Source organism: Tolumonas lignilytica (genome assembly GCF_000527035.1).
In the GTDB taxonomy this organism is placed as follows: domain Bacteria; phylum Pseudomonadota; class Gammaproteobacteria; order Enterobacterales; family Aeromonadaceae; genus Tolumonas; species Tolumonas lignilytica.
Map to the genome: position 1 here is coordinate 2,720,172 of NZ_AZUK01000001.1, position 230,686 is coordinate 2,950,857.

At 46.0% G+C, this 230,686-nt stretch carries 222 protein-coding genes, 5 tRNA genes, 1 other RNA gene, 3 pseudogenes and 2 riboswitches (1 of these 233 running past the window's edge); of the genes and pseudogenes, 135 read left to right on the plus strand and 96 right to left on the minus strand.

The features are described from left to right. Positions 1-180: 180 nt before the first annotated feature. The 21 genes and pseudogenes from H027_RS0112620 to H027_RS0112715 all read left to right on the plus strand — a co-directional run bounded on the left by H027_RS0112620 (position 181) and on the right by H027_RS0112715 (position 20,152). Positions 181-1,092 (plus strand): chemotaxis protein CheV, encoded by a 912-nt coding sequence (locus H027_RS0112620; protein ID WP_024872819.1) that lies wholly within the window; start codon positions 181-183, stop codon positions 1,090-1,092. 27 nt (positions 1,093-1,119) lie between these two features. Then, positions 1,120-1,947 (plus strand): CheR family methyltransferase, encoded by an 828-nt coding sequence (locus H027_RS0112625; RefSeq protein ID WP_024872820.1) that lies wholly within the window; start codon positions 1,120-1,122, stop codon positions 1,945-1,947. Between the two features lie 51 nt (positions 1,948-1,998). After that, positions 1,999-2,406: a flagellar basal body rod protein FlgB gene (gene flgB / locus H027_RS0112630; protein WP_024872821.1), complete on the plus strand. Its 408-nt coding sequence runs from the start codon at positions 1,999-2,001 to the stop codon at positions 2,404-2,406. Beyond that, positions 2,403-2,822, plus strand: a complete 420-nt coding sequence (flgC, locus tag H027_RS0112635; protein ID WP_024872822.1) for a flagellar basal body rod protein FlgC — start codon at positions 2,403-2,405, stop codon at positions 2,820-2,822. Before flgB ends, flgC begins: the two co-directional genes overlap by 4 nt. An 11-nt stretch (positions 2,823-2,833) precedes the next feature. Continuing rightward, positions 2,834-3,064, plus strand: a pseudogene (locus H027_RS19385) (flagellar hook capping FlgD N-terminal domain-containing protein); the annotation flags it as partial. 27 nt (positions 3,065-3,091) lie between these two features. Then, positions 3,092-3,529, plus strand: a complete 438-nt coding sequence (locus H027_RS19165) for a FlgD immunoglobulin-like domain containing protein (RefSeq protein ID WP_051448990.1) — start codon at positions 3,092-3,094, stop codon at positions 3,527-3,529. Between the two features lie 30 nt (positions 3,530-3,559). Next, entirely contained in the window at positions 3,560-4,819 is a 1,260-nt protein-coding gene (gene flgE, locus H027_RS0112645; RefSeq protein ID WP_024872824.1) for a flagellar hook protein FlgE, read from the plus strand. A gap of 142 nt (positions 4,820-4,961) precedes the next feature. Continuing rightward, positions 4,962-5,708 (plus strand): flagellar basal-body rod protein FlgF, encoded by a 747-nt coding sequence (gene flgF, locus H027_RS0112650; RefSeq protein WP_024872825.1) that lies wholly within the window; start codon positions 4,962-4,964, stop codon positions 5,706-5,708. 17 nt (positions 5,709-5,725) lie between these two features. Beyond that, positions 5,726-6,514 carry a flagellar basal-body rod protein FlgG gene (gene flgG, locus H027_RS0112655; protein WP_024872826.1) on the plus strand — a complete coding sequence of 263 codons (789 nt, stop codon included), beginning with the start codon at positions 5,726-5,728 and terminating at the stop codon, positions 6,512-6,514. Positions 6,515-6,523: 9 nt separating this feature from the next. Continuing rightward, the gene (gene flgH / locus H027_RS0112660) at positions 6,524-7,201 is read left to right on the plus strand and encodes a flagellar basal body L-ring protein FlgH (RefSeq protein WP_024872827.1); all 678 of its coding nucleotides are present in this window, start codon (positions 6,524-6,526) and stop codon (positions 7,199-7,201) included. A 12-nt stretch (positions 7,202-7,213) separates the two neighbouring features. Beyond that, positions 7,214-8,311 (plus strand): flagellar basal body P-ring protein FlgI, encoded by a 1,098-nt coding sequence (locus tag H027_RS0112665; RefSeq protein WP_024872828.1) that lies wholly within the window; start codon positions 7,214-7,216, stop codon positions 8,309-8,311. 12 nt (positions 8,312-8,323) lie between these two features. Next, positions 8,324-9,379 (plus strand): flagellar assembly peptidoglycan hydrolase FlgJ, encoded by a 1,056-nt coding sequence (flgJ, locus tag H027_RS0112670; protein WP_024872829.1) that lies wholly within the window; start codon positions 8,324-8,326, stop codon positions 9,377-9,379. 10 nt (positions 9,380-9,389) lie between these two features. Beyond that, the gene (gene flgK / locus H027_RS0112675; RefSeq protein ID WP_024872830.1) at positions 9,390-11,375 is read left to right on the plus strand and encodes a flagellar hook-associated protein FlgK; all 1,986 of its coding nucleotides are present in this window, start codon (positions 9,390-9,392) and stop codon (positions 11,373-11,375) included. A 13-nt stretch (positions 11,376-11,388) separates the two neighbouring features. Beyond that, on the plus strand, positions 11,389-12,597 hold the full coding sequence (gene flgL, locus H027_RS0112680; protein ID WP_024872831.1) for a flagellar hook-associated protein FlgL: 1,209 nt from the start codon (positions 11,389-11,391) through the stop codon (positions 12,595-12,597). A gap of 374 nt (positions 12,598-12,971) precedes the next feature. Then, a complete protein-coding gene (locus H027_RS0112685) occupies positions 12,972-13,889 on the plus strand; it encodes a flagellin N-terminal helical domain-containing protein (protein ID WP_024872832.1) in 918 nt (305 codons plus the stop codon). A 540-nt stretch (positions 13,890-14,429) separates the two neighbouring features. Then, positions 14,430-15,347 carry a flagellin N-terminal helical domain-containing protein gene (locus H027_RS0112690; protein ID WP_024872833.1) on the plus strand — a complete coding sequence of 306 codons (918 nt, stop codon included), beginning with the start codon at positions 14,430-14,432 and terminating at the stop codon, positions 15,345-15,347. A gap of 38 nt (positions 15,348-15,385) precedes the next feature. Then, positions 15,386-15,853, plus strand: a complete 468-nt coding sequence (locus tag H027_RS18430) for a flagellar protein FlaG (RefSeq protein WP_024872834.1) — start codon at positions 15,386-15,388, stop codon at positions 15,851-15,853. Between the two features lie 15 nt (positions 15,854-15,868). Next, positions 15,869-17,269, plus strand: a complete 1,401-nt coding sequence (gene fliD / locus H027_RS17845) for a flagellar filament capping protein FliD (RefSeq protein ID WP_038149286.1) — start codon at positions 15,869-15,871, stop codon at positions 17,267-17,269. A 39-nt stretch (positions 17,270-17,308) separates the two neighbouring features. Beyond that, positions 17,309-17,731, plus strand: a complete 423-nt coding sequence (gene fliS, locus H027_RS0112705; protein ID WP_024872835.1) for a flagellar export chaperone FliS — start codon at positions 17,309-17,311, stop codon at positions 17,729-17,731. Next, on the plus strand, positions 17,728-18,036 hold the full coding sequence (gene fliT / locus H027_RS0112710; RefSeq protein ID WP_024872836.1) for a flagellar protein FliT: 309 nt from the start codon (positions 17,728-17,730) through the stop codon (positions 18,034-18,036). The genes fliS and fliT overlap by 4 nt, the downstream gene beginning before the upstream one ends. A 16-nt stretch (positions 18,037-18,052) precedes the next feature. Further along, entirely contained in the window at positions 18,053-20,152 is a 2,100-nt protein-coding gene (locus tag H027_RS0112715) for a motility associated factor glycosyltransferase family protein (RefSeq protein ID WP_024872837.1), read from the plus strand. Positions 20,153-20,209: 57 nt separating this feature from the next. Here H027_RS0112715 and pseI read toward each other — a convergent pair whose 3' ends face one another. Genes pseI through pseB form a run of 5 tightly spaced genes read right to left on the minus strand, consistent with a single transcriptional unit; the run spans position 20,210 to position 25,618 of the window. Next, positions 20,210-21,247 carry a pseudaminic acid synthase gene (gene pseI / locus H027_RS0112720; protein WP_202593488.1) on the minus strand — a complete coding sequence of 346 codons (1,038 nt, stop codon included), beginning with the start codon at positions 21,245-21,247 and terminating at the stop codon, positions 20,210-20,212. A gap of 4 nt (positions 21,248-21,251) precedes the next feature. Beyond that, complete coding sequence (gene pseG / locus H027_RS0112725; RefSeq protein WP_024872839.1) at positions 21,252-22,784, minus strand: UDP-2,4-diacetamido-2,4,6-trideoxy-beta-L-altropyranose hydrolase; 1,533 nt, start codon at positions 22,782-22,784, stop codon at positions 21,252-21,254. Then, the gene (gene pseF, locus H027_RS0112730; protein WP_024872840.1) at positions 22,759-23,475 is read right to left on the minus strand and encodes a pseudaminic acid cytidylyltransferase; all 717 of its coding nucleotides are present in this window, start codon (positions 23,473-23,475) and stop codon (positions 22,759-22,761) included. The genes pseG and pseF overlap by 26 nt, the downstream gene beginning before the upstream one ends. Next, the gene (gene pseC / locus H027_RS0112735) at positions 23,472-24,620 is read right to left on the minus strand and encodes a UDP-4-amino-4,6-dideoxy-N-acetyl-beta-L-altrosamine transaminase (protein ID WP_024872841.1); all 1,149 of its coding nucleotides are present in this window, start codon (positions 24,618-24,620) and stop codon (positions 23,472-23,474) included. Before pseC ends, pseF begins: the two co-directional genes overlap by 4 nt. Then, complete coding sequence (pseB, locus tag H027_RS0112740) at positions 24,617-25,618, minus strand: UDP-N-acetylglucosamine 4,6-dehydratase (inverting) (protein WP_024872842.1); 1,002 nt, start codon at positions 25,616-25,618, stop codon at positions 24,617-24,619. The genes pseC and pseB overlap by 4 nt, the downstream gene beginning before the upstream one ends. Positions 25,619-25,917: 299 nt before the next feature. On the opposite strand from pseB, the gene rlmN reads away from it, so the two are divergent. From rlmN to H027_RS0112785, 9 genes are all read left to right on the plus strand, one after another. After that, on the plus strand, positions 25,918-27,039 hold the full coding sequence (rlmN, locus tag H027_RS0112745; RefSeq protein ID WP_024872843.1) for a dual-specificity RNA methyltransferase RlmN: 1,122 nt from the start codon (positions 25,918-25,920) through the stop codon (positions 27,037-27,039). Between the two features lie 26 nt (positions 27,040-27,065). Beyond that, positions 27,066-27,842, plus strand: a complete 777-nt coding sequence (gene pilW / locus H027_RS0112750) for a type IV pilus biogenesis/stability protein PilW (protein WP_024872844.1) — start codon at positions 27,066-27,068, stop codon at positions 27,840-27,842. After that, positions 27,832-28,845, plus strand: a complete 1,014-nt coding sequence (gene rodZ / locus H027_RS0112755; RefSeq protein WP_024872845.1) for a cytoskeleton protein RodZ — start codon at positions 27,832-27,834, stop codon at positions 28,843-28,845. Before pilW ends, rodZ begins: the two co-directional genes overlap by 11 nt. Before the next feature lie 3 nt (positions 28,846-28,848). Further along, positions 28,849-29,970, plus strand: coding sequence for a flavodoxin-dependent (E)-4-hydroxy-3-methylbut-2-enyl-diphosphate synthase (gene ispG / locus H027_RS0112760; RefSeq protein ID WP_024872846.1), 1,122 nt, complete (start codon positions 28,849-28,851; stop codon positions 29,968-29,970). 101 nt (positions 29,971-30,071) lie between these two features. Then, on the plus strand, positions 30,072-31,349 hold the full coding sequence (hisS, locus tag H027_RS0112765) for a histidine--tRNA ligase (RefSeq protein WP_024872847.1): 1,278 nt from the start codon (positions 30,072-30,074) through the stop codon (positions 31,347-31,349). A gap of 2 nt (positions 31,350-31,351) precedes the next feature. Then, positions 31,352-32,002 carry a YfgM family protein gene (locus H027_RS0112770; RefSeq protein ID WP_024872848.1) on the plus strand — a complete coding sequence of 217 codons (651 nt, stop codon included), beginning with the start codon at positions 31,352-31,354 and terminating at the stop codon, positions 32,000-32,002. A gap of 20 nt (positions 32,003-32,022) precedes the next feature. After that, positions 32,023-33,198: an outer membrane protein assembly factor BamB gene (bamB, locus tag H027_RS0112775; RefSeq protein ID WP_024872849.1), complete on the plus strand. Its 1,176-nt coding sequence runs from the start codon at positions 32,023-32,025 to the stop codon at positions 33,196-33,198. Between the two features lie 76 nt (positions 33,199-33,274). Beyond that, entirely contained in the window at positions 33,275-34,768 is a 1,494-nt protein-coding gene (gene der, locus H027_RS0112780) for a ribosome biogenesis GTPase Der (protein ID WP_024872850.1), read from the plus strand. A 29-nt stretch (positions 34,769-34,797) separates the two neighbouring features. Continuing rightward, entirely contained in the window at positions 34,798-35,031 is a 234-nt protein-coding gene (locus tag H027_RS0112785; RefSeq protein WP_024872851.1) for a zinc ribbon domain-containing protein, read from the plus strand. A gap of 51 nt (positions 35,032-35,082) precedes the next feature. Here the strand turns inward: H027_RS0112785 and grcA are convergent, their stop codons facing one another. Next, positions 35,083-35,463: an autonomous glycyl radical cofactor GrcA gene (grcA, locus tag H027_RS0112790; protein WP_024872852.1), complete on the minus strand. Its 381-nt coding sequence runs from the start codon at positions 35,461-35,463 to the stop codon at positions 35,083-35,085. A gap of 335 nt (positions 35,464-35,798) precedes the next feature. Here grcA and ung point away from each other — a divergent pair, with 335 nt between their 5' ends. Beyond that, the gene (gene ung, locus H027_RS0112795; protein ID WP_038149287.1) at positions 35,799-36,470 is read left to right on the plus strand and encodes a uracil-DNA glycosylase; all 672 of its coding nucleotides are present in this window, start codon (positions 35,799-35,801) and stop codon (positions 36,468-36,470) included. Positions 36,471-36,570: 100 nt separating this feature from the next. Next, on the plus strand, positions 36,571-37,113 hold the full coding sequence (locus tag H027_RS0112800; protein WP_024872854.1) for a hemerythrin domain-containing protein: 543 nt from the start codon (positions 36,571-36,573) through the stop codon (positions 37,111-37,113). Between the two features lie 44 nt (positions 37,114-37,157). Here the strand turns inward: H027_RS0112800 and H027_RS0112805 are convergent, their stop codons facing one another. After that, positions 37,158-37,346 (minus strand): DUF3545 family protein, encoded by a 189-nt coding sequence (locus tag H027_RS0112805; RefSeq protein ID WP_024872855.1) that lies wholly within the window; start codon positions 37,344-37,346, stop codon positions 37,158-37,160. A 440-nt stretch (positions 37,347-37,786) separates the two neighbouring features. On the opposite strand from H027_RS0112805, the gene H027_RS0112810 reads away from it, so the two are divergent. The 5 genes from H027_RS0112810 (at position 37,787) to H027_RS0112830 (ending at position 42,887) form a co-directional block, all read left to right on the plus strand. Then, positions 37,787-38,557, plus strand: a complete 771-nt coding sequence (locus H027_RS0112810) for an ABC transporter ATP-binding protein (protein WP_024872856.1) — start codon at positions 37,787-37,789, stop codon at positions 38,555-38,557. 28 nt (positions 38,558-38,585) lie between these two features. Further along, the gene (locus tag H027_RS0112815) at positions 38,586-39,353 is read left to right on the plus strand and encodes an ABC transporter substrate-binding protein (RefSeq protein ID WP_024872857.1); all 768 of its coding nucleotides are present in this window, start codon (positions 38,586-38,588) and stop codon (positions 39,351-39,353) included. 65 nt (positions 39,354-39,418) lie between these two features. Continuing rightward, positions 39,419-40,159: an ABC transporter permease gene (locus H027_RS0112820; RefSeq protein WP_024872858.1), complete on the plus strand. Its 741-nt coding sequence runs from the start codon at positions 39,419-39,421 to the stop codon at positions 40,157-40,159. Positions 40,160-40,164: 5 nt separating this feature from the next. Beyond that, positions 40,165-40,860: an ABC transporter permease gene (locus H027_RS0112825; RefSeq protein ID WP_024872859.1), complete on the plus strand. Its 696-nt coding sequence runs from the start codon at positions 40,165-40,167 to the stop codon at positions 40,858-40,860. A 35-nt stretch (positions 40,861-40,895) separates the two neighbouring features. Further along, on the plus strand, positions 40,896-42,887 hold the full coding sequence (locus H027_RS0112830) for a DUF3857 domain-containing transglutaminase family protein (protein ID WP_024872860.1): 1,992 nt from the start codon (positions 40,896-40,898) through the stop codon (positions 42,885-42,887). Here H027_RS0112830 and xthA read toward each other — a convergent pair. The 4 genes from xthA to H027_RS0112850 form a co-directional block, all read right to left on the minus strand. Next, a complete protein-coding gene (xthA, locus tag H027_RS0112835) occupies positions 42,880-43,686 on the minus strand; it encodes an exodeoxyribonuclease III (RefSeq protein WP_024872861.1) in 807 nt (268 codons plus the stop codon). The two genes, H027_RS0112830 and xthA, sit on opposite strands and share 8 nt — an antisense overlap. Before the next feature lie 12 nt (positions 43,687-43,698). Next, the gene (locus tag H027_RS0112840; RefSeq protein WP_024872862.1) at positions 43,699-45,369 is read right to left on the minus strand and encodes a response regulator; all 1,671 of its coding nucleotides are present in this window, start codon (positions 45,367-45,369) and stop codon (positions 43,699-43,701) included. A gap of 92 nt (positions 45,370-45,461) precedes the next feature. Then, a tRNA-Tyr gene (locus tag H027_RS0112845) sits at positions 45,462-45,546 on the minus strand. 33 nt (positions 45,547-45,579) lie between these two features. Further along, positions 45,580-45,664: transfer RNA gene (locus tag H027_RS0112850), tRNA-Tyr, on the minus strand. A 112-nt stretch (positions 45,665-45,776) separates the two neighbouring features. Here H027_RS0112850 and H027_RS18435 point away from each other — a divergent pair. Continuing rightward, positions 45,777-46,295, plus strand: coding sequence for a VC2046/SO_2500 family protein (locus H027_RS18435; protein ID WP_081741508.1), 519 nt, complete (start codon positions 45,777-45,779; stop codon positions 46,293-46,295). A 50-nt stretch (positions 46,296-46,345) separates the two neighbouring features. Here the strand turns inward: H027_RS18435 and H027_RS0112860 are convergent, their stop codons facing one another. Then, positions 46,346-47,833, minus strand: coding sequence for a carboxypeptidase M32 (locus H027_RS0112860; RefSeq protein ID WP_024872864.1), 1,488 nt, complete (start codon positions 47,831-47,833; stop codon positions 46,346-46,348). A gap of 111 nt (positions 47,834-47,944) precedes the next feature. Then, positions 47,945-48,862 (minus strand): TraB/GumN family protein, encoded by a 918-nt coding sequence (locus H027_RS0112865; RefSeq protein ID WP_024872865.1) that lies wholly within the window; start codon positions 48,860-48,862, stop codon positions 47,945-47,947. A gap of 11 nt (positions 48,863-48,873) precedes the next feature. Between H027_RS0112865 and H027_RS0112870 the strand changes: the two genes are divergently transcribed. Further along, positions 48,874-49,206 carry a DUF1904 family protein gene (locus tag H027_RS0112870; RefSeq protein ID WP_024872866.1) on the plus strand — a complete coding sequence of 111 codons (333 nt, stop codon included), beginning with the start codon at positions 48,874-48,876 and terminating at the stop codon, positions 49,204-49,206. A gap of 44 nt (positions 49,207-49,250) precedes the next feature. On the opposite strand, the gene H027_RS0112875 is transcribed toward H027_RS0112870, so the two are convergent. The 3 genes from H027_RS0112875 to gloB form a co-directional block, all read right to left on the minus strand. Next, positions 49,251-50,078, minus strand: coding sequence for an SDR family oxidoreductase (locus tag H027_RS0112875; protein WP_024872867.1), 828 nt, complete (start codon positions 50,076-50,078; stop codon positions 49,251-49,253). Between the two features lie 109 nt (positions 50,079-50,187). Next, a complete protein-coding gene (locus H027_RS0112880; protein ID WP_051448991.1) occupies positions 50,188-51,606 on the minus strand; it encodes a LysM peptidoglycan-binding domain-containing protein in 1,419 nt (472 codons plus the stop codon). Positions 51,607-51,689: 83 nt separating this feature from the next. Next, positions 51,690-52,460, minus strand: coding sequence for a hydroxyacylglutathione hydrolase (gene gloB / locus H027_RS0112885; protein ID WP_024872869.1), 771 nt, complete (start codon positions 52,458-52,460; stop codon positions 51,690-51,692). A gap of 86 nt (positions 52,461-52,546) precedes the next feature. Here gloB and H027_RS0112890 point away from each other — a divergent pair, with 86 nt between their 5' ends. After that, on the plus strand, positions 52,547-53,299 hold the full coding sequence (locus H027_RS0112890) for a class I SAM-dependent methyltransferase (protein ID WP_024872870.1): 753 nt from the start codon (positions 52,547-52,549) through the stop codon (positions 53,297-53,299). Here the strand turns inward: H027_RS0112890 and rnhA are convergent. Further along, the gene (gene rnhA, locus H027_RS0112895; RefSeq protein WP_024872871.1) at positions 53,296-53,760 is read right to left on the minus strand and encodes a ribonuclease HI; all 465 of its coding nucleotides are present in this window, start codon (positions 53,758-53,760) and stop codon (positions 53,296-53,298) included. The two genes, H027_RS0112890 and rnhA, sit on opposite strands and share 4 nt — an antisense overlap. Before the next feature lie 50 nt (positions 53,761-53,810). Between rnhA and dnaQ the strand changes: the two genes are divergently transcribed. Genes dnaQ through H027_RS0112910 form a run of 3 tightly spaced genes read left to right on the plus strand, consistent with a single transcriptional unit; the run spans position 53,811 to position 55,985 of the window. Beyond that, on the plus strand, positions 53,811-54,560 hold the full coding sequence (gene dnaQ, locus H027_RS0112900; RefSeq protein WP_024872872.1) for a DNA polymerase III subunit epsilon: 750 nt from the start codon (positions 53,811-53,813) through the stop codon (positions 54,558-54,560). 33 nt (positions 54,561-54,593) lie between these two features. Continuing rightward, the gene (gene lpcA / locus H027_RS0112905; protein ID WP_024872873.1) at positions 54,594-55,172 is read left to right on the plus strand and encodes a D-sedoheptulose 7-phosphate isomerase; all 579 of its coding nucleotides are present in this window, start codon (positions 54,594-54,596) and stop codon (positions 55,170-55,172) included. Positions 55,173-55,187: 15 nt separating this feature from the next. Beyond that, positions 55,188-55,985, plus strand: a complete 798-nt coding sequence (locus H027_RS0112910; RefSeq protein WP_024872874.1) for a class II glutamine amidotransferase — start codon at positions 55,188-55,190, stop codon at positions 55,983-55,985. 12 nt (positions 55,986-55,997) lie between these two features. Here the strand turns inward: H027_RS0112910 and purN are convergent, their stop codons facing one another. Both purN and purM read right to left on the minus strand, forming a co-directional pair. Continuing rightward, positions 55,998-56,654 carry a phosphoribosylglycinamide formyltransferase gene (gene purN, locus H027_RS0112915; protein WP_024872875.1) on the minus strand — a complete coding sequence of 219 codons (657 nt, stop codon included), beginning with the start codon at positions 56,652-56,654 and terminating at the stop codon, positions 55,998-56,000. Further along, positions 56,654-57,691, minus strand: a complete 1,038-nt coding sequence (gene purM / locus H027_RS0112920; RefSeq protein ID WP_024872876.1) for a phosphoribosylformylglycinamidine cyclo-ligase — start codon at positions 57,689-57,691, stop codon at positions 56,654-56,656. Before purM ends, purN begins: the two co-directional genes overlap by 1 nt. A gap of 168 nt (positions 57,692-57,859) precedes the next feature. Here purM and upp point away from each other — a divergent pair, with 168 nt between their 5' ends. From upp to hda, 3 genes are all read left to right on the plus strand, one after another. Further along, complete coding sequence (gene upp / locus H027_RS0112925; protein WP_024872877.1) at positions 57,860-58,486, plus strand: uracil phosphoribosyltransferase; 627 nt, start codon at positions 57,860-57,862, stop codon at positions 58,484-58,486. A gap of 83 nt (positions 58,487-58,569) precedes the next feature. Then, positions 58,570-59,070 carry a DUF2066 domain-containing protein gene (locus H027_RS0112930; RefSeq protein ID WP_024872878.1) on the plus strand — a complete coding sequence of 167 codons (501 nt, stop codon included), beginning with the start codon at positions 58,570-58,572 and terminating at the stop codon, positions 59,068-59,070. A gap of 20 nt (positions 59,071-59,090) precedes the next feature. Further along, positions 59,091-59,792: a DnaA inactivator Hda gene (gene hda / locus H027_RS0112935; protein WP_024872879.1), complete on the plus strand. Its 702-nt coding sequence runs from the start codon at positions 59,091-59,093 to the stop codon at positions 59,790-59,792. Here hda and bepA read toward each other — a convergent pair. Next, positions 59,789-61,252 carry a beta-barrel assembly-enhancing protease gene (bepA, locus tag H027_RS0112940; RefSeq protein ID WP_420804645.1) on the minus strand — a complete coding sequence of 488 codons (1,464 nt, stop codon included), beginning with the start codon at positions 61,250-61,252 and terminating at the stop codon, positions 59,789-59,791. The two genes, hda and bepA, sit on opposite strands and share 4 nt — an antisense overlap. A gap of 102 nt (positions 61,253-61,354) precedes the next feature. Here bepA and H027_RS0112945 point away from each other — a divergent pair, with 102 nt between their 5' ends. After that, entirely contained in the window at positions 61,355-62,431 is a 1,077-nt protein-coding gene (locus tag H027_RS0112945) for an AI-2E family transporter (RefSeq protein WP_024872881.1), read from the plus strand. Positions 62,432-62,477: 46 nt separating this feature from the next. Here the strand turns inward: H027_RS0112945 and H027_RS0112950 are convergent, their stop codons facing one another. From H027_RS0112950 to H027_RS0112965, 4 genes are read right to left on the minus strand one after another with little or no spacing between them, the layout of a single operon-like run. After that, entirely contained in the window at positions 62,478-63,320 is an 843-nt protein-coding gene (locus H027_RS0112950; RefSeq protein WP_024872882.1) for a tetratricopeptide repeat protein, read from the minus strand. Next, positions 63,317-64,015, minus strand: coding sequence for a 4'-phosphopantetheinyl transferase family protein (locus H027_RS18440; protein WP_161632458.1), 699 nt, complete (start codon positions 64,013-64,015; stop codon positions 63,317-63,319). The genes H027_RS0112950 and H027_RS18440 overlap by 4 nt, the downstream gene beginning before the upstream one ends. Positions 64,016-64,064: 49 nt before the next feature. Then, complete coding sequence (locus H027_RS0112960) at positions 64,065-65,945, minus strand: DUF3413 domain-containing protein (protein ID WP_024872884.1); 1,881 nt, start codon at positions 65,943-65,945, stop codon at positions 64,065-64,067. Position 65,946: 1 nt separating this feature from the next. Continuing rightward, positions 65,947-66,180, minus strand: a complete 234-nt coding sequence (locus H027_RS0112965) for a DUF1414 domain-containing protein (RefSeq protein ID WP_024872885.1) — start codon at positions 66,178-66,180, stop codon at positions 65,947-65,949. Positions 66,181-66,267: 87 nt separating this feature from the next. Between H027_RS0112965 and yejK the strand changes: the two genes are divergently transcribed. Then, positions 66,268-67,299 carry a nucleoid-associated protein YejK gene (yejK, locus tag H027_RS0112970; protein ID WP_024872886.1) on the plus strand — a complete coding sequence of 344 codons (1,032 nt, stop codon included), beginning with the start codon at positions 66,268-66,270 and terminating at the stop codon, positions 67,297-67,299. A 3-nt stretch (positions 67,300-67,302) separates the two neighbouring features. Here the strand turns inward: yejK and H027_RS0112975 are convergent, their stop codons facing one another. From H027_RS0112975 to zapA, 3 genes are all read right to left on the minus strand, one after another. After that, positions 67,303-67,890: a 5-formyltetrahydrofolate cyclo-ligase gene (locus H027_RS0112975; RefSeq protein WP_024872887.1), complete on the minus strand. Its 588-nt coding sequence runs from the start codon at positions 67,888-67,890 to the stop codon at positions 67,303-67,305. Between the two features lie 6 nt (positions 67,891-67,896). Next, positions 67,897-68,079: non-coding RNA, 6S RNA (gene ssrS, locus H027_RS18710), on the minus strand. Positions 68,080-68,086: 7 nt separating this feature from the next. Continuing rightward, positions 68,087-68,413: a cell division protein ZapA gene (gene zapA, locus H027_RS0112980; RefSeq protein ID WP_038149829.1), complete on the minus strand. Its 327-nt coding sequence runs from the start codon at positions 68,411-68,413 to the stop codon at positions 68,087-68,089. 104 nt (positions 68,414-68,517) lie between these two features. Between zapA and H027_RS0112985 the strand changes: the two genes are divergently transcribed. The 3 genes from H027_RS0112985 to H027_RS0112995 are packed head-to-tail and all read left to right on the plus strand — an operon-like array spanning position 68,518 to position 71,536. Further along, a complete protein-coding gene (locus H027_RS0112985; protein WP_237657953.1) occupies positions 68,518-69,147 on the plus strand; it encodes a UPF0149 family protein in 630 nt (209 codons plus the stop codon). A gap of 11 nt (positions 69,148-69,158) precedes the next feature. After that, entirely contained in the window at positions 69,159-70,349 is a 1,191-nt protein-coding gene (gene ubiH / locus H027_RS0112990; protein WP_024872890.1) for a 2-octaprenyl-6-methoxyphenyl hydroxylase, read from the plus strand. Continuing rightward, on the plus strand, positions 70,346-71,536 hold the full coding sequence (locus tag H027_RS0112995) for an FAD-dependent monooxygenase (RefSeq protein ID WP_024872891.1): 1,191 nt from the start codon (positions 70,346-70,348) through the stop codon (positions 71,534-71,536). The genes ubiH and H027_RS0112995 overlap by 4 nt, the downstream gene beginning before the upstream one ends. A 24-nt stretch (positions 71,537-71,560) precedes the next feature. Here H027_RS0112995 and H027_RS0113000 read toward each other — a convergent pair whose 3' ends face one another. Then, positions 71,561-72,346 (minus strand): DnaA ATPase domain-containing protein, encoded by a 786-nt coding sequence (locus H027_RS0113000; RefSeq protein ID WP_237657980.1) that lies wholly within the window; start codon positions 72,344-72,346, stop codon positions 71,561-71,563. A 34-nt stretch (positions 72,347-72,380) separates the two neighbouring features. Further along, positions 72,381-73,058 carry a DnaT-like ssDNA-binding domain-containing protein gene (locus tag H027_RS0113005; protein ID WP_024872893.1) on the minus strand — a complete coding sequence of 226 codons (678 nt, stop codon included), beginning with the start codon at positions 73,056-73,058 and terminating at the stop codon, positions 72,381-72,383. 202 nt (positions 73,059-73,260) lie between these two features. Between H027_RS0113005 and H027_RS0113010 the strand changes: the two genes are divergently transcribed. Beyond that, complete coding sequence (locus H027_RS0113010) at positions 73,261-74,277, plus strand: response regulator (protein ID WP_024872894.1); 1,017 nt, start codon at positions 73,261-73,263, stop codon at positions 74,275-74,277. 6 nt (positions 74,278-74,283) lie between these two features. Here H027_RS0113010 and galU read toward each other — a convergent pair whose 3' ends face one another. Then, positions 74,284-75,198, minus strand: coding sequence for a UTP--glucose-1-phosphate uridylyltransferase GalU (galU, locus tag H027_RS0113015; protein ID WP_024872895.1), 915 nt, complete (start codon positions 75,196-75,198; stop codon positions 74,284-74,286). 90 nt (positions 75,199-75,288) lie between these two features. Then, entirely contained in the window at positions 75,289-75,678 is a 390-nt protein-coding gene (locus H027_RS17860) for a ComEA family DNA-binding protein (RefSeq protein WP_024872896.1), read from the minus strand. Between the two features lie 156 nt (positions 75,679-75,834). Between H027_RS17860 and cysQ the strand changes: the two genes are divergently transcribed. Then, entirely contained in the window at positions 75,835-76,590 is a 756-nt protein-coding gene (cysQ, locus tag H027_RS0113025; protein WP_024872897.1) for a 3'(2'),5'-bisphosphate nucleotidase CysQ, read from the plus strand. 120 nt (positions 76,591-76,710) lie between these two features. On the opposite strand, the gene H027_RS0113030 is transcribed toward cysQ, so the two are convergent. From H027_RS0113030 to H027_RS0113065, 8 genes are all read right to left on the minus strand, one after another. Further along, a complete protein-coding gene (locus H027_RS0113030) occupies positions 76,711-77,007 on the minus strand; it encodes a YciI family protein (protein ID WP_024872898.1) in 297 nt (98 codons plus the stop codon). A 2-nt stretch (positions 77,008-77,009) separates the two neighbouring features. Continuing rightward, positions 77,010-77,564, minus strand: coding sequence for a septation protein A (locus H027_RS0113035; protein WP_024872899.1), 555 nt, complete (start codon positions 77,562-77,564; stop codon positions 77,010-77,012). Positions 77,565-77,673: 109 nt separating this feature from the next. After that, positions 77,674-78,480: a tryptophan synthase subunit alpha gene (trpA, locus tag H027_RS0113040; RefSeq protein ID WP_024872900.1), complete on the minus strand. Its 807-nt coding sequence runs from the start codon at positions 78,478-78,480 to the stop codon at positions 77,674-77,676. After that, positions 78,477-79,670, minus strand: coding sequence for a tryptophan synthase subunit beta (gene trpB / locus H027_RS0113045; RefSeq protein WP_024872901.1), 1,194 nt, complete (start codon positions 79,668-79,670; stop codon positions 78,477-78,479). Before trpB ends, trpA begins: the two co-directional genes overlap by 4 nt. A 21-nt stretch (positions 79,671-79,691) precedes the next feature. Further along, on the minus strand, positions 79,692-81,074 hold the full coding sequence (gene trpCF, locus H027_RS0113050) for a bifunctional indole-3-glycerol-phosphate synthase TrpC/phosphoribosylanthranilate isomerase TrpF (protein ID WP_024872902.1): 1,383 nt from the start codon (positions 81,072-81,074) through the stop codon (positions 79,692-79,694). Between the two features lie 4 nt (positions 81,075-81,078). Beyond that, positions 81,079-82,089, minus strand: coding sequence for an anthranilate phosphoribosyltransferase (trpD, locus tag H027_RS0113055; protein WP_024872903.1), 1,011 nt, complete (start codon positions 82,087-82,089; stop codon positions 81,079-81,081). A gap of 2 nt (positions 82,090-82,091) precedes the next feature. Continuing rightward, the gene (locus tag H027_RS0113060) at positions 82,092-82,691 is read right to left on the minus strand and encodes an aminodeoxychorismate/anthranilate synthase component II (RefSeq protein ID WP_024872904.1); all 600 of its coding nucleotides are present in this window, start codon (positions 82,689-82,691) and stop codon (positions 82,092-82,094) included. Next, positions 82,684-84,312, minus strand: coding sequence for an anthranilate synthase component 1 (locus H027_RS0113065; RefSeq protein ID WP_024872905.1), 1,629 nt, complete (start codon positions 84,310-84,312; stop codon positions 82,684-82,686). Before H027_RS0113065 ends, H027_RS0113060 begins: the two co-directional genes overlap by 8 nt. 377 nt (positions 84,313-84,689) lie before the next feature. Here H027_RS0113065 and rnm point away from each other — a divergent pair, with 377 nt between their 5' ends. The 6 genes from rnm (at position 84,690) to H027_RS0113095 (ending at position 89,162) form a co-directional block, all read left to right on the plus strand. Beyond that, complete coding sequence (rnm, locus tag H027_RS0113070) at positions 84,690-85,553, plus strand: RNase RNM (RefSeq protein WP_024872906.1); 864 nt, start codon at positions 84,690-84,692, stop codon at positions 85,551-85,553. Then, positions 85,550-86,170, plus strand: coding sequence for an L-threonylcarbamoyladenylate synthase (locus tag H027_RS0113075; protein WP_024872907.1), 621 nt, complete (start codon positions 85,550-85,552; stop codon positions 86,168-86,170). The genes rnm and H027_RS0113075 overlap by 4 nt, the downstream gene beginning before the upstream one ends. Positions 86,171-86,182: 12 nt before the next feature. After that, a complete protein-coding gene (gene rluB / locus H027_RS0113080) occupies positions 86,183-87,235 on the plus strand; it encodes a 23S rRNA pseudouridine(2605) synthase RluB (RefSeq protein ID WP_024872908.1) in 1,053 nt (350 codons plus the stop codon). A 3-nt stretch (positions 87,236-87,238) separates the two neighbouring features. Then, positions 87,239-87,937 carry a 7-cyano-7-deazaguanine synthase QueC gene (gene queC / locus H027_RS0113085; protein WP_024872909.1) on the plus strand — a complete coding sequence of 233 codons (699 nt, stop codon included), beginning with the start codon at positions 87,239-87,241 and terminating at the stop codon, positions 87,935-87,937. Between the two features lie 221 nt (positions 87,938-88,158). Beyond that, positions 88,159-88,368 carry an osmotically-inducible lipoprotein OsmB gene (osmB, locus tag H027_RS0113090; RefSeq protein ID WP_202593489.1) on the plus strand — a complete coding sequence of 70 codons (210 nt, stop codon included), beginning with the start codon at positions 88,159-88,161 and terminating at the stop codon, positions 88,366-88,368. Positions 88,369-88,709: 341 nt separating this feature from the next. After that, positions 88,710-89,162 (plus strand): GAF domain-containing protein, encoded by a 453-nt coding sequence (locus H027_RS0113095; protein WP_024872911.1) that lies wholly within the window; start codon positions 88,710-88,712, stop codon positions 89,160-89,162. A 38-nt stretch (positions 89,163-89,200) separates the two neighbouring features. Here the strand turns inward: H027_RS0113095 and H027_RS0113100 are convergent, their stop codons facing one another. Continuing rightward, positions 89,201-90,235: a DUF4382 domain-containing protein gene (locus H027_RS0113100; RefSeq protein ID WP_038149289.1), complete on the minus strand. Its 1,035-nt coding sequence runs from the start codon at positions 90,233-90,235 to the stop codon at positions 89,201-89,203. A gap of 237 nt (positions 90,236-90,472) precedes the next feature. Between H027_RS0113100 and H027_RS0113105 the strand changes: the two genes are divergently transcribed. The 3 genes from H027_RS0113105 to H027_RS17870 all read left to right on the plus strand — a co-directional run bounded on the left by H027_RS0113105 (position 90,473) and on the right by H027_RS17870 (position 94,209). Beyond that, the gene (locus H027_RS0113105) at positions 90,473-90,688 is read left to right on the plus strand and encodes a hypothetical protein (protein WP_024872913.1); all 216 of its coding nucleotides are present in this window, start codon (positions 90,473-90,475) and stop codon (positions 90,686-90,688) included. 113 nt (positions 90,689-90,801) lie between these two features. Continuing rightward, entirely contained in the window at positions 90,802-91,332 is a 531-nt protein-coding gene (locus H027_RS18445) for a metal-dependent hydrolase (RefSeq protein ID WP_024872914.1), read from the plus strand. Positions 91,333-91,753: 421 nt separating this feature from the next. After that, positions 91,754-91,838, plus strand: a riboswitch (cyclic di-GMP riboswitch). A gap of 64 nt (positions 91,839-91,902) precedes the next feature. Beyond that, positions 91,903-94,209 carry an Ig-like domain-containing protein gene (locus H027_RS17870; protein WP_024872915.1) on the plus strand — a complete coding sequence of 769 codons (2,307 nt, stop codon included), beginning with the start codon at positions 91,903-91,905 and terminating at the stop codon, positions 94,207-94,209. Positions 94,210-94,294: 85 nt separating this feature from the next. On the opposite strand, the gene H027_RS0113120 is transcribed toward H027_RS17870, so the two are convergent. Further along, positions 94,295-95,941 (minus strand): hypothetical protein, encoded by a 1,647-nt coding sequence (locus H027_RS0113120; RefSeq protein ID WP_024872916.1) that lies wholly within the window; start codon positions 95,939-95,941, stop codon positions 94,295-94,297. Positions 95,942-96,384: 443 nt separating this feature from the next. Between H027_RS0113120 and H027_RS0113125 the strand changes: the two genes are divergently transcribed. Next, the gene (locus tag H027_RS0113125; RefSeq protein ID WP_024872917.1) at positions 96,385-97,752 is read left to right on the plus strand and encodes a sigma-54 dependent transcriptional regulator; all 1,368 of its coding nucleotides are present in this window, start codon (positions 96,385-96,387) and stop codon (positions 97,750-97,752) included. Between the two features lie 59 nt (positions 97,753-97,811). On the opposite strand, the gene H027_RS0113130 is transcribed toward H027_RS0113125, so the two are convergent. The 6 genes from H027_RS0113130 to H027_RS19270 form a co-directional block, all read right to left on the minus strand. Then, positions 97,812-98,342, minus strand: coding sequence for a phosphatase PAP2 family protein (locus H027_RS0113130; RefSeq protein ID WP_024872918.1), 531 nt, complete (start codon positions 98,340-98,342; stop codon positions 97,812-97,814). A 93-nt stretch (positions 98,343-98,435) separates the two neighbouring features. Continuing rightward, positions 98,436-98,612: a hypothetical protein gene (locus H027_RS18925; protein WP_161632459.1), complete on the minus strand. Its 177-nt coding sequence runs from the start codon at positions 98,610-98,612 to the stop codon at positions 98,436-98,438. A gap of 176 nt (positions 98,613-98,788) precedes the next feature. Continuing rightward, a complete protein-coding gene (locus H027_RS0113140; RefSeq protein WP_152536723.1) occupies positions 98,789-99,286 on the minus strand; it encodes a hypothetical protein in 498 nt (165 codons plus the stop codon). 176 nt (positions 99,287-99,462) lie between these two features. Beyond that, positions 99,463-99,984, minus strand: a complete 522-nt coding sequence (locus H027_RS0113145) for a phosphoribosyltransferase (RefSeq protein ID WP_038149290.1) — start codon at positions 99,982-99,984, stop codon at positions 99,463-99,465. Between the two features lie 27 nt (positions 99,985-100,011). Continuing rightward, positions 100,012-100,266 carry a DapH/DapD/GlmU-related protein gene (locus tag H027_RS19265; protein WP_272912550.1) on the minus strand — a complete coding sequence of 85 codons (255 nt, stop codon included), beginning with the start codon at positions 100,264-100,266 and terminating at the stop codon, positions 100,012-100,014. Positions 100,267-100,304: 38 nt separating this feature from the next. After that, a complete protein-coding gene (locus H027_RS19270) occupies positions 100,305-100,583 on the minus strand; it encodes a maltose acetyltransferase domain-containing protein (protein WP_272912551.1) in 279 nt (92 codons plus the stop codon). 205 nt (positions 100,584-100,788) lie between these two features. Between H027_RS19270 and H027_RS0113155 the strand changes: the two genes are divergently transcribed. Continuing rightward, positions 100,789-101,595, plus strand: coding sequence for an HAD family hydrolase (locus H027_RS0113155; protein WP_024872921.1), 807 nt, complete (start codon positions 100,789-100,791; stop codon positions 101,593-101,595). A 133-nt stretch (positions 101,596-101,728) separates the two neighbouring features. Next, positions 101,729-102,499 (plus strand): DeoR/GlpR family DNA-binding transcription regulator, encoded by a 771-nt coding sequence (locus tag H027_RS0113160; RefSeq protein WP_024872922.1) that lies wholly within the window; start codon positions 101,729-101,731, stop codon positions 102,497-102,499. A 95-nt stretch (positions 102,500-102,594) separates the two neighbouring features. On the opposite strand, the gene H027_RS0113165 is transcribed toward H027_RS0113160, so the two are convergent. The 3 genes from H027_RS0113165 to H027_RS0113175 form a co-directional block, all read right to left on the minus strand. Further along, complete coding sequence (locus H027_RS0113165; RefSeq protein ID WP_024872923.1) at positions 102,595-102,834, minus strand: hypothetical protein; 240 nt, start codon at positions 102,832-102,834, stop codon at positions 102,595-102,597. Next, positions 102,834-103,925, minus strand: coding sequence for an FAD:protein FMN transferase (locus tag H027_RS0113170; RefSeq protein ID WP_024872924.1), 1,092 nt, complete (start codon positions 103,923-103,925; stop codon positions 102,834-102,836). Before H027_RS0113170 ends, H027_RS0113165 begins: the two co-directional genes overlap by 1 nt. Before the next feature lie 198 nt (positions 103,926-104,123). Next, positions 104,124-105,011 (minus strand): LysR family transcriptional regulator, encoded by an 888-nt coding sequence (locus tag H027_RS0113175; RefSeq protein WP_024872925.1) that lies wholly within the window; start codon positions 105,009-105,011, stop codon positions 104,124-104,126. Between the two features lie 92 nt (positions 105,012-105,103). Between H027_RS0113175 and H027_RS0113180 the strand changes: the two genes are divergently transcribed. The 4 genes from H027_RS0113180 to H027_RS0113195 all read left to right on the plus strand — a co-directional run bounded on the left by H027_RS0113180 (position 105,104) and on the right by H027_RS0113195 (position 107,774). After that, the gene (locus tag H027_RS0113180; RefSeq protein WP_024872926.1) at positions 105,104-106,027 is read left to right on the plus strand and encodes a DMT family transporter; all 924 of its coding nucleotides are present in this window, start codon (positions 105,104-105,106) and stop codon (positions 106,025-106,027) included. A 14-nt stretch (positions 106,028-106,041) separates the two neighbouring features. Further along, a complete protein-coding gene (locus H027_RS18450; RefSeq protein ID WP_024872927.1) occupies positions 106,042-106,392 on the plus strand; it encodes a MerR family transcriptional regulator in 351 nt (116 codons plus the stop codon). Positions 106,393-106,410: 18 nt separating this feature from the next. Continuing rightward, positions 106,411-107,373 carry an alcohol dehydrogenase catalytic domain-containing protein gene (locus H027_RS18455; RefSeq protein ID WP_024872928.1) on the plus strand — a complete coding sequence of 321 codons (963 nt, stop codon included), beginning with the start codon at positions 106,411-106,413 and terminating at the stop codon, positions 107,371-107,373. A 113-nt stretch (positions 107,374-107,486) separates the two neighbouring features. Next, positions 107,487-107,774 (plus strand): YciI family protein, encoded by a 288-nt coding sequence (locus tag H027_RS0113195; RefSeq protein WP_024872929.1) that lies wholly within the window; start codon positions 107,487-107,489, stop codon positions 107,772-107,774. 290 nt (positions 107,775-108,064) lie between these two features. On the opposite strand, the gene H027_RS0113200 is transcribed toward H027_RS0113195, so the two are convergent. The 7 genes from H027_RS0113200 to mutY form a co-directional block, all read right to left on the minus strand. Beyond that, positions 108,065-108,529 carry a hypothetical protein gene (locus tag H027_RS0113200; protein ID WP_024872930.1) on the minus strand — a complete coding sequence of 155 codons (465 nt, stop codon included), beginning with the start codon at positions 108,527-108,529 and terminating at the stop codon, positions 108,065-108,067. A gap of 31 nt (positions 108,530-108,560) precedes the next feature. Further along, complete coding sequence (locus H027_RS0113205; protein ID WP_202593442.1) at positions 108,561-109,028, minus strand: GNAT family N-acetyltransferase; 468 nt, start codon at positions 109,026-109,028, stop codon at positions 108,561-108,563. Positions 109,029-109,215: 187 nt separating this feature from the next. Beyond that, positions 109,216-109,291 (minus strand) — tRNA-Phe (locus tag H027_RS0113210). Between the two features lie 10 nt (positions 109,292-109,301). After that, positions 109,302-109,377, minus strand: a tRNA-Thr gene (locus H027_RS0113215). 46 nt (positions 109,378-109,423) lie between these two features. Beyond that, positions 109,424-109,499: transfer RNA gene (locus H027_RS0113220), tRNA-Phe, on the minus strand. Between the two features lie 129 nt (positions 109,500-109,628). Continuing rightward, positions 109,629-109,904, minus strand: a complete 276-nt coding sequence (locus H027_RS0113225; protein WP_024872932.1) for an oxidative damage protection protein — start codon at positions 109,902-109,904, stop codon at positions 109,629-109,631. A gap of 12 nt (positions 109,905-109,916) precedes the next feature. Then, positions 109,917-110,969: an A/G-specific adenine glycosylase gene (gene mutY, locus H027_RS0113230; protein ID WP_024872933.1), complete on the minus strand. Its 1,053-nt coding sequence runs from the start codon at positions 110,967-110,969 to the stop codon at positions 109,917-109,919. Between the two features lie 173 nt (positions 110,970-111,142). On the opposite strand from mutY, the gene trmB reads away from it, so the two are divergent. Continuing rightward, positions 111,143-111,868 (plus strand): tRNA (guanosine(46)-N7)-methyltransferase TrmB, encoded by a 726-nt coding sequence (trmB, locus tag H027_RS0113235; protein ID WP_420804647.1) that lies wholly within the window; start codon positions 111,143-111,145, stop codon positions 111,866-111,868. A gap of 108 nt (positions 111,869-111,976) precedes the next feature. On the opposite strand, the gene hemW is transcribed toward trmB, so the two are convergent. The 6 genes from hemW to H027_RS0113265 all read right to left on the minus strand — a co-directional run bounded on the left by hemW (position 111,977) and on the right by H027_RS0113265 (position 116,191). After that, positions 111,977-113,122, minus strand: coding sequence for a radical SAM family heme chaperone HemW (gene hemW, locus H027_RS0113240; RefSeq protein WP_024872935.1), 1,146 nt, complete (start codon positions 113,120-113,122; stop codon positions 111,977-111,979). Positions 113,123-113,125: 3 nt separating this feature from the next. Continuing rightward, positions 113,126-113,716 (minus strand): RdgB/HAM1 family non-canonical purine NTP pyrophosphatase, encoded by a 591-nt coding sequence (gene rdgB / locus H027_RS0113245; RefSeq protein WP_024872936.1) that lies wholly within the window; start codon positions 113,714-113,716, stop codon positions 113,126-113,128. Between the two features lie 93 nt (positions 113,717-113,809). Then, positions 113,810-114,100, minus strand: a complete 291-nt coding sequence (gene yggU, locus H027_RS0113250) for a DUF167 family protein YggU (protein ID WP_024872937.1) — start codon at positions 114,098-114,100, stop codon at positions 113,810-113,812. Then, the gene (locus tag H027_RS0113255; RefSeq protein WP_024872938.1) at positions 114,100-114,651 is read right to left on the minus strand and encodes a YggT family protein; all 552 of its coding nucleotides are present in this window, start codon (positions 114,649-114,651) and stop codon (positions 114,100-114,102) included. Before H027_RS0113255 ends, yggU begins: the two co-directional genes overlap by 1 nt. Before the next feature lie 8 nt (positions 114,652-114,659). Further along, positions 114,660-115,484 carry a pyrroline-5-carboxylate reductase gene (gene proC / locus H027_RS0113260; protein WP_024872939.1) on the minus strand — a complete coding sequence of 275 codons (825 nt, stop codon included), beginning with the start codon at positions 115,482-115,484 and terminating at the stop codon, positions 114,660-114,662. Positions 115,485-115,489: 5 nt separating this feature from the next. Continuing rightward, positions 115,490-116,191, minus strand: coding sequence for a YggS family pyridoxal phosphate-dependent enzyme (locus H027_RS0113265; protein WP_024872940.1), 702 nt, complete (start codon positions 116,189-116,191; stop codon positions 115,490-115,492). 33 nt (positions 116,192-116,224) lie between these two features. Between H027_RS0113265 and H027_RS0113270 the strand changes: the two genes are divergently transcribed. From H027_RS0113270 to yaaA, 3 genes are all read left to right on the plus strand, one after another. Then, positions 116,225-117,262 (plus strand): type IV pilus twitching motility protein PilT, encoded by a 1,038-nt coding sequence (locus tag H027_RS0113270; protein ID WP_024872941.1) that lies wholly within the window; start codon positions 116,225-116,227, stop codon positions 117,260-117,262. A 10-nt stretch (positions 117,263-117,272) separates the two neighbouring features. Continuing rightward, on the plus strand, positions 117,273-118,379 hold the full coding sequence (locus H027_RS0113275; RefSeq protein ID WP_024872942.1) for a PilT/PilU family type 4a pilus ATPase: 1,107 nt from the start codon (positions 117,273-117,275) through the stop codon (positions 118,377-118,379). A 103-nt stretch (positions 118,380-118,482) separates the two neighbouring features. Beyond that, entirely contained in the window at positions 118,483-119,262 is a 780-nt protein-coding gene (gene yaaA, locus H027_RS0113280) for a peroxide stress protein YaaA (protein ID WP_024872943.1), read from the plus strand. A 51-nt stretch (positions 119,263-119,313) separates the two neighbouring features. On the opposite strand, the gene srmB is transcribed toward yaaA, so the two are convergent. After that, complete coding sequence (gene srmB, locus H027_RS0113285) at positions 119,314-120,651, minus strand: ATP-dependent RNA helicase SrmB (RefSeq protein ID WP_024872944.1); 1,338 nt, start codon at positions 120,649-120,651, stop codon at positions 119,314-119,316. A 106-nt stretch (positions 120,652-120,757) separates the two neighbouring features. On the opposite strand from srmB, the gene H027_RS0113290 reads away from it, so the two are divergent. After that, the gene (locus H027_RS0113290) at positions 120,758-121,471 is read left to right on the plus strand and encodes a tRNA1(Val) (adenine(37)-N6)-methyltransferase (RefSeq protein ID WP_024872945.1); all 714 of its coding nucleotides are present in this window, start codon (positions 120,758-120,760) and stop codon (positions 121,469-121,471) included. Here H027_RS0113290 and fldB read toward each other — a convergent pair. Then, complete coding sequence (gene fldB, locus H027_RS0113295; RefSeq protein ID WP_024872946.1) at positions 121,468-121,983, minus strand: flavodoxin FldB; 516 nt, start codon at positions 121,981-121,983, stop codon at positions 121,468-121,470. The genes H027_RS0113290 and fldB overlap by 4 nt on opposite strands. Positions 121,984-122,061: 78 nt before the next feature. Between fldB and xerD the strand changes: the two genes are divergently transcribed. The 3 genes from xerD to recJ are packed head-to-tail and all read left to right on the plus strand — an operon-like array spanning position 122,062 to position 126,364. Beyond that, positions 122,062-122,955: a site-specific tyrosine recombinase XerD gene (gene xerD / locus H027_RS0113300; RefSeq protein ID WP_152536725.1), complete on the plus strand. Its 894-nt coding sequence runs from the start codon at positions 122,062-122,064 to the stop codon at positions 122,953-122,955. A 19-nt stretch (positions 122,956-122,974) separates the two neighbouring features. Continuing rightward, entirely contained in the window at positions 122,975-124,609 is a 1,635-nt protein-coding gene (locus tag H027_RS0113305; RefSeq protein WP_024872948.1) for a DUF4139 domain-containing protein, read from the plus strand. Between the two features lie 27 nt (positions 124,610-124,636). Next, positions 124,637-126,364 (plus strand): single-stranded-DNA-specific exonuclease RecJ, encoded by a 1,728-nt coding sequence (recJ, locus tag H027_RS0113310; RefSeq protein WP_024872949.1) that lies wholly within the window; start codon positions 124,637-124,639, stop codon positions 126,362-126,364. A gap of 42 nt (positions 126,365-126,406) precedes the next feature. Here recJ and H027_RS0113315 read toward each other — a convergent pair whose 3' ends face one another. Further along, entirely contained in the window at positions 126,407-128,275 is a 1,869-nt protein-coding gene (locus tag H027_RS0113315) for a methyl-accepting chemotaxis protein (RefSeq protein ID WP_024872950.1), read from the minus strand. Between the two features lie 155 nt (positions 128,276-128,430). Continuing rightward, entirely contained in the window at positions 128,431-130,311 is a 1,881-nt protein-coding gene (locus H027_RS0113320) for a methyl-accepting chemotaxis protein (RefSeq protein WP_024872951.1), read from the minus strand. Positions 130,312-130,594: 283 nt separating this feature from the next. Between H027_RS0113320 and prfB the strand changes: the two genes are divergently transcribed. The 5 genes from prfB to H027_RS0113345 all read left to right on the plus strand — a co-directional run bounded on the left by prfB (position 130,595) and on the right by H027_RS0113345 (position 137,261). Beyond that, positions 130,595-131,693, plus strand: a protein-coding gene (gene prfB, locus H027_RS0113325; RefSeq protein WP_152536726.1) for a peptide chain release factor 2 whose coding sequence is annotated in 2 segments (ribosomal slippage) — positions 130,595-130,669 and positions 130,671-131,693 — 1,098 coding nt in all. Because the reading frame shifts where the segments join, the coding sequence is not laid out codon by codon here. Between the two features lie 17 nt (positions 131,694-131,710). Continuing rightward, positions 131,711-133,255: a lysine--tRNA ligase gene (lysS, locus tag H027_RS0113330; RefSeq protein WP_024872953.1), complete on the plus strand. Its 1,545-nt coding sequence runs from the start codon at positions 131,711-131,713 to the stop codon at positions 133,253-133,255. A gap of 57 nt (positions 133,256-133,312) precedes the next feature. Then, entirely contained in the window at positions 133,313-134,905 is a 1,593-nt protein-coding gene (locus H027_RS0113335) for an ABC-F family ATPase (protein ID WP_024872954.1), read from the plus strand. Between the two features lie 325 nt (positions 134,906-135,230). Continuing rightward, entirely contained in the window at positions 135,231-135,986 is a 756-nt protein-coding gene (modA, locus tag H027_RS0113340; RefSeq protein ID WP_024872955.1) for a molybdate ABC transporter substrate-binding protein, read from the plus strand. A gap of 99 nt (positions 135,987-136,085) precedes the next feature. Next, positions 136,086-137,261, plus strand: a complete 1,176-nt coding sequence (locus H027_RS0113345; protein WP_024872956.1) for a porin — start codon at positions 136,086-136,088, stop codon at positions 137,259-137,261. A 57-nt stretch (positions 137,262-137,318) separates the two neighbouring features. Here the strand turns inward: H027_RS0113345 and rimO are convergent, their stop codons facing one another. Together rimO and H027_RS0113355 are read right to left on the minus strand one after the other, a co-directional pair. Beyond that, positions 137,319-138,644 (minus strand): 30S ribosomal protein S12 methylthiotransferase RimO, encoded by a 1,326-nt coding sequence (rimO, locus tag H027_RS0113350; RefSeq protein WP_024872957.1) that lies wholly within the window; start codon positions 138,642-138,644, stop codon positions 137,319-137,321. Between the two features lie 398 nt (positions 138,645-139,042). Beyond that, positions 139,043-140,002 carry a LysR family transcriptional regulator gene (locus H027_RS0113355; RefSeq protein ID WP_024872958.1) on the minus strand — a complete coding sequence of 320 codons (960 nt, stop codon included), beginning with the start codon at positions 140,000-140,002 and terminating at the stop codon, positions 139,043-139,045. Between the two features lie 159 nt (positions 140,003-140,161). Between H027_RS0113355 and H027_RS0113360 the strand changes: the two genes are divergently transcribed. The 3 genes from H027_RS0113360 to H027_RS0113370 are packed head-to-tail and all read left to right on the plus strand — an operon-like array spanning position 140,162 to position 142,080. Then, complete coding sequence (locus H027_RS0113360) at positions 140,162-140,470, plus strand: DUF1330 domain-containing protein (protein WP_024872959.1); 309 nt, start codon at positions 140,162-140,164, stop codon at positions 140,468-140,470. A gap of 34 nt (positions 140,471-140,504) precedes the next feature. Next, the gene (locus H027_RS0113365) at positions 140,505-141,029 is read left to right on the plus strand and encodes an NAD(P)H-dependent oxidoreductase (RefSeq protein WP_024872960.1); all 525 of its coding nucleotides are present in this window, start codon (positions 140,505-140,507) and stop codon (positions 141,027-141,029) included. A gap of 46 nt (positions 141,030-141,075) precedes the next feature. Then, complete coding sequence (locus H027_RS0113370; RefSeq protein ID WP_024872961.1) at positions 141,076-142,080, plus strand: aldo/keto reductase; 1,005 nt, start codon at positions 141,076-141,078, stop codon at positions 142,078-142,080. A gap of 95 nt (positions 142,081-142,175) precedes the next feature. Here H027_RS0113370 and H027_RS0113375 read toward each other — a convergent pair whose 3' ends face one another. Then, positions 142,176-143,573 (minus strand): MFS transporter, encoded by a 1,398-nt coding sequence (locus H027_RS0113375; RefSeq protein WP_202593443.1) that lies wholly within the window; start codon positions 143,571-143,573, stop codon positions 142,176-142,178. A gap of 149 nt (positions 143,574-143,722) precedes the next feature. Here H027_RS0113375 and H027_RS0113380 point away from each other — a divergent pair, with 149 nt between their 5' ends. Then, positions 143,723-144,652, plus strand: a complete 930-nt coding sequence (locus tag H027_RS0113380) for a LysR family transcriptional regulator (RefSeq protein WP_024872963.1) — start codon at positions 143,723-143,725, stop codon at positions 144,650-144,652. A 102-nt stretch (positions 144,653-144,754) separates the two neighbouring features. Here H027_RS0113380 and H027_RS19000 read toward each other — a convergent pair whose 3' ends face one another. The 5 genes and pseudogenes from H027_RS19000 to H027_RS0113400 all read right to left on the minus strand — a co-directional run bounded on the left by H027_RS19000 (position 144,755) and on the right by H027_RS0113400 (position 147,059). Then, a complete protein-coding gene (locus H027_RS19000) occupies positions 144,755-145,075 on the minus strand; it encodes an SDR family NAD(P)-dependent oxidoreductase (protein WP_237657954.1) in 321 nt (106 codons plus the stop codon). 44 nt (positions 145,076-145,119) lie between these two features. Further along, positions 145,120-145,242 (minus strand): annotated as a pseudogene (locus H027_RS19390) (SDR family NAD(P)-dependent oxidoreductase); the annotation flags it as partial. Between the two features lie 134 nt (positions 145,243-145,376). Continuing rightward, positions 145,377-146,048: an NAD-dependent epimerase/dehydratase family protein gene (locus tag H027_RS0113390; protein WP_024872965.1), complete on the minus strand. Its 672-nt coding sequence runs from the start codon at positions 146,046-146,048 to the stop codon at positions 145,377-145,379. A 10-nt stretch (positions 146,049-146,058) separates the two neighbouring features. Beyond that, on the minus strand, positions 146,059-146,568 hold the full coding sequence (locus tag H027_RS17895; protein ID WP_152536727.1) for a helix-turn-helix transcriptional regulator: 510 nt from the start codon (positions 146,566-146,568) through the stop codon (positions 146,059-146,061). A 200-nt stretch (positions 146,569-146,768) separates the two neighbouring features. Further along, on the minus strand, positions 146,769-147,059 hold the full coding sequence (locus H027_RS0113400) for a hypothetical protein (RefSeq protein WP_024872966.1): 291 nt from the start codon (positions 147,057-147,059) through the stop codon (positions 146,769-146,771). A 210-nt stretch (positions 147,060-147,269) separates the two neighbouring features. On the opposite strand from H027_RS0113400, the gene H027_RS0113405 reads away from it, so the two are divergent. Then, positions 147,270-147,854, plus strand: a complete 585-nt coding sequence (locus tag H027_RS0113405) for a hypothetical protein (protein WP_024872967.1) — start codon at positions 147,270-147,272, stop codon at positions 147,852-147,854. A gap of 20 nt (positions 147,855-147,874) precedes the next feature. Then, positions 147,875-148,519, plus strand: a complete 645-nt coding sequence (locus H027_RS17900; RefSeq protein WP_024872968.1) for a tetratricopeptide repeat protein — start codon at positions 147,875-147,877, stop codon at positions 148,517-148,519. 182 nt (positions 148,520-148,701) lie between these two features. Here H027_RS17900 and H027_RS0113415 read toward each other — a convergent pair whose 3' ends face one another. Then, a complete protein-coding gene (locus H027_RS0113415; protein WP_024872969.1) occupies positions 148,702-149,109 on the minus strand; it encodes a putative zinc-binding protein in 408 nt (135 codons plus the stop codon). Between the two features lie 205 nt (positions 149,110-149,314). Beyond that, on the minus strand, positions 149,315-149,902 hold the full coding sequence (locus tag H027_RS0113420) for a flavin reductase family protein (protein ID WP_051448992.1): 588 nt from the start codon (positions 149,900-149,902) through the stop codon (positions 149,315-149,317). Positions 149,903-150,003: 101 nt separating this feature from the next. Here H027_RS0113420 and H027_RS0113425 point away from each other — a divergent pair, with 101 nt between their 5' ends. The 12 genes from H027_RS0113425 to H027_RS0113480 all read left to right on the plus strand — a co-directional run bounded on the left by H027_RS0113425 (position 150,004) and on the right by H027_RS0113480 (position 163,261). Continuing rightward, the gene (locus tag H027_RS0113425) at positions 150,004-150,426 is read left to right on the plus strand and encodes a MarR family winged helix-turn-helix transcriptional regulator (RefSeq protein ID WP_024872971.1); all 423 of its coding nucleotides are present in this window, start codon (positions 150,004-150,006) and stop codon (positions 150,424-150,426) included. A 286-nt stretch (positions 150,427-150,712) separates the two neighbouring features. Next, positions 150,713-151,219: a DUF1543 domain-containing protein gene (locus tag H027_RS0113430; RefSeq protein ID WP_024872972.1), complete on the plus strand. Its 507-nt coding sequence runs from the start codon at positions 150,713-150,715 to the stop codon at positions 151,217-151,219. A gap of 132 nt (positions 151,220-151,351) precedes the next feature. Then, positions 151,352-152,662, plus strand: coding sequence for a sn-glycerol-3-phosphate ABC transporter substrate-binding protein UgpB (gene ugpB, locus H027_RS0113435; protein WP_024872973.1), 1,311 nt, complete (start codon positions 151,352-151,354; stop codon positions 152,660-152,662). 52 nt (positions 152,663-152,714) lie between these two features. Then, positions 152,715-153,596 (plus strand): sn-glycerol-3-phosphate ABC transporter permease UgpA, encoded by an 882-nt coding sequence (gene ugpA / locus H027_RS0113440; protein WP_024872974.1) that lies wholly within the window; start codon positions 152,715-152,717, stop codon positions 153,594-153,596. A 1-nt stretch (position 153,597) separates the two neighbouring features. Continuing rightward, the gene (gene ugpE / locus H027_RS0113445) at positions 153,598-154,446 is read left to right on the plus strand and encodes a sn-glycerol-3-phosphate ABC transporter permease UgpE (RefSeq protein ID WP_024872975.1); all 849 of its coding nucleotides are present in this window, start codon (positions 153,598-153,600) and stop codon (positions 154,444-154,446) included. Between the two features lie 11 nt (positions 154,447-154,457). Next, entirely contained in the window at positions 154,458-155,534 is a 1,077-nt protein-coding gene (gene ugpC, locus H027_RS0113450; protein WP_024872976.1) for a sn-glycerol-3-phosphate ABC transporter ATP-binding protein UgpC, read from the plus strand. Further along, positions 155,531-156,280 carry a glycerophosphodiester phosphodiesterase gene (gene ugpQ, locus H027_RS0113455; protein ID WP_024872977.1) on the plus strand — a complete coding sequence of 250 codons (750 nt, stop codon included), beginning with the start codon at positions 155,531-155,533 and terminating at the stop codon, positions 156,278-156,280. Before ugpC ends, ugpQ begins: the two co-directional genes overlap by 4 nt. Before the next feature lie 169 nt (positions 156,281-156,449). Next, a complete protein-coding gene (locus H027_RS0113460) occupies positions 156,450-156,647 on the plus strand; it encodes a hypothetical protein (RefSeq protein ID WP_024872978.1) in 198 nt (65 codons plus the stop codon). 564 nt (positions 156,648-157,211) lie between these two features. After that, entirely contained in the window at positions 157,212-157,907 is a 696-nt protein-coding gene (kdpE, locus tag H027_RS0113465) for a two-component system response regulator KdpE (RefSeq protein ID WP_024872979.1), read from the plus strand. Between the two features lie 36 nt (positions 157,908-157,943). After that, on the plus strand, positions 157,944-159,815 hold the full coding sequence (gene kup / locus H027_RS0113470) for a low affinity potassium transporter Kup (RefSeq protein ID WP_024872980.1): 1,872 nt from the start codon (positions 157,944-157,946) through the stop codon (positions 159,813-159,815). A gap of 408 nt (positions 159,816-160,223) precedes the next feature. Beyond that, positions 160,224-161,954: an ABC transporter permease gene (locus H027_RS0113475; RefSeq protein ID WP_024872981.1), complete on the plus strand. Its 1,731-nt coding sequence runs from the start codon at positions 160,224-160,226 to the stop codon at positions 161,952-161,954. An 11-nt stretch (positions 161,955-161,965) separates the two neighbouring features. Then, positions 161,966-163,261, plus strand: coding sequence for an ABC transporter ATP-binding protein (locus H027_RS0113480; RefSeq protein WP_024872982.1), 1,296 nt, complete (start codon positions 161,966-161,968; stop codon positions 163,259-163,261). Between the two features lie 70 nt (positions 163,262-163,331). Here H027_RS0113480 and H027_RS0113485 read toward each other — a convergent pair whose 3' ends face one another. Beyond that, positions 163,332-165,488: an FAD-dependent oxidoreductase gene (locus H027_RS0113485; RefSeq protein WP_024872983.1), complete on the minus strand. Its 2,157-nt coding sequence runs from the start codon at positions 165,486-165,488 to the stop codon at positions 163,332-163,334. Between the two features lie 128 nt (positions 165,489-165,616). Here H027_RS0113485 and H027_RS0113490 point away from each other — a divergent pair, with 128 nt between their 5' ends. Genes H027_RS0113490 through H027_RS0113505 form a run of 4 tightly spaced genes read left to right on the plus strand, consistent with a single transcriptional unit; the run spans position 165,617 to position 169,730 of the window. Then, positions 165,617-166,828: an ABC transporter substrate-binding protein gene (locus H027_RS0113490; RefSeq protein WP_024872984.1), complete on the plus strand. Its 1,212-nt coding sequence runs from the start codon at positions 165,617-165,619 to the stop codon at positions 166,826-166,828. Further along, positions 166,801-168,459 (plus strand): ABC transporter permease, encoded by a 1,659-nt coding sequence (locus H027_RS0113495; protein WP_152536728.1) that lies wholly within the window; start codon positions 166,801-166,803, stop codon positions 168,457-168,459. The genes H027_RS0113490 and H027_RS0113495 overlap by 28 nt, the downstream gene beginning before the upstream one ends. A gap of 19 nt (positions 168,460-168,478) precedes the next feature. Continuing rightward, positions 168,479-169,126 carry an ATP-binding cassette domain-containing protein gene (locus H027_RS0113500; RefSeq protein ID WP_024872986.1) on the plus strand — a complete coding sequence of 216 codons (648 nt, stop codon included), beginning with the start codon at positions 168,479-168,481 and terminating at the stop codon, positions 169,124-169,126. Next, entirely contained in the window at positions 169,119-169,730 is a 612-nt protein-coding gene (locus tag H027_RS0113505) for a CDP-alcohol phosphatidyltransferase family protein (RefSeq protein WP_024872987.1), read from the plus strand. The genes H027_RS0113500 and H027_RS0113505 overlap by 8 nt, the downstream gene beginning before the upstream one ends. Before the next feature lie 5 nt (positions 169,731-169,735). Here the strand turns inward: H027_RS0113505 and msrB are convergent, their stop codons facing one another. From msrB to H027_RS17905, 4 genes are all read right to left on the minus strand, one after another. After that, positions 169,736-170,812: a peptide-methionine (R)-S-oxide reductase MsrB gene (gene msrB / locus H027_RS19395; RefSeq protein ID WP_024872988.1), complete on the minus strand. Its 1,077-nt coding sequence runs from the start codon at positions 170,810-170,812 to the stop codon at positions 169,736-169,738. A 118-nt stretch (positions 170,813-170,930) separates the two neighbouring features. Continuing rightward, positions 170,931-173,186: a sensor domain-containing protein gene (locus H027_RS0113515; RefSeq protein ID WP_024872989.1), complete on the minus strand. Its 2,256-nt coding sequence runs from the start codon at positions 173,184-173,186 to the stop codon at positions 170,931-170,933. Positions 173,187-173,335: 149 nt separating this feature from the next. Next, complete coding sequence (locus H027_RS0113520; RefSeq protein ID WP_024872990.1) at positions 173,336-173,719, minus strand: diacylglycerol kinase family protein; 384 nt, start codon at positions 173,717-173,719, stop codon at positions 173,336-173,338. An 18-nt stretch (positions 173,720-173,737) separates the two neighbouring features. Next, entirely contained in the window at positions 173,738-175,753 is a 2,016-nt protein-coding gene (locus H027_RS17905) for a bifunctional DedA family/phosphatase PAP2 family protein (RefSeq protein WP_024872991.1), read from the minus strand. Positions 175,754-176,422: 669 nt separating this feature from the next. Here H027_RS17905 and H027_RS0113530 point away from each other — a divergent pair. Further along, entirely contained in the window at positions 176,423-176,620 is a 198-nt protein-coding gene (locus tag H027_RS0113530) for a hypothetical protein (protein WP_024872992.1), read from the plus strand. 211 nt (positions 176,621-176,831) lie between these two features. Here the strand turns inward: H027_RS0113530 and H027_RS0113535 are convergent, their stop codons facing one another. After that, positions 176,832-177,770, minus strand: coding sequence for an aminoimidazole riboside kinase (locus H027_RS0113535; RefSeq protein WP_024872993.1), 939 nt, complete (start codon positions 177,768-177,770; stop codon positions 176,832-176,834). 562 nt (positions 177,771-178,332) lie between these two features. Between H027_RS0113535 and H027_RS0113550 the strand changes: the two genes are divergently transcribed. From H027_RS0113550 to H027_RS0113580, 7 genes are all read left to right on the plus strand, one after another. Further along, on the plus strand, positions 178,333-179,598 hold the full coding sequence (locus H027_RS0113550; protein ID WP_024872995.1) for an extracellular solute-binding protein: 1,266 nt from the start codon (positions 178,333-178,335) through the stop codon (positions 179,596-179,598). Between the two features lie 82 nt (positions 179,599-179,680). Then, on the plus strand, positions 179,681-180,556 hold the full coding sequence (locus H027_RS0113555; RefSeq protein ID WP_024872996.1) for a carbohydrate ABC transporter permease: 876 nt from the start codon (positions 179,681-179,683) through the stop codon (positions 180,554-180,556). 8 nt (positions 180,557-180,564) lie between these two features. Next, complete coding sequence (locus H027_RS0113560) at positions 180,565-181,476, plus strand: carbohydrate ABC transporter permease (RefSeq protein WP_051448993.1); 912 nt, start codon at positions 180,565-180,567, stop codon at positions 181,474-181,476. Between the two features lie 19 nt (positions 181,477-181,495). Beyond that, the gene (locus H027_RS0113565; protein WP_024872998.1) at positions 181,496-182,950 is read left to right on the plus strand and encodes a glycoside hydrolase family 32 protein; all 1,455 of its coding nucleotides are present in this window, start codon (positions 181,496-181,498) and stop codon (positions 182,948-182,950) included. A gap of 10 nt (positions 182,951-182,960) precedes the next feature. Then, complete coding sequence (locus H027_RS0113570; RefSeq protein ID WP_024872999.1) at positions 182,961-184,088, plus strand: ABC transporter ATP-binding protein; 1,128 nt, start codon at positions 182,961-182,963, stop codon at positions 184,086-184,088. A 99-nt stretch (positions 184,089-184,187) separates the two neighbouring features. Further along, positions 184,188-185,204: a LacI family DNA-binding transcriptional regulator gene (locus H027_RS0113575; protein ID WP_081741515.1), complete on the plus strand. Its 1,017-nt coding sequence runs from the start codon at positions 184,188-184,190 to the stop codon at positions 185,202-185,204. Positions 185,205-185,372: 168 nt separating this feature from the next. Further along, positions 185,373-186,629: an HD-GYP domain-containing protein gene (locus tag H027_RS0113580; RefSeq protein ID WP_024873001.1), complete on the plus strand. Its 1,257-nt coding sequence runs from the start codon at positions 185,373-185,375 to the stop codon at positions 186,627-186,629. Between the two features lie 47 nt (positions 186,630-186,676). Here H027_RS0113580 and pyk read toward each other — a convergent pair whose 3' ends face one another. Both pyk and H027_RS0113590 read right to left on the minus strand, forming a co-directional pair. Continuing rightward, on the minus strand, positions 186,677-188,116 hold the full coding sequence (pyk, locus tag H027_RS0113585; protein ID WP_024873002.1) for a pyruvate kinase: 1,440 nt from the start codon (positions 188,114-188,116) through the stop codon (positions 186,677-186,679). A gap of 208 nt (positions 188,117-188,324) precedes the next feature. Next, positions 188,325-189,176, minus strand: coding sequence for a MurR/RpiR family transcriptional regulator (locus H027_RS0113590; protein WP_024873003.1), 852 nt, complete (start codon positions 189,174-189,176; stop codon positions 188,325-188,327). A 244-nt stretch (positions 189,177-189,420) separates the two neighbouring features. Between H027_RS0113590 and glk the strand changes: the two genes are divergently transcribed. After that, complete coding sequence (glk, locus tag H027_RS0113595; RefSeq protein WP_024873004.1) at positions 189,421-190,386, plus strand: glucokinase; 966 nt, start codon at positions 189,421-189,423, stop codon at positions 190,384-190,386. Positions 190,387-190,455: 69 nt separating this feature from the next. Here glk and olsF read toward each other — a convergent pair whose 3' ends face one another. Beyond that, entirely contained in the window at positions 190,456-192,183 is a 1,728-nt protein-coding gene (olsF, locus tag H027_RS0113600; protein WP_024873005.1) for a bifunctional ornithine lipid synthase OlsF, read from the minus strand. 201 nt (positions 192,184-192,384) lie between these two features. Here olsF and H027_RS0113605 point away from each other — a divergent pair, with 201 nt between their 5' ends. Genes H027_RS0113605 through dapB form a run of 3 tightly spaced genes read left to right on the plus strand, consistent with a single transcriptional unit; the run spans position 192,385 to position 194,735 of the window. After that, the gene (locus H027_RS0113605; protein WP_024873006.1) at positions 192,385-193,188 is read left to right on the plus strand and encodes a M48 family metallopeptidase; all 804 of its coding nucleotides are present in this window, start codon (positions 192,385-192,387) and stop codon (positions 193,186-193,188) included. Positions 193,189-193,248: 60 nt separating this feature from the next. Continuing rightward, positions 193,249-193,863, plus strand: a complete 615-nt coding sequence (locus H027_RS0113610; protein ID WP_024873007.1) for a BamJ family beta-barrel-assembly machinery protein — start codon at positions 193,249-193,251, stop codon at positions 193,861-193,863. A 59-nt stretch (positions 193,864-193,922) separates the two neighbouring features. Further along, positions 193,923-194,735 carry a 4-hydroxy-tetrahydrodipicolinate reductase gene (gene dapB, locus H027_RS0113615; protein WP_024873008.1) on the plus strand — a complete coding sequence of 271 codons (813 nt, stop codon included), beginning with the start codon at positions 193,923-193,925 and terminating at the stop codon, positions 194,733-194,735. Between the two features lie 190 nt (positions 194,736-194,925). Here dapB and H027_RS0113620 read toward each other — a convergent pair whose 3' ends face one another. Next, the gene (locus tag H027_RS0113620; RefSeq protein WP_024873009.1) at positions 194,926-195,144 is read right to left on the minus strand and encodes a hypothetical protein; all 219 of its coding nucleotides are present in this window, start codon (positions 195,142-195,144) and stop codon (positions 194,926-194,928) included. Between H027_RS0113620 and carA the strand changes: the two genes are divergently transcribed. The 3 genes from carA to rhtA all read left to right on the plus strand — a co-directional run bounded on the left by carA (position 195,136) and on the right by rhtA (position 200,504). Beyond that, positions 195,136-196,266, plus strand: a complete 1,131-nt coding sequence (gene carA, locus H027_RS0113625; RefSeq protein ID WP_024873010.1) for a glutamine-hydrolyzing carbamoyl-phosphate synthase small subunit — start codon at positions 195,136-195,138, stop codon at positions 196,264-196,266. The genes H027_RS0113620 and carA overlap by 9 nt on opposite strands. Before the next feature lie 18 nt (positions 196,267-196,284). Next, the gene (gene carB, locus H027_RS0113630; RefSeq protein WP_024873011.1) at positions 196,285-199,515 is read left to right on the plus strand and encodes a carbamoyl-phosphate synthase large subunit; all 3,231 of its coding nucleotides are present in this window, start codon (positions 196,285-196,287) and stop codon (positions 199,513-199,515) included. 122 nt (positions 199,516-199,637) lie between these two features. Further along, positions 199,638-200,504 (plus strand): threonine/homoserine exporter RhtA, encoded by an 867-nt coding sequence (gene rhtA, locus H027_RS0113635; RefSeq protein ID WP_024873012.1) that lies wholly within the window; start codon positions 199,638-199,640, stop codon positions 200,502-200,504. A gap of 38 nt (positions 200,505-200,542) precedes the next feature. Here the strand turns inward: rhtA and H027_RS0113640 are convergent, their stop codons facing one another. Together H027_RS0113640 and H027_RS0113645 are read right to left on the minus strand one after the other, a co-directional pair. Continuing rightward, positions 200,543-201,052, minus strand: coding sequence for a hypothetical protein (locus tag H027_RS0113640; RefSeq protein WP_024873013.1), 510 nt, complete (start codon positions 201,050-201,052; stop codon positions 200,543-200,545). Between the two features lie 83 nt (positions 201,053-201,135). Next, the gene (locus H027_RS0113645; protein WP_024873014.1) at positions 201,136-201,735 is read right to left on the minus strand and encodes a TetR/AcrR family transcriptional regulator; all 600 of its coding nucleotides are present in this window, start codon (positions 201,733-201,735) and stop codon (positions 201,136-201,138) included. 98 nt (positions 201,736-201,833) lie between these two features. On the opposite strand from H027_RS0113645, the gene H027_RS0113650 reads away from it, so the two are divergent. From H027_RS0113650 to H027_RS0113660, 3 genes are read left to right on the plus strand one after another with little or no spacing between them, the layout of a single operon-like run. Then, entirely contained in the window at positions 201,834-203,285 is a 1,452-nt protein-coding gene (locus H027_RS0113650) for an efflux transporter outer membrane subunit (RefSeq protein WP_024873015.1), read from the plus strand. A gap of 23 nt (positions 203,286-203,308) precedes the next feature. After that, complete coding sequence (locus tag H027_RS0113655; protein ID WP_024873016.1) at positions 203,309-204,517, plus strand: HlyD family secretion protein; 1,209 nt, start codon at positions 203,309-203,311, stop codon at positions 204,515-204,517. 11 nt (positions 204,518-204,528) lie between these two features. Then, entirely contained in the window at positions 204,529-206,067 is a 1,539-nt protein-coding gene (locus tag H027_RS0113660; RefSeq protein ID WP_024873017.1) for a DHA2 family efflux MFS transporter permease subunit, read from the plus strand. Positions 206,068-206,143: 76 nt separating this feature from the next. On the opposite strand, the gene H027_RS0113665 is transcribed toward H027_RS0113660, so the two are convergent. The 7 genes from H027_RS0113665 to H027_RS0113695 form a co-directional block, all read right to left on the minus strand. Continuing rightward, positions 206,144-208,228 carry a glycogen debranching protein gene (locus tag H027_RS0113665; protein WP_024873018.1) on the minus strand — a complete coding sequence of 695 codons (2,085 nt, stop codon included), beginning with the start codon at positions 208,226-208,228 and terminating at the stop codon, positions 206,144-206,146. A 152-nt stretch (positions 208,229-208,380) separates the two neighbouring features. Beyond that, positions 208,381-208,572, minus strand: coding sequence for a hypothetical protein (locus H027_RS0113670; protein WP_024873019.1), 192 nt, complete (start codon positions 208,570-208,572; stop codon positions 208,381-208,383). Between the two features lie 225 nt (positions 208,573-208,797). Then, complete coding sequence (gene lon / locus H027_RS0113675; protein WP_024873020.1) at positions 208,798-211,191, minus strand: endopeptidase La; 2,394 nt, start codon at positions 211,189-211,191, stop codon at positions 208,798-208,800. A 167-nt stretch (positions 211,192-211,358) separates the two neighbouring features. Continuing rightward, positions 211,359-212,870 carry a SpoVR family protein gene (locus tag H027_RS0113680; RefSeq protein WP_024873021.1) on the minus strand — a complete coding sequence of 504 codons (1,512 nt, stop codon included), beginning with the start codon at positions 212,868-212,870 and terminating at the stop codon, positions 211,359-211,361. A 12-nt stretch (positions 212,871-212,882) separates the two neighbouring features. Then, complete coding sequence (locus H027_RS0113685) at positions 212,883-214,151, minus strand: YeaH/YhbH family protein (protein WP_024873022.1); 1,269 nt, start codon at positions 214,149-214,151, stop codon at positions 212,883-212,885. Between the two features lie 20 nt (positions 214,152-214,171). Then, positions 214,172-216,097, minus strand: a complete 1,926-nt coding sequence (locus H027_RS0113690; RefSeq protein ID WP_024873023.1) for a PrkA family serine protein kinase — start codon at positions 216,095-216,097, stop codon at positions 214,172-214,174. Positions 216,098-216,460: 363 nt separating this feature from the next. Next, positions 216,461-218,917: a glycogen/starch/alpha-glucan phosphorylase gene (locus tag H027_RS0113695; RefSeq protein WP_237657955.1), complete on the minus strand. Its 2,457-nt coding sequence runs from the start codon at positions 218,915-218,917 to the stop codon at positions 216,461-216,463. A 232-nt stretch (positions 218,918-219,149) separates the two neighbouring features. Between H027_RS0113695 and H027_RS0113700 the strand changes: the two genes are divergently transcribed. The 13 genes and pseudogenes from H027_RS0113700 to tig form a co-directional block, all read left to right on the plus strand. After that, a complete protein-coding gene (locus H027_RS0113700; RefSeq protein ID WP_024873025.1) occupies positions 219,150-221,114 on the plus strand; it encodes a DNA repair helicase YoaA in 1,965 nt (654 codons plus the stop codon). After that, positions 221,095-221,802 carry a tRNA (adenosine(37)-N6)-threonylcarbamoyltransferase complex dimerization subunit type 1 TsaB gene (gene tsaB, locus H027_RS0113705; RefSeq protein ID WP_024873026.1) on the plus strand — a complete coding sequence of 236 codons (708 nt, stop codon included), beginning with the start codon at positions 221,095-221,097 and terminating at the stop codon, positions 221,800-221,802. The genes H027_RS0113700 and tsaB overlap by 20 nt, the downstream gene beginning before the upstream one ends. A 32-nt stretch (positions 221,803-221,834) precedes the next feature. Continuing rightward, positions 221,835-222,119 (plus strand): hypothetical protein, encoded by a 285-nt coding sequence (locus H027_RS0113710; protein ID WP_024873027.1) that lies wholly within the window; start codon positions 221,835-221,837, stop codon positions 222,117-222,119. A 25-nt stretch (positions 222,120-222,144) separates the two neighbouring features. Further along, positions 222,145-222,654, plus strand: a complete 510-nt coding sequence (locus H027_RS17910; RefSeq protein WP_024873028.1) for a Slp family lipoprotein — start codon at positions 222,145-222,147, stop codon at positions 222,652-222,654. Positions 222,655-222,732: 78 nt separating this feature from the next. After that, positions 222,733-222,832, plus strand: a riboswitch (TPP riboswitch). 99 nt (positions 222,833-222,931) lie between these two features. Beyond that, complete coding sequence (thiC, locus tag H027_RS0113720; protein WP_024873029.1) at positions 222,932-224,779, plus strand: phosphomethylpyrimidine synthase ThiC; 1,848 nt, start codon at positions 222,932-222,934, stop codon at positions 224,777-224,779. Between the two features lie 17 nt (positions 224,780-224,796). Further along, positions 224,797-225,435: pseudogene (gene thiE / locus H027_RS0113725) on the plus strand (thiamine phosphate synthase); the annotation flags it as partial. Further along, a complete protein-coding gene (locus tag H027_RS0113730; RefSeq protein ID WP_202593444.1) occupies positions 225,428-226,225 on the plus strand; it encodes a HesA/MoeB/ThiF family protein in 798 nt (265 codons plus the stop codon). The pseudogene thiE and the gene H027_RS0113730, both read left to right, overlap by 8 nt. Beyond that, the gene (gene thiS / locus H027_RS0113735; protein ID WP_024873032.1) at positions 226,210-226,410 is read left to right on the plus strand and encodes a sulfur carrier protein ThiS; all 201 of its coding nucleotides are present in this window, start codon (positions 226,210-226,212) and stop codon (positions 226,408-226,410) included. The genes H027_RS0113730 and thiS overlap by 16 nt, the downstream gene beginning before the upstream one ends. A gap of 2 nt (positions 226,411-226,412) precedes the next feature. Beyond that, positions 226,413-227,192: a thiazole synthase gene (locus H027_RS0113740; RefSeq protein ID WP_024873033.1), complete on the plus strand. Its 780-nt coding sequence runs from the start codon at positions 226,413-226,415 to the stop codon at positions 227,190-227,192. Next, complete coding sequence (gene thiH, locus H027_RS0113745; RefSeq protein ID WP_024873034.1) at positions 227,189-228,325, plus strand: 2-iminoacetate synthase ThiH; 1,137 nt, start codon at positions 227,189-227,191, stop codon at positions 228,323-228,325. The genes H027_RS0113740 and thiH overlap by 4 nt, the downstream gene beginning before the upstream one ends. Positions 228,326-228,555: 230 nt before the next feature. Next, entirely contained in the window at positions 228,556-228,933 is a 378-nt protein-coding gene (locus H027_RS17915; protein ID WP_024873035.1) for an STAS domain-containing protein, read from the plus strand. Between the two features lie 70 nt (positions 228,934-229,003). After that, positions 229,004-229,741 (plus strand): monofunctional biosynthetic peptidoglycan transglycosylase, encoded by a 738-nt coding sequence (gene mtgA, locus H027_RS0113755; RefSeq protein WP_081741517.1) that lies wholly within the window; start codon positions 229,004-229,006, stop codon positions 229,739-229,741. A 184-nt stretch (positions 229,742-229,925) separates the two neighbouring features. Continuing rightward, a protein-coding gene (gene tig, locus H027_RS0113760; protein ID WP_024873037.1) for a trigger factor crosses the window boundary here: on the plus strand, positions 229,926-230,686 show its 5' portion. It continues 550 nt past the right edge of the window; the window shows 761 of its 1,311 coding nt (coding positions 1-761); its start codon is at positions 229,926-229,928; the stop codon falls past the right edge of the window.

Sequence of the window (230,686 nt, forward strand, 5' to 3'; positions counted from 1 at the left end):
TTAATGAGTTTAAGCATTTCTATATTCTTGCCGATAGACCAAAATGGCATCATAAAGATATTAAGCAATACATTCAGTTAGTTTCACACTGAATTGCTATAGTTTAGATGCGTAGTCAGAAAGTAGACAGTATAGTTATTAATGCATGCATGATGCCAGATATGGTGAGTGGAGAAAAATATGGCAAGTATTTTGGATTCAGTTAACCAACTCACCCAGTTGGTGGGTCAGAATCGGTTAGAGTTGCTGCTGTTCAGATTGAATGGCCGGCAGCGTTTTGGTATTAACGTATTCAAAGTACGCGAAGTGCTACAGTGCCCGAAATTAACCGCCATGCCTAAATTACATCCTTTTGTCCGGGGTGTTGCTCATATTCGTGGACAAACAATATCAGTCATTGATTTGAGTATGGCGACGGGCGGTCGTCCTGTTCAGGATTTGAGCCAGGCCTTTATTATCATTGCGGAATATAACCGTTCAGTTCAGGGGTTTCTGGTTGGTAATGTAGAACGCATTATCAATATGAATTGGGAATCCATCCTGCCTCCGCCTAAAGGGGCGGGTCGTTACAATTACATGACAGCTGTGACGGAAATTGATGGTGAGTTAATCGAAATTCTGGACGTTGAAAAAATTCTGGACGAAATCTCGCCGGTTAATACTGATGTGAGTGCTGACGTCGTGGCATCCAGTGAAGAGCATCATACCCGTGGTTCTTTAGTCATGGTGGCTGATGATTCATCTGTTGCCCGTAAACAAGTACAGAAAGCACTCAATGCCATTGGTGTTGAATGCATCATGGCGAAAGATGGCAAAGATGCCTTGAATATGCTGAAGGAGATGGCAAAAAAAGGCCCAATTACCGATCAGATCAGAGTTCTTATTTCTGACATCGAGATGCCAGAGATGGATGGTTATACCTTAACGGCGGAAATAAGAGCGAATCCCGAATTAAAAGGTCTCTATGTTATACTGCATACTTCTCTGAGCGGTGTATTCAATCATGCTATGGTTCAGAAGGTTGGGGCTGATAATTTTATTGCTAAATTCCACCCCGATGAGCTGGCAAAAGCAGTTCAGGATGCAATGTAGTAGTGGATTATAAATTAAAGAGTTTGCATGAAGACATTGTCTGAGGATCTTTACAAACAGTTCAGTGCTTTTTTAGAGGCCCAGGTCGGTATTGTGCTGGGCCCCAATAAGCAGTATCTGGTAAAGAGTCGTTTATCGCCATTAATGAGCACTTATGGTTTTTCTTCACTGGAAGAGCTGATTAATAAGGCGATGAACATAAGGGAAAGGGAACTTCGGATGGTTGTTATTGATGCAATGACAACTAATGAAACTTTATGGTTTAGGGATATTTACCCATTTCAGTTATTAACCGATAAGCTTTTCCCTGAATTAGGTAAAAATGGGAAAACCATTAAAGTTTGGTCGGCAGCCAGCTCTTCGGGGCAAGAACCGTACTCTATTGCTATGATGGCTTTGGAGCATCAATATAAGAAGCCGGGTACGTTATCTGGTGGTGTGCAGATCGTTGCCACGGACATTTCACTTTCTATGCTGAACCAATGCAAAGAAGGTATTTATGATAACTTGGCGTTAGCTCGAGGTTTATCTACTGAACGAAAGCGTCAATTTTTTGAGCCTTGTGCAGACGGTTCCAAAATGAAAATCAGTGACCGTGTCAAAAAACTGGTCACTTTTCGTCATTTCAATTTGCTGGATAGCTATGCGCCATTAGGCAAGTTTGATCTTATTTTTTGCAGAAATGTGCTTATTTATTTTTCTCCGGAAATCAAATCGAAAATACTCAATCAATTTGCTATGTCATTGAATCCTGGCGGTTATTTATTGCTTGGTGCCTCGGAATCGCTGAGTGGATTAACTGAACGGTTCGATATGGTGCGTTGTAATCCTGGCATTATCTACAAACTGAAATAACCCACCTTCTCTTGGCACACCTCTTGCTTTTATTCTGCAAGGAGGTGTGCCATGGCCATATCATTCGATAAAGCATTTGGTATTCATCAATACACGATAGGTGCCAGATCTCAGCGTGCTGAGGTACTTGCTGCCAATATCGCAAATGCGGATACCCCCGGTTATAAGGCTCGTGATGTTGATTTTTCAGCATTATTGGAGCAGGCCCAGGGGGGGCAAAGTACAGCCGTCGCTTTAACCAGAACCAATGAGCAGCATATTGCAGGCGGCAGCTCGCTGGATTCTAGTGTGATGTATCGGACTCCGTTAGAAGCGGATACGGGTGATGGTAATACCGTTGATATCAATCAGGAACGGACTGCGTTCATGGAAAACAGTCTTGAATTTCAGACATCATTATCATTTCTGAATAGCAAGATCAGTGTTTTGATGAGGGCAATCAAAGGAGATTCTGCATGAGTTTATTTCAAATTTTTGATGTCTCTGCATCTGCTATGAGTGCTCAGTCGGTTCGTTTAAATACCACTGCAAGTAATCTGGCGAATGCGGAAAGTGTGAGTTCTAGTGCGGAACAGACTTACCGGGCAAGACGGCCAGTTTTTGCCGCTCAATTGCAGGATGCGCTAGGTGATGGCACTGCTCCGCAGGGGGTTGAAGTCAAAGGCATTGTAGAAAGCAAGGCACCTTTGGTGAAAGAGTATAACCCTGCGCACCCTATGGCAGATAAGGATGGCTTTATTTATAAGCCTAATGTAAACCCCATTGAAGAAATGGCAGATATGATAAGCGCCTCACGTTCTTATCAAACTAATGTGCAAGTCGCAGATACGGCAAAGAATATGCTTTCTCAGACATTAAATCTGGGTAAAGGTTAAGAGAGGGCGCCATGTCGATCTACAGTGATATAGGCTTAACAACGAGTGGTAGCAGTACAAGCTCAAGTAGTTCAACTTCTAGTACAAACAAAACTGGCTCAGATTCTTTATCCCAAGCTGATTTTATGAAGTTGCTTACAACTCAGTTGTCATATCAGGACCCGACTAAGCCAGTAGATAATGTTGAGATGGTGTCTCAGATGGCGCAGATATCTTCATTGTCGGGTATTACATCGTTGAATAATACGCTTAACACTATGAGCAGTTCGATGACATCAAGCCAAGCTTTGATGGCCTCCAGTTTAGTGGGGCAGAAAGCACTGGTGAACTCAAGCAGTAGTTATCTGACGCAAGGAAACACATTGAGCGGTGTTATTCCTACAGGAACAGATGGTGCTACGGATTTGAGTTTGTCTGTCGTTGATGCTTCAGGTGCCGTGGTTCGTCAATATAACAGCACCGGTTCCGTATCGGGGAATATACCGTTTACTTGGGATGGTAAAGATAGCAGTGGCAACGAGGTTGCTTCTGGTAATTATACGATTAAAGCAAATGGTATCGTGAATGGTGTCAGTCAGGATCTGACCGCACAATTGTACGGTCAAGTGTCGAGTGTCACATTGGGTAATACCACAACACCTACAACAGTTGCATTGCAAGGGCTAGGCTCATACCAGTTGGGTCAGCTTCTTGAGATATCAAAGTAGTTTAAAATTTGAATTTAGCAGGAGCTGACCATGTCTTTCAATATCTCCCTGAGTGGCCTGAATGCGGCACAAAAAGATTTAGATGTTACCGGGAATAACATTGCCAACGCGAGTAGCATTGGCTTTAAAAAATCTCGGGCCGAATTTGAAGACGTGTTTTCAAATTCCGTATTTGCTAATACAAAAACCCAAGTGGGTAGTGGTGTAAATACTGCAGCGGTGTCTCAACAATTTGCGCAGGGGGCATTGCAGTCAACCAGCAATTCTTTAGATTTAGCTATTAAAGGCGATGGTTTTTTTGTGTTGTCACCAACCTCTACCAGTTTGGAACGCACTTACACACGAGCTGGCGCAATGCAGGTTAATGATGCCGGCTATGTGACAAATGCAAATGGTGATTATCTTCAGGTCTATCAAGTCAATAGTGACGGCACGCCTAAAGCAGTGAGTTTAGACTCAACTACTGCACTACAGATCCCGACGGTTGCAGGGCAACCCAAACCAACAACGACTGTGACTGCAGGGTTGAATTTACCAGCTGGCGCAAGTGTAAATGCGTCAGTGTTTAATCCTGCAGATTCCTCGACATATACATCATCAACATCGGCCGTACTGTATGATTCATTGGGCCAATCCCATACGATGACCCAGTATTATGTGAAGACTGCAACCTCAGCAACGGATAGTACTTGGGTAGCCCATGTGTATGTCGATGGTACGGTTGCAGATACTGCTGGTGCAGCAGGAACAACGTTGAAGTTTGATACAACAGGTACGTTGACCAGCCCTAATCCGGCTACAATCACAACGGTTCCTTTGACGATGTTAACCAATGGTGCGGATCAAACCCAAACCGTCACGTTGAAATTTAATCCGGTCACACAATATGCCTCTTCTTTTCAGGTAACTAGTATGTCCCAGGATGGGGCTACCGTTGGGCAGTTGACCAACGTATCTATTGGTAGTGATGGTGTTGTTGCGGCAACTTACAGTAATGGTACTACGACCAAGTTAGGCATGGTGGCTTTGGCTAAATTTTCAAATCCTCAGGGTTTGACTCAGATTGGCGATACCTCCTGGAAGGAGTCTCAGGATTCCGGTTCAGCAACACCAGGGATTCCGAATACGGGGACGTATGGCAGCATTAATTCATCTGCACTTGAGTCGTCTAATACGGATCTTTCCGCTGAGTTGGTCAATCTTATTGCGGCGCAGCGAAACTACCAGGCTAACTCTCGCGCACTAGAGGTGAATAGTACGCTGCAAGACAACATATTGCAGATCCGCTAATGAGTTCAATACTGAAAACAGCCAGAAATATCTGGCTGTTTTTGTATGTTCCTTCCTGCTTGCTCAAAAAATTTTCTATTTTTTACATTCTGGTATCTAAATTGCTTTGTGATGTATAAGTCATCGATTTGACGGAGACATCATGGACAAGTTCCTTTATATCGCCATGTCTGGCGCGAAAGAAAACCTGAACAGCCTTGCTATTCGCAGTAATAACTTGGCGAATGCCAATACGCTGGGGTTTAAAGCTGACTTTGAAGAAGCCCGTGCGATGCAGGCTTATGGTGATGGCTTGCCAAGCCGGGTTTTCGCCATGACGGAAAGACCGGGCCAGAATTTTCAGCAAGGCAGTTTGCAGACAACGGGTCGGGATCTTGACGTCGCCGTCAAGGGTGACGGCTGGTTGACGGTGCAGGATGCCAATGGCAAAGAAGCGTATACCCGAAATGGCAGTTTGCAGGTGTCGCCGTTGGGGATATTGCAGACTTCAACCGGTTTAAATGTGCTGGATACGTCAGGACAGCCTATTACTTTGCCTATGCCGGTGGAAAAAATTCAGATCGCAGAAGACGGCACGATCAATGCGAGGTTACAAGGTGCCAATCCTGCCGCTATTGATACGTTGCAGCAAATCAAGCTGGTTAACCCTATAAATAAAGATTTAACCAAAGGCGATGACGGTCTATTTCGCCGCACAGATGGGAACACAGAACCTGTCTCAGCGAATGTGCATTTAGCCAGTGGCGCACTTGAAAATAGCAACGTGAATGCGGTTGAAGAATTAACGAATTTGATCAAGCTGCAGCGTCAGTTTGATACCCAGATCAAGATGATGTCCACAGCCGAAAAGGATGACGAAAGTCAGACGCAATTATTGAAGCTTGGATAACGATTGAGGAGTAAAACATGATCCCTGCACTTTGGATAAGTAAAACCGGGCTTGATGCTCAGCAAACCAACATATCGCAAATATCGAATAACTTAGCGAACGCGTCTACCGTGGGTTATAAGAAGGGACGTGCAATATTTGAGGATTTACTTTATCAAAATGTGAATCAGCCAGGGGGGCAATCCTCAGCTAATTCCACGTTACCTTCTGGATTAATGATCGGTGCCGGGGCCAAAGTGGTTGCGACACAAAAGACGTTTACTCAGGGCAGTGTGCAAACTACAGACAATTCATTGGATGTCATGATCAATGGACGTGGTTTTTTTGAAGTCCAATTACCTGATGGTACTACAGCTTATACCCGCAATGGTCAGTTCACCTTGAACTCTGATGGCACGCTGGTGACTACGGGCGAGGGCTATACCGTACAGCCACAAATTCAGGTGCCTACAGGTACACAAAGTATCACCATCGGTTCTGACGGCCAGGTGTCCGTCCAGGTCGCCGGGCAAACTGCATCTCAAACTGTCGGCCAGCTAACTGTTACTGACTTTGCTAACCCGGTTGGTTTGCAACCCATGGGCGAAAATCTCTATCTCGCTACTCAGGGCAGCGGTGATCCAATACAAGGGATTGCCGGCACGGATGGTATGGGTACCATCAAGCAAGGGATGCTAGAAGCGTCGAATGTCAACGCGACTGAAGAATTGGTTAATCTGATCCAGGCACAACGGGTTTATGAAATGAACTCTAAAGTGATTTCCAGTGTGGATCAGATGTTGCAAAACGTAACCCAACAGTTGTAAGAGGTGGTTATGCGTAACTGTGCATTGATAATCGCATGTATCTGTTCTTTGACGGCATGCACTTCGTTGCCGAATAGTCCAAAACCGGATGATCCAAATTATGCGCCAACGGAGCCGGAGGACTATCAGGCAAATATGAAGCCTAATGGCTCTATTTTTAATCAGGGTGCCGTAAACAGCATTTATTCCGATATCAAAGCACATCGCATTGGTGACATCATCACGGTAGAACTACAGGAATCTACCTCTTCAAGTAAAAACGCGTCCAATCAGCAATCGAAAGATTCAAGTTTGGGTCTGAATGCATTGAGTTTGGGTGGTCACTCGGTGACTTTAAACGGTTATAACACCACGGCCAGCATGGGCGGAAATAATAGCTTCAAAGGTCAGGCCAAAGCCGGACAGAGTAATAGCCTGACAGGAAATATCTCAGTCAGTGTGATCCGGGTGTTACCGAATGGGAATTTAGCGGTACGCGGCGAGAAATGGCTGATGTTGACGGAAGGTAATGAGTATATCCGTATGACCGGTGTCGTTCGTTCAGAAGACGTGAACGCAGACAATACAGTTTCTTCCCAGCGTATTGCGAATGCCCGAATTCAATATGGCGGCACTGGCGATTTTGCCAACTCAGAAGAGCGTGGTTGGTTGTCTAAATTCTTTAACGGGCCATACAGTCCATTCTAGAGGTAGGGCACCATGAATATTTGGAAAGTGTTGATAATTGGCTTTTGCTGCACATTGGGGGCATCTGCACAGGCCGCCCGAATTAAAGATATCGCAACGGTTGAGGGTGTTCGTAGCAACCAGTTGATCGGGTATGGACTGGTAGTTGGTTTGCCTGGTACAGGTGAGTCGAGCAATGCATTTACGGAGCAAACGTTTCGTACCATGCTGAATAATTTTGGTATCAAGGTACCAGATACAGTGAAGCCAAAAATTAAAGATGTGGCGCCGGTGGCTGTGCATGCTGAATTACCTGCTTTTTCTAAACCAGGCCAAACAATTGACGTCACCGTCTCTGCGATTGGCGAAGCCAAGAGTTTACGTGGTGGTACATTACTGCAAACCTTCCTGAAAGGTGTTGATGGGCAAGTTTACGCTTTGGCACAAGGGAGCTTGGTTGTTGGGGGGTTGGGAGCACAAGGGGCTGATGGATCTAAAGTCGTTATCAATACACCAACCGTAGGCCGCATACCCAATGGCGCCAGTGTTGAACGTGAGGTTCCTAGTTCATTTGATCAGGGCGATACCATCACTTTTGATTTGCATCGTCCTGATTTCACCTCAGCCAAAAGATTGGCAGATGTCGTCAATGGTTTGGTTGGGCCAAATACGGCACAGGCCATTGATGCAACCTCAATTCAAGTGTATGCCCCTCGTGATCCTGGTCAGCGCGTGGCTTATTTATCCACATTGGAAAATCTGAATGTTGATCCTGCGGATGAAGCTGCAAAAATCGTCGTTAATTCACGGACTGGTACCATTGTCATTGGCAGTCAGGTGAAGTTGAAACCGGCTGCGATCACGCATGGCGGATTAACGGTCACGATCAAAGAGAACCCAACGGTATCTCAACCTAATGCATTCTCGAATGGACAAACTGCGGTCACACCGAATTCGTCTATCACGGTACAGCAACAGAATAGTCGTATGTTCAAACTGGATACAGGCAACTCGTTAGATGATTTAGTCAAAGCCGTCAATATGGTGGGTGTCGCGCCGGGGGATTTAATGGCAATACTGGAAGCATTACAGCAGGCTGGTGCCATTGAAGGTCAGTTAGAGATCCTGTAGTCGAGGCGAAAGATGGATAAATTAATCAATCAAGGCTTAGCTGGTGATATCCGCAGTCTGGATCAGTTGCGTCAGATGGGGATCAAAAAAGAAGGCGATGCGTCTTCTTCCGATAGCCAGCAACAAGCATTGGCTGCCGCAGCCCGACAGTTTGAGGCGATCTTTACTCAGATGTGGTTGAAGAGCATGCGGGAAGCCAATAGTGCCTTGCAAGATGAAAATAGCCCATTTAACAGCCGCGATACCCAGTTTTATCAGGGAATGATGGATGACCAGATGGCGGCAAATGTTGCCTCTGGCGGAAAAAGTTCGTTAGCCGATCTCATCGTAAAACAACTGTCACCGGCATCGCAAAAATCGTCAGCAAGCAAGACGACACTATCTCATACTCTCAATATGCCAACAGATAAAATGCCTGTGATGCAGCGCTTTGCCCGGCTGGATCGGGCACCAACATCTGCTACGACAACCAGTAACTCAGATGTACCACCGGGTGTATTAGCCGCAGAACGGTTTGCATCGCAAATTTCGGCATATAAATTGCCTGTAAACAACCAGATCACATCAGCTGATGATCCCGGTTCCGCCCAACAGCAACAGTTTGTCCGGCAGTTGTTACCGGCTGCAAAAATGGTAGCCAGTAAAATGGGTTTATCCCCTGTTGCATTGATTGCACAGGCTGCGTTAGAAACGGGGTGGGGGAAGCACATGATGTCATCAGGTAACAATGCTTCCAGCAACAATTTATTCGGCGTAAAAGCGGGTAGTCGCTGGGCTGGACAAAAGGTTTCAGCAAATAGTTTGGAATATCAGCAAGGCAAGCCGGTGATGCAACATTCGAGTTTTCGCTCTTATACTTCGATTGTGCAAAGCATGCAAGATTACGCCAATCTGATCACAGGTTCAGATCGTTATCAGCAGGCGAGAGCTGTTGCCCATGACCCTGATGCCTATTTTGAGGCATTGCAATCTGCGGGTTACGCCACTGATCCAAACTATGCACAAAAATTAAAACAAGTATTACGCAGTGATGCGATGCGATCTGTCTATACACCGACAGAAATTTAGGAGATAAAAAATGGCCTCTGATTTATTGGGGATTGGTTCTTCTGGTCTTCTGGCACAGCAAAAAATGCTGGCAACGACGAGTAGTAACATCTCAAATGTTAGTACACAGGGGTACTCGCGACAGAATACGGTTTTGTCTTCTAATCAGAATACGTTGGGGGTTGGAAATAGTACAACCCGCAGAATGCTCGATGTTTATGCGCAGTCAGAAGTATGGCGTGACACCGCGACTTACAATCAGGTTAATACAAATTATTCAGAACTATCGCAACTCGATAAATATCTGAGTGACAGTGCCACCAGTTTGTCTGATGGTATTGATTCTTTTTTTACATCTCTGCAGTCTGCAAACTCAAGCCCGAATACAGCGTCGAGCCGACAGGGGATAATGGGGCAAATATCTACCATTATCGACCGATTTCAGAGCGTATCAACTCAGCTAACTCAGCAATATGATGGCATCAACAGTAAGTTAGATACTGAAGTCACTAACGTTAACACCATGCTCTCGTCTATAAATGACCTCAACAGCCAGATATTGAAGCAGCCTGCTAGCAATGATGATGGTACAAGAGCCAATTTGCTGGATCAGCGAGATGAATTGATCCGGCAATTATCGGAAAAATTAGATATTCGCACCGTTAGTCAAAGTAATGGGACTACACTGGTTAATTTAAGTTCCGGTGAATCATTAGTTGTCGCCGGGTCATATGCTCAGCTTTCGACCATTTCAGGTAACCCGGATCCTAAAAATACGCAACTCCAGATTAAGTTGGGGAATGCCTCTGCCACGGTGAATACTCAAACGATTGGTGGCACATTAGGTGGGTATTATTCTGCGCGTGACACTATTACTGATACGCAGAGAAATCTTGGCCAGCTGTCGTTAGCTTTTTCTGATGCGATGAATACTCAAAATAAATTGGGTATGACATTGAATAATACGATAGGCACTAATTTGTTCACATTGCCAACGAGCAGTGGCTTGGCAAACAGCAGCAATACGGGCACAGGAGCGATTACTGCGAGTGTCATTCCGGGGCAAGGCAGCAATGTTCCGCCAAACGATTTTCAGGTTACGTTTACTGGTGCCAATAGCTTTGATTTTTACATGATTGATGGAAATACCAAAACTTTAGTGAGCAGTGGAACTACACCACCGACGACGATCCAGCTGGCAAATTATGGATTACAGTTTGATGTTTCCGGTTCTCCATCTGCCGGAGATAGTTTCCTGATTCAACCGGCACGTACGTCAGTGGGTAGTGTATCTAGCAATATCACGCGGGCTGAAGATCTTGCTTTGGCTTCGCCACTGAAATTGAATGCCAGTTCAAGCAATTACAGTACAGCAACTATCAGCTTAACGGGTGTGTATAACACGGATAGCGCTACGTCAGCGTTTACCAGTTCGGGGTTGTCTGCTGCTGCGCCACAGCAAGTACTGATTAATAGCTCTGGTGATTATGAGATTTATGATGGTAATTCACCGAAAAATTTATTAGCGACAGTACCTGCATCCAGTAATGGCAGTAATTTACTTGCTGCTTCAGGTTTGTATGCAAGCGTGCAGACATACCCTGGTTACGAACTAAGTATTGATGGTGTAGTCAAACCAGGTGATAGCTTCAATGTCAGTTTCAATACCGATGGTTTTTCTGATAACAAAAATGGCCTTGCTCTCGCAGGATTACAAACTCAGGATCTTGTCCGTAAAGGAAATAGTACTGCTGCCGATAATAAAATGACTTTTAATGAAGCGTTTTCATCGACCTTAACTGATGTCGGCACAATAGTAAGCGGATTGAAAACCAGTGTGACAGCAGCCGATGCGAAATTGACACAAAGTCAACAATTGAGCGAAAGCATATCCGGTGTCAATTTGGATGAAGAGGCTGCAAATCTTGTTCGTTATCAACAGGCTTATGCTGCATCGGCTAAAGTTATAACCGCAGCAAAAGACACGTTTGATACCTTGTTGAGCGCAGTGAAGTAAGAGGGGATGCATAATGCGTTTATCTACTAATATGATGTATCAGCAAGGTATTCGTTCTATTCAGACGGCTTCGCAGAGTCTTGATACAGCAAACCAGCAAATGACGAGTGGTGATAAGTTTACCTCTTCTGGTGAAGATCCAATCGGCATGTCTCAAAAACTCAGTTTGAGTAGCCAAATAGGGCTCTATAATCAATACAACACTAATGGTGGCTTGTTAAACAGCAGCTTGTCCTTAGAAGAGACGGTTCTAAATTCCGTCAATACAGGCATGATGAGTGCTTATACCGCCGTACAAAGCGCAAATAATACTTCCATGTCAGCAGATGATAGAGCGTCGATTGCCACTCAATTAGAGGAAACGCAAAAGCAACTGTATGATTTGATGAACAGTAAAAACGCTGATGGCGAATATATTTTTGGTGGCAATCAAAGTCAGACACAACCCTTCGTGAAAGACAGTGCGGGTATTTATCAATTTCAGGGGGATACGGGGCAAAGACAAATACAGATAGCTCCATCCGTTCAGGTTGCTAGTAACGATTCTGGATTATCGCTGTTTCAGGCGATCCCAACACGTCGCACCGCCAGTGCAACCAGTGCTAACTTATCTGTCGATATCTCGGATCAGTCTCAATATGATACGTATTATCGAAATAATTATGATTTTTCTGTTGCTGCAAATAATTCATTTAAAGTAACAACGACAGCCGGAGTTCCAGACCAATATCAGATCGTTGATAACTCAGGCGCCACACTGCAAAGTGGAACGTATCAGGCAGGTACAGCAATCAACTATCATGGTTTATCACTCACTATGAACATTGCGGCTGGCAGTTCTGTTGAGTCATTTAAGTTTGATACCCCACAAAATGACAACATCCTGAATACCTTAAGTCAGGCGATTGCTATTTTAAAAGATCCTAATAGTACAACTGCCGATATTCAGAAAATGGCTGCAGATACGCAGTCTCATCTCTCTAATGCCATGGATAAAGTTAATACTACGCTGGGAGAAATCGGCGGAAGAATGACTAACGCTGATCAAATTGCAAACTCTAATACATCGCTGAATTCAATATCTCAAGAAGCTAAAGCAAATGTATCGCAAGTCGATATGTATGCAGCAATCAGCAAAGTGGCTCAAGAGCAAAATGCACTAACTGTCGCGCAGCAAGCTTATACCAAAATAAATAAATCTACGCTATTTGATTATATTTGATGTTTTTATTAATCAATCTATCTATGAGAATTTAAGTAATGGGTGCAGAATCCATTCTGATATCCACTTCCTGTAAAAGTAACTCTTGTTAAATCCATTCCATTATTATTTATGACGACTAGGATGCTTATGGCATCCTTTTTTGTTTTTTATGTATGCAATTGATTTTATTGATTTATTTTTTTGAAAAAAATATTAAAGATTTTTGGTGATAAACCGATATTAAAAAGGTCTCAGGTATGCGTTCAGTGAAAAAAAAGATAAAAAATATCTAAAGTTCACAGGATGAGTGCCGATAAATTAGGTAATCAGGCAGAGATAATAAATTAATAAAGCCTGGAAGGTAATTTAATTGATACTCAGGAGAATAAATCATGGCTATGTATATCAATACTAATATTTCCTCATTGAACGCTCAGCGTAATATGACCAATGCTAATAATAGCTTAGATGTGTCATATACTCGTTTGGCGTCAGGGCTGCGTATTAATAGCGCAAAAGATGACGCAGCCGGTTTGCAGATTTCAAACCGTTTAACTTCTCAGATCAATGGTCTGGATCAGGGTAACCGCAATGCCAACGATGGCATTTCAGTGGCGCAAACTGCTGAAGGTTCCATGGATGAAATGACCACCATGTTGCAGCGCATGCGTACACTGGCTCAGCAATCAGCTAACGGTTCCAATAATACTGACGACCGTACTGCGCTGCAGGCCGAATACAAACAGTTATCAACAGAAATCAATCGCGTTTCCAGTGATACTACCTTCGGTGGTCAGAAAGTGCTGGATGGTAAATATCATGGTTCATTCCAGGTTGGTGCGGATGCAGGTCAAACCATTGCATTCAGCTTAACCAAATTCTCATTTACTGTGAGCGGTATTGCGGGTTCCAGCACTGGTGTTTCTTATGTACTGAGTAAGAATACATCAACTGGTGAATTTAAGGCGGTACAAACTACTGGCGCGCTGAAATGGTCGAAAATTAGTGATATCAGTGGTTCTACCACCAGTAAAGCACAATTGGCATTAGCTAATATTGATTTGATGATTAAAGCTATCGACTCTAAACGTTCAGAGCTGGGTGCGGTACAAAACCGCTTCGATTCCACTATCCGTAACCAGTCAAACGTCTCTGAAAACGTCAGCGCCGCCCGTTCACGTATTCGTGATGCAGATTTCGCAAAAGAAACTGCAAATATGACGCAACAGAACATTCTGCAGCAAGCTGCATCCTCTGTTCTGGCTCAGGCGAACAAACGTCCACAATCAGCGTTGTCACTGTTACAGTAATGAAATAAAAAAGGCGGTTGTTCAGGCCGCCTTTAAAAACAGAATTGTGGGTGTTCGGAATCACTCGTTCTGTCAGGTTTCATTGTTTTATTAGTGTGGATTAAAGTACGATATTTCACCATATTGTACTTTAAGTATTCTCCTGAGCTTAACGCTCATTTGCCAGCCAAGTGCTGGCTTTTTTATGCCTAACACTCGCACTAATTCATTAGCATATATCATGCCAGTCAAGAAAATGACTCTCCAGTTCTGAAAAGCACGCTTGAATTTCCGACATAAAGACGATTTTCCCATTTTGTTGCCTCACCACGGCAAAATTTGCCGTTTTTAGGAAAAATATCGTTAAAGTTTTATAAATGTTTGCCGCTACATGAAGTGAGGCAAAAAATATGGGTGTTCGGAATCCAAGTTTTGCACACTGCAGGTCTTCGTCAGTTCAAACGAACGTCTTGCGCTAAGACTCTGACCGTTCAATCAGTGTCTTAAAATGAGCGGGTTGTCGTATCAGCTCGTAATCATGTGTATGTCAGGAGAATTATCATGGCTATGTATATCAACACCAACGTTTCATCGCTCACTGCGCAACGAAACTTAACAAATACCAACAGCAGCTTGGACACCTCGTATACTCGTTTGGCATCTGGTTTGCGTATTAACAGCGCGAAAGATGATGCCGCTGGTTTGCAGATTTCAAATCGTCTGACCTCTCAGATCAATGGTCTTGACCAAGGTAACCGCAATGCCAACGATGGCATTTCTGTGGCGCAAACCGCTGAAGGTTCAATGGATGAAATGACCACCATGCTGCAGCGTATGCGTACATTGGCACAGCAGTCAGCAAACGGTTCTAATAATTCAGATGACCGTACTGCGCTGCAATCAGAATACAAACAGCTGTCTACAGAAATTAACCGTGTTTCTTCTGATACAACTTACGCTGGGCAAAAAATTCTGGATGGTAAATATCACGGCTCATTCCAGGTCGGTGCGGATGCAGGTCAAACTATTTCATTCAGCTTAACCAAATTCTCATTTACCGTGAGTGGTATTGCGGGTTCCAGCACCGGTGTTTCTTATGTACTGAGTAAGAATACATCAACTGGTGAATTTAAGGCCGTACAAACTACTGGTGCACTGAAATGGTCTAAAATTAGTGATATCAGTGGTTCTACCACCAGTAAGGCGCAATTGGCATTAGCTAATATTGATTTAATGATCAAAGCAATTGATTCTAAACGTGCTGATTTAGGTGCGGTACAAAACCGTTTTGACTCAACTATTCGTAACCAGTCAAACGTTTCTGAAAACGTCAGTGCTGCCCGTTCACGTATTCGTGATGCAGACTTCGCGAAAGAAACTGCTAATATGACGCAACAGAACATTCTGCAACAAGCAGCATCTTCTGTATTGGCACAGGCGAATAAACGTCCGCAATCTGCATTGTCTCTATTGGGATAATAGCCAAGTAAATCAACTTAGAATAGTAAGGAGGATCTATGTCGAATGACTTAAACGTCAATATCACAACCTCCTCTACTTTGGCGCAAAGCGAAAGTAAGAGCAGCCCCCGGGCTGCTCTGTCTCATTCAGAGCAGAAAGTTAATTTGAACGACAATAATGTTCAAACTAATAATGCGGTTTCTGGGAATAAACCAATAGACAAGAACGCTGTTGGTAACCATTCTGATCAGACAGATAAGCACGCTAGTTCCAAAGAAATGCTTGAACAGGCTCAAAAATTGCAAAAGATAGTTCAGGCAAAGGGGTGGTCTCTCAATTTTTCTGTGGATAAGGAATTAGGTGATACTGTGGTCAAGGTGGTTGATAGCAGTACAAACAAGCTTATCAGACAAATTCCTAGTGATGATTGGCTATTTATAGCTAAAAAGTTACATGAAGTAATGAGTAGTGATGAAAGTCAGCAGTCTGTACAGGCCGGACTTTTGTTTAACAAAAAGGTCTAATTGGTGAGGTAAGGTATGTCAGGTACAACAATTACCAGTGCAGGCGCAGGTTCAGGCCTCGATCTTGAGAGTATTATCACTGCAAGCCTGCAAGCGAAACAGACTGCATTTAATGCGTCGATCGCAACCCAGCAAACCACTGCCCAGACAACCTTGTCTGGCATAGGTAAGCTAAAGTCAGCCTTATCCACATTTAAGGATACCCTTGATTCATTAGCAGCTCCTGATGCATTCAATGCACGCACAATATCTATTACACAAGATTCAACAAATCCAGTATTGAGTGCAGAAGCTACTACAGGGATGTCAAATGGTTCATACAACATCATCATAAACTCCCTGGCTGCTGGTTCTCGATACGAATCAGCTGCCAATGCATTTACATCTTCTACGCAGAGCATAGCGACGCAAGACGGAACCTTAACATTTAATGCGGGCTCAAAAAGTTTTTCTGTTGATGTAAAGGCTGGCGATAATTTATCAAATATTCGGGATCGTATTAATAAAAGCGGTAGTAATTTTGGTGTATCTGTCAACTTGGTGAATAGTACCAGTGGTACAAAACTAGTTATCGATTCCTCACTAACTGGGTCTGGCAATGAGCTCTCTATTTCAACCACGGATAGTGAGTTAGCGGCGTTCTCTACAACGGGAACCACGTTAACGAAAACCGTATCGGCCGTTAATGCGTCGGCAACCATTGATGGAACTGCTGTAACCAGTAGCAGTAATACCTTCACCGATACAATTCAAGGATTAAAATTTACTGCGTTACGTGTGTCAGACAAAGATAGTACGACTGGTGCTTTGACAGCCAATAAATTGACAGTGGCAACCGATACAACCGCTGCACAAAATTTAGTGCAAAAATTTGTGACGGGATATAATTCACTGTTGGGTTCATTAAACGCATTGGGTAAAAGCTCAACTTACATCGGCGGGGTTAGTCAACAAGATGGTGGATTACTTGAAGGTGATTCAACCGTAAGGTCAATTAAAAGTTATTTGTTTGATGCGATATCTACTCCCTCAAAGAATGCCAACTTGTTTTCTACAATGTTTGATATGGGCGTACAAATGGCAAATGATGGTACTTTATCAATTGATAGTACTAAGTTTTCCTCTGTCGCTACGAGTAATTTCGACCAGATTGGCGCATTATTCGGCGGAGACTCTGGTCTGGCGAAAAGCATGAGTAATGAAATGAACACTTATGTTCAAACCGGCGGAACATTAGCTCAGCGGCAAGATACATTAAATACTCAATTATCTGATATCAATACAAAACAATCTGATTTTCAGACTCAACTTGCAGAATATGAGAAATCGCTTCGAACTAAGTATTCTAATTTGGATACATTAATCGCTAACATGAATAGCTCTGCTAAAGCATTGAGCGCATTGAGCAGCAGTTAAAAAATTAGTAGTAGATGTATGTGACACTTAGGAAAAGGTATGTATTCAAAAAATCTTAATGCATATAAGAAGCAAGCACTTTCTGCTGATATGTCTGTAGCTGATCCTCATCGAGTCATTCAGTTACTGATGGCAGGGGTGCTTGAACGTTTAGCATTGGCAAAAGGCGCCATTGACAGAAAGGATTATGCTGAAAAGTCAACTGCAATATCCAAGTCATTAGGTATTATCAATGGATTGCAAGATGCGCTAGATTTGTCCCATGGTGAAACTGCACAACAACTATACGATCTTTATGATTACATGAAAGATCGTCTTATGGATGCAAGTTTGAAAATGGATAAAGATGCGATTGATGAAGTTGCAAACCTCATGTTAACTGTCAAAAGTGGCTGGGATCAGATTCCTGAATCAGAAAAACAAAAAGCGTATGCTCAACAAGATACGAGTAAATTTGTATGAGCAAAATAAATACTCTTTTTCAAGAAATAGAGCAAATTTCTGTTGAACTAGAAAATGCTGCCAATAGCCAAGATGTTGAACTTGCTCTTACTCTAATAAATAAGCGAAATTCAGTTGCTGAACAATTAGGCTCGTTGTCTATGACGGATGAGCAAAAAAAGAATATCTCAATAAAAATTGATCATATTTTACAAAACGAATCAAAAATAATCGCTGAGCTTGTTATCGAAAAAGATAATATAGGGAAAAGGCTTAGTCAATTAGATAAAAGAAAAACTATTTTTGATGCTTACCATAAGTATTAAGTGTGGATAATTTAAAATGAATGATATTCATCAGCTCTTAGCGGAAACGGAAGATAAAGTTGCCAAATTAACATTACAAGCGCAGCAAGAAGCCGCAATGGTTGAGGTATTGCCGCTCCGCTTTGAACAAAATATGAGCGCATTCAAGAAATATATACCTCATTTAGCTGATAAATTTAAATCTTATAAAACAACCAGACCATTTAGATTTTTTTGCAATGAAAATGGTGAAGTTAATCTCTTATGGCTAGATACTAATGTTTCATTTTATGGTGATTCGCCATTTGATGAATGCAGATCACAAATAGAACAAGTCCTTTCTAATAAAAAATCAATACATAAATTTGGTTTTGGTATTGAAGAGAATGAAGCTGGATATATTCACGTTGATTACTTAAATAAGCTTCAACAATGTCAAAAAAATCATGAAAATGAATTGGTTCGTCTTGATGGGATACCTGATTCTATTCCATTAATCATGATGTTTGGTATAGGGTTAGGGTATCAACTCGGATATTTATATGAAAAATGTAAGGCTGCAAATTTATTTATATTTGAGCCTGACATGGATCTTTTTTATGCATCACTATATTCCTTTGACTGGCATTCCCTATTTGATTACTTGGTATCAGAGAATTTAGGGCTACATATTTTTATTGGTCAAGATGAAGATAATGTAATTCTTGATTTTTCTGAAGCACTAACTAAAAGAGGTGCCTTTATTGCGGCTGCATCAATTGGGTTCTGGCATTATCCTAGCGATGATATTTTCAAATTAATTGTTCGAACTAGCCGTGAATTTTATTTGTTAACAATGGGATGGGGATTCTTCGATGATAACATCATTGCTTTAGCTCATTGTGCCGCTAATGTTGATAAAAATATTCCTTTTTTAATAAAGAATAAAAGTATTCAAAAAAAATGGGAAGACACTCCTGTATTTGTAGTTGCTAACGGCCCCTCGTTAGATGGGTCTTTAGACGTGATTAGAAAATATCGCGATAATGTCATACTTATATGTTGCGGTAGTACACTAACATCCTTATATCGTGCAGGAATTTGTCCTGATATCCATGTTCAGGTTGAAAGAACAAAAGTAATTCCAGATTCACATCGTTTGATAAATGATGATGAATACATAAAAAAAATTATGTTTCTCAGTCTTGATGTTATTCATCCTGATTGTGCTGAGCAATTTGGTCGCTCAGCATTAGCGTTTAAGCTTTTTGAACCAGGTGGGTTTTTGTGTCAGCTAAATAATGATATCGCTGCTGAGCGAGATATATTGCCTGGAGCTAATCCTCTAGTCGGTAATACTGGTTTAGCTATTGCCTGCAGATTAGGTTTTAAAAATATATTTTTATTTGGCTTGGATAATGGATATAAAGACCTAGGGCATCATCATTCTAAACATAGTTTATATTTCGATGATGATGGGAAGCCTCAAAAAGATTTAACAGAAAAAATGTTCAATAATGCACCACATATAGTGGATGGTAATTTTGGTGGTGCTATTCATACTAATTCTTTGATGAACACATCAAGAAAAGTATTAGGTGAACTCTTAAAAAAATATGACGATGTTAACTGCTTTAACTGTAGTGATGGTGCAAAAATTGAAGGTGCAATTCCTTTGCATCAAGAAGAGTTGAATATTAAACAAAATCATTTAAATAGAGTGGCTTTGTTAGATCATATCTATAATGATTTATATTCACCCATGAATATAAAGAAAGAAGATATGTATCAATATCTTGAAATAGAAAAATTTTCTGAATTTGTTAATGTATTTATTGATGAGTGGTCTAATCTTGAACCGAATAGAGAAAATGCTCTTCAATTGATGCAAAAACAATATGATGGCTTGATTTATTTATCTAAAACCAGACAGCGGATTATTTACAATATGCTGGTTGGTACTTTTAATTATGCATTTAGCATAATTACTGGATATTTGTATACATATGAAGAGTCAGATGAGTTTAATGCGACAATAAAAGAGTTGGGGAGTATTTTTCAAAATTATTTGCGCGAGGCCATAAAAATGTACCCTCACTCTATTGATATGGTTGATTCGGTCGATAGTTCTGTCGTTTCTCTATTTAGAAAAAACTAAATCAAAAGCCATAAACAGTCCTGAACAGTATATATCCATTTATGTTCAGGACTAAACTTAAACTATTAAGCTCCAATTTAATGATGTGCCAGCTTTTATATCACAAGATGCTTTTTTGCCGAGCACATTTTCATACTCAGATGGCGACAAACCAAAGCCTGGCCTTATTCTTCTAATATTATCAGGAGTTAATGATTCACCTGCTTTAATATCTTTAACAACATAAATTGACCGACGAAATCTTAAATTATCTTTTTCTGCATCTTTAAGAGAATAATTAGCAAACCCTAAGGACTGCCAAGCTGAATTGCAGTCATTACATAGCTGTTTTAATTCGGTTGGTTCGATAGAAAAAGATGCGTCCGGGCCTCCATCTGAACGAGCTAATGTGAAATGTTTTTCTATAGCTACAGCACCAAGAGCAATTGAAACAGTTGAAACCAATGTTCCTAGTGTATGATCAGATAAACCGACAGTAACATTAAATTTTTTTGCCAAGTCAGGAATGGTTTTTAAATTAGCTTGTTCAATAGGGGTCGGATACCCACTAATACAATGCATTAATAAAATCTGTTCACAACCGGATGTTTTAAGTGTATCAATACTAAGTTTGATTTCATCTAATGACGCTAATCCTGTGGATATAATAACGGGTTTACCCGTTTTGGCTATATATCGTAATAGAGGAAGATCTGTCATTTCAAAAGATGCAACTTTATATGCAGGAGAGTGTAGTTTTTCCAGAAAATCGACAGCTGTTTCGTCAAAAGGAGTTGAGAAAATGGTTATACCTAATGAATTGGCTCTTTCAAATAACGGCTGATGCCATTCCCATGGTGTATGAGCAGTCTGATAAAGTTGATACAGAGAATAACCATCCCACAGTCCACCCTTAATTTTGAAATCATCTGAATCACAATTAAGAGTCATAGTATCAGCAGTATAAGTTTGCAGTTTTATAGCATCAGCCCCTGCTGCTGCAGCTGCATCGACGAGAGCTAGGGCTCGATTTAAATCCCCATTATGGTTACCAGATAATTCAGCAATGATATAGGGTTTTTGTCCTTCACCAATTAAACGGCCATTGATATTAATCATGTTACCCATAAACCCGTCTCTCCAATTTGAATTTTGTTTCATTTAGCCTGGTATAGTTCAATGATGAAAAAAGCATTTGTGATGCCAGATTTTCTTTTAGAACTATAGCAATTAAATCCACTTCCAAATGAAGCTCAGACACCAATATTAAAGCGTTCTTAGCTATATTTAGTTTTTTTTTCTTTTCATCAATAAAAATTGAAATTTCATAACATAGAGGACATACCCAATCTAGCCGAACAACACCAACTTTTTCATGCCCATATTTTATAATATAAAAATAACATTTAGGATCGTGTAGTCTCTTAGTCATCCATTCAATATGCTCTGTTAGCGATGGTATTTTTGAGTTTCTTGCATAACGGCGTGTCTGTGGCTGACATTGCCATTCATATACTTGCATGATGTCATCATACATAGCTTTACAAATAGTGACGTTTACTCCATCTTTAGCTTTTAAAGGCCAGATATTATATATTATTCTTCGTATTCCTAGTCCATCAGTAATTTGATAATTTATGTTTCTTAGGTCTTCATAATTATCTTTTATTTTGTTTAATGCCGAAATGAGATTGTTTTTAATTTCATTGGGAAATAGAATTTCCCCTGCATTATATTTTTTATAAACCCGCGTTATATCCTGTTGATTTTCAGCTATTGGAATAAGTACAGCTGGGATGCCCATAGTAGCTCGTTCCCAAGTTGTCGTTCCCGGAGCACCAATCGCCAATGAATAATTCGACATGAAATTTGCCATGTCATCAACAAAATTAATTAGTTCAATATCATAATTGCATTGATGAGTGATTTTTTCTATTTGTTTATAGTTTGATGATGTACTGTTGATTAGTATGGCTATTTTCTTGATCCATAATATTTTATTATTTTTTAACTCATCAAGAATCAAGGCCAGGATGTTATCTTTGTCGCTACCGCCCATCGATATAAATATATTCATGGGGCGTTCGTTATGAGAGCAAATAGACTCTTCTCGCTTCAGATAAAACTGTGAGCGAATCATGGCATATTCACTACCTACCAATATTGTTTTACATTGACTGGATTTTTCATATTCTTTTTCAGAGCGCCCTAACGTCTGATCTATGATGATATCTGCTTCATGTTCACGAACTAAGTCATCAATTATTATTAATAATTGACTATGATTTTTTATCAAAACCTCCCATGATTTGTCCAGCGCATAGTGATCTGCAATTATGATTGGGCGTGATGGTAGATTTAATTGTTTTAAGTGGCTAATGCATTCTTGAGCGTCCTGCTCTTGTGTTACTTGGAGCCACCCAGCATAATCATTTTCTTGGGCGATAGATTTATATAATGCCAACAAAGGTAAAACAGTAACTGAATGTCCTCTGGTGAGAATGAGTTTATGAATGTTTCCAGGTAAATCCCGGCATATGAAATGAGTTTTAATTTCGTGATTTTTAAATTCATCTGCCAATGCAAGACATCGCATTACATGCCCGGTTCCGATATCTATTGACGAATCAACCCGAAATATTGCTGTTGTCATTCAACTCTGCCTGCCATAGTTGATAAAGCATTTCTGCTCGTTGCCAATCTTCTGGTGTATCAATATCTTGAACAATTTTACGGGGCAATATTAACGGACATGAGGCTGGAGAAAATAATGGGGTCCCAGCTTTGAATGCTGATGTTTTACCAAAATAAAATTGCCCCGCATCGTGATATGTTTCAACTAAATCCTGTGAGCGAGTAAATTTAAATTCAGGATATAGACAGTCTATCCGAGAGTCTTTATTAAGAAATAAGGCTCGTTGCACGGGAAATGGAAATGAAGTGACTGTAAATACGTAATCCGCTTCAGAGGCTAACAGTAACTGAAATGCATTCTGTAGGGAATGAGGAGTAATAAAAGGAGCCGTTGCATAAATGCAACATACATAATCAATTGTCGAATTGTTTAATTCTAATTGTTTGATACCATGCTGAATGACATCCATTGTTCCAGTATAATCACCTGACAATTCTGCTGGCCTGATGAATGGCACCTCAGCTCCCCATTCCTGCGCAATATTAGCAATTTCTGTATCATCTGTAGACACGATGATACGATCAAATAATTTGCTGTTTTGAGCAGCCAGAATAGAATGTGCAATCATAGGCTTTCCGGAAAATATTTTAATATTTTTGCGCGGAATCCGTTTACTGCCGCCTCGTGCTGGAATTAGTGCTATTTTCATGACAATGCATTCTTAATTGTTTGGATTACATAGTCTTGCTCATCATTTGTCATTTGAGGATATATAGGCAGACTTATTGTTCCTGCATAATAAGATTCAGCAATAGGGTAGTTTCCCTGTTTGTGTCCAAGAGATTGATAATATGGTTGCGTATGTACGGGTATATAATGAACATTTACACCGATATTGGCTGCTCTGAGAGTATTAAAAACAGCTAATCGCTTTGATGGATCGTGCAAAACCACAGGATAAAGATGATAAGCACTAAATGCATCCGGGTCTTGATATGGCGTTGTCAATGGTAGATTCTTTAATGCCTCATTATAAATTTTGGCAATGTGATGTCTTTGAGCTACAAATTCATTAATACGCTTTAACTGACTTAAACCAAGTGCGGCTTGGATGTCAGTCATGCGGTAATTCCATCCTAGCTCGATTTGCTGATAAGACCATGGACCATCGGCAGGTTTTATCATTTCGGCAGGATCACGAGTAATACCATGACTGCGTAGACGGCGCATTTTTTTTGCCAATAGCTCATCATTAGTTAACGTCATACCACCTTCAGCTGTTGTAATTATTTTTACAGGATGAAAACTGAATATAGTGATATCTGCATACGAACAATCACCTACTGGTTTAGCCAAATAGCGACCGCCAATAGCATGTGATGCATCTTCAATAAGGAAAAATCCATATTCATTTGCCAAAGAACGCAATGATTTCCAATCGCAGGATTGTCCTGCAAAATCGACGGCTACAACAATTTTAGGTAACAGATTATGGCGGCGGGAAATTTCTAGTTTTTGTTTTAATGCAATTGGATCAAGATTGTATGTGTCTGACTGTATATCAACGAAATCAATGTTGGCACCACAATAACGACCACAGTTAGCAGACGCAACAAAAGTATTGGGCGTGGTCCATAACCAATCATCTACTGTTAATCCCAAAGCCAGACATGCAATATGCAATGCTGATGTTGCGCTATTTACAGCAACGGCAAATTTGGCGCCTGTGTAGTTTTCTATTGCCTGTTCAAACGCTGGGACTGCCGGCCCTTGGGTTAGATACTCTGAATTGAGTACCTCAACCACAGCTCGAATATCTTCAGTCGAGATGTGTTGCTTGCCATATGGGATCATGCCATTGCCTTTCTATTGAATTCGGTGATTTCAGCTGGAGACAGAAAATGCGGATTATTACCTGAGTTATACTCAAAACCTGAAGCAACAGGAGTACCGTGTTCACCTATTGCATTGGTTGAATAATCGACTTCCGTATTATTAAATTTAATGGAAGGCTGTAGTACATAATGGTCATGAAATTCTAGTGTCAAATGAGAGTCATCAGAGGGGCACATTATTTCGTGCAATTTTTCTCCAGGACGAATACCTACGATTTTGATTGGTAGTTCAGGCGCCATAGCCTTAGCAAGATCGGATATACGGATGGATGGAATTTTAGGTACAAAAATTTCGCCACCATACATTCGCTCAAAGTTCTTTAGCACGAAATCAACACCATCCTGCAAGCTAATCCAAAAGCGTGTCATATCTTGATGTGTTACTGGAATCTCACGAGCACCATCATTAATTAGCTTTTCAAAAAAGGGAACAACCGACCCTCGAGAACCAACCACATTGCCATAACGAACTGCTGCGAAAATCGGTGTATCTCTTCCTGTCATATTGTTGGCTGCAGTAAACAACTTATCGGAAGCCAATTTCGTTGCACCATACAAGTTGATTGGATTCGCTGCTTTATCTGTCGATAAAGCAATGACTTTAGATACGTTATTTGCTATCGCTGCTTTTATTACGTTCTGAGCACCGTCGATATTGGTTTTGATACATTCCATCGGGTTATATTCAGCGGCAGGCACTTGTTTCATGGCTGCGGCGTGAATGACATAATCAACCCCTCGCATTGCTTGAATTAGGCGCTCTCCATCTCTGACATCGCCGATGAAATATCGCATGCACGGCGCATTGAATACTTGCTGCATTTCAAACTGTTTTAGTTCATCGCGAGAGTAGATAATTAAACGGCGTGGGTTATACCGTTCCAGGATGGTTTTTACATATTTTTTACCGAATGAACCTGTACCACCAGTAATAAGAATACTTTTATCATTAAACATGTTTGTTGTCCTTTTTATCTAGAGGAGCATCCGGGATTATTTAACTATATGATATTAATATATTTTAATGAAAATTCTTTTGATAGCTAAACGTAATTTAATCGCATATCTTCTATTGTTGTGCATAAGCAATCGATGTGCCAATTCAAAACTGCCAAAAATATGACTTTGTTACAGAGTTTGTTTTTTTATTTCACAAAAAGATTAAAATTTAATCAATTTGCGATGAGCTAACACTAGTCTTCCTATTATAAACTTTGTACAATCCGCGCCCTTCTCTATAGGTCTCTGAGGCATTCATGAGCGAAACTAAAGTTAATCTGCTGGATTTTGATCGCAAAGCATTGCGTGCATTTTTTGCTGACGAATTAGGTGAAAAGGCATTTCGCGCCGATCAGATCATGAAGTGGATCTATCATTTCGGCTGCGATGATTTTTCTCAGATGACCAACGTGAACAAAGCATTGCGTGAAAAGCTTTCGCAAATTGCTGAGATCCGGGCTCCTGAAATCAGTCGTGAACAACGTTCTGCCGACGGTACTATCAAGTGGGCCATGCTGGTAGGCGATCAGGAAGTTGAAACGGTTTATATTCCGGAAGCGGATCGAGCCACATTATGTGTTTCCTCGCAGGTAGGTTGTGCACTGGAATGTAAATTTTGCTCTACCGCTCAGCAGGGCTTTAACCGTAACCTGAAGGTCTCTGAAATTATTGGTCAGGTCTGGCGTGCTGCTCAGGTAGTCGGTTTTTCCAAAGAAACTGGTAAGCGTCCGATCACCAACGTGGTGATGATGGGCATGGGTGAACCATTGCTCAATCTGGCTAACGTTGTTCCCGCGATGGATCTGATGATGGACGATTTCGGTTTCGGTCTTTCCAAGCGCCGTGTCACCTTGTCTACCTCGGGTGTTGTACCAGCACTGGACAAACTGGGTGATATGATTGATGTCGCACTGGCGATTTCATTGCATGCGCCCAATGACAAGTTGCGTTCAGAAATTATGCCAATCAATGACAAATACAATATTCAGGAGTTTTTGGCTGGCGTGCGCCGTTATCTGGAAAAATCTAATGCCAATCAGGGGCGGGTGACGGTGGAATATGTCCTGCTGGATCATATCAATGATGATATGCAGCACGCGCACGAATTGGCTGAGCTACTAAAAGACACGCCAAGTAAGATCAACCTGATTCCATTTAATCCATTTCCGGGTAATCCTTATGGCAAACCCAGCAACAGCCGGATTGATCGTTTCTCTAAAGTATTGATGGAATACGGTTATACCGTGATTGTGCGAAAAACACGAGGTGATGATATTGATGCCGCCTGTGGTCAATTAGTAGGTGACGTGATCGACAGAACGAAACGAACCATGAAAAAACGGATGCAAGAGCAGGAGATTTCCGTCAAAATGCTTTGAAATCCAGTTCGTTAATGTACTGAGAAATGAAAAGACATCTTTCTTTACTCTGGGCAGCATCACTTGTGTTGTCTGGATGTGTCACAGAAACGACGATTATTGGCAAGAATTCGGTTAGACAAGAGAATGCGATCGACAATGCAGCAGCATCTAAGACACGCATTCAGCTTGGCATGGGCTATTTGAACAAAGGTGAAATGGCCTCAGCAAAATATAACTTTGAAAAAGCTATCGAGCTTGCACCGTCGAGTGCTGAGGCATACCTTGCAATGGCTTATTACTATCAATCGGTTGGTGATAATCTTTCAGCGCAGAAAACCTATGAGCAACTCGTATCGTCACATGGCAATGATCCTGATGTTTTGAATAATTACGGTACTTTTTTGTGTCGGAATCATAACTATGCTCAGGCTGACTCCATGTTCATGCGTGCTGTCGCACAACCCCGTTATCTAAAGATGGATGACACATATGAGAATGCGGCTCTCTGTGCCGTAGAATCGGGTAAAAAGGATAAAGCAAAAGAATATTACCGTCTGGCGCTGGGTTATAACCCTCAGAAAGTAGGGTTAATGCTTGATTTAGCAGAAATTGCGTTAAATGAACATAATCCAACTGATGCCGAGTCATGGCTTCGGGCTTTTCGGAAAAAGGCGAATGATACGGCACAAAGTTTGTGGCTGAGCATTCGTACTGCACAAGCGCAAGGGCGTATTGCCGATATTCATGTTTTTGGCCAGTCTCTGGTTCAACAATTCCCGTCTTCAGTTCAAGCAAAAAGATATCAGAACAATGACTACTGAACAGTCTCATGACAATGCCCTGCAGACACCGGGCTTAATACTTAAAACAGCACGTGAAGTACGCGGTTTAAGTCAACAAGATGTGGCTCATCGCCTCAATTTGCGTATTTCATTAATTAGAGATATTGAACAAGATCGTTTCGATCAAAAAACAGCCAGTACGTTTACGCGTGGATATTTGAAAACGTATGCACGTTTCGTTGGTGCGGACGAGCAAGCGGTTTTAGCTGCCTATGACCGTCTTGGGTTGAAAGATCAAAAATACAGTGAAATGTATAGCTTCTCCGGCAGAACACAACGCGAAGCCAATGAACATCGAGTTCGAATCATTTCATGGGTACTATGCATTGGTTTAGTCGGCGCTGGTGGTGCCTGGTGGTGGTTACAACCAGCAGAAGAACCTGTGCCGACCAGTATTAATGAAGCCGGGCAGTTAGTTGTGAAAGGCGCCTCTGAGGTTGCGAAAGCAATCAGTGCCGCTGATGCAACAAAGGCTATTGAAACCACTGTGCATGCATCTGCTGCTGTGACTACCAATACAGAGACGGCGGTATCATCGGCCTCAACGACTGAACCAGACACGGCTGAAAGTCCTGATGCTGAAGATCAAACGCCGACGGTTCTTTCAGATACGGCAGCACAAACATCAGAACCTGCACCGAATGATGTTGTCCCCGCGGCCGACACTAACGGAAACAGTGAAAATACTTCATCGAACGTAGAAACAAAAGCGACCCCAACAGCCGTCGATTCATCTGTTGCTTTGCAGTTGCAATTTACAGGTGGCTGTTGGTTACGTGTTGCCGATGCGAATGGCAAATCGTTGTTTGAAGGTACAAAAAAATCAGGTGATAAAATCAGCCTGACAGGCAAGGAACCATTCAGTCTGACTATTGGTGCACCAAGAGCTGTTTCTGTTTATTTCCATGGAAAACCAGTTGATATGACATCCTATATTCGTCAGGGTGTTGTGGCTCGTTATAAGTTACCGTTGAAGAATTAAGTCATGACGCAACATGTTTCACCTATTAAGCGCCGGATCAGCAAACGGATCATGGTAGGAAAAGTACCTGTCGGTGGTGATGCTCCGATTTCGGTACAATCAATGACCAATACGCTGACAACAGATGTCGCTGCAACAGTTGCTCAAATCCAGTCTTTACAGCGTGTCGGTGCTGATATTGTTCGAGTTTCAGTGCCTACCATGGATGCGGCTGAAGCATTTAAACTGATTCGCCAGCAAGTTTCCATTCCGTTGGTTGCAGACATTCATTTTGACTACCGGATAGCATTAAAAGTTGCTGAATATGGTGTGGATTGTTTACGGATCAATCCAGGTAATATTGGCAAAGAAGATCGTATTCGAGCGGTTGTTGATTGCGCCCGTGATTTAAATATTCCCATTCGTATTGGTGTGAATGGTGGTTCTTTAGAAAAAGAGCTGATGGATAAATATGGCGAACCAACGGCTGAAGCATTGGTTGAGTCTGCCATGCGGCATGTAGATATTCTGGATCGACTCAATTTTGATCAGTTCAAAGTCAGTGTGAAAGCCTCCGATGTGTTCCTTGCAGTAGATGCTTATCGTCTATTGGCGAAACAGATTGAACAGCCATTGCATCTGGGTATCACCGAGGCGGGTGGTTTCCGCTCTGGCGCTGTGAAATCAGCAATTGGTTTAGGCATGTTATTGTCAGAAGGTATTGGCGATACCCTGCGTGTGTCTTTGGCTGCAGATCCTGTCGAAGAGATAAAGGTTGGTTTTGATATTCTCAAATCTTTACGGATCCGTGCCAGAGGGATCAACTTTATTGCTTGTCCGACCTGTTCCCGTCAGGAATTTGATGTGATTGGTACAGTGAATGCCCTTGAGCAGCGCCTGGAAGACATTATTACCCCGATGGATGTTTCCATCATTGGGTGTGTCGTAAATGGTCCGGGGGAGGCTCTCGTCTCTGATTTGGGGCTGGCAGGAGCCAATCGCAAGAGTGCGCTTTACGAGAATGGCGAGCGAGTCGATCGGTTAGACAACACGGAGTTGTTAGATCAATTAGAAGCTCGGATAAGAGCCAAAGCTTCCCAACTGGATCAAGAAAAGCGCATTCCTATTAAACAACATCAGGAATAACTCCTGCACACATCCACATGCTGCCTGTAGAGGAGTTTTACCTCTATTTTGAAACTCCCTATAATGCGGGCAGCTTTTGCATCAGATATTTGAGAATTATTGTGGCTAAACAAATTCAGGCGATTCGTGGTATGAATGATTGCCTACCGGAACAGACACCGGTTTGGCAAATGGTTGAGGCAAAACTGCGTCAGGTCGTTTCTTCGTATGGTTATTCCGAAATACGGATGCCAGTAGTTGAAATGACTCATCTCTTTCAGCGTGCTATCGGTGAAGTGACCGATGTTGTTGAAAAAGAGATGTATACCTTTAATGATCGTAATGGTGATAGTTTAACTCTTCGACCAGAAGGGACAGCCGGTTGTGTGCGTGCGTGCATTGAACATGGGTTGGTTTATAACCAAGAACGTCGTTTATGGTATGTCGGCCCAATGTTTCGCCATGAACGTCCTCAAAAAGGCCGTTATCGTCAGTTCCATCAGTTTGGTGTTGAAGTCTTTGGTTTAACTGGGCCAGATATCGATGCTGAACTGATTATGCTCACAGCTCGTTTGTGGCGAGAGCTTGGCATTGCGCAATTCACAACATTACAGCTGAATACGTTGGGCTCGTCTGTTGAAAGAGCAGCATATCGTGATGCGTTAGTTGCGTTTCTGGAGCAACATAAAGATCGCCTGGATGAAGAGTCTCAGCGGCGGATGTATAGCAATCCTTTACGGGTTTTAGATACCAAAAATCCCCAGGTCCAAGAAATTCTGGCTAATGCCCCCACCTTATCTGATTATTTTGGTGAGGAAACCAAAGCACATTTTAGTAACCTGAAAAGCTTGCTGGATGCAGCGGGAATTGCTTATCAGGTGAATGAACGTTTGGTACGCGGTCTGGATTATTACAATTACACCGTTTTTGAATGGGTAACTGACAGTCTGGGCGCTCAGGGTACCATCTGTGGTGGTGGTCGTTACGATGGGTTGGTTGAGCAACTGGGTGGCCAGGCAACTCCGGCAATCGGATTTGCAATGGGTCTGGAACGTCTGACTCTGATGCTGGAGACGTTAGAAAAGGTAAATAACATTCCGCCAACAGTTGATGTCTATATTTGCATGGCTGGTGAAGGTACTCAGACGGCTGGCTTGTTATTGGCTGAGCAATTAAGAACAGCCCACCCGCAATTACGCGTGATGTCTCATTGCGGTGGTGGAAATTTCAAGAAACAAATGAAACGTGCAGATAAAGTAGCGGCCAAAGTAGCATTGATATTGGGTGAAACAGAAGTTGCCGAACAAAAGATCACCGTAAAATTTTTACGCGATCAAGTTGAACAACAAACTGTTGATATTGCAGCTTTATCTCTGATCCTGAACAAGCTGGGAGAGTAATAGTGGACGTTTATAATTCAGAAGAACAACAAGTAGAAGCCATTAAATCTTGGTGGAAGGAAAACGGTAAGTCCATTATTGCTGGTGTTGTCATCGGCTTTATCGGTCTGTTCGGATGGCGTTATTACAACGACTATACTCGTCATCAAAGCGAAATGTCTGCTGCAGAATATCAGCAGACCATGCAAAATTTATCCACTCAGCATGAAAAAGCATTTGATGCGGTAGAGCAATTTATCTCTTCGCATAAAAATACGTACGGTGATCTGGCCAGTCTTCAATTAGCTGATGAAGCGGTAAAGGCAAATAAGTTGGAATTGGCTGCAACACAACTACGACAAGTGGCTGAACATGCTAATGATGACTCATTTAAACCTGTTGCAAGTATCAGACTTGCGCGAGTGTTGATTGCAAATAAAAAGCCAGCGGATGCACTGAAAGTATTAGATACAGTGGCTGCGGAACCATATAAAGCGGCTGTTGCTGAAACTAAAGGAGATGCATTGTTGGCTTTATCTCAGCCAGATAAAGCCCGTGAAGCTTATGCCACTGCGATAAAAATCAGCAAAAATGGTGCTAATCCGGTTTTACAGATGAAATTGGACGATCTGTCTGCAGATAGTGCAAAAATTGATACACCTGTAGCTAAATAATGCGAAGGACGGTGAACCGAATGCATAAAACTTGGCAAAAATGGGGCTGTATATTGCTGGGGAGTGTTTTGCTCTATGGCTGCAGTTCGGAAGAAGATGTCATTAAAATGGCAGATGTCCCTGTAGTGGAATCCGCTTTTCATCCAGATACTGTCTGGAGTCACAGCATCGGGTCAGGAGTAGGAAAATTCTATTCACATTTACAACCTGTCATTGTTGGTGATCATATTTTTGCTGCATCTCGGGATGGCGATATTTATGCGTTTGATAAACAGAGCGGGAAAAAACTGTGGCATATTGATCTAAGTGATCAACCGTTTTTTGAAGAAAAACGCAGTGCCCGTTTATCTGGCGGTCTGGCTGCAGCCGATGGTCATCTCTATGTTGGATCTGAAAATGGTCAACTACTAGCGCTAAGTCTGGATAAAGGTGAATTGCTTTGGCATACCGATGTTGGGGGGGAGGTCTTGGCCACTCCAGCAACAGATTCAGGAAAAGTGGTGGTTACAACAGGCGCGGGTCAATTGCTGGCTTTAGAGGGTGATACGGGCAAAATTGACTGGACAGTCACGAGCGAACAACCAAATCTGACATTACGCGGCACGTCTGCTCCAGTGATTGCAGCCGGGGGCGTCCTGTATGGCCGGGCCGATGGCAAAATTGGTATTGTGTTATTACAAAACGGCCAATTGGTGAATGAAACTCGGGTGGCAACACCACATGGCCAGACCGATCTTGATCGTATGGTGGATGTTGATGCCACTCCTGTCATAGTTGATGATGAACTGTATGCAGTAGCTTATAATGGCCAACTGATTTCCCGTAAATTGATTTCTGGTGATGAGCTTTGGAAGCGAAAATATGCCGCTTACCAGGATCTGGGCGTCGGTGTGAATGATATTGCAATCACAGACTCAAAATCACACATCTATCTGGTTGATCGTGCAACTGGAACTGAAAAGTGGTCTAACACGCAATTGGAATATCGTAATGTTACGGCACCTCTAGTATTGGGTGATTATGTTGTTGTTGGTGATAATGAGGGTTATTTATACTGGCTTTCACAAACGACAGGTAAAATTATTGCCATGCAAGAGGTCGATAGCAAAGGTCTTTACGCCACACCAATCATTGACGACAATTTAGTCTATATTCAAACTCGTAGCGGTGAACTCGTAGCCCTTAAGCGTCCGTAACAATTCGGATTTGGTATGTTAATAGCCCCTGATCTCGTATCGGGGGCTTCTGTTTATTTATTAATTGAGGTTTTGTATGACCCCTGTTGTTGCCCTGGTGGGACGCCCAAACGTTGGCAAGTCCACACTATTTAACCGTCTGACGCGTAGCCGGGACGCACTGGTGGCCGATTTCCCGGGATTAACACGCGATCGTAAATATGGTCAGGCGTCTTTTGGTGAACTGAATTTTATCGTTGTGGATACTGGCGGTATTGATGGTTCCGAAGAGGGAATTGAAGTCAAAATGGCTGAACAATCGCTGCAAGCGATTGATGAGTCAGATGTTGTATTATTCATGGTAGATGCTCGTGCAGGTGTGACCAGTGCTGATATCGGGATTGCTAACCATCTGCGGCGACAACAGAAAAAAGTATTTCTGGTCGCGAATAAAACAGATGGCATTGATGGCGATGCCTTTGCTGCAGACTTTTATAGCTTGGCACTTGGTGAGATCTATCAAATAGCTGCGGCTCATGGCCGTGGTGTGACATCATTGCTGGAAAAAGCATTAGCACCTTTTCTGGAAGAGTTAACAGGAAAATCGGCTGAAGAGGAAGCAGAAGACGAAGATGCTGCTTACTGGGCTGCATTTGAGGGTGTTGAACCCGATTTGGACGAACCAGAAGAAGAGTTAACTGGTGAAGATCGATATGCCGATTTGCCAATTAAGTTTGCCATTATCGGTCGTCCGAATGTTGGAAAATCGACTCTGACTAACCGTATGTTAGGGGAAGATCGAGTCATTGTTTTTGATATGCCAGGAACAACACGCGATTCCATTTACATTCCACTGGAGCGCGATGAGCAACAATATATTGTCATTGATACGGCTGGTGTACGTAAGAAGAAGAAGATTTACGAAACAGTCGAGAAATTCTCAGTTGTTAAAACATTGCAGGCAATTGAAGATGCCAACGTTGTTTTGTTGCTGATCGATGCTCGTGAGGGGATCTCTGACCAGGATTTAAGTTTACTTGGTTTCACTCTGCATTCAGGGCGCTCTATCGTGATTGCGGTCAACAAGTGGGATGGACTGGATCAGGATACCAAAGAGAAAATCAAAGAAGATCTAGAACGACGACTGGGTTTTGTTGATTTTGCTCGTGTTCACTTTATTTCAGCCTTGCATGGCTCTGGTGTGGGCAATTTATTTGATTCGATTCAAGAAGCTTATCGTTCTGCGACAAAGCGTATCAGCACTTCCATGCTGACTCGTATCATGAATATGGCTGCAGAAGATCATCAGCCGCCTTTGGTTCGTGGTCGTCGTGTTAAACTGAAATATGCGCATGCTGGCGGATATAATCCACCACGTATTATTATTCATGGCAATCAGGTGAATGATTTGCCTGATTCATATAAGCGTTATTTGATTAACTATTACCGTAAATCATTGAAGATCATGGGAACACCAATCCATGTTGAGTTTCAGGAAGGTGACAACCCATTTGAAGGGAAACGGAATAAGCTGACACAGAGCCAGATTCGTAAACGTCGCCGAATGATGAAGTTTGTGAAAAAAGGTTAATAATCAAATAAATTCAGAGGAGAGGTGAAATGGCCTATCAGATCACCTGTCCTTCTTGTCAACAAGAAGGGCTGGATCCCAGATGGAATGAAGCGACCTGCATCCATTGCGCAAAGCAATTTACGATTGTTGCTTTTTGTCCTGCATGCCATGTTGAACTGGAACGTTTGCAAGCATGTGGTGCAGTAGATTTTTTTTGTAATAGTTGTAATTCAATGGTTTCAAAACGGCAAGCTGAATATCAAATCACGCCAAAAGAATGAAAAAAAGCCAGATATCGTATCTGGCTTTTTTATCTGTTCGGTAATACTCAATTAGAGTGATTGAGTAAACGTACGGGTAATTACATCACGTTGTTGTTCTGGTGTCAGAGCATTAAAACGTACGGCATAGCCAGAAACACGAATGGTTAATTGCGGGTATTTTTCTGGATTTTGAACGGCATCTTCCAACGTTTCACGTCTAAGCACATTCACATTCAGGTGTTGGCCACCTTCAACCTGTGGTGCAGCATTGACAGGGATTTCCCGATATTCAATATTGCCTAATGAGGCCAGCGCAACTACCTGATCTTCGCTGTAACGAGGATCTTTTGAACATAAGCAACGCACTTCTTGTGTTGTATCATCCAGCAACCAGAATGAATGGATCAATTCTGCATTTGCTGCTTGAGTGATTTGAATACCCTTAACCATGATGAACTCCTCGATAGTTTGGGGCGGTTCTTGTCACTAGTTACAAGAAAGTGCCCCATAATGCAGGCGATTAAACCAACTTGGTTTAATCATGTATCTTTGATACTACATTAGTAAATTTACTAATAGTTCGCAAGGGGATACCCCCTAAATAAACAGGCCTATTCGAGATTAAAGCTTGATCAAAATCAATAAACATACATTTTGCATCCATCATTGCAGTTCGGCGTAAATTCAGATGGTTGATATCTTGTAAATTTACTACAAATTTGTCAGATGCCGTTTTTAACGGAAGTACGATAAAATCAATTTTTATCACAGTCGGGAGGAACGAAATGCAAACGTGGAGTGATGTGCTGGGTCAGGAAAAACAACAGGCCTATTTTCAGGAAACGCTGAGTTTTGTTCGACACGAACGTGAGTCAGGTAAAGTGATTTACCCTCCTGCTGCTGATGTTTTTAATGCTTTCAAATACACAGAGTTTAATGATGTAAAAGTGGTCATCTTAGGGCAGGACCCTTATCACGGTCCCAATCAAGCGCATGGCCTTTGCTTTTCTGTATTGCCAGGCGTAGCAACACCACCATCGCTGGTTAACATATACAAAGAATTACACCGTGACATTCCTGGTTTTGATATACCTAAACATGGCTATCTACTCTCATGGGCTCAACAAGGGGTGTTGTTATTAAATACGGTGCTGACTGTTGAGGCTGGCAAAGCGCATTCTCACGCATCCTCGGGGTGGGAGCAGTTTACTGACCGGGTTATTGCTGCATTAAATGAATCCAGAGAAGGGCTGGTCTTTTTGCTTTGGGGAAACCATGCCCAAAAAAAAGGGCAATATATTGATCGCCAAAAGCACCATGTTTTAATGGCTCCCCATCCCAGCCCGTTATCTGCGCACCGTGGTTTTTTAGGTTGTGGTCATTTTTCTTTAACGAATCAGTTCTTAATTTCATCAGGAAAACAACCAATAAACTGGCAAATACCACCGATAGCGTGATGTTGTTGGCACATTTCAGGATGAATCGATGCTTGAGAATAAAATTCACTATAATTTATAAATTGCCGATTAATAGGTTATCAGCTTAGGAGAGTGCACCATGTTGGATATTTTGCACCAAGAACATATCAACATCGCCAAATTACTCGATATGTTGCGTGATAATCTAGCGACAATTCGCAATGAACAGCCTGTGCGGTTTAGTGTGCTCAATGATGCATTGACCTATCTGAGAGACGTGTCGGATACGCAACATCACCCGCGAGAAGATTTGATTTACGATTATTTTGCGACATATCGATGTACCGATCCTTCTATTGTGACCACCACGCTCAAAGATCAACATAAACAGATTGTGAGTAGTGGAGAGAAATTGCAGGAGATGGTCGCGATGATTCTCATGGATGCTGTTATTCCATTAGATCGTGTTGCTGTAGCTTTAGAACAATTCATTGCCTTACAGCAAAGGCATCTGGATTATGAGGAGAGTGTTATCTTTCCATTGCTGAAACAAGCATTGACCGAAGATGATTGGCGTCATTTAGAGCATAATTGGGTGAATATGATTGATGCTGACCCGTTATTTGGTCGAGAAGTCGCCGAGCGGTACCAAGATTTGGCAACGCAACTGTTATCTGCTTAATCGATTGCGGAACAAAATATGGCGCTAACCAGCGCCATATTTTTTCAATTCAACGAAATGTCGTTAATACCCAATTCGTAATTTAAGTCAATGGACTGCAATTCCCGTTGCAAGCGATATCTGTCTTTTAATGCCTCTATCTCTCTCCATTTGCGCTTTTTATTTGTTTGGCGTTGACGTACATCAGTATCAATGACGGCCAGCTCTTCCGTTTCCAGTGAGAACCTGTCCATGGATCTACCTCCTCGTCTCAAACTAAAGAACGTTCAAACTGTGATAAGCATTTTACGGGCCACAAATCAAATATACAGATGTTATAGATTATGGCTTGGTGATAGTCATTCACCCATGCAACTTGCTTGTCACAAGTGCTTTCCGTATATCACAGCGTTTTAAAAACTAAAACACTGAGATGACGAAACTATTACAGACGTCAAAAGGTTGAAATTCTGCTGCTGAGGGAAAAAGAAAGATGGTGTATCAGCCGACGAGGTGTCAAAAGGGAATTAATAGCGAATTAGTGCATAAAAATGATTTATGATGAATATTTATGCTGCTTAGTTAAAAAAATATCAATAATAATTTTGTATTTAATGCTGATACTGGTATTTTTCCGGGTATTATTTTTGCAGTATATTTTTGTCTTCAGCGATTATTTAGGAAAGGCTCACATATGGAGCAGGTTGCCACCCTAGAGGTGCAAAATTTATGTAAACGCTTCGGTTCCAATGAAGTATTAAAAGGTATTAATCTCACCGCGAGTAAAGGGGATGTTGTTTCCATCATCGGCTCGTCTGGTTCAGGTAAATCCACCTTTTTACGTTGCATTAATTTACTTGAAATGCCCACCAATGGTGATGTTTATGTCCATGGTGAGCTAATTCGTATGAAAACTGACAAATCCGGTGAAAGGGTTCCGGTAGATGCACAACAAGTTGCACGGATCCGTTCTCGGTTAGCCATGGTATTTCAGAGTTTTAATTTATGGTCTCATATGACTGTATTGCAAAATATTATTGAGGTACCAGTCCATGTGTTAAAAGTGCCACGTCAGGAAGCTATCGAGAAGGCGGAGGCATTGTTGCATCGTGTGGGCTTATACGAGCGACGTGATTATTATCCTGGGCATTTATCCGGGGGGCAGCAACAACGCGCAGCAATAGCCAGAGCGTTGGCTGTGGATCCTGAGGTCATGTTGTTTGATGAACCTACGTCGGCCTTAGATCCTGAATTGGTTGGTGAAGTCTTGTCCGTAATGCGTGGTTTAGCTGAAGAAGGCCGAACTATGCTGGTTGTAACTCATGAAATGGCTTTTGCGCGTGATGTTTCGAACAAAGTCATGTTTTTACATCAGGGGCGGGTTGAAGAGGAAGGCGATCCTAAAGAACTGTTCGCTAATCCGAAATCAGAGCGTTTCCGCCAATTTATCTCATCTACTTATTAATTTGGTTCCAATAAGCAAGGAGCAAACAATGAAAAAACTGTTGTTAACCGCGATTATGGCTAGTCTGATGGTAACAGGTGTGCAGGCAAAGGAATGGAAACAAGTCCGAGTCGCAGTTGAAGGTGCTTACCCTCCATTTAATAGTGTGGATGCAAACGGTCAGTTACACGGATTTGACGTTGATATTACCAACGCATTATGTGAACAGATGAAAGTAAAATGTACCATCGTGAAGCAAGATTGGGATGGTATGATCCCTGGACTGTTAGCTCGTAAATTTGATGCCATTATTTCTACGATGGACATTACCGAAGAGCGTAAAAAAAGCATTGATTTTTCACAGAAATACCAACACGTACCTGCCCATTTTGCAGCTAAAACCGGTACAAAGATCGAGCTGACTCCTGCATTCATGAAAGATAAGAAAATTGCAGTTCAGCGCGCAACTTCCATGGATACTTATGTAACCGATAACTTCCCTGATGCAACTATTAAGCGTTATGGTTCATATGATGATGCTTATCTTGATCTGAAGTCAGGTCGTGTTGATTATGTGTTGGCTGATACTGCATCAGTGATGGAGGGTTTGGTTAACAAATCAAATGGCGCATACAGTCTGGTTGGCCCTGGTCTGTCTGACAAAAAATGGTTTGGTGAAGGCGCAGGTGTAGCTCTTCGCAAAGGCGATACTGATCTGAAGAATATGTTTAACAAAGCAATTCTTGATATCCGTGCAAACGGTAAATATAAACAGATCAATGATAAATACTTCAAGTTTGATGTATACGGCGAATAAGAAAGCGTTTCATTAACTCTGGTATTCAGCGGGCCCACTATGGGCCCGTTTTGATGGATAAAGGTATGTTTGATTTGAAAGGCTATGGTGCCACTATTCTCGATGGTGCTTGGCTCACTTTAGAAGTTGCATTGCTCTCGGTGCTGGTGGCTGTATTTTTAGGCATGATAGGGGCTTTAGCGAAGCTTTCTAAAAACCGTCTGGCTAAAGGTGTGGCGACGTTTTATACCACATTGGTGAGGGGGATCCCCGATCTGATCCTGATGATGTTGATCTTCTTTGGTGGCCAGATCTTTCTCAACTTCTTATGTACTCAGATCAATCAGAGTATCAATGATTGGTTTACAAAGAGTAATCCCAATCATGAGTGGATTTCATACGTCCCTGATTACATCGACGTCAGCCCATTTATTGCTGGCATTCTGGCGATAGGGTTTATTTTTGGCGCTTATATGGCCGAAACATTTCGCGGTGCCATTTTGGCTGTTGAGCGCGGGCAACTTGAGGCCGCATATGCCTATGGCATGTCACCGTGGCAGGTTTTCCATCGGGTATTATTTCCTCAAATGGTGCGTCATGCCTTACCGGGTTTTGGTAATAACTGGCTGGTGTTGTTAAAAACAACAGCATTGGTTTCTGTGATCGGCCTTGATGATATGGTGCGTAAAGCAGGATTGGCAGCCGGCAGCACACAATTACCTTTTACTTTTTATATGGCAGTTGCATTGATTTTCTTAGCTTTTACTGCTGTTTCTACCGCCTTTTTGCGTTGGGCGGAAATTCGTTATTCGATTAAAACGAGGTAAGTCGGATGTTTGATTTCTCCATTATTGTTAAGGAATGGCCGATTTATCTTGAGGGATTAATGACAACCAGTTGGTTGGTGCTGGTGTCATTGATTGCTGGTTTATGTATTGCTGTCCCGGTGGGTATTTTTCGGAGTAGCCAGAATCGTTGGCTGAATTATCCATCATGGGCCTATATCTATTTCTTCCGTGGTACGCCTCTACTAGTGCAGTTGTTTATTATCTATTACGGTGCAGGGCAGTGGCCCTGGTTGCAGCACTCGTGGGCCTGGAAATGGTTTCAGGAGGCGTGGTTTTGTTCACTATTGGCTTTCGCATTAAATACCGGCGCCTATACTGCTGAAATTGTCAGAGGCGCTATCCAGATGATTCCGAAAGGCGAGTTGGAGGCGGCGGCTTCTTTTGGTATGTCTCGCTGGCAGATGTTACGCCATATTATTTTACCAAGTGCACTGCGCCGAGCATTGCCCGCATACAGCAATGAAGTGATACTGATGCTGCATGGTTCTTCAGTGGCTGGTGTGATCACTGTGGTTGATTTAACTGGCGCAGCTCGCATCATTAATGCGCGCTATTATATGCCGTTTGAAGCCTTTATTACGGCCGGCTTACTCTATCTGATGCTGAGTTTGACGCTGGTTTGGGGATTCCGACGCTTGGAACGCCGTTGGTATGCACATTTGCGTCCTAGAATCGGTTAAGCCTGTATTCCTGGGGATCCATAGCGTGATACCATATGGTTGCTAATGCGTATCTGGTTAAGGGTCCCATCTTGTTTGCTCGGTTGCTCATCAATTTTTTCGTTTTATTGTTTAGTCTGACCGTATGGGCCGATGAGCAAGTAAAATTCCAACCCGCACCTCAATGGGTGCAAGAAATTCCAACTCCGGCCTCATCGACGCAATCTGCAGTTAATGGGTTGCGTTATCTGCTTATTGACCGTCAGCTTAATTTGGAAGCGCAACAAGTATCGCGTTATTCCCATTACGTGATGGAAATTACCAGTACCGAAGGCTTAGAACATGCTTCGCAATTGTCTTTCGACTTTGATCCTGGTTTTGAAACACTGCAAATACATAAAATCCAGGTGATACGCAAAGGTGAATCATTAGACCGTCTGGAACCGCAAGAATTGCGTATTTTCCAGCGTGAACCGGATCTTGAACACTATCTTTATTCTGGAACAAAAACCGCTTATCTCATTTTGCCGGATATCCGAGTCGGGGATATTCTGGAATACAGCTATAGTGTTGTGGGTAATAACCCGGTAATGGGGAACAAGTTTAGTCGACAGTTGCAATTAGATTGGGATATGCCTGTCGCCTTAAATTCTATCCGTGTGTTAGTGCATTCGGGGCGCACACTTTATTATTCGGTACCAGAAAGCCCTAATGGCAAGCTCACAACCATTGATACATCTACGCATAGAGAATTACTCTGGCAAGAGTCTTCAGTTGCTGCAGTATCGTCAGACGATGATGTCCCCGCTTGGTTTACCCCTTACCGTTACTGGTCATTGAGTGAATTTTCCTCTTGGTCTGATGTTGTTCAGTGGGCCTTACCTTTATATGAAAAAACCGCTGTGGTGGAGCCCGTCATACAGCAACTGGCCGATCAATTCATGAAAACGGCTCAGAAACCGGAAGATCGTGTCATTGCTGCCTTGCAGTTCGTACAGCATCAAGTTCGTTATCTGGGTATTGAGGATGGGATTGGTTCACATGTTCCACGTAAGGCGTCGGAAACCTTGTATCGCCGTTACGGTGACTGTAAAGACAAAACCGTGTTACTGATGGCGTTATTGAAAGCCATGGGATTTAATCCACAAGCAGCTCTGGTCAATTTAGAACAAGGCACCATTCTCCCCAAGCAGCTGCCTTCGCCCTATGCATTTGACCATGTGATCGTGTCGCTCAAGATTGGCGATCAATTATATTGGTTAGATGGAACAGATCTTAATCAGGGGACTAACATTGCCACGATAGGTATTCCCTATTTGCATTACGCACTCCCTGTTGCGGAGAACAGTAACGATCTGGTTTCGATGAATGATAAATTTCGTATTGCCGAAACGGTATTGAAGCGCGAACTTTGGTTGGATGAACCACACAGCCGACTTTTGGTAGAAGCGCATTATTCAGGACGGGAAGCCGAATCCCAACGCTCTTCCTGGAAGGATATTCCTCCTCAGCAAATTACTCATCAATTGCTGGGGTATTATTCCAAGCTATATTCAGATCTCGAAGGCTCTTCACAGCCGGATATGCAAGACAACCTGCAGAGTAATGAGTTTTTTATCCGTCAGCAGTTTATGTTATCTGCAGGCATTGATGAGCTCACGAGAAATGGATTGCCTTTGTATGCTGATTTAATCGATACCTATCTGAAGACGATCGACAGTGCGAGAAGACAACCATTGGCATTAGGTCCCCCGGTCAAAATCCGTCAGGAGTTTATTTTCCATTTACCGAATGATGTAAATATCGCTGATTATAGTCAGGAGTATGACAATGCGGTGTTCAAATTCAGTATCTGGGTTCGGCAGGTCAGCCCAAGATTATTGCGAGTCACTTATCGCTATCAAAATCGTCTTGACCATGTCCCGATCCGCGAGTTGGCGCGCTATCGGGAAATGGTTACGCAAGCACGGGATGAGTTAGCTTTAAACTTTACTCTCCCGCCCCCACATCGTTCCGCTTCGGACTCGGGTGCGGAAAAAGTTAAATGAACTCTGCCCATATAGGGGCGTGGTCAGAAGGTTTTTCCATCCCCCGAATATTATAATCAATGCCGGTTTGGTGTAGGCGCTGCTGTAATACTGGGGTGGCCAATAGTAAGTCGATACGCAGCCCTCGGTTGTCATCAAAGCCACGGCTGCGATAGTCAAACCATGAGAAGTGCTGATCGGAATCTGGATTTTGACTGCGCCAGGTATCAACCAACCCCCATGAAAGTAACGCATTCAACCATATCCGTTCTTCTGGTAAGAACGAACACTTCCCGGTTTGCAGCCAGCGCTTACGGTTTGATTCACCGATACCAATATCCAAATCTGTCGAAGAGATGTTCATGTCACCCATGATCACAATGTCTTCATCGGGTGTATGGTTTTGTTGCAGGTAATTCAACAAATCCTGATAAAACTTCTGTTTGGCAGGAAATTTGACCGGGTGATCACGTGACTCGCCCTGAGGAAAATAGCCGTTAAATACGGTAAGCAGCCTTCCATTGTCTTGGCGAAACTGACCTATGATCAGTCTGCGCTGTGCATCTTCGTCATCGCTAGGGAAGCCTTTGAGTACTGTCTCTGGCTCTTGGCGAGATAATAGTGCAACACCGTAATGTGCTTTTTGTCCGTGATAATGAACCTGATAGCCCAGTTCTTCAATCAGACTCACTGGGAAGACCTCATCATGCACCTTCGTTTCCTGCAAGCCGATGATGTCAGGATTATGCTGTTCAATAATGGCCTGTAACTGATGCGGTCTGGCTCTTAGCCCATTAATATTAAAAGAGATTATTTTCATTTTTGACCCAATTCAGCGTTTTTGTGGTTTTAAAAGAGTTTCTGATTCTTTTTTCAGTTGCTCATAACGAGCTTTCTGTGCCGGGTTTAGAGAAACCCCATCCATTAAATTCAAGGTGTCTGTCAGTTCATTTAATAAATCTTTGCGAGTTCGTTGCTGCTGGCAGAGCGCGAGTAAAACCTGTGTCTTATTCAAGGTTGCACTGGTATTGGCTGGAGCTTTACGCTGGGCATCTCGGAAATGCCGAAGAGCTAGCTCAAGATCCCCTTGAGTAAATGCCTTAATGCCCTGTTCATTACTGAGCTGATATTGGTTTCGACGCTCGGTAATGACGGCATCTGTACGGATTGATTGTATACACTGCGTCAAGAGCGGGTCTTTAGCTTGTTCCGGAGGAAGAAATTTTTGCAACTGATCTGCAAATTCAAATTCCCCGAGCTGCATCATGGCTAGAATGGTTTCACTCAATATCTCTGAGGACATCTGTTGTGGTGTATCTAACATGTCCTGAGTGGTTTTGTATAACTGCTGTTTCCCTTTCGGCAGATTGCCCCGGGCCATCTGTACTCGAGCCTGGCAAATCTGTTCAAAAGTTTGGAAATCGAACTCATGGTTGATCAAGCTGTCTCTGCAGCGGGATAATGCCATATTGACCTGTTTCTGCAGATTACCAATATGAAAGGTATCTTGGCTGTTAATGGCATGCAGAATCATACAATGAACATAACTACCTAGAATTTGTGGATTTTCATCGACAGCATATCGGTGCAGATCCAGCAAAGTGCCTAATGATTGTTTGGCTCGAAAGTAGTCATGTGCGTGCAAACAGTGTTCTGCTATTTGCTGATGCAACCGGGCGGATTGTGGCGAGATAGTGACGGCGCGCTCGAGAGTAGCGATGGCTTCTTCATCGGCACCTGTGGCCATTTGGGAATAGGCTAGCCAGCGGTAGGCATCGACCATTAGTGGTCGTAGATGCAAGGCTGAATGCAAATGTAAAATAGCCGCATCATGATCGCCAAGTTGCTGAGTGGCTCGGCCTAAAAAAAGACGCAACCAGGCTGACTCTCTGACAGCTAATCCTTCCTCCAGTATTTTCTTTGCTTCTTGGGCCCGATCTTGTTCGAGTAATATTTCAGCCATAATGCAGCGACAATAACTGGCATAACGGCTGTTCTGGTCGATTATTTTTTTACATTCCACCAATACTTGTTGTTTGTTATCAGACTGGAATGCAACGAACATGGGCAGTAATTGCTGCTTTCGAATTAAAGCTCGTAGTAATCGTAGTCTTAACTGTTCCTGAGAAAACGGTTTCATCATGTAATCGTCAGGCTCGGATTCCAGAGCACTGAGCACCATCGAACGCGAATTGTCACCACTGATGATAAAAATAATAGAATCGACAGGTAACAAGCGTTGTTGTTTCAGATAGTCCATTAACTGACGACCATTTTCACCATGGCCCAGGTTGTAATCGATCAGGTAGATATCGAATTGTTCTTTCTGAAAGCGTTTTCTGCTTTCCTCTGCTGAACTGAGAAGAGTAATTTTGCTGAAACCAAGATTTTGTAACATTGCCTTGATCAGAACCTGAAACGAGCGCTGATCATCAACAACAACGACACGCTTTTCCAGCATGTTCAGTTGCATATTATTGCTTTCAGATTCCGTTGATTGCATTCAAATGCTTCCAAAATATTACTTATGGAATAATAAAACAGTTTTTTATTTAACGCTTGGAATAGTAGAGAAATTCAGAGGATATTGTGAGATGGTGGAGGGGGAAGGATTCGAACCTTCGAAGGCAGAGCCGTCAGATTTACAGTCTGATCCCTTTGGCCGCTCGGGAACCCCTCCACGAGCTGTTTTGCTATTTGACACGGCACAAGATGGTGGAGGGGGAAGGATTCGAACCTTCGAAGGCAGAGCCGTCAGATTTACAGTCTGATCCCTTTGGCCGCTCGGGAACCCCTCCTCGAGTGCGGAGCGAATACTACCAGAATCTTCCGGTTTGTGAACCCCGAAAGTGCTAAAGATCTGATAAAAATAGCCGATATAAGTTCAAATGCTCATTTTTCAGACTTTTTATGCTTACAAACACCATACGTGAGCACTTTTTGGTCGATGAATTACAACTCGGCCAACAGCTTAATGAGGCTGTGCATCATCAACAGCGTGGTTATTTTTCACTGCTGTTATCGATGTTGTCTGCTGATGTGCTCGATTTACCGCCATTTGCACAGAAGCAAGCGGAAAATATTCCAACGGTGGATTGGCGTAAGCATTGGGATTTACCTCCGGCTGCAATTTTAGATGGCAGTTCGACGTCATCGGATGAAAGTTTTTTTCGTAGCATGTTATTACATGAAGGGGGTATTGCTGCGGTACATCTATTTAATGCCGCTCAGCCAGACCCATTGAGCTGGCGTCAGTATTCAATACCGTCAGACGTCTGGAATGAGCTCTCGCCGCTTAAGCAGGAAAAATTCCGGCAGCAGCATCAATTGGATTACCAACCGTATGATGAAACACCGGATGCAATGATGCAGGTTCTGGAAGGGTTTGATTACAACAAAGATTTAGCTGTGCACTATTTTTTTCGTTAACGAAAGCTGGATAAAAAAGGCCACTGCATTTGCTGTGGCCTTTTCCATTTTTAGAGTGTTGCGGTGTAACGTTGTTCCAGATAATGCTTGAACCATTGGGTATTCAATGGTTCACCAGTTGCCTGCCGGAGCAGTTCATCTGTGCTATATAAACTAGCTTTTTCCCAAACGTTTGTTTTTAACCAATTAAATATCTGCGGCAAGCCGTCATCGGCCATAATTAAATCGCCGATATTACCGACATCACGTTCGATGATGCCGGCAAACTGGGCGGCATAAAGAGCGCCTAATGTATAACTTGGGAAATATCCAAAGGAGCCGTCAGTCCAGTGGATATCCTGCATACAGCCGATAGCATCATTGCCTTTGGTTGTGAGACCCAGATACTGTTGCATTTTACTGTTCCAGACATCAGGTAGATCATGTACCTGTATTTTGCCATCGATCAGGGATTGTTCGATTTCAAAACGCAGGATGATATGCGCTGGATAGGTTAACTCATCAGCATCAACACGGATAAATCCTGGTGCAACTCGGCTATAAAGCTGGATGAGATTTTCTGCTTCTAATGCGGGTTGGTCACCAAAATGTTGTTTGATCAGGGGTTCAATCCGGCGTAAAAACGCAGGATGACGCGCCAGTTGCATTTCAAAGAACAAACTCTGACTTTCATGGATACCCATTGAGCGTGCTTCGCCGGCTGGTTGACCTCGCCAGGCTAAAGGTAATCCCTGTTCATAACGGGCATGTCCGGTTTCGTGGATGACACCCATTAAGCTCGGCATAAAATCATGCTCATTATAACGAGTCGTGATCCGGACATCCTCAGGAACGCCGCCACAGAAAGGGTGGGCGCTGATGTCCAGACGACCATGATTAAAATCAAAGCCAAGCAATTTCATCGCATGCAGACCTAGTGATTTCTGTCTGGCGATTGAAAATGGGCCTTCTGGTTTAATCGGATTAGATAACGATTGGCGTTCACCCGCTTGGCGGATGATTTGTGGTAACCAGGTTTTCAGTTCATTAAAAATACGCAGTAGTTGATTACTGGTCATGCCTGGTTCATAAAGGTCTATCAAACTATCGTATGGTGATAGATCTAACGATTCGGCTCTGATTTGTGCGGCTTCTCGTGTTAGATCGACCACAATTTTCAAATTAGGTTCAAAGCCTTTCCAGTCATTATTTTTGCGTTGTTCCCGCCACGCATGTTCGCAACGAGAACCGGCTAACGTCCGGGCCTGCACCAGATCATCAGGTAATAAAGCAGCATTTTGCCAACGTCGACGCATTTCATGCAGGTTGGCTGTTTGTGCATCCGACAATTCTTCGTTTTCGGCTTCATTGAGCCAGTCGGCAACTTCTATTGCTGTTAGCTTCTGATGCTGTAACAAGGCTAATTCTGCTAAGGCTTCACCGCGAGCCTGATTTCCGCCGTCTGGCATCATGGTGGCTTGATCCCAGCCACAAATAGCCTGCAAATGTTGTAAATGATGCAGTTGCTGGAAACGTTGCGTTAATAACTGATAAGACATGCTGGATTCCTGTTCTCTTTCTGCAGCAAATAATACGTGTCGTTATGGCGTCATAATAACGCCCGGATCTTTAGCAGACCAGTAATTAACTCTATGATTAATTATTGATAGTCATCTGCTCTGGATGTTTGTGATTTTATATCCATTATTTTCTAATAGTTTTAATAAGCCATGCTCACCGTAAAGATGCATGGCACCGACCACCATGAAGTTACGGTTGAATGACAGAGATGTCATTTGCGGCAACCAATGTTGATTTCTTTCTTGTATCAAGTGTTGTTCTAAATATTGTTTGAGCTGTGGACTGTCTGATTCGTCATCCAGTAAAGACTGAATTTTTACTCGGTCACCACTTTCCCAGGCTTTAATCAGCATGGGTAATTCTTCGTGTACTTTATCTATTTGCTGGAGTGTAGCATTAAGAAAATCGCCCTCCATATCGCCCAATCCAGCCAAATAGGCAATCTGCTGTTCTGGTGTTTCCAGATACGTGATCGTGAGTTGCCGATTGTGGGCTTGGTCAATGAAATATTGATCAATACCAAATGATGCTTGATACCCAGCTTGTTGAATGGCTTGTTGTTGTAATGTCATCGCTACAAACCAGGGGCGAAAATGGGCCAATGAGGGCTCATCTAGTTGATAGTGTGAAGCGACATCAACGGTTTTTTGGTATAGGGCTTTATTCAGTCGTTGGACTAACGTGGTATGGGGTGGTAACAGGGCATAATGAGTCAGTATTTTGCTGCTGTCTGCAGAAGGGCTAAGATCTGTTTCTACAATCAAGTTTTCAGCATGTTGCCAGCTTTGTAAGATAATCGGTGCAAGAGGATACATGTCATCTTGCCCCACATGAATTGAGCCGAGTAACCATATTTTTTGCGGGCCTCGTTCCGCGAGCCAGAAATCGGGATAGGAAGTCGCAAAGGTTGTGGTCGGTGATAATCCCAGAGTTAACAGGCTGATCAGGCCCATCTCTTTTATTCCATTGATCAGCGCATTACCATAGCGGTGTAATTGTTTTTTCATGGAGATATTTAATGCCTCATATTCGATGCCGCGGCATGCAACGTGAAACAGTTGCGGCGATGAGTGAAACGCTAGTTGAACAACTCGCCAATTTGACATCAACACCGACTGCTCATTTTACTGTTGAGTATATTCCTGCTGAGTTTATTGCAACACGCTTTGGTGGTCAGGCTTATCCCTTTATTGAATTATTCTGGTTTGACCGAGGACAAGAGGTGCAGAATGCGGCTGCACAATTGATTACCACAATTGTGAAGCAAGTCAGCGGTCATGATGTCGATGTAGCGGTGGTTGTTCAGCCATTAGCGCGCTCTGGTTATTATGATAATGGGCAACATTATTAACATTATATTGTTAATTAAATAGCCGTCTTTTGACGGCTATTTTGTCAGGCAGAACGACAAAGAATGCTATCGAGCCAACGAGTAGGTAATACTCGTCTTAAAATGGCAAATAAATGTGTCGGCCAAGTTACACTGTACCGGACTTTGGCTCGCTTATTTCGCAATGCATGCAGTACTGGCGCCACACAGGCTTCAGGTTCTAGGGTAAATGGGTTTTTAGGCTCTGGATTTTGTAATCTTTGCAGTGTTAGCTGATAAATTTCTTTATGTCGACTACTGGTATAGTTGATGTTTTGCAAGAATTTATTCAGTGCGTTGTGACGGAACTGGCTACGAATAGGGCCAGGTTCGATCAGACTGATTTGTACTGCCGTCTCTCTCAATTCAAGCCGTAGCGTGTCGGTATAACCTTCCAATGCAAATTTACTCGCGTTATATGCCCCGCGATATTTCATGGCGACCAAACCAAGGACTGAGCTTATCTGAATAATTCGTCCGCGATTATTACTCAGCATAACGGGCAAAATTTGGCGGATAAGGTGGTGCCACCCAAAGAGATTGGTATTGAATTGCTCTTTCAAGGCTTGGGTGGGAAGGTCTTCGATAGCTCCAGTCTGGCCATAAGCCCCGTTATTTATAAGCCCATAAAGTTGGCCTGAGGATTGAGCTATGGCCCAGGCAGCAGCTTGTTCGATGCTCGGTTCATTATTCAGATCTAACGGATATGCCTTGATACCTGCAGCTTGTAGTTGATCCACATCGGCAGGATTTCGAGCCGTAGCGAGTACGTGAAATCCTTCCTGTTGTAATCGGCGGGCTAAATGTAAGCCGATCCCAGTTGAGCATCCGGTGATGAGAATAAATTCAGACATGCAGTGTCCTTTGGGCAATAGAGGGTTCCAGCTTAATAGGAGTCGAAATGTAGAAAATAAAACCGGGAGCAAAAGCTCCCGGTTTTATCTAATCATGTCGTTGATGCTGTTATACACCACTATCATCAAGTCTGACAGTTAATGTTTGGCCGGGTTTAAGGTGATTGTGACCTAAACCATTCCAACGTACCAGATCGTTAACTTTAATTTGGAATTTCTCAGCAATGGAAGTCAGCGAATCACCCCGACGAACTTCATATCGTTTTGATTTGTTCGCTTTGGCGATTGCCAATTTAGCTTTCTTAGCAGCGACCGGAGCATTAACAACTAATACCTGACCTGATTTTAATTTCTTCTTAGTCAGACGATTCCATTTCATCAGATCTTTTTCTGATACACCGTAGGCACTGGCGATAGTCCATAATGTATCCCCACGTTTAACCTTGTGATGTACCGCGATACTGGACGCTGTCTGACTGCGGCTGCCATCGCCTGTTGCTGAAACATTACTATCGTCACCCACTGCAATCAGATCGCTATCACTGCGCATCCGTTTTTGTGGTGCCATTTCTGCTAACGCTAATTCCAGTTCATCCGCTACACCAACAGGCACTAAAAGATGATTAGGCCCTTTGGGAGATGTGGTATTACGACTTAATCCTGGATTTAAACGCTTCAGCTCTGGCAGTGACATATTGGCTTGTTCTGCAGCAGTCCGTAGATCAATCTGACCGTGAGTATCAATTAAACGTACATATGGATGATTAGGCACCTTAGGCAGATCGATACCATATTTCTTCGCATTCTTGATTACGTCAGCCAAAGCCATCAGACGAGGAACATATTCCATGGTTTGACGCGGCAGATTCAACGAGAAGAAATCCGTAGATTTCCCCTTTGCTTTGTTAATATCAATAGCGCTCTGGATGCGGCCTTCTCCGGCATTGTAGGCTGCAACGGAATTCAACCAATCGCCACCGAAATAAGCATTCAGTTGTGCCATGTAGTCCAGTGCGGCTTGTGTCGACGAAACAACGTCGCGACGTCCATCATACCAGTAATCCTGTTTCAGGCCGTAACGCTGACCCGATACACTGAGGAATTGCCATAAGCCAACAGCGTTGCCATGGGAGCGGGCATTAGGGTTATATGCACTTTCAACAATGGGCAATAACACCAGCTCCATTGGCATCTGACGTTTATCTATTTCCTCTGAAATCAGGTGGAGAAATGGGGTGGCACGTTCGGTAACAGTGCGCAGATATTTGGGGTGTTTGATGTACCAGTCACGAAATGCAATGACATCCGGATCGTTTGGCGTGGGCAGCTGCATCTCGGCAGCAATGCGATCCCACATATACGGGTATGAGCTTTCCGATCGATCCAGAGCCGAAGTCGCATGCGAGCGATAATCCGACATTACGTTAACGGTGGAACCCAAATTATTTTTATCTGAGTCGGTTTGTAACGCCTGGCAACCGGTCAGCAACAGCGCGCCCAAAAGGGCCAAATGTAGCTTCATGTTCATCCAGTCATCCTCAAAATTTTGACAGATGGTAAGTGTGATTAGGGTTCAGATCAAGCCTTGCATATTTTATGCACATTTAAAGCTCAAAGATTATTCTTTTTTTCCCGCAAAATAGCAAAGATCTGGATCTCATTTTCGAGATAGAGATCGCTTAAATTTTGAACGAAGTTAATCACGGCAGGCATTTGTGTGCGTAGAAACACATTGCTTTGTTTTTCGATTGCGATTGTGGAAGGCAGAGTGGAACATCCTTGTTGCCGTAATTTGCTAACTTCTTTTATTCGGTTAATTGTAAATATATTATCTGGCTCTACGCGTAAACAGTAGCTTAAATTGTTGTAAGTATATTCATGTGCCGCATAAACCAGAGTCTCTTCGGGTAGGCTAGCCAGCCGCTGCAGCGAGTTAAACATCTGTTCCGCGGTACCAGTAAACAGACGGCCACACCCACCAGAAAAGAGCGTATCGCCACAAAAGAGGGCACCATGACCATGAAATACGATATGTTCCGCTGTGTGACCTGGGGTATGCCAAACCGTAAAACGGAGATCGAGATCAGGAAAGGTGATCAGATCCTGATCGCGCATGACCTGAAAATGAGATACGCCGGGTATTAAAATCTGCGGTCCATACACTTCGCAGTGCGGATACCGGGTTATTAATTCGGCAACACCCTCCGTATGGTCGTGATGATGATGGGTAATAAAAATGGCTTTGAGATTAAGGTTCTGTTGTTGGAGCCGCTCCACAACAGGGCTAGCTTCCCCTGGATCAACGACAATGGCCTGATTCCCCTTTGTTATCAACCAAATATAATTATCCTGACGACTTGGTATGGTTTGTACCTGCAGCATTTGATGTACTCCAATTTTATTTATTGAGGTTGTGTATAGAATGAATAGAGGGGAAAGGCAATATTTACCCGTGTCGAGGTATCAATGTGAAACCAGCGAAAACTAATCGGGAGATTATTGCGCCAGAAAACTGGAGCGATTTGCCAATGGGTGACTGGTTGGCAATGGAGATTCAGCATAAACTCGACGAGTGGTGTCCGTTTATGTTTGGCTATCATTTTTTGAAGTTAGGTACATTGAGTAGCCAGTTATCCTGTACGGCTTCTACGATTCGTCATCAATGTGCGATTGCATCACAAGGTGCATCACTGGGGATCAATGCCGATATTGCCGAACTACCGATTCGTTCCGGCAGCATCGATGCCTGTCTATTGGCTCATACACTGGATTTCAGCAAGGACCCACATCAGATATTGCGTGAGGTTGAACGCGTTCTGACACCTGATGGCTGGATTATTATCAGCGGTTTTAACCCATATAGCCTGGTTGGTCTGGGTAGACTATTGCCACACCTGCGTCGACGGCTGCCTTGGTCAGCCCGCATGTTTTCACCGGAACGTGTTCTCGACTGGTTACATTTGCTCGGATTTGAAGTGGTTCATCTGGATGGTTTTGCCTATTCGGCATTCAGTCGTCGGAGCAGGATTCATTGTTTGCGTGAAAATACAGCAAGGCGATGTGGACATCGTTTTGCTTCGACTTATATCTTGGCGGCAAGAAAACGCACTATTCCGCTGACGCGGATCCAAGAGGCCGCCTGGTTGAGACGGCCCGTGATGGTAGGGGGCATGGCCAGATTAAAAAATCCGACCTGTACCAATCATAAAGAAAGTGCTTAAGCCGGATAGCCCGAATCAATCAGTCGATGTTCTGCCATCGCGGCATTGCGGGCCAATTCATCGCAACGTTCATTTTCTGGATGCCCGGAGTGACCTTTAACCCATAGCCATTCGACATCATGACGTTGCATTTCTGCATCAAGCAGTAGCCAGAGATCCACATTTTTTACGGGTTCACGGTTAGCAGTTTTCCACCCTTTCTTTTTCCAACCGTGGATCCACTGGGTAATACCCTGACGCACATACTGACTATCTGTTGTTAATTTTACCTGGCAAGGTTCGCTGAGGGATTGCAAACCGACGATGGCTGCCATCAATTCCATGCGGTTGTTGGTTGTCAGTTCATAGCCCTGTGACAGCTCTTTACGATGCTGTTTATAAATGAGGACGGCGGCATAACCACCGGGCCCGGGATTACCTAAACAAGAGCCGTCGGTGTAGAGAGTTATCTGTTTTAACATGTAGGTCGTGTTATTCTGAACATCTGAGAGAAGTGTGACATAAAAGTACTATGAACCCAATGCAAACCAACCGTCAGATTGTTTTAGATACAGAAACCACGGGGATGAATCAAAGCGGTGGTCCTCATTATATTGGTCATCGGATCATTGAAATCGGCTGTGTGGAAGTTATCAACCGGCGATTAACCGGTAATCATTTTCATGTTTATATCAAACCGGATCGTCTGGTTGATGAAGAAGCCTTTCGTGTTCATGGGATCAGTGACGCTTTTCTCGCCGATAAACCGTCTTTTAGTTCAATCGCACAAGAATTCCGGGATTTTATTCAGGGTGCAGAGCTTGTGATCCATAACGCCTCGTTCGACGTCGGCTTTATGGATTATGAGTTTGAAAAACTGGGCTGGAGCGAGCGCACCAAAGATATGTGCCGGGTGACTGACACTCTGGCATTAGCGCGGAGTCAATTCCCGGGTAAACGAAATAGTCTGGATGCTCTATGTACCCGTTTCGGCATCGATAATTCTCATCGAACTTTACACGGGGCGTTACTGGACGCTGAAATTCTGGCCGATGTCTATTTATTGATGACAGGAGGGCAGACCAGACTGGAGTTACATGCCGGCGTTAATGATAATGGCTCTGGCTCCGCTGTCTCTGGGCATCAGCCTAAAATGTTGCAACGTAACGGCGAACTCAGGGTTATCTGCGCTTCCGCTGAAGAGCTGGCTGCCCATGAAAAAAGATTGGATCTGGTTGTTAAAAAAGGCGGTAGTTGCCTTTGGCGGACGGAACACGAATAATTTTTTCCACTAAGAAAAGGGAAAATGAAGAATATGTATCAGGAAATCATTAAGCAGGAATTAGTGACCGCACAGCAAGCTCTGGCTGATTTTATTGCTGACGCGGCAAATATTGATGCAATCGAACGCGCAGCAAAACTGATCGCCGCATCATTGCGAGATGGTGGCAAAGTGATGTCATGCGGTAATGGCGGTTCCCACTGCGATGCCATGCATTTTGCAGAAGAGCTGACAGGTCGTTACCGGGAAGATCGCCCGGGCTATGCGGGGATTGCTATTTCTGATCCGAGCCATTTGTCCTGTGTTTCTAACGATTACGGTTATCAATATGTATTTTCCCGTTATCTGGAAGCGGTTGGCCGTTCAGGAGATGTAATGCTGGGGATTTCCACCAGTGGCAACTCGAAGAACATCATTACCGCCATTGAATCAGCAAAAGCAAAGGGAATTAAAGTTGTTACTTTGACTGGTAAGGACGGCGGCAAAATGGCCGGTTTGGCGGATGTTGAGATCCGTGTTCCCTATTTCGGCTATGCAGATCGGATTCAGGAAATTCACATCAAAGTGATTCATATTTTAATCATGTTGATTGAAAAAGAATTGGCAGACTGATTTTTGAGGTGAAACGTGTGCGAATTACTGGGCATGAGTGCGAATGTTCCCACCGATATCTGTTTTAGTTTCACTGGGCTGGTTCAGCGCGGTGGTAAAACAGGGCCTCATGTTGATGGTTGGGGGATTACGTTTTACGAAGGGAAGGGCTGTCGTACTTTTAAAGATCCCGTAGCTTGTGCCCAGTCGCAAATTGCTAAACTGGTTCAGGAATACCCTATCAAAAGTTGTGCGGTCGTGAGTCATATCCGACAGGCCAACCGAGGCAGTGTGGCATTAGAGAACACTCATCCATTTACCCGCGAGCTGTGGGGGCGTTATTGGACTTTTGCCCACAATGGTCAGCTTACCGCCTATGAATCTTTGGATACTGGGCGGTTCGAGCCAGTGGGTCAGACGGACAGTGAAAAGTCATTTTGCTGGTTGTTAAACCAGTTAGAGAAGACCTTTCCTTTGTTTCCTCAAGCTCCAGAAGAACTATTTCGCTATCTGGGCAAGTTATGTCACCAGCTGATGGATCTTGGTGTGTTTAATATGTTGCTTTCCGATGGCGAATATTTAGTGACTTATTGCACAACGCATCTTCATTCCATTACACGTCGTGCACCATTTGGTCAGGCTAAATTGATTGATGATGATGTCACCATTGATTTTCAGCAAGAAACAACTCCCAACGATGTTGTCTCTGTCATCGCGACGCAACCACTAACCAATAATGAGCGGTGGCTAAAAATGAAGCGGGGAGAACTCAATGTTTTCCAGCTTGGTGAAAAAATTCTCACGATCGAAACAGAAATAAATCAGGGAGCATAGCTCCCTGATTTATTAGTCTACTTGTTCAACTTCATCATCACTGGCATATCCAGTAACAGAGAGGCATTCACCATCCAACCAGGCTTTGCCTTCTTTCATCATCAACCGTTTCTGACAGAACCAGTTGATCACTAATGGATAGATTTGGTGTTCCTGTACATGGACACGCTGAGCCAGATCTTCGGCTGTATCTTCAGCAAAAACAGGAACTTTGGCCTGCAGGATCACCGGCCCTCCATCGAGCTCTTCCGTCACAAAGTGCACACTGGCACCATGTTCGGCATCGCCCGCATCCAATGCTCGCTGATGAGTATGCAAGCCTTGGTGTTTGGGGAGTAAAGATGGATGGATGTTGAGCATCCGCCCGGCATAGTGATTGACAAATGCCGGTGTCAGAATTCGCATGAACCCAGCCATGACAATCAAATCCGGTTGATGACGGTCAATTTCTGCCATCAGCGCAGCATCATAGGCAGCCCGATCAGGGTGATCCTGATGAGATATTACTGCAGTCGGAATGTCAGCCGCTTGCGCACGTTGTAATCCATAAGCATCAGACCGATTACTGATGACAGCAGAAACGCGACCTGCGATTTTGCCTGCCTTGCAGGCGTCAATCACCGCCTGCAAGTTGCTACCAGTTCCAGAAATCAGAACAACCAGATTCATTAGTTGATTTCTACCTGTTTTTCACCAGCAGCGGCAGTTTCAATGCGACCGATCAGCCATGCATTTTCACCTTCAGCTTTCAGCAGCGCCAGCGCTGCATCCACCTGTGCTTGAGGCAGAGCGATGATCATGCCGACACCACAGTTGAAGGTACGGTACATTTCATAAGTTTCAACGTTACCGCTCTTTTGCAGCCAGTTGAACACTTCCGGCCACTGCCAGCTAGAACCGTCGATCACTGCTTTAGTGTTTTCAGGCAGTACGCGAGGAATGTTTTCCCAGAAACCACCACCAGTGATGTGAGACAGTGCGTGAATTTCACACTCTTTCAATAGCTTCAGTACTGGCTTAACGTAGATACGTGTTGGGGCCAGCAGCGCATTTGCCAGCGTAGTATCACCCAGTGGTTGTTGTACGTCAGCTTTACTGACTTCCAGAATCTTACGGATCAAAGAGAAACCGTTAGAATGTGGGCCAGAAGACGCCAGTGCAATCAGCGCATCACCAGCGGCCACTTTGCTGCCATCAATGATTTCAGAAGCTTCAACTACGCCGACGCAGAAACCGGCCATATCGTAGTCTTCACCTTCGTACATGCCTGGCATTTCTGCCGTTTCACCACCGACCAGTGCACAGTTGGATTGTTCACAACCTGCACCAATACCAGTCACCACTGCCGCCGCGGTGTCTACATCCAATTTGCCAGTTGCGTAGTAATCCAGGAAGAACAGTGGTTCTGCACCCTGAACGATCAGGTCGTTCACACACATTGCAACCAGATCGATACCAACGGTATCGTGTTTTTTCAGATCGATCGCCAGACGTAATTTGGTACCCACACCATCAGTGCCGGAAACCAGAATCGGTTCACGGTAACCAGCCGGAATACGGCACAGAGCGCCAAAGCCGCCCAGTCCGCCCATTACTTCTGGACGACGAGTGCGTTTGGCAACGCCTTTGATACGTTCAACCAGGGCATTACCTGCATCGATATCAACGCCAGCGTCCTTGTAGCTCAGTGAAGTCTTGTCAGTCACGATAGATCCTTGTCGTAATCGCTGTTAAGGGGGAGATTAAACAGTCTCTATTCTAGCAGTGACGAACGCAGAGAAAAAGAAAACCTGTGATTTGCAGCAGAAAACATTCATTTTCCCTGTATCCGGATGATAAGATCTTTTCGGAATAATGAATTTATGGAGGTCAGAATGAAAGTCGTCGAGGTGAAACACCCGCTGGTGAAACATAAACTGGGTTTGATGCGTGAAGCAGATATCAGTACCAAGCGGTTTCGTGAGTTAGCCAAAGAAGTTGGCAGCTTATTAACCTATGAAGCGACCTCTGATTTTGAAACTGAAAAAGTAACCATTGATGGTTGGAATGGTCCGGTTGAAGTGGACCAGATCAAAGGGAAAAAAGTCACTGTTGTCCCAATTTTACGCGCTGGTCTGGGTATGATGGATGGTGTTCTGGAACATATGCCGAGCGCCCGCGTCAGTGTCGTTGGTATTTACCGCGACGAAGAAACTCTTAAGCCGGTTCCCTATTTCCAGAAAATTGTCAGCAATATTGATGAGCGTCTGGCATTGATCGTTGATCCTATGCTGGCGACGGGCGGTTCCATGATTGCAACCATTGACCTGCTGAAGAAAAAAGGCTGTAAGCAGATCAAAGTGATTGTGCTGGTGGCGGCACCTGAAGGGCTGTCAGCGCTGCAGGCGGCCCATGATGATGTCGAGGTTTACTGCGCATCTATCGATCGGGGCTTAAATGAAAAAGGCTATATCATTCCTGGTCTGGGGGATGCGGGTGATAAAATCTTCGGTACCAAATAAAGACTGTGGCTAACCGTTGCTGGCGTCTGTTGTTACTGTATAGTTTTTTGTCTTGTCTGGGATGGTGTATACCATCTCAGGCCATGTCTGAACGTGTTCTTTGCTGGCTGGTAAATTATTCGTCCGGAACGAGTATTGTTTCTGATGATAAATCCACTAATTGGCCACATATCTTTAATTTTCAAGGCTCGGTCAGTTATCAATTCCTGTTTCCCATCATGGATTTAGATGAAGCAACACAAATCCAGCCTGTCATCATTGAAAATGCGTTCATGTCACCGTTATTGCGTGTGAGCCGTCGTTACGATGCTGATAAATTATTGCTGGGGCAATTGCACATGATAAAAGGTGAATGGACACTTGACTGGCAATTACATGATGCAAAAACAGATGGTGTTGAGCTGATTCGTGGCGAAGCTGCTGGGATGCCGAATCAGGTAGCTGCACAAGTCGTTTCAGCGTTGGAATCTTATATGCAGGATCGCCATTCGGTTTCGGTGGAAAATAAAGATCAACAGCGTCAACCGGGATTCGTAATAGCTGATACGATACCCCCCATGCTCAAGATTCCTTCTCCTTTCTAGTGATATTAACGGGCCGCATCATGTTGCAATCGACTCAACTTTCTTTGGCTGTTCAACTTCCTGATGATGAAACATTTGCCAGTTTTTATCCTGGCAGCAATGCGCAATTGATTACGACATTGAAAAATGCGGCTATCGGCGAAGGGGTTCCCTTGATCTATTTCTGGGGATGCAGAGGGTCAGGCCGCTCTCATTTGTTACATGCAACCTGTGCCGAAATTAATGGCAACGGTGAGTCGGCAGTCTATATTCCCTTGGATCGCCATGATCAATACTCACCGGACATTCTGGAAGGAATGGATCGCATGCCGCTGTTGTGCCTAGATAATCTGGATGCGGTTGCGGGAAATCAGTTGTGGGAAGAGTCATTGTTCAACTTGTTTAACCGCTGGAAGGAAACCAGTCGTGGTTCTCTGATCATGTCTGCCAGTACAGCGCCTCGTAAGTTGGGTTTATGTCTACCCGATTTGGCTTCCCGATTGGATTGGGGGGTCTCATTTCAGTTACGGGAATTGGATGATGAGGGCAAATTGGGAGCGTTGCAGTTGCGGGCCGCACTGCGGGGATTCAAACTTCCGGTTGATGTCGGACGTTTTTTATTAAATCGCCTATCACGTGACATGCGAATGTTATTGCAGACCTTGGATACGTTGGACACGGCTTCTTTGCATGCCCAACGTAAACTGACTATTCCATTTATTAAGGAAGTATTGGAACTTTAACGTTTCAGACTGTCATCCACTTTTTTCTGTTCTTCCAGTTCGGCAATGCGCGCATCAATTCTGGCCTGACTCAGGCTATCTGCCGTATTGGCTCTGGCCATATGCAGTTGATCCGTGGCTTGATCGATCTGACCTCTGAGTGCCAAATATTCGGCCTGGGCCTGATGGTATCCAGCCTGATTGGCTGATTGCTGATAGGCATCGGCCAATAACTGCCATGCAACCGAAGATTCAGGATTATTCCGGGTATATTGATCTAGCAGATGAATGGCGGCATCAGTCTGATTCGCTTTTAAATAAACATTGGCAAGATTCATGATAATGACAGGATTTTCCTGCATCGTCTGATACCGTTGTTCCAGGCGGGAAATTGCTGCTGCATATTGCTGTGCTGCAATCTGTTGATCAGTCAGTGAATCTTGGAAAAAAAGGTTATCTGGCTTTTGCTTGGCTAACATAGACAGGATCTCTCCTGCCTCTGCTATACGGTTTGATTGCATGAGAGCCAATGCTTTTCCATACTGAGCGGCCAACCAACGCGAGGAGTTGGGGTCATTTTTCTGAAGATTTTGCTCGAAATAAGCCAGTGAGCTTTCAGGGTTTTGATCAGCGTACATCGCCTGGATCCGAGCTTTTGCCAGATAGAAATCCAGACTGGAGTCATGGGGACGAATTTTGTAGCTGGCGGCCCGATTTCTTGCTTCTGCAATCCGGTTTTCTGTAATTGGATGCGTCAGCAACATCTCCGGAACTTTAGAAGAATAACGACTTTCTGACGCGAGTTTTTGGAAAAAAGTCATCATTCCATTGGGATCAAAACCGGCGTTGGCGAGTAACGCCATGCCTATCCTGTCTGCTTCATATTCGTTTTCGCGGGTGAAGTTAATCGAGTTTTGTATGGTCAATCCCATAGTTGTATTAATGGCGGCCACCCCTGCGGTTGGATTAATCATGGCCAAAGCGATGGAACCCACGAGACCTGCAATAGATAAAGGGGTGCTTTTGGCCTGATCTTCCATGAAGCGTGCAATATGTCGCTGTGTCACATGGCTGATTTCATGAGCCAAAACACCAGCCAGTTCACTCTCCGTTTCGGCATATAAAAATAGGCCACTGTGAACTTTAACTCGTCCGCCAAGGAAAGCCGCAGCGTTGATCGAGTTATCTTTTATCAGGAAAAAAGTGAATGGAAAACGCACATTATTGGCCTGACTCACCAGTTTCAGACCAAGATCATTGATATATTCATTGAGCACCGGGTCGTCGATCATAGGCAGACTGGCGCGCGCAAAACGCATAAATGCTTTACCGTATAATACTTCCTGTTCCACCGATAAGGCGGAGACTCCCGCGGTGCCAATATCGGGTAATTGAGATTCAGCTTGAGCCAGTGATAAAAAAATAAAGTAACAAGCCGTACCCAGACATAACAGGGATTTTTTTAGATAGCGATTAAGCACAACATTCCCCTTTCTTTGATAATTATCTGTTTTGACATGCCAAAAATGTATCGTAAGCGATTACACTAGGCATTGTACGATGAATTCAACGGGATCGGCAGAATGTTAGACGTATTATTAAACTGGTATCGGCGACGATTTTCAGATCCGAATGCGGTGACACTTTTTTGGTTGCTGGTAGGCAGTTTTACCGTCATTTATTTTTATGGTGGTATTTTGGCGCCGGTATTGGCGGCCTTAGTGATTGCGTATTTACTGGAGTGGTTTGTCCAACGCCTGATGCACATGGGGTTAGGACGACGGCTGGCTTCAACATTGGTGGTCTTACTGTTTATTGGATTAATGCTATTGATTGGGTTTGGCATTCTTCCGACCGTTTTTCGCCAAGGTATGACATTGGTCAAAGACGTGCCGAATATGCTTTCCCATGCGGCCGATTATCTGAAAAAACTACCGCAAATGTATCCGGGGCTGGTGGATGCTTCACTGGTCGATAGCATATCTGGCCTGATCCAAGATCGACTATTAACCGGCAGCGGTATATTGGTCTCGTTCTCTTTCGCTTCGTTGATGAATCTGGCTGTCGTTCTGGTGTATATGGTGCTGGTTCCTCTGCTGATCTTTTTTATGCTGAAGGATAAAGACAGCCTGCTGGTTATGACCAAACGCTTTTTACCCTATAACCGTCAATTGGTTAATCAGGTATGGAAGGAGATGAACACGCAAATTGCCAACTATATTCGCGGAAAAGTGATTCATATCCTGATTGTCAGTGCCGTTAATTTTATTGTCTTTGCCGTAATGGGCATCAACTTTGCCTTGTTGTTGGGGATTTCTGTAGGCATTTCAGTCCTGATCCCATACATCGGTGCTGTCGCTGTCACGATCCCGGTGACTGTGGTGGCGTTGTTTCAATGGGGAATTTCACCAGATTTTGCGTACCTGATGCTGGCCTATGCGATCGTGCAAACCTTGGATGCAAATTTACTGACTCCGTTACTGTTCTCCGAAACCATGAATTTACATCCGATTGCTATCATTTTAGCGGTATTGGTTTTTGGCGGTATCTGGGGGTTCTGGGGTGTATTTTTTGCGATCCCTTTGGCGACACTGGTTAAAGCGGTGGTGAATTCGTGGCCGGGAAGTACGCGGCAAGACCCTATGATCGGATCATATTAATAAAAAGGGCCATGATTTCATGGCCCTTTCACTTTTACGGGGTTTATTAATACAAGAGGCTATAAAGCTTTTTACGATATTGCGAAACTAAGGGATCGGCACCCATGGTGGCCAAAATATCCTGATAAGTTTTTCTGGCTTCACCAAAACCCAGATCCTTACTTAAGATGGCAAATAACAAATCCAGTGCTTCTTGCTTGCGCCCGGCCTGGCTATATTGGATCGCCAAATCCTGCTGTAGCTGTTTGTTGGTTGGATCAGCGGCCAACTGAGTTTCCAACGAACGGATTTCAGGGCTGTCTGCTGCCTGTTGTGCTAAATCCAGCGCTGATTTTACCTGTTGATAGGCCGAATCCTGATAAACATTAGGAATGGCATTCAATAATGTTTCGGCTTCATCTAGGCGTGCTGATTTAATACAGGCATCGGCTAGTGCAACCTGAATTTCATAACGCTGAGGCGCCAACTGTCGTGCCTTTTGCAAAACGGCATAAGCTGAACCTGCGTCACCGTTATGCAGTAAATCTAACCCTTCGGCCAGTAAAACATCATCTTCCTTTGGCAGATATTTGGTGAGCAGATTTTCTATCGCCGTTGGCTCTTGTGGCCCCATCAATGCATCGGCAGGCTGACCATTTTTAAAAATAACAACGGCAGGTAAAGCTTGTAATCCCAGTTGGATCGCCAATGATTGTAACTGGGGATCAGCAACATCCACTTTCGCCAAGGTGATTGACGGATTAGCAGGACCAATCAATTGTTCTAATTGTTGTCCCATAGGCCGACATTCAGGTAATTGATCCGCATAAAAGAAGACAGCTACCGTTTTTTGCCGTGAGGCTTCCAGTAACTCGGTATGAAAATTTTGTGGTGTGATGGTAACAATCATAGTGAATTCGGCTTCAGACAAAGGTGAGATATATATGGTGGTTGTATAGGCTGAATTTCAAGTTGTTCATTAACAATATAGTAAGTGACAGCAGTGGGAGAACCCTGAGTGCAGATGGTGCATTGTAATTGAGAAACCGGTCTGCCGGACTCTAAATAGTAGGTGTTGTTATCGAGAATATGTTGTTGGGTCAGTAGGTTTAATTTGTTCAAACCTGCATTCAAACCGGTACCATTTGCTTTTAACACGGCCTCTTTCTGAGTCCAGAAAGAGGAGAATGCGGTCACCAGTTTCGACTCCGACAGTTCTTTTAGATACAGATATTCTTCCTGATGGAAAAAGCGTTTGGCGATCGCTAACCATGAACGGTTTGTGCTGGTGTCACTATATTCAATATCTACTCCAACAGGAGCTGTTGATATCGCAATCGCCAGCCAATTTTTGCTATGGCTGAGATTAAATTCCAGCCTGTATTCATCGCCTAGTCGTGGTTTTCCATGAAGCTGAAGCGAAAACTGGATGGATTCGGGGGGGAGAGAAAGGCAATGACCTAGTAAATAGCGGAGCAGGAGTCGGGACTGTCGATAAAATCGAGCCTGTTCAGGATCTGTGATGCTATTTAAACGAGACAGTTCTGTTGCCGATAACCAGATTGAAGGGAGGTTAATGATCTCCACATCCATATTGAAAAACAAAACAGCGCTCCCGGATAGAGAGCGCCATTCATTTGGCAATACTAACTGGCTATGGCGCATATTTAAAGCGAGTCAGTTCATTCATGACCTGCAGCAAGACCGCCATATTAGGGCTGGCATCATCCAGCATCTGGTAACCTTTTCTGGTGTACACACTGAAGTCACCCTGACGGTTAAATTCGGTAATCGTACGGGGTTCGTAGATCACATAATTTTCTCTGTTGCCAAGGAGCAGCCAGTCATGCAGTTGGTTGCCGAATAAGTTATAACCGCTGCTGTATGTTTTATCATCATTATCTGCACCTAATACATCATGTAATAATGTAGGTACGAGATCATAATGAGTACTCAATTTGTCCCAGCGATGGGCTGTTTTACCTGGCCAATAAACAATAAAGGGCACATGCATTTGGTAGGTCGAGTAATTACTCCCTGAGCCCCAGCTGTTGGTATTGGTTTCATTAAATTCCAAACCATGATCTGCCGTAATAATGACTACCGTTTTTTCTAATGACTGTTGAGCTTGCAGTGAAGTCACGATTTGTTTTAATTGTTCATCACTGTAGTGCACGGCATTTTTATAACGGTTGATAAATTTATCGTGGTTTTCAGGCGTGAATGCAGCGAATGGATTTCCATCTTCCAATGCTGGTTGGAACGGGCCTGAATACCCCGTCGGCAGAGCCAAAGTCGCCGGCATATTGATATTGATATAACTAAACCAAGGACGGCCATTGACCTGCTTTGAAAGCCAGTTTTGCCAACTGGTTAATGTCTGAATGTCGTTGCTGGGTGATAGATCGTTTTTACGGCGACTGATCTGTCTTACGCCATGAAACACGTCTTTTTTATAGATATCTAAGTTCAGGCCATAGGTAGAGAACGCGCTTAACAGATAGTCTTGCCGCTGTAATTCATCGATTAGTAACGGCGTCACACCTTCTGCTTCAACGTTGCTCCGGTATGATTCCGGCAAGCCATAAAGCAAGCTGAATATGCTGCCGTCATGGCTATTGTCACCCGCAATATGTTGTGTGAATTGCTGGTTTTTCGTTGCAAAGTCACTGAGAAAGGGCATGACGTCCGGTTGCAACATGTCTGCTCTTAATCCGCTGACAACCACCAACAGAACGTTCAACTTATTTTCTGATTCGGTAACTTGCAGGGGTTGTAACGGGTAATGCAACCGTTGTTTACCATGTTCCAACTCAGCCATTTTGGCTGCCTGAGATTGATATTGTTCCAGATCTAACCAGCCATGCTTTGACAGAAACGAACGCGCGGTCATTGGATAAGAAAGCGGGAAATTAGAACGTTGAGAGATAATCGGCTCGTAGAGTTTGGCATCCGCAATAATATAAGTCAGATGAGTCAGAAAAAAGCAGGCCACAAACAGACCACTGATAATCGTTCCCCAGGCTCTTTTCCGACGACGTAATTGCATTCGCCAGGCGTAATTAGAAATAACCAATTCCAATAAGAACAGAACCGGAATGACAATAAACAAGAAATTCCAGTTTAATTTCGATTTTGATTCGGCTTCTTTAAGCAATAAATCCCAGACAGTCGGCGTGATATGAAACTTAAAGACATGATAAATCTGCGTGTCGACGAGCAGTATCGACAACACTATAACTGCGATCACAACTGAGCAATTTCTCATGATTTTCTGATTAGGGATCAGAAAACTGAGAGGGAATAGCGTCAGTAAATAGGTGATGAACCCTACAAATGAGAAATGTCCCAACCAGCTTAAAACAAGATAACCGACTCCCAGTTGGGTTTCTGGCCATGGGTTAGCCAGAATGTAGCGACTGGAAATAAATAATGCCAGGAGGATATTAAAAAAGGTGAACCAATGTCCCCAACTAATAAGACGAGAGATTTGATCTCGTTGGAATGCAGCCGGTTGTGGTCGCAGGATAGCCATATTACTGAATAACCTTTTTGGTATCGGTAATAGATTGTTGTAAAGCACGGGCAAACGAGTTTGCTACATCAGCACGCAGTGCTTCCGGCACGTGTTTATTGATGATATGCGTGGCCAGATTCCCCAACGCCAGCAGACCGAGATCAACAGAGGCATTGTGTGATTGCAGAACAGACTGAAGTTCTTGCATTAAAGATTCAATTTGTTCAGTGCTGTATTTAGAAAGGATCGGCATGAAATATGTCTCGTATTGCGGTTGTCAGTTTATGAACGCTATATAATACGCTACCTTCGACTTTTTCACTACGATACAACCACTGCTATGAGTCTGATTATTGAACATCTTATTATCCATTCGTTGCGTCAGGGCGATAACGGCGTCTTGCAAGCCGACACTCGCTCGCAGGAATTGAAAGCAACGACCGAAGTCCAGGAGTGGATTGAACAACTGCATCGTATCTATCAGCAGAAAGGGAATAAATCCTATGCCTGCTTTTTAGCGGATACCGAACAGCCGGAAAATCCGTCGCCATTCCCTCAATTGTTTCAGCAGTACTTAGACAAGAATTTGACCTTTGTCGATTTTACTCACCAATCTACCACGGTATTACTCGCCCAGTTGAATCACTATCAGTATCCGGATGAGGGGGTGCTGATTTTCTGTAAATACCAGTTTGTGGGGGTGGACTATATTCTGCTGGGTTTATTGGATTGTGAAACCAGTGTCACCCTGACTGAACAGTTGGAATTGTCACAGATCAAGTACATTGATCTCAGCAAAATGCAGTTGGTGGCACGTATTGATATCACTGAATTTCAAACTAATGCAGATTCCCGTCGTTATATCTCGTTTATTAAAGGTCGGATTGGCCGTAAGGTCTCTGATTTCTTTATGGACTTTTTGGGCGCTGCCGAGGGCGTCGATGTCAAGTTGCAGAATCAGTTGTTGATTCAGGCTGTGAATGAATATTGCCAGCAAGTGGAGATGCCTGCTGAGGAAAAAACGGCCACGAAGAAGCAAATTGTGGATTACTACAAAGGGCAAAGCGAAGAGGGTGCGGATATCGCAGTTAAATCGGTGGCTGAATATCTACCGAAGCAAAGTGATGGGGCCGATTTTTACTCTTTCGTCAGTGATACTTATGATCTGGATGAAGAATTTCCGGTGGCAACAACGGCACTGCGTAAATTGACCAAATTTGTTGGTTCCGGTGGCGGACTGAATATCAGTTTTGATGAGAAGCTACTGGGGGAACGGATTGCCTATGATGCAAATACCGATACCTTAACTATTAAAGGCACACCGCCTAACTTGAAAGATCAATTATTGCGGATGCTGAAAGCACAACAGTGATGATTATGGCCACTGCCAGCAGCTCGATGGTGTAATTAAGGCTGGTAGTGGAATATCCCACATTTCAGTCGGGATCTGGTCAACTTGCTGGCAATCATGCGCTAATCCCACAGGGAATGGACGACCTGTTTGTTGCCAGTTTTCCAGTGTGCGATCATAAAAACCGCCCCCCATGCCTAAACGATTCCCATCAGCATCAAATGCAACCAGTGGTGTGAAGATGATGTCTATTTCATGTTTCGGGACAATATGGTGGGTATTCATTTCCGGCTCCGGTATTCGGAAACGGTTTAACAGCATATTGGTTTCGGGGGTGTAAGATAAAAACAGCAAATGCCCTTCATGGAAGGGATGCAAAACGGGTAAGCAGACTTTAATGCTGTTTTGCCAGCACCACTCGATCAGCGGTTGGGTGTCCAGTTCGCCATCACATGCAAGATATAGAGAAATGCAGCGAGCCTGATGTTTCTCAAGAAAAGGGACAACCTGCAGAAGCAAATCATGGGCTGCCTGTTGTTGCATCTGTGCACTGAGTTCCCGGCGGCGGGTCCGGATTGTTGTGCGGAGAAAATCGCGATCGATAAGTGTCATAAGAGGTGAGATCCCGGGGTGCCGTTGCAGGCTTTGGTCCTTGAACCCGAGAGTTCAAGGCGGAAATCTGACTGCCAATCTCAGGCTTCCCGGTCGGGCCGGGCATGCACACTGACTAGCGAGCGACTTCCTGGCAAAAAAATTATCGGCTCAGGGACATAAGCCCACTGACGAACACCCCAGGAAAAATTTTCTTTTAGTTACAATCATCTGCCGACAACTTGCTTTGTTCTTTCAGGGCTTCCTGAATAACATCGTTCAGTTGTCTGATGCGTTGTTCCATACTTTCAGAGTATTGTTGAATGCGATTTTTTTCAAGTAATAATTCGTGACTCAGGTTCAAAGCTACCATAATTGCTAGCTGTTCGTTGCTGCTGCCCCGGGCCCGAATACGTAATTCACTTATTGCATCGTTTAGTTTTTGTGCTGCTTGCCGTAACAACAGATATTGATCTGGCTGACAAGAGACCCGGTACGCACGCCCCAGCACATTAATTTCTACGGATTCCAAAGACTCTGCCATGTCGATAATTCGTTCTGTGCCAGTTTCAGGCGGTAAATAACGGGCGACTATATAACTGCGATCTGTAAGTTGCAAGCGTTCTCACTGGTGACGGAGGGCCGTGAATGTTAGGATCAGTCATCCGACATCGTCTCTTTGGCGATTACACACTCTCGATGGTTTATTGTATGAATAATAATGTTTTTCATGAATATGCACAGGCTGAAGCTTTGCTGGAGCAAAATGAAGTGATGGCTTCACCTGCAGAATTACATGGCATTCTTTGCGGCCTGTTGTGTGGTGGTGTGCAGGCAACAACTAAGCAATGGCTGACGGAATTTAATGCACTGGTCAATGATGGTTTGCCAATGCCTGCTGCGGTACGTGGCTGGTTGGAACAATTGTTTGTCTTAACTCAGTCAGCATTGACGCAACAATCAGGTTTGGAATTGTTATTACCTGACGAAGATGGCCCACTGGATGAACGTTTACAAGCTATCAGCGAATGGGTACAGGCGTTTTTGGCTGGCTTTGCTGTTATGCAGCAAGATCTGAATCGCGCTTCTGATGAGTTGCAGGAGATGATTGGCGATTTTAGCAATATCACTCAGCTTGATGATGAGTTTGAAGAAGACGAAGAAAATGAAGCGTCCTATTTTGTTCTTTATGAACACGTCAAGTTAGGAGCAATGCTGGCTTTTGAAGAGTTTGGTCAATTTTTATCGCAGGCTGAAAAACGTCCGACTTTGCATTGATTGGATTTATCGTGACGACTCGGAATCAAGAATATGATGTGGTAATCGTGGGTGGCGGTATGACTGGCGCCACATTAGCGATTGCCCTCGCTCAGCTTAAACCTACCGCGAAGCCTTGGCGCATTGCCTTGATCGAGGCGAAGATACCGCAACAACATTCCCAATCGGGTTTTGACGGACGCGCCATTGCCTTATCGGCGGGTAGTATCGAGGCTTTGCAGTCATTAAAGTTATGGGCTGAATGGCAATCGGCTGCCCATGCCATTCGTCATATTCATGTGTCTGAGAACGGTCATGCAGGGCGTGTCACGATGGCGGCTGAGGAATTTCAGCTTGCAGCATTGGGATATGTATTGGAACTGTCTGTCGCCGGGCAGCAACTGTATCGCACTTTACCGACTTATTTAAATATTACGCATTATTGCCCATCCCAACTGATCTCGTTTACTCAATCTGAGGATTGGGTCACCTTGATGCTCTCTTCAGAGGAACAACTGACCACCCGATTATTGGTGAGTGCCGAGGGCGCGCATTCACTGATTCAGCAGCAGTTAAATCTACCTGTAGAACAGTATGATTTCTCGCAAACGGCAATGATCACCTCGCTGGTGGTCGACGAGCCTGTCTGTGGTCGGGCGTGGGAGCGATTTACGGCAAACGGGCCATTGGCATTGCTGCCATTGGGAGAAAATACATACTCGGTGGTCTGGTGTCAGTCTCCGGAACAGGCAAATGAAAACATGCGGTTGGACGAAGTGGATTTTATTCACCGCCTTCAGCAGATGTTTGGTTTCAGGGCTGGTCGTTTCATGCAATGCGGTGCGCGGGCATTGTATCCCTTATCCCTCCGCTATCTGCCCCAGATAACTCATCATCGAGTCGTGTTGCTAGGGAATGCAGCCCATCAGCTCCATCCGGTTGCCGGTCAGGGATTTAATCTGGCAATGCGCGATATTATGACTCTGCGCGCCATTTTACAGCATGCCGTCGATCCAGGGGCTTACTCGGTGTTACAGCAATATCGCCAACAGCGAGAGGGCGATATGCAACGAACGATCGGTCTGACATCGTCACTGGCTACTTTATTCGCAGAGCCGGCGTTTCCTTTGGTGGTGACTCGTCAAGTCGGGCTGATGTTGATGAATCATATTCCTTGTTTAAAGAATGGTCTGGTACAGCAGGCATTGGGACATAAATCATGAAAATGTTGGATCTGGTCATTGTTGGCGGCGGCATGGTGGGGTTGGCGTTAGCGTCTGCATTACGTAATAGCGGACTGCGAATTGCCGTAGTGGATAAACAACAACCGGCAGAAATCTTAGCCGAAGCCTCTCCCCGGGTGAGTGCCATCAATCTTGCCAGTGAGCGTTTTCTTGAACGTTTAGGCGCTTGGTCGTTAATCCAGCGGAAGCAACCTTTCTCTGGTATGTCAGTGTGGGAGAAAGATAGTTTCGCGCATTTCGAGGTCGAAGCCAGCCAGTTCCAGCAACCGCATCTGGGTTCTATTGTTGAAAACAGCGTGCTCCAGCAAGCATTGCTAGCCTCATTAAAGGAATCATCGGTTGATTTACTGTTTCAGACACAAATTCAGTCTGTTTCAGAGAATGAACAAGGCATGGTCTTAGTCTTGGATAATCAGCAAATGTTGTTTACCCGGTTATTAATCGCGGCCGATGGCGCCAACTCACCACTCCGACAGCAATTTCGTATTCCTCTGGCCAGTTGGGATTATCAGCATACGGCATTGGTAGCCACAATCCAGACTACTGAACCGCATGGCAATGTTGCCCGTCAGGTATTTACACCGCAGGGGCCATTGGCATTTCTGCCGTTGTGGTCAGCGAATGAGTGTTCCATTGTCTGGTCATTACCTGTTGCGCTTGCAGAAGAGCTGGCGTCATGTTCGGTTGATGAATTTAATCATCGTTTAGCGGCCACCTTTGATCTAAAACTGGGCCTCTGTGAATTGGTCGGAGCGCGAGTGCTATGTCCATTAACAGCCCGTTATGCCCGGCAGCAAGTGCAGTCGCGATTAATTTTGCTGGGCGATGCAGCACATACGATCCATCCGCTGGCGGGGCAGGGCGTTAATCTTGGTTTCATGGATGCGGCGGCACTGGCAGATACGTTATTGCAAATGCTGGTGGATAACATACCGATTGATGACCCCCGAAAACTCCGTGCTTATGAACGTTGGCGCAAAGCTGAGGCAGTGCAGTGGCTGGCAACAATGGAGGGGTTTAAACAACTCTTTAGTGGTGATGATCAATTGAAAAAAATCATTCGAGGGGTTGGTATGCGTATGGCTGCACACAGTTTGCCATTTATCACGCCGTTACTGGAGCAGGCATTAGGGCTCAATGGTGAACTGCCGGAATCTGCGCGTTAAATAGGTGTGAGGTTCATGGCGGCTTTAGCCGCCATAGTTGCCAATACGTGGGCGCCGGCTTGGTCCGGAAAGGTGGATATCGACTGGATTGAAGGCTTTGATCGCTTCAAAACAGAAGTCACCAATTGCCTGATGTAGCGAAGCCGGATTGTGATTAGTGATCAGAATAACGCTCTTTGACAAATTTCGCCGGCGTCGGAGCAGGTGGCCCAAAAAGCTACTCTGGCTTTCAACCATACGGGTTTTATTTGCCCCGATCTCATCAATAATCAGCAGATCGACCTCTTCCAAGGCTCTGCGGTAGCGATTCCGTTCTTCCTGATCTTCAATAACGGCAAAAAACAACCGATCAATGATGGATGCCCACTGTTGAAAGATCACTGATTTCTGGCGTTGAGCAATCAGCTCGTGTGCAATAGCACCCGCGAGGGTTGATTTGCCACTGCCATAGTCGCCATAAATCAAAATACAACTACCACCATGTTGTTCCCAATGTTCAAATCCGCTGATAAACGAATGCGCAGTTTGGATCGCATGTTCTAACACCGGGTCGGTATGATCCATGCGGTCAAAAATCCAGTCAGGATTTAGATCTGCCTGCGCAATGAGTTTTTGTACGCGATGTAGGCGGGATTCTTGTTGTAGTTTCTGTACATCCGCATTGGCCTGTTTCTCATATTCAGCGCGTAGTTGCTGATAATCATATTCTGGCACAGGTGCATGAGTACGTCGGATACGTTGCAGTCGGTTTAATAAGGCGGCAACCTGATGCTTGGTTTGTTCATCATCAGTTTCGGGGGCCACTGGCATATCATCACGATCATCAAGAAATGGATCAATGTGCTCACTCATGGTTTTCCCCTTGTTTAAGTTGTTGTACATGCGCAATCATTTCTAAGGCGCGCTGGCTTGGTTCACCACTATTATTTGGTGCTGTGGTTACGGATGTTTGTTGATAGCCAACATTCTCGGTTTGACGGCGCTGATAACGACGGCTTTTCAACATCTTAGCAAATTTCAGCATCCATTGATGTTGAGTGGCGAAACGTTCCGGCCGGCCTAGCCAGTAGGCGATGAACTCACCACGGTCTTCTTCATCATAGTGTGCATCGATGAGTCCACAGAGCTGACACAGCCCGGTGAACTGTGAATCAGGCTGCCATTCAGTATGCATTGCGAAGGCAGACTGAGCCAGTGGTGCAGTTGTCTGTGCAATCAACGGCAACGTGACATACTGCTGGTGGTAATGTTCTGCACCGGCTGATGGGCTGTTGGGGAGCAAGATCAGGCCAACCTGAATAAGTTCATCAAATAATTGGGTCAGTTGTCGCGCAGTCACTTGATAACTAAAACCCCCAGGAACCGATGGATCTTCAACGGCCAGGGCACGTCCTAGTTCTGGATAGTTGATTAACACCGGCAGCTGTTGTGTTGCCTGGCGACGCAAATGCAGATAGTACAGGGTTCTGGCCGGATGACTGAGACGTGGTTGGTTTAGCAATAAAAATTCTTGTGGCGACATTGTCATTGCTCCTGGAGTATTACCTTATTATCTCTGATTTAAGACATGGATGACAGACAGCCGTCATGCTTATTTAATAGGATTCATTTGTTTTCCATACACTTATATTTTGTGAATTCCTAAAAATTTAAATTTAAGTCAACTTTCACTCCGAACTGATTTTGTCTACGCTAATAATAAATTGCGGACGAGAGATCTTGTCATGCTGCATCGCACGGGTCAGTGGAAAATACTAATTATTGAAGATGAAGCCGTATTCCGTATGATGCTCGGCGCTTATCTTCGCAGCAAAAATTTTCTGGTATTAGAAACCAAAAATGGCGCTGAAGGTCTGGCTGGTGTCGCGATGTTTCAGCCGGATGTCGTGTTATGTGATTTACATATGCCCGGTATGCCCGGACATCAGGTTATTAGCTGTATTCATAATCGTTATCCGTTTATGCCGATCATCGTTGTTTCGGGTTTGGCTAAATTTGATGATGTCACCCAGGCGTTACGAGAGGGGGCCTGTGACTATATATTAAAACCAATCACCGATTGGAATGTGGTGCTGGAGGCTATTCATGAATGTTTACAGCACTCTGACCCTGATTCACATTATCAGGAATTGCAGAAACATCGCTCCTTGCTGCGTAAGGATGATTACACCTCAACCAAACTGATGCAGATGATGCAAAAATCATCGCCCATCCAACTAGGGCAGTGGCTGATTGATTTTTCATCCACTACGCCCTTGCTCTACGTGGATTTTTATCCGGTGGATGATGCGTTAATGGTGGTGATTGTTGAGCTATATGCGGAAATGCTGGATGTGGCATTTGTGGCCGCGATGATCAAATTCTTACTTGATCCACCCTATCGGCAGTATCAACAAAATGAGAATCAGCTTTTTGATTCTCCCCGCAATATTCTAAGCTATTTAAACTGGCATGTTTGTCAGTCGGGTATCCTTTGCAATATCAACTGCTCGGCATTATTGCTTTCTGACAAAGCGGAACAGGTTCATTTTGCGAACGCCGGATTAAGCTCTCCGCATTGGTTAAAAAAGGCCGCCAATTTGTCGCTGGGTTTATTACCGGAAGTGGAATATCAGAACTTTAATAAAGTGATCAGCTATCCATTTGAAATGAAAATTCAAAGCGAGATACAGCATGAGTTAGTGCTGAAAATATCGAAAGTACAGAATATAAAAGGGGCTGCTTCACTGGCAACCCCTTAGCAACGCTTAGTCTAACGTTTTGATGATATCTTTCAGGTAGGCTTTAAAATCGTTTTTCAGTGATTTATGGCGTAAAGCATATTCCACATTAGCCTTCATATAACCGAGTTTACTACCGCAATCATGGCTCTTGCCCTTCATCAGATAGGCATTGACCGGTTGTTTTTCCATCAGCATGGCGATGGCATCAGTTAGCTGAATTTCATCCCCCGCGCCCAGCGGTGTTTTTTCCAGCAATGGCCAGATATCTGCTGAGAGAACATAACGACCGACAACGGCTAGATTGGACGGTGCTTTATCGACTGGTGGTTTCTCCACGATCTGACGGATAGGCAGAGATGTACCCGGTGTCAGGGTTTCGCCGTTCACATCGGCAATCCCGTATTGATCAACGGTTTCTTTGGCGACGGGTTCAACCATGATCTGGCTGGTTCCGGTTTCACCGAATTGTTTAACCATATCAGCCAGGTTATCGGTTTTCAGATCACAGGCGGCATCGTCAATCAGTACGTCTGGCAACAGCACCACAAATGGGTTATCGCCGACCAGTGGATGCGCGCACAGAACAGCGTGACCCAATCCCTTTGCCTCGCCCTGACGAACGTGCATGATCGTCACGTCTTTCGGGCAGATATTTTGAATCTCAGAGAGCAGCTGACGCTTAACACGTTTTTCCAGTGTCGCTTCTAATTCAAAGCTCTTATCGAAATGGTTTTCGATAGAGTTTTTACTGGAGTGGGTCACCAGTATGATTTCTTTGATCCCTGCGGCAATTGCTTCACGAACCACATATTCGATTAATGGACGATCAACGACCGGCAACATCTCTTTCGGGATCGCTTTAGTTGCAGGCAACATACGGGTACCCAGACCCGCAACCGGTAACACTGCTTTACGAACTGTAACTGGGGTGGTGCTCATTATTAGTCCTTGTAATACACAAACAAGCTGGCGTTATCATAGCTGAGTTGCCTGGCTTTGCCAGATCAATTTTTACATGAAATATAAGGTTTATCGGCTGCAACTGCTCTTGCTTTTCCGACGATGATGAGCTGTGTTTTCTAAAAAAGAAGGCGAACTGGTTTGGTAACCATAGATGGTCAGACGAGCAAAATTGGCTTTAACCAATTTAGGGCCAATGCCCTTAATGGCATCTAGCTCTTCTACATGGCGGAAGCTGTGTAATTGTCGGTAGTCGATAATGGCTTGGGCTTTTTTCCGGCCAATACCTTTTAATGTCATGAGCTGTTCAATGGTGGCGGTATTCAAATCAACGAGTTCAGCGGAATTAATGTCGGTGGGATCTATTTCCCGGAAGGTGATTTGTTTGGCTTCCATCGTTGGACTAAACAATGACAATACCAACAGAGGTAAACAGAAAAATTTCATTTTAATCGTCATAATATTCTCCTTGAACTGAATATCATCAGCTAGCGCGAGCAGACCGGAAACTGCCAGTTGTGGCAGCGCGAGCTATAAGTCAGTACAGAATGATCTAAATCTGCAGGGTGTATCTCGGGTAAACTAGCAGAATGAACAAAGAGGTAGCCGACGATGATGCTGAATGATGAACTGATCAATGCTGTACTTGAAATTGCTGAGGAAGCAGGAAAGGCCATTCTGGCTGTCTATGACGAACCGGTAGAGCTGACGGTAAAAGCGGATGAATCTCCTCTGACGCAAGCCGATAAGGCCTCACATCACCTGATAGAGCAGCGTTTGACGGCACTGACGCCAGATTGGCCTGTGATTTCTGAAGAATCTGACGAAACAGTGAAAAGCCAACGGACACACTTATCGGCTTATTGGTTGGTGGACCCGCTAGACGGTACGAAAGAGTTTATTAAGCGCAATGGGGAATTTACCGTCAATATTGCTTTTATCGTCAATGGTGTCGCTGAGTTTGGCGTTGTCGGGGTACCAGTCCAGAATAAATTGTATTGGGGTGGAAAAGACTGCGGTTGTTGGCTGAAAACGGTGGATGCCGTGCTCCCGTTACCGCTTGTAAATGAAAAAAGCGAATTGTTGCGGGTCGTGGGTAGCCGTTCGCATGTTAATGCCGAAACTGCTGAATATCTGCAAAAACTCGGTGAGCATGAGCTGGTATCGGTGGGCAGTTCGCTGAAATTTTGTCTGTTGGCAGAAGGTAACGCAGACTTATATCCACGGCTTGGCCCTACTTGTGAATGGGACACGGCTGCGGCGCAGGCTGTTTTAGAAGGGGCGGGTGGCAAGGTGGAAACACTGGAAGGAGAGCCTCTGCGTTATAGCAAACCAGAGATTTTGAACCCCTGGTTTGTGGCGTCGATTTGAATCAACGAGTTAATCCTCCGGCGTTGCCAAAGGTCATTTGCTGAATGCAATGTAAGTAAAATCAGACAGAAAAAAGGAGCCATAGCTGGCTCCTTTTTTGCGGGTGTGTTTCTTCGAATATTAGATGGTTTGCTTGTATGGTTTTACGGTCACGTTTGCGTAAACACCGGCGGCAACAAACGGATCGGCATCAGCCCAGCTTTTTGCTTCTGCCAGCGATGGAAAGTCGACAATCATGATGCTACCACTGAAGCCAGCTTCACCCGGATCATCGGCATCAATGGCCGGATTCGGGCCGGCAGTCAGTACGCGTCCTTCTGCCTGCAACGCCTGCAAACGGGCTAAATGTGCCGGACGGTGTGCTTTACGCAATGGCAGGCTGTTTTCAATATCTTCTGCAATGATCACATACCACATAACTAATCCTTATCTTGTTCTTGTTGGTCATGAGAGGGTAGGTAACGATAAATATAAATACCGGTTATCACGGTACTTAAGAGCATGAGTCCCAAGACCCCGAACACCTTGAAATCAACCCAAATCTCGGTTGGCATGTAGAACGCGATATAAACGTTAATTGCGCCGATGATCCAGAAGAACAGTCCCCATGAAAAATTAATCCGGTTCCATACAGCATCGGGTAATGACAATTCTTTCCCCAACATTTTTTTCATCAGAGGTTTCTGTAATAGGAACTGACTTACCCATAGCGCAGAACCAAACGCCGCATACAGTACGGTCACTTTCCATTTGATGAAGTTTTCATTGTGGAAAAACAGCGTCATGGCACCAAAAATCAGTACAACGACCAAAGTGATTAAATGACTGCGTTCCAGTTTTTTATACATAAACCAGATCACGACCATTTGCAGAATAGTGGTAGCCATTAAAGCGCCGGTTGCGGCATAGATGTCGTGAAGTTTAAAAACTGCAAAGAAGACAATAAGGGGGATGAAATCGAGTAGCTGTTTCATGTTTTGACCCGTTGTTAACAAACGGTGACAGTCTAACTAGTGTACAGCGGAATGGAAAGGGAAAACAGCATTAAAGAGACTCCCCCAAGAGTGAGGGAGTCTGAATTTATCAGCGGACGGTAGCCGCTTTCATCGTGCGAACAAACTGGGTCAGCTTGTCCAGCATAACAGCCGGTTCGCTAAGATGTTGCTCTATGATTTTGACCACGGCAGAACCTGAGATGGCACCGGCTGCACCAGCCGCAATGGCTGCACGAACCTGTTCTGGTTCGCTGATACCAAAGCCAAGCAATGCGGGCGGCGCATCAAACTCTTTCAGTGCTTTCAGTAAGTGATCAACCGGCATCTGCGCACGGGTTTCCGCACCGGTGACACCGGCACGACTCAGCAGATAGGTATAACCGGAACTTAGTTCAGCGACACGTTTCAGTGTGGCATCGTCAGCATTGGGTGGCGCAATGTAGATGCTTTCTACACCGAATTTATCCGCTGCCGCTTTAAATGGCGCTGACATTTCCACTGGCACATCAGCGATCAGTACGGAGTCCACACCCGCAGCCTTGGCTTTGCTAAAGAAGTCTTCTGCTGTGTGGGTATAAACCAGGTTGGCATACAGCAACAGGCCGATAGGCAGATCCGGATATTTGGCGCGGATGCGAGCCAGAATATCAAAGCAGATCGCCGGGGTGGTATGTGCTTTCAGTGCGCGGGTGGCGGCATCCTGAATAGTCGGGCCATCCGCGACCGGATCTGAGAAGGGAATACCCAATTCGAGAGCATCAGCACCACCAGCAATCAGGGCTTCAATGATCTGTTCAGAAAGTTCCGGAGTCGGGTCGCCAATCGCGACGAAAGGCACAAATGCGCCCTGATTAGCCGCATTCAGACGTTCAAACAGTTTGCTATAACGTCTCATAACAGTGCTCCTTCACCTTCCAGTACGTTGGCTACCGTAAATATGTCTTTGTCTCCACGACCGGATAAGTTGACGATCAGGATCTGTTCTTTTTCCGGCTCAGAACGTGCCATTTTCAGCGCATGGGCCAACGCGTGGGATGATTCCAGTGCCGGAATGATACCCTCATGGCGAGAGAGCTCTTGGAAGGCTTCCAGTGCTTCTTTATCAGTGACCGATGGATATTGCGCGCGACCAATCGAAGAAAGATATGCGTGCTGCGGCCCTACGGATGGGAAGTCGAGACCGGCAGAAATCGAGTGGGATTCCTCAACCTGACCATTTTCATCCTGCATCAGATAAGAGACCATCCCCAGATAGATGCCTTTAGGCGCATGACCAATCGGTGCGCCGTGTTTGCCGGTTTCGATACCAAAGCCGGCAGGTTCAACCCCAATCAGACGAACGCCTTCTTCCTCAATGAAAGTCGCAAACATACCGATGGCATTGGAGCCACCGCCGACACAGGCAACGACGGCATCAGGCAGACGGCCTTCCGCATCTAGGATCTGCGCTTTGGCTTCTTCACCGATCATGCGCTGGAATTCACGCACGATAGTCGGGAAGGGATGCGGGCCCGCGGCCGTACCCAGAATGTAATGGGTATCTTTGTAGTTTGCAGTCCAGTCACGCATCGCTTCGTTACAGGCATCTTTCAGTGTGGACGAACCGGCGTGTACCGGTACTACCTCAGCACCCATCAAACGCATACGGAACACGTTGGGTTTTTGGCGTTCGCAGTCAACGGCACCCATGTAGATGCGGCAAGGCAGGTTTAACAGTGCACACGCCAATGCAGTCGCGACGCCGTGCTGACCTGCGCCGGTTTCGGCGATGATGCGGGTTTTTCCCATACGTTTGGCCAGCAGCGCCTGACCTAGTACCTGATTGGTTTTGTGCGCGCCGCCGTGCAGCAAATCTTCACGTTTCAGATAAAGTTTGGTTTTGGTGCCTTTGGTCAGATTACGACACAGTGTCAGTGGCGTTGGACGTCCGGCATATTCTTTTAACAGATGCTGGAATTCAGCCTGAAATTCAGGGTCATCCTTGGCGTCAACAAATGCTTTTTCCAGCTCCAGCAGCACTGGCATCAGAATTTGCGGGGAGTACATCCCGCCAAATTCACCGAAAAACGGGTCAAGTAAAGTCATTGCAATTCCTTTTTACAAAAATCAGTAGTTACGCAGTGCTACAAAGGCACGCTGGATTTTGTCGGCATCTTTGATGCCGGGCGCACTTTCGACGCCGGAATTCAGATCAAGACCGAGGCAGCCAACTTTGACCGCAGCGGCGATGTTGTCCGGGTTAATGCCACCGGCCAGCATCAGTTTTTCTTTCGGTAAATCGGCCAGCAGCGACCAGTCAAAGCTGTGGCCAGTACCGCCACTCTGATTGCCTACTTTGCTGTCGAGCAACAGGCGATCGGCACTGTAATTCAGCTCGGGTAATGAGTCGGATATAGCAATTGCTTTCCAGATCTGACAGCCGGGGATCAGAGAGCGTAATTGCTTAATATACGACTCAGTTTCATCACCATGTAGCTGCACAGCAAACAGTTTCAGTGTTTCAACAACAGACTGGATGGTTTCTTTGCTGGCATTACGGAATACACCGACATAATTCAGCGGAGCAGCGTCGGTAATAGCATTGGCTTGAGCCACAGAAACACAACGCGGGCTGCCTTCCACGAAAATCAACCCACCGAAGACGGCACCTGCGGTATAAGCGGTTTTCGCATCCTCGGTTCGAGTCAGGCCGCAAACCTTGTTCTGGCCGAGGATCAGTTTACGACAGGCCATGTCGAGATCGGCCTCTTCCATCAGTGAGCTGCCGACCAGAAAGCCGTTGGCATAGTGTGCTAGATCTTTGACCTGTGCATGATGATAGATGCCAGACTCGCAAATCACCACGCGATCTTTCGGCACCAGCGGTGCCAGCTCGCGGGTACGATTCAGGTCGATTTTCAGATCACGCAGGTCACGGTTGTTAATGCCAATGACTTCTGCACCTAAAGCAATAGCGCGCTCGATCTCTTCTTCGCTGATGGCTTCGGTCAGAACGCCCATGTTCAGTGATTTGGCGACTGTTGCCAGCTCACGGTATTGTTCGTCGTTCAACACCGATAACATCAGCAGTATCGCATCGGCCTGATGATGGCGTGCCAGATAGATCTGATACGGATCGATGATGAAATCTTTGCACAGCACCGGTACCGAGACTTCTTTGCGTACTTGCGGCAGGAAAGCAAAATTGCCCTGGAAGTATTTTTCATCGGTCAGCACGGAAATTGCGGACGCATAACGACCGTAAACCTTGGCAATGGCTGAAGGAGAAAAATCATCCCGAATAAGCCCTTTGGATGGTGACGCCTTTTTGCACTCCAGAATAAAGGCCGTCTTGCCGCGCAAAGCATTCACAAAATCACGATCACTCGGTGTCAGTGATGTCAGAAAAGTTTCCAGTGGTTGCGCAGCTTTACGTGCGGCAATCCACAGTGCCTTGTCAGCGACAATTTTACCCAGCACCGTTGAGGCGAGCGCCTGATTAAACAACATCCTGTTACTCCTTGTGACTCAGGGTGGCGAGCTGAGTGACTTTATCTAATGCATCACCGCTACGCAGGGTTTCGATTGCCATTTCCGCACCTTGTTTCAGGTTTTCAACCAGACCGCCCATTTTCAGCAGTGGCGCCAGATTGATAGCTATCGCTGTTTGCTGAGCCTCGGTGCCTTTACCAGCCAGCAGGTTTTCTGTGATCTGGCGGTTTTCTTCCGGCTCACCGCCGCGAATGGCTTCCAGCGTGTGGTATTTCAGACCAAAATCGGCTGGAGTCAGCGTGTAATAGCGAATATGCTCGCCCTGAATTTCGGCTACCTGTGTTTCACCGTGCACGGCGATTTCATCTAAACCGCTACCATAGACAACCATGCCTTTGTGCAGACCCAGTTCGCGTAAGGTTTCAGCGATCGGTTCCAGCAGGTCAGCAGAATAGACACCCATTAGCTGATAGGTTGGACGCGCCGGATTGATGAGCGGGCCGAGCACGTTAAAGATAGTACGGGTTTTCAGTGCCTGACGCACCGGCGCTGCGAAGCGCATACCGCTGTGATATTGCGGCGCAAACAGGAAGCAGACGTTGGCCTCATCCAGACAATGCCGTGCGGTTTCCGGGCTCATATCCAGTTTGATGCCGAGTTTGTCCAGTAGATCGGAAGAGCCGGTTTTCGATGACACGCTGCGATTGCCGTGTTTAGCTACTTTGATACCGCAAGTTGCACCGACCAGTGCCGCCGTGGTGGAGATATTGATGGTATGCAGGCCATCACCACCGGTGCCGACGATATCGCAGAACTCATAATCCGGACGAGGAAACGGCTTGGCGGCGGCAATCAGTGCCTTGGCTGCGCCGACAATTTCAGACGGGCTTTCACCTTTGACTTTCAGTGCAGTCAGCAACGATGAAAGCACGATAGGATCCATCTCGCCGCGCAATAATTCACCGAACAGCTGTTCACTTTCGATGCTGGTCAGTGATTCACCGCGGTATAAACCTTCCAGAGAAACTGTCATTCTCAGACCTCCTTGTCTGTGGCCGTGACAAACGCCAGACTTTGGGTCAGTAGTTTAGCGCCATCGGTGGTCATAATCGATTCAGGATGGAACTGAAAACCCAGTACGCGATCGGCGCGATGCAATACAGCCATCGGCATTTCTTGATAGCGAGCGATCACTTCCAGCTCATCGGGGACATAAGTCGCCACCAGCGAGTGATAACGGGCCACCGGTAATGGCTGATTCATACCGGTGAACATGTCTTTGCCGGTATGTTCGATTTTCGAGACTTTGCCGTGCACAAATTCACCAGCGGAACCTACCGTGCCGCCGTAATATTCACAAATAGCCTGATGACCGAGACAGATACCTATGATGGGTACTTTACCACGGCACAATCCAATCAGTTCGATCATGCAGCCCGCTTCATGCGGCGCACCGGGACCGGGAGAGAGCACCAGTACCGGATTATCGGCACTGGCCATGATCTGTTCATAAATCTGATGGGCTGGCAGATTGTTACGGTAAATTTTGACGGTATGACCGAGGCTGCGGAACTGATCCACCAGGTTATAGGTAAACGAGTCGAAGTTATCCAACAGGAAGATGGTATTAAGCATGGGCAGCCTCCTTGTTAACCTGAGCAGCCTGTGTGGCCTGGGCGGTAATTTCAGCAAGGGTGGTTCCGTGTGCCAGCGCAATGGCATTCAGCACCGCAGCAGCTTTGCCGCGAGTTTCATCCGCTTCGGCCTGTGGTTTGGAATCAAACACCACACCGGCACCGGCCTGCACATAAGCAATGCCGTTTTTCACAAAGGCAGAGCGGATCACGATGCAGGTATCCATATCGCCATCGCTGTTGAGATAACCCACGGCACCACCGTAGCTGCCACGACGTTTTTGTTCTACTTCGCGGATCAGCTCAGAAGCCCGGATTTTAGGGGCCCCTGTCAATGTGCCCATATTCATGCAGGCCTGATAGGCGTGCAGCGCATCCAGATCATGACGCAAGGTACCAACAACACGGGAAACCAGATGCATCACGTGACTGTAACGATCGACTTTAAGCAGATCTTTGACGTAACGACTGCCTGGTTCGCTGATGCGGGCAATGTCGTTACGCGCCAGATCGACCAGCATCAGATGCTCGGCGGTTTCTTTAGCATCCTGACGCAGTTCCAGCTCCAGGCGGCCATCCAGATCCAGATTCACAGAACCATCAGCATTCAGGCCGCGGCGACGGGTACCGGCAATCGGATACATTTCCACCTGGCGGCTCTTATGTTCAAATTTGACCGCACTTTCCGGTGAGGCGCCGAACAAGGTGAAATCCTGATCGTTCATATAGAACATATAGGGACTTGGGTTGGTGCGTTTCAGTTCGCGGTAAGCAGACAGTGGCTGTGGGCACGGCAGGCTGAAGCAGCGTGATGGCACCACCTGGAAGATATCGCCTTTACGGATATTACCTTTCAGTTTTTCTACATCAGCACAATACGCTTTATCGCTCTTATCCACATTCAGCTGTGAAGGCAGCGCTTCTTTTTTAGAGATGCCATTCGGGCGGAAGTGATTGCAATACTCTTTCAGTGCCGCCAGACGATGTTGCAGCCGTGGCAATTCGTGAGCGCCAGATTCACCACCAAACAGTGCTGCTTGCAGATGGGTGGTTTTGCGAATGTGATCGATCTGGATCAGGGTTTCTGCCACATAGAAGCAGAAATCCGGGCAGGTATTATCACTATCTTCGACATCAGGCAGTTGTTCAAAATTGGCAATCAGGTCATACGCGAAGATACCGCCAAGGAACAGATTCACTGCCTCTGCATCGATGCTGTGAGTCAGCAGGGTGCGTAAACTATCCAGTACAGAAAGCGCCTTCAGGCGGCTGTCTTCATCCTGAATTCCGCTAATCTGCGGGAAAGTCAATTGTAACTGGGTGGAGTTACGTTGTTTGTTAACTTCGTCAGGCAAGGTGCTGCTTAACAGATTCAGTACAGCCTCACCATTGCTGTTCAGCGCGGTGGCAGTGACGACATGCCCCTGACAGACCATACGCACACAAGCATCAATCAACAACATGCTCTGGGTGCCGGTTTTGGTATCAATTTCGGCGGATTCCAACAGCAGGCTGTTGTCGGCTGGTTCGGTCAGTTGAGTGAAAAGTTCTAATGGATCAGCGACATAGTGGGCTTTCTCACGCAGAGTGAGACGTTGACCGGTAGGGAGAGAAGGGCTCATTGTTGTACTCCCGCAATTAATAATTTCATGGCATTACTCCTTTGACAAAAATTCATAGTTAACAGTCAGTTATTCAGATTTTTTGCCATCGCCATGTTTGTTTATGTCGCTGAATCATTTATTCGTCCCTGTATTTTTTTGCGTATAAAAAAAAGACCCGCTATGCTAGCGGGCCTTTTTGGGAATTCTGTCTGCTTTATTTTTTGAAAATAGCCGAAACCCCACACCCGCTTTAAGGAGTGTGCCACCACCAACGAAAGGTTTGGGTCTGGTTAAAAGTCATTTTCAAAAACCAAGTTCAGTTAAAGTGGTTACAGTTAAACTATATTGACACCAGCTTGTCAAGCTCCTTTTACAATTGAACCACGAGAACATGAATGCGAATAGATTTACACAGCCACTCGACCTGCTCTGATGGCAAGTTATCGCCCATGGAGCTGATGGCCCGAGCCGTTGAAAAAGAAGTCGATGTTCTTGCACTGACAGACCATGACTCGATAGCTGGCATTGCTCTGGCTCAGGCCGCCATTCATGAAAATAATCTGCCTTTGTTTCTGGTGCCGGGTGTCGAGATTTCCTGTACCTGGGATGCTATCGAAATTCATGTCGTGGGTTTAGATGTGGATATTCATCATCCGGTGTTGCTGGCCTTACTGGCTCGACAAGAAAATGCGCGTACAGAACGCGGTATTGAACTTGGGCGCCGATTGGAGAAAAACCGCATTCCCGGTTGTTATGAGGGTGCACAGGCACTGGCAGGTGACGGTATGCTGACCCGAGCGCATTTTGCCCGCTATCTGGTAGAACAAAAGCATTGTAAAACCATGCAGAACGCGTTTGATCGTTATCTGGCGCGCGGTGCCCGTGCGTATGTGCCGCATAACTGGGCATCGATTGAAGAAGTGGTTTCGGTTATTCATGCTGCTGGCGGAAAAGCCGTATTGGCACATCCTGCACGCTATAAACTTTCTACTAAGTGGCTGAAACGTCTTCTGGTATTATTTAAAGAAGCTGGTGGCGATGCCATCGAAGTGAGTTTATGTCAGCAAAGTCCGCAGGAGCGGTCAACCTTGGGTCAATATTGCCGGGATTATGGTTTGATGGCATCTGTTGGCTCAGATTTTCATGCACCGCTACCTTGGGTTGAGTTAGGAAAAAACTTGTGGTTACCCAAGGATGTTGACCCCGTCTGGCATGCATTTTCTGCATTTCCTGACGTCCCGAATGGGGAGGAATTATGAGTCAATATTTTGTTGTTCATCCGGTTAATCCACAAACACGGCTGATTAATCAGGCGGTTGGTATTCTTCGCCAGGGCGGTGTGATTGTTTATCCGACAGATTCTGGTTATGCCTTGGGCTGTCTGATTGGTGATAAAAATGCACTGGAGCGGGTTTGTCGCATCCGGCATCTGGAAGGGGAACATAACTTCACGTTACTGTGCAGTGATCTTTCTGAATTATCGGTGTATGCCAAAATAGACAATACGGCATTCCGTTTAATTAAAAATAATACGCCGGGTGCCTATACTTTTATTCTGAAAGCGACCAAGGAAGTACCGCGTCGCCTGATGAACGAGAAAAAGAAAACCATCGGGATACGAGTTCCGACCAATAAGATTGCTCAAGCACTGTTAGTGGAATTGGGTGAACCGTTAATGTCCAGCACCCTGATCCTGCCCGGTCAGGCATTGGCGGAAGCGGATCCGGAAGCGATCCGTGAAAAGCTGGAAAAAGTTGTTGATTTGATCGTTGATGGCGGAACGCAAGGCGAACAGCCGACGACCGTTGTCGATTTTTCAGAAGATGAGCCTAAAGTGGTACGCTTCGGTGCCGGAGATCCGACACCGTTTGAATGATTGAGGCAAAGCATGAGCGAAAAACTGCAAAAAGTACTGGCTCGAGCGGGTGTGGGTTCCCGTCGTGAGATGGAGACAGTGATCAGCGAAGGTCGCGTCAGTGTCAATGGCAAAGTTGCCACACTGGGTGATCGAGTTGAAGCAAAAGATGTGATCCGCGTGGATGGTCATCAGATCGCAGTACCGACTGTGAATGATGTGATCTGTCGTGTGCTGGCTTATCACAAGCCGGAAGGGGAAATGTGTACTCGTCATGACCCTGAGGGGCGTCCGACCGTGTTTGACCGGTTACCCCGGATCAAAGATTCGCGTTGGGTGGCGGTAGGGCGTCTGGATGTGAATACCTCCGGGCTGTTGCTGTTCACTACCGATGGTGAACTGGCGAACCGATTGATGCATCCAAGCCATGAAGTGGAGCGTGAATATGCGGTGCGAGTGTTCGGTGAAGTCACCGAAGGCATGCTGCAGAAACTGCGCCACGGTGTGCAACTGGAAGATGGTCCGGCCAAGTTTGACAAGATCGTTGCGATGGGCGGCGAAGGTTTGAACCAATGGTTCAACGTGACCCTCTGCGAAGGTCGTAACCGCGAAGTTCGTCGTTTGTGGGAATCGCTGGATGTGCAGGTTAGCCGTCTGATGCGTGTTCGCTATGGCGATATCAAGCTGGAAAAAACCTTACCCCGCGGTGGTTGGGAGGAATTACAACTGCCGCAGGTGAACTATCTGCGTAAGCTGGTGGGGTTGCCACCAGAAGAGCGCAGTAAAGTTTTTGCGGTTGATGATCGTAAGAGCCAGTTCAAACAGGCTGCGCAGATCCGCCGTGCTGTCCGCCGTCATCGTGAACGTAGTGTTTTACAAGGTGATGACGCGGTTGTCGAAATCACGGAATCAGCACCGGTAAGAGCTAAAGTTCAACGGGCTGCCCCGCCTGTATCTCGTGACCGGGATGATGAAAAAGGCTGGGAAAACGCCCGTCAGCGTTTGCATGATGATGCCCCGCGTAAAAAAGCGCGTCCTGCGGGCAATCGTCAGCGTATCACGCGTGTCGGAAAGACAGGTCGATAAGTTATGAGTCAGACGAAACGTAAAGCAGTCGTGGTATTCAGCGGCGGACAGGATAGCACGACCTGTCTGCTCTATGCCGTGCAGCAGTATGATGAAGTACATGCCATTACCTTTGATTATGGTCAGCGGCATGTACTGGAAATTGAAGTGGCCAAAAAGATCGCCGCTGATCTCAATCTGGCTGCGCATAAAGTGCTGGATGTTGGCCTGTTGAACGAGCTTGCGGTGTCGGCGCTGACGCGGGATGCCATTCCGGTCAGCAACGAACTGCAGGAAAATGGCTTGCCGAATACCTTCGTACCGGGTCGTAACATTCTGTTTTTAACGCTGGCTGCAATTTATGCCTATCAGGTCGGTGCTGATACCGTGATCACCGGTGTGTGTGAGACCGATTTCTCTGGCTATCCTGATTGCCGGGATGACTTCGTCAAAGCGCTGAACAAGGCGTGTGTGCTGGGTATGGAGAAAAACATCCGTTTTGAAACGCCGCTAATGTGGCTGAACAAGGCGGAGACCTGGGCGTTGGCAGACAAGATTGGTCGTCTCGATTATGTGCGGCAGAACACGCTGACTTGCTATAACGGCATCATTGGCGATGGTTGTGGTGAATGCCCGTCCTGCAAGCTGCGGGCGAAAGGGCTGCACGATTACGAGCAAGCACCGGATGCAGTCATGGCTGTGTTAAATAGCAAATTAAACTGATATTTCTGGTGAGTCAGATTAATGCATATATGAGTTATTTTACTCGTTTAGTGAGGTGTCCAGTAATGCTGGGCCAGATCACAAACTGTAAATATCACTACATAGTGCAAAATGTGGTTATCAGAAGAGAAAAAATGGTTGCCGATAGAGATATTTGCTGATGTGAAACGTATCCATTTTATGGATCATTGTGATCAGCATCTAGAGGTAATCCTATGAAGATGGCATATCGTTTAACCCAATGCGCTGTGGTAATAGTTATGCTGTTTAGCGTGGCAAGTTGCTCAAACATGTCGAGACAGGATAAAAATACCGCGATTGGTGCCAGTATCGGCGCCGTCGGGGGTGCCATACTGACTGAAGGTAGTACAGTCGGTACTCTTGGCGGTGCGGCTGTCGGTGGCATTATCGGACACGAAATCAAGAAATAGGAGTAAACAGGTAGTCACTCGACTTTTGGTTATGTGTCACAAACGAACTAAATCCGGGGGTTTTAACCCTCGGATTGCCATGATATCCAATCTATTACAGGAAGCATGGATTCTGTTTGCCAAAGACCGCAACGATCTTTTTCAGAACCCTAAATTGACCGCGATATGCAGAAGGTGCGTCATAAGGCCCGGTATTGGGCGTCATCTGTCGATAAAACTGATTTAAGGCTTCCGAATCTTTTTATAACTGCATGAAAAACCTGCATTCTATTGAAGTGTGCTGGCTTCTTCTTTTTCTGGCGTTATGATTTGCTCTTATTTTTTCTTAAGGTCGAAATTGTATGCAGCAATTAGAAGGTGAAATTGTTCAGCAGATTTCAGGATTAGTGCATGGTGAGCCTGATCTGATCGCCAATTTATCGAATGTCAGTGCGCTACTTAATGAATATCTTGCTGATATCAACTGGGTTGGCTTTTACATCATGCGTGAAGGCGAACTGGTGCTTGGTCCGTTTCAAGGTAAGGTTGCCTGCATCCGTATTCCGGTTGGTCGGGGCGTTTGTGGTGCCGCGGCAGCAACCGGAACCACACAGCGAGTGGAGGATGTGCACGCCTTCCCTGGTCATATTGCCTGTGACAGTGCCAGCAATTCAGAATTAGTGGTGCCGATCATCGTAAACGATCGTGTCGTGGCTGTGCTGGATATTGATAGCCCGAAATATGCCCGCTTTACGCCTGAAATCCAGCAGGAAATGGAAGCGATTGCAGACGTATTAGCAACACTGAACTGGTGATGAAACCGGCCAGTATTGCGCTGGCCGGTGCTTGAACATTATGGTGTGACAAAGTTATTAGTGAGGGTTGTCGAGCCTGTGCTGCTTGGCACCAATATGCCTGTATGAGCTTCGGCGACCGTGGGAACAAAGCTGCTTTCATTGCCATTATCGGTGAGTGTATCACTGGCTGCATTGCAGACCAGCACCACATCGTAAGTGCCCGGTTCGACATAATTCAGTTGATAAGAACTGACACCATTGGTGGTCGAGATTAAAGATGTTAACACGGGCCCGCCATTGGCTGGATCATAGTCGATCCCCAGATAGGGTGGCGTGATGCTATCACTGTTGTAGAGATAGACACCGGCTGCACTCAGATCGCCATTGCAATAGAGGCTGTTCACATTACCCGTGATGGTGCTCAGTGTACTGACAGTGAGTAATTTGACGCCGGTCGGTTTCAGTTTGTAGTAGGGGGTATTATTGGTGTTGGGTAACACCAGTGCATGACGCAAATTAAACTCTAACTGAAACGAAAGAACGCCACCAATAGACGCAGTAAATGGGGTCGTGGTTTTGACTTCGCCACTCGGGACTTGTAACGGCAAGATTGTACCGTCTGACTCTTCGACATAAGAAGTCGGTTGTGTGGTTGCAGCTCCCGTCAGGTCATTGAGGAAGTTGGTGCGTCCGTCTTCAACCATGAGACGCAGTTGTTCATAGGTGCCACTGGGAATGGCGGTATTTGTCAGCAGAGCATGCTTGGCGCCATCATGATATTTCAGCAAATCCAGATACAAGAAAGCCGGATTGCCTGATGAATCCTGAGGGATGGTATAGCCGGTAGGTAAACAACCATCATTGTTGGTTGTTGGGATGAGATTTAAATTGCTCCATACTGATTCGGTGGTTGCGCCATTCAGTTTTAGCCGCAGGCTGTTGATGGCAATACAAACTTTTTTGGCGCTGTCGACCGGTGCATCAGAGACAGACAAGTTCATCTGGGACGTTGAGTCCATACCACTGCCCCCGCCGCCACAACCAGTCAGAAGCAAGAAGAAAAGTGCTACGGAACTCATTAGATATTTCATACATCATTCCTTTTGTCGGGTGAGACATACAAATTATAGATCAGACAACCATCATCATTGAGAATGTGAACTATTATTGTTTATTCGTGCCTATTTTTAACGCTGGTAAATTTTTTTTCCGTCAATAAAAAAACAGAAGCTAGTTTATGCGGAAACGTGACTGGCGAGGGATGTTTTCTGGATTAAAACGACTACAGTTTTAATAGCTATACAGCTTTCGCAATCTAGGAGTTCGCTATGTCTAACCAAGATAAGCTGGAGATTGCCAAACTCACACTTCACTACCTTATTTCCATTCAGACCTCAGAAAATGCGACGCATGCGTTGCGGCGTCTTGAAGCGGAAGCAGGGCGATGCTCTGATCCAGATACGTTTGGGGCTCTATATCAAGTGGTCTTCAAGGAAATAGAGGTGAGTGTAGCCACAGATCAAAACAATAAAACTAATTCATAGCGTGTAAAGATTAACCAATCAGTCAGACATTCTGAATGTGTAGCTGACGTTACAGTTGCGCAATGTTACCATCAAACAACTGTATATAAACACATAATTAAGTTGTAACCGTTATGATGGCAAAAACGCATCAGGCATTTGCAGTATTCAGTGTCTTGATGGTCGATAAATTTGTACCGGGTTTGGTTGGTAATCTGTGTGTTGCGTGTTGTTTGGGGTTCATTGGCGCGCTGTTGCCAGATCTCGATTCTCCCCAAAGCTCCTTCGGACGAATAGTGCCGATGTTAAGTAAACCATTTCATAAAATCTTAGGTCACCGTACGGTTACACACAGCCTGTTTGCGGTGGCGGTGTTGCATTTTACTTTCATGGCCTTTTCTCTGAAACCAAGTTATAGCAATGCCATCTGTGTTGGTTATATCAGTCATATCATTGGCGACATGCTTATCGGAAAAAATGGTGTGACGCTGTTTTGGCCGTTAAAACAAAAATGCAGTATTAATCCTATCCGAATTCCGGTTGCTGGTTTTGGTGAATATGTTGTTTTTAATTTGCTGATTGTTTGCATTGCAGCCAGAGGATTACACCAGTTTGAACCCGAAGCCTATCATCTGCTGTTAAAGGGAATATCGCTGATTGTTTAAGATATTATGAAGGAGAAACAAATGAATCATGGTTCTCGTTTGTGAATGTATCAATTTTTTTATCTATCTCATTGTATATAAATGATTTTATTTTAAACAAAAAATAAATTTTGTTTTTCAGCTCGAACCAGGTTCTATTCGCGGGTTGAAGTCATGAATATCTGTTTATTTATTACCTCTTCGCTTTGAATTTTAGTCAGGAAACAGCACTGAGGAAGTGTTAGCTTACGTAAAGATTTGTTTAAAAAATGATCAATTTCACTTTGTCTTGATCGGTTTTCTTGTTAGTATTGCGGCAAGTTTACATGGGATGAATCCAGTGATTCTCTTGGTTTCACCGAGTTCATTCTGTCGCAGATACACTATGAGTCTGTATGTAAGCGTGGGGTCGAATTTTTCGATTCAGTTACCATCGAAAGCACTCCCGAAATAGCAAGCCCCGGGTAACCGGGTGCACGCAAAGCCACAGGTCCACTGCATCTACAGTGGATGGCTGGGTTACCGAAGGAGCGCGTAAAAAACGCTGCGTTTTGGGCGCTTTCGAGGTTTTTTTACTTGAGGGTACCCAAAATGATATCTCTATGCGCTTCCAAAGCGGCTGGTTTTGGCTTGTCTGCTCGTGTTCGCCGGTTTGCATTGTTGCTGACGGCACTCGGCGGGCTAGGCGGAGCTTATACGCCTACGCCAGTAATGGCTGAACCGGCAACACAAGCGGCTTCAGCGGTCTATCCCTCTCAATTAAGACAACAAACCACAGAACTTGCTCAGTTGATGGCGCGCTATCGTCAAGCTGATGAAAATGAGCAAGCCAATCTGCTCAATGAAATACAATCGCTGGTCGCACAACGTAAAGATCTCATGCTTAAATTGCTGGCAGACAACCCTGCGACGGTTGTGCAGGCGGCTTTACCAGCTCAGGCTGCTTTGGGTATGCCAAACAGCGTCCAGGCACAATTAGAACAACTGCGAACCCATGAAGGTCAATTGTTGGTTGCTTATGAAGATTATCCTGATGGCAGCCACAAACTGCGCCATTTTTTGAATACAACGGCAGGTGAGCAGTTGGAATTACACTTCACCGGTGATGAGCCTGCACTGCAAAGTGGTGGTCATGCCCGCGTGAAAGGGATTCAGATCGATAATAATCTGGTGTTGGATCAGAGTGCTCTGCAAATGGAAGCACTGAATGGTAGCACCAGTTCAACCACAACGAGCGGGGTAACGGTTCAGCCCAACACGTTTGGTGAGCAAAAAACCTTAGTCATGCTGGTCAATTTTCAGGATGCCCCGACTAATCAGCCATGGACTGTCGATCAGGCACGCAGCATGGTCTTTACCAATGTCAGCAACTATTTTCTTGAAGACTCTTATCAGCAGACATGGCTAAGTGGTGATGTGCTGGGCTGGTTTACGGTTGCGGTAGACAGTACCAATTGTGATACCACCACTATTGCGCAACAGGCCGATGCAGCAGCTACCAATGCGGGAGCCAATCTGTCTGCTTACCAGCACAAGATTTATATTTTCCCGAATACCAGTGCGTGTGGCTGGACTGGCATGGGGACAGTTGGCGGTTCGCCTTCTCAAAGCTGGATCAACGGCTCCATGCAGGTTTCCACCATCGGTCATGAAATGGGTCACAACTTCGGGCTGCAACATTCCCATGCGCTGGAGTGTGGCGCGACCACACTGGGTACTTCCTGTCAGTCTATCGAATACGGTGATCGTGACGATATCATGGGCAACTATGTTGCCGGTCATATGGCACCATTCCAGAAATTACAGTTAGGCTGGTTAGGTTATGGTTCATCACCCGCAATCACCACGGTCAGTGCAAGCGGCACCTATACATTAACACCGTATGAAGTAAACGACGGTGGAGTTAAAGCATTAAGAATCCCTATGGGGGTTGATCCAACCAGTGGGTTACCAAAATGGTATTACATTGAATATCGCCAAGCTATCGGCAGCGACAGTTTTCTGGCCGGTAACACGAATGTGCTCAATGGTGTCGTAGTTCGCACCGGGGTGGATGGCGATAGCCGAACCAGCTATCTGTTGGACATGACTCCAAACAGCAACAGTATCGGTTATTACGACTGGAGTGATCATGCACTGGCGAGTGGCATGACCTATGTAGATAGCAATGCGGGCGTCACCATCACAACTGACTGGACCAATGGAACACAAGCCAGTGTCACTGTCGAGTTAGGCCCGCAAACTTGCCAGCATGCTAAGCCTGCCATTGCGCTGACTCCGGTACAAAGCGCGTGGGTAGCACCTGGTACGCCTGTTAGCTATACCATGACGCTGACCAACAGCGATAACAGCAGCTGCAGCAGCTCTCAGTTCAATCTGCAGGCACAAGCTCCGACAGGCTGGACTGCCAGTTTTGCTCAGACCGCGCTGACTTTGGCTCCCGGCCAAAGTGCCAGTACGACATTAAGTGTAACATCACCAACCGGCACTGCTGATGGGTATTACAACATCAATTTGACGGCAAGCAATGCGACAGTAACAGGGTATGATGCCAGTGCAACTGTAACCTATGTCGTCAGTGCGGCTGCCGATACAGCTCCGGTTGCTGTGGCTGATACTGCTACAACAGCAGATAGCACGGCCGTTACTATCGCAGTATTGAGCAACGATTACGACCCAGATGGTCAAGCGCTGAAAGTTGTTTCGGTCACCACTCCGGCTCATGGCACAGCAACCATCAATAGTAATGGCACCATTCAGTATGTGCCCGTGAGACGGTATGCAGGAACAGATAGCTTCAGCTACCAGATTTCTGATGGGATCAAGACAGCCAGTGCCACCGTAACAGTAACCGTAGGCAGCAGTACGACAACCACGAGTACGAAAGGCAAAAAATAGCCGTAAGATTTGCGGAGGAAAAACAGGCTCTTTATAGAGCCTGTTTTTTTATTCCTGAACCAGATCGAAGTACAGGATTATCTGATTAGTTACAAGTACCTGCTGCTGCGCATGTACACAGTGGGCAAGTTGCTTGAACTTGAGACGGGGTCACATCACCTCCGAAGATATCTGTCGCAGTCGCTGTGGCGGTATCTTTGAAGATTACTTTGCTTGGATCTGTCGTGGCTGTGCCGGTGGCATCGCTAGCACTAGTCGGCATATAGCTGCCGGAATAAGGCACACAATCACCGACGGAACCGCTCTTCGGCAGGCTTATTGGGCCAACCAATGCACCTGAAACCTCACTATCGGTTACCAGGACATTATCCAGACGGGTATCCCCCGTGTTACATACAGTACCGGAGACATTCACTTCGGCGGCAACAGTTCCGCCTGCAGTGGTGATGGCGGTAGAGCAATTTTTTGTGACCTGAATTGCCGGGCTGATCGACAAATTAGGACATTGCGCCTGTGCAGAGCTATTCAGTGTCACACCGGCGCCCGCATCTGCGGTATTGGCTGTTGCAGAAACGGTGTCAGTCGTACCATTTTGAGCCAATGGTACGGTCATGGTGTTCTTGTAACAGACACTTTCGCCACTACCCAGTGTACTTAGTGGGAAGCTACCTAAACTTGCTCCGGTAGTACAATCAACCTGCTGGAACGTACCATCGGCAGCAGGGCTGTCGCTAAGTGCAACATTGTAGACTGTTCCGAAGCCACTGTTGGTTACCTGTCCCTGAATAGCATAGATGATATGATCTTGTGCGCTATTCAAAGTCGGTTGTGTACAGGCCTTAGTCACAGCAATCTTACAGACGTTAAATCCACCAGACGGCATTGCAAAATCCTTCAGGGTTGCCGTAATGGAGGTTGAACTGCGGCTTTCTGCCAGGAAGTTGGTAAAGCAAGGACTGTCGTTAGGTAACAACTGAGTCAGATCAATGGCACCTTCAAAGAAGGCTCCCGGAGGAAACATATTGGTCACACCAACGTCTTTATTCTCATAACTCCATGGTGCTGCAACCGATGTTGCATTGGTGATACCGCAGAAACTCTGTCCTGCAGGAATATAGCCGTCACATTTCACGGCACCGCCTGCTCCGACAGCAACAGTCTGACCGCTTTGCCATTGGAAAACGTTAATGGTTGGGACTGTACCACCATTAGAGAAGTTCACTAACACCAGCACGTCGCCATCCTGATGTTTTCCAGAGAAAGTTCCACCCGCAACTGGCTGGACTTGATCTTTTAAAAACCAGAAACCCAGCTGGGCATTACCGCTGGTGTCATAACGATCCATTCCAAATACCAGAATGAAATCATTGTTATCCTGCACATATGCGGCTGCATAAGCGTGAGTCAAATCATCTTTTGATAATGGTGTACCAGTGCGCCATTTCCAGGCTGTAATATCCTGTTGGTCTTTGGAGCCACCACCGGTAAAGATTGACTGTATTGGTTCTGGTCGATCAATAATAAGGCCGGTTTTTGCTTTTGCAGCACCTCCGGTCGTATTAACTACATCCCAGTCATCGCCTGACGGATGTCCGGTTTCATTCGACACAGCATTACCATCTAGTTGAAATGGATTGTCGGCAAAAGCGGGAGCGGACATGAATGCGGCCCCACCGAGGGACAATGCCATCAATAGTGTAAGCAGCGGTTTAATATTAAACTTACTTTTCATAATGCATTCCTTTTCCATGTGTGGAAACAGCTCCTGAATTTTTGACCGATACATCTGTAGCGAACTTGGCCTACAACCTCGGCATCAATACAGGTGAAAGACACAACCTTTTCCATACAAGTTTCAGGCCGTATATATAACCAATTGAAATATAAGTAAAAAATTAATAAATTCCCGAATGGGTAAGTGAAAGTGTTAAGGCTGAGTTACAGGAATCAATTCATTTTGTTCATAACAAATTGAATTTAAATGAAAAGTGTTGATTTTGGGTTGTATCAGAACTGAAACAAATCCCGCTGTAATCGCTGACTCGGATTATTGATGGCGATATCAAAATAAGCAGATATTTTGAGTTTTTAACCAGTACTGAACTGGCAACCGGATCGGTCATCTTCGATACTTAAAATGAATTAGCTGCCTGAAATACAATAAAGGTGACGTTCATGGAAGTGCGCGATCTGCTTTGTTTGCGTACAGCTAAGGTATGGATCATGCCAGAATCAGCGCTTGCCGCCGGATGGCAACCCTATGCAGCGAGTACGGTAAATGAAGCGATAGAGTGGTATGAACGACGACATCCTCGGGTGGGCATTATCCTGCTTGATAGTTTGGGCTTGGATGAGAATATTGATCGAGAATATGAATCCTTACTGGCTCAAACCTGCAACAACATGGAGTGGATTGGCTTAATTCCTTCTGATCAAATCCAACAGCCTGCGATTTGTGATTTGCTGGCAAAATATCTGTATGACTACCATACCCTGCCGGTAGATGATTCGCGGCTTTTGGCTGCACTGGGTCATGCCTATGGCATGGCGAGGTTGCGGAGTTTGTCTCCGCAACAATGTGGCATGGTAGCAACAGGGCACGGTTGTATGATTGGTGAAAGTCCGGCCATGCGAAAGGTATTTCATCAATTAGAGAAAATTGCTGCTGTGGATACCTCAGTGATGCTGGTTGGGGAAAGCGGGACAGGCAAAGAGCTTGCGGCTCGCATTATCTACCAACACTCTCAACGGCAGCATGGTCCGTTCATTGCGGTGAATTGTGGTGCCATTCCTGCTGATCTGATTCAGTCGGAGTTATTCGGCTATGAGAAAGGGGCCTTTACCGGCGCGGTTTCTCGTAAGATTGGTTACATTGAAGCCGCAGCAGGGGGAACGTTATTTCTCGACGAAATTGGCGATCTACCATTGGTGTTACAAGTTAACCTCCTGCGCTTCCTGCAAGAACGTCAAATCATGCGTGTGGGCAGTACCACTACCCAGCCAGTAGATTTACGCGTGATTGCGGCGACAAATCGGGATCTGCGTGAAGACATCAAAAAGGGATTATTTCGCAAAGATCTCTATTTTCGTCTTTGTGTCTTAGATTTAGAGCTTCCGCCCTTGAGGGAGCGGCGAGGGGATGTTGAGTTACTGGCTTATCATTTCTTGTGTAATCTGGCGCCAGATTTGAACCCTCAGGTTCGAGGGTTTAGCCCTGCTGCCCTGCAACAGATGAGATCGTATTGCTGGCCGGGGAATGTCCGGGAACTGAAAAATCGGATTGCACGGGCACTCGTCATGTGTGATAAGCGAGTCATCGGCCCTCAGGATTTACAACTGGAAAGCGAGTTGCAATATCCCGAATCGACCATGATGCCGGGCGCTACATTGGCAGAGGCCCGCGCGGAAGCTGATGTAATGGCTATGCAACGCGCATTACAAGCGAGTGGATACAATGTGATGGCTGCGGCGCGCCAGTTGGGTGTCTCCAGAGTGACACTCTATCGCATGCTGGAAAAATACAAATTACCACTGATGTCTTGAGCATCACATTCCAGTCTGCAGAATAAAAAAGCCTCGATTGTTTCGAGGCTTTATGATGATCAGAGGTTATAACTCACTAATATGCCAGGGCTGCTGTCTGAGAATATAGTCGGCGCGATGGCCAGCTTCTTATCTTGTGGAGTGGTAAATACATAACTGAACCCAGTGGCGATAGCGGCACCGGCTATAACATCACGCCAGTAATGCTCTTTGGCATTGACGCGCGACCAGCCCACGGCAGCAGCAGCAGTATAAGCAGGAACACCATACTTCCAGCCATAACGCTGCTGTAAATAACTGGCTGCCGAGAAAGCGGAAGCAGTATGGGCCGACGGAAAGCTGTGGTCTTCACCATTAGGGCGTTTAGCATGAATGCTGAATTTCAGCGCTTCACTGGTTGCCATTGTGGCAACATAACCTTCGCCAAACTGAATTAAACCTTCATTATCATCTTGTTGCCACGACAATCCGGCAGCGATTGCTGGCAGAGCTAAACTGGCGATATCACCATATTCAGTAAACCGACTTTTGGCGGAGGCGGTAATAGATACTGACAATAAAATTGACGTAATAATTGAGTATTTGAACATAAATGAATTCTCAGTTAATTCCCTTTAGTGTTGAAACTGTATCAGTTTATTCGCTTAAAATATCCTGATAATTTCCGTTAAGTTCTTCATTTATTAAGCGTATGTATCGATTGATTCGCCCTTATTCGCTTCAGCCGCTCTTTCTTTAGGGGATTCCTGCGCTTCCTCTACCGCTGATTGTTTTGTCGCTGCGACAGGGGGGTGTTGCTGTATTTTTTGAGGAGTCAATGGCACGGCAGGGGATGACACTTGAATGTTTCCAACGCTCATGATGGTTCTCCGATATACACCAAATAGTCCACTCTTACCTTAGCTAACGAAACTTAACGCAGGCTTAAAATTTAAAACAATTTATCTTTTTTCTTTCTTAGGATGAATTCACTAAGAGAACATGACTATGACTAAACAGGTTAATACTGCTCCGCCAAACGACCCCAGTGCTTGATTTATATGTTTAGCAGGCGTTTGGGACGATTCGTAAAAAACAGCAGATAAATAATGACAAGGAGTAATGTCATCAACATATTTCGATTGGTTATTCTGTTTTCTCTTTCTTTTACATTTTCATAGTTAATGATCTGTTGGTTGTTTACTGATAACTCATAAATGACTTTCGTCGTTTTTGGTAATAAAAATGAAAACTGATTTGCATATTTAATTTTAATTTCATTGTTTTCAGAAATATTTTTCAATTCAGGTTCGCACCGCGAAATGATCTCTTTTTCCTGATGCTCAGCGGTGGTCACCAAAATCTTTGTATATTTATGGGTTAAGTGTTCGCAGTCAATAATATGATGGACTTTGCCGGATACAACTTCCAGCATGTCTTTTGTTGGCTGACTGATCAAAAAGGAAATGACTATATTGATGCAAAAAAGAATAATGACCGGTGCGATCATGACGTACATAAGGTGAGTGAATTTTATTCTGTGTGTTGGTATCACCTTGAGTCTCCAATTCTCTGGCTATGATAGGTCTATGCCAGTGTATGGAGCGAACATTATAAAAATGTGAATAAGCATCATTCTTCTCAAGAAATTTAATTTTTAAAATTAAGAAATCTTATCTTTAAGAAATCGAGATCTTGAATGATGCTTTTTCGAGTTCAGCCTCATGAATTTTAGTGTTGCCTGACCACTTTTGATATGAAAGGCTGGTTGCGTGACTTATCTTGCCACGGTAAGCCGTAACCGACTAACAAATCGTCATTTTCCATTTCATAAGCAAAATACTGCGGAACGGGGATATCAACCCGCCCAGGTTTCACAAATAGCGTTGCTATCGATAAAGATTTGACATCAAAATTCTTCGTTAAAAACGCAACTAAGCGTTTCATGGTACCACCAGATTCAATCGCGTCATCAATTAAAATGACATTCCGCCCTCTAATGTCGATATTTTGGTGATACACAATCTGCGAGCTATTGTTTCTGTCTCCGGGGGTATGTGGGCAGGAGATATAATCCATATTAATGTCGAAGGACAACATCCGAACGAGATCTGCCGTAAACAATATTCCCCCCGGAACCACGGTAATAACAACCGCATCATCAAATTGCTGATTCAGTTGTTCCGCGACTATTTTCACGCCTTCGCGGATTTTAATTTCATCTAAAACAGTTTCACCAAGAGAATGATCCATGATCTTTTCCTGCATTCTGGCCGCTAATTATTTAATTTCACGAATAATTCGCGCAGGGTTTCCGCCAATCACAACATTGTCACCAAAGCTTTTCGTGACAACACTACCTGATGCGACAACTACATTATTTCCTAACGTTATCCCTGGATTTAATGTGGCATGACCACCAATCCAGCAGTTATTTCCAATGCGAATCGGCTTGGCGAACTCAATGCCACTGGCGCGCTCTTTGGGATCGAGTGGATGGGTCGCGGTATAGATCCCAACTTGAGGGCCCAGCATACAGTCATCACCAAAAATGACCTCTGCACAATCCAAGATCACACAGTCATAGTTAGCAAAAAAATTATTACCGAGATGAAATTATTACCGAGATGAATATTACAGCCATAATCACAATAAAAATGTCTGTTGATAGAAACATTATTTCCCATCGAACCCAATAATGTCTTGAGAATGTGTTGTCGTTTATCTTTATCGTCATACAAAGAATGATTGAATTTATCTAATAGCCGTTTTGCCTGAACTCGTAATTCAACCAGCTTTGTGTCAGCAGGGTTATAAGGTTCCCCAGTCTTCATTTTTTGAAATTCATCCATGTGTTATCGCCTTATAGATTATTCAGACTGTGAAATTGTTTGGTTAATGGTTTCATCAGCCAACGATGACTTTTGGTGATGAGTATACATAAAAACAAACAAAAATGAACACATATAAACATTTTATATCTTTACGCGTTGATGTTTTGGTTTGTGTGTGTTCATATTGCTGTAATAAAACCGCTTTCATGAATGGGGAAACACTGTGATCAAATTAATTATTACTGATATGGATGGGACTTTTCTGAATAGTCATGGCGATTACAACCGTGAGCTTTTTCAAGATGTTGTTGCAATGATGCGCGAACACGGGGTGAAATTTGCACCTTGTACAGGCAAACAGGTTGAACGCGTTGAAGAATTGTTCGGGGAACAGAGTAAGGATTTCTGGATACTGGGTGACAGTGCGACACGCATTAAACACCAGGGAAAATATGTTTATCAGTCCCTCCTCAACAATACACTGGGGCTTGATATCATTGGTCAATTAGAGGCAATTGAAGGCTCTCATATTGTGATTGCCTGCACGCCAGAATTTGCGGCAATCAAACGGGATATACCAGAGCATTTGCGTACACTGGTGAGACGTTCATATGCACAAGTCGAACTGGTCGATGACTACAAAGATATCGAATCCGATTTTGTCAAAATAACTGTCTATGATGAAAATAAACAGTGTCCGGCAATTCGCCCACAGCTTTCAGGATTTGATGATCAAGCTTATATCGTCGTTTCCGAAGCAGCCTGGATCGACATCGCGAACGCGGGTGTGCACAAGGGAACTACAGTGGAACGGTTACAAGCACTGCTTGGCACAACAGAAGCGGAAACCATGGTTTTCGGCGATGGTTTCAATGATATCGAACTGATGGAACGTGCTCATTTTAGTTTCGCAATGCGAAATGCGTTTGAAGAAACTAAAGCCGCGGCGAACTTCATAACTCGTTCTAATGATGAAGATGCAGTGATGCACACCATCTTGCAATTCTTGAAACTGCAAAAGAAATGCTAACTGATTCATTCTGAAGGGCATGGTCGTCAATGTCCTTCAAGTGTTAATTAGCGATATGCTCTAAATGAACAAATATGAACATGGAGCCTGTTCATTTATACTGACTCACAGTCGCAATCACTAAAGCATGATAATGGATAAATTTTCGCCGGAAGAACGCCATCAGTTAATTCTGAGTCTGTTGAAATCACACAATAAAGTGATGGCAACCGATTTAGCGATGCAGCTCAGTGCTACTGAAGCGACGATCCGTCGTGATTTGCGTTTTCTTGCTAATGAGGGGCTGTGTAAACGAATTCATGGTGGAGCGCTGTCTCTTGTCCCTCCGACGGGCACGCAAGAGCAACGTTTGGCAAATCGTAATAGTGAAAAACAAGCATTAGCGGTTGCAGCTTTATCCATCATAAAACGGGATCAAGTCATTTTCCTGGATGCCAGCAGCACCCATATGTTGCTCGCAAGTTTGCTACCTAACGATTTAGGGCTGACCGTTGTCACCAACAGCCCAGCGATTGCCACACGCTTACTGGAACGACAACATATCCGAACCATTCAGATCGGTGGGGAATTAAACTATGCCGTCGGCGGGGCGATTGATATTACAGCCGTAGATGCATTGAACAAATTCCGGTTTGATCTTTGTTTTATGGGCGTTTGTGGCTGGTCTTCCGATATTGGGTTTAGTGCAATCTACTACCAGGATGGGGAGTTTAAACGTCAGGTAGCGTCAAGATCGGGTGCAATTGCAGCACTGTGTACTGATGACAAAATCGAAGCATTGGCACCTTACCCATTCTTACCGTCAGACAGGTTGGATTACCTGATCTGTTCTCCAGACAATTCCGAATTAAAAGAGTATTTTGCTCAATTAGACTGCACCGTGATCACCAGTAATAACGTTTAACCGTTAAGGTTGAAGCAGAGATACTGGTGCCCAGACGCGAAATCAAACCAACTTAAGGACAGGAATGATTGTGGAAAGGCACTTTCAGTGCCAGTTTACTGAAAATAAGCACTCCAGCGCTGTTTTACCTTTTCAATTTGTTGCTCAGTGGTATCGTGCAATGCAAATACTGAAAACTGTTTTTCATTAACAATCAGTGTTCTACGCTGATATTGCAGTCGTTTTTCTGGCCTTTTCTGATCCTGCGCCTCCACAACATTATGGTCAGTAGGTACGGCTATCGCTTCTCCGTCGAACGGACCGCCAATAAAAATACAAATTTGTCTGGATGCCATCAGCTACCTTCACTGTTTCTAACCAAAAATTGTTTAAATTGAGGGCTCATATAGGTGGTGTAACCTTTCTCTGTTTTCATGATCAGATAGATTGCCAACCCTTTTTCTTTCGCCAGTGCGATCGCTTTTTCAGGCCCCAGGACCATCATACTGATATCCCAGCCATTAGCCTCCAACGGAGTCGGAGCGATGACGGTTGCCGAAGCAAGATTATGCTCAATAGGCTTGCCCGTGGCAGGATCAATAATATGGGAATATCTTTTGCCATCTTTCTCAAAATAATTTAGATAGCTGCCGGAGGTACTTACATCAAATCCCTGCAGGTTGATGGCATCTTTTTGCACATCAAAATCTTCATCGGTGGGGGTGCGGATGGCAATTTTCCATGGCTTGTTTTTTGCGTTTACTCCACGGGCAAACGTTGCATTACCCACTGAAATTAAATAATTAGTAATACCTTTATGGTCAAGCAGATATGACAACTGCTGAGTTGCATATCCTTCACCAAGGCAGGATAAGTCCACATATAAATCAGGGATCTCTTTCTGTAAGCTGTAACCGCTGCTTTCGCTGATCAGCTTGAGATATTTCAAACCCACTTTTTGTTTGGTTTGATCTATTTGAGCCTGACTCGGAATAATGCCTCTTTTGCTTTTATCAGGCCCGAATCCCCATAAATTAACCAATGGCCCGACGGTTACATTCATGGCTTCGTGAGATTCATTCCCAATCCGCAATGCCGTTGTAATAATATCGGCCATACCGGTACTAATCGGTCTGGGTTCGGAACCTTGATATTTATTGAAGCTGGATAATATAGAATCGGGTTTGAATGTTGATATTTCATTATTAACCCGCTCTAGTACATCTTTGATTTCGTGTTCCAATTCAGCACTGTTTTCAGGAAGAGTGCCTGTGATTTTGACGCTATACAAAGTATGGATTGCCTGCCCCTGAAAGGTGGTACTCGTCAATACCTCACTGTCAGACGCAGCAGAGTTGGCACTATAAAAATACCGAATCGACAATACAATCAACGCAGCCAGAAGACTGAATAGTGCCGTTTTGAAATATGATGAACGAGGAATCATAAGAGAATCCGATAACCTACTGAATATCTGTAAAAACCAAGCTACTTATAACTTGGCTCATGTCGTAATTGGTGAGGGTAACAAGTTCGACACATAATTGCATGTTTTATTGACTGAATTTTATATGGAGTAAAAACTAGTTATTAAGTTTAGAACAGTGAATAAAAACATGGATAATGAATTTGCAATATCTATGTCTTATATTTGAGATCTTAATATGTGATCAATAAAGACTCTCACTCTGTACGGAAGATTGTCTCGTTCACGATAAATCATATATATGGTCTTATTTTTTCCATGCCAAAAAGGTAATACTCGTTTTAATAATCCGGATTGTATTTTAGGGATTGCAAGATAGTCTGGAAGAAATCCGATTCCTACTCCGGTACAAATACTTTTATATGAAAAAACTAATTCGTCAACTTCCATTTTTATAGATGCATCGGGTTTATATGTGAATTCTTCATTAGTTTCTTTTGATATCAACTCCCATGGAAAAACTGGGTAATTAACAATTAGTGGGTGGTTGTCGAGATCAGATGGGTGCAAAATAGATGATGTATCATAAGACGAATGAGCACAAAGAATAAAATTGAAATTTTTTATAGGTCTGGCTATCCAATGATCAATAGCTGGTGATGCTACGCGAAATGCAACATCAATAGCATCTTTTTCTAGGTCAATTAATTTATTGGAGAAATGGATATCTAAGTTGATTTCAGTATATTGAGACATAAAGTCAAAAAAAACTTGGCTCAAAAGATGTGTGCCTGAATGTATGGGAGCGGATATCCTGATCTTACCTGTTAATTTATTTTTATCATTTTGAAGTTCTTGACCTAATGTTGTCAGTTCATCAAACAAACTATTCGCTTTAATAAAATACTTTTGTCCAACATGAGTTAACACAACTTTATGAGAGTCTCTGTTCAGTAATCTAAGTTTTAGATCAGCTTCTAATCTTTGAATCCTTCTGCTCAATGTGGAGAGTGGAATTTGAAGGTGGTCAGATGCATCCTTAAAGCTACCCATCTTTGCAACAATACAAAAGTATCGAAGATCGTCTAGAGAATAGTTAGATTTCATTTTTGGAATTTAAAATCCACAATATGATCGTATTTATGATTTTATTTGATTGATATGATTAATTCAATATTAAGCATAGCTGGAAAAGTAAAATGTTGTTCAAGTTCTCAGTTAAACAATCGATCATCTTACTAGTTATATGTGCTTTTTTTTGGGGAAGTTGCTTCCCTATTGGTAAAGATGTATTAGAACAAATGGAACCTATTTCAGTTGTATTCTGGAGGTTTCTATTAGCATCAATTTGTTTGTATTATTATATATACATGAAAAAATTGAGATTTCCTAATTTATCAGTGATGACATGGCTTTTTATTTTTGTTATCAGCATGTTGGGTGTCGGTGGTTTTAATGTATTAATGTATGCAGGGCTAACGTACACAAACTCAATTAATGGTTCATTAATCATGTCGTTAAGCCCAATGATAACATCGCTTATGTTACATATAAGCATTAGAAAAACACCTAAGCTAATGAATGTTATTGGGTTGGGTGTAAGTCTAAGTGGAGTAATGCTTGTTATAACCAATTGCAATATAGAAGTTATAAGGAATTTACGAGTTAATTTTGGCGATCAGCTTATTATCTTGGCTATGTTGTCATGGAGTTTTTATACATTTTTGAGTGGCTATATTACTAAGTATATTGAACCTTTGTTGTATGTTTTTATTGGCATGTTAAGCAGTTGTATACTTGCCGCCATTGCATGGTTTTATATCGGAAATACAAATATTTTAATGGAGTTACGTTCTCTTACAGGGGTTGGGAAAATTGAGTTGATTTATGTGAGTGTTTTTGGAACTGTATTTTCTTACGTAATTTGGCTCGATTGTGTAGATAAGGTTGGTTCTGAATTAACTTCAACATACTTTAATCTTGTGCCTGTGTTTGCGATATTTGTCTCTATTTTATATGGGTATAAAATAGATTGGGTGCAGATGTTGGGAATTATAGCTGTTATTGCAGGACTTATTGCACCTAAAATTAAGATGACAGCTATGCGTTTGAAGATAAAATGAAATCGTAGTTTGTCATGAATATAAAGCAATTTTCAATAAACGCTAACATAAGTCCATTTACTCTTCGTTACTATGAGAAGATCGGACTTTTAAATAAAATTATTAGAGATGAATCAGGTAGGCGAATCTATACAGCTAGTAACCTCGATGAAGTTAAATTAATCTCAGAGCTGAAAGAATTTGGTATGGATTTAAATCAAATAGCTATGTTTTTGTCTTTTAATAATAAGGTAAGAAATAGTGCTGAGGAAAAAATTAGAATTTTAGTAGAACAAAGAGCAAGTTTAGTAAAACAAATTAATGCATACAAAGTAAGCTTATCAAAGTTAGATGCACGCTTAATATCCATGAAACATGACAAATAACGTAACAATGGAGTAATTATGAAATCTTTAGTTTTCAATAATATTGGCAAACCACAAGATGTTATAAAGTTAACAGAACAACCGGTACCTCAGATCATGGATGATCAAGTACTTATTGAAGTTTGTATGTCGACAATCCAGCCAGCAGATTTTATGTTTATCGGTGGATATTATCGAATTAAACCTAATTTTCCACAGACTGCCGGACTTGAAGGATTTGGCCGAATTGTATCAGTTGGAGCAAATATTAAAAATCGGCATATCGGTCAACTTGTATCATTTAGATCTGTTGGTGTATGGGCTGAATATGTTGTTGCAAAAGAAAGTCGAACATATCCAGTCCCGAATGATATTAGTCCAACAACTGCTGCGCAGTTTGCTTTAAATCCTCTTACTGCATGGGGACTTCTTGATGTATCCGTGGTAAAAGCTAAGAGCAATATTCTTTATACCGCAGCAAGTTCAGTTGTAGCACAACAGTCTGCACAAATGGCTCTAACAAAAGGCCACGCACCATATGGGCTTATATTAACTGATGATGGTTATAGACTGTATGATTTTGGAAGTAGTAAAGATCTGTCAAAAGCTTCAACTGTCGAACAGTGTTTATCTCAGGTTGGTATCAAATTTGATGTAATCATAGATGCTGTAGGTGGCAAAGATACTCCTGTGTTAATTGATTATGCAAATCTATTTTGCTCATTCATCTCTTATGGTTTACTTGATAAAAGTGAGTTTACATTAGAGACATCTAAGATTTTATTCAAAAATATCACATGGAAGGGATTTGGAATCGATGCCTGGTTAGATCAGCTTGCACAAGATGATCTATCATCTATAACAGACAATGTTTGGAATATCTTACGCAATAAACCTGAACTTACACCAGTTTCAAAAATTTATGATCTTGGTGATTTTACACTGGCAATCGATAATGCAATGTTAGGTTTGAATGGAAAAACATTGCTAAAAATTCGATAAATAAATGTTAATTAAGTATTGATGTGTATTAATTAAGTGTTATGAACTCATTTTATTTCATTGAGCGAGTTTTATTGTTTTGAAATTTAATGAGTTCTAACTATGGGGTGTTTATGTTTGTAGTTGTTTTAAAGTATAAAGTTGATATTTCCATCATAGATAAATTCCTTCAGGAGCATGTTAATTTTCTTGAAATGCAGTATGATGCAGGGGTGTTTATTATTTCAGGAAGACAAGAACCTCGTAATGGTGGGGTTGTTTTAGCTCATAACATAGAACGTCATCAACTGTTAGAGTTATTGAAGTTAGACCCATTTTTTATTAACGGACTTGCAGAGTATGAAATAATCGAATTTTATCCATCAAAAAGCTCATTAGAATTAAGCCATTTAGTTGCATAGTTCTTGTCTGTTTTTGTTTCTGCTGCGCTAATAAATACGGTGTTTACATTATCACATCGCTATTTCGAGAATGAAAGAGGTGTTTATTGTATCAATATAATTTGAGTTTTTACTTAGGGCGCTTTTTTGGGGTGGGATTTAAAAATCAATAGACAATTAAGCTTGTGGTGATATAGATGGTTTAATATAAATTTAACCCTATCTAGCAAAATGCAAATTGTCAAAATAATTAACTTTCTTAAAGCCATTGAGCGATTAGTGTTTTATAAATTCATTAATTAGAATTGAAATTATAAATCAAGATTTAACTCTCTTAATTTATCAAGTAAATTGAGAATATTTTCTTTTAAAAGTAATTGATAATATTGGTGATCAATATGGTGGCTGCTCAGAACCATCTTTTGTAGAAAATATGGAGTGAATGCAATGACAAAAATATCAATGATGAGATCTGTATTGTTTCTTATTTTGGTGTGTTTAGATATTAATCTTATAATTAATGATAAATTTGTTTCGTAGTAAATCCAATTTGATTTTTTGTTGCACTCACAGTTATTTATTATTAAGCTATTAATCTCAACCAACTCCTTTTTGTTGCAAGTTGAAACATATTTATTTATAAAATCTATGAAAAACTTTATTTTATCTCTTGTTGTTGCTCCATATAAAGCATAACTTTTGATAAAAAGTCTTGATAATTCATTTATTCTTTTAGTTGTTGAATATCTATCTATTGTTTTTGATGAATTTTCCATTTCATTACTCATTGTTTTTACTATAAATAAGTTAGCATATATGGTTAGGATTTTTTAGCTTGTAATGTATTACACCAGTTTCCTTTGTATAGCCACACGATTCATATAATCTACTTGCTCTTAGATTTTTAGTAGAAGTTTCGAGTGATAAATATGCAAATGCATTCTTTTTAAAAAAAAACTCAGCTGCGTCCATCAGTTTTCTTCCAATACCTCTATTACGACTATCTTCTGCTACGAAAAGATCATTCAGAATTAATATCTTATCCATAGAAATAGATGAGTAACTTGGATATAGCTGTACGAAACCTAAAGACTTCTCGTTGTCAGTAGCCAAAATTATTATTGAATCACTATTAAGAATGCGATTTTTCAAAAATTCGTATGCGTGGCTAATGTCACTTTGCTGGCCATAGAAAACTCTATACGCATTAAATAATGGCGCAACTAGATTCAACTCATTGATAGTGGCTTGAAAAATTTTGATATTCGATTCCATGTTTGCTCCATTGGTATTACTAATTATTTCTCGCATAATACATTCTAATTATTCGAGTTAACTCTAAGTCAACCGAATATCTCAAAAGATGCGTGGCACTAAAGCAGGGGAATTTACAAAAAGACAGGATATCGACCGGAAACCGGAAATAAAAAAGCCTCACATTGCTGTGAGGCTTTGATATTCATGGTGCCCAGACGCGGAATCGAACCACGGACACGCGGATTTTCAATCCGCTGCTCTACCGACTGAGCTATCTGGGCTAAGAAAGAATGGTGCCGGCTATCGGAATCGAACTGATGACCTACTGATTACAAGTCAGTTGCTCTACCAACTGAGCTAAGCCGGCACACAAATTTTTTACTTAACTCGCCGTAGCAAGTTAACTGAAATTATGGTGCCCAGACGCGGAATCGAACCACGGACACGCGGATTTTCAATCCGCTGCTCTACCGACTGAGCTATCTGGGCAACGGGGCGCATTAAACAAAATAAGCGCTTTTAAGTCAACGCTTTTTTCCAAAACACCCCAATTTTCAGTTTGTTTGCTGTTTTGCTGAACAAAACGCTGATAGGGCTGCTTCTTTCGTAAACAAACGTTTATTTAGCACTCGGCGGCACATAACCTTCGATTTGCACTTCGCCATCTTCAAACAGATATTTTTCCATTTCGGCTTGCAACAACGCACGATGATCCGCATTCATCATGTTGAGTTTTTTCTCGTTGATCAGCATGGTTTGCTTCTTTTGCCAGTCGGCCCAGGCTTCCTGACTGATGTTATCGAAGATGCGTTTACCCAGTTCGCCCGGAACCAGTTGGAAAGCCATACCTGGTGCTTCTTTTTTTAGTCGCTGACAAAAAACCATTCGGGTCATAATCATTTTCTCTTATTGTTGCAGTTCAGGATAAGTCAGTAATTTCAGTGTGACGGCCGACAGCCCAACACTGGGTGGTTGATTGAGGTTATACCAAAGTTCGTTGCTTTGCTCCATGATGCTGTGCGCCGGGTGGGGCAGGCTAACCAGCAAGGGCGTAATATCCAGATGAAAGTGGCTAAAAGTATGGCGGAATGCCGTCAGTGGCCGAATTGTCAGATTTGTATAGCCATGTTGCTGTAACCACAGTTCTACTTCGTTGACATCATTGAACTCGGGAAAGCTGAATAACCCTCCCCAGATCCCATGTGCCGGACGTTGTTGTAACCATACCGTATGTTGGTGTTGCATGATCAAGAGACAAGTCTGTTTTACCGGGATCTGCTTTTTATTCGGTTTCGGGGTTGGATAGGCCGTCGGCTTACCTTGCTGGTAAGCACCGCAATCATCGTGCATTGGGCAAAGAGGGCACTGAGGTTTGCTGCGACTGCACAGGCTGGCACCCAGATCCATCATCGCCTGATTGTAATGCTCAACCCGTTCAGATGGGGTTAGCTTGATGGCCCAATTCCACAATTCATTTTCAATTTGCTTTTGCCCGGGCCAGCCCTCTAGCGCCAGCCAGCGGGTCAGCACCCGTTTGACATTGCCATCTAAAATGGCATGGTGCTGTTTCAGTGACAGCGAAAGTATGGCGCCAGCCGTAGAGCGGCCAATGCCGGGGAGTGCTGCTACTTCTTCAAAGGTTTCAGGAAACGCACCGGCATACTGATCTCGGATGACTTGTGATGCTTTATGCAGGTTGCGGGCGCGGGCGTAGTAGCCTAAACCGGTCCAGAGATGCAGCACTTCATCCTGAGGCGCATTAGCCAGTGAAACGACATCAGGGAATCGTTCCATAAAACGTTCATAGTAGGGGATCACGGTGCTGACTTGAGTCTGTTGCAACATGATTTCTGACACCCAGACACGGTAGGGGGTTTTGTTTTGTTGCCAGGGCAGTGTTTTACGCCCGGATATATCATACCAGTCGAGTAATCGCTGTGAAAAAGTGGCCTGATTCAAACTAAAAACCTTCTGCAAATTGAGCCTGCATGCTGGCACAGCCGTCGCGTAGTGTAAACGAGATAAAAAGTAGGGTTTTACCTGATGAAATCGGCGCTAAAGTCAGCTTGGCTCTTGCACCTTCAGGTTATCTCTGGATAATGCCAACGCTTGTTAACTGATTGAGAGACACCATGACCGAACATAATGAAATGAACGTCGGTGAAGAGACTACCGAAGATGGTAAATTCATGCGTCGTATCCGTAGTTTTGTACGTCGGGAAGGCCGTTTGACCAGAGGCCAGGAGCGTGCACTGCAGGAGTTATGGCCGGTAATGGGTGTTGAATACCGCGATGAAATGCTGGATCTGAACGCATTGTTCGGTCGCGAAGCGCCGGTGGTGCTGGAGATTGGTTTCGGTATGGGCAAGTCGCTGGTCGAAATGGCTGCGGCGGCGCCAGAAAGGAATTTTATCGGAATTGAAGTGCATCGGCCGGGCGTGGGTGCGTGTTTATCATCCGCTCAGGATGCTGGTATTACCAACCTGCGTTTGTTCTGCCACGATGCCGTGGAAGTGTTAGGCCAGATGATCCCAGATCAAAGCATTGATACCTTGCAGCTGTTTTTCCCCGACCCATGGCATAAAGCGCGTCATCATAAACGCCGTATCGTGCAACCCGCGTTTGTACAGATGTTGCGTCCGAAACTGAAAATCGGTGGTGTTTTCCATATGGCAACGGATTGGGAAAACTATGCCGAGCATATGCTGGAAGTGATGAATGCGGCAGAGGGGTTTGTGAATACCGTGGAAGGCGATTATACGCCACGTCCTGATTCCCGTCCGCTGACGAAATTTGAACAACGCGGTCATCGTTTAGGTCACGGCGTTTGGGATCTGTTGTTTGCGCGTCAAAGTTAAGTCTGTACGCTGAACAGAGACAGAACAACGGCCTGTTATCGTAAGATGCAGGCCGTTATTGTTTCTACTGTTACAGTTAATACCGCTGCAATTTCAAATGGGCCGGGTTTATTCTTCCATCAGCATGGTCAGCAGACTATTCAGATAACGATGGCCGAATTCGGTGACCAGCCATTCAGTGTCGTTTTGCGCCAGTAATCCCTGCTCATAAGCGCGCTGGAACAACGGTTCGACAGTCTCTGGCGTGAGATTTGTTCGGGCACTGAATTCCGCTTTAGGGATCGGTTGGAACAGCCGCATCCGATTCATGAAATATTCAAACGGACGGTCGCTGGCTTCGACATCCCAGCATTGATCCAGAAAGGCCCGCTCTGGGTCGAGATAGCCCTTCGGATGTTTAACCTTGGCGGTGCGGATTATACGGTTCTCGTCTGGCAAGGTGATTTTGCCATGCGCACCACAACCGATACCGAGATAGTCACCAAACTGCCAGTAATTGAGATTATGCCGACATTCAAACCCTGGTTTGGCATAGGCGGAGATTTCGTACTGACGATAACCGGCACGTTGCAATAACTGATGCCCCTGTTCCTGAATATCCCACAGTGTTTCATCTTCGGGTAACACCGGCGGGCGTGAACCAAAGGCGGTATTGGGTTCAATGGTCAGCTGATACCAGGATAGATGCGGAGGGGCAATATCGATCGCCTGCTGTAAATCAAACAAGGCATCGCTGACACTTTGCTCTGGCAAGCCGTGCATCAGGTCGATGTTGAAACTGCGCAATCCGGCTTGTCTAGCCTGCAATCCGGCGGCAACAGCCTGTGCGGGATCGTGAATCCGCCCCAGACGCTGCAGTTTTTCCGGCTGGAAGCTCTGTACACCGATGCTGATGCGGGTGACGCCTGCCTGCTGATAACCGGTAAAACGGCCGGCTTCGACAGTGCCAGGATTGGCTTCCATGGTGATTTCAATGTCATCCGCAAAAGGAATGCGAGCCTGGACACCCTGTAGCAAGGTACTAATGGCGTCAGCAGAGAATAAACTTGGCGTACCGCCGCCAATGAAAATACTTTGCAACGGGCGGTTTTGGACATACGCCTGGTCGGCATGTAAATCGGCTAATAGTGCCGCCACATAGTCAGCTTCCGGGATGTCTTGTTTCAGCGCATGTGAATTGAAATCACAGTACGGACATTTCTGTACGCACCACGGAATATGGATATACAGGCTCAATGGCGGCAGTTGCAGCATAAATTACTCTTGCAGGGCGATAACGAGCTGAGCCAGCGCTTTACCACGGTGACTTAAGCGATTTTTGGTATCCGGGTCTAGTTCGGCTGCTGTACAGCTCATCTGTGGCACGTTGAAAATCGGATCATAACCAAAACCGTTTTCTCCAGCCGGTTCAGTCGCCAGCGAGCCTTCCCAGTTAGCCTGACAGATGATCGGTGTTGGATCATCGGCATGACGCATATAAACCAGCACACACCAGTAGCGGGCTGTACGCAGCACGGCTGGAACACCATTCATCTCTTCCAGCAGCTTTTCCAGATTGTCTTCATCGGAGGCATCTTCACCGGCATAGCGGGCGGAATAGACGCCGGGGCGCCCCAATAAGGCATCGACTTCAATGCCGGAGTCATCGGCAATGGCCGGCAGACCGGTAATACGAGCAGCATGACGGGCTTTGATAATGGCATTCTCAACGAAGGTGGTGCCTGTTTCCGGTACACTTTCCACATTGAATTCACTCTGCGGCACGATGGTGTAATCCAGATCGGCCAACAACGCATTCAGCTCTTCAACTTTCTTTTTATTGCCGGTGGCAAGAACGACCTTTTCCATTATTCAGACTCCGTGTTCAAATCGGCGACATGATAACGTCGGAAACGGTTCTGCACCACCGATTCAGGAGCGGTGTGAATGAGGAAATTGGGATCAGTCGTTTGACTGATCCAGAATGGCAGGTAGTTGTTGCGGTTCCGTGATACGTACGGTTTTATGCCGCCCGAGTTCGCCTTTGTGGATCACGATCTGGCTCTTGGCAACTTTAAACTGTTTGGACAGGAATTTGATGAGGTGCGCATTGGCCTGCCCATCAACAGGAGGCGCGGTGATAGCAATTTTAAGTTCTTCACCGTGCCATCCCTGAATTTGATCGCGACTGGCTTTCGGCTGGATGTAAACATCCAGCCAGACATCTTCGCCTTCTTTGCGAAAACCTGCCATTAAAGGCTATTCCACAATGGACCAACCAGATCCAGCATCAGATAGTTGATGCCTTGTAGCAGCAGAAACAGCACCAGCACTGACAGATCCAGTCCCCCCAAGGAGGGTAAAAAACGGCGGATCGGGCTGAGTAATGGTTCCGTCAGTTGATACAGAACGTATTCGATGGAACTACGCCCTTGACTGATCCAACTCAGGATAGCCCGAGCCATCAGCACCCAGAACAGCAGAGAACCGGCCTGTTTCAGAACCACGAGGAAACTGAGCAGCAAAAGCCCTGTCACATTGATTTTGAGAAAACCCAACCACATGAAGGCGACAAATTTCAATGCGGCAACGGCATAAGCCAATAATAATGATGCGAAATCGATCCCCCGGAAACCGGGAATAATCCGGCGCAGCGGCGTCAGGATCGGATGCGTCAACTTGACACTGAACTGGCTCAACGGGTTATAAAAATCGGCTCTGGCCCACTGGAGCCAGAATCGCAGCAACACAACCATCAGATAAATGCTGAAAACAGTATCCAGCAGAAAAAACAGTGTATTCATGAAAATCCTTAAAACAATGTTTCCATCTCTTCAGCACGATGCTGCGCGGCTTGCATGGCGGCACTCACTAGCTCTGCGAGTTTACCTTCTTCAAATACGCTGATCGCCGCAGCGGTTGTGCCGCCTTTGGAAGTCACTTGCGCGCGCAGGGTCGCCAGATCTGTTTCCGGATTGGCGATCACCATCTGGGCTGCACCCAATGCCGTTTCCTGCACCAGTTTACGAGCTACTTCCGCACTGAATCCCATGCGTTGTGCTTCTTCCACCATAGCCTGCATAAACAGGAAGAAATACGCTGGGCCGCTACCAGAGGCAGCAGTAACTCCGTTAATGGCTTCTTCGTTATCAACCCAGACAGTTTTGCCTACGGCTTGCAGCATTCTTTGGGCAAACTGACGGTCAGAGGTGTTGACGGCGGCAGAGGCAAACAGACCCGTGATGCCCAGTCCGATCAGTGACGGTGTATTTGGCATGCAACGCACAATGTTCTGGTGATGGTTCAGCAATGCTTGCAAGCGAGTGACACTGATACCAGCCGCGATAGAAATGATAAGTTTCTGCCCTAAATCGCCTACGGCCGGAGTCAGCTTGGCCAGCATTTCTGCCATAAACTGGGGTTTGACTGCCAGCACCACGACATCTGCACCTTTAACGGCGGAGATATTATCGGTACTGGCGGCAATGCCGAATTCCGTCGCCAGTTGGCGAGCTTTTTCTGCATCAATATCTGTCGCATGGATCTTGCTGCCAGGATAACCTGCATTGACCAAACCGCTGATCAGGCTACGCGCCATGTTGCCGGCACCGATAAACGCAATATTTTTTTGTTCCATGATTCCTACTTATATTCTCTGCTGCCGAAAATGGCGGTTCCGATTCGTACCATAGTGCTGCCGCAACCGATGGCGACTGCCATATCATCGGTCATCCCCATGGAGAGTGTATCTACTGATGAATATTGGGTTTTTAAACGATTAAACAATGTTTGCATCTGCAGAAAATTTTCACGTACGACGTTCATATCGGCGGTATTTTCTGCAATTGTCATTAATCCACGTAGTTTTAAGCGTGGAAAATTGTTGATTATGCCAGCCAGACCAAAAACTTCATCAGCATTAATACCCGATTTGGTCTGTTCTCCGCTAATATTAATCTGAAGGCAGACGTTGAGTGGTGAACTCGTTTCTGGGCGTTGATCATTCAGCCGTTGCGCTGTTTTTTCACGATCAATACTGTGAACCCAGTCGAAGTGCTCGGCCACCAGTTTGGTCTTATTAGATTGCAGCGGCCCGATGAAATGCCATTCGATACCGGCATACTCGGGTAAATTTTTTAAGCATTGAATTTTGGTGATCGCTTCCTGCACATAAGATTCACCAAACAGCCGCTGTCCAGATTGATACGCGGCCTGTATGGCTTCTAACGGTTTGGTCTTACTGACAGCCAGAAGCTGTATCTCATTGGGCTGGCGGCCAGCGAGCCGGGCATGAGTGGCGATCTGTTCTTTTATTGCAAGTAAGCGTGACTCGATATCATTCATTGGTTCAGTTTTTGTTGGGAGTGGGAATAATAAATGGATATAACCGAATTATTGGCCTTTGGTGTCAAGCATAACGCGTCAGATTTACACCTTTCCGCCGGATTGCCACCTATGATTCGTGTTGACGGTGATGTCCGGCGAATTAACGTACCGCCGCTGGAGCACCGACAAGTGCATGGTCTGATTTATGACATCATGAATGACCATCAGCGTAAGGTATTTGAAGAGGATTTGGAAGTCGACTTCTCATTTGAAATACCTAATCTGGCTCGATTCCGTGTGAATGCGTTTAATCAGAGTCGCGGTGTTGCGGCTGCCTTCCGTACGATTCCAAGTAAAGTGCTGACGCTGGATGATCTTGGCGCGCCGCCAATTTTCCGTGATATTTCTGAAAATCCACGTGGTCTGGTGCTAGTGACCGGCCCGACGGGTTCAGGGAAATCAACCACGCTGGCGGCCATGATCGATTACATCAATGATCAATACAATCACCACATTCTGACGATTGAAGATCCTATCGAGTTTGTGCATCAGAGTAAGCAAAGTCTGATCAACCAGCGTGAAGTGTTCCGTGATACCAAAAGCTTCAATGCGGCACTGCGTTCAGCGTTGCGTGAAGATCCGGATATCATTCTGGTGGGGGAAATGCGTGATTTGGAAACCATCCGTCTGGCATTAACCGCCGCAGAAACAGGTCACTTGGTGTTTGGGACATTGCATACCACCTCAGCCGCAAAAACTATCGACCGTATCATTGACGTATTCCCCGGTGAAGAGAAATCAATGGTTCGTTCGATGTTGTCTGAGTCGTTGCGAGCAGTTATTTCACAAACCTTGCTGAAGAAAAATGGCGGTGGTCGTATTGCGGCACACGAAATCATGATCGGTATTCCGGCCATTCGTAACCTGATCCGTGAGGACAAGGTTGCACAAATGTATTCCGTCATCCAGACAGGGATGGTGCATGGAATGCAAACGATGGACTATTGTTTAAAGAACCTGGTCGCTCGCGGCTTGATTTCAGTGCAAGATGCGAAAACGAAGGCCGTGGATCCGAACTCCATTGTGTAAGGATAGGGCTATGGAACTGGCTAAGTTATTACGAACGTTGGTGGATGAAAAAGGCTCCGATCTGTTTATCTCTGTGGGCATTCAACCATCCTTAAAAGTAAACGGAAAGCTACGTCGCCTTGGCGATAAAGTGTTGGATGAAAACGAAGTGTTGGACATGGTTCGTCAGACGATGACGGATGATCGTTTTCAGGTATATATTGACAGCAGAGAGGCTAATTTTGCGATCAGTTGTCCGGGAATCGGTCGTTTCCGTGTCAGTGCCTTTTGGCAGCAAGATTTTCCTGGCTGTTCAATTCGTCGCATTGAAACCGTTATTCCAACGTGTGAAGAGTTGTATTTGCCGTTATCGGTGAAAGAATTGTCGATGGCAAAACGTGGGCTGATTTTGTTTGTTGGTGCAACCGGTGCGGGTAAATCAACGACTCAGGCGGCGATGATTGGTTATCGTAACCGTCATGCACACAATCATATTCTGACCATTGAAGATCCGGTGGAATTTGTTCACCAGCATGATCGTTGCCTGATCACGCAACGTGAAGTCGGGACAGATACGCTTTCCTTTGATGAAGGTCTGAAAAGTGCGTTACGACAAGCACCAGACGTGATCTTGATCGGTGAAATCCGTTCTGAAGAGACCATGGAGTTTGCATTATCGTTTGCTGAAACCGGCCATCTTTGTATGGCAACCTTGCATGCGAATAACGCAAATCAGGCGATAGAACGTATTTTGCACTTGGTGCCGCCCTCTAAACATCGCTTGTTGATGTATGACTTGGCATTCAACTTAAAAGCGATTGTGGCGCAGCAATTGGTGCCAACATTAGATGGCAAAGGGCGTCGCGCCGCTTTTGAGATCATGCTGAATACACCATTAATCAGTGACATCCTTCGTAAGAGCGAAGTGCACCGCCTGAAAGAGACGATGTCTCGTTCCCGTGAATTGGGCATGACGACGTTTGACCAGTCGTTGTTTGAATTGTATCAGCAAGGGGTGATCGGGTTTGATGAGGCACTGGCGTTTGCTGATTCAAGTAACGATGTGCGCATGATGATCAAGATGGCGACGGGCGGCAAATTCGATTCGGGAATGCTGGATAACGTCACCGTCGCTTGAACCAATGGTTGAGCCTATCAGAGTAACAGGCATCTAATACAGGATGAACGTGGTAACATGTTGATAACAAGTTACTGCTTCATCCTTTTTTATTGAGGTGCTTATGCTGGCTGTGTTGTCTCCTGCCAAATCGTTGGATTACGAATCTCCGCTGACCACTTTGCGTTTTTCTGAACCTGTGTTGATGCATGAATCGGCATTGTTGATTGAAAAGCTTCGCCAGTTTACGCCTGCTGATATCGCTTCTCTGATGAGTTTAAGTGACAAACTGGCTGGGCTGAATGTGGCTCGCTACGCAGAGTGGCAATCCATGGCGACACCTGCCAATGCCCGTCCGGCTTTGCTGGCGTTTAACGGCGATGTTTATACCGGATTGGCCGCGCAGGATTTTGATGATGCCGATCTGGATGTGGCGCAACAGCATATTCGTATTCTCTCCGGTTTGTATGGTCTGTTACGGCCGCTGGATTTATTGCAAGCATATCGACTGGAGATGGGCACTAAACTGGCTAATTCCCGCGGCAAGGATTTATATGCCTTCTGGGGCGATATCATTACCGAACATCTGAATCAGGCGTTGGCGGAACAAGGTGATGATGTCTTATTAAACCTGGCCTCGGACGAATATTTTAAATCGGTAAACGCGAAGAAACTGGCTGGCCGGGTGATCACGCCGGTATTTCAGGATGAGAAAAACGGGAAGTACAAAATCATTAGTTTCTATGCGAAAAAAGCGCGAGGGCTAATGGCGCGATATCTGGTGAAAAATCACCTGACTAAACCTGAACAGTTACGGAATTTCGATGTTGAAGGCTATGCCTTCTGTGAAGAACTATCGACGGAAAACAAGTGGGTGTTTCGTCGACCGGAAGGGGTGGTATAACGATCATGGCAGATAGCGTCCGCCTGCATGTACAGGCGGACGAGTACAATTCTATTTATCGCTTCTATCTTTATTAGCAGTTCCCTCTTTTGCTGCCGCTTTGGCTGCTTTCTCGGCGTGTTTTTTCGCCCAGTCGGGTTTGCCTTTATTCTTGGTAACGCGATGGCGGATCTTCTCTTTGGGTTTTGTATCCGTTTTTTTATCTTCGTCTTTCTTATCTTTTTTCTTCGTGGAGACTTTACTGATCTTATGTTGCGGACGCAGGCTATCCACCACGCGGCGTAACATTTTTTCTTCGGTGTAACGTTCAACACGTTCCATCATGCCGACGTCATGCGCTTCAACCAGGTTGATGGCACAGCCTTTCTTACCCGCACGACCGGTACGACCGATACGATGCACATAGGTGTCGGCAGAACGAGGCATATCGTAGTTGAATACATGGCTGACATCCGGTAGGTCGATACCACGCGCTGCCACGTCAGTCGCCACCAGAATTTTTACTTTGTCTGAACGGAAACGGCGCAGAGCGTCGATACGTTTTTCCTGCTCCATTTCACCACGCAGCCAGGCACAGTCGATACCACTGCCTTGTAACTGGCTGACCAGTTCTGCTAGTCGTTCGCGGGTTTTGACGAAGATGATGCTGCGCTGTACATCTTCCTGCTGCAAAAGATGCTTCAGGATTTTGAATTTGTGCTCGGCGGTATCAGCAAAATAGACCAGTTGCTGGATTTTTTTGCGTTCGCTGCGTGGCGGTTCAGCAAAAAATTCAGCTGGATCTTTCAGCAATTCTTCGGAAAAACTCTTCAGACCCGCCCCTTCCAGCGTAGCGGAGAACAGCATGGTCTGTTTGCGCCAGCGTGCTTCAGCGGCAATCCGATCGACATCACCGATAAAGCCCATGTCCAGCATGCGGTCTGCTTCGTCCAGTACCAGCACTTCAATATCACGGCTGTCAAAACGCTCGTCTTCGATGTATTGCATCAGACGGCCAGGGGTGGCAATCACGATATCGACCGTTTTTTCTAATGCCGGCAGTTGGGTCTCTTCGGCTACACCACCGATGATGCTAGCAACTTTCATATGCGTGTGTGCTGCCAGTGCTTCGGCCTGTTCGGTGATCTGCAATGCCAGTTCACGGGTCGGTGTCAGGATCAGCGCCCGAGCCGGGCCGGGTCTGCGGCGCGGAAAGTCAAGCATGTGCTGCAGAATAGGCAGCAGAAACGCGGCTGTTTTACCGGTGCCGGTCGGAGCGGAAGCCATGATGTCCCGTCCTTCCATCGCCACCGGAATCACCTGTGATTGAATGGTGGTTGGGCGTTTGAAACCGAGTTCTTCTACAGCCTGCAGCAGAACGGGATCCAATTCTAAGGATTCAAAAGACATAAACGACTTCCTGACTTACAAATGAGGGCGCACATTATAGGCAAGTATGGAGTAAAATTCGCAGCTATTTTAGTGTTGCAGATAATTCAATAGAAGAAAGGTTTTCATGGGCGGTCATAGTTTTACGTTTAAGCAGTTTCATATCGAACAGGATCGCTGCGCGATGAAGGTGGGAACCGACAGTATTGTTCTCGGATGCTGGACTCCGGTGGGAGGGGCCAAGCGTATTCTGGATATTGGTACCGGCACTGGCATCCTAGCGCTGATGCTAGCACAACGGACCCACCAAGAGGTTCAAATCGACGCGGTAGAGCTGGATCCGGAAGCCGTCAGACAAGCGGAAGAAAATATCAATGCCTCACCCTGGCGGGAGCGGATCCGGGTATTCCGACATGACATTCGTACCTATCAGGCGCCGCATTATGATCTGATCATCAGCAACCCGCCTTATTTTGTGCATGGGCAGAGTCTGCCTGATGCGGCTCGGCAGTTGGCCCGGCATACGGAGGCGTTGGATCATGCGTCGTTGCTGGAAAGCGCCGCCCGTCTGTTAACGCCGTTTGGAAAACTGGCCTTGGTTTTACCGGTGGCACAAGGGGATGCGCTGATTGCACTGGCCATGCAACAGGGTTGGCATTTACAACAACGCTGCTGGGTTGAAACCAAACGCGGCAAAGAACCCAATCTGATGCTGTTATTGCTGAGTCGTAAATCAGTGGAAACGGAAGAGGAGCAACTTTGTCTGCGTGAAATCGACAACCGTTACTCCCCGGAGTTTATTGCGCTGGCTGATGAATTTTACCTGCGGATGTCGGCTTAAAGCTGGGCAATTTCTTCCAGCACCTGTTGTAACCACTGATTCAAGCGTGCGTCGGTTTGTTCATACTGGGTGATCTCATCCAGTGCCAGACCGACGAAGTAACTGCCATCGGCAACCAGTGCTTTTGAGGCTTCAAATTCATAGCCTTCGTTGGGCCAGTAACCGACGATTTGGCAGCTTTTGGCCAGCAGTTTGTCATGCAGCAATCCCATGGCGTCTAAAAACCATTCGCCATAGGTGCCCTGATCGCCCAACCCGAATAAAGCCACGATTTTTCCGGTTAGATCGACCTGGTCGATCACATCCCAGTTATTGGCCCAGTCCGTCTGGATTTCACCAAAATCCCAAGTCGGAATGCCCAGAAACAGAATGGCATAGTCTTCCATTTTACTGACGGGCGTATCCGCGAGATTATGAATGGTAACGAGATCCGCACCGAGGGTGGACTGGATTTTTTCTGCAATAATTTCGGTATAGCAAGTGCTGGAGCCGTAAAACAGACCAATTTGCATAATGATTTCCAGACAACAAAACAGATTCCATGTTACAAAAGCACAGGGCGGATCGCCAATAAAGGTAACAAATTAATAATGAAACAAGATAACCCGCTGATTGAACAATTTCTGGATATGCTATGGCTGGAACGCGGACTTTCGGATAATACGCTCTCTTCTTATCGCACGGATTTGTATAAGCTCAACGACTGGCTGGACAGTAAAGGATCGTCATATCTGACGCTCGATACGCTGTTATTGCATACCTATCTGGCCTGGCGAATTGATCAGGGATTTAAAGCGACTTCCACCGCTCGTTTACTCAGTGCCTTGCGGCGTTTTTACCAATATCTGATCCGGGAACAATTACGGGCGGATGATCCGACCGTGGCGCTGGATGGCCCGAAACTGCCGTTGCGACTGCCCAAAGACATCAGTGAAGAGCAGGTAGATGCGTTACTGGCAGAACCCAATGTGGCTGATCCCATCGAGTTGCGTGATAAAGCCATGCTGGAACTTTTGTATGCCACGGGATTGCGTGTGTCGGAGCTGGTTGGGTTGCAGATGCACCAGTTGGCTGGCAATTTGGCCTATGTGCGCGTAACGGGAAAAGGAAACAAGGATCGTCTGGTTCCGACCGGGGAAGAAGCGCAGTATTGGATCGAGCGATTCATGCGTGAGGGCCGGATGACGTTATTGCATGAACAATCATCGGATGTATTGTTTCCGTCTAACCGGGCACAGCATATGACCCGGCAAACATTTTGGCATCGCATCAAGCTCTATGCCGTCCGTGCCAATATCAATTCTGACTTATCCCCGCATACCCTGCGACATGCTTTTGCCACGCATTTGTTAAATCACGGCGCGGACTTACGTGTCGTGCAGATGTTGTTGGGGCATTCGGATTTATCCACGACGCAGATCTATACTCATGTTGCGCAGGCTCGCTTGCAGGAACTGCATCAGGAACATCATCCGCGTGCATGACACATTACGGGAGCGATCCATGCTTAATAATATGCTTGATAAAAAGACACGTATTTTTTCATTCAGTTTACTGGCACTGATGATGTCATCCGCGATGGCGGAACAAGTCGTGGAAAGTCAGATCTCGGCGGTGACTGTGTATCCTGCCTCTGCGACGGTCACCCGCACGTTTTCCGTTGAGTTGCCGGCAGGCCCTCAGACGGTTGTGATCACCGGGTTGCCATCAACACTGGATGAAAACTCACTGCGGATCACAGGCAGCGGTGATAAGAACAGTGTTGTCAGCAACATTGAAATTAAAAATGAGATCCGCAGTGAGCTGGTGCTTCCCCGGGCGAAAGAATTACAAGATAAACTGATTGCACAACAAGATCAGTTGGCATTGTTGCAGGCTGACAAGCTGGCATTGAATACGCAGCAAACGTATCTGCAAAAGCTGGCTGAACATGGCGGGAGTGGTCATTCCGATAATAAATCGTCAGACAGCAACGCGGCGCAATGGCGTACCGAATGGCAAACGCTGGGTTCAGGAATGAAAGAAATTGGTGCGGCCAAAGTGTCGCTGGCCAAGGACATCCGGGAATTAAAGCAGCAGATTGACAGCACACAACGTGAGCTCGAACAGATCAATAACCGCCAGCAGGATAAGAAAATTGCGGTGGTTCATTTGCAATCAGGTGGTGGTAAGTTGCTGATGAAACTGAATTATCAGTTAAATCAGGCGGGCTGGTATCCGGTGTATGATGCCAATCTGGATACACGACAAGGTAAACTGGCCGTGACACAGGCGGCGTATGTGCAGCAGAATAGCGGTGAAAACTGGGAGGGTGTGGCATTGACCCTGTCTACCTTGCAACCCAGTTCGGCGGTTGAACCGCCCAAGCTATCGAGCTGGTGGATTGATTATCAACACCCGGTCGCCCGAAATACCTTATTGAAATCAGCACCGCAGATGGCCGATGGTGCCAGTACGGAGATGATGTTGTCTGCCGCACCTGTCGCAGAACAACCGACATTGGTAGTGGATAGTGGTTACCATGTTTCCTATCAGGTGCCGGGAAAAATCAGCATCAATTCCAGTGTTGAAAAACAGCGGGTCATGCTGCAACAGCAGCAATGGCCTATCACGCTGAGTTTACTGGCCGTACCGCGGCTGGATACCCATGCATATCTGTACACCAAAGTGGAAAATCCATCCGCTACGCCATTATTGGCCGGCGAATGGCGGTTGCAACGGGATGGTGTCAGCGTGGGTAAGCTCGCGCAGCCATCGTTGGCACCTAAGGCTCAAATTTCACTGGGCTTCGGTGTGGATGATGCGGTCACACTGGATTGGCAGACGATAAAGAATGAGGCCGGAGAAACCGGCGTACTGAATAAACAACAAACAGTACAGCGCCACTATCAGTTAAAAGCCACCAACGGCCATGACAAACCGATGATGCTGACCGTATTGGATAGCTGGCCGACATCGAAACAACAGGATATCAAGGTCTCTGTGCTGGAAGGGACGGTCGCGCCGAAAGAACAGAATGTGAATCAGCAGGCAGGCGTTCAGCGGTGGGAATTGCCGTTGCCAGCCGGTAAGTCGGTGACACTCGACACCGGTTATCAGGTGACTTATCCGCAAGACAAGCAAATTGACAATCTTTGAACGCATTAATCATACAGATAATTCATGATGACTTTTAAACTTCGTCGCCGCCCACAGGTGGATGACTCTTTTTTACCGGCGGAGATTCCTGCCCGTCTGCGTCAGATTTACGCCAGCCGGGGGATCTCGCACCCTGATGAATTAAACCGCTCAGCCAGTCATTTGCTGGCACCGCAAGGGCTTAAAGATTTACCGCAGGCGCTCGCCTTGCTGACCGAGGCATTAGAGCAGCAGCAACAGATTGTCATCGTGGGTGATTTTGACTGTGATGGCGCAACCAGTACAGCCCTGATGATGCTGGCCTTAAGGGCGATGGGGGCGCAAAACGTAGCTTATCTGGTGCCTAACCGTTTTGAATACGGTTATGGCTTAAGCCCGGAAATTGCCATGCTGGCGGCACAACAACACGCAGAATTGCTGATCACGGTGGATAACGGGATTTCCAGTCTGGCGGGAGTTGACGTGGCGCGGCAGCAGGGGATGAAGGTATTGATCACCGATCATCATTTACCCGGTGCGGAATTGCCACACGCCGATGCCATCGTGAATCCCAATCAGCAAGGCTGCGGGTTCGGTTCGGGTAATCTGGCGGGCGTCGGTGTTGCCTTTTATCTGATGGCGGCATTACGCAGCCATCTGCTGCAGCTTGGCTGGTTTGCCCAAAAGAACATCACGCCACCGAATGTGGCAGATTATCTGGATCTGGTAGCGCTGGGAACCGTCGCCGATGTGGTGGCGCTGGATAACAACAATCGGATATTGGTGTATCAAGGTTTACAGCGCATCCGTGCCGGGAAATGCCGGGCCGGGATCAAGGCACTATGTGAAGTGGCCGGACGCGATCTCTCACGGCTGACCGCCAACGATCTGGGCTATTTTCTCGGCCCGCGATTGAATGCGGTCGGGCGTCTGGATGATATGACCATGGGGATTGCCTGTCTGCTCTCTAATGATGAGACTGTGGCGCGTCATCTGGCTTCGCAGATGGATGCACTCAATCAGGAACGCAAGGCCATCGAAGGCAGTATGCAACAGGAAGCGCTGGCGACCCTGTCTCGTCTGAAAGCGTTGGAGGGGGATTTGCCCGCTGCATTGGTGCTGCATCAGGATGACTGGCATCAGGGGGTCGTGGGTTTGGTGGCCTCCCGGATCAAAGAACAGTATCACCGTCCGGTATTTGCATTTGCTGAAAGTAGTGACGAGGAACTGAAAGGTTCCGGGCGTTCAATTCCCGGTCTGCATATGCGTGATGCTCTGGAACGCTTAGATCAACTGCATCCGGGGCTGATCAGTAAATATGGCGGTCATGCGATGGCGGCAGGGTTGTCGTTACCTAAAGCAAGTCTGGTACCTTTCCGTGAGCGATTTACGGCACTGGTTGCCGAATGGCTAACTGAAGAGCAATTAACGGGCATCGTATTAACCGATGGGGAATTGTTTCCGCAGGAGTTCTCGCTGGAGATGGTTGAAGCATTACGTAACGCCGGGCCTTGGGGGCAAGCGTTTCCTGAACCATGTTTTGATGGAGTGTTCCATCTGAAGCATCAGAAACTGGTTGGCAGCAAACATCTTAAAATGGAAGTGGAAGTACCGAATGGGCCACGACTCGATGCGATTGCATTCAATGTTGATCTTGCTCGCTGGCCGGATGCATCGGTCGGACAAGTGCAGTTAGTCTATCGTCTGGATATCAATGAATGGCGAGGTCAGCGTTCCGTTCAGCTTCTGGTGGAACAGTTAGTGGCTGTCAGATAATAAAAAGCCCCGCAGAGCGGGGCTGGAAGATCCTTTTACGGTTTACAAAATAAAATGCGCCACCTTGCTGCTGAGATCGGCGGCATGTGCTTGCAGATTTTTAGCATCTTCCTGCGCATGCACCGCATCTGTAGCCAGTTCATCGGCGACATCCTTAACGGCAGTCACGTTCGTGGTGATTTCACCTGTAACATGACTTTGTTCTTCTGCCGCTGTTGCAATCTGGTTGGCCATATCGGAAATGGAGCTTACCGCACGCGTTATTTCCTCTAATGCGGCAGAGGCATCCAGCGCATCCTGCACACTGTGAGCGGCCATATCCTGACTTTTAGCCATAATGCTGACGGCTTTCTGCGTGGTGCGTTGCAAGGTCTCAATGGTGGATTGAATTTCAGTGGTGGAGGCCGCTGTGCGTTGTGATAGCACGCGAACTTCATCGGCTACCACGGCGAAGCCACGCCCTTGCTCACCGGCACGCGCTGCTTCAATGGCGGCATTCAGTGCCAGCAGATTGGTTTGTTCCGCAATTCCCTGAATGGTTGCCAGAATGCCGCTAATTTCCTGCGCATGACGCTCCAGTTGTGCAATAACTTCGGTGGCATCAGAGACACCATCTGAAAGTTGGCTGATCGATTGCCGCGTTTTATTAACCAGCGATTTACCAGCCTCACTGCTTTCTGATGATTGGATAGCGGCGGCTGCAGTACGCTCTGCATTACCGGCAATTTCCTGGGTGGCGGAAGCCATTTCCGTCACGGCGGTTGCGACCATCGTGATTTCTTGTTGCTGGCGACTGAGTTCATGAACAGATGTCTGGCTACGTTTTAAACCCTGATCTGCATCATCATCGATGCTGCTTGCCAATGAACGAATATGCGTGATCAACTCATGCAGACTGCCGACAAAGCGGTTGAAATTGGTTGCCAGCAGGCCAATTTCATCCTGATGGCTGAGAGGGATACGCTGGGTCAGATCCCCTTTACCGTCAGCTATCGTTTGTAACGCGCTGGAGACGGTTTTCAGTGGTTTAAACAGGTAGTTGATCAAAAGGCTGAGCGCCAGACTGAAAATGCCGCCGATCACCAATGCAATCAAGATCTGCTGGAGCAGTTTGCTGTAAAGCGGGGCCATCAGGGTCGTTTTATCCAGCGCAAATAGAATATTCCATTCGGTGTTAGGCACTGGAACGGTCAAGACGAGTTTTTCCGCATCACCAATGTGAATAGATTGCAGGCTATTACTTTGGATCGATTGCTCTAAAAAAGCTGGCGTAATATCGGGGGTTAATTCGCTGACCGGTTTTAGAATTCGATTTTTATCTTTATAGGCGATTAACGTTCCATCTTTAAGCAGCAACATGGCTTCGCCATTGGCCTGAATATTGAGGTTATTGATGGTATTAATAATGCTATCAATATCAATTACCCCAGATACCACACCATGACTAACCGGGGCAGAAAAGGCCACGATCAGTTTTTTCATCGATGCGCTGATATAGGGTTTGGATAATGTGGGCTGACCGGCTGCCTTGGTGTCTTTGTACCAGTCCCGTTTTCTGGGGTCATAACTGGTACGATCAATGGTCGGATCCGCATCAACCATCTTGCCGTTTTCATCACCATAAAAGGCCAGCGCAAAATTACCTGAGGTACGAGCCTGCACTAAATGGCTGACCAAGTCCGGGCTATCAACGGTGTCACTTAACCCTTTGATAATACTGTGTCGTACACTAACCCAATCGCTGATACCCCGCGAGATCTCTGTGCCTACACTCTTCAGATTTTGATAGCTTTGTTGTAACAACAGGTTCTTTTGTGAGGAATAAAAGGTGGTAGAAAGTAAAACAATAATAGTCAGAATAGCCAGATTAACGAGTAGCAGAATCTTGGCTTTCAGTGAATGTTTGAACATAGAGCAGATCTCTTAAGATGTAGTCATCTCTATAAGCATAGATGAGTTTTGTTAAACGATAATGTAACTACAGTCCGGTTTTGTCTGGTTTAAATAAATTAAAAAGCCAGTATTTTCAAAATACTGGCTTTCTACATACTGCAATATCAGCGGTATTACAGAATAAAATGTGCCACCTTGCCATTCAGGTCGTCAGCCTGACGCTGTAACTGATGCGCGTCATCTTCAGCCTGAATTGCGCCACTGGCAACTTCGTCAGCAACATCTTTAATTGCGGTGACGTTCGTGGTGATTTCACCCGTGACATGGCTTTGTTCTTCAGCCGCAGTCGCGATCTGATTGGCCATATCAGAGATAGAACTGACTGCCCGCGTGATTTCTTCCAGTGCGCTGGAGGCATCCAAGGCATCCTGCACACTGTGGGCGGCCATCTCACGACTTTTCTCCATCATGCTGACGGCTTTTTGTGTTGTGCGTTGCAGAGTCTCAATCGTGGATTGAATTTCGGTGGTAGAGGCGGCCGTCCGTTGTGATAACACGCGCACTTCATCGGCAACGACCGCAAAGCCACGACCTTGTTCACCGGCGCGCGCGGCTTCAATGGCCGCATTCAGTGCCAGCAGGTTGGTTTGTTCTGCAATCCCCTGGATGGTTGCCAGAATGCCACTAATTTCTTGCGCATGGCGATCCAACTGTGCGATGACATCGGTTGCATCAGAAACCCCGTCTGCCAGATGGCTGATGGATTCCCGTGTTTTGTTGACCAGTGATTTACCAGCTTCGCTGCTTTCAGACGACTGGATGGCGCTGGCCGCGGTCTGCTCTGCGTTATTGGCAATTTCCTGGGTGGCCGATGCCATTTCTGTTACAGCAGTAGCAACCATCGCAATTTCTTGCTGCTGGCGGCTGAGTTCCTGCACTGAGGTTTTGGTGCGGCGTAAACCTTGCGTTGCTTCATCACCAATGTTTTTCGCTTGCTGACGAACATGGGCGATCAACTGATGCAAACTATCGACAAATTTATTGAAGTTGGCGGCTAATTGCCCCACTTCATCCCGGTTGTGTAATGGAATGCGCTGGGTCAGATCGCCGTTACCATCCGCAATTTTGGCCAAAGCCTGAGAAACCACACTGAGAGGGCGGAACAATGCATTACACATCAAGGCAAAGCCACTCAGAGAAATCAGCAATACCACCACAAGCACACCGATACTGGTCCACATCTGAGTATATAGCGGGGCGGTGACTTTATCGTTATCCAGCACCAGTACCAGCAATTGATCTTGTCCACTTACCGGGGTGGCATAAACACGTTCAGTCCGGCCATTGTGTTGTACCAGACGGAATTCATCCGCTTTCATATTGCTGAGCGTTGCGTAATCCAGACCGGGATATAGTTTACTTATCGGTTGGGATAATTGTTCTTTTTCAGTATGAACCAGAATGATGCCATTGTTGTTGATTAAAAAGGCACTGCCATCACCCGGTAATTGTACTTTGCGCAACTGATTTAACAGCTCAGTCACCGTCACATCGACACCCAGAATGGCGGACGTCTGACCGTTTTGTTGTACGGCTTTACCCAAAGAAACAACAAATTGTCCGGTTGCGGCCGCAATCGACGGCGGTGAAACGTAAACAGCGCCGGGGTTAGCCTGGGCTTTCTGATACCAATCCCACTTACGGGGATCATCATTGCCAGGAGGGAGCACCACACCATTGGCATTTAGCTGTGTACCATCTGGACGGGCATAAAATACGTTATCAAATTCACCGGAAACACGGGCCTGCTGTAATGCTTTAACAATATCGCCATTGTTGGTCGGATCAGCCTGAAACGCTTTCATGGCGGCACCTTTGCTGTTGAACCAATAGTTCACACTGGCAGCAAATGTGTTGCCGATATTTTTTACTTGCTCGCTCAACTGCGTTTCAAGACGCGACTTGGCTTCGAAAAAGGTTTCGGTTGTTAAAATCACGCCAACCAGCAATATGGCAGCACTTGCTGCCAGCGAAAGCTTGTTTTTTAGTGACATTGTGTTCATCGTATTTCAGACCCCAGACAAGTGGTTAATCGTTGTTATTGTTTTGTTTGAATATCAGTAATAGTAGCTTACATTCATAAGCGCTAAACAAAGATTGTGCCGAAATTTACGCTAATCTACTAATAAAGCTAGCTGCTGCTGATTCATTCGCTTTTATTTAAACCATTCTCTGTATTGATGCGTGGCATTGATCACATTAACCCTGTTTATTCCGCGACCTATCCGTTAAAATAGCGCGTTTTTTATAAATCCTACCTGAGAGAGAATCCCTTCAATGTTTGAAGTGAATCCTGTATTGAATAAACTCAAGGAGTTGTCTGAACGGACCGAACTCCTGAGGGGGTACCTTTGACTACGACGCTAAGAAAGAGCGTCTGGAAGAAGTAAGTGCCGAATTAGAACAACCTGAAGTCTGGAATGAACCGGAAAAAGCGCAGGCGCTGGGTAAAGAGCGTGTTGCCCTTGAAGGTGTGGTGAAGACCATCGACGTGCTGACTCAGGGTGCCGAAGATATCGAATTGCTGGTTTCCATGGCGGTGGAAGGGGAAGACGAAGAGACTTTCCACGAAGCTGAAACAGAGCTGGCCGCGCTGGAGAAAAAGCTGGAAGATCTGGAATTCCGCCGTATGTTCTCCGGAGATCACGATGCTTCCGATTGCTATATGGATATCCAATCCGGCTCCGGTGGTACCGAAGCGCAAGATTGGGCCAATATGGTCTTGCGTATGTACCTGCGTTGGGGTGAAGCTCATGGCTTCAAACCTGAATTGATCGAATGCTCCGAAGGTGAAGTTGCCGGTATCAAATCTGCCACCATCAAGTTCACTGGCGAATATGCGTTTGGCTGGCTGCGTACTGAAACGGGCGTACATCGTCTGGTGCGTAAATCGCCGTTTGACTCAGGCGGTCGTCGTCATACCTCTTTCTGTTCTGCATTCGTTTATCCGGAAATTGATGACGATTTTGAAATCGACATTAATCCAGCGGATCTGCGTATCGACGTTTACCGTGCATCCGGTGCCGGTGGCCAGCACGTTAACCGTACAGAATCTGCGGTGCGTATTACCCACATTCCAACGAATACCGTTGTGCAGTGTCAGAACGATCGTTCCCAGCATAAGAACAAAGATCAGGCGATGAAGCAGTTGAAAGCGAAACTGTATGAGCTTGAAATTCAGAAACAGAATGCGGAAAAACAGGCGCTGGAAGAGACGAAATCAGACATCGGCTGGGGCAGTCAGATCCGTTCTTATGTATTAGACGATTCGCGCATTAAAGATTTGCGTACTGGTGTTGAAACCCGTAACACGCAATCAGTACTCGATGGCGATCTGGACAAATTTATTGAAGCCAGCCTGAAATCCGGGCTGTAATCCAAGCAGGAATCATCATGTCAGAACAAAACCAAACTACTGAAAACGAACTGGACGTTCAGGAATTTAATAATGAAATGACGCAGCGCCGTGCCAAACTGGCTGAACTGCGTACCAAGGGTAATCCGTTCCCGAACGATTTCCGTCGTGATCAGATTTCCAGCGATTTGCACGCGGCTTTTGACAACAAGACTCAGGAAGAACTGGAAGCTGGCAAACATTATGTGAAGATCGCCGGTCGTATCATGACTCGCCGTATCATGGGTAAGGCTGCTTTCGCTACCCTGCAAGATATGGGCGGCAAGATCCAGATTTACGTGACTCGTGATGACCTGCCAGAAGGTTTTTACAACGAACAGTTCAAAAAATGGGACTTGGGCGACATCGTTGGCGTGGAAGGCTACATGTTCCGTACCAATACTGGCGAGCTGTCTGTGCACACCACCAGCATTCGTCTGCTGACCAAGGCACTGCGCCCGCTGCCAGAAAAACATAAAGGCCTGACCGATCAGGAAGCGCGCTGCCGTCAGCGTTACCTGGATCTGATCGCTAATGAAGATTCCCGCCGTACCTTCCAGATCCGTAATCAGGTGATCAACGGTATCCGTAACTTCCTGAACAACAAACAGTTCATGGAAGTAGAAACTCCGATGATGCAAGTCATTCCTGGCGGTGCGTCTGCGCGTCCGTTCATCACGCACCACAATGCGCTGGATATCGACATGTATCTGCGTATTGCACCAGAGCTGTATCTGAAACGTCTGGTGGTCGGTGGTTTCGAGCGTGTCTATGAAATCAACCGTAACTTCCGTAACGAAGGTATCTCTGTTCGTCATAACCCAGAATTCACCATGCTGGAATTCTATATGGCGTATGCAGACTACAACGATCTGATGGATCTGACCGAAGAGATGCTGCGCACACTGGCACAGGATATCCACGGCACCACTAAAGTTCGTTACGCGAAAGACGGCGAAGAAGGTATCGAAATCGACTTCGGTCAGCCATTTGCGCGCATGACTATGGTTGAATCTATCCTGAAATATGCCAACGACGTGAAAGCGGAAGAGCTGACTACGCTGGAAGGCGCAATTGCGGTAGCAAAACGTCACCACATCGAGCTGATGAAAAGCTGGGAACTGGGCCATGTGATCACGGCAATTTTCGAAGAAACCGCAGAACACATGCTGCATCAGCCAACTTTCATCACCGAATACCCAGCGGCTGTATCACCTCTGGCGCGTCGTAATGATGAGAACCCAGAAGTCACTGACCGCTTTGAATTCTTCATCGGTGGTCGTGAAATCGCCAACGGTTTCTCTGAGCTGAACGATGCAGAAGATCAGGCTGAACGCTTCCAGGCACAGGTTGCCCAGAAAGAAGCGGGTGATGACGAAGCAATGTTCTACGATGCAGACTTCGTCACCGCGCTGGAACACGGTTTGCCACCAACAGCCGGTCAGGGTATCGGTATCGACCGTCTGGTGATGTTGTTCACCAACAGCCACACTATCCGCGATGTGATCCTGTTCCCGGCATTACGCCCGAACAACAACAAGTAATCCGGAAGAATATAGGCGGCTCCGGTTTCGGGGCCGTTTTTTTATAAGGTAATTAAAGTGCTTAGTACCAATAACATCACAATGCAGTTCGGCTCTAAGCCACTGTTTGAAAATATCTCTGTCAAATTTGGCGGTGGTAATCGTTACGGCCTGATCGGTGCCAATGGTTGTGGTAAATCCACCTTCATGAAAATCATGGGTGGCGATCTGGAACCGACCGCCGGCAATGTCGCGCTCGATCCGAATGAACGTATCGGTAAGCTGCGTCAGGATCAGTTTGCGTATGAAGATAAGCGCGTCCTGGACGTGGTCATGATGGGACACACCGAACTGTGGGCGGCCATTCATGAGCGCGATAGCATTTATGCGAATCCGGAAGCGACCGATGATGACTATATGCACGCGGCTGAGCTGGAAGCCAAAGTAGCAGAATATGACGGCTATACTGCCGAAGCACGCGCTGGCGAACTGTTGCTGGGTGTCGGTATTCCGGTAGAACAGCACAACGGTCTGATGAGCGAAGTGGCTCCGGGCTGGAAACTGCGTGTGCTGCTGGCGCAGGCGCTGTTTTCCAATCCAGATATTCTGTTGCTCGACGAACCAACCAACAACTTGGATATCAATACCATCCGCTGGCTGGAAGAGACACTGAACGCGCGTGAAAGTACCATGGTTATCATCTCGCATGACCGTCACTTCCTGAACATGGTTTGTACCCATATGGCGGATCTGGATTACGGCGAACTGCGTGTTTATCCGGGCAACTATGACGAATACATGACCGCAGCGACGCAGGCGCGGGAACGTCTGCTGGCCGACAACGCGAAGAAGAAAGCGCAGATTGCTGATCTGCAATCATTCGTTTCTCGTTTCAGTGCCAATGCATCCAAATCCCGTCAGGCAACATCACGTCTGAAACAGATCGATAAGATCAAGATTGAAGAAGTGAAAGCCTCCAGCCGTCAGAACCCGTTCATCCGTTTTGAACAGGATAAGAAGCTGTATCGCAACATTCTGGAAATCGAAAACCTGAGCAAAGGCTATGACAATGGCCCGCTGTTCAAAGGTTTCAACATGATGATGGAAGTAGGCGAAAAGGTGGCGGTCATCGGTACCAACGGCATCGGTAAATCCACGCTGATCAAGACGCTGGTGGGCGAACTGACACCGGATAGCGGTTCGATCAAATGGTCGGAAAATGCCAAGATCGGCTATTACGCGCAGGATCATGCGGAAGACTTCGACACCGACCTGACCGTGTTTGACTGGATGTGCCAGTGGAAACAGGAAGGCGATGATGAGCAGGCGGTGCGCAGCATACTGGGGCGTTTGCTGTTCGGTCAGGACGACATCAAGAAGAAAGTCAAAGTGCTGTCTGGTGGTGAAAAGGGCCGTATGTTGTTCGGTAAACTGATGATGGAAAAACCGAACATCCTGATCATGGACGAACCAACCAACCACTTGGATATGGAATCGATCGAATCGCTGAATATGGCGCTGGAGATGTATCAGGGCACACTGATTTTCGTCTCGCACGACCGTGAATTCGTAAGCTCACTGGCGGGTCGTATTCTGGAAATCACTCCTGAGAAGATCATCGACTTCGGTGGCAACTACGAAGATTATCTGCGTAGTCAGGGTATTGAATAGTCCAGATTAGTAAATGTGCTCATGAACCCGGCCCAGTATCTTGGCCGGGTTTTTTTATGCCTTAAATCTGTGCGTAATGTCACATTTGTCATGTTTTAGTGGTGGTTGTGCAACAAAATGCATATCCAGTTTGTGTGTTTTGTTCATGCATCAAGAGAACACAAGAAAATCGAATTTAGTAAAAACTCTTTATTTTATATATACATATAATAATTTATCTCTGTTTTTGGTTTGTTTTGCTTTTGGCTGGATTGTCTCATTTCATTTTTGGTAGGAATTGTGCATCAGTATGCATAACGCAAAGTAGATACTCAGGGAGAAACTTATGCTGCCATCACCGAAACATCCACTCACACTGGCCTTATTAGTATTACTGCCAAGTTTAAGCATGGCTGACGAAGTTAAAGTCGCCGTTGCCGCCAATTTTCAGCAACCGTTGGAAGAGATTGCCAAATCATTCAAGCAAGATACGGGCAATACCTTACTGATATCTGCGGGTTCCACCGGTAAATTATTTACCCAGATTCAGAATGGGGCACCTTTTGAAGTCATGATCAGTGCTGACAGCAAAACCCCCAAAAAACTGGTGAAGTCGGAACTGGCGCTGGCTGATACCCAATTCACCTACGCCAAAGGACAACTGGTGTTATGGTCTGCCGATTCGACAAAAGTGGATGCAGCGGGTGCGGTCTTGAAAAGCGCAAGTTATAGCCATTTGGCAGTTGGTAACCCAAAAACTGCACCGTATGGCGCTGCTGCCTTTGAGGCGTTGGATAAACTGGGATTGACATCAACAGTGAGTGCCAAATTGGTTCAGGGCGAAAACATTATGCAGGTACAACAATTTGTTGAGAGTGGTAATGCTGAACTGGGTTTTGTTGCGTTGTCACAGGTTTATAAAGACGGGAAAATCACAAAAGGATCTGCTTGGATTGTTCCAGCTTCATTATATAGCCCGTTAACACAAGATGCTGTGTTACTGAAAAAGGGTGAAGATAATCCAGCGGCTACCGCCTTGCTAAATTACCTCAAGGGTAATAAAGCAAAATCTATTATGCATAGTTATGGTTATCTTGATTAATTAAAACAAATAATCGTTATTTTTTAATTTAATTAAAAATATTTTTAAGTGAGCATTCTGTTCAAAGGGTGCTTTTTATCTGAAATAAGGATTTTGATGATGAAAAGATTAATTTTGACATCTGTTGGTTTATTTGTGGCAACCCAGGCGAATGCCGTTTCTTTAGTTAATAACGAATATGGCGCTATTGATATGTCTGGCCGCGCTTATGCGGGGCATATATTTGGCGATGCCCGTGACAGCGAATTATATGGCTCCAATACCTTTATGCGGTTGGGTTTAAAAGGTAAAACCAAGATTGATGAAAAAAATACAGCAATAGGTGCCTATGAAGGTCAGTTGAATGTCGGTGACAAGGCTACACCTTCCACCGTTCCCACAAACGATACCGAGAAAAATGACAGTGTAGCGACTCGTCTGGCCTATGGTGGTGTAAGTAACAGCGATTTTGGTGTGGTCACATTTGGGCGCCAGAATGGGGCTGCGAATCTGGTGACATCATGGACCGATGTCGCCCTGACAGATGGTTATGGCAACCATGGGCTGGGAGTTGGCGTCGATAAGTTTGCGACCAAACGGGCGACGGACGTGCTGAAATACTCCGGCACGTTCGGCAATCTGCAGTTTGATGCGGATTATAAATTCCGCAATGCGCAGGATACCTGTGCCGATGCGCCTTGCACGGGTGGCAGCTCGGAGACTGTAACAGATAAAAATAATGCAGCGTATGGAGCGGCAGCAGCCTATAAAATGACTTCACTCATCAGTGCCGGTGCTTCCTATACCGTTGGTAAGCAGGGTGCTCTGGATGATGCATCACTGTGGACTGCCGGTCTGAAATTCGATGATAAAGCATGGTATGCCGCATTTAATTTTGGCAAGGGTAACAACTGGGTTTTCAAATCGACATCGACCACGACAACAACCGCCAATCTGACCACCGGCAAAGTAACCAGTAGCACGACAACGGCCACGACACTTTATGACCATACTGGTTATGAAGCCGCGTTAGGATATAGTTTTCTGAATGGGGTTGGATTAATGTCTACCTGGAATAAACAGGTTGCTGAAAACAGTGCGGGAGTGAAAGAAGATACCGTTAATTATTATACCTTGGGTACCAGCTATAAATTTAATCGCCGTTTAATGATTATGGCGGAATACCGAATTAATAATAAAGAAGCTACGTCTTTTTTACCCGTTAAAGATCCTGTAACGGGATCGGCTGTTGATGCAGCGAATGATTTCCAACTAGCAATGAAATATGATTTTTAAAAAATAATTAAAATAAAGGCCGGTATTATGCCGGCCTTATTTATTTCTGGCGTATCATTAACGAATAACAGAACCCCACAGATCATATTCGTCAGCATTTTCTATTTTAACTCTGACAATATCACCTAGTTTCAGTGACGTTTCATCGTTTAAATAAACGACACCATCAATTTCTGGCGCATCGGCAAAACTACGGCCAATTGCACCTTCTTCGTCAACTTCATCAATGATGACATCCAACTCACGTCCGATCTTGGCGGCCAGACGGCGGGCTGAGATCTTCTGTTGCAGTTCCATGAAGCGGTGGAAGCGTTCTTCCTTAATTTCCTCAGGCACTGGATCTGGCAATTCGTTGGCTTTAGCACCATCAACCGGGCTGTATTTGAAGCAACCAACACGGTCCAGTTCCGCTTTCTCGAGGAAATCGAGCAGCATCTGGAAGTCTTCTTCTGTTTCCCCTGGGAAACCGACGATGAAAGTTGAACGCAGAGTCAGATCCGGGCAGATACGACGCCATTCCTGAATTCGTTCCAGCGTGCGCTCCACGGCGCCCGGACGTTTCATCAGCTTCAGAATACGCGGGCTGGCATGTTGCAGCGGAATATCCAGATACGGCAGGATCTTGCCTTCAGCCATCAGGGGGATCACATCATCCACATGCGGATAAGGGTAGACATAATGCAGACGCACCCACATGCCCATCTTGGACAACTCTTCGCATAAACCGAGCATGCTGGTTTTGACTGGTGAGCCTTCATAGAAACCGGTACGGTGTTTAATATCAGCACCGTAGGCCGAGGTATCTTGCGAAATCACCAGAATCTCTTTGACGCCGGCATTTTTTAGGCGCTTAGCTTCACCCAATACATCACCGATGGTGCGGCTGTCGAGATCGCCACGCATCGATGGAATGATGCAGAAGGTACAACGGTGATTACACCCTTCGGAAATTTTCAGATAGGCGTAGTGTTTTGGTGTCAGTTTGACACCTTGCTCCGGCACCAGGCTCAGGAACGGATTATGTTCAGGTTTCGGTGCGTATTTATGAACATGACCTAATACCTGCTCATAGGCGTGCGGGCCGGAAATTTCCAGCACCTTGGGGTGCACTTCGCGGATTTGATCTTCTTTCGCACCCAGACAGCCAGTCACGATCACTTTGCCGTTTTCCTGCAATGCTTCACCGATCGCTTCCAGTGATTCTTGTACTGCGCTGTCAATAAAGCCGCAGGTGTTAACAATGACCAGTTCGGCGTTGTCGTAATTGTTTACAACGTCATAACCTTCAGTACGCAGTTGCGTCAAAATGCGTTCCGCATCGACAAGATTTTTAGGGCAGCCCAAGCTGATTACACCAACCCGAGGCGCGTGAGTATTTTTCATATTCATAGTGTTCAAATATTGCTCAATTTCTACTGTTGAGAAAACCGGCGGATCATACCTTTTTTAACAAAATGAATACATGATTTTTAGACGCAATCATTAGATGTGTTGTACTAGTCCGGGGCAAGGAAGTACGTAACGGCACTACAAAATGCGAAATGCCATAGAACGCTTTTGGAAAATTTTCGTGTTAGCGCAAACTATGAACAAGGATAGCCTGACATAAGAAAAAGTATGTCCAAACCTCTGAAATTCGTTATGTCACCTGGTCTGGTATTGGAACTCACCATTCACTAGGTAGTGGTAGAAGTTTGTCAGTTCAATGGCCACTCACAGATAATTAAAGGGATAAGCCAACCAGTTATATCTCCTTATACCAGCCATGGAACAATGAGTTTTTATTCCTGATACGCAAAATTTGCCAGTTTTTCCAATGGAATGTGTAGGGTTGTGTCATTTTCAAAGTGCTTAAGCAAATGATCTACAGTTGCTTTAACTCTAGGGGCAATGAAAGAACGATGCGGGTACTGGATCACCATTTCGTAATTGCCTGGATCGTATTGTCCCCAAAGAACTGTATTTAATTTTCCTTGTTCAAGAAGCGGATAAGCAATACGAACACCCACTTGAGCGATCCCTAAACCTGCTTCTGCTGCTTGTAGCAACGCTTCTGGCGAGGATATTTTTAATACGGCTGGTTCTGGATCGAGAAGAGACAAGCTACCGTCTTCACTTTTGAATCCCCATGGGCTTACTCGTCCCCCTAAAAAACGGCGCACGAGCAAACGATGTTCTTTTAAATCGTCCGGGCATTGAGGAACACCATGTTGGGATAAATATGCTGGCGCGGCAACAAGCACCGTATTGAGTTGACAGACTGGCCGCGTGATCAATGAGGAGTCAACAATGCGTCCACCTCGGATCGCAATGTCATACCCATCACGAACCAAATCGACGACACGATCATCAAAATCGGCCTCTATCAATAAATGCGGATATTGAGCCATTAACCCAGGAAGTGCCGGAAGAAGTTGCTCTTTGCCAAAAGAAGCGCTGGTTGAAATTTTGACATGACCACTCATTTCCATTTTTCTGGCCACAATATTGTCTACGGCCGTTTCTAAGGCTTCCAGTGCAATTCGTGACTGGGCCAGAAATGCTTCGCCATCCTCAGTGAGATTTATTTTTCGAGTGGTTCGGTTCATTAACCGAACACCGAGTACTTGTTCCAATCCTGCAATATTTTTACTAACCGCGGCTGGGCTGATACCAAGCTTTCTGGCGGCTGCTGTAAAGCTATTTAAATCGGCAGCTTCGACAAATGAGAGTATCGCTCTGACATGCTGTGAAACTTCCATACGCAATCCTCATTGCTGGTGTGGTTCAAAATGCGCACTTCAATTATTAACTATGGGTTAAATATTCTTCAACCATACATGCCATTAAAGTTATAAATAGTTTGACTCATACTGCGTCACACAAGTTGAGAGTGACTAACTGAGGCATCTGTGAATTCAATGGAAAAACCAAATCCTGCGTATTTTATTTTCGATGTAAAAATCCACAACTTAGACGGCATGAAAGTCTATAGAGAAACGGTGGAGTCCACTTACAAACGTTACGGTGGTAAACGAATTGCACTTGGTGGTGATGTGATCACGATAGAAGGCCTGCCACCGCAGGGGCATGTCGTAATGCTCCAATTCGACAGCATGGAAAAAGCTAAGGCATGGCACGATTCGCCAGAATATCAGGAAATTTTCCGTGACCGTGTTGCGTGTGCTGACTCAAATGTGTGGCTCGTTGAAGGCGTAGCCGCTGATTAGGCATAAACCTTTTTCTTACATTTTGGAGATAAAAATGAAAACTCTTGTGATTGTGTCACACCCTTATCCTGACCGTTCAAATGCAATTAAGTCGCTGGAAAACATAGTTCAGGGCTTACCAGGTGTCACCGTAAGAAATCTGGAATCCTTGTACGGTGATGATATGACCCAATTTGATGTGGCTGCTGAGCAAGCCGCATATGAGGGTGTTGAGCGCGTGATCTTTATGTTCCCAATTCACTGGTTCAATTTAACGCCGATGCTGAAAGCTTACTTAAATGCCGTCTGGAGTTATGGCTGGGCATTCGGACCAGAAGGCATTGCATTAAAAAACAAAGAAATGCTGGTCATCACTACAGCAGGGGCAACTCAGTTCACCTACTCAAAGGATGGGCTTATCAATAGCACCATAGATGAGGTTTTGACGCCGATGAAGTCCAGTGCTTTATATGTAGGAATGACCTATGCCGAACCGATTGCGTTTTATGAAGCGATGGCTCCTTCTGTCGAAAAGCTGAATAAATTCAAGCAAGTTATTCATGAAAGGCTGGCTGATTAGAACGCGTTAGGTCGTTGTCATACGCATAATTTAGATAGGTATGCTCATGGAATATACAAAATTAGGGAATACAGAGTTGAATGTTTCCCGGATCTGTATGGGATGTATGGGGTTCGGAGACCCCACTAATGGAATGCATAGCTGGACACTTGATTATCAGTATTCTCTGGAAATCATTAAACGAGGTCTTGAACTTGGCATCAATTTTTTTGATACCGCAATCAGCTATCAGAATGGTACAAGTGAGCAATATCTTGGTCAGGCATTAAAAGCGTTAGCGCCTCGTCATGATGTCGTCGTCGCAACAAAATTTATGCCTCGAACACCAGAACAACTTAACCAAATCTCCACGCAAAACCACATTGAAACGATGCTCAATAGGAGTCTATCCAATCTCGGGATGGAGTATATCGATTTATACATTCTTCATATGTGGGATCACCGTAGCAATCTGTATGATGTGATGGAAGGTCTCAATAATGCGGTAAAGGCGGGTAAGGTTCGTCATATTGGCGTCTCGAATTGTTTTGCTTGGCAACTTGCTGAAGCAAATGCGCTGGCTGAGCGGGAAGGGTTTGCCAAATTTGTCTCTGTTCAAGGTCACTACAATCTGATTTACCGTGAAGAAGAACGGGAAATGAAACCATATTGTGATTTAAAAAACATAGCACTTACCCCATACAGCGTCTTAGCCAGTGGTCGTTTGGCCAAAAGATCTGATGAAATCTCGAAGCGTTTGTCAGAGGATGCATTTGCTAAGTTTAAATACGATGCAACTGCGGAGCAGGATAGATTGGTCATTCAAAGAGTGGTTGCACTGGCTGAAAAATATGCGGTATCCATGACAGAAATATCCCTTGCCTGGTTGCTCACCAAAGTGACATCTCCAGTTGTGGGTACAACTAAAATCAGCAATATCGAAACAGCAGTGAAAGCAACTGATCTTGCGTTCTCTGAAATTGATATTTCTTATCTGGAAGAGTTATATACACCTCACCATCTGGCTGGGATCATGGCACAAAATACACCTAAAAATCATGTCACCTACTGAGGTCTGGGACATGACCATATAAATGATGTCGGCTGCTCAATTATTTGCATTTCAGACTTTTTAATCTTTGAGCAAGTTTGCCATATCATCGCACTTTATTTTTTAATCCGACTAATACTGAATAAAATGGCTAAAAATACTGAGCCAGAAGCAAACCACAACCCTTGGTGAACAGTATTTTCAGAATAGATAAATGTGTGTCCAGAACCCATAGCATCAGATCGGGAGAGCATAATACCAATCAGCGTGGTGCCAAGGCATTGGCCAAACGTTCTCATCATTGCCAGTACGCCAGAAGCATAACTGCTAAAATTTGTCGCCACATTTGCCATCATTTCCCGGTTATTTGGGCTTTGGAACAAACCAAAACCAATACCACAGACCAAACTTCGTAAGACAATATCTGTGACTGAGGGCGTTTGTGGTAAACCGATCAATAGGATTAACCCGATACAAAAGACGACCAGACCAAACGTTGAAATCATCGCCGGATTTTTCTTATCAGCTAACCGCCCCGCATGTGGGGCCGCCAGAATAATCCCTATCGGCCAGGGAAGAAAAAGCAGGGCTGATATTAAAGGGCTATAGCCATAAACACTTTCGTATAAGAATGGTAGTGCGATAAAAGTAATGCCCTGAGCGATAAAAGAAACGAAGGACGTAATTGCCGATAAAGAAAACCGTCGATTCGCAAATATTTCTAAAGGCAGCAAGGGCGCAATGGCTTTGCGCTGGCGGTAAATGAATGCCATTCCGCTCACTAAGATGGCTATCGCATAAAGTGCAGCAAGATTTTTGTTATTTCCGGAAATATGTTTAGAAAACGTGTTCGCACACAAAATGGTGCTGCCCAACATGATCACAGAAAATAGTGCGCCTAGTTTATCTAACGGCCGGGTATCAAGCTGCGCAGGTTTGGGTAGAAATTGTTTAGAAAAAATGACTGCGCTCATTCCTAACGGAATGTTGATCAAAAATAGCCATGACCAGTTTAACGTCGCTAACAAAGTGCCACTAACCAAGGGGGCGACTGCAGTACATGATGCAATTAATAATGCATTTATTCCTAAAATCCGCCCAAGTAATCGAGTTGGGAAAATAGTCCTGAGGAGTGCGGGAGCAATACTGAGCGTTGCTGCGCCACCAATTCCCTGAATAAAACGCATCATTACGAGTACGGATAATGACGATGACAAAGCACAGCCAGCAGAAGACAAGGTAAAAACAATCAATCCACCAATAAACTGTGTACGAAAACCCACTCGTGTTGCCAATGCTGAAAAAATAGCAAGAGACATCGTAACAGAGAGTAAGTAGCTATTGGCAATCCACACCGCATCAGAAGCAGCAACACCCAATGATGTTGCCATTTGAGGTAATGCGATATTAATCATCGAACCGTCGAAAACATTCATTGTGGTCGTGACCATGATCGCCAGCATTGCAAATAATCGTTCTTTACCTGGCAACCCATCATCACCGGGTTGATTCATGAATAGTGTCATCTATGTTTACCTCGCTCCTTTGAACGATTAGCAATATAAATTGCCTGTACATATGGCGGAAGAAGCATAAAGTTAATTTTATAGTTGCATGAAACGCCCTATCTTTTAATGCAACAAAACGTTGAGTAAGGAAACTGATGACGATCCCTGATATGAACCTGCTCACTGCACTGGATGTTTTACTTGCGGAGAAAAGCGTCGCGGGTGCAGCTTACCAGTTAGGTTTAAGTGCCTCAGCGACGAGCCGGACATTGACTCGTTTGCGTTTAATTACGGGTGACCCATTGCTTGTCCGTGCCGGACGAAAAATGGTTCTAACTCCTTATGCGGAGTCTATTCAGGAGCGGACTCGACTCGCGGTGCGTGATGTATTAGATATTCTGCAACCGAATATCCAACCACTTGATTTAGCCTCACTTGAACGGACTTTTACCATCAGAGCAAACGAAGGATTTGTTGAAACATTTGCCCCTACACTCATCAATCATTTTGCAAAACAAGCGCCAAGAGTTCGTTTACGATTCATGCCAAAACAACAAAAAAGCCCAGAGGCGCTTCGGGAAGGAAAGGTAGATTTAGAAATTGGCGTGATTAAAAATATGGGGCCTGAGATCCGGGTAAAAGCTTTGTTTTATGATCGCTTTGTCAGCGTGGTCAGAAAAGGACATCCGCTTGATCAGTGTAAAGTAGTTTCAACCCAAGAATATTGCCAATTTAGCCATATCATTGCTTCTCGAAGCGGTGATTTTTCAGGACCAGTCGATGAAGAGCTCAAAGCACAATATGTAACACGGCATATCGCAGCTACCGTACCCAGTTTTCCGGCAGCACTTGAGGTAGCCAGAAATTCAGATTTGATCGCTTTAGTGCCAGCTTCATTTTTGCTGAATGAACCATTGAATTCTGACAGCTCTAGTTTGTGGGCATTTGAGCTGCCAGTTCGTACCAAAGATATTACGATTTCGATGATGTGGCACCCCCGCTTGCAATTAGATTCAGCGCATATTTGGTTAAGAGAACAAGTAGACAAAGTTTGTCAGGATGCATTGAAAAATCGTTGGTTTTGAATAAACAGTGCAATCAAAATTAACTGATAATAATTGGCTGTTTAATCTGCTTTGTTATTCTGAATACCTGTAGCCATTCGCATTAATCCATCAAAAGCTCTGTCAGAGAGTATTTTTCGCATGAACAGTAATGGCTTTGCACCAAATCCAACGGCATAGCGAGTTTTTGGGCGTTTGCTGGTTACTGCTTTTGCGATGGTGTCGGCAATCAATTCCGGCGGCGATGTCGGCCCATTCTGTTTTAATGCCGCCTGGTTCAATAACTACGACATGAATACCAAAGGGCTGAAGTTCCAGGCGTAAACAATCACTGATAGCTTCGAGAGCAAATTTTGTTCCGTGATACCAGGCTCCCAGTGGTGTATGCAATTTTCCACCCATGGATGTGATATTGATGATACGGCCAGCACCTTGAGAACGCATAGAGGCCTCATCCGTGACATCCATTGATCTGCCTGTGTCAGTGCACTCATGCGTTCTACTCTTCGGGCAGCCGCATAGACCGTGTAGCCAAGCGATTTTAATTTTAGTGCCATAGCTTCACCAATGCCTGATGATGCTCCTGTTACCAACGCAACTTTCGTATTCATAACGCAACTCCTCAATCTGTACCAATGATGCGAGTCATGTTGAGCCGCATTTCTTGGTATTCAGTTTATGTGGATCATTGCGTTATGACGCTAGCCGTATATGCCAATAGACTTGCAAACGATGACATCTCACCTCAGTTAAACCAGCCAATTTGAGACAACATCTGTGAATTAAGCACCATCGTACCTTGGGTTGAAGGCAGAGTTTTGACTAATGCTTGCGCAACCGATATCGCATGGACAGGTTTGTAGTTGGTGGGAAGAAGCGGTGAGAGCAATTTTGCAATCGGGATCGAAATCTTTTCTCCCAGCCTCAACGGCTGTTTCAGTGCATCTCGGTCTCCTAGCAAAATTGATGGCCGAGCAATGACCAAAGCAGAGAGTGGTAAGGTATTGAGTGCATCTTCCAGTTCACCCTTTACGCGATTGTAGAACACTGTCGAATGCGAGTTTGCACCAGCCGCACTGACCAGCGCTAACCGTGTAGCGCCGGAAGCCACCGCTGCTTTGGCGACAGCAAGATTAGCCTCCAGATCTACCGCCCGAAATGCCTGCTGACTGCCAGCCACCCGTATGGTTGTTCCAAGTGCCAGATACACCTCATCGATGGCAGGTAAAACGGGCAAAGCGCTGAAATTCACAATATGGGTTATGATTTTCGAATGATCAAATGACAGTGGCCTGCGGCTCAATACATGTATTTCAGACACGCCTTCATCCTCGACTAAGGCATTGAGGATTTGAGAACCGACGAGCCCCGTTGCACCTGCAAGCAGCACTCGTCTTGAATTCGCTGAATCAGACATCAGAATCTCCTTAATTGAGATGAATATTGTGCCGCGTATGCTCAGGTGTCTGCCCAGTCCAATCCTGAAAGGCGCGATAAAAAGAGTTGGGATCTTCGAATCCGAGTAGAAAGGCAATTTTGCCACCCGACAACGATGTTTCTTTCAGATAGTGACGCGCTAATTTTTCCCGCGTTTCATTCAATAAAGCCCGAAAATTTTCACCTTCATTTTCCAGGCGGCGCTGCAATGTTCTTTTACTCATAGCAAGGCGGTCTGCGACTTCATCAATCGTTGCAATATTGCTGGGGATTAATTCCAACAACAGCGCCTGTACTCGCTGCGTCGTTGTTGCTGTTGCATCAAGCTCATTCAAACGGCGACGCAAATCAGGTTCGAATACCTGCCACATGCTTTCGTTCACCGTCAGAAAAGGGCGTAAAGCATCAATGGCTGAAAAGCTAATTTGGGGATTCACACCTAGCTGTACGGGTGTCCCAAAAAACTCGGTATAGCGTCGGGCATGAGATTGGTGCTGCATAAGGCGGCAAAAGTTGTTGTGTTATCTTGAGTTAAAAGTATGGTGGAGCCTCATGTTTTCAAATGGCCAAACACGCCAGTTTAAATGCAATCGGCGCCAGTATTTGTAATTGAATCCGCCCTATATACGATGCTAAGGAACGAGTACGTAGACGTTTCTCATTTATGTCATGCATTATTTATATTTGGTTTTTATTTGTCTTACACTTCAATGAGGTAGTTTTCAAAATCCAGCGACAGAACTTCAGCCAGCTCAGTGAGAGTCCAATTCTTTTCAGAATATGCAACTTCATCAAATAAGATGACAAAGGGTTCTTCAGTTGCATCGGGGCAACAAATTAATTTTTGCTCAGTGAGCCAGTGCAGACTACGCGTGATTTCCTGTTGTGAAAACTCATCCAATAAACCTTCGCAGACAAGGTTATCGATACTGACCTGATGTTCCTTTTTGAACCAATGGATAATTGATGAAACACAATTATTAAGTCGCATAAAAACATCCAATGTTACAAACATGCAGCATATGAAGCCTACACCCATAATGGGTGAAAACCAACCGCCTAAATGAGCATTTTCTATCGAATCCCCTTTGATTTGTTTCCCTAATTTGATGTGTTTTTCCTTTTTTTTTATCTATGCTAACAATGTGCTTAAACCAAGTTTTACACCGGTAAAACTGTGACGTTGTATGGGGAAGTATCTATGAAATATTCGACACTCTTGAAAAACACATTGGTCGGATGTGTTTATATCGGCGTATTTGCGTTCGCACCGCTCTCTTTTAATTCTGATGATGGACTTCTCAGCTACCATGCGGTCTATGCGAAAGGTGGCAACGGCGGTGGCAACAGTAACAGTAGTGGAAAATCGAGTGACAGTGCGGGTGTGAGCGCAAAATTGAATGGCAATCCATATGGTTACGCAAATGATGGGCTAGGCTCAACAAGAGGATCATTCGCAAGTGAGTTAGGACGCTTGAATGCTGCCCATGCGTCAGAGAATGCGCTGGCCCATGCGTCTGCAAATTCGGTTGTTGGAGCGTTGGCTCAATATAAAACAGCGGCTCAGACCACTATTCAATTGACTCAAGAATTACAGGCTTATGAAGCGAATATCGCAGATTTAAATCATCTTACGCCTGAACAGCAAGCTACAGTGGATCAATATAACGCTAATATTGAGGCATCAATGCAAAAAGAAGCTGACACTCTGGCGACGGCAGCGAATAAACAAGTGACTGATGAAGTCGTTACTGCAACCAGAAGTTTATTAGATATTCAGGAATAATCGGTGAAGGGCGCATCTATATGAGTTTCTTGCGTGGCAACCCATTTGGCATTTTATTGATTGCACTACTCATGCTGAGTGGATGTGTTACGACGGTGTCAAAAAGCACCTCACAGATCATGACAAAGGCCGAACAAGGTGATGTTCAGGCCCAATATCAACTGGGCTTAAATTACACCAATGGTTTAGGTGTAAGTCAGGATTATACGAAAGGCGCGCAGTGGTTTTTAAAGGCAGCGCAGCAAGGGAAAGCGGACGCTCAGTTTATGACAGGTGCTGCCTATGCTGCGGGACGTGGGGTTCCTCGTGACGAAAGGATGGCCTATGAATGGTTTGATAAAGCTGCGAACCAAGGCCACCCTGCTGCGTTGTATCAAAAAGCAGATGCCTTAGCCAATGGCCGAGGTGTGGCGAAAGATGTTGCAGCCAGCCGAAAGTTCTATGAAAAGGCTGCGCGATTAGGGCACCTGGAGTCTAAATATTCTCTCGGTGTCTTGTTGCTAACCGGACGTGGCGGAAAATCAGATAAAATCATGGGGAATGCATGGATTCTGGCTGCCGCGAACAAAGGGCACAAGGAAGCTCTAACGTTATTTGAGACGACCAGCAAAAAGTTGTCGTCAAAACAATTAAGCAAAGTGAAAACGCTAGCGAAGAAGTTATAAACCACTTTGCATGGATCTGATTATGGCAGGAAGCCCGATCTATAGGCCGGGCTTCCTGATTTTACTCCATCGTCTGAAAGTCAGGCTCTAAGAGGAGATGAAATCCAAGCGGTGAAAAACCTTCCTTAAGACGTCTTATTATATGCATGTCAGGGAACTCCACGCTTGGCTATGTTTAAAAATCAGTAAGTAATAGGAGCTATATTTTCTGTATTTATTGTTCCCAGGTGTTGAGCTATTTCTGTGATTTTATTTAACAAAATATTGGCTTCATCTAAATCAAAGTCAGTGCGGAGACGTTTTTTCACCCCGAAAGAGTTCAATAAAATATGTTGTGTTGGCTTTATATCATGCATAGCTAGACAATTTTTAACACATTCTAGGGGGCAGCCATCAAGTGCAATAATTGGTCGTCCAGAGCAGGCGGTGCGAACCAACTGCTTCACGTTCCCGCCAACTCCGGCAATGCATGACATTTCCGCATCGCCTTGTCTATCTAGTTGAATAGCTAAATAGTTAGCCATTTGTGCGGCACTTGAACAACCCGAACATGAATATACTAATGGTAAAACTTGATTATGCTTGCTCATATATGGCCTCTTCAGTGACGAAAAATAGCCTTAAATATTTAATTACTACTATTTACTCTTTTCATATCTAAATATTAAAAATAGTATTTGGTAAGTGGATGTAGCTAATTCAATACATGTGTAAAGAAACGCTAATCAACTACCAATGGTATACATATATGATTATGGTTTTTGAAGTAAATAATATTTAAAGCTGGCGCTTAAACTAATTATCAAACCGGAAGTTCCTTCCTATGCTTTTTGTAATTCCATGATAACTTCTGAAATTATTAATCAATGGTTTCCACACATTAGCATCAAGAATATCACCATTTTTGAGAAGAGACTCCTCCGCATGAATATAGCTTGCTTTTAATTCCACAATGGCGTGTTTATCTCGTTTAATAATATTTTCTACCAAACATTCAACTTGAATAGCGCATTCCTGAATACGGAGTGGTCGAACTGTCAGGGATTGTTGTGCGGTGAATTCACCGGAAAGAAACTTGTCTTCGCAATAACTAAAACCTGAATTCAATTTTTCCGGCGGAACGGGTTGCTTACCCGTATATTTGGCAATCGATTCAATTTTGTCCGCAAGGTTTTCTGATGCTATGTTAAGCACTACTTCTGGACAGAATTCAATATTTTCAACCGCTTTTATATTTAAGCTAAGTCCAATTACGATGTTATTCGATAGCGCCCAACTTGATGAAATAGGCGTGATGTTAGTTGAACCTGCTTCATCTATAGTATTCAATAGAATTACAGTATTTCCCCAGTAAAGCGATTTAGGGTGAATTTGCTTATGCATCGATAACTCCTGTGTTATGGGCGACATAATACATAATGTATCACATTGTGATATAATTAATGTAAGGTTCTTCTGTAAAAATTTCAACCAAAGAGTGTGTAATGCTGACAAAAAAACAATTTGAGGCTCTCTCTGAATTCCGTTATCAATTGAAGCGTTTTCTTCACTTTAGTGAAACTGCCGCAAAGGAGCAGGGATTAACACCTTTACAATATTTGTTACTCTTGCATATTCGGGGATATCCAGGACGTAACTGGGCTACAGTAGGAGAACTTGCTGAAAGGCTTCAAATGAACCACAACGCAACAGTTGCTTTACTTACACGATGTGAAGAATTAGGGCTGGTAGATCGTATAAAAAATGAACATGACCGACGTAAAGTTGAAATACATTTAACTGTTAAAGGTGATTCATACTTACAAAAATTAGCTCAACAGCATAAAACAGAGTTGCAATCGCTTCAGAAAACGTTTCAGGTGGCGCAGATAACGGCATTTAATGAGGATCAAGAGTCAACGATTTAACATGATCTTGGCCTGAATGAAGCACTCATTTTTCTGGTTCTATCCAGGTTGATTTGAAATCAAACCAGCCTAATGGTGTCATTCCGCCAGTTTGTCATCCACGACTCCAATAACGAAAGATCGCCACCGTACTCCTGTTGATGTCATAAGGGTTTGCTGAGCTTTCATTTAGTTACGGTGTAGCTAAAAAGAGAATTACTGTAAAAGGTAATTCTCTTTTGTTTTGATAAAATGGTCAGCCAGCTAATCATCAAGCTTTGAAAGCCATCAATACAGGAAAACACACATGGAATTATTTGTCTTCGCACTGGGTGGTAACGCCGGAAAATCAAATATCGAAGTGCATGATATTCAGTTTGTGATCGCAGAAAACCCGGAAGAGGCATGGCCAACACTTCGGAAAAACTGGTTTGGGGATCAGGATAAAATTCACATTGATGGATATGGCCGCTTGCGTTGGGTCAATGGCTATAACGTGTCTGTATCCAAAACACCACCGAAGTCGCAGTCTCCGAAACTCTTTTTCGTCAATGTCGGGGCGTATAGCAAAACAGAATTGATGGAATTACATGCGTTCGATTTTTATGTTGCGGAAAATGCGGCTGAAGCCAAACAACAGGCACTCGCAGTATTGCTGACCGATAAAGATCAGCAGCATAAAGACAACCTAAAGGATGTGGATGGCTGCAAATTGCTCAGTCAGATAGGTGAATATTACCTGCATCTGGAACCGCAGACTGACGGCATCCCTTTCACCCCGGAATGGCAAGGTTATCAGCCTATCGGCGTATAATCAGAATCCCATATTTTTCGCATCGAACATAGTAATCCTATCGAGGGCTTTAACAAACGATCACAAAGTTGTAACAAAACGGTCAAAACTATGAACTAGCGTATTCGAATTCCAACATTACTGGGTTCATATATGCGCGTTTTTAAATCATCCTCTCTAGCATTACTGGTTCTGGGTTCGTTATGCGCGAATGCGCAAGCAGCGGTGGAAATTCAATGGTGGCACGCCATGACGGGCCCGCTGAATGACAAAGTGAATCAGTTGGCGAACGAATTCAACGCTTCGCAAACCGATTACAAAATTGTTCCTGTCTTCAAAGGTGAGTATGACGAAACCCTGTCCGCGGGCATCGCTGCGTTTCGTGCTGGTAATGCACCAGCGATTCTTCAGGTATATGAAGTGGGTACGGCAACCATGATGCATGCCAAGGGGGCGATCAAGCCGGTTGCCGAATTGATGAAAGAAGAGGGTGAGCCCTTTAATGCCGCTTCTTACATTCCGGCAGTGGCGGGTTATTACACCGCCTCAAATGGCGACATGATGTCATTCCCGTTTAACAGCTCCACCACGGTGATGTATTACAACAAAGACGCCTTCAAAAAAGCGGGTTTGGATGCGGAAAAACCGCCTGTAACCTGGCCGGAATTGATGGCTGATGCCAAAAAACTGAAAGCTGCTGGTGAGGGTTGTGCCTTCACAACCGATTGGCAGTCATGGGTGCAATTAGAGAGTTTCTCGGCCTGGCACAACGTACCTTTCGCCACCAAGAACAATGGTTTCGACGGTTTAGATGCACGTCTGGTCTTTAATAGCCCGTTGCATGTTCGTCATATCACCAATCTGCGTGACATGATGAAAGCGGGTGAGTTCAGCTACGGTGGCCGCAAGAGTGAGTCACAGGCCAAATTCTATTCTGGCGAATGTGATATGTTCATGGGCTCATCTTCTTCACTGGCGAGCATTCGCAAAAGTGCCAAATTCAACTTCGGTGTCGCGACGCTGCCATATTACCCTGACGTGAAAGGCGCACCGCAAAACACCATCATTGGTGGCGCATCCCTGTGGGTGATGAATGGTCACAAGGAGGCTGAATACAAAGGTGTGGCGAAATTCTTTACCTTCCTGTCGAAACCTGAAGTGCAGGCGGACTGGCATCAGTCGACCGGTTATCTGCCAATCACGATGGCTGCGTATGATCTGACGAAAAAATCGGGTTTCTATGAGAAAAATCCGGGGGCCGATGTCTCTGTCAAACAGATGGTGGTGAAAACGACCGATAAATCACGAGGCCTGCGTTTAGGCAACATGCCGCAGATCCGGACTGTGATTGACGAAGAGCTGGAAAATGTCTGGTCTGGTAAGAAAGAACCACAACAAGCGCTGAATGATGCCGTCAAACGTGGCAACGAATTGTTGCTACGTTTTGAACAAACCGCGAAGTAATTTTCTTTGATATTGGCGGTCGTTGACCGCCATCTTTCCGTTGGTTCAATTCATGGATAAAAAAGTTGTTTTCCATTCCCGGTGGTTGCCTTATTTGCTGTTGGCACCGCAATTGGCGATCACCGTTATTTTCTTTTTCCTCCCGGCAGGTGAAGCCCTGTATCAATCGCTGTATTTGCAAGATGCCTTTGGTCTGGGGATGCAGTTCGTCGGTTTTGATAACTTTACTCGATTGTTTACCGATCCCTTATATCTGAGCAGCTTTCAGATCACCGGTTTCTTTGCAGTAGGGGTGGCAATCTTGGGCTTAACATCAGCATTGCTGCTGGCCTATTTTGCTGATCGCGTGTTACGCATGGCCTCGTTTTTCAAAACCCTGCTAATTTGGCCTTACGCGGTCGCACCGGCGGTGGCTGGCGTGTTGTGGCTTTTTCTGTTTAATCCAAGCATAGGGCTGATTGCTTACTGGCTCAAAATGATGGGCGTGAGCTGGAACTATCTGCTCAATAGTGAGCAGGCGATGGGGCTTGTGATCTTAATCGCTGCCTGGAAGCAGATCAGTTACAACTTTCTGTTCTTTCTGGCCGGATTACAAAGTATTCCCAAATCGTTACTCGAAGCGGCCTCCATTGATGGTGCCGGACCCTGGAAACGATTCTGGTCCATTACCTTTCCGTTGCTGTCACCCACCACGTTTTTCCTGCTGGTGGTGAACGTGGTGTATGCCTTCTTCGATACCTTCGCCATCATTGATGCCGTGACACAGGGCGGCCCCGGTAAATCGACCGAAATTCTGGTGTTTAAGGTGTATCAGGATGGATTTAAAGGCTTGGATATCGGTGGTTCTGCCGCACAATCCGTCGTACTGATGGCGATTGTGGTGGGGCTGACAATTGTGCAATTTCGTTATGTCGAACGAAAAGTGGAGTACTAAGATGCTGGAACGTCGTCCTTATCTCGATCTGCTGACGTACACCGTTTTGACTTTGGGTGTCATCATCATTGCGTTTCCGGTGTATCTGACCGTCGTTGCCTCCACCATGTCAGCCGAGCAGATATTGGCTGTGCCAATGCCGGTGTTACCGGGCGGTCATTTCATCGAAAACATTCGCACCGTGTTAGGCCGTGGCGTCGGTGAAAGCGCCAATCCGGTCGGCACCATGATGTGGAACAGTTTTATCATGGCCATGGGAATTGCGGTGGGCAAAATTTCGATTTCAATTCTGTCTGCGTTCGCGGTGGTCTATTTCCGTTTTCCATTCCGTCGTCTTTGTTTCTGGATGATTTTTATCACCCTGATGTTGCCGATTGAAGTGCGGATCATGCCGACTTATCAAGTGGTCTCTGATCTGGGCATGTTAAACAGCTATGGTGGGCTGATTATTCCGATCATCGCTTCTGCCACCGCGACGTTCTTATTTCGCCAATTCTTTATGACGGTGCCGGATGAACTAACGGAAGCCGCCCGCATTGATGGGGCTGGTCCGCTGCGTTTCTTCAAAGACATTTTATTACCGCTGTCACGTACGACGATTGCGGCACTGTTTGTCATCCAATTTATTTATGGCTGGAACCAGTATCTCTGGCCGCTGTTGATCACCACCGATAAGTCATTGTCGCCGGTGGTCGTGGGTGTGACGCAAATGATCTCCCGTTCGGGGGATGCGGCGACAGATTGGAATTTGGTTATGACTGCGGCGACGCTGGCGATGTTGCCTCCGGCGCTGGTGGTGTTGCTGATGCAGCGCTGGTTTGTCAAAGGTCTGGTTGATTCAGAAAAATAAGAGAATTCATCATGGGACAATTAAGCTTACAACAAGTTGCAAAAACCTATGGCAAACATGCCGTGTTGCACGATATTTCGATGGATATTCAAGACGGCGAATTTGTCGTGATCGTCGGGCCTTCCGGCTGTGGCAAATCTTCTTTGCTGCGCATGGTGGCAGGGCTGGAAACGATTAGTGATGGCCAGGTCTCGATTGCTGGCCGCACCGTGAATGAACTGGAACCATCGGATCGTGATATCGCGATGGTATTTCAGAACTATGCGCTCTATCCGCATATGACCGTTCGCGAAAATATGTCATATGGGTTGAAGATCCGTGGTATCGGGAAAAAAGAGATCAGCCAACGCGTCGATGAAGTTGCGGCCACGTTGGAGTTAGCGCATCTGCTGGAGCGAAAACCACGGGAACTTTCTGGTGGACAGCGTCAGCGCGTCGCCATCGGTCGTGCCATCGTGCGAGAACCATCGGTGTTCCTGTTCGATGAACCATTGTCGAATTTGGATGCCAAACTTCGTGTCCAGATGCGCTTAGAACTGGAGTTATTGCATCGCCGTCTGAAAACCACCAGTCTCTATGTGACACATGATCAGGTAGAAGCGATGACACTGGCGGATCGGATGATGGTATTGAATGTCGGTCGAATTGAGCAGATTGGTACGCCCTATGAGGTCTATCATCAACCCGCCTCGACGTTTGTCGCCGGATTTATCGGATCGCCCGCGATGAATTTATTACCGGTTGATGTGGTTTCAGGGGCGGTGAAGCTGCGCCCGGCCAAGCCAGGTCTGGAACCGAAAGCATTGGCGTTGCGCGCGCCCGACATGGTGCAAGGTGAGGCCACGCTTGGGTTTCGCCCGGAGCATCTATCGATTGTGACACCAGAAGCGGCTTTTGCCATGATCCAGGTTGATGTGATTGAGGCGTTAGGCGCAGAATCATTTGCATACGGTTCATTGTGCGGCCACGACGTTACCGTTCGCCTGCATGCTGAAACCAACATTCAGGCTGGCGATCAGTTGCCCGTGAGTGTGCCAGCACAATATTGCCACTGGTTTGATCAGCAAGGCCGGAGAATTTCAGTATGAGTTCATTACCAACATGGCCCTATCCACGTTATTGGGCGCATCGTGGCGCGGGTAAACAAGCGCCGGAAAATACGTTAGCCGCTTTTCGTTTAGGTGCCGCTTTGGGTTATCGGGCGTTTGAATGTGATGCCAAATTGAGCGCCGATGGCAAAGCATTTTTGCTGCATGATGATACGTTGAATCGTACCTCAGACGGTAAAGGCCGCGCCGATCAATTTACGCTGGGTGAGTTAGCGCAATTAGATGCCGGCAGTTGGCATAGTATGGAATATGCTGGTGAACCGCTGCCATCGCTTAAATCGATTTTGCAATTTGTGAATGCCAATCAATTGATGATCAATGTTGAAATCAAACCAACCACAGGGCGCGAATATGAAACGGGTGCTGCGATAGCGTTGGATCTGGCGAATCAATGGCAGGGCGATTTACCACCTCTGCTTTCTTCTTTTTCAGAAACGGCATTGATAGGGGCCAAAGCGGCAGTGCCGGCGCTGCCACGGGCCTGGCTGGTCGATGTATTGCCGGACGATTGGTTAGCGCGCTTACAGCAATTAGATTGTGTTGCGTTCGATTCGGATCATCGGTTACTGACACCTGAAATCATTCAAACCGCCAAGCAGCATGGTTTTCGCGTACTTTGTTATACCGTCAACGATGCAGAGCGCGCCAAGCAGTTGCTGGCATGGGGAGTTGATAGTGTGATCACCGATGAAGTACATCGCATCAAGCCGGAAGACGAAAACTGAGCGATCATTCAGATCAATAATTCGGGTTGGGAAAAACTATCTGTGTGATGACTGTCATGTTTTGAACAGATGGATGCGATGTGAAGCGAAACAGCCTGTTTTGTAACAGCATTGTAACAAGCTGGGATTAGTTTGATTGGACATTCACGATTGATGAGGAGTTGACATCATGGAACCACATTTGACTGAAATTAATAATGCTCATCTTTTTATGGAGTATTTACGTAGTTCTGGCGTGAAATCGCCAAAATCTCGCAGCGATGAATGGGAATATATTGAAAAAGAACGTGTTGTGGCCAGAATAAAAAAAGATCATGAGGGTAAGGCTAAATTTTTTATTTGTGCAGCTATGCTTGGGCGTAAATAACCAAGATTAGGCTGAATGCGAATGCTCTATCTCTTCTATAAAATGCCATCTATATATTTATAATATAGGTGGCAATCAATTATATCGACATTCCTCAATGTTTGTGTTCCTTCCTTATCAGGTCAATTAAGATTTGCTGATTGAGTCTTGTTGTCTTTCACTTCTTTTTTATAAGTTTTTTATACCGGTTGTTAAAATATTTATCTGTTATTTATGTGCTTCATTTTATGCTTAAGGTGCTGAAAAATCTGTTTGTATAAAACAGAACAACCTCAAAACAGGCTTTTTTGTTTGGATTTTAAAGGATTCAAGTGAGGTGGATCTGGTGCCGCAACTGATAAGGTTGCTCAGTTTGCACCGCAATTTGAAGAAATTTTTTGAAAAAAATTGCCAGCGAGGAAAAAGAATTTACTATTCCAAACATTGAATGAGACCCCATACTTATGGAGATGCTTATTCAGCTAGATATAGCTCCGATTGGAACCTTATGTTGCGATAGCCAGATAAATTATCATTTTTCGCCATTTTATACGTTTTATTGAACAGGCCGGGCGGTAACACATCGTGAGTGAGCATGTAGCCAGTATCCTTATTGTTGAAGATGAACAGCAGATCCGTCGTTTTCTTGGCACTGCCTTGCAGTCTGAGGGCTTTCGCGTGATTGATGCAGACACCCTGCAACGAGGCCTCATAGAAACAGCGACCCGCAAACCTGATTTGGTGATCCTTGATTTAGGGCTACCCGATGGCGATGGCACACAGTTTATTGAAGAAGTTCGCCAATGGAGCCAGTTGCCCATTATTGTTTTATCGGCGCGCAGTGATGAACTCGACAAAGTTCAGGCTCTGAATGCTGGTGCCGATGACTATCTGTGTAAGCCGTTTGGTATGGCTGAATTGTTAGCCCGGGTTCGAGCCAGTTTGCGTCGTCGTATTGGCGAGCGAGAACAAGAATCACCGGAAATTATTTTTGGTGATGTTCGGGTCGATCGGGTTAACCGGCATGTGTATCGAAATGATAATAAAATTCACCTGACGCAATTGGAATATCGCTTATTACTTGCATTATTGGCTCAGCCTGGGCGGGTATTGACACACCGACAATTATTAAATTCTGTCTGGGGGCCATCTTATACAGAACAAACGCAATATATTCGCATATATATGGGGCATCTACGGCAGAAACTTGAGAATGATGCAACCAGACCTCGTTATTTACAGACTGAAACAGGCATCGGTTATCGTTTCATGCCTGATTAGATAATTATTGAATTAAAATCATACGGATTTACAACGATGGATAATCATCATAATAGCCAAAGTATTCGGCAGCTCACGGTAGCAGCGATTGGTGTTGTATATGGCGATATCGGTACAAGCCCTCTTTATACTGTCCAAACCTGCTTTTCGTCTGAGTTGGGGTTTAAGCCGACCCCGGATGTCATTTTTGGTTTTTTGTCTTTAATTTTTTGGGCGCAAGTGCTTGTTGTTTCAGTTAAATATCTGGCTTTCGTATTAAGGGCCGATAATAAAGGGGAAGGTGGTATTTTAACGCTGATGTCGTTGGCAGGGCGCAATACCAGTTTTCGGACCACCACTGTTTTGCTGATTCTGGGGCTGATTGGTGGGGGGTTGTTTTATGGCGACAGTATTATTACACCCGCCATGTCTGTGCTTTCTGCCTTAGAAGGCGTACAGGTGATTGCACCTAATTTAAAATCATTCATTGTTCCTGTTTCATTAATCGTTTTATTTTTTCTTTTTCATATCCAAAAACATGGTACCGCATCGGTTGGAAAATTTTTTGGGCCAATCATGATTGTGTGGTTTTTGGTATTAGCCATTCTGGGTGCAAAACAGATTTTAAATAATCCGTCTGTTCTTCAGGCGATACATCCCAAATGGGCCATTCATTTCTTTGTCACTTATAAAGCGGCCTCTTTTTTATCATTAGGCGCAGTTGTGTTGTCCATCACCGGAGGCGAAGCGTTGTATGCTGATATGGGGCATTTCGGCAAACGACCGATCCGACTGGCCTGGTTTTCTTTTGTGTCACCGGCACTTATTCTGAATTATTTTGGTCAGGGTGCCCTGATATTGTCTGACAAATCGACAATAGACAATCCATTCTATAAATTGGCACCCGAATGGGCTGTTGTTCCTTTAGTTATCCTAGCAACACTGGCCACCATTATTGCTTCGCAAGCGGTCATCTCTGGGGCTTTTTCGATGACCCGTCAAGCGGTGCGGATGGGCTATTTTCCTAACATGACGATCATGCATACCTCAAAATATGAAGCCGGGCAGATTTATATGCCGTTTGTGAACTGGATATTATTTTGGTGCATCCTGATCGTCGTTGTTTTATTCCGGGAATCAAGCAAACTCGCTTCCGCCTATGGTATTGCCGTGACAGGGACAATGGCGATTACGACCATTCTGGCGTGTTATGCAGCGATATATAATTGGGATTGGAATAAGAAACTGGTTCAATATATTGGTGCAGCACTGCTGATTATTGATATTCCCTTTTTCTCATCCAATCTGATTAAGGTGGTCGATGGAGGCTGGTTGCCATTAAGCGTTGGTATCTTAACCTTTACCGTCATGGCTATCTGGAAATGGGAGCGATTTCTTTTGCTTCGTCAGCTCAGCCGGATGAGTATGCCCTTGGATCAGTTCGTGAACCTTGTCGAGAAGAATGCGCCTCAAAAAGTGCCGGGAACCGCGGTTTATCTGTCGCGTACCCCGCAGGGAATTCCGCATGCATTGATACATAATCTCAATCACAACCATGTATTACATGAGCGTATTGTGTTGATGACGATCCGGACGCAAGACGTTCCGTATGTTGACTGGGATAAACACATTGAACTCACCGAACTGGCCCCTAATATCTGGCGGCTATCGGCGACCTATGGATTCCATGAAACGCCGGATGTTGACGATCTGTTCCGTAATTCCGCTCGCATGGGGATGACGTTCAACCTGCAAACGACCACCTTCTTTTTATCCCGTGAAACGTTGCTGCCGACACAGCGGTCGATCTTTGCTGAGTGGCGGGCGAAACTATTTATATTGTTGAGCAAGAACTCGTTACGTACGAATGACTTCATTCATGTACCGGCAGATCGAGTGGTGGAAATGGGGATTCAGGTCAGCGTATAACGTTGGTTGAGGCCTATTTTTCAGGCTTACGCTGTTTTCGTGACGCCCATGCAGACCTTTTTGGGTCTGTGTGAGCGGTGATATAAATATTTATACAATCTGTAACTGTTATGTCATTAAATTTGTGGTAAATTCCGCGCAGTTTTTAAGTTGGAGATTTTAAATCTGTGGATAGTTCCAGTAGTCGATTATGCATCGGCCACACACTGGTAAGGTAACCATAGGTTCCACCTATCGCTACCTTGCCTGACGGCGGGTAGTTCTGAGTAATCAGTTAGCAAACTGAATCCTCATTCCTCCCTTGTTAACAGTATTGCGTTATTGATGTCAGCGACTGCTGATTAACTGCGTGCGTATTTTACGGCGCGGATGATCTGTGTTTGCTGCAATTTTGTAATCAAGGTCATCATGTTTGAGTTGTTTAATCCGCGTCATCGCGATCAGGAAATGCTGGACTCCGCATCCAACCGCTGGAGTTGGGTGCTGTTGCCATTAATTTTGGTGCTGTTGGTTTTACTCGCCTATGCTGCGATGCAGATGAGCCGACCGTTTGTCGTCGGCGAAGCGCTGGATATTTCGCTGGATCCGCTATATCTGCCTTATTATCTGCTGCGTACGATCTTGCGCATGTTTATGGCATTGGGCTGCTCGCTGATCTTCAGTTTTATCTTTGCGGCGATTGCCGCCAAATATCGGATCGCAGAGAAATTCATGATCCCGATGCTGGATATTCTGCAGTCGGTACCGATCCTTGGGTTTCAGGCTATCGCCGTGGCCCCTTTTATTGCGTTATTCCCGGGCAATTTGATGGGTGTTGAATGTGCGGCCATTTTTGCGATTTTTACCTCACAAGCCTGGAACATGGCGTTCAGTCTGTATCAGTCATTTCGTACTATCCCGGCGGAATTAAATGAAGCCGCCAGCATCTTCCGGCTTTCCGGCTGGCAACGCTTCTGGCGTCTGGAGTTGCCGTTTGCGATCCCGGGATTGTTATGGAACATGATGATGTCCATGTCAGGAGGCTGGTTCTTTTTGGTCGCCGCCGAAGCTATTTCTGTGGCCGGGCAGGATATCAAATTACCCGGTATTGGCTCTTATATCGCTGTGGCCATCGAAGCCAGAAACGTGGGGGCGATTGCTTGGGCGATTGCGGCGATGCTGACAGGGATCTTGCTTTACGATCAGGTCTTTTTCCGGCCATTGCTGGCGTGGGCCGATCGCTTCCGCTTTGAGGAGTCACAAGGGGAAACCGCACAACGCTCCTGGCTACTGGACATGGTGCGCGGCAATGCACTCACCCATGCGTTCTCCAAGTTTTTCTGGACGCAACTACGTCGTGCGCTGAGCTGGTTTCCCCGTCGTTATGACGGCACTTCCGTCAAGGCGAAACCGGCCACCTATACACGGAACTGGCTGCGGATCTGGGATGTACTGTTGCTATCTGCTGCGGTCGCCGCTTTTGCAAAACTGACACTGTTCATCCAAAGTGATGTGGGGGGGTATGAGGCACTCCATGTGGTCTGGCTGGGGGCGATCACCTTGTTCCGTGTGATGGTGCTGATTGGCATTGCCTCCTTAATCTGGGTGCCGATTGCGATCTGGATTGGCCTGAACCCTCGTTATTCGCAGCGGGTGCAGGCGGTGGCGCAATTTCTGGCGGCGTTTCCGGTGAACCTGATGTTCCCGCTGGTGGTCTTTGCACTGGCATCCCTGAAATTAAATCCGAACATCTGGCTGAGCCCGTTGATGGTGTTTGGCACACAGTGGTACATCCTGTTTAACGTGGTTGCCGGGGCCTCGGCGATCCCAACCGAATTGCGACTGGCGGCGGCCAATCTGGGCGTCACCGGCTGGCTGAAGTGGAAGCGGATCTATTTGCCTGCCATTTTCCCGGCTTATGTCACCGGGGCGATTACCGCCAGTGGCGGTTCATGGAACGCCAGTATCGTGGCGGAGTACGTGACCTGGGGTAAAACCACCCTGATGGCCAACGGCTTGGGCAGTTATATCAAACAGATGACCGATTTGGGGGATTTCCATCGTATCGCATTGGGGATCGGCGTCATGTGTTTGTTTGTTATGTTTCTGAACCGTTTTTTCTGGCGCAAATTATATTTGTTGGCTGAAGGCAGTCGTTGAGGAGAGAACTCATGAGCCAATCTGCATTAATTAATCTGAAAGGTGTTTCTAAATCTTTCCGCACGTCTGATGGAACAGCCCGCAGTGTTTTGGATAATGTCAATTTCACGCTACAGGAAGGGGAAATTGTCGCCTTGCTGGGCAAATCGGGCTCAGGCAAATCAACGTTGTTGCGGATCATCGCCGGGCTGATTGCTGCCGATCAAGGGCAGGTCAATTACCGTGGCAATAACATTTTTGGCCCGGTCTCCGGTATTGCGATGGTCTTTCAGTCATTTGCATTGTTTCCGTGGCTAACAGTACAGCAAAACGTCGAGTTGGGGCTGGAAGCACAGGGTGTACCTGCCGCAGAACGAGAAGTACGAGCCGATGCCGTATTGGAATTGATTGGTCTGGCGGGGTTCGGTGGCGCTTTGCCGCGTGAGCTGTCCGGCGGGATGCGTCAACGTGTCGGGATCGCGCGGGCGTTGGTCACCAACCCTGACATTCTGCTGATGGATGAAGCCTTCTCTGCGTTGGATGTTCTGACCGGTGAAACCCTGCGCAATGACATGCTGGAGTTGTGGCAGGAAAAACGCATTTCTACGAAAGGCATTCTGATCGTTTCGCACAACATCGAAGAAGCGGTGATGATGGCTGACCGCATCCTGATTTTATCGAGTGATCCTGGGCGAATTCGCAGCGAAGTGAAAATTGATTTACCACAGCCAAGAAACGTTGATTCCCCTGAGGTCCGTGCGCTGATCGACGAGGTTTATGCCATGATGACCATGCGTCCAACTCAGATGGGTATTACGGGCCTCGTGACTGGTCTGAATATGGGCTATCGCCTGCCGCCAACCGACGTGGCGCGTATGGAAGGCTTGTTGGAGTTGCTCAATGATGCGCCGTTTAACGGTCATGCCGACTTGCCGCAATTGGCTGAAGAAGCCGAATTATCCGATGTGGAATTATTCCCGACCTACGAGGCATTGGGCTTATTAGGCTTGGCGCAGGTTGATAAAGGGGATATTACCCTCACGCGATTGGGCCGCCGTTATATTGAGGGTGAACAAGCGCTCCGGCAGGAAATTTTTGGACGTCAGTTACTGATGCAGGTGCCGCTCGCGGCGCAAATCAGAAAGAGTCTGGAGGCAGAATCCGGTGGCGCATTGCCAGAGAAGCAATTCCTGGAGCTGCTCGAAGAACATATGAAGCCGGACGAAGCGGAACGTGTACTCGGTGTTGCCATTGAGTGGGGACGCTACGGCGAAGTGTATGAGTATGACTTCCATACCGGGAAGTTATTGCTCCCTAGTGCGGAATAAAATCGGGCAGAATAAAGTCCGTTCTGAATAGAGACAGGGTCGAAATCGACCCTGTTTAAACCGATTTGATTCAGCTCTTTCCCCGCCGCCACTGATGATAACGTGCCAGCCAGCGCAATATGCGTTCGGGCGCGTGCTGGCGTTTCCATTCGCCGGCGACATATTTGTTGGCTTCCGATAATGTCGGGTAAATATGAATGGTCGCCAGGAGTTTATTCAGCCCGATGCCATGTTTCATGGCGAGGGTAAACTCGGCCAGTAAATCGGCGGCGTGTTCCCCGACAATGGTCACACCGAGGATGTGATCCTTACCCGGTAAGGTGAGCACTTTAATGAAACCGGGGGTGGCGCTGTCGGCAATGGCGCGATCCAGATCCTGCAAGTGGAACGTGGTGACTTCGCAGGCAATATTTTGTGCTTTGGCATCCTGTTCGTTTAATCCGACCCGCGCTATTTCAGGATCAATAAAGGTAGCCCAGGGGATCACGGAATAATCGACTTTGAATTTTTTGAACTGGCCAAAGAGGGCATTGACCGCCGCATACCAAGCCTGATGTCCGGCTGTATGCGTGAACTGATACGGGCCCGCGACATCTCCTGCAGCATAAATATTCGGATATAAGGTTTCCAGATAGGCATTGGTGATCACGGTGCGCTGTGTTGGGATACCTAACTCTTCCAGTCCGAATCCACTCAGTCGGGCAACCCGGCCAACGGCACAAATCAGTTCGTCAAATTCAAGTTCCCGCTCGTTGCCCTGTTGATCGATGACCATGATTTTTCGATGCCCACGGCGTTCACAGCGCAGCGGTTTGCTAGCGGTGAGAACGGTGACGCCATCCCGGGTCAGATGTTCTTGCGCAAGCAGAGAAACCTCTTCATCTTCGCGTGACAAGATCCGCGGCCCCATTTCAATTTGTGTCACCTGCGCACCGAGTCGGGCCAGACATTGAGACAATTCGCAGCCGATCGGGCCGCCCCCCAAAATGAGCAAGCGGGCAGGAAGCGAGTCTCTCGCGGAAAAGGCACTCCACAAAGTATCACTGGTGAGATAGCCGACCTCCTCTAATCCCGGGAGGGCCGGAATAAAGGGCTGTGCGCCGGTGGCGATAACTATGCTTCGGGTTGTCAGTCGCTGCGGCGGGCCATCGTGGGGTTGAATTTCAATCGTCCAGGGATCCACGATCCGGGCATAACCGTGCAACACCTCAACCCCGAGTTTGGTGTAACGTTCCGCACTGTCGTGGGGTTCGATCTGGCGGATAATGGCATTCACGCGTGCCATGACGTTCTTAAAGCTGAACTCGGGGGATTGGTTGTTCAGCCCATAATTTTCGCCATGACGCATCTGATGGGCGAGTTTTGCGCTCTTGATCAGAGCCTTGCTGGGCACGCAACCATAGTTGAGACAATCGCCGCCCATTTTATGCGTCTCAATCAAGGTGACTTTGGCTTTTACCGCCGCTGCAATATAGGCTGTGACTAAACCTGCGGCACCACCGCCGATCACGATCAGATTGCGATCAAAGCTGGCCGGACGTTGCCATTTCGCGTAGACACGACGATGTTGCAAGATGCTCAGCAGTTGTTTGGTCAGGTAGGGAAAGAGCCCCAGCAACGTGAATGAGGCCAACATGGCTGGCGATAAAATACCGGACAATCCCGTTAACCGGGCCAGTTGTGTGCCGGCATTGACATACACCAGCGTGCCCGCCAGCATTCCGACCTGACTCACCCAATAAAATTTCCTGATAGAAATTGGCGTTAAACCGGCCAGTAGATTCACCAGAAAAAAAGGAAATACAGGGACGAGTCGCAAGGTGAACAGATAAAACATGCCGTCACGCGCAATGCCTTCATTCACGGTTTTCAGCCTTGTACGGAAGTGAGTTTGTACCAGTTCCCGGAATAAATAGCGTGAGGTTAAAAATGCCAGTGTGGCGCCGAGTGTGGACGCAAAAGACGCGATAACCGTCCCCCAGAACAAGCCAAATAAGGCACCTGCGGCAATGGTCATGATGGCTGCACCCGGCAGAGAAAAGCCGGCGATGACAACGTATAACCCAAAAAAGAGCACGCTAACCAGAAAAGGGGATTGCTGATACCAGAGATTAAAACGATCGGTGCTCTGTTTCAGCCCATCCAGTGTCAGATAGGTATTCAGGTCAAACACAAAGAAGGCAGAGATGAAAATCAGGAGGGTGCCAATCAGCGCAATTTTTTTCATTTGGGCTCTCGCTTGAGGAATATACAGCTATAGTCGAAATAGAGATGAGGTTCCTTACACGCGAGTGTAAGAAAATTCGCTGATACCCGACTTAACCATAGCAAGAATTCAAAAGTTTGGAGGGGTCAATGAAACTAAGTTTGCTTTCAGGCATTGGTGCCTGTCTGTGCATGGCGTCGGTAATGGCGAATGAACCGGCCAGTTTGGAAAAAAATAGGGCAGAAAGTTGGGCAACAGTGGAAGCAACCGCGAAAGGCCAGACTGTTTATTTTAATGCTTGGGGCGGCAGTAATGCGACAAACCAGTATATCGACTGGGCGGCGGCCGAAGTGAAGCAACGTTATGATCTCACGGTCAAACAGGTCAAAGTGACGGATACCGCCGAAATCGTCAAACGTATCGAAACAGAGGTGGCTGCCGGGCGAAAAAAAGATGAGGGCTCGGTCGATTTATTATGGGTGAACGGCGAAAACTTCAAACGGCTGAAACAGGAACAGTTACTTTATGGCCCTTGGGCGGAACAACTTCCCAATTGGAAATATGTGGATCTGAAAAAGCCGGTTCAGGTCGATTTTTCCGAACCGACGGCAGGGTTGGAAAGCCCGTGGGGAACAGCACAATTAACCTTTATTGCTGATAGCGCATTAACACCACAGCCTCCACATTCAGCGTCTGAGCTGTTTACTTTTGCCAAGAACAATCCCGGCCAAGTGACTTACCCCAAACCACCCGATTTTCATGGCACAACGTTTCTGAAGCAGTTGCTATTGGAGCTGGCACCCGATCCTTCGGTCTTACAAAAGCCGGTGACGCTCGAGGTCTTTAACACTGTAACGCAGCCATTGTGGGCGTATCTCGATCAGTTACATCCTTATCTTTGGCGGCAGGGGAAGGCTTTTCCGGCCAGTGCTGAAGAAATGCACCGGATGCTGGCCGATAAAGAACTGAAACTGTCACTGACGTTTAATCCGAATGAAGCGGCCAATCTGATTGCAAACCGGCAATTACCGCCAACCGCCTATAGTTTCGGTTTCACCAAAGGCACCATTGGGAATGTGCATTTTCTGGCGATCCCGGTGAATGCCCACGCGAAGGCGGGCGCTATGGTCTTTGCGAATTTCCTGTTATCACCACAGGCTCAGGCCCGAAAGGCTGACATCAAAATCTGGGGGGATGGCAGTGTGCTGGATGTAAGCAAACTGCCTAAAGCACTGCAACCGCAGTTTGTGCCATCGGCGTTGGGCAGTTTAACCGAGAAAGTCCCGGTTCTTGCTGAACCCCATGCCAGTTGGATGAGTGCACTGGAGGCAGAGTGGCTAAAACGTTACGGCTCTCATTGAGGTCAGTGCGATCTGGTGGCCAGCCGCAGACTCCGGTGGCGATGTCTTACGTGGCTATCTTGCTGGTCATGTTGGTATTTATGCTACTGCTACCCGGATTGTTTTGGGCTATGCGACCGATATGGAACGCTGCGGTATGGCGGGCTTTATGGCTGGATCCGCAATTACCACTCGCATTTCAGACCACACTGGTCTCTGCATTGCTGGGTAGTTTGCTGGCGCTGTCGCTGGCACTGATCATTGCTTTGCAATGTTATCCGGGGCGAAGCTGGTGGCAGGTGCAACGCCAGTTACCGCTGTTTCTGGCGATCCCCCATGCGGCGTTTGCGATTGGCATTGTGTTCCTGTTCGCCCCATCAGGGTGGATTGTCCGGGTGATGGCGCTGCTGACGGGGTGGCTGTCGCCGCCAGCATGGATCACGATTCATGATGATTATGGCTTCACGCTGGCACTGGCGCTGGCGGTGAAGGAGAGTGGTTTTATGCTGTGGGTGCTGTTTGCTGTGCTGGGGGAACAAGCCATTTCACGACAGATGACGCTGGCCAGAACCATGGGTTATCGCCCGTTTCAGATCTGGTGGTTTATTCTGTTGCCGCAGCTCATGCCGCGACTGGCCTGGTCTTTGGTTGCGGTGGTGGCCTACGGGTTATCGGTGGTCGATATGGCCCTGATCCTGGGGCCGACGAATCCACCCACTGTTGCGGTGTTGATTTCACAGTGGTTAACCGATCCTTCACCGATGCTTCAGGCGCAAGGTGAAGCCACATCGCTGCTGTTGCTGTTTTTACTGGGGGTGCTGGTAATTTTCGGGCGATCATTATGGCGCTGCCGGGGCATTTTTCTGGCGTATCCGGCGGGGTTCCGTCATCGGGTTCATCACTGGTCAATGCCCAAACTGCATCCGTTTATTTTCCTGCTCTGTTATGGCGTGATGCTTTCGCTCACGCTCTGGTCTGTTGCGGGGGCCTGGTTTTTTCCGCAGTTATGGCCTAGTACGTTCACCGGGATGAACTGGTTACAAGCTGACTTCACGCCAGCATTTACGGCGCTGTGGCTCGGTATTCTGAGTTGTCTCTTTTGTTTGCCAATCGCTTTATGCTGGCTGGAATGGGGGCCACAGCACTATAACGCGTTGCTGTATCTGCCGCTGATTATTCCCACGCTGCCTCTGATCGCGGCACAATATTCCGTGCTCTTGCAACTGCGACTGGATGGAACGGTGAGCGGCGTGGTCTGGAGTCATCTGGTTTGGGTGTTGCCTTATATGATCTTAACCTTGTCCGGGCCATACCGGGCGTGTGATCCCCGTGTGCTCGTGACAGCCAGAGCACTGGGTTTTTCACGATTCACGGCGTGTCTGACCGTCAAATGGCCGATGCTGTTACGACCCATTATGGCGGCAGTGGCGATCGGCTTTTCAGTCAGTATCGCGCAATATTTGCCGACCCTATTTGCGGGAGGCGGACGATTCGATACCGTCACCACAGAAGCGGTCGCCCTCAGTGCCGGGGGCGAGCGACAGGTGCAGGCGGTACAAGCCTTGTTGCAGATCATGTTGCCGCTGGTGGTGTTTATGCTTGCAGCCCGATTGCCACTTTGGTTAACCCGCAACAGAAAAGGGTTACGCTGACATGGAAAACGCAGTGGCTATGTTCGAAATTAAAGATCTGGCGATCTCGATAGATTCGGACGTCATTTTGAGCCAGTTCAATTTACAGATTCCCGCGGGCGAGATCGTGACCGTGATGGGCGGATCGGGCTCTGGTAAATCTACCTTGCTAAACTGGCTGATTGGTGATCTGCCGCCAGTATTTCGTGCCAGTGGCGAACTCTGGCTGAATGGTATGCGGCGTGACCAATGGCTCATCGAAGCGCGGCACATCGGCATCCTTTTTCAAGATGACCTGCTGTTTCCGCATCTGAGTGTCGGACAAAATCTGGCCTATGCGTTACCCGCCCGTTTCACTGGTCGCGCGGCACGCCGGGCTCGAATTGAAACGGTGCTCTCTGAAGTTGGGCTGGCCGGATATCATGATCGCGATCCGGCGACCTTATCCGGTGGTCAAAAAGCACGCGTCAGTTTATTACGCGCCTTACTGGCAGAGCCTGACGCACTGCTATTGGATGAACCCTTTTCCAAGCTGGATGCCAAATTGCGGGAACAATTCCGAACCTTTGTGTATGAACAGATCAACCGGTTACAGATCCCGACGTTACTGGTGACTCACGATCCTGCGGATATCCCGCCGTCAGGCCGGGTGATTGAAATAGGTAACAGGAGAACCAGCGATGTTTGACCGTTCTCTAATTGCGATATTACGCAAACCACTGCAAAAAATAGCCGCTATTTTGGTATCACACCGTGTGACGGCGGATCAGATGACGGTGGTGGGTTTTCTGATCGGCCTGACCGCGGTACCGCTGATCATCAAAGGAGCGTGGATGTGGGCGGTGTTCAGTATTCTGTTGAATCGTCTGGCCGATGGTCTGGATGGCAGTATGGCCCGTTTAACTCACCCGACCGATCGGGGTGCTTTTCTGGATATTGTCCTCGATTTCCTGTTTTATTCCGCTATCCCGCTCGCATTTGCACTGGCTAACCCGCCAGAGAATGCCTTGGCAGCGGCCGTACTGATTTATAGTTTTATTGGTACGGGGTGTTCATTTCTGGCCTTTGCGGTATTGGCGGCCAAGAGAGGGATCGCCAGTACCGAATATCCGAATAAAGGGTTCTACTATCTGGGTGGCTTTACCGAAGCGACAGAAACCATCGTGCTGTTTATCGCGATGTGTCTGTTTCCCGTCTGGTTTTCGCCACTGGCTTATGGTTTTGCTGCACTATGCCTGCTGACAACCCTGTCACGGATCGCAGCAGGCATACAGATGTTCACAGTCAAATGACGCTATTACTTAAAGAGCGTTGCATATTCGCCGTAGCCCGCTTTGGTCAGTTGATCTGCCGGAATGAAACGCAGCGCGGCAGAGTTCATACAGTAACGTAATCCGGTCGGTGCCGGGCCATCAGGAAACACATGTCCCAGATGGGAATCTCCCAGTTTGCTGCGCACTTCGGTGCGGGTGGTAAATAACGTATTGTCTTCGATTTCTACAATGTTTGATGCAACCAACGGGCGCGTGAAGCTAGGCCAGCCGGTTCCTGAATCATATTTATCAATCGAGCTGAATAACGGCTCACCCGAGACAATATCCACATAAATGCCCGGTTTTTTGTTGTTCCAGTAGGCATTATCAAAGGGCGGTTCAGTGCCGCTTTGTTGCGTGACTTTATATTGCAGCGGAGTCAGTTGTGTTTTCAGATCGACCTTAGGACGAGTCCCCGTAGGGTCAAACCAGATGCCGTCCCAGGTCTTGTGCAGGAAATCATCGCGACCTGAACGTGAGCGATAATACTCATACCGGATCGGGTTTTTCTTGTAATAATCCTGATGATATTCCTCTGCCGGCCAGAAGGCGGGCGCTTTCAGGATCTCGGTGACAATGGGTTTATCGAAAATACCGCTTTTCGATAGATTGTCTTTAGAGCGCTGGGCTAGTTGTTGCTGCTCGTCGTTATAAACATAAATGGCAGAGATATATTCATGGCCTCGATCGACAAATTGACCATCACCATCGGTAGGGTCGATCTGATGCCAGAAGGTATTCAGCAACTGATTATAAGTAATTACTTTGGGATCATAGGTCACCTGAACCACTTCTGTGTGACCACCCTGCCCATAATCGTGATAGGTGGGATGCTCTGTCGTACCGCCGGCATAGCCTGATACGACAGAAATAACACCATCTAATTTTTCAAACGGAGGTGTCATACACCAAAAGCAGCCCCCGGCAAACAGTGCTTTTTCTGTTTGCGGTGGTTGTTCGGCGGTGTTCATCGACATTGGCTGTTTTGCATCAGCTAGTGCTAATCCAAACAGACACAGGCAAGCCAAAAACAGGCTGACTGCTTTCATGATGAGTCTCATATTACCTCCAGTCTTTCTACGACGTCTTGTTTGATATACGCAGAAATAGTCGGTAGAGACTGCTTATTTCTTACATGGCAACAGAAAATAAACGCTGTATGCAGGCAGCGGTTGCGAATTAGATGAGGCGCTGGTTGTAAAATTCAATAAATTGCTCGGCTGGTAAGGGGCGGCTAAATAAATAACCCTGTATTTCGTCGATGCCGTATTCTTTTAACAGAGCGAGCTGCTCCTTTGTTTCAACGCCTTCTGCAATCACATCCAGATCCAGGGTATGCCCTAACTGAATGATCGCTTTGACGATTGCCGCATCACCATAGTCACTGACCATGTCATGCACGAACGATTGATCCACTTTTAACTTATCGACTTCCAATTGTTTCAAATAAGCCAGACTAGAATAGCCGGTACCAAAATCATCGATAGAAAGACGAACCCCCATAGTTGTCAGTTGATGGAGGATCTTTCTGACTTCATTCATGTCATGCAGAAGAATGGATTCGGTGAGTTCCAGTTCCAGATTTTCAGGGGGTAACCCGGATTTTTCGAGCGCCTGAGTAATGGTTTTAACCAGATTGCCGCGTTTAAATTGCAATGCCGAGAGATTAACGGCAACGATCAGTGCTGGTTCATGGCACTGGTTCCGCCAGCGTTGAGTTTGCTGACATGCTTCATTTAAAACCCATTCGCCAATAGGGATAATTAATCCACTCTGTTCCGCGCTGGGAATAAATGTCGCGGGCGAGATCATGCCATGTTGAGGATGTTCCCACCGGAGTAAGGCTTCAACGCCTTTAATTCGCTGTGTGACGGCATCAAGCTGGGGCTGGTAATGCAGGCGCAGTTCATTGTTTTGCAAGGCATGATGCAGATCGGTTTGTAACTGCATATAGGCCATTGCCTGGCTGTTCATCTTTTCATCGAAAAAGCGATAGGTATTCCGCCCGGCATGTTTGGCATGATAAAGGGCGGTGTCTGCTTGTGTCAGTAATGTATCAAAGGTTCGTTCATCCTGAGGATATAAGCTGATCCCAATGCTGCAGGACATATTCAGGGTGTAAGAGTCGATACTAAAAGGCGTACTGAACGCGGAAAGTATGTTCTGGATGATTGTCTCAATGAGACTGATATTTCCGCCAATATCGGTCAGCAGGATGACAAATTCATCTCCGCTTTGGCGGCTCAGCGTGTCGGTTTTACCAATACAGGTTTGTAATCGTTCCGCCACTTGGATCAAGAGTTGATCGCCACAGGCATGGCCCAAACTGTCATTGATATTAGTGAAGTTATCTAAATCAAGGTAGAAAAGGGCAACGGCAGTCTGTGTCTGATCGGCCACTACTACAGCCTGATTAAATCGATCTCTCAGCAGCGTTCGGTTGGGTAGATGCGTCAACGGGTCAAAATGTGCCAGAAAGGCAAGTTTCTTTTCTGCAGCATCATGCAAATGGCGGGTGCGCAGTGTGTTGATCCCAAACGCCAGATCAGAGGCCAGTTCTTCCAACAACGTCACTTCTTCAGAGCCGAAGGCATCAGGTTCGGCAGCATAAATGCTTAATACACCGATAATCTGATTTTGGTTCTTTAGCGGAAGCGCAATACTTGAGTAAAAATGCCGGGGGAATTCGGTATCAAACCAGGGGGCTAACGTAGGGTTTGTAAGCGTATTCGCATTAACTACAGTTTTTCCGGTTCTGATCGCTGTACCGGTTGGGCCTCGTCCATGTGGAATATCATCCCACGAGATCGCAAGCGAGTTCAAAAAGTCTTCGTCATAACCTGATTGGGCGATGGGGCGTACACTTTTGGCAATATCCTGTTCAGGATAACCCACCCACGCGAGTTGATATCCGCCCACATCTACCGTTAAACGGCAAATATCAGCTAGCAAACTCATTTCATTTTCAGCATGAATAAGGGCGGCATTGCATTTGCTGATCAGTTTAAGTGCTCTGGTCAGTTGTCGCTCCATTTCTTCTGCGTGTTTGCGTGCAGTAATGTCTTCATAAATACCCAAGATACCGATGATATTTTGGTCGGCATCCCTTAAGGGCACTTTTGACGTTCGCAGATAAATAATATTGCCGGAAAATGTGGTCAGTTTTTCTTCATAATTTAATTTGGCTTCGCCAGAATCCATGACGAGCCGATCATCATCACGGTATCCGGCTGCCTGTTCGTGCCAGACCAGATCAAAATCAGTTTTTCCGATGATATCTTGTGGCGAGGTAAACCCGGCATCTTTTGCAAAGAGGGAGTTACATCCTAAAAACTGAGAGTTGATATCCTTCCAAAACACACGAATAGGGATGCCTTCTACGACTTCCTGAAGCAGTGAGGTATAAGCGGTTGCAAGAAAAACTTTACCTATCAAGCGATATTCCTGTGCAGTATTTGTAATTATTAAGAATTGTCACTTACTGAAATAACTATATAGCTTTTAGTGAAGATTGAGCAATTCAACGACATAGAATTTTCCATTTCCGGATGTCATAGCCCATTTTTCTCCTTCATTTATGAGGTTTAGGCGGTCAGGTGAGGAATAAAAATCAGAAGCGCAAGAATGAAAGCGCCGATTGCACTCAACAGCACCGCTCCAGCAGCCACATCTTTCGATTTCTTGACTAAGGGATGGAAATCAGGGGATGCAACATCACACAACAATTCAAATGCGGTATTCAATGCCTCTGCGACCCACACAGACACAATCGCCAGAATCAACAAACACCATTCAGTGGATGTAACGTGAAGCAATAGCCCGAGCAAAATCACGCAGATTGTTGAAAATAAGTGTACCCAGGCGTTGTGTTCGCTTTTTAGCATTTCGGTGATGCCACAAACCGCATGTTCAATACTCTTAATTCTTTGTGCGATTGAAAACGATGGTTTCTCTGTAATATTCGGCATATCGGCTCCAAAAGATAACTACGGATGTAATGAAATGACATGGATATCATCATGACTGGCAAAAGGAATATCTGGCAAGTTACGCGTGTTTATGGTGTTTTTTGTATTTGCATTGTCATCATTGGATGGAGCATATAATCCGACAAATATATTTTTACCATCAGTGGAGATATATGACGTCTGCCATATCTTGAGATAATAAACAGATAACGGTGTATTTCTGTCCACTTGTTTTCTAAAAGTCAGATCCTGCATTTTAAAATTCCAAAATGCCGGATAAGCGGGTGCGGAAAGGTTGGCTGATCGAGTAATAAATGATTTCATGGCATGAATGAGAGTTGGGATATTAGCGGTATCTGTTTGTATCCAACCTGCTTTTGTCAGTGCTGTCATCAGCGTGGTTCTATTTTTGGTAATGAAAATGAAGTTGATATTTTGCGGTTTTGTTCCTATCAAATTCTCAGACTGTTTTAACTGAGGGGATGTGAATATATCGGAAACGTTTGTTATAACTATACTCTTATGAGGCTGTTTTGGCGCAGGTAATGGCTGATAGTTTAATGAGAAAATAATATAAAAAAGAAAAGCTGAACCCGATACCAAGCCAGTTGTCCATCGTTTGACAGATAAACTTAGCATGAGCGTAGGCGTTATGCTTTTAAACTGGAGCCATTCCGAAAGGGCTATGGCAATAATTAACCAGATGCCGCCTACCAAGTAACCACACCAGATATCACTGATGTAGTGCACACCAAGATACACGCGGCTTAGACCAATTAGACATGCCATCGCCACGGTAATGAAAAAGATATTTACTTTATTTGACCAGTCATGAGCAAAGCGGATCAGCAGATAACCCATAAAACCATAAATAGCGACTGAAATGGCTGTGTGGCCACTAGGGAAAGAAAATGAATTTTCCTGATAGATCGCAAATTCAGGGCGGGCGCGCTGGAACGTGAGTTTGCCAATATAAGTAAAAGAGAGGCTACCTAAGGCGGAAATCAATAATGGCAAAATAAAAACTTTTTTTTGCCACAACCAGAGAATGATAGACGCTGCAAATAACAAAACTGAAATAACTTCTAATTTACCCAGAAGGGTTATCCATAAAAACAGATGCGTTAATGATTGGCTTCTGAAAATGTAAAAAACATTTGATATTTTAATGTCAAAAGTAACAATCGAATCAGACGTGATGAAATCTTCTATAATTCCAGCGAAGAGTGCTACTACATAGAATAAAGCAAATAGGATTATTGTTAATGGCCTTCCGGCGAAGGTTTTACTGTCCATTCTCGCATTTACAAATATAGTTAATTTTGGATAGTTATCATTCCAATAAAAAATATATTTGTTGTTTAAGAGAAAGTGTGTAATGACTTGAAACATGGTGTTAAGAAAGAAAATGATTTTTTTCCCGGTTTTGATGGTTAGCCATTTTAAAAACAAAAGGCATAGCAAAAACATTATAATACCACTGAGCAGTAACCCCGCTTGTGATGACCATAAAGTTGCTACATTCAGATATCGTGATAGAAAATAGCCTAAAAATAGATAAGTCAGAGCCCATCCTGTCACACCCAATAAATCACAGATAAAAAAAGCATCCTTGCTTATCTTGAGATGGCCAGCCATGAGTGGCATCAATTCTTTTCTCCGGTGTATAAATCGCTCAAAACAGATATTCAACACACCAAATTGTGTGAAAGCATGACCTTGGTTTTTTATCTCATCATTGTGCCAAAGCCTGAATTTTGAGTTCAAACGGCTAAAACCGTATTTTAGTCCGAAATAATAGTTGCAGTTATCTCCGAGCAAGGCCCCTGCGATAGCAAAAACAAGCAGCGGTAAGGCATCGACGTGACCTGATTGACAGAGCACGCCCGATATAACCATGATGGTTGAGCCTGGTATCAGGCGGCTAATCCAAAATGTGGTGTCTAAGAATGCAATGAGAAACACAATCCAATAGCCGTCAGCCACAAGTGTGCAGAAGTAGGACAATATGTCACTGATAACCTCAGTACCCATTACGTGCCTTCTGGATGACATCCTTTCTACGTTGATTATAGTGTCGCTTTAGTTTGCTGCAGGAACTCAGCCTACATTGTCGAACAATGCTCGGCCAATCAAAACGAGTGGCGGCTCTGATTTGTCACTGATTTATTTCTATTTCCGAAAATATATTGATATCAAGATAAATTATGAGAATGTCCGTATGACTTGTGTTGAATTAAAAATAGTGGGCAAGTGGACTCTGCTATTTCAAAGGCAATAAACCGAATCATTTGCTTATTTTTAGTATCGATCTGTTAATTGATGTTGATTTATATGTGGTTATGCCTTTTTAGGGAAATTAATGAAATTTTAAATTATTAGACATGCAGAAATATTGTATGTTAATGAAACCGCTTTCTGTTGTTTTGTTTTTGAACACCTCTTATTGATATATTTAATTTGCATTTAAAATGGTGTTTGTTTTAATAAAATTTGATACTGTTCACTTAAGTTTATATTTGTGACAGACATACCGAATCGAAAGATATCTCTTTCAGATAAAAGCGCGGGCTGTGTAAACTCATTTCACCACCTAGAAAAATAGGTTTTAACTCGAGAGTGCTAGCAATCTTTAGGGGTGATTGACGGGCTCTAGAGGGTGCATTCATTGTTTTTCCACTTATGATACGGAGTTCAACGGGTATGGATTTTCATTTAACTGAAATAAAAAATGCGCATCTTTTTATCGAATACCTTATGTGTTCGGGCATTAAATCTCCCCGTTCACGTAGTGAAGATTGGGAGTTGGTTGAAAAGGATCGCGTGATTGCTAGAATAAAAAAAGATCATAACGGCATTGCAAAATTCTTTATTTGCGCAGCCTTATTGGGCCGTAAATAACTGTTTTATAAAAGTGTTTTAAAAAAGAGACTTCGATGTAAGTCTCTTTTTTTTCGTTAAGGATATTTGCCGAATATATTCAGTGAATTAATTTGCCGAATATATTCACTGAGTGAGTTAATTTATATTCACTCAGTTTCTATTTTTTATGATGTCTTCAATCAGATAGAACAGCCTGGATCGGTTTGTAACGCAATCCAGGCTTGTGTCGTTATTGTACGGCAGGCTCTGCAAGATAATGCTGTAATTGTTTTTTGGTTGGTAAGGCAGTCATTGCGCCTTTGGCAGTGGTTGCTAATGCTCCGCAGGCATTGGCCTGACGAATAATATTCAGCAACTGTTCATTGTCATGCCAGTTATCACAAACCACCAGACCGGCCAGCAAACCACCAACAAATGCATCACCAGCACCCGTGGTATCAACCGGATCAACAGGTTTCCCTTTGACAAATTGCTGTTCGTGATTGTGAACCACTAACGCACCTTTTTTACCCTGCGTGATGATAACCAGAGGGAGTTGATACTGTTTTTGTAACCAATCCAATGCAGCCTGCAAGTCGGCTTGTTCAGTCAGAAAGAGCAATTCATCGTCTGAAAATTTAACTACATCAGCGAGAGCGACAGCTTGCAGCACCACAGGCTTTAGATCAGTCGGATTCGACCAGACCTCTTCACGTAAATTGGGATCAAAAGAGACATATCCTCCCGCGGCTTTGATCGCTTTCATGGCGGCGAGGGTAGTTGAACGCGAAGGTTCATTGGCCAGCGCGATAGAGCAGACATGCAGCCATTCACCTTTTTGAAAAACAGGAACATCCGCAGGTTGCAGGAACTGATCTGCACTTGGTTTTACCATAAAAGTAAAACTGCGTTCTCCTTGGGCATCCAGATCGACAATCACGGTGGATGTCCGGTGTACTTCATCCAACAGCATGTATTGGGTATCAACCCCTTCATCTTTGAGCACTTGTTTCATGAAGCGGCCCAGCGGATCCTGACCTACGCGGCCAAAAAACGCACTGTTGCCTCCGAGTCTTGAAATAGCCACCGCCACATTGGCAGGTGCGCCACCCGGACATTTCAGATAATTGGTTTCGCCATTCGGGATCAAGTCAACCACCGCATCACCAGTAACCCATACTCTTGCCATCTCAATTAACTCCATTGTGAAATGCAATGTAACGAAATTTTGTTACATCTGTTTTATAGGAAAATGCCAATGCTGAAATATAAGTTAAAAAAACAGACAAAGAGTAATGAATTATCGAAGCATGTTTTATTTCTGCCGGAGCCCGCAAATTTTTCACCCGTCATCTGATTCTTGAATGTGCTTGCGGCAGCACTGGTCAGTCTGGAACTCAGTTATCTGACGGATGGTTCATGATACCGAAATGTCATGTGTTCATTTTCATTGGGAATATCGACGAGGTGGTTTTATTTTCTGTCGATGTCGCGGATATCTGGGTAACAAATTTTTTGCGTTACCCTTGTGTTTTATTTGTTTTTTTGGCTTTGTTAACCATTTTATGTGATTTTGATCGTTATTTTTGCCGTTGCGCCCTCGTATATTGCTGCCAGCTCAATAAGTGTCTTGTTGTTACATTTATTTTGAGTTTTGTTTCTTTGGTGTTGAGTAAACAATCACCATTGACACTCTATTTTGTGGTCACCAATGGTGATCGGATTATTGTCAGCAAAGGGAAGGGAATAGCATGAAAAAATCCTTACTTGGATTGTGTGTTGCCAGTGTGTTTGCAGCACAAACAAGTTATGCACTGGAACTGAAAGCATGGGTTATCGATGGTGATTCTGAAAAACCGTTTTTCCAGCAACTGGAAAAAAACTTTAATGCCAAATACAAAGATCAGAATTTAACCGTCAATGTTGTTCCTATTCCCGGTTACAACAATGCAATTCAAGCGGCAGCACTGTCTGGTGATTTGCCGGATGTGATCATGGTGGATGGTCCAAACATGGCCAACTATGTTTGGACGAAAATGCTACAGCCGCTAGATGGCTTGGTGGACAAATCGATTGTGGCGGATTTACTCCCTTCGGTAAAAGAACAAGGCATATACGGTCCTGATAAAAAAATTTATATGCTCAGTCCTTATGACTCCTCCGTGTTGTTGTGGGGTAATAAAAAATATTTACAAGAAGCAGGTGTCCGTATTCCAACCAGCATTAAAGATGCGTGGGACGACAAAGAATTCGCGGATGCCCTGGCAAAACTGGCCAAAGTCAAAGGTGTGCAGTGGCCACTTGATATGAAACTGAATTATGACGGTGAATGGTTTACTTATGGATTTGCCCCATTTATTCAGTCTCGCGGTGCGGATCTGATTGATCGTAAAACATGGAAAGCAGAAGGCACGCTTGATTCCCCACCGGCTATTGCTGCACTGACTGAACTTCAGACCTGGTCAAAAAATGGATGGATAGTACCCGCTACGGCAGGGGATAACCGTTTTTATGGCGATAAAACGGCAGCATTGGCTTGGGTTGGCAACTGGATGTGGCGGGCTCATAAAACGGGGTTAGGTCATGATCTGGTGTTGATTCCTGCCCCTAAACTTGCGGGAAAATCGGTGTCGCCAAACGGTGGTTGGGGTTGGGCTGTGCCTGCAAAAACAAAACATACGGCGGAGGTTTCAAAATTCCTGAATTTTGCCCTCTCAACCGAACAAGTCGCCAAGTACGCCGATATCACGGGCTATATTCCAGCGCGTAAATCGTCGGTCGCATTGTCAGAGATTTATCGTCCGGGTGGAGAGGGGGCGTTATTTGTAGAACAAGCCCAGACTGCAGCGGTTGTGCGTCCGGTTCACCCTGCCTATCCGGTGATTTCCAGCGCATTTGGAAAAGCGGTACAGCATATTCTGCAAGGATCGGATGTGAAGGATGAATTGCAGAAAGCGGCAAAAACCATTGATGAAGATATCGAAGATAACAGTGGTTACCCTCCGTTTGATAAGTAATCAGTAAGCCAACGTCGCGCCTGTCTTGGCAGGCGCAGACCTCCTTTTCTCATTCGCTTAATCAGGTTATGCAGGAGTTATTATGCGCCAGTTGAAGAAACTGATGCCTGAATTGGTCATGCTGATGCCCGCCATGTTGCTGTTAATGCTCTTCGTGGTTGTGCCATTTTTCATGTCAGGCTATTTATCTTTCACGAATGAAAAACTGATTGCCCGTCCAATTGCCACCGCATGGGTTGGATGGCGTAATTATGAGAAGCTTTTTACGGATCCCGCTTTTTGGCAGGCGGTAAAAAATACGTTTTATTTTGCACTGCTGGTGACACCGTTCCAGCTTGCTATCTCGCTGGGCTCTGCATTGCTATTAAACAGCAGACTGCCATTTCGTTCGCTATTTCGTAGCATAGCTCTATTGCCATTACTGACACCGATCACCGTGATTGTCGCGATCTGGGCCGTGTTATACAAAATACCGGATGGACTGTTTAATCACCTCTACCAGTTATTATTTTCCACATCGCACTATATCGACTGGCTGGGTAATGTGGATATGGCCATGCCAGCCATTGTGTTGCTGTCTGCCTGGGCCACTTTCCCTTTCCAGATGCTGATCTATCTGGCAGGGCTGCAGGAGATACCCAAGGATCTTTATGAAGCGGCAGAACTTGATGGTGCAAAACCGTTCCAACAATTCTTGCATGTGACGCTGCCCTGTCTGCGTAATACCAATATTTTCGTCATCATTGTCACCACCATCGGTGCGTTAAAGCTGTTCACGCAGGTCAATATCCTTACCCATGGGGGCCCGAATGGCGCAACCAATACCATTATTCATTACATGTATGAAAACGGGTTTGTGGCACAAAAAATTGGGTATGCCTCTGCTGTATCGGTCACTTTTTTCCTCACTGTAACGGCTATTGCCTTGCTGCAACGTTTTCTGATGAAAAATGAATAGAGGTCACTATGAAGTCTGATTCAGTCCAATTGGTATCTGTCATTGACGATACAACTGAACGCAAAGGAATGCCGATAATGCAATTTCTGGCGACGCTGAAAAATATACGCATCTGGTGTGCTTTATTGCTTGCCGTTTGTGTGATGGCACCCTTGATGATGATGGTTACTATCAGTCTTAATCCTGATGAAGAACAAATCATGATCTCAATGGGGACGATCAAGGCATTTATTCCTCATGTCCTATCGCTGGAAAACTACCGTCAGATTTGGGGCGATCCGAATCAACCCTTTGCCCGATATCTGTTCAATACGCTGTTTATTGTGTTTACGACGGTATTTTTATCGATTGTTGTCAATTCCTCGGCCGCTTTCGCGCTGGCATGGGGCGAAGGTCGATATCGCAAAATCGTGATTGGTGGGGTCGTCGCCTTACTTGCTATTCCGGGTGAAAGTCTGGCTCTGCCACAACTTTTGATGGTGAGCAAGATGGGCATCATCGACAGCTATGAAGTACAAATTCTGCCGTTTATTGGTAATGCAATGGCACTGTTTTTGTTCTATCAGTTTTTTACCAAGATCCCCAAAGATTTGATCGATGCTGCCAAGGTAGACGGTGTCAATCTGTTCAAAACCTACCTGTATATCGGTTTGCCTATCTCTAAACCGGTGATTGCCACCGTCGCTATTTTGCAATTTCTGGAATTCTGGAATAGCTACCTCTGGCCGGTCATGGTGACCCGAGGACCGGAATATCGCCCTCTTTCGGTGGCTATGTCTGCTTATTTCGGCAGTAACCAGGCGTATTGGGGCAACATCATGGCGTTTGCTGTCTCAATGGCTGTCCCTGTCATCATTTTCTTCTTATTCATCCAGCGGCATTTCGTCCAGAGCATCACGGGCAGTGCGGTGAAAGGTTAAGTCTTTAACAGGAGTTGTTATGTTAGCGGAAAAATATTATCGCCCACTGGTTCATTTTACGCCGCCTTATGGTTGGCTGAACGACCCGAATGGTCTGGTTTATAAAGACGGTGAATATCATCTGTTTTATCAATTTCACCCGTTTGACAGTGTGTGGGGCCCAATGCACTGGGGGCATGCCGTCAGCACAGATTTATTGTCATGGACGCATCTGCCCATTGCGCTGGCACCTGACAAGCTGGGGGTCTGCTTTTCGGGTACTGCTGTCGTTGACCGTAGTAATCATTCGGGTTTTTTTGCCGGAACAGAGGGACTGTTGGCCTACTATACGATTACAGGCGATAACGCTCCGTTTAATCAAAGCCAAGGGTTAGCATACAGTCATGATAATGGTCGCCATTGGACAAAATATGCAGGTAATCCAGTAGTTGCCAATCCTGGATTGGAAGACTTCCGTGACCCTAAAGTGTTCTGGCATGAGCTGAGTCAGGCCTGGATCATGCTGGTAACCACCGGTCAGCAAATCGCCATATATCGCTCTTCCGATGCAATAAGTTGGCAGTTCAGCTCTTTCTTTGGTGAGAATTATGGCGCGCATGATGAGCGTGCATGGGAATGCCCTGATCTATTTGAAATTAATATCCGCGACAGTCAGGAAACTCGTTGGGTGCTGATTGTTGGTGTACAACGGGGCGCGTATGCCGGCGGATCTGGGACACAATATTTCATCGGCCATTTTGATGGTGAGAAATTTATACCGGAAAATCCTCCGGAAACAGTGCTGTGGCTGGATTATGGGCGTGATTTCTATGCCACGCAGACATGGTCCGATATCCCGACAGCCGATGGGCGGCGAATTGCAATCAGCTGGATGAGCTGTTGGCCTTATGCCAATCAGATCCCGACACAAAGCTGGCGTTCCGCCATGACGATGCCGCAAGAGTTGTCTCTTAAAAAAACAACGGATGGATTACGTTTGTGTCACGCTTTTATCCGTGAGTTAAACGAACGGTGTCGAAATCCGGTATTGGTAGTGGATAAAGCGCTGGATCGGTCTGGCATGGCCTTTGTGTTTGACTGGTCGGCAGCAAACCGGCTGCAATTCTCACTCGAGTTGGCAGATAACAGTTCATTATTTTTACAACCATTCAGCGATCTCACGTTCACTTTCACTGTGTTGCAAGGGCGACTGACCCTGCGTTGCCAGCGTCTCGGTCAAATCGGGGTGGCGGAATATGATGAACATTTTCCTCATGATTTTTCGATTGCTTTAGGGGATAACAGACCTTTGAACATTGATTTGTTATTGGACCGTTCATCCGCGGAGTTATTGCTGGATGATGGACAATATTCCATTACAAATCTGGTATTTAGTAAGGAAGGGCCTGTGCAAAAATGCCTTGCGGTGCTCGTTTCCGGTGAGGTGGCAATTCGCAATTTTCACAGACATGAACTGCACAATGTGATGGCATAAGGAGCTTGAAATGGCTGATTTAAAACTGAATAAGGTAATTAAACGATTTGGCGATGTGCAGACCATTCATGGTGTAGATCTGGATATTAAACACGGCGAATTTGTTGTGTTTGTTGGCCCTTCCGGTTGTGGTAAATCCACATTGCTGCGCATGATCGCAGGGCTAGAAACGATTACTGATGGTGCGGTGATTATTGATGATCAGATTGTCAATGATGTGTTGCCCTCGGATCGTGGTATCGCCATGGTGTTCCAGTCTTATGCTCTTTATCCGCATATGACGGTGCGCGAAAATATGAGTTTTGGTTTACGGCTGGCGAAAAAAAGTAAAACAGAGATTGAACAACGGGTTGGCGAAGCGTCCCGCATTCTAAAATTAGATCACCTTCTGGATCGTTTACCTAAGCAACTGTCAGGTGGACAGCGTCAGCGGGTTGCTATTGGGCGAACGATTGTCCGCAACCCGAAAGTCTTTTTGTTTGATGAACCACTATCGAATTTAGATGCTGAATTACGTGTTCAGATGCGAGTGGAAATTGCCAAGTTGCATGAACAACTGGGCAATACCATGGTCTATGTGACACATGATCAGGTCGAGGCCATGACGATGGCTGACAAAATAGTGGTCTTGCGTGATGGTCGGGTTGAACAGGTCGGTGCACCCTTAGCTCTTTATCATAATCCCCATAATCAGTTCGTTGCGGGGTTTATTGGTTCGCCCCGCATGAATTTTCTTAATGCCACGGTGGTGCAAACTAAAAATAACGAAGCCTGGCTGAAATTGACGGGCGGGGAAGAGTTTCAAGTACAGATTGATCGTCCGGTGACCGTCGGTGATGTGCTGTTATTAGGAATTCGGCCTGAACATTTGCAAGTTGATACCACTGGCGATGTCCGTGTTTCAGTGAAGGTGGATGTCGTCGAAGCGCTGGGCGGAACCACATTCGCGTATACGCAATATGCAGATGAAGATCAGGTGGTGGTTGTGACCGATGGGAGGCATATTATCCCACGAGGCAAAACAATGCAGGTCAGTTTCAGCATGGAACATATTCATTTGTTTGACACTAAATCCGGTGTCAGTCTTTTACAGCAACAAAAGCGTGCGCGTGTAGAACAACTGCTGGCCACAATGTGATCGTGCAATACGTAATATGCTGAACAATATAGAAATCAGTGATGTTGCTTTGGCATATTACGTACCATCTGAAAAAAATGGCAATGGTTGAAATTGATTATGACAACGATAAGAGATGTAGCAGAACTAGCAGGGGTATCTATCGCCACCATTTCCCGCGTGATGAACAATAAAGGAAAGGTTTCGGAAGAAACGGCAGAACGGGTACGGGCGATAGTAAAAGAACTGGGGTATGTTGATGCGAAACAACCGCTGAAACGTCGTCAGGCTGCCCCTAAGCTGCAGGGGGTATTTGCTATTATTTTGCCTACGTTGTCCAACCCGTATTTTGCTGAATTACTGGATATTGTTGAGCAGGAAATTCAGTACATGGGCCGGTCGCTGCTGGTTTATAACTCCCGAGGGGATATACAGCGGGAACTGGGTCTGCTGAATATCTGCAAACAACAGAAAATAGATGGTTTGTTTATTGTCCCAAGCTCGAACAAACCTGAACATATCATGACACTGAATCAGCAACCTTTCCCGGTCGTTTCATTGACCCAGTTACATGCAGAATTGACCAGTGTTGCAGTTGATCATGCTGAGGGTGGCGCGCAAGTAGCGGAACATCTGACCAGCATGGGGCATACGCAAATCGGTTATCTTGGCCCGGCAGACGAAAATGAACAGAAATTTACCGGATTTCGCAACAAACTGGCTGAATTGCGTATTTTATTGCCGGTGGAACGCATCATCGATACCCCCGATGTTTCAGCACCGGAATTATCAGCACGATTTAATGCTTATCTTGATCAGCATTCCGTTTTGCCATTTTCTGCAATTTTTGTCTTTAATGATGTTTCGGCACAACTGGTAATTGAAACGCTGCATGCGCGCGGCTATCGCGTGCCTGAGGATGTATTGGTTGTCGGGTTTGATAACACCCTCATTGCTCAAGTCATGAATATCAGCAGTGTTGCTCAGCCTATCAGAGAAATTGGCCGGTTAGGTTTTCAGGAAATGATGCGCTTAATTGAACAACGTGGCACAGAGAGCGATATTCACCATCTGATATTGTCGCCAAGGTTGGTTTTGCGGAATAGCTCAGTCAGAGTCCTTAAGAAAATATTGTGATCTCCAATGCCGGAGTACTGCGGATTTTTTGGTGTTTAAATTTTGAGCTGCCACAAAAAATTATCCAAATGGGGCTATGATTATAATTGAGTTATGTCTGTATAGGCATGACTTAACGAGGAGAATAAATCGACAACGTATATTTAAAAATAATTTGAGAGCATTGCCATGAGTCAGGAATTTAAGTTGCAAGACATCATCATTTCATTGGCTCATTCCATCGATATGGTCAGTTCATTTGTTCATCAGCACCACTTGAGAGTTGCATCATTAGCTGAGTCGCTTGCTGAGGAAGCCGGATGGAGTGAGGAACAAAAAAAACGGTTAATTCTTGCTGCAGTACTTCATGATATTGGTGCAGTTTCATCTTCTGATAAGGCCGAACTGGTTCGGATGGATGTGAAAGAAGATCATGCTCATGCCGCATTAGGGGCAGGAATGCTGCAAAGTTTTGCTTATTTCGCTGATATTGTTCCCGTGATCCGCTACCACCATCATCATTGGCACAATGGGGCTGGAAGCAAAATTCATGGTGAAAATGTACCGGAAGAAAGTTTCTTATTACATCTGGCAGATCGGATTGAAATTTTAATTGATCCTAATTTGTGGGTTTTGGATCAAGTCGAAAAGGTCAAAAAAACAATTCAAACGCTATCAGGAGCCGTTTTTAAACCTGATCTGGTCGATGTTTTTCTGAGAGCTTCTGCGAACGATGCGTTTTGGTTACGAATTGACGGCTGCTCGATGGAAACAGTACTTCACCGGACATTAGCGCACGAGCTACCCATCCCTGTTGATATTGATATGCTGGAATCGCTAGCACAAACATTCTCGCATGTTATTGATTTCAGAAGCCGTTTTACTGCGACACATTCTGCCGGTGTCGCTTCGGTCGCTTATGCGTTGGCCAGATTAAAACACTTTCCCGATGAGAAATGTCGACAACTCCGAGTTGCGGGATATTTGCATGATATTGGCAAGATTGCTGTACCGAGTGAGATTTTAAACAAACCTGAAAAACTGACGCCTCAGGAATTTAACCGTATGAAGGCGCATGCTTTTTACACCCATGAAATTTTGAGCGAATTGGGTGTACTGGGCGATATTTGCGATTGGGCAAGTAATCATCACGAGAGAGCGGATGGTACCGGTTATTCATTTGGACTCGACCGCCGTGCTCTTTCTGAGGAGTCGCGGATCATGACCTATGCAGATGTATTAACGGCCTTGCGGGAAGATCGACCCTACAGAAAACCGATGCCGCTTCACGAGGCAATAAGGTCGATAGAGATCATGCTGCAACCACAAAAGGATGATCCTATCTATCAGTTGCTTAATCAGCATCTGGCAGATATTGATAACGTGCGGATGCTGGCACAACAGCAAGCGAGAGCAACCTATCAGCAGATCGTGAGGCCGAACTAAATAAAAATGCCGACATTGTGTCGGCATTTTTGATTTCTGAATAATCGTTATTCCACGATCATCATCTTACAGGTATTGGTGCCACCAATGGTTTCAATCTTGTCACCGTAGGTCATCAGGATCAAATCGCCGGATTTCAGATAACCGCGGTTTTTTAACTCTGACAGTGCATCACGGCAATTTTGAATGACTGGTTGTGTTTCATCGGCATCAAAAAAGACCGGTGTGACACCACGATACAGCGAACACCAGTTCAGGGTTTGCTGGTGGCGGGACAACGCAAAAATCGGTAGCCCAGAGCTTAAACGTGACATCAGCAGTGGCGTGGTGCCTGATTCGGTCATTGCGACAATCCCTTTAACACCCTGCATGTGGTTAGCCGCATACATGGTGCTCATGGCGACGGTTTCTTCGATCGAGTTGAAGGTATAGGTCATGCGGTGATTGGACACGTTGACGCTCGGGTGTTTTTCCGCACCCAGACAGACGCTGGCCATCGCAGTCACGGTTTCAATCGGGAAGTCACCCGCTGCTGTTTCAGCAGATAGCATCACCGCATCGGTACCATCCAGTACGGCGTTCGCTACGTCCATGACTTCCGCACGGGTTGGCATCGGTGCTTTGATCATCGATTCCATCATTTGGGTGGCAGTAATGACAACGCGGTTCAGCTTACGTGCGGTGCGGATCAGTTTTTTCTGTACGCCCATCAGCTCAGAGTCACCGATTTCGACACCCAGATCACCACGCGCTACCATCACGACATCCGAAGCCAGAATGATGTCTTCCATGGCTTCATCGGTGGCTACCGTTTCAGCGCGTTCGACTTTGGCGACGATTTTGGCGTTGCAACCGGCTTCGCGCGCCAGTTCACGGGCGTAATTCAGGTCTGCGCCGTTACGCGGGAAGGAAACGGCCAGATAATCAACCTGCATCAGCGCAGCAGTTTTGATATCGGCTTTGTCTTTGTCGGTCAGTGCCGGAGCAGACAGGCCGCCGCCTTTCTTGTTAATGCCTTTGTTGTTTGACAACGGGCCACCGACGGTCACAGTGGTGAAAATTTTACTGCCCGTTACGCTTTCGACTTTCAACTGCACACGACCGTCGTCGAGCAGCAGAATGTCGCCCGTGACCACATCTTCCGGCAGTTTTTTATAATCGATCCCGACTTGTTCCTGCGTGCCTTCGCCTTTGCCCAATTCGGCATCTAACAGGAATTTATCACCGACTTTCAGTTGGATCTTGTTGTCTTTAAAGGTAGAGACACGAATTTTGGGGCCCTGCAAATCACCGAGGATGGCCACGGATTTGCCAAGACGGGCGGCCAGTTCGCGGATTTCTTTGGCGCGGGCAATATGATCTTCGGCGGTGCCATGGGAAAAGTTCATACGAACCATGTTGGCACCGGCCTGGAGGATCCCTTCCAGCACGCCTTCACGATCAGTGGCCGGACCTAGGGTGGTCACAATTTTCGTTCTTCTTAACATCTTCAGCTCCATGAGTTAGTTATAAACTGTGAATAACAAAAACAGAATTCGATATGAAAGCGACCTGCAATAAACATGCGAGAATGTAAGATGTAGGAACATTACAGGTCTGATGTGTCATTTTTGCGACGATTCAGTGATACACAATGATACGCAAAGATGCACTCTGATACAAACAGGAGAGGTGATGCGGTTAAGGTAAACGATTTCACTGATGCAGTGATTCAAAACGCGAATCTTTTATTCCTTCTTTGACCTTCTTCAAATTTTCACGGAACTTAGCACCACGACGAAGTGTGAAGCCAGTCGCAAGAACATCAATTAGTGCAAGTTGTGCAATCCGGGATGCCATCGGTAGATAAACATCTGTATCTTCAGGTACATCCATGGAAAGAACCAGATTGCATTGTTTTGCCAGAGGTGAGTCTTGTGCGGTAATACCGATCACAGTTGCATCATTATGGCGAGCCAGTGCTGCAATTTCGACTAAGGCTTTGGTTCTGCCCGTGTGAGAAATGACAACGACCACATCACCATCGCTGCTGTTAATACAACTCATACGCATCATGACGATGTCATCAAAGCAAACTACGGGAATATTGAAACGGAAGAATTTGTTCAATGCATCATGCGCCACCGCTGACGATGCCCCCAGCCCAAAAAATGAAATCTTCTTGGCTTGTGTCAGTAAGTCGACACAACGGTTAACAGCCGTCGAATCTAAACTGTTTTTGGCGACTTCCAGACAGGCAATAGTGGATTCAAAGATCTTGGCGGTGTATTCATCCGGCGTATCATTTTCTTCCACATGCAAATTTACATAGGGGGTACCATTCGCCAGACTTTGTGCCAGATGCAATTTGAAATCCGGAAACCCTTTGGTGTCTAACCGGCGGCAAAAACGATTGACCGTTGGCTCACTGACATCCGCCATTTTCGCCAGTGCAGCAATGCTGGAGTGAATCGCAACCTGCGGTGAACTCAGAATGACCTCAGCAACTTTACGTTCTGATTTACTGAAATGTTCCAGGTGTTTAGTGATTTTTTCCAGAGTATTCATGCTTAGTGATCCAGCTCGCAGCGAAGAATGTTGGTTAGTTGTTATTAATGTTAAAGGTAACAGAATAAATAATCAGAGGCAGCAAAATGTAGGAAAAAAACTACATTTGTTGATCAAAACACGGATGCTGTGATCTGTCTGGCGTTTTCTCAGTCTGACAATAGGTAGACTGTTCGTTATTGAAAGTAAATTAGTGTAAGTCTATCTGTATTCTGAATTAGATGATTTTTTTGGGAGACTATAAATGGCTGAACAGGTTCTGGTGGGCGATGTTGGTGGTACAAATGCTCGTCTGGCGTTATGTAGTTTGCAAGATGGTAGCTTATCGCACATCAAAAACTATTCTGGTGCGGATTACCCATCGCTTGAAGCTGTAATTCGGGTTTATTTGGAAGAAACAGCCACTAAAGTTGCTAGTGCATGTATAGCGATTGCTTGCCCTATTACGGGGGATTGGGTTGCGATGACGAACCACACCTGGGCATTTTCTCAAAGTGAAATGCAACAGAATCTGGGCTTGGATCATCTTTCCATTATCAATGACTTCACCGCTATTTCAATGGCGATTCCGGCTTTGAAAGCGGAAAACAAAATTCAGTTCGGCGGTGAGGCTGCGCAGGCAGGAAAACCAATCGCGGTATACGGTGCGGGTACCGGGTTAGGGGTTGCCCATCTGGTACACACGGGTGAAGCCTGGATGAGTTTGCCAGGTGAAGGTGGACATGTTGATTTTGCGCCAAACAGCACAGAAGAGGTTATGGTGCTAGAGGCGTTACGTGAAGAATTAGGTCACGTATCGGCAGAGCGTTTACTGTCAGGGCCGGGGCTGGTCAATATCTACCGTGGTTTGGTGATGGCGGATGAACGTGTACCAGAAAACTTACAGCCGAAAGATGTTACCGCACGTGCTTTGGCCGATGAAGATACTGATTGCCGTCGTGCATTGAGCCTGTTCTGTGTGTTGATGGGGCGCTTTGGCGGTAATCTGGCTCTGAATTTGGGCACTTTTGGCGGGGTATATATCGCGGGTGGTATCGTGCCGCGTTTCCTCGACTTCTTTAAAGCCTCTGGTTTCCGTGTGGCGTTTGAAGATAAGGGGCGTTTCCATTCTTATCTGGAACCTATTCCCGTCTTTTTGATTACTCATGAACAGCCAGGCTTATTGGGTTCTGGTGCTTTCTTACGTCAAAAGCTGGGTTATAAGCTCTGATCACAGTGACGAGAATAATAAAACGCCCCACATGTGGGGCGTTTTATTTGAGCAATCGTAAAAAGGTTGTTAAGCACTGGCCGTTGTGGTTTCTTCTTGTGGAAGGTGACAGCTAATGTAACGCTGGCGTTTATTCGGTTTCATTTTATGCACATCCACCAACACTAATCCATCTACGCAGTTTCCGAAGTCTGGATCTATGCCAAAGTCCAGAAACTGTACCCCTCCAGGTTCACACAATTCAGAATACTGCTTATATAAAGTAGGAATGCCGCATCCCAAGTTATCCAGCATCGATTTTAGGATGGCCAAATCCTGATGGTAATCTTGCCCAATAAACTGATTGGCTATATCAAGCGAACCAGTGGTATAAGGTTGGCGAGAGCGGGCGAGGGGCCAGCGTGGGCTAAAGTGCAGTTTGTAAAATGCAACGAGCAGATCGCGAGCCGGAGCCGGTAAACTTGCTGACATAGATACCGGACCAAACAGATAGCGATATTGTGGATTTTGCGCGAGGAAAGCACCAATGCCTTGCCACAGATAGTCTAGACTGCGTTTACCCCAGTAACGGGGTTGAATAAAGCTGCGGCCCAGTTCGATGCCTTGTTCCAGAATATGACTCATTGCGATGTCATAATGAAACAAACCATAGCTATATAATCCGGAATGACCTTTGCGTGCCAGTTGTTCCCGCGTAGGCATCAGGCGATATGCACCCACAATTTCCAGCTCTTTATGATCCCACAACAATAAATGATAGTAATCATCATCAAAGCTATCGAGATCCCGGCGCTGGCCTGTTCCTTCTCCGACGGCACGAAACGCGATTTCCCGTAAGCGGCCTAATTCTTTTAAGATCACTGAGGAAGGCGCTTGTTCCCGACGATAGAGATAGATCTGTTTGCCATCGGGGGTTGCGCCTAACGGCTTGCAACTTTCTACGGCTTTTTTCAGTTTGACCCGATCTTCTGCCAGTGCAATCGGGGCCTCGGTCGTCAAGATCCCTTTTTTCCCTTTTCCTAAGCGATAGAGGTGCTTGCGGAAGAGTTTGGCGAGCGCTTTACCAGTGACGGGTAATTTGGACCATTCATTAAATGGGATCTTGGCGCCGATTCTGATTTTGATGTTCCCTTTGCGCTGGTACAACATTTCACGTACCAGCAATAAGGTGGAAAGAGGCTTAAATAAAAGTGAAGAACCATAAAACAGCCATGAGTTATGACCCGTGATATGGATCGGTACAATCGGCGCTCTGTGCTGGCTGGCTAATCGTAAGAAGCCATGGTTCCAACTGCCGTCGTGAACTCCGTGCAAATGTAATCGAGAAACTTCGCCAGCCGGAAATACGATCAAGGCACCGCCTTTGCCAAGATGTTCATGAATAGCGGAAATTTGCTGACGTTGCGTATTCCCGTTCATGTTATCTACGGGCAACAACAGATTTTCCAATGGCTTAATCTGATTGAGCAACTGATTGGCAATGATTTTGACGTCGCTGCGGACCCGAGAAATAATTTGTAGTAGTGCCAGTCCGTCGAGAGAACCGATAGGGTGATTGGCAACAATCACAACGGGTCCTTGTGCGGGAATATGCTCCAGCTCATCCTCACAGACATCACAGGCAAAAGACAAATAGCGCAATGCTTGTTCAATAAAATCCAGCCCGTGTAAATTCGGATAGAGTTTGCCAAATTGCTGAAACTCTTTCTCACACAGCAGATAACGTAGAAAAGGCTTGTACCACCGGGGTACGGGCTTAGAAATATGGGTCGAGAGTAGCTCGTCGACAGTAAACATCTGGCAAACTCCATTTAATCCGGACTACCTCATTGTTTCCAGATGCAGTGAAGTTTCTGTGTCGCTCAGTTGACGTTTTGGTGACAGTTCGGTTCGCGTGTAACGATCTTTGAATGGCACAGCAGGAGGGGTGTTGTGTTATAGCGCCGATGCTCTAAGATTTACACGTTTTTACTCATGCTGCGTATGTTCGGGGCTTATATGAAAAAAAGATGGTTATCAGTGGTTGCTTTGTGTGTGTTGACTGCGTGTTCGGTTTCACCAACCGGGCGGAAGCAATTGTTATTAATGGGAAATAATGATGTAGCCCAAATGGGGTTGACCTCTTTTCAACAGATAAAGCAAAAAGAAAAAATCTCCACCAATCCGAAACAAAATCATTATGTTCAGTGTGTGGCGCAAGCCATCACCCGTGCTATTCCTGAGCAGTATGCGGCGATGAATCCCGGACAGTGGGAAGTGGTGGTTTTTGATTCGCCTGAGGTGAATGCGTTTGCTTTACCGGGTGGGCGCATCGGTGTTTATACCGGATTGTTAAAAGTGGCCAAAAATCAGGATGAACTGGCAGCAGTTATTGGTCATGAAGTTTCACATGTATTAGCTCAGCACTCAAACGAACGGTTGTCTCAGAGTCAGCTTGCTGACATGGGAATGGCGGCGGCAGATCAGTTGCTGCAAAACAGCAGTACCAAGGCTCCGGCAATGGCGGCTCTGGGCTTGGGAGTACAGTATGGCGTTTTAATGCCCTACAGTCGTGCTCAGGAAACGGAGGCGGATGTCTTAGGGCTACAGCTCATGGCTCTGGCTGGGTTTAATCCACAAGAAGCGGTTAGTCTTTGGTACAACATGGCTGCAGCCAGCACAGGTAAGCAACCGTTGGAAATCTTATCGACACATCCGTCGGATCAGACCCGTATCAACAAGTTACAGTCTTTAGTTCCTCAAGTTGAACCGGCTTATCAGCAAGCCAAGACGAACGGTGTTCATCCTCAATGTATGGGATAGGGTTCTGAAACCGTTGCAGGTCTGTTAACATGCAGCCTTTGTAATAATCGCGGAGTGTTTATGTCTAAGTTTCAAACAACCGAACAGCAAGCTTGTTACGGTATTGGTCGTCAGATCGGTCAGCAGTTAACTGAGCAGTCTTTTGACGGTTTCGATCTGTCTGCTGTGCAGCAAGGTATTGAAGATGCAATCAACAACGCACCTTTTGCTGTTTCTCATGAACAAATTGGTGAAGCATTCCGCATCCTGAATGAAAAAATGGCAGCTGAAGAAGCAGCTCGTGCTGACATCATGAAAGCAGCGGGTGCTGAATTCTTGGTTGAGAATGCAAAACGCTCTGAAGTCAAAGTGACTGAATCAGGTCTGCAATATGAAGTGCTGGTTCCAGGCTCAGGTAAACAGCCTGCAGCATCAGACAAAGTTCGCGTGCATTACCATGGTACTTTCACTGATGGCAAGGTATTCGACAGTTCAGTTCAACGTGGTCAGCCAGCAGAGTTCCCTGTTGGTGGCGTGATTGCTGGCTGGGTTGAAGCACTGCAACTGATGTCCGAAGGCGCGAAGTGGAAATTGTTCATTCCGCACAATCTGGCCTACGGTGAGCGTGGTGCTGGTTCAATTCCGCCGTTCTCAACGCTGGTATTTGAAGTAGAATTATTGAACGTATTGGCGTAAGCCGCGAAGAGGCCAGATTTCTGGCCTTTTTTATAGAAAAAATCTGAATGAGGAAGAAGATGAGCGTTCCGATTCGTATTGCTCTGATGGGCTGTCAGGGCCGCATGGGGAAAACTTTGCTGGAAGCCATCCGTGCTAATGAACAGGTAATGCTGGGAGCAGCATTGGAGCGTTCGGGCTCAACCGTCATTGGTTTAGATATTGGCGACCTGAATGGCATGGGCCCGATGAATGTGCGCATTACTGATGACTTGGAGAAAGTTAAAGATGACTTTGATGTCATCATTGATTTTACACGTCCAGAAGTCACGCTGAAGAATCTGGCCTTTGCAGTAGCCAACGATAAGAAAATGGTTATTGGTACAACAGGGTTTGATGATGCCGGTAAAGCGGCCATTGCTGATGCAGCGACTAAGATTGGTATCGTGTTTGCGTCTAATTTTAGTATTGGTGTGAATCTGGTCTTTAAGTTGCTGGAGCAAGCGGCCAAAGTCATGGGTGATTATACCGATATCGAAATCATTGAAGGTCATCACCGCCATAAAGTCGATGCGCCATCGGGTACGGCTCTCAGCATGGGCGAAGTGGTTGCGAAAACACTAGGTCGTGATTTGAAGCAATGTGCTGTCTATGGCCGGGAAGGCATTACTGGTGAACGTGATCGTAACACCATTGGTTTTGCGACCATTCGCGCTGGCGATTTAGTGGGTGAACACACCGTAATGTTTGCCGATATTGGCGAGCGAGTTGAGATCACACACAAGGCTTCAAGTCGATTGACGTTTGCAAATGGCGCCGTAAGGGCGGCTAATTGGTTAAAAGATCAGTCTAAGGGTCTTTTTGATATGCAAGACGTATTAAATCTAAAATAAAACCGCCAATGGCGGTTTTATTTTGTCTTATTTTTATATATTAAAATTCAAATTATCACCTAAATATCAGGTGATATTGTCTATTTATGTATTTATGGGTGTTTTTAGTTAAAATTGAGCTATAACACCTTTTTTTTATAGTGTTTTTCATCTGAAATGTTCATTTCTTATTTTTTGTGAAGTTTTATGCTTAATCATTGCATGTTTTTTCACATTGTATTTTCTTGCTGTTGGCTTCCTTAGTTATTTCAGGTAGAATGCCGCCAATTTGCCCGAAGTTAGTTTGCAAAATAGTGTTTTTAGCTAAACAACAGACTTCAGGCAATAAAATCACCCCTTCAGTGCGCAGGAAATAGACTGCTGGGGGTACAAGCATAAATTTAATGACTTGGAGGTCGTCTTGACTCATTCTGCCCTGTTAGTGTTGGAAGATGGGACGGTATTTAAGGGTGTGTCGATTGGTGCCGAAGGCTGTTCGGTCGGGGAAGTTGTTTTCAATACTTCGATGACGGGATACCAGGAAATTCTCACTGATCCTTCATATTGCCGCCAAATAGTAACACTGACTTATCCCCACATTGGTAACACCGGTACCAATTCCGAAGACGAAGAATCTCCCAATATTCATGCTCAAGGCCTCATCATTCGTGATCTGCCATTAGTGGCTTCTAACTTCCGTTCTCAGGAAACACTGTCTGAGTATCTGAAGAAGCACAATGTGGTTGGGATTGCTGAAATCGATACCCGCAAACTGACTCGTATTCTGCGTGAAAAGGGTGCTCAGGCCGGCTGCATTATGACTGGCAGCAATCTGGACGAAGCAAAAGCACTGGCAGAAGCCAAAGCGTTCCCAGGCCTGAAAGGTATGGATCTGGCGAAAGTAGTGTCGTGCACCGAAGCTTACGAATGGACCGAAGGTTCATGGAAACTGGGTGAAGGTCACACCAAACCAGCTGAATACAAATATCACGTTGTGGCCTACGATTTTGGCGTAAAACGCAATATTCTTCGTATGCTGGTGGATCGTGGTTGCCGAGTGACAGTGGTTCCGGCGCAAACTCCAGCTGAAACCGTATTTGCCATGAATCCAGATGGTGTGTTCCTGTCAAATGGCCCTGGTGATCCAGAACCATGTGATTACGCCATCAGTGCAATCAAATCATTCCTGGAAACCGACCTTCCTGTATTTGGTATCTGTTTGGGTCATCAGTTGCTGGCTCTGGCATCGGGTGCGAAAACCATCAAAATGAAATTTGGTCACCATGGTGGTAACCACCCGGTTAAAGATCTGGATCGTAATGTGGTCATGATCACCAGCCAGAACCACGGTTTTGCTGCAGATGATACCAGCCTGCCTGCTAACCTGCGTGCGACGCACAAATCACTGTTTGACGGTTCTCTGCAGGGAATCCATCGTACTGACAAACCAGCATTCAGCTTCCAGGGACACCCTGAAGCGAGTCCGGGCCCGCACGATGCAGCTCCGCTGTTCGACCATTTCATCGATTTGATCAAACAATACCGCGCATAACAGGAATAGGTAAGAGACATGCCAAAACGTACGGACTTAAAAAGTATTCTGATCCTGGGCGCAGGCCCGATTGTGATCGGTCAGGCTTGTGAATTCGACTATTCCGGTGCACAAGCTTGTAAAGCGCTGCGTGAAGAGGGTTACCGCGTTATCCTGGTAAACTCCAACCCGGCAACCATCATGACTGATCCAGAAATGGCTGATGCAACTTACATCGAGCCAATCACCTGGGAAGTTGTGCGTAAAATTATTGAAAAAGAACGCCCTGACGCAGTGTTGCCAACCATGGGTGGTCAGACGGCACTGAACTGTGCGCTGGATCTGGAGCGCCACGGCGTTCTGGCTGAATTCGGCGTGGAGATGATCGGCGCAACTGCCGACGCGATTGATAAAGCAGAAGATCGTCACCGTTTCGATGTGGCGATGCGTTCCATTGGTCTGGAATGTCCTCGTGCCGGTATCGCGCACAATATGGAAGAGGCGTGGGACGTTCAGAAGAAAGTGGGTTTCCCATGTATCATCCGTCCATCATTCACCATGGGTGGTTCAGGTGGCGGTATCGCTTACAACCCGGAAGAGTTCGTCGAGATCTGTGAGCGTGGTCTGGATCTGTCGCCAACCAAAGAGCTGCTGATCGACGAATCGCTGATCGGGTGGAAAGAGTATGAAATGGAAGTGGTGCGTGATCGTAACGATAACTGCATCATCGTCTGTTCCATCGAAAACTTCGACCCTATGGGGGTTCACACTGGTGACTCAATCACTGTAGCGCCTGCACAAACGCTGACTGATAAAGAATATCAGCTGATGCGTAACGCCTCGATGGCGGTGCTGCGTGAAATCGGCGTTGAAACCGGTGGATCAAACGTCCAGTTCGGTATCAACCCGGATGATGGCCGTATGGTTATCATCGAAATGAACCCGCGTGTATCCCGTTCTTCTGCGCTGGCTTCTAAAGCGACCGGTTTCCCCATTGCAAAAGTAGCCGCCAAGCTGGCGATTGGTTACACACTGGATGAACTGATGAACGACATTACTGGTGGTAAAACGCCAGCGTCTTTCGAGCCATCTATCGACTACGTGGTCACTAAAGTTCCGCGTTTCAACTTCGAGAAATTTGCGGGTGCCAATGACCGTCTGACCACACAGATGAAATCGGTCGGCGAAGTCATGGCGATTGGTCGTACCTTCCAGGAATCCCTGCAGAAAGCGATGCGTGGTCTGGAAATCGGCAGAACCGGTTTTGACCCGATTGTTGATGAAAATACGGATGATGTGAAAGCGACCATCCGTCATGAACTGCAAAATCCGGGTGCGGACCGTCTGTGGTATGTGGCTGATGCGTTCCGTTCAGGCATGTCATTGGAAGAAATATTCAATGATACCAAGATCGACCCTTGGTTCCTGATCCAGATTGAAGAGCTGTTGAATCTGGAAAATGAAGTGGCGGCGAAAGGTCTGTCAGGTATCGATGCTGACTTCATGCGTAAGCTGAAGCGCAAAGGTTTTGCAGATGCACGTCTGGCTAAACTGCTGAACGTGAAAGAAGCTCAGGTGCGTGAACTGCGTTATCAATACAAGATTCTGCCAGTTTACAAACGTGTGGATACCTGTGCGGCTGAATTCGCGACCAACACAGCTTACATGTACTCTACTTATGAAGAAGAGTGCGAAGCCGCACCGACCAATAAAGACAAGATCATCGTTCTAGGTGGTGGCCCGAACCGTATCGGTCAGGGTATCGAGTTCGACTACTGCTGTGTGCATGCGGCACTGGCACTGCGCGAAGACGGTTACGAAACCATCATGGTTAACTGTAACCCAGAAACCGTTTCTACCGACTACGACACCTCAGATCGTCTGTATTTCGAACCTGTAACACTGGAAGACGTACTGGAAATCGTGCGTGTTGAGCAGCCAAAAGGTGTGATCGTGCAGTACGGTGGTCAGACCCCGCTGAAACTGTCTCGAGCACTGGAAGCCGCAGGCGTACCAATCATTGGTACCAGCCCAGATTCTATCGACCGTGCTGAAGACCGTGAGCGTTTCCAGCAGGCGGTTGAGCGTCTGGGTCTGAAACAGCCACAGAATGCGACTGTAACGGCACTGGAACAAGCGGTAGAGAAAGCGAAAGAGATCGGTTATCCGTTAGTGGTTCGTCCATCTTATGTATTGGGCGGTCGTGCGATGGAGATCGTTTCTGACGAAATCGACTTGCGTCGTTACTTCAATGAAGCAGTGAGCGTGTCTAACGAATCTCCAGTATTGCTGGATCACTTCCTGGATGACGCTACCGAACTGGACGTTGATGCGATCTGCGATGGCGACATCGTGGTGATCGGCGGTGTAATGGAACACATTGAACAATGTGGTATCCATTCTGGTGACTCAGGCTGTTCATTGCCACCTTATTCTCTGCAGGCTGATGTACTGGCCGAGATCCGCGAGCAGGTTCGCAAGCTGGCGATGGAACTGAAAGTAATCGGTCTGATGAACGTTCAGTTCGCGGTGAAGGACGGTGTGGTTTATCTGATTGAAGTGAACCCGCGTGCGGCCCGTACTGTACCGTTCGTATCGAAAGCGACTGGTGCGCCACTGGCGAAGATTGCTGCGCGTGTCATGGCGGGTCAGTCACTGACTCAGCAAGGCTTCATCAGCGAAATCATTCCTCCATACTTCTCGGTGAAAGAAGTAGTGCTGCCGTTCAACAAGTTCCCGGGCGTTGACCCGCTGCTTGGCCCTGAAATGCGCTCTACCGGTGAAGTCATGGGTGTGGGTGCAACCTTCGCCGAAGCTTATGCCAAAGCACAGTTGGGAACAGGGAAGGGTATTCCAAAATCTGGTCGTGCACTGTTGTCTGTTCGTCCTGGCGATAAGGCGCGTGTTGCAGATCTGGCTGCTCAACTGATCAAGGCTGGTTTTGAACTGGATGCAACCGCAGGAACTTCTGCTGCACTGACAGCGGCCGGTATTGCGAACCGTAAGGTGAACAAAGTATCGGAAGGTCGTCCGCATATTCTGGATCGCATCAAGAATGGCGAATACACCTTCATCGTGAATACTGTAGAAGGCCGTGTGGCGATTGCTGATTCTAAACAACTGCGTCGCGGCGCACTGCAACATAAAGTGGCCTATACCACGACACTGAATGCAGGCTTCGCATCTTGTTTAGGTATGGCGATTGATGAAACTGCGAGTGTGAGTTCGGTGCAAGAACTGCATCAGCGCGTACAAGATAGTCTGAAGTAATTCAAATCCAGCATAAATTTCTTTATTGCAAAGAAATTATGGAGGCCCGCTCTATGCGGGCCTTATTTTTTAGTGTCAAATAGCCCTCTTTATGTTCTTGGTTGTTATGAAAGGGTTATCTGATGTCCCAGGTTTCCGGCCGTCTTTCTGGTCGTTTTGTGCCGGTTTTGCTCATCGTTATCGCGATGATTTCTGTGCAGAGTGGCGCATCTCTGGCAAAAAAATTATTTCCATTGGTGGGGGCTTCGGGCGCCACATCGTTACGATTATTGGTCGGAGCCATCGCACTCACGTTATTTTTTAAACCATGGCGTTCCCGATTAACGCCTGGAAATCTGGCACCGCTACTGATTTACGGCATTGTGCTGGGCGGTATGAACTTCTTATTTTACCAATCGATCTTAACGTTACCGTTAGGTGTTGCGGTGGCTTTTGAATTCACTGGACCGTTGGCCGTCGCTATTTTTTCATCCCGCCGTGCGATTGATTTTCTCTGGATTTTGCTGGCTATCGGTGGATTGATGTTGCTGCTGCCGATCGGGCATACAATCTCCAATATTGATATTGGTGGTGCACTCTATGCCCTGGCCGCAGGTGGCTGTTGGGCGTTGTATATTATTTTTGGTAAAAAGTCGGGAATGAAAAATGGGCCAACCTCTGTTGCATTAGGGGTGAGCATTGCCACCGTCTGTTTTGCTCCCATCGGTTTTTGGCAAAATAGCTCGACCATGTTTTCGCTGGATGTGTTACCGCTCGCATTGGGAGTTGGGGTTTTATCAACCGCGTTACCATTCTCGTTGGAAATGATGGCGCTAACCCGAATTCCTTCACGTACCTTTGGTACATTAATGAGCCTTGAACCAGCGGTGGGCGCGCTTTCAGGAATGGTCATTCTGGGTGAGCATTTAACCTGGTTACAGTGGAGTGCATTGGCCGCGATTGTATTGGCATCGGCTGGTGCGACATTAACGATAAAATCGGGCAAATAAAAAAGCCTGCATTGCAGGCTTTTTAACAAAGTTCAGCATTATCGACTGAGATCTTGAATGGCGTCGACAACCAAACCACTACCAACAGCAATCATCAATATATCACTGGCGACGCGGACATACTTATAACCTGCGGGTGGTGTGCCCAAACTGATGACAATTTGGGGTGGTAAATCGTAGTACTCCACATCGCGGGGCAGTGGACGTCCAATATGCCATCTCTTGGCGATCCCGGGTGGCAGGCAACCGTTATGTTTTTTCATTAACCCGGGGGGACAAGCGCCAGCACGGAAACTATCGTCATAATATCGCCGTATCACATCGCGATGGTGATTATTGAAATGAATATTGGCAGATCGCTGTTCTCGTTCACGATCCATTTCAAAACGATCATTATGCTGTCTGTTCTTTCTTTTTTGCCAGTCCAGTGGATTGTCCATGTTCTTGTTATTGTTCCAGTCTGGCTTATCGGCGAAGACCGGCCCTGAAGCAATCAGAAAGGCAATAAACAGCGATAATGTGCATTTTTTCGCCAGGGTAAGTTGCATGAACATTCTCCTTTATCAGTACCGCTATTTAATTTTAGTTCTCGTGAGAAAGAAAGCTATGTTGGCATGGCTAAGTTTGTTATTCAGATCTGATAAGCACATAAAAACACACGAACAGCCCGCGTTACCATCTGTTCCAGCTGGGGATCGGAAACATCCGTAACGGCGCGAAGTGCATAGGGTTCAACAATTTCTGCTTCAAACAGTGCTTTCAAATGCATGGCGGCAATTTCTGAATTGCATGGGTGTAACACGTGTTGAGTCTGTTGTTTTTGCAGATATTGACTAATTAGTTGCCAACCACGCTTGGGGCCTTTTTCATAAAAATGGCGGCCAATATCAGACCGATCAGCTTCACTATAGGCCATGTTGCGAATGGCCAGAATATCGGGTGACAGAATGGCTTTCAGATAGTGGATACCAAGCTCTGTCAGTACTGTCTCAATATCTTTGTTTTCATGCAGAATATCAAAGCCAACAACAAAATGTTCCGCTGCTGCTGAATCCATCACTGCGGTGAAAATCTCTTCCTTGGAGCTGAAATAGTTATACAGCGTTGCCTTGGAACCTCCGACCCGGTTGGCAATTTCTGACATGGAGGTGTTTTCAAAGCCTTGTTGACAGAATGCCTCTTTGGCGACATCGATAATAGCTTGTCGTCGTGCTTCACTTTTTACCCGCATGTTCCACCTTCTGATTTTCTGATACTCAAGTTTCGCTTGACGGTCAAATAGTGTCAAGGTTATAACTGAACTGTACGGTTTAGTTATGAGGTTTAATCGTGAAGAATTCCCCTGCATTGCGCGTCAACGGCAGGCTTTTCAAAGCACCGTTTGTGATTGTTCCCATTGCGGCATTGGCGATGAGTGCATGTGCACAGGCACCTGATCATCCCCTGAGCCAGATGAAACATGCGAATGAGTTTGCATCATCGCAATCGTTGAACAGCCAGAACAAAATAAGCTGGCCAGATAACCAATGGTGGTTGCGTTACCATGATGCGCAGCTGAACCAATTGATGCAGGAGGCATTATCTGATGCCCCTACGCTGATGGCTGCTCAGGCACGTTTGCGTAATGCGGCTGGTATTGCGGAACAGATTGGTGCTATTCGCGCCATACAGGTGGGGGCGAGTGCATCGGCATCGGAGACAAAGGTTAGTTATGCCTATCAGGCATACATGCCACCTCATGACTGGAATGGTTATGGTTCTGTGACGGCTAATTTCAGTTATGACATCGATTTTTGGGGCAAAAACAAAGCTGTCGTGGCTGCTGCAACCTCGGATTTAGCTGCTGCCGAGGCAGAAACACAAGCCGCGAAGCTGATGATCCAAACCTCTCTAACGCAGGCTTATGCCGAACTGGCCCGTTTATATCTGAATCGTGATACCGCGCAGACAGCATTAGCGATCCGCAGTAAAACCGTAGAGTTGATGACCGAGCGCTTTAAAAACGGTTTGGAAACTCAAGGGGTGCTGAAACAGATGCAGGCTCTGAAGGCCAATGCAGATGCAGAGTTGGTAGCGGTGGATGAATCTATCCAGCTTCAGAAAAATGCGATTGCTGCGTTGTTAGGTAAGGGGCCGGATCGAGGGTTGTCATTACAACGTCCGGCGGTACAACTGACCGCGTCATTTGGCTTACCGGAAAATACCGGTATCAATATTCTCGGGCATCGTCCGGATGTTACCGCCGCGCGCTGGCGGGCTGAAGCTGCGGCCAAACGGATTCATGTTGCCAAGGCGCAATTTTATCCGGATGTCAGTATTTCCGGTTTTATCGGTTATCAGGCGTTTGGCCTGAATAATCTGACTAAGTCGGGTAATGATGTCGGCAGCATCGGGCCGGCGATTTATCTGCCGTTATTTACCGGTGGGCGATTATCCGGTCAGTTAACGTCGGCTGAAGCAACTTATGACGAAGCAGTGGCCAATTACAACAACACGGTGACGCAGGCATTGCATGACGTTGCGGATGTCATGACCAGTTCTAAAGCCTTGAAGGCTCGTCTGGGAAAAACGGAAGAGGCTTATCAGGATGCCAAAGCGGCCTATCAGATTGCGGACAACCGCTACCGAGGCGGTTTGGCGACCTACCTTGACGTTTTGACCGCAGAAGATGCCATGCTGAATACGCAGCGTGCACTGGTGAACCTACAAGCACGATCTTTTTCACTTGATGTGTCCCTGATCCACGCGTTGGGCGGTGGATTCAATGCATCAAAATCCTAATTTGAATGTCAGGAAATTAAATTATGTCTCAGATGAATATTGATGCGACGGTTGATCAGTTAGGGGATGATTTTGATGCTCCTCGTGCGGCAGCTTCACGTAAAAAAGGATTTGTTGGTCTCGCCGTTGCGATTGCCATCGCTGCTGCTGGATATGGAGCTTACTACTATTTTATCGGTTCCCGTTATGTGACTACGGATAATGCTTATACCGCAGCCGAAGTCGCTGAAGTCACCCCGGCGGTAGGCGGAATTGTTCAGGCCGTGAATGTGGTCGATACCCAGCATGTGAAGAAAGGGGATGTGCTGGTCCGGTTGGATGACACCGATGCCAGACTGGCGCTGGCCCAGGCCGAAGCAGATTTAGGCATGGCGAAGCGGCGGGTACGCAGTTATCTGGCCAATGATGAAGGGCTGGCGGCGCAGGTTAAGGCGCGTGAGGCCGATGAAAAACAGGCACAGGCCAAACTGGCAGCCGCACAGGCTGATTTCAGCAAAGCGCAGGTTGACTTGAAACGGCGTGCAGCGTTAGTTAAATCGGGTTCCGTGTCGGGTGAAGAGCTGACGAATGCCAAGAATCAGATGTTGCTGGCAGAAGCCAATCTGAATGCCGCCAAGGCCGGTGCCGCCCAGGCGGTAGCCAACCGTTTATCAACCATCGGTTCGAAAAAAGCGAATGCAGCACAGATTGTTGATACGACGGTGGAGACCAACCCGGAAGTGATGCTGGCGAAAGCCCGTTTTGAACAAGCAAAAGTTGATCTGGACCGAACTGTGATTAAGGCTCCGGTAGAGGGTGTCATTGCCAAACGCCAAGTTCAGGTTGGCCAACGGATTCAGGTCGGTGCACCATTGCTGAGTGTGGTGCCGTTGCAGAATGTGCATGTCGATGCCAATTTCAAAGAGGTTGAACTTCGTCAGGTGAAAATTGGGCAGCCAGTAGAGGTAACCGCAGACCTCTACGGCGATAAGGTTGTTTATCACGGCGTGGTGAGTGGCTTATCAGGTGGCACGGGTTCAGCCTTCTCAATGATTCCGGCCCAAAATGCGACCGGTAACTGGATCAAGGTTGTACAGCGCCTTCCGGTACGGATCACACTGAATAAGCATGAACTGACGGAACGCCCCCTGCAGGTTGGCTTATCAATGGAAGCCACTATTGATACCTCAAAAGCTGAAACACATAATGCCGTCGCTGAAAATGCAGGTTCATCATCTGCTCATCAGGGCTAAGGCGGGTCGAGATGAGTCAGTCATCGCAGGGGAACTTCCCGCAACCATTATCCGGTGGGGCACTGGCGATCGGTGCCATCTGTCTGGCAATGGCTAACTTTCTGGCCATTCTGGACACCACAATTGCTAACGTTTCTGTTTCGAATATCGCCGGAAGTTTGGGAACCTCAACCAGTCAAGGGACTTATGTCATTACGTCGTATGCGGTGGCAGAGGCTATATCTGTACCGCTGACGGGCTGGTTGTCGTCCCGTTTTGGCGCACTGCGCGTGTTTGTTACTTGCCTCATCATGTTCGGGATTTTCTCGACGCTGTGCGGCATGGCAACCAGCATGAACATGTTAGTGCTGTTCCGTGTGTTTCTCGGATTTTCCGGTGGGCCGTTGATGCCGCTATCGCAGACACTGATGATGCGTATCTTCCCGAAAGATAAAAGTCATGCGGCAATCGGCATCTGGAGTATGACGACGCTGGTGGCACCGATCATGGGGCCAATCCTCGGTGGCATTCTCTGTGATCAATACAGCTGGCCTTATATCTTCATCTGCAAAACCCCCTTTGCGATTATTGCCGGCCTGATGTGCTGGAAGATGTTGCAAGGTTTTGAAACACAGACCAATAAATCGCGGATTGATATGGTCGGATTAGCATTGCTGGTGGTCTGGGTTGCCGCATTGCAGATCATGCTGGATGAAGGCAAGGATCACGACTGGTTTGAATCGACCCGGATAGTGACCTTAGCCATCATTGCGGTCATTGGTTTCATCTCATTCCTGATCTGGGAACTGACGGAGCGCAATCCGGTCGTTGATCTGAAGGTGTTTCGTCATCGCGGTTTTTCAACCAGCATGCTGACGCTGTCACTGGGATTTGGTGCCTTTTTTGGCATTACCGTGCTGACACCGTTATGGTTACAGATCTATATGGGATATACCGCCACGATTGCGGGTTATTCGACGGCGATGATGGGGGTATTGGCGGTGTTTCTGGCACCTTTAATTGCCAATCTGACGACGAAAATGGACCCACGTCCGCTGGTATTTCTGGGGGTGCTCTGGCTGGGGAGCTGGACATTATTTCGCAGCCATGCCGATATGAATATGACCTTCTTTCAGATCAGTTATCCCATGTTTTTTCAGGGCATGGGGATGCCGTTGTTCTTTGTACCCTTAACCGGGATCGCACTGGGCTGTGTGCTGGACCGGGAAATGGATTCAGCGGCAGGCCTGATGAATTTCATCCGAACTCTGTCTGGTGCATTCGCGACTTCAATGGTGAACACCACCTGGGAGAATCAGTCGCGTTATGTTCATTCTGAGTTGGCCGGATTAACAGATCGTGGAGCCCATGCCTCTCAAGCCATGCTCAACAGCGGTATGTCGATGGGTCAGATCCGAGGTTCGCTGGATTGGTTGTTACAAGGACAGAGCGTCATGGTGGCCACCAACCAGATCTTTATGGCGATTGCGGTGATTTTTTGTGTCGCAGCTTTTGTCATCTGGTTGGCGCCAAGGCCAACAAAAGCGGTAGATACGTCATCTGTGCACTAATTTTCCTGCTCATTTATTTCTTGTAGTAGGGTGTTTCCGGCTTCGTCATGAAGCCGGTTTTTTTGAATGAACCTGTTTAGGTATGGTCTTTCTCTTTCAGGCTGCGACAAATCAAAACAATGACCGAGCGAGGTTGCACGGTATAACTGAGATCGGGCAGTTCGGCATATTCACAGCCAAGCGGAGTAATATCATTCGGTGGTTCCAGTCCGGTATCGCAGACTCTCTTCCAGTGCCCATTGGGGTTGTTGGGCGGTGGCGGAAGATTCAGCACCAAGGGTTTCCACCAGGAGTTAAAAAACGCATACACATCGATGTCATATCGGGCATCATAAGCCGTTAATCCTAGTGTTTGCGAATTAGGGCCCCAGTCAGGCTGAAAAGGCTGAACGCCATGCCAATCGACTCGAGCGCTTTCCAGTGCTTGCCCTAGCGAAAAAAAGAAACGTGGTTCTTCTTTCAGAACGGAGCGGTAACGCAGCATCTCAGTAACAAAACGTAGCATTTCCCGTCCGTGGTGCGTGGGTTGCCAGTTAAACCAACTGATCGAGTTGTCCTGGCAGTAGACATTATTATTGCCTTGTTGTGTTCTGAGTGTCTCATCGCCCATCTGGATCATGGGGGTTCCGACAGACATCAGATTGACGACAAAGAAATTTTTGGCTTGTCGTAGCCGCAGCGTGAGAATAGCCGGATCATCAGTTGGGCCTTCAACGCCATGATTCCAACTGTAGTTATCATTACTGCCGTCACGATTATCTTCCCCATTCGCCTCATTGTGTTTTTGGTCATAACTGACCAGATCCCACAAAGTGAAGCCATCATGGCAGGTAATAAAATTGAGGCTTTTATATGGATCAGAAAACTGAAGATGGTAAATATCCGGGCTACCAATCAGGCGGGTAGCAAACGCCGAGACCATACCTTCATCTCCTTTGATGAAGCGACGCACATCATCACGGAAAAGACCATTCCATTCACGCCAGCGATCACCGGCCATTTTTCCGACCAGATAGAGACCACCGGCATCCCAGGCTTCGGCAAATAACTTGGTATCAGCCAGCGAATAGTCGCCATCAATGGTGCGAATGGTTGGCGGATCGCTCATCGGCTGACCAAAGCCATCACGCGACAAAATAGCCGCCAGATCAAAACGGAAACCATCCACATGCATCTCTTCGCGCCAGAATTTCAGACTGTCGGTGATCATCTTTTTGGTCATCGGATGTGAGGCGTCGAGTGTGTTACCGCAACCGGAATAATTGGTGCTGTGATAGTTTTCATCCAGCGTATAAAACGCATCATTATCAACGCCGCGAAAGCAGATCACCGGCCCGTCATCGCCGCCTTCTGCCGTGTGGTTGTAAACCACATCCAGAATGACTTCAATGTTGGCTTTATGCAGTGCTTTTACCATATCCCGGAATTCATTAAGCACACCAAGATGTGAGCCGTCAGCCGCATACTCTCCGTGCGGAGCGAAAAAGCCCATCGGGCTGTAACCCCAATAATTACTTTTCCCAGGTCGAGCATCCTGCGGATCAAACTGAAACACTGGCAGCAATTCGACAGCAGTAATACCCAGCTCCTGCAGGTAGGGAATTTTCTTGATGACACCGGCATAAGTCCCCTGCAGATAATCTGGCAGATTCGATGACGGGTCTTTGGTGAATCCGGCGACATGCATTTCATAAATCACAGACCGAGAAAGGGGATGACGCGGAAAATTGTCCTCTTCCCAGTCATAATGTCTCAGGTCAACCACCACATTTTTAGCGCAACAGTGCAGGTTGGAACCAGGCAGGGCTGAACTCTGTCGGTTATAGCAATCGCCCAGCAGGATGCGACGCCCATAAGGGTCGAGCAGCACTTTTTCGGGGTCGAAACGGTTTCCCGGCAAGTCAATCAGCACCTCCTTGACCCGCCAGGCATAAATCTGTCCTGCAGACACGCCGCCGACATGAATATGCCAGTAATAGCCGGAGCGATAGATTTCCTCCGACAGTGTAATGACTTCGGGATTCTCATCTTTCTCGGAGCTGAATAGCAACAACTCCATCGATTTCGCCAGCCGTCCCCAGATGGCAAAGTTGGTACCATGAGCTTCAGGTGTTGCCCCTAGCTGGCGGCAGTGACCGGCAGAGAGTTTGCGGGATGTCATTGGAAATTCAGAATAAATGGCTTTGATTTGAAGTATAGAAGATCTGCGGATTAACGGAGGCGATGTAAGTGGTTCATTTGGTAAGAATAGGCCGTTACACGGCACCCATAAAAAAGCCCGTTTCACGGGCCATTAAAAATAGTTATTCCGGCTCAAATCTCAGGAATGTTTTCCCGCCAGCCATGAAATTCACTGATGGCGTTTGATACCATCTGCTCCTCCCGAATACCGAATGGATAGCCGCTTTGCACACACATTTTTTTGGCTTCCTGGTAGGGTGAGTTATAGCCCTCGAGGGTTTCGAATACGTGGGATCTGATCCGGGTATAGTCAACTCTTTGCATGGCCTTGCTCCTTTTGCAGTAAGTACCAAGTAGTTGGACAGCGATTTTTTCGGTAAGTTCAAAAAATAAGCAAAAAAATTACACACCTGTTACGGTACTGTTATTAACAATAGATGAGAAATCAGAAACGAAGATAAATGGTTACGATTTTTGTGAGGCACATCGCGCAAAATTGAAAGGACAGACAAAGAAAAGCAGTGACGAAATCGTCACTGCTTTGTGTTACTACAGGGGAGGAAAAAGCAGTTTGGCAACATCTCGGTAATGACTGGCAAAATGGAAACTCATTCCTTCTTTGACATAATCAGGGAGTTCTTCGACATCCCCCCGGTTGGCTTCCGGCACAATAATTTGGTGAATACCGAGTCGTTTGGCTGCGATAACTTTCTCCCGTACGCCACCAATGGCTAACACATGCCCGGTTAAGGTTAATTCACCGGTCATGGCATATCCCTTAACAGGGGCACGATTCAATGCCAATGAGAGCAGGGCACTGGCCATGGTCACCCCGGCGCTGGGCCCGTCTTTCGGGGTTGCCCCTTCAGGAACATGCAGGTGAATCGCGGCTTTGTCATAAAACTCGGGCTTCGCATTCAGTTCATTTAAATGGCTGCCGACAAAACTGTAGGCAAGTTCGGCCGATTCTTTCATGACATCACCCAGCTGTCCTGTCAGTTTAATCCCCCGACCTTGTTGGTGGATGACGCTGGCTTCAACCGGTAAGGTGGCGCCCCCTAGCGATGTCCAGGCTAACCCCGTAACAATACCGATGCCACTAAGCATTTTCTCTTTCCGGAAGGGGGCACTGCCCAAGTAATGTTCCAGACTACTGGCCTTGACGTTGATCTCTTTCTCGCCTTCGCTCAATAGTTCTACCACCGATTTACGCACAATTTTTGCCAGTTGTTTTTCAAGATTACGCACCCCGGCTTCACGGGCATACCCATCGATAATGCCGCGAATGGCACCATCTGTAATGCGTAATTTACCCTTAGGAACACCAGCTCGTTCCAACTGCCGAGGCCAGAGATGATGACGGGCAATCGCCAGTTTTTCATCTGCCAGATACCCAGATAAACGGATCGTGTCCATTCGATCCAATAGGGGTGCCGGAATCGAATCAAGTGTATTGGCCGTACAAATAAACAGACATTTTGAGAGGTCGAGCCGCAAATCAAGATAGTGGTCGAGGAAGTTGATGTTCTGTTCGGGATCTAACGTTTCCAGCAGAGCAGACGCGGGGTCGCCCTGATGACTGGCACCGATCTTATCGATTTCATCCAGCATGATCACCGGGTTCATGACCTGACACTCTTTGAGAGCCTGTACGATCTTGCCCGGCATCGCACCAATATAGGTACGGCGGTGACCTTTGATCTCAGCTTCATCACGCATACCACCCACGCTGAATCGGAAAAAAGGCAGACCTAGGCTATTCGCAATAGAGCGCCCGATCGAGGTTTTCCCGACACCGGGCGGGCCGACAAGTAGCATGATGGCACCGCTGATGGCATTTTTATAAGCACCGACGGCGAGAAATTCGATAATGCGATCTTTGACATCCGCCAACCCGTCATGGTCGGCATCGAGAATTTTCCGTGCTTTTTTCAGATCGATACTGTGTTTCTTTTCAACGCCCCATGGAACCTGGCTGATCCAATCCAGATAGTTGCGGGTAACGGCATATTCGGGGGAACCTGTTTCAAGAACCTGTAATTTTTTTAATTCCTCCTCAAATCGGGCCTGTGTTGCCTCAGGCACTTTTTTGTCTTTCATCCGCTCTTTAAAGCTATCAACTTCGGCGGTTTTATCGTCTTTTTCCAACCCTAATTCTTTTTGGATCACCTTAAGTTGTTCATGCAGGAAAAACTCGCGCTGCCGTTCACTGATGGTTTTATTGACCTCCTCCCGGATCTGCGTTTGCAGTTTGGCGACTTCAATTTCTTTTTTAAGGATGGCCAGCGATTTTTTCATCCGAGGGATCAAGGCTGACGTATCCAGAATTTCCTGTAATTCATCCGGTGTGGCGGAGGTAATTGCGGCAGCCAGATCGGCGAGCGGGGCCGGATCATTTGGACTGAACCGGTTCATGTACTGTTTCAACTCTTCACTGTAAAGCGGGTTGATCGGCAGCAGTTCTTTCAGGGCACCGATCAGTGCCATCGCGTACGCTTTCAGTTCGGTGTCTGACTCGTCTTCCTTGCTGAGTTCCATGTATCGGACTTCAGCCAGATAGGGTGGTTTGTCGGTGAGCCAGTTGGTAATTTCAACCCGCTGCACCCCTTCAGCAACAAACTGGATTTCGCCTTCACCACTGCTGGCCTGAAGAATGCGAACCGCACAACCGGTTTTGGGCACAACATCCTTTATCATGGTCACATCAGGCACATCATCTGGAATTCGGAAGAGCGCGACCATTTTGTGTGTGGTTCTAGCGACCCGTTCGATAGTTTTACCCCAAGGATTAGCCTGGATCTGTACCGGTAAAATTTGTGCAGGCAGAAAAGGCCGGCCTTGAATGGGGATGATATGGAGTTGTGGCGGCCTTTCCTGACCGGCCAGAATCAACCCGGTTTTGGCATGCTCTTCGATGGTTACATGTTCTTGCTCATTGCTCATATCACGCACCTTGTTCAGGAAATGATAATTTTAAAATGGGGCCTGGAATAAGGTATTCAAGATAAGCATAGTTAAAAACTATAGCGTAGATATGGAGTTAGCTCAGAGTGTGACATGACACAACCGTTCACAGTGATAGAGGCTCACTCTGAACGGTTGTTGGTTACTTATACGGTTTTCTTGGAAGTGGCAATTTGCAGTACCTGCCCATCTGGATTTTCTTGCTCTAATATCACGTCAAATTTCCAGATGTAATGCAGGTGTTTCATTACTTCTTGCGCTGAATCGGCTAAAGGTATCCGGTTATTGGCGTAATAACGTAAGGTTAACGCCCGATCCCCCCTCAAATTCACGTTATAAACCTGAATATTCGGTTCATGCTCACCCAGATTATATTGTGCGGATAGTTTCTGCCGTAATTTCCGGTATCCCTCCTCATTATGGATGGCGGAAACTTCAATAAAATCTTTTTTATCGTCATCTTCGATCGCAAATAAATGGAAATCCCGCATGACTTTGGGGCTTAAAAACTGGCTGATAAAACTCTCATCTTTAAAGTTTTCCATGGCGTAGTGCAGCGTATCCAGCCAGTTACTGCCTGCATAATCCGGGAACCAGGCGCGATCCTCATCGGTCGGGTTTTCGCAAATGCGACGCAAATCCTGAAACATGGCGAAACCCAATGCGTAAGGGTTGATCCCCGAATAATAAGGGCTGTTATACGGCGGTTGCGCCACCACATTCGTATGATTATGCAAGAACTCCAGCATAAACCGGTCCGACACTTTTCCTTCGTCATACAAATGATTCAGGATGGTGTAGTGCCAGAATGTTGCCCAACCTTCGTTCATGACTTGTGTCTGTTTCTGTGGGTAAAAATACTGGCTTATTTTTCTGACTATCCGAATGATTTCCCGTTGCCACAGTTCCAGAATCGGCGCATTTTTTTCCAGAAAATAGAGAATATTTTCTTCCGGTTCGACAGGGTAGCGCTGCCCCAGTAAAGCATCATCTTCTTGCTGACGCCGTTTGGGTAAGGTTCTCCAAAGCTCGTTTACCTGGCTTTGCAGGTATTCTTCCCGTCGTTTCTGGCGGCGACGCTCTTCAGATAATGAGAGTTTCTGCGGGCGTTTGTAACGATCCACACCGTAATTCATCAAGGCATGGCAAGCATCTAATAACGACTCGACTTCATCAATACCATACTTTTCTTCGCAGTGCGTGATGTAGTGTCGGGCAAAGACCAAGTAATCAATAATGGAGCTGGCATCAGTCCATGTTTTGAACAGGTAGTTGTTTTTAAAGAAAGAATTGTGACCATAACAGGCATGTGCCATGACCAATGCTTGCATGGTGATGCTGTTTTCCTCCATCAGATAAGCGATGCAGGGATCGGAGTTGATAACGATTTCATAGGCCAACCCCATCTGGCCTCGTTTGTAGTGCTGCTCTGTGGAAATAAATTTTTTACCGAACGACCAGTGATGATAGCCAATAGGCATACCAACGCTGGAATAGGCGTCCATCATCTGCTCGGCAGTGATGATTTCAATCTGATTAGGATAAGTACTGAGCCGGTAGTGTTTGGCTACTCGGTCAATCTCTTTCTGGTAAACATCCAGTAATTCAAATGTCCAGTCCGGCCCGTCGGGCAGGGCTGTTCTGCTGATTTCGCTCATGCTCCCTCCTGGTCAGGCGGCCTGTTTCTTAAAGAGTTCGCGGAATACCGGATAGATATCTTCCTGCTTGCGAATATTCTCCATAGCAAAATGAGGGAACTGTTTGGCGAGTTCCTCATACTGAAACCATAAGCTCTGATGGGCACGGGTGGTGATTTCTATATATGAGAAATAGCGTACCCACGGCATGATCTGCTGTTCCAGTATCTTTCGGCAGTGTGGTGAATCATCTGCCCAGTTGTCGCCGTCAGAAGCCTGAGCCGCATAAATGTTCCATTCACTGGCTGGATAACGGCTGTGCATGATATCGCTCATTAATTCGAGGGCGCTGGAGACGATGGTGCCGCCCGTCTCTTGTGAGTAGAAGAAGTCGTGTTCGTTGACCTCTTTGGCCTGAGTGTGATGACGAATAAAAACAACCTCGACATTTTTATAGGTACGGGTGAGGAACAGATAAAGCAGGATATAAAAGCGTTTTGCCATATCCTTGGTCGGTTGATCCATGGAACCTGAAACGTCCATCAGGCAGAACATGACGGCCTGACTAGAAGGAACGGGGCGTTTCACGAAGTTGTTGAAACGAAGATCAAAGGTGTCGATGAATGGTACAGCTTCGATGCGGCGTTTCAGTTCCGCAATCTCTTTTTCCAGCAGCAGGCGCTCACTGGCATTCTCTTCATCATTGCCCAACGCCGCGAGTTGTTCCTCTAATTCGGCTAACTGACGTTTTTTTCCGGTCTGCATGGCGACTCTGCGCGCCAGTGAGTTTTGCAGCGATCGGACAATATTGATGTTGGTCGGTACACCATTGGCGGTGTAACCGGCCCGCACATTTTTCGTTTCTACCAATTTGCTGATCTGGTTTTTCTCCATATTAGGGAGTTCCAGATCGTCAAATAGCAGATCCAGATATTCATCCTTAGATATTTCAAAGATGAAATCGTCGTCGCCTTCTCCTTTATCGCTCGCATCACCGCTGCCGCCGCCACCCTGACCACCATTGTTTTCTGGCCGATCAATATGTTCACCGGTCACAAAACGATCATTACCGGGGTGTACCATCTCTTTACGCCCCCCTTTTCCCTGATGGAAAACGGGTTCGGCAATGTCTTTCGTCGGAATGCTGATGCTTTCGCCATTTTCTATATCCTGAATGCTGCGTTTTGCCACAGCATCAGAAACCGCTTTTTTGATCTGCGATTTATAGCGGCGGATGAACCGTTGCCGGTTCACCGCACTTTTATTTTTACCATTCAATCGTCGATCAATGAAATGGACCATAATATTGATCTCCTCATCCACTAAGTGGATTTGCGAACTCGCAGATACCACTCGGAGAGCAGGCGAACTTGCTTGCGGGTATATCCTTTTTCCATCATCCGTTCGACAAAGTTTTCGTGTTTCTTCATCTCATCGGCAGATGTTTTTGCATTGAAAGAGATCACCGGCAGCAAGTCTTCGGTATTCGAGAACATTTTTTTCTCGATCACGGTGCGCAGTTTTTCGTAACTGGTCCAGTTCGGGTTGCGTCCGGCATTGTTTGCCCGAGCACGCAGCACGAAGTTGACTATCTCGTTACGGAAATCTTTCGGATTGCTGATCCCGGCTGGTTTTTCGATCTTTTCCAGTTCACTGTTCAGCGAGCTGCGATCGAATAACTGGCCGGTCTCAGGATCACGGTATTCCTGATCCTGAATCCAGAAGTCTGCATAGGTGACATAGCGATCGAAAATGTTCTGACCGTATTCGGAATAAGATTCCAGATAGGCAGTCTGTATTTCCTTCCCGATGAATTCAACATAACGCGGTACCAGAAAACCTTTAATGAATTCCAGATAACGGTCATGTATTTCCTGCGGGAATTGTTCACGCTCAATCTGCTGTTCCAGCACATAAAAGAGGTGAACCGGATTGGCCGCCACTTCAGTATGATCAAAGTTGAACACGCGCGAGAGGATCTTGAAGGCAAAGCGGGTCGAGAGCCCTGACATCCCTTCATCGATACCGGCATAATCGCGATATTCCTGATAAGACTTGGCTTTTGGATCGGTGTCTTTCAGGCTTTCACCGTTATAGACTCGCATTTTAGAATAGATGCTGGAGTTTTCAGGTTCTCTCAGACGAGACAATACGCTGAATTGCGCCAGATATTCCAAGGTACCGGGGGCACATTTCGCCTGAGACAGCTCACTGTGCGTCAGCAGTTTTTCATAAATGTGCATTTCTTCAGAAACACGCAGGCAATAAGGCACTTTGACAATATAAACACGGTCAAGAAACGCCTCATTATTCTTGTTGTTTCGGAATTGCTGCCATTCGGACTCGTTTGAGTGCGCAAGGATGATACCTTCAAACGGCAGGGCAGAGAGACCTTCGGTACCGTTATAGTTGCCTTCCTGTGTAGCCGTCAACAATGGATGCAACACCTTAATCGGTGCTTTGAACATCTCGACAAATTCCATCAGCCCCTGATTGGCGAGACATAAGGAACCGGAGTAGGCATAGGCATCGGCATCATTCTGAGCGAAGTGTTCCAGTTTACGAATGTCGACCTTACCGACCAGTGAGGAGATATCCTGATTGTTTTCATCGCCTGGTTCAGTTTTGGCAATCGCAATCTGATCCAAGATCGAAGGGTAAACTTTTTCGACCCGGAATTTGCTGATGTCGCCACCAAATTCATGCAGGCGTTTAGCTACCCAAGGCGACATGATTTTTCGCAGATAACGCGCAGGAATACCATATTCCTGTTCCAGAATTTTGCCGTCTTCATTGAGATCAAACAGGCAAAATGGATGGTCATTAACCGGTGAACCTTTGATTCGGTAAATCGGTATTTTCTGCATCAGTGCTTTGAGTTTTTCTGCCAGAGAGGATTTACCACCCCCGACAGGGCCGAGCAGATAGAGGATCTGTTTCTTTTCTTCCAGACCTTGAGCCGCATGCTTCAGATAAGCCACAATCTGTTCAATGGCTTCTTCCATGCCGTAAAAGTCGTCTTTAAAAGCCGGATAACGCGGAATAATGCGATTAGAGAAAATCCGGCTTAAACGTGGTTCCAGCGCGGTGTCGATCATTTCTGGTTCACCGATAGCCAATAACAGGCGCTCGGAGGCAGATGCATAACAGGAGCGGTCAGAGCGGCACATCTCCAGAAATTCCTGAAGCGTGTATTCCTCTTCCCTGGCAGCTTCGTAACGGCGCTGATAATGATCAAAAATACCCATAGCTTTTCCCCCATACTGAGATGAGTCCCATTTATTCATGGGGCTACATGCATCTGTTTCATTTGTAAGCCTAGACGACATTTCGGCAAAAGTGTCAGAAAGTCTCAATAAATCCAGCAGTTGCTAACACGTATGTCGAGTATCTGGCGAAAGATCCTGTTCTCTGTATTTCTATAGCTAATGTTGTGCCACTCTGTGTGTTTGATGTCAAAAAATATACAAAAATTTAACGTCACTCGGTTATCTACGCATCGCAGAGGTAATTTGCTCAGTGATTATTCTTTTTCTTTGGCATAGAAAAAAGCCACCGAGATAACGGTGGCTTTAGGTAAGCGTGGTAAAGTTTGGTGCACGCTATGAAGATTATGAGATATCACATTTCTCTAGGTGCCAGATTTGACTGACATAATCTTCAATGGAACGGTCAGAGTTGAATTTGCCCACCGATGCTGCATTAATGATCGCCATTTTGGCCCAGCCTGCTTTATCTCGGTACAAGGTATCGATGCGTTTATGCGCTTCATCATAAGAGGCAAAATCGGCTAACGTCAGGTAAGTGTCACCCCAGTCGAGCAGGGCTTTTTTGATCGACTGCAGTTCACCCGGGTGTCCTGGCGTGAAATAGTCGGTATCCAGCCAGTCTAACGCCGATTTAATTTCCGAATTTGCATAGTAATAATCCCAAGGATTATAACCGTGCGATTTCAGTTCTTTGACCTGATCAACATTCAACCCGAAAATCACACAATTATCGTTACCGACTTCTTCTGCAATTTCGATGTTGGCACCATCCAGTGTACCGATGGTAATCGCACCATTCATGGCCAGCTTCATGTTACCAGTACCTGAGGCCTCATAGCCTGCAGTTGAGATCTGTTCCGATACATCAGCCGCCGGGATCAGTTTTTCTGCCAGGCTGACACGGTAGTTCGGCATAAACACAACTTTCAGTTTTCCTTTGATGCGAGGGTCAGCATTAATGCGTTCGCCAACTTTGTTGATCGCATAGATGATGTCTTTTGCAACTCGGTAACCCGGGGCCGCTTTAGAACCGAAAATGAATACACGTGGGTGCATGTCATACTCAGGGTTCAGCAGCAGACGACGATACAACACCAGAATATGCAGCAGGTTGAGTTGTTGGCGTTTGTATTCATGCAGACGTTTGATTTGAATATCGAAGATGGCTTCTGCACTGACATCAATACCGGTTTCTGCTTTGATTACTTTCACCAGTTTCTGCTTGTTGTGCAGTTTGATATCCATGAATTTTTTCTGGAATACCGGATCATCAGCATATTGGTTCAATTCGCGCAGCACATCCAGATTCAATGGCCATTCTGTACCGACCGTTTCGGTGAACAGATCCGCCAATTCCTGATTACAGGAGAGTAACCAGCGGCGCGGAGTGACACCATTGGTCACATTGCAGAATTTATCCGGCCAGAGTTCACTAAATTCTGGGAACAGATCTTCTTTCACCAATTTGGAATGGATTTCTGCAACACCATTGACTTTGTGTGATGTGATCACGCACAGGTTAGCCATACGTACGCGACGTGGATTGCCTTCATCAATAATCGACAGTTTGCGTTTGATGTCATTGTTGTTTGGCCATTTCGCTTCCACTTCGTTTTTCAGGAAATGAGCGTTGATTTCATAAATGATTTCCAGATGACGAGGTAACACTTTCTCAAACAGATAAACCGGCCAGGTTTCCAGCGCTTCTGGCAATAACGTATGGTTGGTGTAAGAGAAAACCTTAGAACAGATATCCCAAGCCGCTTCCCACTCCAGACCTTCGTCATCGATCAGTTCACGCATCAATTCCGGAATTGCCACCGTTGGATGGGTGTCATTCAGTTGCACTGCAATTTGTGCGGCGAAGTCTTTGAAATCAGTATGCGTGCGTTTGTAACGACGCATGATGTCTTTCAGCGAGCAGGCGCAGAAGAAATACTGCTGAACCAGGCGCAGTTCTTTACCCGCTTCAGTTTCATCGTTGGGATATAACACTTTAGAGATGGTTTCGGCTTCGGCTTTTTCTTTCTGCGAATCGACGTAACCACCGTGGTTAAAGACATCCCAGTCAAAGAAATGTGAAGCGCGTGATTCCCACAAGCGCAGAATGTTGACCGTCTCGGCACCGAAACCAACAATAGGAATATCCCAAGGCACACCTTTGATCACTCGGCCCGGATGCCAGACTTTACGAACCTGACAATCTTCACTGAACACTGTTTCGACATAACCGTACAGGGGAATTTCCTGCACCGATTCCGGACGGCAGATTTCCCAAGGGTTGCCATATTCGCGCCAGGAGTCAGGACGTTCAACCTGGCGGCCGTCACGGATTTCCTGACGGAACAAACCATGTTCGTAATGCAGGCCGTATCCGAGTGCCGGATAGCCCAGCGTTGCCAGAGAATCAATGAAACAGGCAGCTAAGCGTCCCAAACCACCATTACCCAGTGCCATATCGGGTTCGTGTTCGCACAGATCGGCTAATTCCAATCCGAGATCCTGCAGTGCATCTTCACAGATCTTATAAAGGCCGAGGTTGTGCAGGTTGTTGGCGGTCAGTCGCCCCATTAAGAATTCAGCTGAAAAATAGTGAACGGCGCGGGTGTCTTTTTTGAGATGGGTTTGTTGCGTGTCGGTCAGGCGCTCAAATAACATTTGATTGATGGTCGCACAGGTTGCCATCCACCATGCTTGTTTGCTGGCTTTCTTTTCACTTGTGCCCAGTGTTGTACGAAGATGGTGAACGATCTCCTGTTTGAACTCATCCTTGTCCAATGCAAATAGCGGCTTTTCCATAGGATTCACCATAGCGATTACCTCTTTAAACAATTAAGTCTTGGCCACAAAATATACAGTAAACTACTCTAGTTCATTATTTGTGTCATGTAATGCGCGCGCAAAGAAAGATTCTCACGATGTTGACCGAATGTCCTCTGCAGAATCTTGTCGATTGTTCGAGTTGTTATTCCTGTCACATATGTAATTCCCATATAATTGTTACATCACTATTTCGTGCCGGAATCCTCTGTTGAATATCGATTATTTTGCTGAAAAAGGCCTGCTTGCAAAGACAATTCCCGGCTTTGCACCGCGGGAAGCACAGGTTCATATGGCCGATGCGGTCAGCAAAGCAATAAATACTGCCGGGCGTTTGCTGGTCGAAGCCGGAACCGGAACAGGAAAAACTTTTGCATATCTTGTTCCTGCACTGGATAGCGGCAAGCGGGTCATCATCAGTACCGGCTCGAAAGCGCTGCAGGATCAGCTGTATGAGCGCGACCTGCCCACCTTGTTGCTGGCAATGCAATACACTAAACCGGTCGCGCAGTTGAAAGGCCGTGCCAATTACCTTTGTACTTACCGGCTTGCCTTGCTGGAACAAGAGATGCACTTTCTGGCTGCCGATGTCTTTGCGGATTTACCCAAAGTCCGGCAATTCAAGAACCGGACGATCAGTGGTGATGTCGCTGATATTCCCGGTTTACAGGAACAGGCGCCTATTTTGCCTTTCGTGACCAGCACGAATGATAATTGTCTGGGGCGTGAATGTCCGGATTATGAAAACTGTTTTCTGGTGAAGGCTCGCCGCAAGGCCCTGGATGCGCAAGTGGTGGTCATCAATCACCATCTGTTCTTTGCCGATATGTCTGTGAAAGACACCGGTTTCGGTGAGCTGCTGCCAGAAGCTGATGTCTATATTTTCGATGAGGCCCATCAATTGCCGGATATCGCCAGTCAGTATTTTGGTGAGTCACTGTCTAGCCGTCAGCTCAGTGATGTTGCTGACGAGTTGCGATTGGCATACCGGTTGGAAGCGAAAGACATGGCACAACTCGGAAAGGCCGCCGATCGGCTGGTGCAGGATTGTCAGGCTATGCGACTGGCTTTTGGCGTTGATCCTTCCCGAGGCAATTTACGGGATGTTTTGGCACAACCGCAAATGCAGCGTGAACTGCAACGCCTGAAAGAATCGATCAAATTCTGTTATGACGTTTGCAAACTGGCATTAGGACGAGGCGAGCAAATCAATAACTGCTTTGAGCGTCTGGCTGGTTTTATGACCACGATGGATCATGTCACGGCCATAACCGAAGTGGGGGCTGCCTATTGGTATGAGACGACTAAACGGCATTTCACGTTAAATGTTACGCCACTGTCCATCGCTGAGCGGTTTGCACAGGAGGTGATGCGAGTTGGTTGCAGTTGGATTTTCACCTCCGCGACCTTGACGGTCGGTGAAGAATTTAATTATTTTTCTGAGCGGATGGGCGTTACAGACGCCGATACCTGCCTGCTGGACAGCCCGTTCGATTATGAGCATCAATCACTGTTGTGTGTGCCGCGAAATCTGCCCGATACCTCGGTATATCAACGAGCCACTCAGCTGGCAGAACGCTTGCTGCCGGTCATAGAAAATGTACCGGGAGGCTGTTTTTTCCTTTGTACCAGTTATCACAGTGTTAATCAGATAGCACAGGTATTACGCGATAAATTAGATCGAACAGTTCTGGTGCAGGGAGATGACAACAAACAGCGCATTCTGGCTGATTTTGTCGCTGACGGACATGCCGTGCTGGTGGCAACTTCTTCATTCTGGGAGGGGGTTGATGTGCGAGGAGCGGCATTGTCTTGTGTCATCATCGATAAGCTGCCCTTTACCTCGCCCGACGAGCCGCTACTGAAAGCCCGTATGGAGGATTGCCGTATGCAGGGCGGCGATCCATTCCAGCAGTTGCAATTGCCGGAAGCGGTCATTGTATTAAAACAGGGGGTCGGTCGATTGATCCGTGATTATCAGGATCGTGGTATTCTGATCCTCTGTGACCCTCGTTTGGTCAATAAACCTTATGGTGCCGCATTTCTGAAAAGCTTGCCGCCGATCCCGCGGTGTCGGGATTTGGCCCGTTTAGCAGAATTTTGGACCCCGCCGGTTTTAGAGCCGGAAGCCTTATTACAAGAAGAGACGATTACTGATGAAAATTCTGGCGATTGATACAGCCACAGAAGCTTGTTCTGCAGCCTTATTATGGAACGGTGCTGTATTAACCCGCGAACAAGTTGCCCCACAGGCTCATACCCGACTCATTTTGCCGATGGTCAATGAATTATTGGTACAGGCTGGAGCCTCATTGAATGAACTGGATGCGATTGCCTTTGGCCGGGGGCCTGGCTCCTTCACCGGCGTGCGGATTGGTATTGGTGCCGCGCAAGGCTTGGCATATGGCGCAGATGTCCCCCTTATCGGTATTTCCACTTTACAGATGCTGGCGCAGGGAATGTACCGTCGTCTGCACACCGAAAATGTCGTTGCCGCCATTGATGCTCGGATGAATGAAATCTACCTTGGCGCTTTTATGATGCAAGACGGTCGGATGCAACCCCTGCTTGATGAAGCGGTGATTTTGCCGGAACAAGCACCGGAATGGCTGAATCCGGTGGCAACAAAAATAGCGGGTGGCTCTGCAGTGGGAACCGGGTTCACCAGCTATACTGAATTAGCAGCAAAATTGGGATTGATCCCGACTGAAAATCAGGTCGAATTGAATCTGCCCTGGGCTCAGGACATGCTGCCACAAGCCGTTGCCGCCTTTGAAGCAGGTGAGTATTGTGATCCGTCTCTGGCTACACCTGTATATTTACGTGATAAGGTGACTTGGAAAAAATTGCCAGGTCGTGAATAATTAGTAAACAGGAATAACAAAGTCCGTTTTCTATGAATATTGCTGCTGCCAATCTTTCGATCACTGGATTAAACCGACCGGATAGCATTATCTATCCGGGGAAAGATCGTGCCAGCGAGGAAACGACAGAGCAATCCGGCAAAACGACTTCCGATACAGTGTTGTTTGCCGATGGTGCCGAAGAGGCTGCCGAAAAACTCACCTATGATCAACCCAGCCCGAAACAAAGTCGGGCTATCTATGCTTACAAGGATATCGCCTTTCAGGATCGCCGTGCTCAGATTGAGCAGATGGTTCGTGTCGATATGTATGCCTGATTTTCTTTCTATCTGAGACTGACACATGAAATGGATTGCATGCTTTGTGGTCATGTTTTTGACCGCTTGTGCCAATAATAATACCGGTTATTATGCAGACGATTCAGTCTTGATCCGCCAGCAATTTACGCAAATGGCGCAGCCCAATAACCCGCAAGGCTGGTTGGTCAAATGGAGTGGGGTGATCGCTGCAACCCGTAATCTGGCCTCAGGCACCGAAGTTGAAATCGTCTATCTGCCGCTCGGTTATAATGGGGTGCCGCAGCAATCAGAACAATCTCCCGGACGTTTCATCGCGGTATTTCCTCAGCTATTAGACCCTGTGTTGTATGCGAAAGGCCGTAGCATCACTGTTTCTGGTAAAACGGGTGAATCGCGAGAAGGCAAAATTGGGGATATGCCATACCGTTTTGCGGTGATCAATGCCACTGAACACAAACTTTGGCCAATCGTGAAAGAAGTCGAGGTTCGGTACGAATCCCCGCTATTTGATGACGGTTTTTATTTCCAGCATCGGGTGTTTGTTCCCCGCTAAATCAATCATTCTTCGGTGGCAATAATCATCAATTGTTATCTGATTGTTGCCATTCTTGATTCCTCGTTTCATACTAGCAGCCACTTGTCGGAGTGCCCTTTGGGCTGAGACCGTTGATTCGGGATCCGTTGAACCTGATCAGGCTAAAACCTGCGAAGGGAACAAGAGTTGCGCTCAGGAATAATTCCTCGTCAGATCTAAACGATCTTTTGCCGCAAAACTCCTCTCAACGCCACTTCCGGCAAGCCATCCGAAATCTATTTAAGGTGAGCTTGCTATGTCGAAAAATCTAACTGCACGTGAACGTCGTGATTCCGCAAAAGAATATTTATCTACGCTGGCGGCACAGACGTTTCCGAATTCAGACCGCGAATATCTGGAAGGCCCACGCCCTGATATCCGTGTGCCGATGCGTCGAATTCATCTGTCACCCTCTTTAGTAGGTGGTACAAAGCAAGCTCCAATTTATGAAGAAAATGCACCGGTGTTGGTGTATGACACCTCCGGAGCTTATGGCGATCCTGAGCAGTTGGTCGATGTTACGGTAGGTTTGAAACCCATCCGTCAGAACTGGATCTTGGAACGTAATGATACCGAAGAGGTATTGGAGCCTACTTCGGCATTTACCCGCGCACAGGCAGAACAACTGCAGTTAGTTCCGCAAATGAAAGTGAAGGCCCAGATCCGCAAAGCCAAAGCTGGCCAGTGTGTCAGTCAGCTGCATTATGCGCGTAAAGGCATCATCACACCGGAAATGGAATATATTGCGGTACGTGAAAACCAGCGTCGTTTGCAAGAGGGTGAAAAAGGGATCACGGCGGAATTTGTCCGTCAGGAAGTCGCAGAAGGACGCGCCATTATTCCGTCTAATATCAATCACCCGGAAAGTGAGCCGATGATCATTGGCCGTAACTTCCTTGTTAAAATCAACTCCAATATCGGTAACTCGTCTATCAGTTCCAGTATTGAAGAAGAAGTGGAAAAACTGATCTGGTCTACTCGTTGGGGGGCAGATACAGTGATGGATCTCTCTACTGGTCGTCATATCCATGCGACACGTGAGTGGATCCTGCGTAACAGCCCGGTGCCTATCGGCACGGTTCCGATGTATCAGGCATTGGAAAAAGTGAACGGTATTGCAGAAGATCTGAGCTGGGAAGTGATGCGTGATACGCTGATCGAACAGGCTGAACAGGGCGTCGATTATTTCACCATCCATGCGGGTCTGTTGTTGCGTTATGTTCCGCTGACGGCCAAACGTGTCACCGGGATTGTTTCCCGTGGCGGTTCTATCATTGCCAAATGGTGTCTGGCGCATCATCAGGAAAACTTCCTCTACACGCATTTCCGCGAAATTTGTGAGATCTGCGCACAATATGACGTGGCACTGTCATTAGGGGATGGCTTGCGTCCAGGTTCAATTGCTGATGCTAATGACGAAGCACAATTTTCTGAATTGAGAACCTTGGGTGAATTGACGCAAGTTGCGTGGGAATATGATGTTCAGGTCATGATTGAAGGGCCGGGCCATGTGCCGATGCATCTGATTAAAGAAAACATGGATGAGCAGCTCAAGCATTGTCACGGCGCCCCGTTCTATACCTTAGGCCCGCTAACCACCGATATCGCACCGGGCTATGACCATTTCACCTCTGGTATCGGCGCGGCCATGATCGGCTGGTTTGGATGTGCGATGCTTTGCTATGTGACTCCGAAAGAGCATCTCGGGTTACCCAATAAAGAAGATGTAAAGCAGGGCTTGATGGCGTACAAGATCGCAGCGCATGCCGCTGATCTGGCGAAGGGACATCCGGGTGCGCAGATCCGTGACAATGCCATGTCGAAAGCACGTTTTGAATTCCGCTGGGAAGATCAGTTCAATCTGGCGTTAGACCCGGATACCGCCCGTGCGTATCACGACGAAGATCTGCCGCAGGAATCGGGCAAAGTTGCGCATTTCTGTTCGATGTGTGGTCCTAAATTCTGTTCCATGAAGATCAGTCAGGAAGTACGTCAGCTCGATAGCGAAGGAGCCTTCGATGATGTCAAACAAGGCATGGAACAACAAGCTGCCACGTTCCGTGAACTGGGCGGCGAACTCTATCTGGCCAAAGAGGTAGAGTGATGGAAGGCGTAGCCGCTTTTGCGAAGACCGATCACCGATTAGGGCTTTATCCGGTGGTGGATTCGGTGGAGTGGATTGCCCGCTTGCTGGAGTGGGGCGTCACTACGCTGCAACTGCGGATCAAAGATCCGCAGGCTGCTGATCTGGAACAGCAGATCATGCAGGCCATTGAACTGGGGCGCCGTTATCAGGCCCGCCTGTTTATCAATGATTACTGGCAACTGGCTATCAAGCATCGAGCCTATGGTGTGCATCTCGGGCAGGAAGATATTCAGACGGCTGATCTAGATGCATTACGTAGCGCTGGTCTGCGATTGGGTATTTCCACGCATGACTCCGTTGAACTGGCAGATGCATTGGCCTTACAGCCCTCTTACGTAGCCCTAGGGCACATCTTCCCGACACAAACTAAAGAGATGCCATCTCAGCCTCAAGGCTTGATTAATCTGGCAGCAGCGGTTGCACAGTCTGGTCCAATCCCGACGGTAGCAATTGGCGGTATTTCAGAAGAGCGCATCGCCGATGTACTGGCGACCGGTGTCGGTAGTGTGGCGCTGGTCAGCGCCATTACCAAGGCGGCAGATCCCGAGCAGGCAACCAAACGGCTGCTTCAGCATGTGGAAGGTGTTAGCAGCAGAGGCGCCTCCGATGCCTGAACTGCTGACCGATGAAGAGTTCCTGCGCTATGGACGACAGATCCTGCTGCCGGAAATCGGCGAAGCAGGGCAGGCCAGACTGAAAAAAAGCAAAGTATTGATCGTTGGGTTAGGCGGGCTGGGTTCACCGGCTTCGCTCTATCTGGCGGCTGCGGGTGTCGGGCAACTCTGGTTGGCCGATGGTGATAAGGTGGATAGCAGCAACCTGCAACGACAAGTGCTCTACCGTACGGCGGATCGCCATCAGAGCAAGACCAAGGCAGCCGCGACCCATCTGAAGGCGTTGAATCCGGCAGTTCAGTGTCATGTTCTGCCGGCTGTGGATGAATCATTGCTCGCCAGTATTGTGCCGCAGGTCGATGCCGTATTGGACTGCTCGGATAACATGCTAACCCGCCAGCGTGTCAATGCAGCCTGTGTGGCGGCCTGTAAGCCCTTGATCACGGCAGCCGCTACCGGCTGGGATGGTCAATTGCTGCTCTGCGAGCCGGAACAGCATTCTGTCTGTTATCACTGCCTGTTTCCGTCATCAACGGAACCGGGCCTGAATTGCAGTACCGCTGGCATCGTTGGCCCGATAGTCGGGATGTTGGGGGCGGCACAGGCGTTATTGACTCTGCAGCTACTCTGCAATTTACCTCGGCCAACCGGTGTGTTGCAGCGTTTTGATGGTCGAACACTACAATGGCAACGGTTACAAACCCAACCTGATCCTGCCTGTTCCGTCTGCCAATCACTCTCCTCAACATCATTTTCCGAATCGGAGTTCCCGACATGCAAATCCGCTTAAATGGCGAGCTGGTACAGCTTGAGGCGTCCTGCAGTCTTGAAGCGTTACTGGCTGCACAAGATCAATTGAAGGCCGGTGTGGCAGTGGCGTTGAACCAACAGGTTATCCCTTGCAGCCAGTGGGCCACTATTTTTCTTTCAGATCATGACGACGTGGATCTCTTCCGCGCCATTGCCGGAGGTTAATCATGACTCAACCCCTTAAAATTGCCGATAAAATCTTTAATTCCCGTCTGCTGACCGGAACGGGTAAGTTTGCTTCTGCGCAGATCATGCAGCAGGCGCTGACCGCCAGCGCAACTGAGATTGTCACCATGGCGCTGAAGCGAGTTCGCCTCGATGAGCCGGATGTCCAGATCCTGGAACCACTGCGGGAAATGGGCGTTCAATTACTTCCAAATACCTCTGGGGCTCGCAATGCCAAAGAGGCAATTTTTGCAGCACAACTGGCTCGCGAAGCGCTGGGAACGAATTGGCTGAAACTCGAAATTCATCCCGATCCGCGTTATCTGATGCCTGATCCGATAGAAACGTTTAAAGCGGCCGAAGAGTTGTGCAAGCAAGGATTCGTCGTGTTGCCGTATTGCGGTGCCGACCCATTACTCTGTAAACGACTGGAGGAAGTGGGATGTGCGGCGGTAATGCCTCTGGGCGCTGCGATTGGTTCCAACCAAGGGCTATCCACCAAAGCAATGTTGGAAATCATCATCGATCAGGCCAATGTACCGGTCATTGTCGATGCCGGTATCGGCGCACCATCCCATGCTGCCGCAGCGCTGGAAATGGGGGCCGATGCAGTACTGGTGAATACTGCGATTGCAGTGGCCGGTGATCCAGTCGCGATGGCTCAGGCATTTAAAATGGCGGTAACCGCCGGACGCATGGCGTACGAAAGCGGCTTGGGTGCCGTCAATCAGCAGGCGATTGCCTCCAGTCCTCTTGCCGCTTTTCTGGAGACACTGGCATGAGTTTTTACGACGAATGGGAAAAACTCGACTGGGAAACGCAACAACAGTGGATTTTGCAGCAATCTGATGCAGATGTAGAACGGGCACTGGCGCGTTGTTCTCGCCCAGGTAAACGTGAGTTGGCCGACTTTGTGGCGCTCATTTCACCGGCGGCTGAAAAATATCTGCTGCCAATGACCGAGCTATCGCAGAAACTGACCCGTCAGCGGTTCGGTAATACCATCAACATGTATCTACCACTTTATCTGGCCAATCTGTGCGCCAATGATTGCACATATTGTGGCTTCTCCATGAGCAACAAGATCAAACGTAAAGTGCTGTCGTTGGAAGAAATTGACCAAGAGTGTCAGGTTATTCGCCAGATGGGCTTTAAATCGTTGTTGTTGGTGACAGGAGAGCATGAACGTAAATCCGGCATGGATTATTTTCGGGAAGTGTTTCCGGTCATCAAACCTTATGTTTCTTATCTGATGATGGAAGTGCAGCCGCTTTCTACAGAGGAGTATCGTGAACTGGTCAGCATCGGGTTGGATGGGGTCATGGTGTATCAGGAAACCTACCACGAGCCGACCTATGATGAGCATCATTTACGTGGGAAGAAAAAAGACTTCCGCTGGCGGCTGGAAACCCCGGATCGCTTGGGGGAGGCGGGGGTGGACAAAATCGGTCTGGGCGCTTTGCTGGGATTAGGCGATTGGCGTACTGACAGTTTGATGGTCGCGCGGCATTTACAATATCTGCGCAAGACGTACTGGCAGAGTCGTTATTCGATCTCGTTTCCACGTTTGCGGCCTTGTACGGGCGGTTTTCAGCCTGAATATCCGATGAGTGATCGCCAGTTACTGCAACTTATCAGTGCCTATCGTCTGTTTGACCCCGAGGTCGAACTTTCTCTTTCCACCAGAGAACGGCCTGAGTTCCGGGATTTCCTGATGAAAACGGGTATTACCACCATGAGTGCCGGATCTAAGACCCAGCCGGGTGGTTATGTTGACGGCAAGCCGGAACTGGAACAATTTGCTGTCAGTGATGAACGAAGTGCTGAACAGGTGGCTTCAGTGATTCAACACCAAGGCATGGAGGTTATCTGGCAGGAGTCCAGTCCTCAACGTTGGACTAATTTGCAGAATTAGTCGTTCCAATTGACTGCAATATGCGAAAAATAGTGAAAAATCATTTGCATTTTGCAGTCCATTGCACCGTAAAAAAGCAAAACTGATTTCGATTTATAAAAATTCCATTATATATCATGGTGATATAATTATTTTATGATTCTGTGTAAAGTTGGCATCAAATCTGTATCTCTCTAAGAGCCAGAACCTATTCGCCAGCTGTGATCGGCTTAGACTATTTTGGAGTTAAAATGCCAGTCATTACATACACTATGAATCAGACGCTGGTGCTCACAATCGACGGCGAATTAAATAATGATATGGTTGAAGAAATCAGACCAATCATTGACTCCCTGATCCAAAAACACACCGACGTTTTAGTGGACATGAGTTCAGTGTGTTTTATTGATTCTGCCGGTATCGGATCGCTTATTTATCTCTATAAACAACTCCAGTCTAACGGCCGTCGTATGCGCGTGATATGTAAACAGGGGCAACCTCGCGACCTGCTTTCGATATTGCATATCGATCGCACTATTACATGCTATCAAAACGTGCGTGATTTCTTGGCTGATGTATCTGCCGAACAAGCAGCGATGGATACGCGCTATTCATCAATGGCAATGTAGCGGTTGCTGACTCGCCACTTCTTATTGATTTCGATAAACTAAGACAATAGAAATCTGCAATCCCGTATTTATGTTGCTGACTGCATGTCGTAATTTTCTGAGCTTTGAAAATCTGTCGTGGAAAATGTGGCTGAAAAAGCTACTGATCCTTTGTGTTGCCTGGTTTTTCCTCTGGCACCTGAGTATTGCGTTACGCATAGTCAGTTATAACTGGTTCGATCCATCATCCACCGCCTTCATGGATGAACAGATGGCGATATTGCAACTGGAAAACCCCGCGATAAAAAAACGTCAAACATGGGTGCCTTATCCATCCATATCAAATTCATTAAAACGAGCATTGATTGCGGCTGAAGATGCCAAATTTCTGGATCACGATGGTTTTGACTGGGATGGCATTGAAAACGCGTGGGAAAAAAATCTGGCTAAAGGAAAAATCGTAGCGGGCGGTTCGACCATCAGTCAGCAATTAGCTAAAAATTTGTTTTTAAGTGCAAACAAAACACCATGGCGCAAATTGGATGAAGCCGTAATCACCGTCATGTTGGAGACCATTCTGGATAAACAGCGGATCTATGAATTATATTTGAACGTGATTGAATGGGGTTCCGGTATCTATGGGGCAGAAGCTGCTGCTCAATATTACTTTGGTATTCCGGCAAAGAAACTGACGGCCTCACAGTCAGCATATCTAGCTGCGATGGTCACTAATCCTCGATTTTACCAGACCCACAGGCGGTCCGCCCATTTGTTGCATAAAGCCGGGGTTATTCTCAAAAGAATGCATCAATCCGACATTCCCGATTGATTTAATTTGAGCTAGTTAGAAAAAACGTCAGCTTATGCAGACCTCCCTCGACTCGTCGAATCTCCATCGCTATAATGGCGCGTCATTTTATAACTGTCGCATTTTGCGCATCTTATTTAGTGGTGGTTAACCGATCACCAACAATAGCAACAGCACTCCGTGCTGAGTTTTACGAGGTAATGCAATGCAAGTTTCTGTAGAGACGACCCAAGGTCTGGAACGCCGTCTTACCATCACTGTACCAGCTGATAAGATCGAAAAAGAGTACAACAGCCGTTTGAATCAAGTTGCTAAAACCCGCCGGATTGATGGTTTCCGTCCAGGTAAAGCACCAAAAGCGCTGATTCAGAAAATGTACGGTGAAGCTATCGTTGCTGACGTGGCTGATGCTGTTATGCAACGTCACTTTGTTGAAGCATTGGTTGCTGAAAAACTGAACCCTGTTGGTGCTCCTACTCTTGAGCCAAATCAGCTGATCCCTGGTTCTGATTTCACATTCACTGTCTCTTTCGAAGTGTATCCTGAATTCAAAGTACAGAATCTGGAAGCAATCAAGGTAGAAAAACCAGTTGCTACCGTATCTGACGCTGACCTAGACAAAATGCTGACTACACTGCGCAAACAGCATGCAAGCTGGATCGATGCCGATGAAGCTGCTGCCAACGATCTGCGTGTGAACATGGATTTCGTGGGTTCAGTTGACGGTGAAGAGTTCGAAGGCGGTAAAGCAGAAGGTTTCGCTTTGGTTCTGGGCGCTGGTCGCATGATCCCTGGTTTTGAAGATGGCATCCTGGGTAAAAAAGCAGGCGAATCTTTCGATATCGAAGTAACATTCCCTGAAGATTACCATGCTGAAAACCTGAAAGGTAAAGCAGCAAAATTTGCGATCAAACTGAACAAAGTTGAGAAGCAAGAACTGCCTGAGCTGGATGCTGAATTCATCAA

Coding starts and splice junctions, on each gene's coding strand:
- H027_RS18455 (WP_024872928.1), top strand. CDS start 106,411: ATGAAATCTTTAGTTTTCAATAATATTGGCAAACCACAAGATGTTATA.
- H027_RS0113680 (WP_024873021.1), bottom strand. CDS start 212,870: ATGAGCGAAATCAGCAGAACAGCCCTGCCCGACGGGCCGGACTGGACA.
- rlmN (WP_024872843.1), top strand. CDS start 25,918: ATGAGCGAAACTAAAGTTAATCTGCTGGATTTTGATCGCAAAGCATTG.
- H027_RS18445 (WP_024872914.1), top strand. CDS start 90,802: ATGATGGCAAAAACGCATCAGGCATTTGCAGTATTCAGTGTCTTGATG.
- thiC (WP_024873029.1), top strand. CDS start 222,932: ATGTCGAAAAATCTAACTGCACGTGAACGTCGTGATTCCGCAAAAGAA.
- zapA (WP_038149829.1), bottom strand. CDS start 68,413: ATGGCAGAGTCTTTGGAATCCGTAGAAATTAATGTGCTGGGGCGTGCG.
- H027_RS0113095 (WP_024872911.1), top strand. CDS start 88,710: ATGCAGCAATTAGAAGGTGAAATTGTTCAGCAGATTTCAGGATTAGTG.
- H027_RS0113560 (WP_051448993.1), top strand. CDS start 180,565: ATGAAGTCTGATTCAGTCCAATTGGTATCTGTCATTGACGATACAACT.
- H027_RS17870 (WP_024872915.1), top strand. CDS start 91,903: ATGATATCTCTATGCGCTTCCAAAGCGGCTGGTTTTGGCTTGTCTGCT.
- bamB (WP_024872849.1), top strand. CDS start 32,023: ATGCATAAAACTTGGCAAAAATGGGGCTGTATATTGCTGGGGAGTGTT.
- mtgA (WP_081741517.1), top strand. CDS start 229,004: ATGTTGCTGACTGCATGTCGTAATTTTCTGAGCTTTGAAAATCTGTCG.
- pyk (WP_024873002.1), bottom strand. CDS start 188,116: ATGTTAAGAAGAACGAAAATTGTGACCACCCTAGGTCCGGCCACTGAT.
- H027_RS0113100 (WP_038149289.1), bottom strand. CDS start 90,235: ATGAAATATCTAATGAGTTCCGTAGCACTTTTCTTCTTGCTTCTGACT.
- ugpA (WP_024872974.1), top strand. CDS start 152,715: ATGGATAAAAAAGTTGTTTTCCATTCCCGGTGGTTGCCTTATTTGCTG.
- H027_RS0113570 (WP_024872999.1), top strand. CDS start 182,961: ATGGCTGATTTAAAACTGAATAAGGTAATTAAACGATTTGGCGATGTG.
- H027_RS0113065 (WP_024872905.1), bottom strand. CDS start 84,312: ATGAGCCCTTCTCTCCCTACCGGTCAACGTCTCACTCTGCGTGAGAAA.
- H027_RS0112665 (WP_024872828.1), top strand. CDS start 7,214: ATGAATATTTGGAAAGTGTTGATAATTGGCTTTTGCTGCACATTGGGG.
- pseC (WP_024872841.1), bottom strand. CDS start 24,620: ATGATCCCATATGGCAAGCAACACATCTCGACTGAAGATATTCGAGCT.
- H027_RS0112965 (WP_024872885.1), bottom strand. CDS start 66,180: ATGCCGATCCTTTCTAAATACAGCACTGAACAAATTGAATCTTTAATG.
- cysQ (WP_024872897.1), top strand. CDS start 75,835: ATGCTGAATGATGAACTGATCAATGCTGTACTTGAAATTGCTGAGGAA.
- H027_RS0113660 (WP_024873017.1), top strand. CDS start 204,529: ATGAGTCAGTCATCGCAGGGGAACTTCCCGCAACCATTATCCGGTGGG.
- flgH (WP_024872827.1), top strand. CDS start 6,524: ATGCGTAACTGTGCATTGATAATCGCATGTATCTGTTCTTTGACGGCA.
- H027_RS0112690 (WP_024872833.1), top strand. CDS start 14,430: ATGGCTATGTATATCAACACCAACGTTTCATCGCTCACTGCGCAACGA.
- H027_RS0113005 (WP_024872893.1), bottom strand. CDS start 73,058: ATGTCGCCACAAGAATTTTTATTGCTAAACCAACCACGTCTCAGTCAT.
- yggU (WP_024872937.1), bottom strand. CDS start 114,100: ATGGCAGGTTTTCGCAAAGAAGGCGAAGATGTCTGGCTGGATGTTTAC.
- fliT (WP_024872836.1), top strand. CDS start 17,728: ATGAGCAAAATAAATACTCTTTTTCAAGAAATAGAGCAAATTTCTGTT.
- H027_RS0113160 (WP_024872922.1), top strand. CDS start 101,729: ATGGATAAATTTTCGCCGGAAGAACGCCATCAGTTAATTCTGAGTCTG.
- H027_RS0113345 (WP_024872956.1), top strand. CDS start 136,086: ATGAAAAGATTAATTTTGACATCTGTTGGTTTATTTGTGGCAACCCAG.
- H027_RS0113645 (WP_024873014.1), bottom strand. CDS start 201,735: ATGCGGGTAAAAAGTGAAGCACGACGACAAGCTATTATCGATGTCGCC.
- H027_RS0112985 (WP_237657953.1), top strand. CDS start 68,518: ATGTTAGGATCAGTCATCCGACATCGTCTCTTTGGCGATTACACACTC.
- H027_RS0112865 (WP_024872865.1), bottom strand. CDS start 48,862: ATGAAAAAACAATTACACCGCTATGGTAATGCGCTGATCAATGGAATA.
- H027_RS0113375 (WP_202593443.1), bottom strand. CDS start 143,573: ATGAATCAACCCGGTGATGATGGGTTGCCAGGTAAAGAACGATTATTT.
- rnm (WP_024872906.1), top strand. CDS start 84,690: ATGCGAATAGATTTACACAGCCACTCGACCTGCTCTGATGGCAAGTTA.
- H027_RS0112825 (WP_024872859.1), top strand. CDS start 40,165: ATGTTTGATTTCTCCATTATTGTTAAGGAATGGCCGATTTATCTTGAG.
- H027_RS0112715 (WP_024872837.1), top strand. CDS start 18,053: ATGAATGATATTCATCAGCTCTTAGCGGAAACGGAAGATAAAGTTGCC.
- H027_RS0113485 (WP_024872983.1), bottom strand. CDS start 165,488: ATGAAAAAAATTGCGCTGATTGGCACCCTCCTGATTTTCATCTCTGCC.
- H027_RS0113175 (WP_024872925.1), bottom strand. CDS start 105,011: ATGAAATCTAACTATTCTCTAGACGATCTTCGATACTTTTGTATTGTT.
- H027_RS0113205 (WP_202593442.1), bottom strand. CDS start 109,028: ATGGAATCGAATATCAAAATTTTTCAAGCCACTATCAATGAGTTGAAT.
- pseG (WP_024872839.1), bottom strand. CDS start 22,784: ATGACAACAGCAATATTTCGGGTTGATTCGTCAATAGATATCGGAACC.
- H027_RS0113265 (WP_024872940.1), bottom strand. CDS start 116,191: ATGAATGATATCGAGTCACGCTTACTTGCAATAAAAGAACAGATCGCC.
- flgK (WP_024872830.1), top strand. CDS start 9,390: ATGGCCTCTGATTTATTGGGGATTGGTTCTTCTGGTCTTCTGGCACAG.
- modA (WP_024872955.1), top strand. CDS start 135,231: ATGCTGCCATCACCGAAACATCCACTCACACTGGCCTTATTAGTATTA.
- ugpQ (WP_024872977.1), top strand. CDS start 155,531: ATGAGTTCATTACCAACATGGCCCTATCCACGTTATTGGGCGCATCGT.
- osmB (WP_202593489.1), top strand. CDS start 88,159: ATGGCATATCGTTTAACCCAATGCGCTGTGGTAATAGTTATGCTGTTT.
- ung (WP_038149287.1), top strand. CDS start 35,799: ATGCAAACGTGGAGTGATGTGCTGGGTCAGGAAAAACAACAGGCCTAT.
- H027_RS0113225 (WP_024872932.1), bottom strand. CDS start 109,904: ATGACCCGAATGGTTTTTTGTCAGCGACTAAAAAAAGAAGCACCAGGT.
- flgE (WP_024872824.1), top strand. CDS start 3,560: ATGTCTTTCAATATCTCCCTGAGTGGCCTGAATGCGGCACAAAAAGAT.
- xerD (WP_152536725.1), top strand. CDS start 122,062: ATGAAACAAGATAACCCGCTGATTGAACAATTTCTGGATATGCTATGG.
- flgL (WP_024872831.1), top strand. CDS start 11,389: ATGCGTTTATCTACTAATATGATGTATCAGCAAGGTATTCGTTCTATT.
- pseF (WP_024872840.1), bottom strand. CDS start 23,475: ATGAAAATAGCACTAATTCCAGCACGAGGCGGCAGTAAACGGATTCCG.
- dnaQ (WP_024872872.1), top strand. CDS start 53,811: ATGAACCCAATGCAAACCAACCGTCAGATTGTTTTAGATACAGAAACC.
- ugpC (WP_024872976.1), top strand. CDS start 154,458: ATGGGACAATTAAGCTTACAACAAGTTGCAAAAACCTATGGCAAACAT.
- H027_RS0113060 (WP_024872904.1), bottom strand. CDS start 82,691: ATGCTTAATACCATCTTCCTGTTGGATAACTTCGACTCGTTTACCTAT.
- rnhA (WP_024872871.1), bottom strand. CDS start 53,760: ATGTTAAAACAGATAACTCTCTACACCGACGGCTCTTGTTTAGGTAAT.
- H027_RS0113120 (WP_024872916.1), bottom strand. CDS start 95,941: ATGAAAAGTAAGTTTAATATTAAACCGCTGCTTACACTATTGATGGCA.
- H027_RS0113620 (WP_024873009.1), bottom strand. CDS start 195,144: ATGAGTCAAGACGACCTCCAAGTCATTAAATTTATGCTTGTACCCCCA.
- grcA (WP_024872852.1), bottom strand. CDS start 35,463: ATGGTTAAGGGTATTCAAATCACTCAAGCAGCAAATGCAGAATTGATC.
- fliS (WP_024872835.1), top strand. CDS start 17,309: ATGTATTCAAAAAATCTTAATGCATATAAGAAGCAAGCACTTTCTGCT.
- trpA (WP_024872900.1), bottom strand. CDS start 78,480: ATGAGACGTTATAGCAAACTGTTTGAACGTCTGAATGCGGCTAATCAG.
- ugpB (WP_024872973.1), top strand. CDS start 151,352: ATGCGCGTTTTTAAATCATCCTCTCTAGCATTACTGGTTCTGGGTTCG.
- flgJ (WP_024872829.1), top strand. CDS start 8,324: ATGGATAAATTAATCAATCAAGGCTTAGCTGGTGATATCCGCAGTCTG.
- H027_RS19265 (WP_272912550.1), bottom strand. CDS start 100,266: ATGCTGGGCCCTCAAGTTGGGATCTATACCGCGACCCATCCACTCGAT.
- fliD (WP_038149286.1), top strand. CDS start 15,869: ATGTCAGGTACAACAATTACCAGTGCAGGCGCAGGTTCAGGCCTCGAT.
- gloB (WP_024872869.1), bottom strand. CDS start 52,460: ATGCTGCAGGTACAAACCATACCAAGTCGTCAGGATAATTATATTTGG.
- H027_RS0113535 (WP_024872993.1), bottom strand. CDS start 177,770: ATGGCAAGAGTATGGGTTACTGGTGATGCGGTGGTTGACTTGATCCCG.
- H027_RS0113695 (WP_237657955.1), bottom strand. CDS start 218,917: ATGGAAAAGCCGCTATTTGCATTGGACAAGGATGAGTTCAAACAGGAG.
- H027_RS0113685 (WP_024873022.1), bottom strand. CDS start 214,151: ATGGTCCATTTCATTGATCGACGATTGAATGGTAAAAATAAAAGTGCG.
- H027_RS19270 (WP_272912551.1), bottom strand. CDS start 100,583: ATGGATGAATTTCAAAAAATGAAGACTGGGGAACCTTATAACCCTGCT.
- proC (WP_024872939.1), bottom strand. CDS start 115,484: ATGGAACAAAAAAATATTGCGTTTATCGGTGCCGGCAACATGGCGCGT.
- trpD (WP_024872903.1), bottom strand. CDS start 82,089: ATGACAGTTTCTCTGGAAGGTTTATACCGCGGTGAATCACTGACCAGC.
- H027_RS0113030 (WP_024872898.1), bottom strand. CDS start 77,007: ATGTGGTATGTGATCATTGCAGAAGATATTGAAAACAGCCTGCCATTG.
- H027_RS0112685 (WP_024872832.1), top strand. CDS start 12,972: ATGGCTATGTATATCAATACTAATATTTCCTCATTGAACGCTCAGCGT.
- yejK (WP_024872886.1), top strand. CDS start 66,268: ATGAGTCTGATTATTGAACATCTTATTATCCATTCGTTGCGTCAGGGC.
- H027_RS0113420 (WP_051448992.1), bottom strand. CDS start 149,902: ATGCATAAGCAAATTCACCCTAAATCGCTTTACTGGGGAAATACTGTA.
- H027_RS17910 (WP_024873028.1), top strand. CDS start 222,145: ATGAAATGGATTGCATGCTTTGTGGTCATGTTTTTGACCGCTTGTGCC.
- fldB (WP_024872946.1), bottom strand. CDS start 121,983: ATGCAAATTGGTCTGTTTTACGGCTCCAGCACTTGCTATACCGAAATT.
- H027_RS0113555 (WP_024872996.1), top strand. CDS start 179,681: ATGCGCCAGTTGAAGAAACTGATGCCTGAATTGGTCATGCTGATGCCC.
- xthA (WP_024872861.1), bottom strand. CDS start 43,686: ATGAAAATAATCTCTTTTAATATTAATGGGCTAAGAGCCAGACCGCAT.
- thiH (WP_024873034.1), top strand. CDS start 227,189: ATGAGTTTTTACGACGAATGGGAAAAACTCGACTGGGAAACGCAACAA.
- rodZ (WP_024872845.1), top strand. CDS start 27,832: ATGACTACTGAACAGTCTCATGACAATGCCCTGCAGACACCGGGCTTA.
- tsaB (WP_024873026.1), top strand. CDS start 221,095: ATGAAAATTCTGGCGATTGATACAGCCACAGAAGCTTGTTCTGCAGCC.
- H027_RS0112930 (WP_024872878.1), top strand. CDS start 58,570: ATGTCTGAACGTGTTCTTTGCTGGCTGGTAAATTATTCGTCCGGAACG.
- H027_RS0113565 (WP_024872998.1), top strand. CDS start 181,496: ATGTTAGCGGAAAAATATTATCGCCCACTGGTTCATTTTACGCCGCCT.
- srmB (WP_024872944.1), bottom strand. CDS start 120,651: ATGTCTTTTGAATCCTTAGAATTGGATCCCGTTCTGCTGCAGGCTGTA.
- rhtA (WP_024873012.1), top strand. CDS start 199,638: ATGTCCCAGGTTTCCGGCCGTCTTTCTGGTCGTTTTGTGCCGGTTTTG.
- H027_RS0113415 (WP_024872969.1), bottom strand. CDS start 149,109: ATGAGCAAGCATAATCAAGTTTTACCATTAGTATATTCATGTTCGGGT.
- H027_RS0112870 (WP_024872866.1), top strand. CDS start 48,874: ATGCCTCATATTCGATGCCGCGGCATGCAACGTGAAACAGTTGCGGCG.
- recJ (WP_024872949.1), top strand. CDS start 124,637: ATGACTTTTAAACTTCGTCGCCGCCCACAGGTGGATGACTCTTTTTTA.
- H027_RS19000 (WP_237657954.1), bottom strand. CDS start 145,075: ATGCGTTCTCAAGGTGCTGGCCGTATCATCAATATCACATCCATGGGT.
- H027_RS0112620 (WP_024872819.1), top strand. CDS start 181: ATGGCAAGTATTTTGGATTCAGTTAACCAACTCACCCAGTTGGTGGGT.
- H027_RS0113425 (WP_024872971.1), top strand. CDS start 150,004: ATGCTGACAAAAAAACAATTTGAGGCTCTCTCTGAATTCCGTTATCAA.
- H027_RS0113405 (WP_024872967.1), top strand. CDS start 147,270: ATGAAATATTCGACACTCTTGAAAAACACATTGGTCGGATGTGTTTAT.
- H027_RS0113180 (WP_024872926.1), top strand. CDS start 105,104: ATGTTGTTCAAGTTCTCAGTTAAACAATCGATCATCTTACTAGTTATA.
- rluB (WP_024872908.1), top strand. CDS start 86,183: ATGAGCGAAAAACTGCAAAAAGTACTGGCTCGAGCGGGTGTGGGTTCC.
- ispG (WP_024872846.1), top strand. CDS start 28,849: ATGACGCAACATGTTTCACCTATTAAGCGCCGGATCAGCAAACGGATC.
- queC (WP_024872909.1), top strand. CDS start 87,239: ATGAGTCAGACGAAACGTAAAGCAGTCGTGGTATTCAGCGGCGGACAG.
- H027_RS0113010 (WP_024872894.1), top strand. CDS start 73,261: ATGCTGCATCGCACGGGTCAGTGGAAAATACTAATTATTGAAGATGAA.
- H027_RS0112810 (WP_024872856.1), top strand. CDS start 37,787: ATGGAGCAGGTTGCCACCCTAGAGGTGCAAAATTTATGTAAACGCTTC.
- H027_RS0113255 (WP_024872938.1), bottom strand. CDS start 114,651: ATGAATACACTGTTTTTTCTGCTGGATACTGTTTTCAGCATTTATCTG.
- H027_RS0112860 (WP_024872864.1), bottom strand. CDS start 47,833: ATGTCTTATCAGTTATTAACGCAACGTTTCCAGCAACTGCATCATTTA.
- H027_RS0113670 (WP_024873019.1), bottom strand. CDS start 208,572: ATGCAAAGAGTTGACTATACCCGGATCAGATCCCACGTATTCGAAACC.
- rdgB (WP_024872936.1), bottom strand. CDS start 113,716: ATGGAAAAGGTCGTTCTTGCCACCGGCAATAAAAAGAAAGTTGAAGAG.
- H027_RS0113130 (WP_024872918.1), bottom strand. CDS start 98,342: ATGTTCAAATACTCAATTATTACGTCAATTTTATTGTCAGTATCTATT.
- H027_RS0113655 (WP_024873016.1), top strand. CDS start 203,309: ATGTCTCAGATGAATATTGATGCGACGGTTGATCAGTTAGGGGATGAT.
- hda (WP_024872879.1), top strand. CDS start 59,091: ATGTTGCAATCGACTCAACTTTCTTTGGCTGTTCAACTTCCTGATGAT.
- galU (WP_024872895.1), bottom strand. CDS start 75,198: ATGAGCACCACCCCAGTTACAGTTCGTAAAGCAGTGTTACCGGTTGCG.
- H027_RS0113355 (WP_024872958.1), bottom strand. CDS start 140,002: ATGGAAGTTTCACAGCATGTCAGAGCGATACTCTCATTTGTCGAAGCT.
- H027_RS0113000 (WP_237657980.1), bottom strand. CDS start 72,346: ATGCCAGTGGCCCCCGAAACTGATGATGAACAAACCAAGCATCAGGTT.
- H027_RS0113430 (WP_024872972.1), top strand. CDS start 150,713: ATGGAATTATTTGTCTTCGCACTGGGTGGTAACGCCGGAAAATCAAAT.
- flgC (WP_024872822.1), top strand. CDS start 2,403: ATGAGTTTATTTCAAATTTTTGATGTCTCTGCATCTGCTATGAGTGCT.
- H027_RS0113365 (WP_024872960.1), top strand. CDS start 140,505: ATGAAAACTCTTGTGATTGTGTCACACCCTTATCCTGACCGTTCAAAT.
- H027_RS18435 (WP_081741508.1), top strand. CDS start 45,777: ATGCTTACAAACACCATACGTGAGCACTTTTTGGTCGATGAATTACAA.
- H027_RS0113690 (WP_024873023.1), bottom strand. CDS start 216,097: ATGGGTATTTTTGATCATTATCAGCGCCGTTACGAAGCTGCCAGGGAA.
- H027_RS0113275 (WP_024872942.1), top strand. CDS start 117,273: ATGGAACTGGCTAAGTTATTACGAACGTTGGTGGATGAAAAAGGCTCC.
- upp (WP_024872877.1), top strand. CDS start 57,860: ATGAAAGTCGTCGAGGTGAAACACCCGCTGGTGAAACATAAACTGGGT.
- H027_RS17900 (WP_024872968.1), top strand. CDS start 147,875: ATGAGTTTCTTGCGTGGCAACCCATTTGGCATTTTATTGATTGCACTA.
- H027_RS0113360 (WP_024872959.1), top strand. CDS start 140,162: ATGGAAAAACCAAATCCTGCGTATTTTATTTTCGATGTAAAAATCCAC.
- H027_RS0113290 (WP_024872945.1), top strand. CDS start 120,758: ATGGGCGGTCATAGTTTTACGTTTAAGCAGTTTCATATCGAACAGGAT.
- H027_RS0113590 (WP_024873003.1), bottom strand. CDS start 189,176: ATGAATACTCTGGAAAAAATCACTAAACACCTGGAACATTTCAGTAAA.
- H027_RS0113145 (WP_038149290.1), bottom strand. CDS start 99,984: ATGGATCATTCTCTTGGTGAAACTGTTTTAGATGAAATTAAAATCCGC.
- H027_RS0113170 (WP_024872924.1), bottom strand. CDS start 103,925: ATGATTCCTCGTTCATCATATTTCAAAACGGCACTATTCAGTCTTCTG.
- trpCF (WP_024872902.1), bottom strand. CDS start 81,074: ATGTTGTTTAATCAGGCGCTCGCCTCAACGGTGCTGGGTAAAATTGTC.
- H027_RS0113165 (WP_024872923.1), bottom strand. CDS start 102,834: ATGGCATCCAGACAAATTTGTATTTTTATTGGCGGTCCGTTCGACGGA.
- kup (WP_024872980.1), top strand. CDS start 157,944: ATGGATAATCATCATAATAGCCAAAGTATTCGGCAGCTCACGGTAGCA.
- lpcA (WP_024872873.1), top strand. CDS start 54,594: ATGTATCAGGAAATCATTAAGCAGGAATTAGTGACCGCACAGCAAGCT.
- hemW (WP_024872935.1), bottom strand. CDS start 113,122: ATGCTGCAACTGCCGCCATTGAGCCTGTATATCCATATTCCGTGGTGC.
- glk (WP_024873004.1), top strand. CDS start 189,421: ATGGCTGAACAGGTTCTGGTGGGCGATGTTGGTGGTACAAATGCTCGT.
- H027_RS0113400 (WP_024872966.1), bottom strand. CDS start 147,059: ATGCGACTTAATAATTGTGTTTCATCAATTATCCATTGGTTCAAAAAG.
- H027_RS0113710 (WP_024873027.1), top strand. CDS start 221,835: ATGAATATTGCTGCTGCCAATCTTTCGATCACTGGATTAAACCGACCG.
- H027_RS0112945 (WP_024872881.1), top strand. CDS start 61,355: ATGTTAGACGTATTATTAAACTGGTATCGGCGACGATTTTCAGATCCG.
- H027_RS0112840 (WP_024872862.1), bottom strand. CDS start 45,369: ATGCAATCAACGGAATCTGAAAGCAATAATATGCAACTGAACATGCTG.
- H027_RS0112960 (WP_024872884.1), bottom strand. CDS start 65,945: ATGGCTATCCTGCGACCACAACCGGCTGCATTCCAACGAGATCAAATC.
- H027_RS0113075 (WP_024872907.1), top strand. CDS start 85,550: ATGAGTCAATATTTTGTTGTTCATCCGGTTAATCCACAAACACGGCTG.
- H027_RS18450 (WP_024872927.1), top strand. CDS start 106,042: ATGAATATAAAGCAATTTTCAATAAACGCTAACATAAGTCCATTTACT.
- H027_RS17895 (WP_152536727.1), bottom strand. CDS start 146,568: ATGCAGCACCAATCTCATGCCCGACGCTATACCGAGTTTTTTGGGACA.
- pilW (WP_024872844.1), top strand. CDS start 27,066: ATGAAAAGACATCTTTCTTTACTCTGGGCAGCATCACTTGTGTTGTCT.
- H027_RS0112805 (WP_024872855.1), bottom strand. CDS start 37,346: ATGGACAGGTTCTCACTGGAAACGGAAGAGCTGGCCGTCATTGATACT.
- H027_RS0113575 (WP_081741515.1), top strand. CDS start 184,188: ATGACAACGATAAGAGATGTAGCAGAACTAGCAGGGGTATCTATCGCC.
- H027_RS0113530 (WP_024872992.1), top strand. CDS start 176,423: ATGGATTTTCATTTAACTGAAATAAAAAATGCGCATCTTTTTATCGAA.
- flgB (WP_024872821.1), top strand. CDS start 1,999: ATGGCCATATCATTCGATAAAGCATTTGGTATTCATCAATACACGATA.
- H027_RS0112995 (WP_024872891.1), top strand. CDS start 70,346: ATGAAAATGTTGGATCTGGTCATTGTTGGCGGCGGCATGGTGGGGTTG.
- H027_RS0112875 (WP_024872867.1), bottom strand. CDS start 50,078: ATGTCTGAATTTATTCTCATCACCGGATGCTCAACTGGGATCGGCTTA.
- H027_RS0112785 (WP_024872851.1), top strand. CDS start 34,798: ATGGCCTATCAGATCACCTGTCCTTCTTGTCAACAAGAAGGGCTGGAT.
- purN (WP_024872875.1), bottom strand. CDS start 56,654: ATGAATCTGGTTGTTCTGATTTCTGGAACTGGTAGCAACTTGCAGGCG.
- H027_RS0113320 (WP_024872951.1), bottom strand. CDS start 130,311: ATGTCACTAAAAAACAAGCTTTCGCTGGCAGCAAGTGCTGCCATATTG.
- thiS (WP_024873032.1), top strand. CDS start 226,210: ATGCAAATCCGCTTAAATGGCGAGCTGGTACAGCTTGAGGCGTCCTGC.
- msrB (WP_024872988.1), bottom strand. CDS start 170,812: ATGAGACTCATCATGAAAGCAGTCAGCCTGTTTTTGGCTTGCCTGTGT.
- H027_RS18430 (WP_024872834.1), top strand. CDS start 15,386: ATGTCGAATGACTTAAACGTCAATATCACAACCTCCTCTACTTTGGCG.
- H027_RS0113580 (WP_024873001.1), top strand. CDS start 185,373: ATGAGTCAGGAATTTAAGTTGCAAGACATCATCATTTCATTGGCTCAT.
- H027_RS0113475 (WP_024872981.1), top strand. CDS start 160,224: ATGTTTGAGTTGTTTAATCCGCGTCATCGCGATCAGGAAATGCTGGAC.
- H027_RS17860 (WP_024872896.1), bottom strand. CDS start 75,678: ATGACGATTAAAATGAAATTTTTCTGTTTACCTCTGTTGGTATTGTCA.
- rimO (WP_024872957.1), bottom strand. CDS start 138,644: ATGAAAAATACTCACGCGCCTCGGGTTGGTGTAATCAGCTTGGGCTGC.
- yaaA (WP_024872943.1), top strand. CDS start 118,483: ATGCTGGCTGTGTTGTCTCCTGCCAAATCGTTGGATTACGAATCTCCG.
- H027_RS0113105 (WP_024872913.1), top strand. CDS start 90,473: ATGTCTAACCAAGATAAGCTGGAGATTGCCAAACTCACACTTCACTAC.
- H027_RS0113305 (WP_024872948.1), top strand. CDS start 122,975: ATGCTTAATAATATGCTTGATAAAAAGACACGTATTTTTTCATTCAGT.
- trpB (WP_024872901.1), bottom strand. CDS start 79,670: ATGACTTTACTTGACCCGTTTTTCGGTGAATTTGGCGGGATGTACTCC.
- H027_RS0113490 (WP_024872984.1), top strand. CDS start 165,617: ATGAAACTAAGTTTGCTTTCAGGCATTGGTGCCTGTCTGTGCATGGCG.
- H027_RS0112800 (WP_024872854.1), top strand. CDS start 36,571: ATGTTGGATATTTTGCACCAAGAACATATCAACATCGCCAAATTACTC.
- H027_RS0113315 (WP_024872950.1), bottom strand. CDS start 128,275: ATGTTCAAACATTCACTGAAAGCCAAGATTCTGCTACTCGTTAATCTG.
- H027_RS0113665 (WP_024873018.1), bottom strand. CDS start 208,228: ATGACATCCCGCAAACTCTCTGCCGGTCACTGCCGCCAGCTAGGGGCA.
- H027_RS18925 (WP_161632459.1), bottom strand. CDS start 98,612: ATGAGCGTTGGAAACATTCAAGTGTCATCCCCTGCCGTGCCATTGACT.
- H027_RS0113520 (WP_024872990.1), bottom strand. CDS start 173,719: ATGCCGAATATTACAGAGAAACCATCGTTTTCAATCGCACAAAGAATT.
- H027_RS0113125 (WP_024872917.1), top strand. CDS start 96,385: ATGGAAGTGCGCGATCTGCTTTGTTTGCGTACAGCTAAGGTATGGATC.
- lon (WP_024873020.1), bottom strand. CDS start 211,191: ATGAGCAATGAGCAAGAACATGTAACCATCGAAGAGCATGCCAAAACC.
- H027_RS0113610 (WP_024873007.1), top strand. CDS start 193,249: ATGTCTAAGTTTCAAACAACCGAACAGCAAGCTTGTTACGGTATTGGT.
- H027_RS0113195 (WP_024872929.1), top strand. CDS start 107,487: ATGTTTGTAGTTGTTTTAAAGTATAAAGTTGATATTTCCATCATAGAT.
- H027_RS0113370 (WP_024872961.1), top strand. CDS start 141,076: ATGGAATATACAAAATTAGGGAATACAGAGTTGAATGTTTCCCGGATC.
- H027_RS0113390 (WP_024872965.1), bottom strand. CDS start 146,048: ATGTCTGATTCAGCGAATTCAAGACGAGTGCTGCTTGCAGGTGCAACG.
- H027_RS0113730 (WP_202593444.1), top strand. CDS start 225,428: ATGCCTGAACTGCTGACCGATGAAGAGTTCCTGCGCTATGGACGACAG.
- H027_RS0112880 (WP_051448991.1), bottom strand. CDS start 51,606: ATGAACATGAAGCTACATTTGGCCCTTTTGGGCGCGCTGTTGCTGACC.
- H027_RS0112975 (WP_024872887.1), bottom strand. CDS start 67,890: ATGACACTTATCGATCGCGATTTTCTCCGCACAACAATCCGGACCCGC.
- carB (WP_024873011.1), top strand. CDS start 196,285: ATGCCAAAACGTACGGACTTAAAAAGTATTCTGATCCTGGGCGCAGGC.
- H027_RS0113605 (WP_024873006.1), top strand. CDS start 192,385: ATGAAAAAAAGATGGTTATCAGTGGTTGCTTTGTGTGTGTTGACTGCG.
- flgF (WP_024872825.1), top strand. CDS start 4,962: ATGGACAAGTTCCTTTATATCGCCATGTCTGGCGCGAAAGAAAACCTG.
- H027_RS0113550 (WP_024872995.1), top strand. CDS start 178,333: ATGAAAAAATCCTTACTTGGATTGTGTGTTGCCAGTGTGTTTGCAGCA.
- H027_RS17905 (WP_024872991.1), bottom strand. CDS start 175,753: ATGGGTACTGAGGTTATCAGTGACATATTGTCCTACTTCTGCACACTT.
- H027_RS0113460 (WP_024872978.1), top strand. CDS start 156,450: ATGGAACCACATTTGACTGAAATTAATAATGCTCATCTTTTTATGGAG.
- H027_RS0113505 (WP_024872987.1), top strand. CDS start 169,119: ATGTTTGACCGTTCTCTAATTGCGATATTACGCAAACCACTGCAAAAA.
- H027_RS0113480 (WP_024872982.1), top strand. CDS start 161,966: ATGAGCCAATCTGCATTAATTAATCTGAAAGGTGTTTCTAAATCTTTC.
- H027_RS0113640 (WP_024873013.1), bottom strand. CDS start 201,052: ATGCAACTTACCCTGGCGAAAAAATGCACATTATCGCTGTTTATTGCC.
- olsF (WP_024873005.1), bottom strand. CDS start 192,183: ATGTTTACTGTCGACGAGCTACTCTCGACCCATATTTCTAAGCCCGTA.
- H027_RS0112820 (WP_024872858.1), top strand. CDS start 39,419: ATGTTTGATTTGAAAGGCTATGGTGCCACTATTCTCGATGGTGCTTGG.
- dapB (WP_024873008.1), top strand. CDS start 193,923: ATGAGCGTTCCGATTCGTATTGCTCTGATGGGCTGTCAGGGCCGCATG.
- H027_RS0113740 (WP_024873033.1), top strand. CDS start 226,413: ATGACTCAACCCCTTAAAATTGCCGATAAAATCTTTAATTCCCGTCTG.
- H027_RS17915 (WP_024873035.1), top strand. CDS start 228,556: ATGCCAGTCATTACATACACTATGAATCAGACGCTGGTGCTCACAATC.
- H027_RS0113200 (WP_024872930.1), bottom strand. CDS start 108,529: ATGGAAAATTCATCAAAAACAATAGATAGATATTCAACAACTAAAAGA.
- H027_RS0112830 (WP_024872860.1), top strand. CDS start 40,896: ATGGTTGCTAATGCGTATCTGGTTAAGGGTCCCATCTTGTTTGCTCGG.
- H027_RS0113500 (WP_024872986.1), top strand. CDS start 168,479: ATGTTCGAAATTAAAGATCTGGCGATCTCGATAGATTCGGACGTCATT.
- lysS (WP_024872953.1), top strand. CDS start 131,711: ATGTCAGAACAAAACCAAACTACTGAAAACGAACTGGACGTTCAGGAA.
- der (WP_024872850.1), top strand. CDS start 33,275: ATGACCCCTGTTGTTGCCCTGGTGGGACGCCCAAACGTTGGCAAGTCC.
- H027_RS0113380 (WP_024872963.1), top strand. CDS start 143,723: ATGACGATCCCTGATATGAACCTGCTCACTGCACTGGATGTTTTACTT.
- H027_RS0112950 (WP_024872882.1), bottom strand. CDS start 63,320: ATGATTGTTACCATCACACCACAAAATTTTCATACCGAGTTACTGGAA.
- pseB (WP_024872842.1), bottom strand. CDS start 25,618: ATGTTTAATGATAAAAGTATTCTTATTACTGGTGGTACAGGTTCATTC.
- H027_RS19165 (WP_051448990.1), top strand. CDS start 3,092: ATGACATCAAGCCAAGCTTTGATGGCCTCCAGTTTAGTGGGGCAGAAA.
- trmB (WP_420804647.1), top strand. CDS start 111,143: ATGACCGAACATAATGAAATGAACGTCGGTGAAGAGACTACCGAAGAT.
- H027_RS0113270 (WP_024872941.1), top strand. CDS start 116,225: ATGGATATAACCGAATTATTGGCCTTTGGTGTCAAGCATAACGCGTCA.
- H027_RS0113035 (WP_024872899.1), bottom strand. CDS start 77,564: ATGAAACAGCTACTCGATTTCATCCCCCTTATTGTCTTCTTTGCAGTT.
- ugpE (WP_024872975.1), top strand. CDS start 153,598: ATGCTGGAACGTCGTCCTTATCTCGATCTGCTGACGTACACCGTTTTG.
- flgG (WP_024872826.1), top strand. CDS start 5,726: ATGATCCCTGCACTTTGGATAAGTAAAACCGGGCTTGATGCTCAGCAA.
- H027_RS0112625 (WP_024872820.1), top strand. CDS start 1,120: ATGAAGACATTGTCTGAGGATCTTTACAAACAGTTCAGTGCTTTTTTA.
- H027_RS0112815 (WP_024872857.1), top strand. CDS start 38,586: ATGAAAAAACTGTTGTTAACCGCGATTATGGCTAGTCTGATGGTAACA.